206 protein-coding genes, 7 tRNA genes, 3 rRNA genes, 7 pseudogenes and 1 riboswitch (2 of these 224 only partly in view) are annotated in these 227625 nt (G+C 58.8%); of the genes and pseudogenes, 127 read left to right on the plus strand and 96 right to left on the minus strand.

Annotated features, from left to right (window positions below; all coding sequences use genetic code 11):
* The 6 genes from NK667_RS02050 to NK667_RS02075 form a co-directional block, all read right to left on the minus strand.
* A protein-coding gene (locus NK667_RS02050) for a DUF58 domain-containing protein (RefSeq protein ID WP_054613713.1) crosses the window boundary here: on the minus strand, positions 1-6 show its beginning. 1326 nt of this gene lie to the left of the window's left edge; the window shows 6 of its 1332 coding nt (coding positions 1-6); it begins with the start codon at positions 4-6; its stop codon lies beyond the left edge, outside the window.
* Positions 7-160: 154 nt separating this feature from the next.
* Complete coding sequence (locus NK667_RS02055) at positions 161-1159, minus strand: AAA family ATPase (RefSeq protein ID WP_054613714.1); 999 nt, start codon at positions 1157-1159, stop codon at positions 161-163.
* Positions 1156-2319 carry a DUF4350 domain-containing protein gene (locus NK667_RS02060; protein ID WP_054613715.1) on the minus strand — a complete coding sequence of 388 codons (1164 nt, stop codon included), beginning with the start codon at positions 2317-2319 and terminating at the stop codon, positions 1156-1158. Before NK667_RS02060 ends, NK667_RS02055 begins: the two co-directional genes overlap by 4 nt.
* A complete protein-coding gene (locus NK667_RS02065) occupies positions 2316-3863 on the minus strand; it encodes a DUF4129 domain-containing protein (protein ID WP_054613716.1) in 1548 nt (515 codons plus the stop codon). Before NK667_RS02065 ends, NK667_RS02060 begins: the two co-directional genes overlap by 4 nt.
* Positions 3850-4827, minus strand: coding sequence for a stage II sporulation protein M (locus NK667_RS02070; protein ID WP_054045769.1), 978 nt, complete (start codon positions 4825-4827; stop codon positions 3850-3852). Before NK667_RS02070 ends, NK667_RS02065 begins: the two co-directional genes overlap by 14 nt.
* Positions 4824-5549, minus strand: a complete 726-nt coding sequence (locus tag NK667_RS02075) for an RDD family protein (protein WP_054045045.1) — start codon at positions 5547-5549, stop codon at positions 4824-4826. Before NK667_RS02075 ends, NK667_RS02070 begins: the two co-directional genes overlap by 4 nt.
* Positions 5550-5735: 186 nt before the next feature.
* On the opposite strand from NK667_RS02075, the gene sbcB reads away from it, so the two are divergent.
* The gene (sbcB, locus tag NK667_RS02080; protein WP_054613717.1) at positions 5736-7166 is read left to right on the plus strand and encodes an exodeoxyribonuclease I; all 1431 of its coding nucleotides are present in this window, start codon (positions 5736-5738) and stop codon (positions 7164-7166) included.
* A gap of 97 nt (positions 7167-7263) precedes the next feature.
* Here sbcB and mvaT read toward each other — a convergent pair whose 3' ends face one another.
* Positions 7264-7641 carry a histone-like nucleoid-structuring protein MvaT gene (mvaT, locus tag NK667_RS02085; RefSeq protein ID WP_007933316.1) on the minus strand — a complete coding sequence of 126 codons (378 nt, stop codon included), beginning with the start codon at positions 7639-7641 and terminating at the stop codon, positions 7264-7266.
* 338 nt (positions 7642-7979) lie between these two features.
* On the opposite strand from mvaT, the gene purU reads away from it, so the two are divergent.
* Together purU and NK667_RS02095 are read left to right on the plus strand one after the other, a co-directional pair.
* Positions 7980-8828, plus strand: a complete 849-nt coding sequence (purU, locus tag NK667_RS02090; protein WP_054045042.1) for a formyltetrahydrofolate deformylase — start codon at positions 7980-7982, stop codon at positions 8826-8828.
* 82 nt (positions 8829-8910) lie between these two features.
* Positions 8911-9087, plus strand: a complete 177-nt coding sequence (locus NK667_RS02095) for a hypothetical protein (protein WP_177331408.1) — start codon at positions 8911-8913, stop codon at positions 9085-9087.
* A gap of 130 nt (positions 9088-9217) precedes the next feature.
* On the opposite strand, the gene NK667_RS02100 is transcribed toward NK667_RS02095, so the two are convergent.
* From NK667_RS02100 to NK667_RS32710, 5 genes and pseudogenes are all read right to left on the minus strand, one after another.
* Positions 9218-10213: a glucosaminyl phosphatidylglycerol flippase gene (locus NK667_RS02100; RefSeq protein WP_054045040.1), complete on the minus strand. Its 996-nt coding sequence runs from the start codon at positions 10211-10213 to the stop codon at positions 9218-9220.
* Entirely contained in the window at positions 10210-10986 is a 777-nt protein-coding gene (locus tag NK667_RS02105; RefSeq protein ID WP_054613718.1) for an N-acetylglucosaminyl phosphatidylglycerol deacetylase, read from the minus strand. Before NK667_RS02105 ends, NK667_RS02100 begins: the two co-directional genes overlap by 4 nt.
* Positions 10979-12100 (minus strand): N-acetylglucosaminyl phosphatidylglycerol synthase, encoded by a 1122-nt coding sequence (locus NK667_RS02110; RefSeq protein ID WP_054613719.1) that lies wholly within the window; start codon positions 12098-12100, stop codon positions 10979-10981. The genes NK667_RS02105 and NK667_RS02110 overlap by 8 nt, the downstream gene beginning before the upstream one ends.
* 193 nt (positions 12101-12293) lie before the next feature.
* Positions 12294-13058 (minus strand): methyl-accepting chemotaxis protein, encoded by a 765-nt coding sequence (locus tag NK667_RS32705; RefSeq protein WP_375538741.1) that lies wholly within the window; start codon positions 13056-13058, stop codon positions 12294-12296.
* A 93-nt stretch (positions 13059-13151) separates the two neighbouring features.
* Positions 13152-14183: pseudogene (locus tag NK667_RS32710) on the minus strand (HAMP domain-containing protein); the annotation flags it as partial.
* A gap of 190 nt (positions 14184-14373) precedes the next feature.
* On the opposite strand from NK667_RS32710, the gene NK667_RS02120 reads away from it, so the two are divergent.
* Complete coding sequence (locus NK667_RS02120) at positions 14374-15861, plus strand: helicase HerA-like domain-containing protein (RefSeq protein WP_054614070.1); 1488 nt, start codon at positions 14374-14376, stop codon at positions 15859-15861.
* A 119-nt stretch (positions 15862-15980) separates the two neighbouring features.
* On the opposite strand, the gene NK667_RS02125 is transcribed toward NK667_RS02120, so the two are convergent.
* On the minus strand, positions 15981-16436 hold the full coding sequence (locus NK667_RS02125; RefSeq protein ID WP_054613720.1) for a DUF721 domain-containing protein: 456 nt from the start codon (positions 16434-16436) through the stop codon (positions 15981-15983).
* 307 nt (positions 16437-16743) lie between these two features.
* On the opposite strand from NK667_RS02125, the gene secA reads away from it, so the two are divergent.
* The 4 genes from secA (at position 16744) to NK667_RS02145 (ending at position 22521) form a co-directional block, all read left to right on the plus strand.
* Complete coding sequence (gene secA / locus NK667_RS02130) at positions 16744-19479, plus strand: preprotein translocase subunit SecA (RefSeq protein ID WP_054045031.1); 2736 nt, start codon at positions 16744-16746, stop codon at positions 19477-19479.
* A 123-nt stretch (positions 19480-19602) separates the two neighbouring features.
* Positions 19603-20820, plus strand: coding sequence for a bifunctional glutamate N-acetyltransferase/amino-acid acetyltransferase ArgJ (argJ, locus tag NK667_RS02135; RefSeq protein WP_054613721.1), 1218 nt, complete (start codon positions 19603-19605; stop codon positions 20818-20820).
* Positions 20821-20941: 121 nt separating this feature from the next.
* On the plus strand, positions 20942-21574 hold the full coding sequence (locus NK667_RS02140; protein ID WP_054613722.1) for a glutathione S-transferase family protein: 633 nt from the start codon (positions 20942-20944) through the stop codon (positions 21572-21574).
* The gene (locus tag NK667_RS02145) at positions 21571-22521 is read left to right on the plus strand and encodes a Nudix family hydrolase (RefSeq protein ID WP_054613723.1); all 951 of its coding nucleotides are present in this window, start codon (positions 21571-21573) and stop codon (positions 22519-22521) included. Before NK667_RS02140 ends, NK667_RS02145 begins: the two co-directional genes overlap by 4 nt.
* A 95-nt stretch (positions 22522-22616) precedes the next feature.
* Here NK667_RS02145 and NK667_RS02150 read toward each other — a convergent pair whose 3' ends face one another.
* Genes NK667_RS02150 through NK667_RS02160 form a run of 3 tightly spaced genes read right to left on the minus strand, consistent with a single transcriptional unit; the run spans position 22617 to position 26200 of the window.
* Positions 22617-23198: a cob(I)yrinic acid a,c-diamide adenosyltransferase gene (locus tag NK667_RS02150; RefSeq protein WP_054613724.1), complete on the minus strand. Its 582-nt coding sequence runs from the start codon at positions 23196-23198 to the stop codon at positions 22617-22619.
* 2 nt (positions 23199-23200) lie between these two features.
* Positions 23201-25237 carry a sensor histidine kinase gene (locus NK667_RS02155; RefSeq protein WP_054045019.1) on the minus strand — a complete coding sequence of 679 codons (2037 nt, stop codon included), beginning with the start codon at positions 25235-25237 and terminating at the stop codon, positions 23201-23203.
* 45 nt (positions 25238-25282) lie between these two features.
* On the minus strand, positions 25283-26200 hold the full coding sequence (locus NK667_RS02160) for a putative 2-dehydropantoate 2-reductase (protein WP_054045017.1): 918 nt from the start codon (positions 26198-26200) through the stop codon (positions 25283-25285).
* A gap of 140 nt (positions 26201-26340) precedes the next feature.
* Between NK667_RS02160 and NK667_RS02165 the strand changes: the two genes are divergently transcribed.
* Both NK667_RS02165 and NK667_RS02175 read left to right on the plus strand, forming a co-directional pair.
* Positions 26341-26826, plus strand: coding sequence for a YajQ family cyclic di-GMP-binding protein (locus NK667_RS02165; protein ID WP_054045015.1), 486 nt, complete (start codon positions 26341-26343; stop codon positions 26824-26826).
* A 189-nt stretch (positions 26827-27015) separates the two neighbouring features.
* Positions 27016-27858 carry a mechanosensitive ion channel family protein gene (locus NK667_RS02175; RefSeq protein ID WP_054045013.1) on the plus strand — a complete coding sequence of 281 codons (843 nt, stop codon included), beginning with the start codon at positions 27016-27018 and terminating at the stop codon, positions 27856-27858.
* Between the two features lie 142 nt (positions 27859-28000).
* Here NK667_RS02175 and NK667_RS02180 read toward each other — a convergent pair whose 3' ends face one another.
* Positions 28001-29347: an OprD family porin gene (locus tag NK667_RS02180; RefSeq protein WP_054045011.1), complete on the minus strand. Its 1347-nt coding sequence runs from the start codon at positions 29345-29347 to the stop codon at positions 28001-28003.
* Between the two features lie 914 nt (positions 29348-30261).
* Between NK667_RS02180 and NK667_RS02185 the strand changes: the two genes are divergently transcribed.
* The gene (locus NK667_RS02185; RefSeq protein WP_054045765.1) at positions 30262-30687 is read left to right on the plus strand and encodes an HIT domain-containing protein; all 426 of its coding nucleotides are present in this window, start codon (positions 30262-30264) and stop codon (positions 30685-30687) included.
* Positions 30688-30690: 3 nt separating this feature from the next.
* Positions 30691-30897, plus strand: coding sequence for a SlyX family protein (locus NK667_RS02190; RefSeq protein ID WP_054045009.1), 207 nt, complete (start codon positions 30691-30693; stop codon positions 30895-30897).
* 88 nt (positions 30898-30985) lie between these two features.
* Here NK667_RS02190 and NK667_RS32535 read toward each other — a convergent pair whose 3' ends face one another.
* Positions 30986-31588: a cold-shock protein gene (locus tag NK667_RS32535; RefSeq protein ID WP_054045007.1), complete on the minus strand. Its 603-nt coding sequence runs from the start codon at positions 31586-31588 to the stop codon at positions 30986-30988.
* Positions 31589-31899: 311 nt separating this feature from the next.
* On the opposite strand from NK667_RS32535, the gene NK667_RS02200 reads away from it, so the two are divergent.
* From NK667_RS02200 to nadA, 19 genes are all read left to right on the plus strand, one after another.
* Complete coding sequence (locus NK667_RS02200; RefSeq protein ID WP_054045005.1) at positions 31900-32370, plus strand: Dps family protein; 471 nt, start codon at positions 31900-31902, stop codon at positions 32368-32370.
* Positions 32371-32636: 266 nt separating this feature from the next.
* Positions 32637-32951, plus strand: coding sequence for a ribbon-helix-helix domain-containing protein (locus tag NK667_RS02205; RefSeq protein WP_054045003.1), 315 nt, complete (start codon positions 32637-32639; stop codon positions 32949-32951).
* A 151-nt stretch (positions 32952-33102) separates the two neighbouring features.
* Entirely contained in the window at positions 33103-33324 is a 222-nt protein-coding gene (locus NK667_RS02210; protein ID WP_010457489.1) for an FmdB family zinc ribbon protein, read from the plus strand.
* Between the two features lie 94 nt (positions 33325-33418).
* Positions 33419-35194 (plus strand): aspartate--tRNA ligase, encoded by a 1776-nt coding sequence (aspS, locus tag NK667_RS02215; protein WP_054045001.1) that lies wholly within the window; start codon positions 33419-33421, stop codon positions 35192-35194.
* Between the two features lie 120 nt (positions 35195-35314).
* Positions 35315-36061 (plus strand): YebC/PmpR family DNA-binding transcriptional regulator, encoded by a 747-nt coding sequence (locus NK667_RS02220; protein WP_054044999.1) that lies wholly within the window; start codon positions 35315-35317, stop codon positions 36059-36061.
* A 157-nt stretch (positions 36062-36218) separates the two neighbouring features.
* Positions 36219-36743 carry a crossover junction endodeoxyribonuclease RuvC gene (ruvC, locus tag NK667_RS02225; RefSeq protein ID WP_054044997.1) on the plus strand — a complete coding sequence of 175 codons (525 nt, stop codon included), beginning with the start codon at positions 36219-36221 and terminating at the stop codon, positions 36741-36743.
* Between the two features lie 114 nt (positions 36744-36857).
* A complete protein-coding gene (ruvA, locus tag NK667_RS02230) occupies positions 36858-37475 on the plus strand; it encodes a Holliday junction branch migration protein RuvA (protein ID WP_054613725.1) in 618 nt (205 codons plus the stop codon).
* Complete coding sequence (gene ruvB / locus NK667_RS02235) at positions 37476-38537, plus strand: Holliday junction branch migration DNA helicase RuvB (protein ID WP_054044994.1); 1062 nt, start codon at positions 37476-37478, stop codon at positions 38535-38537.
* A gap of 138 nt (positions 38538-38675) precedes the next feature.
* Positions 38676-39143, plus strand: a complete 468-nt coding sequence (ybgC, locus tag NK667_RS02240) for a tol-pal system-associated acyl-CoA thioesterase (RefSeq protein ID WP_054044992.1) — start codon at positions 38676-38678, stop codon at positions 39141-39143.
* On the plus strand, positions 39133-39828 hold the full coding sequence (gene tolQ, locus NK667_RS02245; protein ID WP_054044990.1) for a protein TolQ: 696 nt from the start codon (positions 39133-39135) through the stop codon (positions 39826-39828). The genes ybgC and tolQ overlap by 11 nt, the downstream gene beginning before the upstream one ends.
* A gap of 23 nt (positions 39829-39851) precedes the next feature.
* Positions 39852-40304, plus strand: a complete 453-nt coding sequence (tolR, locus tag NK667_RS02250; protein ID WP_161807657.1) for a protein TolR — start codon at positions 39852-39854, stop codon at positions 40302-40304.
* Positions 40304-41383: a cell envelope integrity protein TolA gene (gene tolA, locus NK667_RS02255; RefSeq protein WP_054044986.1), complete on the plus strand. Its 1080-nt coding sequence runs from the start codon at positions 40304-40306 to the stop codon at positions 41381-41383. Before tolR ends, tolA begins: the two co-directional genes overlap by 1 nt.
* A gap of 47 nt (positions 41384-41430) precedes the next feature.
* Positions 41431-42681: a Tol-Pal system beta propeller repeat protein TolB gene (gene tolB, locus NK667_RS02260; protein ID WP_054044985.1), complete on the plus strand. Its 1251-nt coding sequence runs from the start codon at positions 41431-41433 to the stop codon at positions 42679-42681.
* A gap of 52 nt (positions 42682-42733) precedes the next feature.
* Positions 42734-43231: a peptidoglycan-associated lipoprotein Pal gene (pal, locus tag NK667_RS02265; protein WP_003178634.1), complete on the plus strand. Its 498-nt coding sequence runs from the start codon at positions 42734-42736 to the stop codon at positions 43229-43231.
* Between the two features lie 6 nt (positions 43232-43237).
* On the plus strand, positions 43238-44080 hold the full coding sequence (ybgF, locus tag NK667_RS02270; RefSeq protein WP_054613727.1) for a tol-pal system protein YbgF: 843 nt from the start codon (positions 43238-43240) through the stop codon (positions 44078-44080).
* A 167-nt stretch (positions 44081-44247) separates the two neighbouring features.
* Positions 44248-44895 carry a 7-carboxy-7-deazaguanine synthase QueE gene (gene queE / locus NK667_RS02275; RefSeq protein ID WP_046032066.1) on the plus strand — a complete coding sequence of 216 codons (648 nt, stop codon included), beginning with the start codon at positions 44248-44250 and terminating at the stop codon, positions 44893-44895.
* 1 nt (position 44896) lies between these two features.
* Complete coding sequence (gene queC, locus NK667_RS02280) at positions 44897-45589, plus strand: 7-cyano-7-deazaguanine synthase QueC (protein ID WP_054613728.1); 693 nt, start codon at positions 44897-44899, stop codon at positions 45587-45589.
* A gap of 63 nt (positions 45590-45652) precedes the next feature.
* Positions 45653-45728: transfer RNA gene (locus tag NK667_RS02285), tRNA-Lys, on the plus strand.
* A 270-nt stretch (positions 45729-45998) separates the two neighbouring features.
* Positions 45999-47057 carry a quinolinate synthase NadA gene (gene nadA / locus NK667_RS02290; protein WP_054044979.1) on the plus strand — a complete coding sequence of 353 codons (1059 nt, stop codon included), beginning with the start codon at positions 45999-46001 and terminating at the stop codon, positions 47055-47057.
* Positions 47058-47179: 122 nt separating this feature from the next.
* On the opposite strand, the gene NK667_RS02295 is transcribed toward nadA, so the two are convergent.
* The 12 genes from NK667_RS02295 to arcD all read right to left on the minus strand — a co-directional run bounded on the left by NK667_RS02295 (position 47180) and on the right by arcD (position 61833).
* A complete protein-coding gene (locus NK667_RS02295) occupies positions 47180-47668 on the minus strand; it encodes an RDD family protein (protein ID WP_054044977.1) in 489 nt (162 codons plus the stop codon).
* Positions 47669-47762: 94 nt separating this feature from the next.
* Positions 47763-47975: a cold-shock protein gene (locus tag NK667_RS02300; protein WP_003175786.1), complete on the minus strand. Its 213-nt coding sequence runs from the start codon at positions 47973-47975 to the stop codon at positions 47763-47765.
* Between the two features lie 393 nt (positions 47976-48368).
* Positions 48369-49493, minus strand: a complete 1125-nt coding sequence (gcvT, locus tag NK667_RS02305; protein WP_054613729.1) for a glycine cleavage system aminomethyltransferase GcvT — start codon at positions 49491-49493, stop codon at positions 48369-48371.
* Between the two features lie 33 nt (positions 49494-49526).
* On the minus strand, positions 49527-50903 hold the full coding sequence (locus tag NK667_RS02310) for an L-serine ammonia-lyase (protein ID WP_054613730.1): 1377 nt from the start codon (positions 50901-50903) through the stop codon (positions 49527-49529).
* Between the two features lie 253 nt (positions 50904-51156).
* The gene (gene gcvP / locus NK667_RS02315) at positions 51157-54024 is read right to left on the minus strand and encodes an aminomethyl-transferring glycine dehydrogenase (RefSeq protein ID WP_054613731.1); all 2868 of its coding nucleotides are present in this window, start codon (positions 54022-54024) and stop codon (positions 51157-51159) included.
* An 11-nt stretch (positions 54025-54035) separates the two neighbouring features.
* Positions 54036-54419, minus strand: coding sequence for a glycine cleavage system protein GcvH (gene gcvH / locus NK667_RS02320; RefSeq protein ID WP_008027813.1), 384 nt, complete (start codon positions 54417-54419; stop codon positions 54036-54038).
* Positions 54420-54853: 434 nt separating this feature from the next.
* A complete protein-coding gene (locus tag NK667_RS02325) occupies positions 54854-56362 on the minus strand; it encodes a sigma-54-dependent transcriptional regulator (RefSeq protein ID WP_054044970.1) in 1509 nt (502 codons plus the stop codon).
* A 215-nt stretch (positions 56363-56577) separates the two neighbouring features.
* Positions 56578-56940, minus strand: a complete 363-nt coding sequence (locus NK667_RS02330) for a DUF5064 family protein (RefSeq protein WP_054613732.1) — start codon at positions 56938-56940, stop codon at positions 56578-56580.
* A gap of 12 nt (positions 56941-56952) precedes the next feature.
* Positions 56953-57882 (minus strand): carbamate kinase, encoded by a 930-nt coding sequence (gene arcC / locus NK667_RS02335; RefSeq protein WP_054613733.1) that lies wholly within the window; start codon positions 57880-57882, stop codon positions 56953-56955.
* A gap of 161 nt (positions 57883-58043) precedes the next feature.
* On the minus strand, positions 58044-59054 hold the full coding sequence (locus NK667_RS02340; protein WP_054613734.1) for an ornithine carbamoyltransferase: 1011 nt from the start codon (positions 59052-59054) through the stop codon (positions 58044-58046).
* A 69-nt stretch (positions 59055-59123) separates the two neighbouring features.
* Entirely contained in the window at positions 59124-60380 is a 1257-nt protein-coding gene (gene arcA / locus NK667_RS02345; protein ID WP_054613735.1) for an arginine deiminase, read from the minus strand.
* A gap of 25 nt (positions 60381-60405) precedes the next feature.
* On the minus strand, positions 60406-61833 hold the full coding sequence (arcD, locus tag NK667_RS02350; RefSeq protein ID WP_054613736.1) for an arginine-ornithine antiporter: 1428 nt from the start codon (positions 61831-61833) through the stop codon (positions 60406-60408).
* A gap of 404 nt (positions 61834-62237) precedes the next feature.
* On the opposite strand from arcD, the gene NK667_RS02355 reads away from it, so the two are divergent.
* Positions 62238-63101 carry a DNA-3-methyladenine glycosylase family protein gene (locus tag NK667_RS02355; protein WP_054613737.1) on the plus strand — a complete coding sequence of 288 codons (864 nt, stop codon included), beginning with the start codon at positions 62238-62240 and terminating at the stop codon, positions 63099-63101.
* A gap of 130 nt (positions 63102-63231) precedes the next feature.
* Here NK667_RS02355 and NK667_RS02360 read toward each other — a convergent pair whose 3' ends face one another.
* The 10 genes and pseudogenes from NK667_RS02360 to gap all read right to left on the minus strand — a co-directional run bounded on the left by NK667_RS02360 (position 63232) and on the right by gap (position 74273).
* Complete coding sequence (locus NK667_RS02360) at positions 63232-64563, minus strand: CoA transferase (RefSeq protein ID WP_054613738.1); 1332 nt, start codon at positions 64561-64563, stop codon at positions 63232-63234.
* A 193-nt stretch (positions 64564-64756) separates the two neighbouring features.
* A pseudogene (locus NK667_RS32715) lies at positions 64757-65281 on the minus strand (methyl-accepting chemotaxis protein); the annotation flags it as partial.
* 333 nt (positions 65282-65614) lie between these two features.
* Positions 65615-66895: pseudogene (locus tag NK667_RS32720) on the minus strand (methyl-accepting chemotaxis protein); the annotation flags it as partial.
* A 266-nt stretch (positions 66896-67161) separates the two neighbouring features.
* Positions 67162-67563: a YbaN family protein gene (locus tag NK667_RS02375; protein ID WP_054044951.1), complete on the minus strand. Its 402-nt coding sequence runs from the start codon at positions 67561-67563 to the stop codon at positions 67162-67164.
* A 123-nt stretch (positions 67564-67686) separates the two neighbouring features.
* Complete coding sequence (locus NK667_RS02380; RefSeq protein WP_054613740.1) at positions 67687-68289, minus strand: biliverdin-producing heme oxygenase; 603 nt, start codon at positions 68287-68289, stop codon at positions 67687-67689.
* Between the two features lie 116 nt (positions 68290-68405).
* Positions 68406-70970: a TonB-dependent receptor gene (locus NK667_RS02385; protein ID WP_054613741.1), complete on the minus strand. Its 2565-nt coding sequence runs from the start codon at positions 70968-70970 to the stop codon at positions 68406-68408.
* 122 nt (positions 70971-71092) lie between these two features.
* Entirely contained in the window at positions 71093-72043 is a 951-nt protein-coding gene (locus NK667_RS02390; protein WP_054613742.1) for a FecR family protein, read from the minus strand.
* 124 nt (positions 72044-72167) lie between these two features.
* Positions 72168-72686: an RNA polymerase sigma factor gene (locus tag NK667_RS02395; protein WP_054044943.1), complete on the minus strand. Its 519-nt coding sequence runs from the start codon at positions 72684-72686 to the stop codon at positions 72168-72170.
* Positions 72687-72776: 90 nt separating this feature from the next.
* A complete protein-coding gene (locus NK667_RS02400; RefSeq protein ID WP_054613743.1) occupies positions 72777-73241 on the minus strand; it encodes a methylglyoxal synthase in 465 nt (154 codons plus the stop codon).
* Positions 73242-73271: 30 nt separating this feature from the next.
* Positions 73272-74273 carry a type I glyceraldehyde-3-phosphate dehydrogenase gene (gene gap, locus NK667_RS02405; RefSeq protein WP_054044940.1) on the minus strand — a complete coding sequence of 334 codons (1002 nt, stop codon included), beginning with the start codon at positions 74271-74273 and terminating at the stop codon, positions 73272-73274.
* 220 nt (positions 74274-74493) lie between these two features.
* Here gap and edd point away from each other — a divergent pair, with 220 nt between their 5' ends.
* The 11 genes from edd (at position 74494) to NK667_RS02460 (ending at position 88303) form a co-directional block, all read left to right on the plus strand.
* Complete coding sequence (edd, locus tag NK667_RS02410) at positions 74494-76320, plus strand: phosphogluconate dehydratase (protein ID WP_054613744.1); 1827 nt, start codon at positions 74494-74496, stop codon at positions 76318-76320.
* Positions 76317-77267 carry a glucokinase gene (locus NK667_RS02415; RefSeq protein WP_054613745.1) on the plus strand — a complete coding sequence of 317 codons (951 nt, stop codon included), beginning with the start codon at positions 76317-76319 and terminating at the stop codon, positions 77265-77267. The genes edd and NK667_RS02415 overlap by 4 nt, the downstream gene beginning before the upstream one ends.
* A gap of 178 nt (positions 77268-77445) precedes the next feature.
* Positions 77446-78177, plus strand: a complete 732-nt coding sequence (locus tag NK667_RS02420; protein WP_008155851.1) for a response regulator — start codon at positions 77446-77448, stop codon at positions 78175-78177.
* Positions 78167-79636: an ATP-binding protein gene (locus NK667_RS02425; protein WP_054613746.1), complete on the plus strand. Its 1470-nt coding sequence runs from the start codon at positions 78167-78169 to the stop codon at positions 79634-79636. The genes NK667_RS02420 and NK667_RS02425 overlap by 11 nt, the downstream gene beginning before the upstream one ends.
* Positions 79637-79851: 215 nt before the next feature.
* Complete coding sequence (locus NK667_RS02430) at positions 79852-81111, plus strand: D-mannose isomerase (protein ID WP_054613747.1); 1260 nt, start codon at positions 79852-79854, stop codon at positions 81109-81111.
* Positions 81112-81228: 117 nt separating this feature from the next.
* Positions 81229-82530 (plus strand): ABC transporter substrate-binding protein, encoded by a 1302-nt coding sequence (locus NK667_RS02435; protein ID WP_054613748.1) that lies wholly within the window; start codon positions 81229-81231, stop codon positions 82528-82530.
* 180 nt (positions 82531-82710) lie between these two features.
* Positions 82711-83619, plus strand: a complete 909-nt coding sequence (locus NK667_RS02440; RefSeq protein ID WP_046056150.1) for a carbohydrate ABC transporter permease — start codon at positions 82711-82713, stop codon at positions 83617-83619.
* Positions 83612-84457, plus strand: coding sequence for a carbohydrate ABC transporter permease (locus NK667_RS02445; RefSeq protein WP_054613749.1), 846 nt, complete (start codon positions 83612-83614; stop codon positions 84455-84457). The genes NK667_RS02440 and NK667_RS02445 overlap by 8 nt, the downstream gene beginning before the upstream one ends.
* Before the next feature lie 2 nt (positions 84458-84459).
* Positions 84460-85620, plus strand: coding sequence for an ABC transporter ATP-binding protein (locus tag NK667_RS02450; RefSeq protein WP_054613750.1), 1161 nt, complete (start codon positions 84460-84462; stop codon positions 85618-85620).
* A gap of 192 nt (positions 85621-85812) precedes the next feature.
* On the plus strand, positions 85813-87162 hold the full coding sequence (locus NK667_RS02455; RefSeq protein ID WP_054613751.1) for a carbohydrate porin: 1350 nt from the start codon (positions 85813-85815) through the stop codon (positions 87160-87162).
* Between the two features lie 286 nt (positions 87163-87448).
* Complete coding sequence (locus tag NK667_RS02460) at positions 87449-88303, plus strand: D-hexose-6-phosphate mutarotase (protein WP_054613752.1); 855 nt, start codon at positions 87449-87451, stop codon at positions 88301-88303.
* 118 nt (positions 88304-88421) lie between these two features.
* On the opposite strand, the gene NK667_RS02465 is transcribed toward NK667_RS02460, so the two are convergent.
* Positions 88422-89282, minus strand: a complete 861-nt coding sequence (locus NK667_RS02465) for a MurR/RpiR family transcriptional regulator (RefSeq protein WP_177331417.1) — start codon at positions 89280-89282, stop codon at positions 88422-88424.
* Positions 89283-89508: 226 nt separating this feature from the next.
* Here NK667_RS02465 and zwf point away from each other — a divergent pair, with 226 nt between their 5' ends.
* From zwf to NK667_RS02485, 4 genes are all read left to right on the plus strand, one after another.
* Complete coding sequence (zwf, locus tag NK667_RS02470; protein ID WP_054613753.1) at positions 89509-90978, plus strand: glucose-6-phosphate dehydrogenase; 1470 nt, start codon at positions 89509-89511, stop codon at positions 90976-90978.
* On the plus strand, positions 90965-91678 hold the full coding sequence (gene pgl, locus NK667_RS02475; protein WP_054613754.1) for a 6-phosphogluconolactonase: 714 nt from the start codon (positions 90965-90967) through the stop codon (positions 91676-91678). Before zwf ends, pgl begins: the two co-directional genes overlap by 14 nt.
* Before the next feature lie 17 nt (positions 91679-91695).
* Positions 91696-92361 carry a bifunctional 4-hydroxy-2-oxoglutarate aldolase/2-dehydro-3-deoxy-phosphogluconate aldolase gene (locus NK667_RS02480; RefSeq protein ID WP_054044913.1) on the plus strand — a complete coding sequence of 222 codons (666 nt, stop codon included), beginning with the start codon at positions 91696-91698 and terminating at the stop codon, positions 92359-92361.
* Positions 92362-92655: 294 nt separating this feature from the next.
* Positions 92656-93378: an intradiol ring-cleavage dioxygenase gene (locus tag NK667_RS02485; protein WP_054613755.1), complete on the plus strand. Its 723-nt coding sequence runs from the start codon at positions 92656-92658 to the stop codon at positions 93376-93378.
* A 9-nt stretch (positions 93379-93387) separates the two neighbouring features.
* On the opposite strand, the gene NK667_RS02490 is transcribed toward NK667_RS02485, so the two are convergent.
* Both NK667_RS02490 and NK667_RS02495 read right to left on the minus strand, forming a co-directional pair.
* Positions 93388-94569 carry an aminotransferase class V-fold PLP-dependent enzyme gene (locus NK667_RS02490; protein WP_054613756.1) on the minus strand — a complete coding sequence of 394 codons (1182 nt, stop codon included), beginning with the start codon at positions 94567-94569 and terminating at the stop codon, positions 93388-93390.
* 16 nt (positions 94570-94585) lie between these two features.
* A complete protein-coding gene (locus NK667_RS02495; protein WP_007949456.1) occupies positions 94586-94822 on the minus strand; it encodes a DUF3820 family protein in 237 nt (78 codons plus the stop codon).
* A 203-nt stretch (positions 94823-95025) separates the two neighbouring features.
* On the opposite strand from NK667_RS02495, the gene NK667_RS02500 reads away from it, so the two are divergent.
* Positions 95026-95493: a PA2169 family four-helix-bundle protein gene (locus NK667_RS02500; protein WP_054044908.1), complete on the plus strand. Its 468-nt coding sequence runs from the start codon at positions 95026-95028 to the stop codon at positions 95491-95493.
* Positions 95494-95691: 198 nt separating this feature from the next.
* On the opposite strand, the gene NK667_RS02505 is transcribed toward NK667_RS02500, so the two are convergent.
* Entirely contained in the window at positions 95692-96162 is a 471-nt protein-coding gene (locus NK667_RS02505) for a MaoC family dehydratase (RefSeq protein ID WP_054044906.1), read from the minus strand.
* Positions 96163-96216: 54 nt separating this feature from the next.
* Positions 96217-97161: an alpha/beta hydrolase gene (locus tag NK667_RS02510; protein ID WP_054044904.1), complete on the minus strand. Its 945-nt coding sequence runs from the start codon at positions 97159-97161 to the stop codon at positions 96217-96219.
* A 226-nt stretch (positions 97162-97387) separates the two neighbouring features.
* Between NK667_RS02510 and fadD2 the strand changes: the two genes are divergently transcribed.
* Positions 97388-99076 (plus strand): long-chain-fatty-acid--CoA ligase FadD2, encoded by a 1689-nt coding sequence (gene fadD2 / locus NK667_RS02515; RefSeq protein WP_054613757.1) that lies wholly within the window; start codon positions 97388-97390, stop codon positions 99074-99076.
* A gap of 397 nt (positions 99077-99473) precedes the next feature.
* Complete coding sequence (fadD1, locus tag NK667_RS02520; RefSeq protein WP_054044900.1) at positions 99474-101165, plus strand: long-chain-fatty-acid--CoA ligase FadD1; 1692 nt, start codon at positions 99474-99476, stop codon at positions 101163-101165.
* A gap of 159 nt (positions 101166-101324) precedes the next feature.
* Here the strand turns inward: fadD1 and NK667_RS02525 are convergent, their stop codons facing one another.
* Positions 101325-101702, minus strand: coding sequence for a hypothetical protein (locus tag NK667_RS02525; protein WP_046032015.1), 378 nt, complete (start codon positions 101700-101702; stop codon positions 101325-101327).
* A 200-nt stretch (positions 101703-101902) separates the two neighbouring features.
* On the opposite strand from NK667_RS02525, the gene NK667_RS02530 reads away from it, so the two are divergent.
* The 3 genes from NK667_RS02530 to def all read left to right on the plus strand — a co-directional run bounded on the left by NK667_RS02530 (position 101903) and on the right by def (position 103762).
* Positions 101903-102094, plus strand: a complete 192-nt coding sequence (locus NK667_RS02530) for a CsbD family protein (RefSeq protein ID WP_054044898.1) — start codon at positions 101903-101905, stop codon at positions 102092-102094.
* A 175-nt stretch (positions 102095-102269) separates the two neighbouring features.
* Complete coding sequence (locus NK667_RS02535; protein WP_054044897.1) at positions 102270-103220, plus strand: YihY/virulence factor BrkB family protein; 951 nt, start codon at positions 102270-102272, stop codon at positions 103218-103220.
* Positions 103221-103222: 2 nt separating this feature from the next.
* A complete protein-coding gene (def, locus tag NK667_RS02540) occupies positions 103223-103762 on the plus strand; it encodes a peptide deformylase (RefSeq protein ID WP_054044896.1) in 540 nt (179 codons plus the stop codon).
* 139 nt (positions 103763-103901) lie between these two features.
* On the opposite strand, the gene NK667_RS02545 is transcribed toward def, so the two are convergent.
* Positions 103902-104723, minus strand: coding sequence for a class I SAM-dependent methyltransferase (locus tag NK667_RS02545; protein WP_054613758.1), 822 nt, complete (start codon positions 104721-104723; stop codon positions 103902-103904).
* A 60-nt stretch (positions 104724-104783) separates the two neighbouring features.
* Positions 104784-105221, minus strand: a complete 438-nt coding sequence (locus NK667_RS02550; protein ID WP_054613759.1) for a GNAT family N-acetyltransferase — start codon at positions 105219-105221, stop codon at positions 104784-104786.
* 482 nt (positions 105222-105703) lie between these two features.
* On the opposite strand from NK667_RS02550, the gene NK667_RS02555 reads away from it, so the two are divergent.
* From NK667_RS02555 to NK667_RS32730, 6 genes and pseudogenes are all read left to right on the plus strand, one after another.
* Positions 105704-106645: a fatty acid desaturase gene (locus tag NK667_RS02555; protein WP_054613760.1), complete on the plus strand. Its 942-nt coding sequence runs from the start codon at positions 105704-105706 to the stop codon at positions 106643-106645.
* Positions 106646-106781: 136 nt separating this feature from the next.
* The gene (locus NK667_RS02560; protein ID WP_054044886.1) at positions 106782-107573 is read left to right on the plus strand and encodes a phosphate/phosphite/phosphonate ABC transporter substrate-binding protein; all 792 of its coding nucleotides are present in this window, start codon (positions 106782-106784) and stop codon (positions 107571-107573) included.
* A 178-nt stretch (positions 107574-107751) separates the two neighbouring features.
* The gene (locus NK667_RS02565) at positions 107752-108294 is read left to right on the plus strand and encodes a sigma-70 family RNA polymerase sigma factor (protein ID WP_054044884.1); all 543 of its coding nucleotides are present in this window, start codon (positions 107752-107754) and stop codon (positions 108292-108294) included.
* Entirely contained in the window at positions 108291-109304 is a 1014-nt protein-coding gene (locus tag NK667_RS02570) for an ABC transporter substrate-binding protein (protein WP_054613761.1), read from the plus strand. The genes NK667_RS02565 and NK667_RS02570 overlap by 4 nt, the downstream gene beginning before the upstream one ends.
* Positions 109305-110060: 756 nt before the next feature.
* Positions 110061-110732, plus strand: a pseudogene (locus NK667_RS32725) (PAS domain-containing protein); the annotation flags it as partial.
* 123 nt (positions 110733-110855) lie between these two features.
* Positions 110856-111275, plus strand: a pseudogene (locus NK667_RS32730) (methyl-accepting chemotaxis protein); the annotation flags it as partial.
* Between the two features lie 129 nt (positions 111276-111404).
* Here NK667_RS32730 and NK667_RS02580 read toward each other — a convergent pair.
* The 5 genes from NK667_RS02580 to NK667_RS02600 all read right to left on the minus strand — a co-directional run bounded on the left by NK667_RS02580 (position 111405) and on the right by NK667_RS02600 (position 115723).
* On the minus strand, positions 111405-111956 hold the full coding sequence (locus NK667_RS02580; RefSeq protein WP_054613763.1) for a hypothetical protein: 552 nt from the start codon (positions 111954-111956) through the stop codon (positions 111405-111407).
* Positions 111957-112093: 137 nt separating this feature from the next.
* The gene (locus NK667_RS02585; protein ID WP_054613764.1) at positions 112094-113518 is read right to left on the minus strand and encodes an MFS transporter; all 1425 of its coding nucleotides are present in this window, start codon (positions 113516-113518) and stop codon (positions 112094-112096) included.
* Between the two features lie 125 nt (positions 113519-113643).
* Positions 113644-114384, minus strand: coding sequence for an NAD-dependent epimerase/dehydratase family protein (locus NK667_RS02590; RefSeq protein ID WP_054613765.1), 741 nt, complete (start codon positions 114382-114384; stop codon positions 113644-113646).
* A gap of 229 nt (positions 114385-114613) precedes the next feature.
* Entirely contained in the window at positions 114614-115246 is a 633-nt protein-coding gene (locus tag NK667_RS02595; protein WP_054613766.1) for a glutathione S-transferase family protein, read from the minus strand.
* Positions 115247-115288: 42 nt separating this feature from the next.
* Positions 115289-115723 (minus strand): PACE efflux transporter, encoded by a 435-nt coding sequence (locus tag NK667_RS02600; protein WP_054044872.1) that lies wholly within the window; start codon positions 115721-115723, stop codon positions 115289-115291.
* A gap of 120 nt (positions 115724-115843) precedes the next feature.
* On the opposite strand from NK667_RS02600, the gene NK667_RS02605 reads away from it, so the two are divergent.
* Positions 115844-116719, plus strand: coding sequence for a LysR family transcriptional regulator (locus NK667_RS02605; RefSeq protein WP_054613767.1), 876 nt, complete (start codon positions 115844-115846; stop codon positions 116717-116719).
* 463 nt (positions 116720-117182) lie between these two features.
* Positions 117183-117431, plus strand: coding sequence for a DUF6124 family protein (locus tag NK667_RS02610; RefSeq protein ID WP_054613768.1), 249 nt, complete (start codon positions 117183-117185; stop codon positions 117429-117431).
* A gap of 121 nt (positions 117432-117552) precedes the next feature.
* Here the strand turns inward: NK667_RS02610 and gntR are convergent, their stop codons facing one another.
* Positions 117553-118584, minus strand: coding sequence for an HTH-type transcriptional regulator GntR (gntR, locus tag NK667_RS02615; RefSeq protein WP_054613769.1), 1032 nt, complete (start codon positions 118582-118584; stop codon positions 117553-117555).
* Positions 118585-118800: 216 nt separating this feature from the next.
* Between gntR and NK667_RS02620 the strand changes: the two genes are divergently transcribed.
* Together NK667_RS02620 and NK667_RS02625 are read left to right on the plus strand one after the other, a co-directional pair.
* Positions 118801-119334 (plus strand): gluconokinase, encoded by a 534-nt coding sequence (locus NK667_RS02620; RefSeq protein ID WP_054044864.1) that lies wholly within the window; start codon positions 118801-118803, stop codon positions 119332-119334.
* Between the two features lie 82 nt (positions 119335-119416).
* A complete protein-coding gene (locus NK667_RS02625; protein ID WP_054044862.1) occupies positions 119417-120769 on the plus strand; it encodes a GntP family permease in 1353 nt (450 codons plus the stop codon).
* A gap of 275 nt (positions 120770-121044) precedes the next feature.
* Here the strand turns inward: NK667_RS02625 and NK667_RS32735 are convergent, their stop codons facing one another.
* Positions 121045-121125 (minus strand): hypothetical protein, encoded by an 81-nt coding sequence (locus NK667_RS32735; RefSeq protein WP_413786139.1) that lies wholly within the window; start codon positions 121123-121125, stop codon positions 121045-121047.
* Between the two features lie 48 nt (positions 121126-121173).
* The gene (alaC, locus tag NK667_RS02630; protein WP_054044859.1) at positions 121174-122391 is read right to left on the minus strand and encodes an alanine transaminase; all 1218 of its coding nucleotides are present in this window, start codon (positions 122389-122391) and stop codon (positions 121174-121176) included.
* A 139-nt stretch (positions 122392-122530) separates the two neighbouring features.
* Between alaC and NK667_RS02635 the strand changes: the two genes are divergently transcribed.
* The 3 genes from NK667_RS02635 to NK667_RS02645 all read left to right on the plus strand — a co-directional run bounded on the left by NK667_RS02635 (position 122531) and on the right by NK667_RS02645 (position 124550).
* The gene (locus tag NK667_RS02635) at positions 122531-123193 is read left to right on the plus strand and encodes a LysE family translocator (protein WP_054613770.1); all 663 of its coding nucleotides are present in this window, start codon (positions 122531-122533) and stop codon (positions 123191-123193) included.
* A gap of 68 nt (positions 123194-123261) precedes the next feature.
* A complete protein-coding gene (locus NK667_RS02640; protein ID WP_054613771.1) occupies positions 123262-123747 on the plus strand; it encodes a GyrI-like domain-containing protein in 486 nt (161 codons plus the stop codon).
* Positions 123748-124061: 314 nt separating this feature from the next.
* Entirely contained in the window at positions 124062-124550 is a 489-nt protein-coding gene (locus NK667_RS02645) for a GNAT family N-acetyltransferase (RefSeq protein WP_054613772.1), read from the plus strand.
* A 118-nt stretch (positions 124551-124668) separates the two neighbouring features.
* On the opposite strand, the gene NK667_RS02650 is transcribed toward NK667_RS02645, so the two are convergent.
* Positions 124669-125154, minus strand: a complete 486-nt coding sequence (locus NK667_RS02650) for a GNAT family N-acetyltransferase (RefSeq protein WP_054613773.1) — start codon at positions 125152-125154, stop codon at positions 124669-124671.
* Between the two features lie 141 nt (positions 125155-125295).
* Here NK667_RS02650 and NK667_RS02655 point away from each other — a divergent pair, with 141 nt between their 5' ends.
* From NK667_RS02655 to NK667_RS02670, 4 genes are all read left to right on the plus strand, one after another.
* Entirely contained in the window at positions 125296-125721 is a 426-nt protein-coding gene (locus tag NK667_RS02655) for a YybH family protein (RefSeq protein ID WP_054613774.1), read from the plus strand.
* Positions 125722-125815: 94 nt separating this feature from the next.
* Positions 125816-126160, plus strand: a complete 345-nt coding sequence (locus tag NK667_RS02660) for a YciI family protein (RefSeq protein WP_054044847.1) — start codon at positions 125816-125818, stop codon at positions 126158-126160.
* A 27-nt stretch (positions 126161-126187) separates the two neighbouring features.
* Positions 126188-126679 (plus strand): SRPBCC family protein, encoded by a 492-nt coding sequence (locus NK667_RS02665; RefSeq protein WP_054044845.1) that lies wholly within the window; start codon positions 126188-126190, stop codon positions 126677-126679.
* Entirely contained in the window at positions 126679-127914 is a 1236-nt protein-coding gene (locus tag NK667_RS02670; protein WP_054613775.1) for an RNA polymerase sigma factor, read from the plus strand. Before NK667_RS02665 ends, NK667_RS02670 begins: the two co-directional genes overlap by 1 nt.
* A gap of 413 nt (positions 127915-128327) precedes the next feature.
* Here NK667_RS02670 and NK667_RS02675 read toward each other — a convergent pair whose 3' ends face one another.
* Positions 128328-129182, minus strand: a complete 855-nt coding sequence (locus tag NK667_RS02675; protein ID WP_054613777.1) for a LysR family transcriptional regulator — start codon at positions 129180-129182, stop codon at positions 128328-128330.
* Positions 129183-129271: 89 nt separating this feature from the next.
* Here NK667_RS02675 and NK667_RS02680 point away from each other — a divergent pair, with 89 nt between their 5' ends.
* The gene (locus NK667_RS02680) at positions 129272-129709 is read left to right on the plus strand and encodes a multidrug/biocide efflux PACE transporter (protein WP_054613778.1); all 438 of its coding nucleotides are present in this window, start codon (positions 129272-129274) and stop codon (positions 129707-129709) included.
* 150 nt (positions 129710-129859) lie between these two features.
* On the opposite strand, the gene NK667_RS02685 is transcribed toward NK667_RS02680, so the two are convergent.
* The gene (locus NK667_RS02685; RefSeq protein WP_054613779.1) at positions 129860-130786 is read right to left on the minus strand and encodes a LysR family transcriptional regulator; all 927 of its coding nucleotides are present in this window, start codon (positions 130784-130786) and stop codon (positions 129860-129862) included.
* Between the two features lie 113 nt (positions 130787-130899).
* On the opposite strand from NK667_RS02685, the gene NK667_RS02690 reads away from it, so the two are divergent.
* Positions 130900-131751, plus strand: a complete 852-nt coding sequence (locus NK667_RS02690) for an NmrA family NAD(P)-binding protein (RefSeq protein WP_054613780.1) — start codon at positions 130900-130902, stop codon at positions 131749-131751.
* Between the two features lie 105 nt (positions 131752-131856).
* Here NK667_RS02690 and NK667_RS02695 read toward each other — a convergent pair whose 3' ends face one another.
* From NK667_RS02695 to NK667_RS02710, 4 genes are all read right to left on the minus strand, one after another.
* Positions 131857-132579 carry a TylF/MycF/NovP-related O-methyltransferase gene (locus NK667_RS02695; RefSeq protein ID WP_054044827.1) on the minus strand — a complete coding sequence of 241 codons (723 nt, stop codon included), beginning with the start codon at positions 132577-132579 and terminating at the stop codon, positions 131857-131859.
* Positions 132576-133442 carry a phytanoyl-CoA dioxygenase family protein gene (locus NK667_RS02700; protein WP_054613781.1) on the minus strand — a complete coding sequence of 289 codons (867 nt, stop codon included), beginning with the start codon at positions 133440-133442 and terminating at the stop codon, positions 132576-132578. Before NK667_RS02700 ends, NK667_RS02695 begins: the two co-directional genes overlap by 4 nt.
* A 281-nt stretch (positions 133443-133723) precedes the next feature.
* On the minus strand, positions 133724-135337 hold the full coding sequence (locus NK667_RS02705) for an inorganic phosphate transporter (protein ID WP_054613782.1): 1614 nt from the start codon (positions 135335-135337) through the stop codon (positions 133724-133726).
* 276 nt (positions 135338-135613) lie between these two features.
* Positions 135614-136636, minus strand: a complete 1023-nt coding sequence (locus tag NK667_RS02710; RefSeq protein WP_054044822.1) for a transporter — start codon at positions 136634-136636, stop codon at positions 135614-135616.
* A gap of 382 nt (positions 136637-137018) precedes the next feature.
* On the opposite strand from NK667_RS02710, the gene NK667_RS02715 reads away from it, so the two are divergent.
* The gene (locus NK667_RS02715) at positions 137019-137462 is read left to right on the plus strand and encodes a hypothetical protein (protein ID WP_054613783.1); all 444 of its coding nucleotides are present in this window, start codon (positions 137019-137021) and stop codon (positions 137460-137462) included.
* A 306-nt stretch (positions 137463-137768) separates the two neighbouring features.
* Here the strand turns inward: NK667_RS02715 and NK667_RS02720 are convergent, their stop codons facing one another.
* Together NK667_RS02720 and NK667_RS02725 are read right to left on the minus strand one after the other, a co-directional pair.
* A complete protein-coding gene (locus NK667_RS02720; RefSeq protein WP_054044816.1) occupies positions 137769-138074 on the minus strand; it encodes a PepSY domain-containing protein in 306 nt (101 codons plus the stop codon).
* A 217-nt stretch (positions 138075-138291) separates the two neighbouring features.
* Positions 138292-139419 (minus strand): glycerophosphodiester phosphodiesterase, encoded by a 1128-nt coding sequence (locus NK667_RS02725; protein WP_054044815.1) that lies wholly within the window; start codon positions 139417-139419, stop codon positions 138292-138294.
* A gap of 235 nt (positions 139420-139654) precedes the next feature.
* Between NK667_RS02725 and NK667_RS02730 the strand changes: the two genes are divergently transcribed.
* On the plus strand, positions 139655-139981 hold the full coding sequence (locus tag NK667_RS02730; protein ID WP_054613784.1) for a DUF2025 family protein: 327 nt from the start codon (positions 139655-139657) through the stop codon (positions 139979-139981).
* Positions 139982-140107: 126 nt separating this feature from the next.
* Here the strand turns inward: NK667_RS02730 and NK667_RS02735 are convergent, their stop codons facing one another.
* Entirely contained in the window at positions 140108-140431 is a 324-nt protein-coding gene (locus tag NK667_RS02735; RefSeq protein ID WP_054613785.1) for an antibiotic biosynthesis monooxygenase family protein, read from the minus strand.
* Positions 140428-141147: a CTP synthase C-terminal region-related (seleno)protein gene (locus tag NK667_RS02740; protein WP_054613786.1), complete on the minus strand. Its 720-nt coding sequence runs from the start codon at positions 141145-141147 to the stop codon at positions 140428-140430. The genes NK667_RS02735 and NK667_RS02740 overlap by 4 nt, the downstream gene beginning before the upstream one ends.
* 203 nt (positions 141148-141350) lie before the next feature.
* Between NK667_RS02740 and NK667_RS02745 the strand changes: the two genes are divergently transcribed.
* Positions 141351-142292: a LysR family transcriptional regulator gene (locus NK667_RS02745; protein ID WP_083471273.1), complete on the plus strand. Its 942-nt coding sequence runs from the start codon at positions 141351-141353 to the stop codon at positions 142290-142292.
* On the opposite strand, the gene NK667_RS02750 is transcribed toward NK667_RS02745, so the two are convergent.
* The 5 genes and pseudogenes from NK667_RS02750 to NK667_RS02765 all read right to left on the minus strand — a co-directional run bounded on the left by NK667_RS02750 (position 142289) and on the right by NK667_RS02765 (position 146427).
* Positions 142289-142837, minus strand: a complete 549-nt coding sequence (locus NK667_RS02750) for a DUF1003 domain-containing protein (protein ID WP_054613788.1) — start codon at positions 142835-142837, stop codon at positions 142289-142291. The genes NK667_RS02745 and NK667_RS02750 overlap by 4 nt on opposite strands.
* A 232-nt stretch (positions 142838-143069) precedes the next feature.
* A complete protein-coding gene (locus NK667_RS32740; protein ID WP_413786140.1) occupies positions 143070-143648 on the minus strand; it encodes a methyl-accepting chemotaxis protein in 579 nt (192 codons plus the stop codon).
* Positions 143622-144389, minus strand: a pseudogene (locus tag NK667_RS32745) (PAS domain-containing protein); the annotation flags it as partial. The gene NK667_RS32740 and the pseudogene NK667_RS32745, both read right to left, overlap by 27 nt.
* A 193-nt stretch (positions 144390-144582) precedes the next feature.
* Positions 144583-145659: a diguanylate cyclase gene (locus NK667_RS02760; RefSeq protein ID WP_054045759.1), complete on the minus strand. Its 1077-nt coding sequence runs from the start codon at positions 145657-145659 to the stop codon at positions 144583-144585.
* 159 nt (positions 145660-145818) lie between these two features.
* Positions 145819-146427: a TetR/AcrR family transcriptional regulator gene (locus tag NK667_RS02765; protein WP_054613789.1), complete on the minus strand. Its 609-nt coding sequence runs from the start codon at positions 146425-146427 to the stop codon at positions 145819-145821.
* A gap of 216 nt (positions 146428-146643) precedes the next feature.
* Between NK667_RS02765 and NK667_RS02770 the strand changes: the two genes are divergently transcribed.
* Positions 146644-147693, plus strand: a complete 1050-nt coding sequence (locus NK667_RS02770) for an MBL fold metallo-hydrolase (protein ID WP_054044803.1) — start codon at positions 146644-146646, stop codon at positions 147691-147693.
* A 47-nt stretch (positions 147694-147740) separates the two neighbouring features.
* Here the strand turns inward: NK667_RS02770 and NK667_RS02775 are convergent, their stop codons facing one another.
* On the minus strand, positions 147741-148058 hold the full coding sequence (locus NK667_RS02775) for a helix-turn-helix domain-containing protein (RefSeq protein ID WP_054613790.1): 318 nt from the start codon (positions 148056-148058) through the stop codon (positions 147741-147743).
* A 93-nt stretch (positions 148059-148151) separates the two neighbouring features.
* The gene (locus tag NK667_RS02780; RefSeq protein WP_054613791.1) at positions 148152-148919 is read right to left on the minus strand and encodes an AraC family transcriptional regulator; all 768 of its coding nucleotides are present in this window, start codon (positions 148917-148919) and stop codon (positions 148152-148154) included.
* Positions 148920-149030: 111 nt separating this feature from the next.
* On the opposite strand from NK667_RS02780, the gene NK667_RS02785 reads away from it, so the two are divergent.
* The 5 genes from NK667_RS02785 to NK667_RS02805 all read left to right on the plus strand — a co-directional run bounded on the left by NK667_RS02785 (position 149031) and on the right by NK667_RS02805 (position 154671).
* Positions 149031-149840, plus strand: a complete 810-nt coding sequence (locus NK667_RS02785; protein WP_054613792.1) for a sulfite exporter TauE/SafE family protein — start codon at positions 149031-149033, stop codon at positions 149838-149840.
* Between the two features lie 105 nt (positions 149841-149945).
* Complete coding sequence (locus tag NK667_RS02790; protein WP_054613793.1) at positions 149946-151103, plus strand: hypothetical protein; 1158 nt, start codon at positions 149946-149948, stop codon at positions 151101-151103.
* A gap of 34 nt (positions 151104-151137) precedes the next feature.
* Complete coding sequence (locus NK667_RS02795) at positions 151138-152289, plus strand: hypothetical protein (RefSeq protein WP_054613794.1); 1152 nt, start codon at positions 151138-151140, stop codon at positions 152287-152289.
* Positions 152290-152323: 34 nt separating this feature from the next.
* On the plus strand, positions 152324-153430 hold the full coding sequence (locus NK667_RS02800; protein ID WP_054613795.1) for a hypothetical protein: 1107 nt from the start codon (positions 152324-152326) through the stop codon (positions 153428-153430).
* A gap of 44 nt (positions 153431-153474) precedes the next feature.
* Entirely contained in the window at positions 153475-154671 is a 1197-nt protein-coding gene (locus NK667_RS02805; RefSeq protein WP_054613796.1) for a hypothetical protein, read from the plus strand.
* A 3-nt stretch (positions 154672-154674) separates the two neighbouring features.
* Here the strand turns inward: NK667_RS02805 and NK667_RS02810 are convergent, their stop codons facing one another.
* From NK667_RS02810 to NK667_RS02840, 7 genes and pseudogenes are all read right to left on the minus strand, one after another.
* Positions 154675-155658 carry a hypothetical protein gene (locus tag NK667_RS02810; RefSeq protein ID WP_054613797.1) on the minus strand — a complete coding sequence of 328 codons (984 nt, stop codon included), beginning with the start codon at positions 155656-155658 and terminating at the stop codon, positions 154675-154677.
* Between the two features lie 55 nt (positions 155659-155713).
* Positions 155714-156037 (minus strand): hypothetical protein, encoded by a 324-nt coding sequence (locus NK667_RS02815; RefSeq protein WP_054613798.1) that lies wholly within the window; start codon positions 156035-156037, stop codon positions 155714-155716.
* Positions 156038-156147: 110 nt separating this feature from the next.
* Entirely contained in the window at positions 156148-156843 is a 696-nt protein-coding gene (locus NK667_RS02820; RefSeq protein ID WP_054613799.1) for an HNH endonuclease, read from the minus strand.
* 120 nt (positions 156844-156963) lie between these two features.
* Positions 156964-157497, minus strand: a complete 534-nt coding sequence (locus NK667_RS02825) for a BRO-N domain-containing protein (RefSeq protein ID WP_054613800.1) — start codon at positions 157495-157497, stop codon at positions 156964-156966.
* A 379-nt stretch (positions 157498-157876) separates the two neighbouring features.
* Complete coding sequence (locus NK667_RS02830; RefSeq protein WP_054044782.1) at positions 157877-159127, minus strand: ribonucleotide-diphosphate reductase subunit beta; 1251 nt, start codon at positions 159125-159127, stop codon at positions 157877-157879.
* A gap of 516 nt (positions 159128-159643) precedes the next feature.
* Positions 159644-159838 (minus strand): annotated as a pseudogene (locus NK667_RS02835) (hypothetical protein); the annotation flags it as partial.
* Positions 159839-159864: 26 nt separating this feature from the next.
* Positions 159865-160128 carry a DUF2790 domain-containing protein gene (locus NK667_RS02840; protein ID WP_054044779.1) on the minus strand — a complete coding sequence of 88 codons (264 nt, stop codon included), beginning with the start codon at positions 160126-160128 and terminating at the stop codon, positions 159865-159867.
* 416 nt (positions 160129-160544) lie between these two features.
* On the opposite strand from NK667_RS02840, the gene acs reads away from it, so the two are divergent.
* The 7 genes from acs to argR all read left to right on the plus strand — a co-directional run bounded on the left by acs (position 160545) and on the right by argR (position 168573).
* The gene (acs, locus tag NK667_RS02845) at positions 160545-162500 is read left to right on the plus strand and encodes an acetate--CoA ligase (RefSeq protein ID WP_054613802.1); all 1956 of its coding nucleotides are present in this window, start codon (positions 160545-160547) and stop codon (positions 162498-162500) included.
* 699 nt (positions 162501-163199) lie between these two features.
* A complete protein-coding gene (locus NK667_RS02850) occupies positions 163200-163973 on the plus strand; it encodes an ABC transporter substrate-binding protein (protein WP_054044774.1) in 774 nt (257 codons plus the stop codon).
* 91 nt (positions 163974-164064) lie between these two features.
* Positions 164065-164754, plus strand: coding sequence for an ABC transporter permease (locus tag NK667_RS02855; RefSeq protein ID WP_054044772.1), 690 nt, complete (start codon positions 164065-164067; stop codon positions 164752-164754).
* On the plus strand, positions 164751-165449 hold the full coding sequence (locus NK667_RS02860) for an ABC transporter permease (RefSeq protein ID WP_054044770.1): 699 nt from the start codon (positions 164751-164753) through the stop codon (positions 165447-165449). Before NK667_RS02855 ends, NK667_RS02860 begins: the two co-directional genes overlap by 4 nt.
* Position 165450: 1 nt before the next feature.
* Positions 165451-166563, plus strand: a complete 1113-nt coding sequence (locus tag NK667_RS02865) for a M14 family metallopeptidase (RefSeq protein ID WP_054613803.1) — start codon at positions 165451-165453, stop codon at positions 166561-166563.
* Positions 166564-166590: 27 nt separating this feature from the next.
* Entirely contained in the window at positions 166591-167355 is a 765-nt protein-coding gene (locus NK667_RS02870) for an ABC transporter ATP-binding protein (protein WP_054044765.1), read from the plus strand.
* Between the two features lie 237 nt (positions 167356-167592).
* Positions 167593-168573 (plus strand): transcriptional regulator ArgR, encoded by a 981-nt coding sequence (gene argR, locus NK667_RS02875; protein WP_054044763.1) that lies wholly within the window; start codon positions 167593-167595, stop codon positions 168571-168573.
* Positions 168574-168604: 31 nt separating this feature from the next.
* Here argR and NK667_RS02880 read toward each other — a convergent pair whose 3' ends face one another.
* On the minus strand, positions 168605-173638 hold the full coding sequence (locus tag NK667_RS02880; protein ID WP_054613804.1) for a dermonecrotic toxin domain-containing protein: 5034 nt from the start codon (positions 173636-173638) through the stop codon (positions 168605-168607).
* Positions 173639-173945: 307 nt separating this feature from the next.
* On the opposite strand from NK667_RS02880, the gene NK667_RS02885 reads away from it, so the two are divergent.
* The 7 genes from NK667_RS02885 to astE all read left to right on the plus strand — a co-directional run bounded on the left by NK667_RS02885 (position 173946) and on the right by astE (position 181785).
* Entirely contained in the window at positions 173946-175166 is a 1221-nt protein-coding gene (locus NK667_RS02885; protein WP_054044759.1) for an aspartate aminotransferase family protein, read from the plus strand.
* Positions 175167-175372: 206 nt separating this feature from the next.
* Positions 175373-176392 (plus strand): arginine/ornithine succinyltransferase subunit alpha, encoded by a 1020-nt coding sequence (gene aruF / locus NK667_RS02890; protein WP_054044757.1) that lies wholly within the window; start codon positions 175373-175375, stop codon positions 176390-176392.
* 53 nt (positions 176393-176445) lie between these two features.
* Complete coding sequence (gene astA, locus NK667_RS02895; protein ID WP_054044755.1) at positions 176446-177471, plus strand: arginine N-succinyltransferase; 1026 nt, start codon at positions 176446-176448, stop codon at positions 177469-177471.
* The gene (astD, locus tag NK667_RS02900) at positions 177468-178937 is read left to right on the plus strand and encodes a succinylglutamate-semialdehyde dehydrogenase (RefSeq protein ID WP_177331418.1); all 1470 of its coding nucleotides are present in this window, start codon (positions 177468-177470) and stop codon (positions 178935-178937) included. The genes astA and astD overlap by 4 nt, the downstream gene beginning before the upstream one ends.
* A 139-nt stretch (positions 178938-179076) precedes the next feature.
* Positions 179077-180423 carry an N-succinylarginine dihydrolase gene (astB, locus tag NK667_RS02905; RefSeq protein WP_054613806.1) on the plus strand — a complete coding sequence of 449 codons (1347 nt, stop codon included), beginning with the start codon at positions 179077-179079 and terminating at the stop codon, positions 180421-180423.
* 51 nt (positions 180424-180474) lie between these two features.
* On the plus strand, positions 180475-180762 hold the full coding sequence (locus NK667_RS02910) for a hypothetical protein (protein WP_010457234.1): 288 nt from the start codon (positions 180475-180477) through the stop codon (positions 180760-180762).
* A gap of 12 nt (positions 180763-180774) precedes the next feature.
* On the plus strand, positions 180775-181785 hold the full coding sequence (gene astE / locus NK667_RS02915) for a succinylglutamate desuccinylase (RefSeq protein WP_054613807.1): 1011 nt from the start codon (positions 180775-180777) through the stop codon (positions 181783-181785).
* A 157-nt stretch (positions 181786-181942) separates the two neighbouring features.
* On the opposite strand, the gene NK667_RS02920 is transcribed toward astE, so the two are convergent.
* Entirely contained in the window at positions 181943-182452 is a 510-nt protein-coding gene (locus NK667_RS02920) for a 6,7-dimethyl-8-ribityllumazine synthase (protein ID WP_054044746.1), read from the minus strand.
* Between the two features lie 102 nt (positions 182453-182554).
* Positions 182555-182725, minus strand: a riboswitch (FMN riboswitch).
* Between the two features lie 197 nt (positions 182726-182922).
* On the opposite strand from NK667_RS02920, the gene ltaE reads away from it, so the two are divergent.
* The 7 genes from ltaE to NK667_RS02955 all read left to right on the plus strand — a co-directional run bounded on the left by ltaE (position 182923) and on the right by NK667_RS02955 (position 188885).
* Positions 182923-183927 (plus strand): low-specificity L-threonine aldolase, encoded by a 1005-nt coding sequence (gene ltaE / locus NK667_RS02925; RefSeq protein ID WP_054044744.1) that lies wholly within the window; start codon positions 182923-182925, stop codon positions 183925-183927.
* Between the two features lie 146 nt (positions 183928-184073).
* A complete protein-coding gene (alaS, locus tag NK667_RS02930) occupies positions 184074-186692 on the plus strand; it encodes an alanine--tRNA ligase (protein WP_054044742.1) in 2619 nt (872 codons plus the stop codon).
* Between the two features lie 90 nt (positions 186693-186782).
* Positions 186783-188024: an aspartate kinase gene (locus tag NK667_RS02935; RefSeq protein ID WP_054044740.1), complete on the plus strand. Its 1242-nt coding sequence runs from the start codon at positions 186783-186785 to the stop codon at positions 188022-188024.
* Between the two features lie 186 nt (positions 188025-188210).
* A complete protein-coding gene (gene csrA, locus NK667_RS02940; protein ID WP_003178872.1) occupies positions 188211-188399 on the plus strand; it encodes a carbon storage regulator CsrA in 189 nt (62 codons plus the stop codon).
* A 62-nt stretch (positions 188400-188461) separates the two neighbouring features.
* A tRNA-Ser gene (locus NK667_RS02945) sits at positions 188462-188552 on the plus strand.
* Between the two features lie 107 nt (positions 188553-188659).
* Positions 188660-188736, plus strand: a tRNA-Arg gene (locus tag NK667_RS02950).
* 72 nt (positions 188737-188808) lie between these two features.
* Positions 188809-188885, plus strand: a tRNA-Arg gene (locus NK667_RS02955).
* A 19-nt stretch (positions 188886-188904) separates the two neighbouring features.
* On the opposite strand, the gene NK667_RS02960 is transcribed toward NK667_RS02955, so the two are convergent.
* Entirely contained in the window at positions 188905-189423 is a 519-nt protein-coding gene (locus NK667_RS02960; protein WP_054613808.1) for a hypothetical protein, read from the minus strand.
* 320 nt (positions 189424-189743) lie between these two features.
* Between NK667_RS02960 and mgtE the strand changes: the two genes are divergently transcribed.
* Complete coding sequence (gene mgtE / locus NK667_RS02965; RefSeq protein WP_054044736.1) at positions 189744-191186, plus strand: magnesium transporter; 1443 nt, start codon at positions 189744-189746, stop codon at positions 191184-191186.
* A gap of 101 nt (positions 191187-191287) precedes the next feature.
* Here mgtE and NK667_RS02970 read toward each other — a convergent pair whose 3' ends face one another.
* The gene (locus tag NK667_RS02970; protein WP_003178899.1) at positions 191288-191614 is read right to left on the minus strand and encodes an Arc family DNA-binding protein; all 327 of its coding nucleotides are present in this window, start codon (positions 191612-191614) and stop codon (positions 191288-191290) included.
* A gap of 110 nt (positions 191615-191724) precedes the next feature.
* On the opposite strand from NK667_RS02970, the gene NK667_RS02975 reads away from it, so the two are divergent.
* Positions 191725-191880, plus strand: a complete 156-nt coding sequence (locus tag NK667_RS02975) for a hypothetical protein (protein WP_177331409.1) — start codon at positions 191725-191727, stop codon at positions 191878-191880.
* 120 nt (positions 191881-192000) lie between these two features.
* Positions 192001-192573, plus strand: a complete 573-nt coding sequence (gene phnN / locus NK667_RS02980) for a phosphonate metabolism protein/1,5-bisphosphokinase (PRPP-forming) PhnN (RefSeq protein WP_054613809.1) — start codon at positions 192001-192003, stop codon at positions 192571-192573.
* Here phnN and NK667_RS02985 read toward each other — a convergent pair.
* The gene (locus tag NK667_RS02985) at positions 192548-192727 is read right to left on the minus strand and encodes a PA3371 family protein (RefSeq protein ID WP_054613810.1); all 180 of its coding nucleotides are present in this window, start codon (positions 192725-192727) and stop codon (positions 192548-192550) included. The genes phnN and NK667_RS02985 overlap by 26 nt on opposite strands.
* A 21-nt stretch (positions 192728-192748) precedes the next feature.
* The gene (locus tag NK667_RS02990; RefSeq protein WP_054613811.1) at positions 192749-192982 is read right to left on the minus strand and encodes a hypothetical protein; all 234 of its coding nucleotides are present in this window, start codon (positions 192980-192982) and stop codon (positions 192749-192751) included.
* A gap of 290 nt (positions 192983-193272) precedes the next feature.
* On the opposite strand from NK667_RS02990, the gene NK667_RS02995 reads away from it, so the two are divergent.
* From NK667_RS02995 to rrf, 6 genes are all read left to right on the plus strand, one after another.
* Positions 193273-193349 (plus strand) — tRNA-Arg (locus NK667_RS02995).
* A gap of 684 nt (positions 193350-194033) precedes the next feature.
* Positions 194034-195572: ribosomal RNA gene (locus NK667_RS03000) — 16S ribosomal RNA — on the plus strand.
* Positions 195573-195736: 164 nt separating this feature from the next.
* Positions 195737-195813, plus strand: a tRNA-Ile gene (locus NK667_RS03005).
* A 10-nt stretch (positions 195814-195823) separates the two neighbouring features.
* Positions 195824-195899: transfer RNA gene (locus tag NK667_RS03010), tRNA-Ala, on the plus strand.
* 238 nt (positions 195900-196137) lie between these two features.
* Positions 196138-199029 (plus strand): 23S ribosomal RNA (locus NK667_RS03015).
* 157 nt (positions 199030-199186) lie between these two features.
* A 5S ribosomal RNA gene (gene rrf / locus NK667_RS03020) occupies positions 199187-199302 on the plus strand.
* Together the 16S, 23S and 5S rRNA genes with 2 tRNA genes alongside form the textbook arrangement of a ribosomal RNA operon.
* 151 nt (positions 199303-199453) lie before the next feature.
* Here the strand turns inward: rrf and NK667_RS03025 are convergent.
* Positions 199454-200764 (minus strand): lysozyme inhibitor LprI family protein, encoded by a 1311-nt coding sequence (locus tag NK667_RS03025; protein ID WP_236708550.1) that lies wholly within the window; start codon positions 200762-200764, stop codon positions 199454-199456.
* Between the two features lie 364 nt (positions 200765-201128).
* Between NK667_RS03025 and NK667_RS03030 the strand changes: the two genes are divergently transcribed.
* The 4 genes from NK667_RS03030 (at position 201129) to NK667_RS03045 (ending at position 206331) form a co-directional block, all read left to right on the plus strand.
* The gene (locus tag NK667_RS03030) at positions 201129-202733 is read left to right on the plus strand and encodes a tetratricopeptide repeat-containing response regulator (protein ID WP_054613812.1); all 1605 of its coding nucleotides are present in this window, start codon (positions 201129-201131) and stop codon (positions 202731-202733) included.
* Positions 202730-203419, plus strand: coding sequence for a sensor histidine kinase (locus NK667_RS03035; protein WP_054054800.1), 690 nt, complete (start codon positions 202730-202732; stop codon positions 203417-203419). The genes NK667_RS03030 and NK667_RS03035 overlap by 4 nt, the downstream gene beginning before the upstream one ends.
* A gap of 218 nt (positions 203420-203637) precedes the next feature.
* Complete coding sequence (locus NK667_RS03040) at positions 203638-204879, plus strand: glutamine synthetase family protein (RefSeq protein ID WP_177331419.1); 1242 nt, start codon at positions 203638-203640, stop codon at positions 204877-204879.
* Between the two features lie 69 nt (positions 204880-204948).
* Positions 204949-206331 carry an MFS transporter gene (locus NK667_RS03045; protein WP_054613814.1) on the plus strand — a complete coding sequence of 461 codons (1383 nt, stop codon included), beginning with the start codon at positions 204949-204951 and terminating at the stop codon, positions 206329-206331.
* Between the two features lie 80 nt (positions 206332-206411).
* Here NK667_RS03045 and NK667_RS03050 read toward each other — a convergent pair whose 3' ends face one another.
* From NK667_RS03050 to flgA, 4 genes are all read right to left on the minus strand, one after another.
* Positions 206412-207158, minus strand: coding sequence for a flagellar brake protein (locus NK667_RS03050; RefSeq protein ID WP_054054805.1), 747 nt, complete (start codon positions 207156-207158; stop codon positions 206412-206414).
* 91 nt (positions 207159-207249) lie between these two features.
* Positions 207250-207717, minus strand: coding sequence for a flagella synthesis protein FlgN (locus tag NK667_RS03055; protein WP_054054807.1), 468 nt, complete (start codon positions 207715-207717; stop codon positions 207250-207252).
* Positions 207718-207765: 48 nt separating this feature from the next.
* Positions 207766-208092, minus strand: a complete 327-nt coding sequence (flgM, locus tag NK667_RS03060) for a flagellar biosynthesis anti-sigma factor FlgM (protein ID WP_054054809.1) — start codon at positions 208090-208092, stop codon at positions 207766-207768.
* Positions 208093-208253: 161 nt separating this feature from the next.
* Positions 208254-209015 carry a flagellar basal body P-ring formation chaperone FlgA gene (flgA, locus tag NK667_RS03065; protein ID WP_082356781.1) on the minus strand — a complete coding sequence of 254 codons (762 nt, stop codon included), beginning with the start codon at positions 209013-209015 and terminating at the stop codon, positions 208254-208256.
* Between the two features lie 85 nt (positions 209016-209100).
* Here flgA and NK667_RS03070 point away from each other — a divergent pair, with 85 nt between their 5' ends.
* The 6 genes from NK667_RS03070 (at position 209101) to flgE (ending at position 214233) form a co-directional block, all read left to right on the plus strand.
* Positions 209101-210033: a chemotaxis protein CheV gene (locus NK667_RS03070; RefSeq protein WP_054054814.1), complete on the plus strand. Its 933-nt coding sequence runs from the start codon at positions 209101-209103 to the stop codon at positions 210031-210033.
* 46 nt (positions 210034-210079) lie between these two features.
* Positions 210080-210907 carry a protein-glutamate O-methyltransferase CheR gene (cheR, locus tag NK667_RS03075; protein ID WP_054054816.1) on the plus strand — a complete coding sequence of 276 codons (828 nt, stop codon included), beginning with the start codon at positions 210080-210082 and terminating at the stop codon, positions 210905-210907.
* 364 nt (positions 210908-211271) lie between these two features.
* Complete coding sequence (flgB, locus tag NK667_RS03080; protein ID WP_027923954.1) at positions 211272-211679, plus strand: flagellar basal body rod protein FlgB; 408 nt, start codon at positions 211272-211274, stop codon at positions 211677-211679.
* A 3-nt stretch (positions 211680-211682) separates the two neighbouring features.
* Positions 211683-212126, plus strand: a complete 444-nt coding sequence (gene flgC / locus NK667_RS03085) for a flagellar basal body rod protein FlgC (RefSeq protein ID WP_054054819.1) — start codon at positions 211683-211685, stop codon at positions 212124-212126.
* A 15-nt stretch (positions 212127-212141) separates the two neighbouring features.
* Positions 212142-212870 carry a flagellar hook assembly protein FlgD gene (gene flgD / locus NK667_RS03090; protein WP_054054821.1) on the plus strand — a complete coding sequence of 243 codons (729 nt, stop codon included), beginning with the start codon at positions 212142-212144 and terminating at the stop codon, positions 212868-212870.
* A gap of 31 nt (positions 212871-212901) precedes the next feature.
* Positions 212902-214233 carry a flagellar hook protein FlgE gene (gene flgE / locus NK667_RS03095; RefSeq protein WP_054054823.1) on the plus strand — a complete coding sequence of 444 codons (1332 nt, stop codon included), beginning with the start codon at positions 212902-212904 and terminating at the stop codon, positions 214231-214233.
* A 291-nt stretch (positions 214234-214524) separates the two neighbouring features.
* On the opposite strand, the gene NK667_RS03100 is transcribed toward flgE, so the two are convergent.
* Positions 214525-217419: a ribonucleoside-diphosphate reductase subunit alpha gene (locus tag NK667_RS03100; protein ID WP_054054825.1), complete on the minus strand. Its 2895-nt coding sequence runs from the start codon at positions 217417-217419 to the stop codon at positions 214525-214527.
* Positions 217420-218151: 732 nt separating this feature from the next.
* Here NK667_RS03100 and NK667_RS03105 point away from each other — a divergent pair.
* On the plus strand, positions 218152-218877 hold the full coding sequence (locus NK667_RS03105; protein WP_054054827.1) for a response regulator: 726 nt from the start codon (positions 218152-218154) through the stop codon (positions 218875-218877).
* Complete coding sequence (locus NK667_RS03110; protein ID WP_054054829.1) at positions 218874-220484, plus strand: ATP-binding protein; 1611 nt, start codon at positions 218874-218876, stop codon at positions 220482-220484. The genes NK667_RS03105 and NK667_RS03110 overlap by 4 nt, the downstream gene beginning before the upstream one ends.
* A gap of 117 nt (positions 220485-220601) precedes the next feature.
* On the opposite strand, the gene NK667_RS03115 is transcribed toward NK667_RS03110, so the two are convergent.
* A complete protein-coding gene (locus tag NK667_RS03115; RefSeq protein WP_201783187.1) occupies positions 220602-221321 on the minus strand; it encodes a 4'-phosphopantetheinyl transferase family protein in 720 nt (239 codons plus the stop codon).
* A gap of 158 nt (positions 221322-221479) precedes the next feature.
* Positions 221480-222271 (minus strand): dienelactone hydrolase family protein, encoded by a 792-nt coding sequence (locus NK667_RS03120; RefSeq protein ID WP_054613816.1) that lies wholly within the window; start codon positions 222269-222271, stop codon positions 221480-221482.
* A 146-nt stretch (positions 222272-222417) separates the two neighbouring features.
* On the opposite strand from NK667_RS03120, the gene NK667_RS03125 reads away from it, so the two are divergent.
* From NK667_RS03125 to NK667_RS03135, 3 genes are all read left to right on the plus strand, one after another.
* The gene (locus NK667_RS03125; RefSeq protein WP_054054834.1) at positions 222418-223020 is read left to right on the plus strand and encodes an outer membrane beta-barrel protein; all 603 of its coding nucleotides are present in this window, start codon (positions 222418-222420) and stop codon (positions 223018-223020) included.
* A 120-nt stretch (positions 223021-223140) separates the two neighbouring features.
* A complete protein-coding gene (locus NK667_RS03130; RefSeq protein WP_054054836.1) occupies positions 223141-223818 on the plus strand; it encodes a response regulator in 678 nt (225 codons plus the stop codon).
* A complete protein-coding gene (locus tag NK667_RS03135; RefSeq protein ID WP_054054838.1) occupies positions 223815-225161 on the plus strand; it encodes an ATP-binding protein in 1347 nt (448 codons plus the stop codon). Before NK667_RS03130 ends, NK667_RS03135 begins: the two co-directional genes overlap by 4 nt.
* 157 nt (positions 225162-225318) lie before the next feature.
* Here NK667_RS03135 and NK667_RS03140 read toward each other — a convergent pair whose 3' ends face one another.
* Positions 225319-226317, minus strand: a complete 999-nt coding sequence (locus tag NK667_RS03140; RefSeq protein WP_054613817.1) for an AraC family transcriptional regulator — start codon at positions 226315-226317, stop codon at positions 225319-225321.
* 339 nt (positions 226318-226656) lie between these two features.
* Here NK667_RS03140 and NK667_RS03145 point away from each other — a divergent pair, with 339 nt between their 5' ends.
* On the plus strand, positions 226657-227625 hold the 5' portion of the coding sequence (locus NK667_RS03145; RefSeq protein ID WP_054054842.1) for a dicarboxylate/amino acid:cation symporter. Its footprint extends 366 nt past the window's final position; the window shows 969 of its 1335 coding nt (coding positions 1-969); it begins with the start codon at positions 226657-226659; its stop codon lies off the right edge, out of view.

Consider the following 227625-nt stretch of genomic DNA (forward strand, 5'->3'; position numbering starts at 1 on the left):
CTTCATAGGCGCGCGCTTTCTGTGGCGAGGGAGCTTGCTCCCGCGGGGCTGCGAAGCGGCCTCAAAATGTCAGGTCGACCGCGCTCGCCGGATTTACGACTGCTGCGCAGCCGAGCGGGAGCAAGCTCCCTCGCCACAGGGGGTGTGTGCGCGGCGGCGATCACAGGCGCGGCGCCGGGACTTGTTCGAGCATCTGGCCGAGTACCTGATCGACATCCAGCCCTTCGATATCCAGCTCCGGTGCAATCCGTACGCGATGGCGCAACACCGCCAGTGCACAGCCCTTTATGTCATCCGGGATCACGAACTCGCCACCGCGCAACAATGCTCGCGCCCGGGCGCAACGCACCAGCGCAATCGAGGCGCGCGGGCCGGCGCCGAGGGTCAGGCCGGGCCAGGTGCGCGTGGCGCGGGCCAGGCGGATCGCGTAGTCGAGCACCTGTTCGTCGAGGGGCAATTCGCTGGCGATCCGTTGCAACGCCATCACGTCCTTGGCTTGCAGCACGGTGCGCAGTGGCTGCACATCAAGCATGTCGGCCCGGGTCGAACGGGTGACCTGGCGCACCATGTCCAGTTCCTGCTCGGCGTCGGGATAGTCCATGCGCACCTTGAGCATGAAGCGATCCAGTTCGGCTTCCGGCAGGGGGTAAGTGCCTTCTTGTTCGATCGGGTTTTGCGTGGCGAGCACCATGAACGGTTGCGCGATCGGTAGTGCCCGACCTTCGAGCGTCACTTGGCGTTCCTGCATCGCTTCAAGCAGCGCCGCCTGAGTTTTCGCCGGGGCGCGGTTGATCTCATCGGCGAGCAACAGGTTGGTGAACAGCGGACCTTTACGCAGTTTGAACTGCTCGGTCTGCAGGTCGTACACCGCATGCCCGGTGACGTCGCTGGGCATCAGGTCCGGGGTGAACTGGATACGCGCGAACTCGCCACCGAAGCAACGCGCCAGTGCCCGCACCAGCAAGGTCTTGCCCAGCCCCGGCACACCTTCGAGCAATACATGGCCGCCGGCAATCAGCGCGGTGAGCACGTTATCGATCACGATGTCCTGGCCGATCACGGCTTTCTGCAATTCGCTGCGCACTGCCTGGGCCAATTGACTGGCGCGCTGGCGTTGCTGGGCGGCGTGGTTGGGTGTGCCGGGCTCGATGTCACTCATAAGGCATTCCTCAAGGTTTGCAGGTGGGCGACCTGACGGCTGAACTCAGCGCTGGACAGCCGCTGTTTCGGGCGCGGGCTCAGGGCCTGGCTGATGGCGCGGGTGGGTTGCCGGGTCAGGCGCGCGAGCACCAGCCATTGTTCGGCAACCGCCAAGTGTTCGAAACCGGGATGACGGCGGCGGGCACGGCGCAAGATGTCTTGCTGCAAGCCGTGCAACAGGCTGTCCTGCCCATGGTGGCGCAGCATGAAATCGGCGCTGGCGCGCAGGTGTTCCTGAAGTTGGCGACGGGCTCGCGGCGCCGGTTGCAGCAACGGGCCATGGCGCACGCCGACGTGCCAGCAAGCGAGGCCAATCAGCGCAGCGAGGGCGACCAGCGCCTGGGGGAAATACCGCAGCAGCAAGGTCAGCAGCGAATCGTGATCGGTGTTGTACAGCAGCGTCACGCTGGTGTCGGCGTTCAGGTACCAGAGCAGCCAGGCATTGTCGTATTGCTCGATGGCCGGGGCTTTCCACAGGTCGGCGTCGGTGATCACGGTGATCGAACCGAGCCCGTAGTTCAGTTGCATCATGTGCGTGGCCTTGCCACTGTTGGCCCAGGCCTGAGCGAGGTTCTTCGGGTCTTCGAGATGGAACGCGGTGTCGAAACTGACGTAGGCCGGCGCGTCTTCGTCTTCCAGGTAGAGCTTGGTCAGGTTGGGATAAGGATCGGGGTCTGGATCGGGGGGCAGATCCTTGAGGTCTTTGCTCAGGGATTGATGCAACTGCACCCGGTCGAGCAGCAGGTCATTGCTCTGGCCGGTTTTCTCATCCCACAACGACTCGGCGACGAATACCAGGCGGCCGCCGGCGCGGGTCCAGTTCAGTACTTGATCGATCTGGCGCGGGGTCATGTTCGAGCGGTCGCCGAACAGCAACAGGCTGTGCTGGCGCGGATCGATGCCGGGCAGCACGTCGAGGCTGTTCGCGTGCGTGACCGTGACTCCCTGTTTGCGCAGAAATTGCTCCGCCGCCAGATACGGATTGGCCCGGGCTTCGGGGGAGGGGCCGTGATCGACGATCTCCTGATAGGGCGTGGCCTTGAGGTACAGATAAAAGCACAACGCGCCGAACAGCACCGCGAACACCGCGCCGAGGACTTGCCACCCACGCCGGTTCAACGGGCGGCTCCCGGTTTGAACAGCGCGCGCCAGCCGTCACAGAGTTCCTGTTGCAACTGCGCTGGCGGCAGGCGATGCCCGTAGGCCAGGTTCTGCCAGTGGCGGGTCAGGGTTTGACTGAAGGCCAGCAACGCCGGTTGCTGCAGTTGCCCGATGCGTTCCAGCACCTGGCCTTCGGTGTCGGCGTCTTTCAAGGGCAGATTGAAGTCATGCAGCAATCGGCTGAGCAGCGCCCTATATAGCAGGCCGAGGGCTTCGCGAGGGTTGGTCTGCCAGAGCGCTTCGGCACTGGCGGCGACATCGGCGGGCAGGGTTTCGTGATGCACGTCCAGCCCGAACAATTGCTTCGGCGCCGGGCGTTCCACCTTGTGGTGCCGGGCTGGCCGGCGGCTGACAAACGCCTGCAACCAGTCGCGATAGCGCCAGATCAATAATCCGATGGCCGCGATTACGGTGCCCCACAGCAACACTTCGATCAGCGTGGCCAGGGCGCCGAAGCGTGGGTTGTCCAGCAGCCGCAGCAGCGCCTTCAACCATTCGGGCGTGGTGCCATCGTCCTTGGTTTTGGCTCCTTCGGGTTTGTCTTCGCCAAAACGATAACGGGTGACGGACTCCTTGTTCTTGAACGGCGGCTGCTCAAGGATCGCCTTGATGCTGTCCCGGGATGCCTGACTGGTCAGGGGTTGGTCAAGCAGGCGTGGCGTGTCCGGCGAAATCACCGGCTCGGCGGCCCACACGCTTTGCGCCGTCGGCATCATCACCAGCACTGCCAGTAACAGGGCGACCGCCGCGCTGCCCAGACGCTGGCGCATCCGGCGGAACACCAGTTCGATGTCCCAGGCTTCCAGCACTGTGCGCCGGTTCAGGTAGAGGCTGAAACCGCAGGCCACATAGATCGGTTCCCACACCACCAGCACCAACGCGTAGAAGGCATTGGTCAGGTGTTCCAGCCAGCGCCAGTCGTGGGTGGTCGCGGCAATGAGGGTCTGCCAGTCCCAGTCGAGTTCGATCTGTTGCGGCAGCAGCAGGTAGAACAGCACCATCATGCCGATCCACAAGGCGCTTTCCAGATGCACGCCGATGATCGTCAGCCACTGCGCGGCGCCAGCGTTGCGTTGCAGCAGCACGCGCAAGCGCTGTTGGCGGGCCGTGCCATCCAGGCCTTCGAGTTGCACCACCGGCATCAGGAAACTGCGGCTCAGGCTGAGGCGACGCCAAGTCAGGCTGGCCAGCAATTGCGGCTTGAGCAGTCGTGGCCATTCGCGCAGGGCTTGTTTGAGGCTGGGGGGTTCACCGAACAGGGTTTTCGACAGGATGTACAACGGCAGCCGTTCGAACGCCGGTTTGAGCCACCAGAAAATGAACACTGCCAGGGACGGCGAATCCCACAGCAGCAGGCTGAGCAGGATGAACACCGGCAAGGTCACGATGGCCCAACTGGTCATCAACAGCCGACGATGCCGTTGCGTCAGCAGCACGCCCAGGTCCATGGCTTCCCAGCTATTGCGTGGGCGAATCACCACTGTGGCATCACTCAGGCGCATGGCGACTCCGTCCGGCGAACAGCAGATACAGCGCCATCAGAATCCAGAGCCCGGCACCGACCAGGTATTTGGTCAGTGGCGTCGGCGCGGTCATGGATGACCAATAAGCTTCGATAAACGCCGCAATCAGCAGAAACAGCATCACCCCGCAAATCAGCAGCACGCTTTTACGCGCGGCGAAGCGCAAGGCTTCGGCCCGGGGTAGGCGCCCAGGCGCAATCAACGCCCAGCCCAGTTGCAAACCGGCGGCGCCGGACAAGGCGATCGCGCTCAACTCGAAAGCCCCGTGGCCAATCACGAATGACCAGAAGGTTTGCCCGTAGCCGATGTGGGTCAGGTGCCCGGCCACCGCGCCGATGGTCAAGCCGTTGAAGAACAGGAAAAACGCGCTGCCCAGACCAAACAGCAAACCGCTGGCGAAGGTCTGAAAGGCGATGCCGATGTTGTGCATGATGTAGTAGCCGAACATCACCCAGTCTTCGCTGGCCGCTCGTTCGGCCGAACGCCCGAGGTGCCCGGCGACCGGGTCGTACATGCTTTGCATCTCACTGACCTGATCGGCCGGGATCAGGTTGTAGATCAGGTCCGGGAACAAATACACCAGCAGACCCATACCGACCAGACTGCCAAAAAACATCAGCCCGGCGGCGAGCACGAAGGGCCACTGTTGGCGCACCAGCCGCGGGAAGTCGGCCAGGATAAACGCCAGCGCGTTGGCCCCCAGTCGGCTGCGATGCCGATAAAACTGTTGATGCCCGCGCAGCACCTGATGCTGCAACGAATCCACCAGGAAACTGCTGTAACCGCGCTCCCGGGCCAAGGCCAAATGGTGACAGAGGCGGCGATAGTCTTTCGGGAAACTGGCGATGCGTGAGGCGTCCTTGCCCCGTTCCAGACGGTCGAGGACGAGGGCGAATTGCTCCCATTCGGCCTTGTGGCGACTTTCGAAAAGGCTTTGCTTCATGTGGGACCCAACAAGCCACGGGCGATGCCGTTGAGTTCGGCCACGGCTCGCGGTGGCGGAACCTGCAACGGTTGGGCGAGGATACTCGCCAATTCATTCACCCGTGCCGGGGAGAGCTCGCCCTGGCGTTCGGCAAAACCGAGGACGGCGCGCTGTTCGATGAGGGTCAGGGCAAAAGTCGGGCGCCGGGGTTGGGCGTCGGGCAGGTCGGGGCGGGTGAGCGGTTTTTCGCTGTAGATCACCAGCGTACCGGCGGCAATGTCACCCAGGCGTTTGAAGGTCGGATGTTGCAGGCAACTGATGGCGCCGAGGAAGTAGCCGAACGGCAGCAGGTCGACAAAACGCAGCAGGTTGCGCAGCAGCGAGGCCGACCAGCCAACTGGCGTGCCGTCGTCCTGCACCACCCGCAGGCCCATCCACTGCTTGCCGGGCGAGCGGCCCTGGTTGAACACTTCGAACAGCACCATGTACCACCAACTGATCCCGAACAGCAGGATCGAGCCCAGCCCGGCACCGAGCTTGCCGAGAAACGCCAGGACGAAAAACAACAGGCCAAGGATCAACCCGCGCAAACCAAGGTCGATGCTGAACGCCAGGGCGCGGACCATCAACCCGGCCGGACGCAGTGGCAAGTCGATGCCTTCGGGCGTTTCGACTTGATACCGCGTGTCCAGAGGCGGGGACAGCGTCGCTTTCCTTGGCAGTGCTGTGGTCTCGAGCATGGGCAACCTGAATGATGTGGCCGGATCGGGATTCAATGTCTATCCGATGCTAGCAGCCTCTCGGGTGAAAACGACATAACTATGTATTGCACGATGCAAGGCAGCAAATGATTGAATGACAAGATGACTGGCCGCAGCGACTGGTCTGCGCCTAGACTTCGCCGGTCTTCAGTTCAGGAATAGCCCGTGACCTCCATCTTCTGGTACGACTATGAAACCACTGGCATCAACCCCCGTTGCGACCGCCCGCTGCAAGTCGCGGGGATTCGCACCGACTTCGACCTCAATGAAATAGACGAGCCGGTCAATCTGTATTGCCAGCCCAGTGACGACATCCTGCCGCATCCGGCAGCGTGCGCGATCACCGGTATCACGCCGGCTCGTCTGGCCGAACAAGGCTTGAGCGAAGCCGATTTCATGACCCGGGTGCATGCCCAACTCGCGGCCCCCGGCACCTGTGGCGCCGGTTACAACACGTTGCGTTTTGACGATGAGATGACCCGTTACAGCCTGTATCGAAACTTTTTCGATCCGTATGCCCGTGAGTGGCAGGGCGGCAATAGTCGCTGGGACCTGATCGATGTGGTGCGCGCCGCCTATGCCTTGCGCCCTGATGGCCTGGCCTGGCCCACGGACGACGAAGGGCGGGTGACGTTGAAGCTGGATCGCCTGACGGTCGCCAACAACATCGATCACGGCAATGCCCACGAAGCTTTGTCGGACGTACGCGCGACGATTGCCCTGGCCCGTCTGGTCCGGGAGAAACAACCGAAGCTGTATGACTGGCTGTTCCAGTTGCGCAGTAAACAAAAGGTGATGGATCAGGTTCGGCTGTTGCAACCGATGGTGCACATCTCCGGGCGATTCTCGGCGGCGCGCAGTTTTGTCGGCGTGGTGTTGCCTTTGGCCTGGCACCCGCGAAACAAGAACGCACTGATCGTCTGTGACCTGCACCTGGATCCCCAAGGCTTGCTCGACCTGGATGCCGAGACGTTGCGTCAGCGCTTGTATGCCCGTCGTGATGATCTGGCGGAAGGCGAACTGCCGGTGCCGCTCAAACTCATCCATATAAACAAATGCCCGGTGGTGGCGCCGCTGTCGGTACTTCGCCCTGAAGATCAGCAACGGCTGGGGCTGGATATGGCGCTATATCAGGCGCGGGCACTGCGGCTAAGTGACGCACAACAAGTTTGGCGAGATAAAGTCATGGCGATTTATGCCAGCGAAGATTTCGCCGCGAGCCAGGACCCGGAGCAACAGTTATACGATGGCTTTATCGGTGATCGGGACCGGCGTCTATGTGAGCAAGTCCGGGCCGCTGACCCAGTGCAATTAGCGCAACAACAATGGCCGTTCGATGATGAACGTTTGCCGGAATTATTGTTTCGATATCGCGCACGCAACTTCCCCGATACGTTGAATTTCGAAGAGCAAGAACGTTGGCGAATGTTTTGTCAGCAACGTTTGTCTGCTCCTGAATGGGGCGCGCCTAATACCCTCGAATCTTTTGCGCAGGCGACGGCTCAATTGACGATAAGTGCTACACCGTTTCAGCAACAGGTACTCAATGAATGGCAGAATTATGTCCAGGCATTACGCAAACGTTTGAGTCTTTGAATTCGAAAGAAGTCGCCTGAATGCCAGGCATAAAAAAACGCCAGCATCAGCTGGCGTTCTTTTTTGTCACAGAACCGGTCTGTGACAGACGTGCGGCTTAGCCCAGCAGGGTAGCCCAGCCTTCAACCACATCACCGCCCCACTTGGCTTTCCACTCTTTCAGAGTTTTGTGGTTGCCACCTTTGGTTTCGATGACTTCGCCGTTGTGCGGGTTTTTGTATTGTTTAACTTTGCGAGCGCGCTTGGTGCCGGTAGTTTTTACTGCGCCGCCACGTGGTGCTTTGGTTTTGGACTCTGGATCCAACAGCGCGATGATGTCACGCAGGGATTTGGAGTACTCGCCCATCAGGGTGCGCAGTTTGCCTTCGAATTCCAGCTCGGTTTGCAGTTTGTCGTCTTGGGACAGATTCTTCAAACGGGCTTGCAGCTCTTTGATAGCTTCTTCGGTGGCGCGGTATTCGTTGATCAAGGACATGAGGACTACCTTATGTAGGTCGCGGGATGGCAGGGACAGTGCCGCAATAATAGTCAGGCTGTTTCATCAAGTAAACATTTAACCGGAGTTTATTTAATTTAGTTGCGGCGAGTACGTCACAGATTTGATGTGTTGTTAAATAGTGTCAGCAGGATCAACACAGATATTCACAAATTGACTCTTGAAGATGGGCCACAAGAACTCCATCGCGCGGGCGGCGACGCGGCCAGAAATCCGGGGCGCTGAGCGGCGTGCGGGTCAAGATGTCATCAATACTGCAGTTTTGCGCCGCAATCGCTAGAATGGCGGCCTTTGCGAAGTTCTGGAGTTTTACCCTCATGCGCACTTTTCGGCTGGTGATTGCTTGCCCGGACCGCGTCGGCATCGTTGCTAAAGTCAGTAACTTTCTGGCGTCACATAACGGCTGGATCACTGAAGCGAGCCATCACTCGGATAATCTCAGTGGCTGGTTCTTCATGCGTCACGAAATTCGTGCCGATTCGCTGCCTTTCGGCCTCGAAGCCTTTCGCGAAGCGTTCGCGCCGATTGCCGAAGAGTTCTCGATGAACTGGCGTATTACCGATACCGCGCAGAAAAAACGCGTGGTGTTGATGGCCAGCCGTGAATCCCATTGCCTGGCGGACTTGTTGCACCGCTGGCACAGCGATGAACTGGACTGCGAAATTTCCTGCGTGATTTCCAACCATGATGACTTGCGCAGCATGGTCGAGTGGCACGGCATTCCTTACTACCACGTTCCGGTCAATCCGCAGGACAAAGAGCCCGCCTTTGCTGAAGTTTCGCGGCTGGTCAAACAGCACGATGCTGAAGTGGTCGTACTTGCCCGTTACATGCAGATTCTGCCGCCGGAGTTGTGCAGCGAATATGCCCACAAGGTCATCAACATTCACCACAGCTTCCTGCCGTCGTTCGTCGGGGCTAAGCCGTACCACCAGGCTTCCCTGCGTGGCGTGAAGTTGATTGGCGCCACGTGCCACTACGTCACCGAAGAGTTGGACGCCGGTCCGATCATCGAGCAAGACGTGGTGCGCGTCAGCCACAGCGACAGCATCGAAGACATGGTGCGCTTCGGCCGCGATGTCGAGAAGATGGTGTTGGCCCGTGGTTTGCGTTATCACCTGGAAGACCGGGTGCTGGTGCACGGCAATAAAACTGTCGTGTTCTAACCACCGCGCAGTTGAAATTCGAAGGGCCTGGGCGTTCAATCGCTTCAGGCCCTTCGCCGTTTCTGCACTGAGGACATTGACCATGGCCGATCCACTGGACAAAGCCACTTCCAAGGCGCCCGCCACATTAGGCGAGGGTTGCTTGAGTCGTTATGACCCGGACGACATGAGCCCGGAGGACGGCACGGAGTTTCCCGGCGCTGCCGAGTTGTGGGAACAGGTGAAACCGGAGTCCGGCGAAGAAGGGGTTAAACCCTGAAAAGAACTCCTACAGGGAAACTCATTCCACCTGTAGGAGCGAGGCTTGCCCGCGAAAGCGTCCTGCCTGCCAACATCAATATTGAATGTCCCGCCGTCTTCGCGGGCAAGCCTCGCTCCTGCATTGGGCTTCAGGCTTGCTTGAACTTCATCAACTTCTTGAGCAACGGCCGCCCCAGCATGATTAAAAACACCGGCCCGCCGACCACCAGATAAAAGTAATACGTCACCGCCCGCCAGATCAGAATCGCCGCCGCCGCGGTGGATTTCCCCACCATCGGTGCCAACAGCGCCGCCGACGTCAATTCCGCCGCCCCGGCACCGCCTGGCAACAGGCTGAATTGCCCCGCACTCAGCGAAAGCATCTGGATCAGAAAACTCCAGGCCCACTGCAAATCCGCCCCGAGCCCACGCAACGCCAGGTACAACACGCTGTAGCGCAAAACCCAATGCACGCAGGTCAAGGCAAATACTTTGATCAACGTCTGATAAGGCAACTTCAACGTGTCCGTAAACGCCGCCAGAAAGTGCAGAAGTTTTCGCGCCCAGCGCAGGCGTGTGGTGGCTTTGACATTCAGCCGGGCGAGCAAGCGACCGCTCAGGCGAATCAATAAACGGTGATAACGCGCCACGACCACGCAACTGACCAACCCGCCAAACATCGAGATGGCGCTGACCGTCAGCAACCATTCCATGCGCTGGCTGAGGTGCTGGAACAATGCGTAAATCAGAATCCCGCTCAGGGCGCAGAGGAAAAACAGCAGGTCGCTCAACTGATCCATGGCAAACACCGCGCTGCCCCTGGCCGGGCGTACGCCGTTGCGGGCCAGCAGGGCCATGATGGTCAGCGGCCCGCCACTGCCTCCGGGCGTGGCGCAGTAGGCAAATTCGGCGGCCATCACCACGCCGAGGCTTTTGACACGGCTGACCTTGTCGCGCTGATCACCCAGCAACAGGCGCAGGCGCATGGTGTTCACCACCCAGCACAGCAAGATCATGCCGAACATGATCAGCAAACCGCTCAGCGGAAAGTTTTGCAGGCGCGACCAGGTTTCGTTGCCGCCCAGCACCAACGGGATCATTACCGCCGCGAGCAGCGCGAGGAACAGCAGAATCCCACGACTCATGCGGCGCGGCCGATTCGGTCTTGGTGCAGCGTCAGCCATTTGGCCTTGGTCATTGGCACACGGCCCTCGTCGAGTAAGCGTTTAAGGGTTTGTAGCCAGTAATCGCGGGAAAATCCATGGCGCATGTCCACCGGGTGCAAGCCCAGACGAATCACTGGCGCTTGTCGCCAGCGCTGTTCGCGTTGATCGCTGAGCAATTTCGACAGCCCGCGACGCCAGGCACTGCGCGCACTCCACACCAGTCCGGGCGCCTCAATCGGGCTAAAGTCCGGCAAACGATACAGGTGTTGCGGATCGCTGGTGTAACTCAATGGCAACTGACGCAACGCCTGGCGCGTGCCTTCACTCATCAGCCAGGCTGGGGCAACGAAGCCCTGCAAGGGCCAACGGTAACGCTGAAACACTTCGATACCGGCGCGCAGGCGGGCGAGGGCTGCTGCCTGGGACAGGCTATAGAACTCGCCTTCGTGGGTGTAGATGCGCCGCATGAACCAGTCGCGGGGCGTGGTGGCCGGCGGACTGTCGTCGCAATGAAAGTAACCGTGCAGTGCCAGTTCATCGCCCCGGTCGACACGACCGCTCAACATCCGCCGAAAACCTGGATGTGCCTCCAGATCGTTGTGTTTGTGGAAGTCGGGCACCACCAGCCAGGTTATCGGTATCTCGCCCAAGGCATCGACGGCTTCGACAAAAGGTTGGTAATCGGCCCAGGTCTGCGGCGCCACATCGTGCAGCACCAACAGCAGCGCCGGCGGGGGGCTGGAGTCAGCCATTGGCGGTCAGCGGCCATTGAGTGCCAAGCACGGCGTGATAATGGCCGAGCAGGCTGTTGACCACCGCGTCCCAGGCGTAATGCCGTTCGACATGCTGCCGGGCTTGTTCGCCGAGCATGACGCTGCCACGGCTGAACAACTCACGTACCGCACTGGCCATGGCCAGTGGATTGTTCGGTGTGCAGAGCAGGCCGCATTGCTCGGTGACAATTTCCTGAAAAGCCCCGGCCGCCACCGCCACCACCGGAATACCACTGGCCATGGCTTCAAGGATCACAAGGCCGAAGGTCTCCTGGTCGCCGGCGTGCAGCAACGCATCGGCGCTGGCCATCAACCGTGCGACTTGCGGCGCCGGGCAGAACTCATCCACCACCGTGACGTTATCCGGCACCTGCGCCGGCATCGAGGAACCCACCAGCAACAAATGATAGCGAGGCCCCAGGCGGCGCATGCAGTCGAGCAGCACTGGCAGGTTTTTCTCCTTGGAACCACGGCCAGCGAAGATCAGCAGCCGTGTGTCTTCAGCAATGCCCAGTTCGGCCCGCAGACCGGGGTCACGGGCAGTGGGGTTGAAGGTTTGCAAGTCGACGCCCAGGGGTTGCACGAACACATTGCGCACGCCGAGGCCGATCAGCTTATTCGCCATGACCTGGCTCGGCGCGAGCACTCGGTCGAAGTTGCCATAGAGCTTGCTGACGTAGGCCTCGACATTATTGGTCACCCAATTGCCCATGCGATTGCTGACCAGCAGCGGCAGGTCCGAGTGATAGAAGCCGATCACCGGCACATCCAGTTGCCGCCGCGCATCCAGCGCCGCCCACGCGGTGAGGTACGGGTCTCCGACTTCGATCAGGTCGGGTTGCAGATCCTGCAAGACATTGCGCCATGGCGCCAAACGAAGAGGAAAACGATAACCCTTGCCGAAGGGCAGGGCGGGGGCGGGGACTTGGTATACACCGTCCTGTTCGCTGAGGTGTTTACCCGGTATCAACAGGCTGTGACGAATGCCCGGCTTCACGCTGAGGCGACGGTGCTTGGCATCCAGATAAGTGCGCACGCCACCGCTGGCAGGGGCGTAGAACATGGTTATGTCCGCGATATGCACGATGAACATCCCTCCGGTCCGGTCCTCTCCCTAGGTTGACCTTTATGAAGGATAGATGTTCGTTTGGGGTTTTGCGGTGGGGGGTGTCAGCGAGGGATGGGGTGTTGGGGAGGCCGTCTTCGCGGGCAAGCCTCGCTCCTACAGGTGATTGCGTAATCCTGTAGGAGCGAGGCTTGCCCGCGAAGAGGCCCTCAAATACAACCTAAATACGGAAACTGCCCACCAACTGCTTCAACCGCGCCGCCTGCTGCTCAAGGTCCGAACACGCGCGCAACGTCGATTGCAGGTTTTCCACGCCTTCCTGGTTCAACGTGTTGATCTCGGTGATGTCGACATTGATCGACTCCACCACCGCCGTCTGCTCCTCAGTCGCGGTCGCCACCGACTGGTTCATCCCGTCGATCTCACCGATGCGCAAGGTCACGCTGTTCAGGCGTTCGCCGGCCAGGTTGGCGATTTCCACACTGTCCTGACTGTGGCGCTGACTTTCGCTCATGGTGCTGACCGATTCTCGGGCACCGACTTGCAGCTCCTCGATCATGGTCTGCACCTGTTGCGCCGATTCCTGAGTCCGGTGCGCCAGGTTGCGCACCTCGTCGGCCACCACCGCGAAACCACGACCGGCCTCACCGGCACGCGCCGCTTCAATCGCAGCGTTGAGCGCCAGCAGGTTGGTTTGCTGGGAGATGCTGGTGATCACTTCCAGAATCTGCCCGATGTTCACGGTTTTGCTGTTCAGCGACTCGATATTGGTGCTCGACGCGCTGAGCATGCTCGACAGCTGATTCATCGCCTTGATGCTGCGATCCACCACTTGCTGGCCATCTTCGGCCAGGCTGCGCGCATCGCTGGCCTGGTTCGACGCTTGCGCGGCGTTGCGCGCAATTTCCTGGGCGGCGGCGCCGAGCTGGTTGATCGCCGCAGCCACGCTGTTGGTGCGCGAAGCCTGCTGGTCGGAGTTGAACATCGACGAGTTCGATGCAGCGACCACACGCAGGGCCACTTCGTTGACCTGGCCGGTGGCCGAGGACACTTCGCGGATCGACGTATGAATCCGCTCCACGAACCGGTTGAAAGCGGTACCGAGGACGCCGAATTCATCCTGGTTCTGGATGGTCAGGCGTTTGGTCAGATCGCCTTCACCGTCAGCGATGTCTTCCATCGCGCGTGTCATGACGTGCAGCGGCTGGATCAGGATGCGGATCAGCATGCCGAGCAGGGCAATGATGATGGCCACGGCAATGACGGTGGCGATGATCGCCGAGGTGCGGAACTCGCTAAGCATGGAGAAGGCTTTGCCTTTGTCCACGGAGAGCCCTACGTACCAGTTGACCGAAGACAGCCCCTTGATCGGTGTGAAGGTGACGATGCGGGTTTTGCCGTCAACCTGGATTTCGCTTAACTGACTGCTGATCGTCGGGGTGTCTTGCGGGTAGACATCCTTGAGCGTTTTCATCACCAGCGCTTTGTCCGGGTGGGCGAGGATCTTGCCGTCGGCGCTGACCAGGAAGGCATAACCCATTCCGTCGAAGTCCAATTCGTTGAGGCTGTCGGCGATCACCTGCAAGCTCAAGTCGCCACCGACCACGCCAAGGTCCTGGCCGGCGTTGGTGACCCGGTTCACGATGGAAATCACCAATTGCCCGGAAGCCAGATCGATGTAGGGGTCAGTGAGTGCCGGGCCGCTGGCGTTTTGCGCGGCCTTGTACCACGGGCGAACGCGAGGATCGTAGCCGTCGGGCATCTTGCTGTTCGGGCGGATGATGAAGGAGCCATCCTTGTTGCCCAGGAACGCCCCCATAAAGGTCGAACTCACCGACTTTTGTTCGAGCAGGGTGGCGACATTGCCGGCCTCTGCATTCAGCGCAACGGTTTGTGACAGGTTTTCGATCAGCAGGCTGCGGCCGGCCAGCCAGGTTTGAATGTTTTTGGCCGTGACGTTGCCCATCTCTTGCAGATAGTTGTCCAGATCACGGCGAATCGCATTGCGTTGCAAATAGTCGTTGTACAGCGTGAACGAGGCGAAGGCAGCAATAACGATCAGGGCGGCGGCAAGCAGTATCTTATGGCTGAAGCGCAGATTTTTATTCATGGCTTGGGGTGTCCGCTAAGGTCTTATATGTCCAAGGCGTGCTTTTATATAAAGACGCGCAAAATGGGCAGTGTTGAAATCAAGCTGATATTCCGTCTCTCCTTAAGGGACTACCGAGGCTCTTTTCAGTCGTGTTTCTCACTTCTTTTTATCGGCCGTGAAGGATCAAAGATTAACCATGGGTGACAAAATGCCTGACTCATTGCAACTCGTTATCGGTGCCGACCTCGCGGGGCAGCCGATCGCCCAGGCCATGCGCCTGGCGAACCGTCACGGTCTGGTCGCGGGCGCCACCGGTACCGGCAAGACCGTCACGTTGCAGCGCCTGGCCGAAGCTTTCAGCGACGCCGGCGTGGCGGTGTTTGCCGCCGACATCAAGGGTGACCTGTGTGGCCTGGGCGCCGCCGGTAACCCGCAGGGCAAGGTCGCCGAGCGGATCGACGGCATGCCGTGGCTGAACTACAAGCCCCAGGCGTATCCGGTGACCTTGTGGGACATTCACGGTGAGTCCGGTCATCCATTGCGCACCACCCTGAGTGAAATGGGCCCGCTGCTGATCGGCGCCCTGCTGGAGTTGAGCGACAGCCAGCAGTCGGCGCTGTACGCCGCGTTCAAGGTCGCCGACCGCGAAGGCCTGTTGCTGCTGGACCTCAAGGATTTGAAAGCGCTGCTCAATCACCTGCGAGACAACCCGCAATTGCTGGGCGACGACGCAGCATTGATGACGACAGGCTCCAGTCAGGCCTTGCTGCGGCGCCTGGCGATCCTGGAGCAACAGGGCGCTGAAGCCTTGTTCGGCGAACCGGCGCTGCAACTCGAAGACATCCTGCAACCGACCGCCGATGGCCGCGGGCGCATTCACTTGCTGGATGCCAGTCGTCTGGTGCACGAAGCGCCGAAGGTCTACGCGACGTTCCTGCTGTGGCTGCTGGCAGAGTTGTTCGAGCAACTGCCGGAACGTGGCGATGCGGACAAACCACTGCTGGCGCTGTTTTTCGACGAAGCGCACTTGTTGTTCGCCGACACGCCCAAGGCGTTGCAAGAGCGTCTGGAGCAAGTGGTGCGGTTGATTCGCTCCAAAGGTGTGGGCGTGTATTTCGTCACCCAGTCCCCAGGCGACTTGCCGGACGACGTGCTGGCCCAGCTCGGCCTGCGGGTTCAGCATGGCTTGCGGGCATTCACCGCCAAGGAACAGAAATCCCTGCGCGCGGTGGCTGACGGCTTTCGGCCGAACCCGGCGTTTGACGCTTTATCGGTGTTGACCGAACTGGGAATCGGCGAGGCGCTGGTCGGCACCTTGCAGGACAAGGGCACGCCGGAGATGGTCCAGCGAGTCTTGGTCGCACCGCCGCAATCGAGGATCGGACCATTGACCGAAACCGAACGCACGATGCTGATCGCCGGGTCGCCATTCAAGGGGCGTTATGACAAGCCGGTTGATCGTGAGTCTGCGTATGAAGTGTTGATGGGCCGCAAGGGGCTGGCGCCTGAAGCTGACGCAGCACCGGGTAAACCGGTGGCAGAAGAGCCAAGCTTCACCGACAAGGCCGGGGAATTCCTCGGCACGGCGGCGGGGCAGGCACTGAAATCGGCGATGCGACAGGCGGCCAATCAATTGGGCCGACAGTTGGTGCGCGGGTTGATGGGTTCTTTGTTAGGCGGAAGTAAACGCCGATAACAAGCGGACACAGATCAAATGTGGGAGCGGGCTTGCTCGCGAAAGCGGTGTGTCATTCAAAAATAATGTCGACTGACACTCCCTATTCGCGAGCAAGCCCGCTCCCACAGGGGATTCGGTCAGTCCTTGGGTTTGGCGTGCGCCGCAAGACGCTCCAGCGCCGCGCGCAAATTCGGATCACTGATCCCGTCAGCCGTCGCCTGAATGGTCGCACCCGCATCGCTGGACAAACTGATGGTATGCCCCGCTGCGCCTTGCTGGACGGTCGGTGGTTGCACCTTGAACAGAATCCGGGTCAGGCTGGCAAACTCATCGAACAACTGCAATTGCCGTTGCAAGCGCTTCTGCTGGTAACGCAGGCGTGTCGCCCAATGCCCATCGGTGACAATCAGCAACAAACTGCCTTCGCGCCACGAAGCCACATGACAGTGCTCACGCGCGGCAGGCTGCAATTGGCTTTCCACCAGGCGTTGTAAATGACCCAGGCGTTGAGCTTGGCCGAAAATGGCTTTCAGCGGTTTGGCTTCGCGAAGCAGAACGGCGGGTGCTCTGGCCGTGAGAGGGCGAAATGCCATGATCAGACACCTGAAGTAACAGAGCCGCCATGGTAGCAGAAAGCATCCGATGCGCCTGACCCATTGCTTTGCGAGCGCTTTACCCATTAAATCAACAAGTAACTTCTACCGTGAATGGGTTGAAGTTCAGCAAAAAGCCCTTATTTTAAGTGAGCCCCGTAACAGCGCAGTGCATGCATCGTGGAATAACGCCACTTTCCTCACCATCGTTTCCGGGTAGAATGCTCGTTCGCATGCGGCCATGAGGGCTGCACGGGCGACTCACGGGGCCGCCCTCCATCCCTTTAGTGTGGAAGATCCTGCCGATATGTTTGCGCCTTTGTTAAAGAAACTTTTTGGAAGCAAGAACGAGCGTGAAGTCAAACGCATGCTCAAGACGGTGCAACTCGTCAATGCCTTCGAAGAGCAAATGGTGGCCCTTTCGGACGATCAATTGCGTGCCAAGACTGATGAGTTCAAGGCCCGCATCGCCAAAGGGGAAACCCTCGACAAGCTGTTGCCAGAAGCTTTTGCGGTCGCCCGCGAAGCCGGCAAGCGCGTCATGGGTATGCGTCACTTCGATGTCCAGCTGATCGGCGGCATGACCTTGCATGAAGGCATGATCGCGGAAATGCGTACCGGTGAAGGCAAGACCCTGGTGGCAACACTGGGCGTTTACCTGAACGCGCTGTCCGGCAAAGGCGTGCACGTTGTTACCGTGAACGACTACCTGGCCCGTCGTGACGCCAACTGGATGCGTCCGCTCTACGAATTCCTCGGCATGACGGTCGGCGTGGTTACCCCATTCCAGCCGCCGGAAGAAAAACGCCTGGCTTACGCCGCCGATATCACCTACGGCACCAACAACGAATTCGGTTTCGACTACCTGCGCGACAACATGGCGTTCAGCATGGAAGAAAAATTCCAGCGCGAACTCAATTTTGCCGTGATCGACGAAGTCGACTCCATCCTCATCGACGAAGCCCGTACCCCGCTGATCATTTCCGGTCAGGCTGAAGACAGCTCCAAGATGTATGTCGAGATCAACAAACTGATCCCGCAGCTGGAACTGCACGTCGAAGAAGTCGAAGGCGAAGTCACCAAGGCTGGTCACTACACCGTCGACGAGAAGACCCGCCAGGTCGAACTCAACGAAGCCGGTCACCAGTACGTTGAAGAAATGCTGACCCGTATCGGCCTGCTGGCTGAAGGCGAAAGCCTGTACTCGGCGCATAACCTGGGCCTGCTGACCCACGTTTATGCCGGTCTGCGTGCGCACAAGCTGTTCCATCGCAATATCGAATACATCGTGCAGGACGGTCAGGTTGTGCTGGTCGACGAACACACCGGTCGTACCATGCCGGGCCGTCGTCTGTCCGAAGGCCTGCACCAGGCCATCGAAGCCAAGGAAAATCTGAACATTCAGGCCGAAAGCCAGACCCTGGCTTCGACCACGTTCCAGAACTACTTCCGTCTGTACAACAAGCTGTCCGGCATGACCGGTACCGCTGACACCGAAGCGTTCGAATTCCACCAGATCTACGGTCTGTCGGTGATGGTTATCCCGCCGAACAAGCCGCTGGCGCGTAAAGACTACAACGACCTGGTGTTCCTCACCGCGGACGAGAAATACGCCGCGATCGTGGCCGACATCAAGGAATGCATGACCCAGGGCCGTCCGGTGCTGGTGGGTACTGCAACGATTGAAACGTCGGAACACATGTCCAGCCTGCTGGTGAAAGAAGGCATCGAACACAAGGTTCTGAACGCCAAGTTCCACGAAAAAGAAGCCGAGATCATTGCCCAGGCCGGTCGCCCAGGCGCACTGACCATCGCCACCAACATGGCCGGTCGTGGTACCGACATCCTGTTGGGCGGTAACTGGGAAGTGGAAGTGGCTTCGCTGGAAGACCCTACACCTGAGCAAATCGCCCAGATCAAGGCCGACTGGCAGAAACGCCATCAGCAAGTGCTGGAGTCCGGCGGCTTGCAGGTAATTGCTTCCGAGCGTCACGAATCGCGCCGTATCGACAACCAGTTGCGTGGTCGTGCCGGTCGTCAGGGTGACGCCGGTTCCAGCCGTTTCTACCTGTCGCTGGAAGACAGCCTGATGCGCATCTTCGCCTCTGACCGGGTGAAGAACTTCATGAAAGCCCTGGGCATGCAGTCCGGTGAAGCGATCGAGCACCGGATGGTGACCAACGCCATCGAGAAGGCCCAGCGCAAGGTTGAAGGCCGTAACTTCGACATTCGCAAGCAATTGCTCGAGTTCGATGACGTCAACAACGAACAGCGTAAAGTGATCTATCACATGCGTAACACGTTGCTGGCCGCCGACAACATTGGCGAAACCATCGCTGACTTCCGTCAGGACGTGCTCAACGCTACCGTCAGCGCGCACATTCCACCGCAATCGTTGCCTGAGCAGTGGGACGTTGCCGGTTTGGAAGCCGCGTTGCAGAGCGACTTCGGTGTGGCGTTGCCGATCCAGAAATGGCTCGACGAAGACGATCACCTGTATGAAGAAACCCTGCGCGAGAAGCTCATGACCGAGCTGCTGGCGGCGTACAACGAGAAAGAAGAGCAGGCGAGCGCCGAAGCGCTGCGCACCTTCGAGAAGCAAATCGTTCTGCGTGTACTCGACGACCTGTGGAAAGACCACCTGTCGACCATGGATCACCTGCGTCACGGCATTCACTTGCGTGGTTATGCGCAGAAGAACCCGAAGCAAGAGTACAAGCGCGAGTCGTACACGCTGTTCTCCGAGCTGCTGGATTCGATCAAGCGCGACTCGATCCGTGTGCTGTCCCACGTTCAGGTTCGCCGCGAAGATCCGGTCGAAGAAGAACAACGCCTGCGTCAGGAAGCCGAAGCACTGGCCGCCCGCATGCAGTTCCAGCACGACGAAGCGCCGGGTCTCGAGCAACCGGAACTGCTCGGTGAAGAGGTCGATGTCGCCCTCGCCACCGCACCGGTACGCAACGATCAGAAGCTGGGCCGTAACGAACTGTGCTACTGCGGTTCGGGCAAGAAATTCAAGCATTGCCACGGGCAGATCCAGTAAAACCCGTTTCAATCGCTGAAATACCCGCGCCGCGACCGGCATCAGCCGTCGCGGCGTTTTGCCATTTAAACCCGCCGTTCTTCCTGAAAGCGGTGCAGACATCATTTATTAAGGAGCGCATTCATGGCTGTTGGTCTTGGTCCTTTGCCAACGTTGCACCCGGTTGCCGGTTTTGAACTCGGTATCGCTTCGGCCGGCATCAAGCGCCCGGGGCGCAAGGATGTCGTGGTCATGCGCTGTGCCGAAGGTTCCACCGTTGCGGGCGTGTTCACCCTGAACGCGTTTTGCGCCGCGCCCGTGATCCTGGCCAAGCAGCGCGTGCAAGGTCCGGTGCGTTACTTGCTGACCAACACCGGCAATGCCAACGCCGGTACGGGCGCACCTGGCCTGGCCGCTGCGGAGCGCACCTGCGCGAAACTCGCTGAACTGACCGGCGTCGATGCCAGCCTGGTGCTGCCGTACTCCACCGGTGTGATCGGCGAGCCGTTGCCGGTCGAGAAAATCGAAGGCGCGTTGCAAGCCGCTCTTGATGATCTGTCGGTGAACAACTGGGAAGCTGCCGCCACCGGCATCATGACCACCGACACCTTGCCTAAAGGCGCCAGCCGCCAGTTCGAGCATGACGGCGTGACCATCACCGTCACCGGCATCAGCAAAGGCGCGGGCATGATCCGTCCGAACATGGCGACCATGCTCGGCTACATCGCCACCGATGCCAAAGTCTCCCGTGAAGTCCTGCAAAACCTGCTGCTGGACGGCGCCAACAAGTCGTTCAACCGCATCACCATCGACGGCGACACCTCGACCAACGACTGCTGCATGCTGATCGCCACCGGTCAGGCTGCACTGCCGGAAATCACTTCCGCCAGCGGTGAATTGTTCGCCAAGTTGAAGCAAGCGGTGTTCGAAGTGTGCATGGACGTGGCCCAGGCCATCGTGCGTGACGGCGAAGGTGCGACTAAGTTCGTGACCGTCGAAGTCAACGGTGGCGGCAATCACCAGGAGTGCCTGGACGTCGGCTACACCGTGGCGCACTCGCCGCTGATCAAGACCGCGCTGTTCGCCTCCGACCCGAACTGGGGCCGCATCCTCGCCGCCGTCGGCCGTGCTGGCGTGCCGGACCTGGACGTGAGCAAGATCGACGTGTTCCTCGGCGAAGTGTGCATCGCCAGCCACGGCGCCCGCGCCTCGACCTACACCGAAGCCCAGGGCTCGGCGGTAATGCAGCAGGAAGAAATCACCATCCGTATCGAGTTGGGTCGCGGCGATTGCAGCGAAACCATCTGGACTACCGACCTGTCCCACGAATACGTGAAAATCAACGCTGAGTACCGCACCTAAGACCGAGTCGCCCCCATTCGCGAGCAAGCCCCCGCCCTTGTAGGAGCGAGGCTTGCCCGCGAAGACGGACCACCAGACGCTAAAGATTCCGGCCTGCACCCCTCATCAAAAGGTCCCGAACATGAGCCTCCACCTGATCATCGGCGACAAACTGCTTTCCTCCTGGTCCCTGCGCAGTGCCCTGGCCCTCGAACTGACTGGCGCTCCCTACACCGAAGAACTGATCAAACTTGGCCAGCCAGACACCCGTGAGCGCGTGCTCAAACATTCGCCGACCGGCAAAGTCCCGCTGCTGAAGTCCGAACACGGCGTCATCGCCGATTCCCTGGCGATTGCCGAGTACCTGGCCGAGCAGTTCCCCGACGCCGGCCTCTGGCCCAAAGACACCGCCGCCCGCGCCCAGGCCCGTTCGGCTTGCGCGCAGATGCACAGCGGTTTCTTCGCCCTGCGCGGCAACATGTCATTCGACCTGAGCCGCGACGAAGCGCTGCCATCGATCCCGCCAGAGGTTCAGGCAGAAATCGAGCGCATGCTGGCGTTGTGGGCTGAATGCCGCGCCACTGCGACCGAAACCGGTCCATTCCTGTTTGGCCGCGCTACTTTGGCGGATGCGTACTTCGCGCCGATTGCCGTGCGTCTGCGCACCTACCGGGTGCAGTTGCCGGCGGTGGCCGAGGCTTACGTCGAAACCATTTACCAATGGCCAGCGTTCAAGGCTTGGCAGAAGGCCGGTCTGGAGGAGGTAGGACAGTGAAACGAGTACACGTCGCCGCCGCTGTGATCCGTGACAGCGCTGGCAAGATTCTTATCGCGCGCCGTGCCGACACCCAACATCAGGGCGGTTTGTGGGAGTTTCCTGGTGGCAAGGTCGAGGCCGACGAATCGGTCGAATCGGCATTTGCCCGTGAACTTCAGGAAGAGTTGGGCATTGTTGTTGAAGCGGCGCGACCGCTGATCAAGGTTCAGCACGACTACCCCGACAAACAGGTGTTGTTAGATGTCTGGGAAGTCTCGGCATTCAGCGGCGAACCCCACGGCGCCGAAGGCCAGCCGTTGGAATGGGTCGCACCGCGTGACCTGCTGAACTACGAGTTCCCGGCGGCCAACCAACCGATCGTCGCGGCTGCACGGTTGCCGGCGGAGTACCTGATTACCCCGGAAGACTTGGAAACCCCAGCCTTGCTGCGCGGTATCCAGAAGGCGATTGCCGGTGGCATCAAGTTGATTGTGCTGCGGGCGCCCAACGGCTACGACCCTAAATACCGCGACTTGGCGGTGGATGCGGCGGGGCTGTGTGCCGGCAAGGCGCAGTTGATGATCAAGGGGCCGTTCGAGTGGCTGGGTGATTTCCCTTCCGCCGGTTGGCACATCACCGCCGCGCAGTTGCGCAAGTACGCAGCGGCCGGTCGACCGTTGCCGGCGTCGCGCTGGTTGGCGGCGTCCTGCCATAACGCTGAAGAACTGGCGTTGGCCGAGCAGATGGGCGTGGACTTCGTGACCCTGTCGCCGGTGCAAGTGACCCAGACTCACCCTGATGGCCAGCCGTTGGGTTGGGAACAGGCGAAGGCCCTGATCGCCGGTTTCAGCAAACCGGTGTTCCTGCTGGGTGGCGTTGGCCCGGCGGAACGGCAGAAGGCTTGGGAAATCGGGGCGCAGGGTGTGGCGGGGATTCGGGCGTTTTGGCCTGATTCTGTGGTGTAGCGGCCGGCCTCATCGCGAGCAAGCTCGCTCCCACATTGGAATGCGTTCCCCTGTGGGAGCGAGCTTGCTCGCGATGAGGGACTGACAGTCGCCGACTAAACCTCAGGCTTCGTCGCCGGCTGCCAAAGAATCTCGGCAATCCCCTGACGCTTGGCAATCAACCGCGCCGCCACAAACAGCAAATCCGACAACCGATTAATATATGCCAGGCCAACCCCGGCCAGCGGCTCAACCGCATTCAAATGCTGACACCGCCGTTCCGCACTGCGGGCCAGACTACGGCAGACGTGAGCCAGGGCAATCAACGCCGAGCCGCCCGGCAAGATGAAGTTCTCCAGCGGCCCCAGCTCTTCATTCCACAGATCAATCGCCGCTTCCAGCCGTTCGATTTCAGCGGCATTCAGCGCCTGATACACCGGCATCGCCAGTTCACCACCCAGGTCAAACAACCGATGCTGACACGGCGCCAACACCTCAATCACTTCCTTCAAGCTCGGATAAGCAGAGCTTTGCGCTTCCAGCCCGGCCAATAGCACACCCACCTGACTGTTCAGCGTATCGACCTCGCCAATCGCCTCGATCCGCGGGTGATCCTTCGGCACGCGGCGGCCATCGCCCAGGCCGGTTTCGCCTTTGTCGCCGGTGCGGGTGTAAATCTTCGACAGGCGAAAGCCCATGGTTACCTCGATAGCTGATTGAGTTCTTGGGAGACGAGCGGGGTGCCCGCCAACGGCAGGCGCAAGGTGAAGCAGGTGCCCTGGCCGAGGGTCGATTGCACTTCCATCTGGCCCTTGTGGTTGTTGGTGATAATGAAATACGAAACGGACAGCCCGAGGCCGGTGCCCTGGCCGATTTCCTTGGTGGTGAAGAACGGCTCGAAGGTGCGTTTGCGCACGTTTTCGCTCATGCCGATGCCGTTGTCTTCGACCTGGATTTCCGCCCACGGTGGATTGAGCTTGGTGCGCAGGATGATTCGCCCCGGTTCGCGGTCATCTTCGCGCTGATGAATTGCCTGGGCGGCGTTTTTCAACAGGTTTAGCAGCACCTGCTCCAATTCGTTGGCCGTGCCCGGCACCGGACCCAGCGCCGGGTCGAACTGACGAATGATCGCCTGGCCCTTGAAGTCGAAACCGATCGCCAGGTCAAAGTCGTTACCGGCGATTTCCACCGCTTGATCAATCAACGCCGGCAGGTCGCACGGCGCCATCTGGCGGGTGCTGCGGCGGCTGAAACTGAGCATGTGCGTGACGATTTTCGCCGCCCGCGCACCGGCCTGCTGGATGCCGTCGAGCAACTGCGGCACTTCTCGCGCTTTCAGGTACTGGTTGACCGTTTCCAGTTCGACGCCGACGTGTTCGGCTTGCTCAAGGTTTTTCGGTAGGTCCGGCGACAGCCGCCGGCGAATGTTTTGCACGTTGTGCAGGATCGCACCCAGCGGGTTGTTGATTTCGTGGGCCATGCCGGCAGCGAGGCCGCCGACCGAGAGCATTTTTTCCGATTGCACCATCATTTCTTCCAGGGACAGGCGCTGGGTGATGTCGTCGATCCGGATCACCACGCCACGCCCTGCGCCGCCCATCAATGGGTAGAAGGTCAGGGCGTAGTGCTTGGCTTCATCGTCCTTGACCCAGGTCACCCGCTCGATCTTGGCCACCGTGTGTTGCTCGACGGTTTGCTTGAGTTGCGGCAGGAACGGTTTGAGCGGTTCGAACGCGAGAAAGATCGGCTGGTTCAGCGCTTCATCCAGACGCGTGCCGGACAGGGCGCTGGCCTCCTGATTCCACTGGGTGACGTAGAGCTGCTCATCGAGGGCGATCAGCGCTGAAGGCATCGAGTCGATGATGCTGTTGAGGTAGTTCTGGAAACCGGTGAGTTTCTTCTCGATCTTGCTCCGCACCTGGACTTCCAGTTCCAGCTTGCGGTTGGTGTGACGGGTTTCTTCCGCCAGCCCCTGGGCCTGATCATAAGCAGCCTGGGAGTCGTCCCGGGCGCGTTTGAGCTGCTGCTCCCGGGCTTCAATACGCGAAAGCATGGTGTTGAACGCCTCGGCGAGGCTGCCGATTTCATCGTGGTTGCCGCGAGAGGCGCGCAACGCGTAGTTCTCTTCCCGGGTGACCTGTCGGGACAGCTCTTCGAGTTGATGGATCGGCCGGGTGATCAGGCGTTTGATCTGCCGGGCGATTACCAGCCACAGCAACACGCTGAAGATCAGGATGCCGAGGCTCGCGGTCAGGGTGCCGGTGTAGAACGCCACCGGCAGTTCGCTGCTCGCCACCAGCAGCAAATGGCCCGGTTCGGTGCCGGGGCGGGGTAGGGTGATGATTTGATTGCTGCGAAACTCCGTGGCTTGCCACGCTTCGATATGCCGATAGCGTTCCGGCAGCTTGAGTTTTTCGCCGTGCTGCAACTGCGCCAGGCGCACGCCGTCGCCGTCATACAGCGCCGCTGCGCGCAATGGCGAGTAGCTGTTGAGTTCATTGAGCAGGCGCTCGGCGCTTTGTGGCGACTTCAACGCCTCGGACACCAGGCTTGGGTTCGACACCAGCCGGCCAATGGTTTGCAGGGCCTGGGGCGCCATGCTTTCCTGGGAAATGTAGTACGCGGCGCTGATGAAGGTCAGGTTGGCGACCAGCAGGACGGTGATCAACAGCACCAGCAGGGCGGCCAGCAGTTTCTGGCCGACAGGGAGGTTTTCGAGGCGCTGGCGCAGTGGCATCAGGTTTATCGCTACAAAGGAACAAGTGGCCAGCGTAGCCGCTGCTCAGTCGCTGGGCAATCCAAGGCTGTGCAGATGCGCGGTTAACCGGGCTTCAAGTTGATTGAGATGCGGCAGGTTCAACTGGTGCCGCGCCGCGACTCTGCAGACGTGGCCCAATAGATAGCTGATTTCGGTGCGGCGCTGATTGGCCACATCCTGGTACATCGACGAGTAATTGGCGGCGGTGGCCTGGATCACCCGTTCGACTTCCTGTTGCAGATGTTCGGCGGCGGCCGGTTGCCCGCAACGCTCCAGCAGTTCGGTCAGCTCGGCGCAGAGGGTGGCCACTTCGCAATGATGCTGCTGCAAACCGCCATTACGGCAATCGTGCAGCACGGTCAGTGGATTAATCGCACAGTTGAGCGCGAGTTTTCGCCACAGGCGGGTGAGGATGTCCGTAGTCCATTCGTGGGGAATGCCAGCAGCCGTCAGGTCTTCCAGCCAGATCGGCGCCACCGGATGGCCGGCATCCCCCAGCCAGGTGTAACCGTGGCCGGCGAACACCACACGCCAGTCGCCATCACGAAACGCGCCTTCAGTGCTCGACGCACTGATACAACGGGCCTGCGGCACTTGCGCGGCGACCGCATCCTGGCTGCCGAGGCCGTTCTGCAACAGAATCAGTTCGGCACCGGGCGCAAGGCGCGGCGCCAGGCGGGCCACGGCTTGCACGGCGTCGTAGGCTTTGCAGGCCACCAGCAGGCGATTGATCGGCTCATCGCTGTCGGATGTTTCGCCGGGGATCTCATAGAGTTTTGCTTCGCCGTGTTCCACCAGTGTCAGGCCACCGGCCGCTCGATACGCCTGCAAGCGTTGCTCGTCGCGCACAATCAACCGAACCGGAACGCCGGCCCGCGCCAGGCGGGTAGCCCACAAGGTGCCAAGGCTTCCGGCGCCCAGGACATGCCAGGTCATGGACATCAGCTTTTTGCTCGGATTAAGGCAGGCATGTGAGGCTCGCAGTATCGGTTGAGAAAGACCCGTTATAATGAGCCCGATTTTAACCGCAAGCCAAGCGCGCTCCATCGTGATCGAGCGCGCCTTTTTATTGGAGAAACTACATGCCGTCGTTCGACGTGGTATCCGAACTGGACAAACACGAAGTCACCAACGCGGTCGAGAACGCCGTCAAGGAACTCGATCGTCGTTATGACCTGAAAGGCAAGGGCACCTTCGAGTTCAAGGAAAAGGACCTGACCGTCAACCTGACCGCTGAAGCCGACTTCCAGCTCGAAGCGATGATCGAGATCCTCAAGCTGTCCCTGGTCAAGCGCAAGATCGACGTGCAGTGCCTTGAGGTCAAGGACGCCTACGCTTCGGGCAAGCTGATGAAGCAGGAAGCCGTCCTCAAGGAAGGCATCGACAAAGAGCTGGCGAAGAAAATCGTCGCTCACGTCAAGGACGCCAAGCTCAAGGTCCAGGCCTCCATCCAGGGCGAGCAGGTGCGCATCACCGGCAAGAAGCGCGACGATTTGCAGGAAGCCATCGCGGCCCTGCGCGCCAAGACGTTCGACATGCCGCTGCAGTTCAACAACTTCCGCGACTAAACATGTAACGCGGGCCCCTGTGGGAGCGGGCTTGCTCGCGAAAGCGGTGTGTCATTCAGCAATGATTTCGACTGACACGTCCTCTTCGCGAGCAAGCCCGCTCCCACACTGCATTGTGCTTAACCTCGGCAGGCCCTTAATGCCGCTTATTGTTCGCGTGCCGGATGGCCGGGAATCAGGAGAAAGTAGATGGATTTGAATACTGAAGTGGACAATCTGGTCAAGGCGTCTCAAGCCTGGATCCCGATGATCATGGAGTATGGCAGCCGTGTCCTGCTGGCAGTGATCACCCTGGCCATCGGCTGGTGGCTGATCAACAAGGTCACGCAAAAGCTCGGTGGCTTGCTGGCTCTGCGTAACGCCGACCTGGCGTTGCAAGGTTTTATCAGCAGCCTGGCCAACATCATTCTCAAGGTTTTGCTGATTGTCAGCGTGGCCTCGATGATTGGCGTGGAAACCACCTCGTTCGTCGCAGCCATCGGTGCGGCAGGCCTGGCCATTGGTCTGGCGTTGCAGGGCAGCCTGGCGAATTTCGCTGGCGGCGTGCTGATTCTGTTGTTCCGTCCGTTCCGCATTGGTGACTGGATCGAAGCCCAAGGCGTTGCCGGTACAGTGGACAGCATTCAGATTTTCCACACGGTGCTGCGCACTGGCGACAACAAGACCATCATTGTTCCGAACGGCAACCTGTCGAACGGCATCATCACCAACACTAACCGTCAGCCAACCCGCAAAGTCGTGTTTGATGTAGGCGTGGACTACGAAGCGGACTTGCAAAAGGCCCGTGAAGTGTTGCTGGAACTGGCCAAAGATGAACGCATCCTGGCGGAACCTGCGCCACAAGCCGTTATTTCGACCTTGGGCGACAGTTCGATTACTGTGTCCCTGCGAGTGTGGGTCAAGACGGCTGATTACTGGGATGTGATGTTCATGTTCAATGAACAATCCCGGGATCGTTTGAAAACCGCGGGTATCGATATTCCGTTCCCGCAACGAGTTATTCGTGTGGTTCAGGAAGCACCGGTGAATTGAGGGAAGTGCTACTAATGCCTGACTTTATGGGTCGGGCTATATTGAGTAGCAAGCTAATCAATTAAGCGTGAACCGAAGTCAATAAAAAAGGCCCATCCGAAGATGGGCCTTTTTTTGATTACCGCAAACTAACTTTCGGCAATTACAGAACCGACAGCGGGTAGTCAACGATCAGGCGGAACTCTTTAACGTCGCCTTCGCCTTCGTCGGCGTTAGCTACGTGCCAAGCTTGACGCAGGCGGAAAGACAGGTCTTTCGCTGGGCCAGACTGAACAACATACTTGGCTTCAAAGTTGGTTTCGTGGTGCTTGCCATCTTCGCCGTACAGGCCAGTGTATGCACTGCCAGCCGGGGTATGGGTACCGTCGATGTCCCAACCAGTTACGTAGCGGGTCATGAAGCTCAGACCAGGAACGCCGTACTCAGCCATTTTCAGATCGTAACGGATCTGGGCCGACTTCTCGCCTGGGGCGTTGAAGTCAGAGTACTGGATGGAGTTGGCGAGGAAGATCGAGTCGCCACCACGGTTGTTCTTGCCGATACCGATGTAGTCGAACGGGGTATCGCCATTAACCTTTTGGAAGGCCAGGGTGATGGTGTGCGCTTTCATGAACGAGAGAGCAGTGGCCAGCGAGAACGCGGTGTTGCTGATGTCACCGGCTTTCGCGTCACCGGTGTCGGTGGTGCGATAGATGTTGAAGTCAGTGTTCAGCGAGGTGTCACCACTGATTGGAGTGGTGAGGTTCACGTTCGCGTAGTACTGGTTCCAGATATCTTCCAGCTTGGCGCCATACAACGATGCGGTCAGGTTTTCAGTGATGCCGTATTTGCCACCGAAGTAGTCGATGGTCTTGGCTTCAACGCCTGCGTAGGTTGCAAACAGACCGCCGTCATGGGCGTTCTTGTCTTGGCTGGTGCCCGAGTAGAAGTGACCGGCTTCGAGGTCAAGGTCTTTGACTTCGCTGCTCTGCAGTTGGAAACCGCTGGCAGTTTGCGGAAGGATACGGGAACCGCCGACTGCGAACACAGGAGCAGTGCTCGGCTGCATGTCGCCGACTTTCAACTCGGTTTTGGAGATGCGGAATTTAATCGCTGCGCCGGCTTTACCCTGGCTGTCGTTGACGTCGCGGCCGCCGTTAGCGTTAACGGTGTCGCTACGGCTCATGTTACCCGAGCCGGAAGTGCCATCGCCGCCATCCAGTTTGATGGCCAGGTAACCGAATGCATCAACACCAACGCCTACAGTACCTTGGGTGTAACCGGAGCTGAAGTTGCCCCAAATGCCCTGGGTCCAGTCTTTGACGTCGCGGTTGCCATTCTTGTTGTCACGGTTGAAGTAGTAGTTGCGAACCAGCAAGTTCAACGAGCTGTCTTCAACAAAACCTTTGGCTTCAGCCTGGTCACTAACAAAAGGTGCGGCCGTAGCCATTTGAGTACTGGCTGCTGCTGCAACTGCCAGTGCGATTGTGCTCCACTTCATCACGCGCATCGTGATTTGCTCCTTTGGTTTTAGAAGAGTACTGCCGTCCCACCTGTTTTATTATCTGGGCGGCTCTTTCTTTTTGTGTCGGCGCAAACTTATATCACGCCGACAATGTTGGCGATACTTGCGTATCTAACCTTTCAGCTTCTTTACGACCCTGTCGCAAATGGCTTGGTAGATGTCGCAAATTCTCTACCCCGACGCAAGCGGATTGACAACTTTAGCGTTGTTTTCCAAGCCTGGAGCACCGGTAAAAAGAGTCCCTGGTGAAACGTTTGAATCTCCATCGGGCAACCCTGCCGCTGTTTTTATTTGCCTTCCAGCTTCCACTTCCAGCGGACGCTTCGTAGGCGATATAGGTATGAATGCAACAAGCGTGCTCAAATCAGAATTCTGTGTCTGTTTTTTTCTGAAGGCCCGTTTGCAGCTGTAAAAACCTCATAAAACCGGGGGTTTCAAGCGCGTTTTGTTTGCACTTGACGCCGTCCGTTGCATGGTGTTGCGCCATCATGACAATCGCGCGACCACAAAAAACGTTACCGGTTCACCCCGAAAGTGAGTAATTGGCGGATCCCCGACGCTCTCAGCGTAGACGCGATGTGCGGTTTTGGTGCAAAAAATTTTAATCGCTGTACTGAATTCATACAGCGCCGCGATCGGTAGCCTGCGAACGGTTGAGTATTCATGGGTCACTTCGGCGTTTTTTGTCACCGCGTGGGTTCTGTAATGGTGCGCTCCGATGAAAAATGTCTCATGTCGGGGCGTGTGTCCCGCTCGGCGAAATTTATTGGGTGGATGGCGGCCAGGTTCGTCGTGAAGCCTGGGGCATTCGCAGGTATGCTGCCGTCCTGTCGCTTGGCGCGCAGCCTCTATTGAGGGGCGCTAAGCTGAAAATGATGAAACCGGCGGGAGTGCGCTCAGTGTTCGCTTTAGATCCACGACTTCAACAAGACACCTTGCCGATCGGGGACTTCCCCCTCTGCCGGTTGCTCTTGTCCAACGATTCGAACTATCCCTGGTTCATCCTGGTGCCGCGCCGCGAAGATATCAGCGAGTTGTTTCAGTTAGATGTCGCCGATCAGCAGCAGCTGTGGCAGGAAACCACCGCACTGGCGGAAATGCTCAAGGACTCGTTCGACGCCGACAAATTGAACGTCGCGGCCTTGGGTAACGTTGTCAGCCAGCTGCATATGCATGTGATAGTGCGCAAACGCGAGGATGCCGCCTGGCCAGCCCCGGTTTGGGGCAAACATCCGGCCAAGCCCTACAGTGCCGAGCAGGTCGCGGTGATTCGCGAACGGCTGCGCCTGGTTCTGACCGATCACTTCACGTTTCTGGAGGGCTGAGCCATGAGCCTGGAAGAACGCGTCAACGATCTGGAAAGCCAACTGGCGTTCCAGGACGACACCATTCAGTCATTGAACGATATCCTGGTGACGCAACAGCGCGTGGTCGAGCGCCTGCAACTGCAAATGGCCGCGCTGCTGCGCCGCCAGGAAGAGATGGCCGGCCAGTTCGAGTCCTCCGAGGAAGAGGCTCCGCCGCCGCACTACTGAGCCAAAGGCATGGAGTGTGCCGGCCAAACGCCGGGCAATAAAAAACCGCGAACAGCCAGGCTGCTCGCGGTTTTTTTATCGCTCGGGATCAGCGACGGGGCAGTGCGGCAATCACATCTTCGGCTTGCAGGCCTTTGTCGCGATTCATGACGGAGAACTCCACACGCTGGCCTTCGACCAGGACGCGGTGACCTTCGCCACGAATGGCCCGGAAGTGCACGAAAATATCGTCGCCGGAATCCCGGGAGATAAAGCCGAAGCCTTTGGAAGTGTTGAACCACTTGACGGTGCCGGTATCGCGGTTGCTCATGTCATAGCTTGGCGAGGCGGCGGCCGGTGAAGATTTGTAGAAACTGATGGCCAGGTGCAGAAGGACTGCGACCACGGCAGTCAGCAGGCTGAACAGAACGGAAGGTTGGCCAGCGATAAAAGGCATCTTCGCGATCAGTGTCAGGGTTTGCAGGACAACAGCCAGGACCAGCAGGGCGCTGACCAGGTTTTGCAGTTGGTGACGAGGACCTTTGTTCCAGTAGGGGATAACCGGAGCGAGGGTCAGGTTAAGCAGGCCGAAAAAGGCCAGGTACAGCGCATCGGGTTGTTGCAGGTAAGGAACAGCTTCGGGTTGCAAGCTAGGGAAGAAGGACAGCAGCAAGGCTGCTGCGCCCATTAGCAGGTGGACGATTTTCAACATTTTGATTGACTCGCGTTAAGACAGATCACAAGGAAGAGCTGATTGAGCACGGTCCGCTTCAGAACAATAAGAGGCGGTGGACACGTACCCGCTATCAGCCTATGCGCTGCGCCCCGGAGAAATAGGGGCATAGCGACACACTGCCTATTTAACAGCAAAGCCTGCGCCTACTCAAATCAGGCGGTCGGGCGGTGTCCCCGAGGGCGATTTGTCGCAGGTCGGCTGGCCATCCAGGTCAGCAGGGTGCGGATTGCCTTGCTACAGTGGTCCTGCACTTGTCGGATGAATTTCATCACCTTTAGGGGGTAAGCATGGCAATCGATATCGGTATCAGTGAAGAGGATCGCAAGTCCATCGTCGACGGGCTGTCGCGTCTGTTGTCGGACACTTATGTGCTGTATTTGAAAACCCATAACTTCCACTGGAACGTCACGGGCCCGATGTTTCGGACCCTGCACTTGATGTTCGAAGAGCAGTACAACGAGTTGGCCCTGGCGGTCGATTCGATTGCCGAGCGGATTCGCGCCTTGGGTTTTCCAGCACCCGGCGCCTATTCGGTGTATGCCCGTCTTTCTTCTATTAAGGAAGAGGAGGGTGTGCCTAGCGCCGAAGACATGATCAAGCAGCTGGTCGATGGGCAGGAGGCGGTGACCCGTACGGCGCGCGGGATCTTCCCGTTGCTGGACAAGGTCAGCGACGAGCCGACGGCGGACCTGCTGACCCAACGTATGCAGGTTCATGAAAAAACCGCGTGGATGTTGCGCTCCTTGCTGGATCAGTAACCGTCCCGGTGTGCGAATGACGCCGGGAGCGTTGTTCGCACGCAGCTTCCTCTTGCAGATAAACGCCCTTTCAGCTGAAGAAAATACCCTAGGTTTCGTAGGAAACGGTCCGGCCTAGGACCCTGTCCATGATCCTCACTCCGTTGTTGGCTTATCCTACGTTGATGGTCATAAAGTCATCTGGATATAACTTTGCGCCTGCGTTTTTATAAGGAGCAGGAGGTAGCTCCTATAGAAAGCCGGGATGACAAAGGAGTGTCAGCGCTATGGTTTATGGAGAAAGTCGGGACGAGAGGAGGTTCGGGGCGCAACAGGCGATCAAGATTGATCCGTTCGTCAGTGAATTCGATATGGGGCTGGCCAGGCCTTTGGCCCGTTCGGTGCGTTTGAATGGTTTTGCGACCTGCCTGCGGCTTGAGCAGGTTTATTGGGAAATCCTCGGCGAAATGGCCACGCTCAATGGCTGCTCGGTCAGCGCGCTGTTGTCCCACGTGGATCGCGAAGTACATTTGCGCCACGGCGGGGTGAAGAATTTCACCGGGCTGGTGCGCGTCGTCTGCGTCGTGCACAGCCTGAAGTAACGCTGGGCTCACCTGTTTCGGCCTGTAACGGGTGGTATGTCAGTCTGTGCAGTCTTACGGCTGCACAGGCTGCATTTAATGGATATAATCCCGCTCTTTGCCGCAAAACCCAGTGTAAGCGGTAGCAATCCTGATCGCCGAGACAACCCCCATGCCGATGTACGACTATCAATGTGCTTCCTGTGGTCATCAGTTGGAAGCCATTCAAAAGATCAGCGCAGCACCGCTGGTCGACTGCCCTGCGTGCCAGGCGCCAGAGCTCAAGAAGATGCTGTCCATGCCGGGCTTCCGCCTCAGCGGCACCGGCTGGTATGAAACCGACTTCAAGACCGGTTCCAAGAAGAATCTGGCCGGCGGCGACAAAGCTGACTAAGGTCTGGAACCTGAGTTGAACGACACGTGCGAGCTCTTGCCTCTGTGCAGGGTCTCCAACCGAATTTCGAATTACGAGAAGTGAAACCACTACCATGATGCGCAGCCATTATTGCGGCCAACTGAACGAAGCCCTGGAAGGCCAGGAAATTACCCTTTGCGGATGGGTTCACCGTCGCCGTGACCACGGTGGGGTGATTTTCCTCGATATCCGTGATCGTGATGGTCTGGCCCAAGTGGTATTCGATCCGGACCGCGCCGAAAGCTTCGCCGCCGCCGATCGCGTGCGCAGCGAATACGTCGTGAAGATCACCGGCAAGGTGCGCCTGCGTCCGGCCGGTGCCACCAACGCCAACATGGCGTCGGGCATGATCGAAGTGCTGGGCTACGAGCTTGAAGTGCTGAACGAGTCGGAAACCCCGCCGTTCCCGCTCAACGAGTTCTCCGACGTTGGCGAAGAAACCCGCCTGCGCTATCGCTTCCTCGACCTGCGTCGCCCGGAAATGCTCGAGAAGCTGCGCCTGCGTTCGCGCATGACCACCAGCATCCGTCGCTTCCTGGACGAGAACGGCTTCCTCGACGTCGAAACGCCGATCCTGACCCGTGCAACTCCGGAAGGCGCGCGCGACTACCTGGTGCCGAGCCGTACTCACGCCGGTTCCTTCTTCGCCTTGCCGCAATCGCCACAGCTGTTCAAGCAACTGCTGATGGTTGCCGGCTTCGACCGTTACTACCAGATCGCCAAGTGCTTCCGCGACGAAGACCTGCGCGCCGACCGCCAGCCGGAATTCACCCAGATCGACATCGAGACCAGCTTCCTCGATGAAAAAGAGATCATGGCCATCACCGAAAAAATGATCCGCAACCTGTTCAAGGAAGTGCTGGACCTGGAATTCGGTGATTTCCCGCACATGACCTTCGAAGAGGCCATGCGTCGTTACGGTTCCGACAAGCCAGACCTGCGTAACCCGCTGGAACTGGTAGACGTTGCCGACCAACTGAAAGAAGTCGACTTCAAGGTGTTCAGCGGCCCGGCCAACGACCCGAAATGCCGCATTGCCGCTCTGCGCGTTCCAGGCGGGGCAAGCATGCCGCGCAAGCAGATCGACGACTACACCAAGTTCGTCGGCATCTACGGTGCCAAGGGCCTGGCGTACATCAAGGTCAACGAGCGCGCCAAAGGCGTCGAAGGCCTGCAGTCGCCTATCGTCAAGAACATCCCTGAAGCCAACCTCAATGTGATCCTCGATCGCGTTGGCGCGGTTGACGGCGACATCGTGTTCTTCGGTGCCGACAAAGCCAAGATCGTCAGCGAAGCCCTGGGCGCGCTGCGGATCAAGGTTGGTAACGATCTGGACCTGCTGACCTGCAAGTGGGCACCGATGTGGGTTGTCGACTTCCCGATGTTCGAAGAGAACGACGACGGCAGCTTCACCGCCTTGCACCACCCGTTCACCGCGCCGAAGTGCACCCCGGAAGAGCTGGAAGCCAACCCGGCAATCGCTCTGTCCCGTGCCTACGACATGGTTCTGAACGGCACCGAGCTGGGTGGCGGCTCGATCCGTATCCACCGCAAGGAAATGCAGCAGACCGTGTTCCGCCTGTTGGGTATCAATGAAGCGGAACAGGAAGAGAAATTCGGCTTCCTGCTCGACGCCCTGAAATACGGCGCGCCGCCGCACGGTGGCCTGGCCTTCGGTCTGGACCGTCTGGTAATGCTGATGACCGGCGCCCAGTCGATCCGTGAAGTGATTGCGTTCCCGAAAACCCAGAGCGCGGCTGACGTCATGACTCAGGCACCGGGTGCTGTAGATGCCAAGGCATTGCGCGAATTGCACATTCGTCTGCGCGAAACGCCAAAGGCTGAGTAAGGCTGACCCTGAAGGCGCATCCTCATGGGATGCGCCTTTTTTACAGGTCGAGATTTTTTTGTTGCTGGCTGGCGCTCAACGCGCAGCGGGCAATGTTTCAAAGAGAATTCGGAGCGAGATATGGCGGGTCATTCCAAGTGGGCGAACATCAAGCACCGCAAAGAACGTCAGGATGCCAAGAAGGGCAAGATTTTCACCAAGTGGATTCGTGAACTGACCGTTGCGGCCCGTCAGGGTGGCGGCGATCCGGGTTCCAATCCGCGTCTGCGCCTGGCCCTGGACAAGGCCCTTGGTGCGAACATGAGCCGCGACATCATTGATCGCGCGGTAGCACGCGGTGCCGGTGCAGCCGACACCGACGACATGGTCGAACTGACCTATGAAGGTTACGGCCCGGGCGGCGTGGCGGTGATGGTCGAGTGCATGACCGACAACCGTAATCGCACCGCAGCGGCTGTTCGTCATGCGTTCAGCAAGTGCGGCGGCAACCTGGGCACTGATGGTTCGGTGGCCTATCTGTTCGAACGCAAGGGGCAGATTTCCTTCGCACCGGGCGTCAATGAAGACGCGCTGATGGAAGCGGCCATGGAAGCCGACGCCGATGACGTGGTCACCCACGAAGACGGCTCGATTGACGTGTTCACTTCGTTCGCCGGGTTTTACTCGGTGCGTAACGCCCTGGAAGCCGCCGGTTTCAAAGGTGATGACGCGGAAATCGTGATGTTGCCAACCACCAGTGCCGAACTGGACCTGGAAGGCGCGGAGAAGGTGCTCAAGCTGATCGACATGCTTGAAGACCTGGATGACGTGCAGAACGTCTACTCCAACGCAGACATTCCGGAGTCGGTTGCCGCGCAACTGGGTTAAGGGCGACCAGGATCCCTTGTGGGAGCGGGCTTGCTCGCGAACGCGGATTTTCAGGCAACATAGTTGCTGAATGTAAAACCGTATTCGCGAGCAAGCCCGCTCCCACATTTGTTATTCGTGTATTGAATACCGTGTTTTTACTGAACCCGCAGGCGTTATGACTTTAATCCTTGGTATCGATCCCGGTTCGCGCATCACCGGTTATGGCGTGGTACGCGATACCGGGCGCGGCTGCGTCTACGTGGCCTCGGGCTGTATTCGCACTGGCTCCGGCGAGTTGCACGAACGTCTGCAAATCGTCTATCGCGGCGTGCGGGAAGTCATCCAGACCTACGGCCCCACGACCATGGGCATCGAAAAGGTCTTCATGGCCCGCAACGCCGACTCCGCGCTGAAACTGGGCCAGGCCCGGGGTGCAGCCATCGTTGCCGGCGCCGAAGAAAGCCTCGAAATCGCTGAATACACCGCGACCCAGGTCAAGCAAGCCGTGACCGGCACCGGCGCGGCGAATAAAGAGCAGGTGCAAATGATGGTCATGCACATGCTCAAATTGACCAGCAAACCGCAAATCGATGCCTCGGACGCCCTGGCCATTGCGATTTGTCATGCGCACACCCGTTCCAGCCTGCTGCCTCATGGTCTGGGGACAGCACGCAGTCGTGGCGGGCGCCTGCGTCTCTGATAGCATCAGCAATCATTTTTACGGGATGAGGGTTTTGCGCCTGTGTTGTCGGCGCAAAATCCTTGCTCTGTCAGTCGCTGGCCTCGGGCTGGCCAACGCTCAAGGATTCGAAACGTGATTGGACGCTTGCGCGGCACCCTGGCTGAGAAACAGCCGCCGCACCTGATTCTGGATGTAAACGGCCTGGGGTATGAGCTGGAAGTGCCCATGACCACGCTGTACCGCTTGCCGTCGGTCGGTGAACCGCTGACCTTGCACACCCATTTAGTCGTACGCGAAGACGCGCAGTTACTCTATGGCTTCTACGGCAAGCGTGAGCGAGACTTTTTTCGCGAGTTGATCCGTCTCAATGGTGTAGGACCGAAACTGGCCCTGGCCTTGATGTCGAGCCTGGAAGTCGATGAGCTGGTGCGTTGCGTGCAATCCCAGGACACCTCCGCGCTGACCAAGGTGCCGGGCGTGGGCAAGAAGACCGCCGAGCGTTTGCTGGTGGAACTCAAGGACCGCTTCAAGGCTTGGGAAACCGTGCCGGCGATGTTCGCCCTGGTGCCTAACCAGCCGGGTGGCCCGGATACGCCAGCCTCGGTGGTCACCGCCGAGAGTGATGCGATCAGCGCGCTGGTCTCCTTGGGCTACAAGCCGCAAGAAGCCAGCAAGGCGATTACCTCGATCAAGGAGAAAGGCTTGAGCAGTGAAGACCTGATTCGTCGTGCCCTGAAGGGAATGATTTAAGTGATTGAAGCTGATCGTCTGATTGCCGCCACGCCTGGCCCCCGCGACCGCGAGGAAGTCCAGGACCGGGCGATTCGTCCCCTCAGCCTGGCCGAGTACATTGGCCAGCCGACCGTCCGCGAGCAAATGGAGTTGTTCATCCAGGCCGCCCGTGGCCGCAGCGAATCCCTGGACCACACGCTGATCTTCGGTCCGCCGGGCCTGGGTAAAACCACGCTCGCCAATATCATCGCCCAGGAAATGGGCGTGTCGATCAAAAGCACCTCGGGCCCGGTCCTCGAGCGCCCGGGTGATCTGGCGGCGCTGCTGACTAACCTTGAGCCCCACGACGTGCTGTTCATCGACGAAATCCATCGGCTGTCGCCGATCGTCGAGGAAGTGCTGTACCCGGCCATGGAAGATTTCCAGCTCGACATCATGATCGGCGAAGGGCCGGCCGCGCGTTCGATCAAGCTGGATCTGCCGCCGTTCACCCTGGTTGGCGCGACCACTCGCGCCGGCATGCTGACCAACCCGTTGCGCGACCGTTTCGGGATTGTCCAGCGCCTGGAGTTCTACAGCACCGCCGACCTCGCGACGATTGTCAGCCGTTCGGCGAGCATTCTCGGCTTGCCGCTGGACCCGGAGGGCGCCTTTGAAATCGCCCGCCGTGCGCGTGGTACGCCGCGTATCGCCAACCGTTTGCTGCGCCGGGTGCGGGATTTCGCCGAAGTGCGCGCCAAGGGCCACATCACCAAGCCGATTGCCGACCTGGCCCTGAACCTGCTGGATGTCGACGAGCGCGGTTTCGATCACCAGGACCGGCGTCTGCTGTTGACCATGATCGAGAAGTTCGACGGCGGCCCGGTTGGCGTAGACAGCCTCGCGGCGGCCATCAGTGAAGAGCGCCACACCATTGAAGACGTGCTGGAACCGTACCTGATCCAGCAAGGCTATATCATGCGAACCCCGCGGGGGCGGGTAGTGACCCGGCACGCGTATCTGCACTTTGGTTTAAACATTCCGTCACGATTGGGTGAGATGCCCGTGGTAGACGAATTTCTCGATGCAGTAGACGATTAATTAACGTTTGCGGGCTGATCGATTGGGGGTTTGTGTGGTCCTAGTGGCTCACATGACGAATCTTTCACTAGAAAGCCGCAGAACAATGAAAAACAGTTGCCTCGCCGGATTGGCAACCTGAGGAGTAAGCACTAGAGTATGCGCGCGCAAAACGGGCTTGAGCCTTTCGCACATCGTTGTCGCGTTTATTACGAGGACACCGATGCGGGCGGCATCGTGTATTACGTTAATTACCTCAAGTTTATGGAACGGGCTCGAACCGAGCGGCTCCGGGAACTGGGCTTTGCCCAATCCCAGCTGGCAGGGGAGGACCTGTTGTTCGTCGTGCATTCCAGCGAAGCGCGTTACCACGCGCCGGCGCGACTGGACGACGAACTCCTGGTAAGCGCTGAAGTAATCGAATTGAACCGTGTCAGCCTGCGCTTTAAACAGCAAGTCAGGCGGGCTACGGATAATGCGCTGCTCTGTGAAGGGCAGTTTCTGGTGGCCTGTGTGCGCACTAACAGTTTGAAACCCCGGGCCATTCCCGAAGCTCTACGTGCGGCCTTTGCCGACGTGAGCGGCGCGGGTACACACTCAAAGCAGGAGATAAAGCGTGGAAGCTAACGTCGTCGACCATTCCTCCATGTGGAGCCTGGTCAGCAATGCCAGCGTCGTGGTGCAGTTGGTAATGCTGATTCTGGTAGCCGCATCGGTGACCTCATGGATCATGATCTTTCAGCGCAGCAATTTGCTGCGCGCCGGTCGACGTGCCCTGGAGAGCTTTGAAGAGCGCTTCTGGTCGGGTATCGACCTGTCCAAACTCTACCGTCAGGCCGGCAGCAACCCTGACCCGGATTCGGGCGTCGAGCAGATCTTCCGTGCCGGTTTCAAGGAATTCTCCCGTCTGCGTCAGCAGCCAGGCGTTGACCCGGAAGCGGTCATGGAAGGCGTGGCCCGTGCCATGCGCGTCGCCATTTCCCGCGAAGAAGAAAAGCTCGAGCAGAGCTTGCCGTTCCTCGCCACCGTCGGTTCCGTCAGCCCGTACATCGGTCTGTTCGGTACGGTCTGGGGCATCATGAACTCCTTCCGTGGCCTGGCAACTGCCCAGCAAGCGACCCTGGCCACCGTGGCCCCGGGCATCGCCGAAGCACTGGTGGCTACTGCCATCGGCCTGTTCGCAGCCATCCCGGCCGTTATCGCTTACAACCGTTTTGCTGCTCGCAGCGAAACCCTGCTGAGCCGTTACTACACCTTCGCCGACGAATTCCAGGCGATCCTGCACCGCAAAGTGCACACCAGCGAAGAATAAGCAGGTAATTTCCAATGGCTTTAATCGCTCGAGCTCGCAAAAAGCGCAAGCCGGTCGCCGAGATGAACGTAGTGCCTTACATCGACGTGATGCTGGTACTGCTGGTCATCTTCATGGTGACCGCGCCGATGCTCAATCAGGGCGTGAAGGTTGATCTGCCCAAGGTTTCCAGCGAAGCCTTGCCGCAGGACAACAACACCCAGGTCCTGACCATTTCGATCAAGTCTGACAAGACCTATTACTGGAACCTTGGCAGCGAAGTCGACACCGACAAGCAGCAGGACAAGGCCATGACCTTGCCGCAGATGACCAGCGCCGTGACCAAAATCATCAGCGCCGGCAACGAAAACGGCAAGCACACCCAAGTCTTCATTCGTGGCGACAAGACTGTCGACTACGGTTCGGTCATGGGCGCCATGGGCGGGTTGCAGAAGGCCGGAGTCGGTAATGTTGGCTTGATTACCGAGGCGCCCTGATGCAGCAACAACGAGAGCCAACAGCCTCGGAAAGCTACTTCTGGCCTAGTGTCTGGGCGATTGGCTTGCACGTGCTGGTTTTCGGCATGCTGTTCGTCAGTTTCGCCATGACGCCTGAGTTGCCGCCGGCCAAGCCGATTGTCCAGGCGACCCTGTACCAGCTGAAATCGAAAAGTCGGGCGACCACCCAGACCAATCAGAAGATTGCGGGTGAAGCGGTGAAGTCTGCCGCGCGTCAAACCGAAGTCGAACAGATGGAGCAGAAGAAGGTCGAGCAGGAAGCGGTGAAGGCTGCGGAACAAAAGAAAGAAGAAGCGGCTCAAAAAGCCGAGGAAGCCAAGAAGGCCGACGAGTCCAAGAAGTCTGAGGAAGCGAAAAAGGCTGATGAAGCCAAGAAAGCCGACGAAGCCAAGAAGACCGCCGAAGCCAAAAAGGCCGAAGAGAAACAATTGGCTGATATAGCCAAGAAGAAATCTGAAGAAGAAGCCAAGAAAGCTGCTGAAGAAGAGGCCAAGAAAGCGGCCGCTGAAGAAGCGAAGAAAAAGATCGTCGAAGACGCGAAGAAGAAAGCCGCGGACGACGCCAAGAAAAAAGCTGAAGCTGAAGAGGCGAAGAAGAAAGTCGCCGACGAAGCGAAGAAGAAAGCTGCTGCCGATGCTGCGAAGAAGAAATCGCAGGATGCGGCACGTAAATCTACCGAAGACAAAAAGGCCCAGGCCTTGGCAGATTTGCTTTCCGACACGCCGCAGCGTCAGCAGGCGTTGGCTGATGAGCAGGGCGATGAAGTCGCCGGCAGTTTCGATGATTTGATTCGTGCTCGTGCAGCGGAAGGCTGGGCTCGTCCACCTTCGGCACGCAAAGGCATGACGGTCGTGTTGCAAATCGGCATGTTGCCGGACGGTACGGTGACTTCGGTCAGCGTTTCCAAGTCCAGTGGCGATGGTCCGTTCGACTCGTCTGCTGTGGCTGCGGTCAAGAATATTGGACGTTTGACAGAAATGCAGGGAATGAAGCCGAGCGATTTCGCTCCGTATCGTTCATTCAAGATGACATTCACACCTGAGGATCTAGCCTTGTGAGAAACCTTCTTCGAGGAATGCTTGTCGTTATCTGCTGCCTGGCAGGGATGGCGGTAGCAGATGAAAAAAACATTCTGGTCACCAGCGGCAGTGATCGGGCCACCCCGATTGCGGTAGTACCGTTCGGCTTCCAGGGCGGTACCGTCCTGCCGGACGACATGGCCGAAATCATTGGTAACGATTTGCGCAACTCGGGCTACTACTCGCCGATTCCAAAGCAGCAAATGATCAGCCAGCCGAGCCAGGCCAGCGAAATCATTTTCCGTGACTGGAAGGCGATCAGCGCCCAGTACATCATGGTCGGCAGCATTGTTCCGGCGGGCGGTCGCCTGCAGGTTCAGTACGCTTTGTTCAACGTCGCCACCGAGCAGCAAGTGCTGACCGGCAGCGTGTCGGGCAGCGTCGATCAACTGCGCGACATGGCTCACTACATCGCTGACCAGTCGTTCGAAAAACTCACCGGTATTAAAGGTGCGTTCTCGACACGCCTGCTGTACGTGACAGCCGAGCGTTTCTCCGAGAAGAACACGCGCTACACGCTGCAACGTTCGGACTATGACGGCGCCCGCGCCGTGACCCTGCTGCAATCGCGCGAGCCGATCCTGTCGCCGCGTTTCGCACCGGATGGCAAGCGCATCGCCTATGTTTCGTTCGAGCAGAAGCGTCCGCGCATCTTCATGCAGAACATCGACACCGGTCGCCGTGAGCAGATCACCAACTTCGAAGGCCTGAATGGCGCGCCAGCCTGGTCGCCGGATGGCAATCGCCTGGCATTCGTACTGTCGAAAGACGGCAACCCGGACATCTATGTGATGAACCTGGGTTCACGTCAGATCTCCCGCGTCACCAACGGTCCTGGCATCAACACCGAACCGTTCTGGGGTAAAGATGGTTCGACCATCTACTTCACCTCCGACCGTGGCGGCAAGCCACAAATCTACAAGACCAGCGTCGGTGGTGGCGGTGCGGAACGCGTGACTTTCATCGGTAACTACAACGCAAACCCGAAACTTTCGGCCGATGAAAAGACCCTGGTGATGATTCACCGCCAGGATGGCTTCACTAATTTCAAGGTGGCGGCCCAGGATTTGCAGCGCGGAAGCGTAAAAATCCTCACTGATAGCACTCTGGACGAGTCGCCTACTGTTGCGCCCAACGGCACCATGGTAATCTACGCCACCCGCCAGCAGGGCCGGGGAGTCTTGATGCTCGTGTCCATTAATGGACGCGTAAGGCTCCCGCTTCCTACCGCACAAGGCGAAGTCAGAGAACCTTCCTGGTCCCCTTACCTGAACTGACGCGGCGCTACACGTTTTACTTAACACACTGGGGTTCATTAGGAGTTTCACGATGGAAATGCTGAAGTTTGGTAAATTTGCTGCGCTGGCTCTGGCCATGGCTGTAGCTGTAGGTTGCTCGTCCAAAGGCGGCGACAATGCCGGTGAAGGCGCTGTTGATCCAAACGCTGGTTACGGCGCTAACACTGGTGCAGTTGACGGCTCCCTGAGCGAAGAAGCTGCTCTGCGCGCAATCACCACTTTCTACTTCGAATACGATAGCTCGGACCTGAAGCCAGAAGCCATGCGCGCTCTGGATGTTCACGCTAAAGACCTGAAAGCAAACGGCGCTCGCGTTGTTCTGGAAGGCAACACCGACGAACGTGGTACTCGTGAGTACAACATGGCACTGGGCGAGCGTCGTGCGAAAGCCGTTCAGCGCTACCTGGTACTGCAAGGTGTTTCCCCAGCTCAGCTGGAACTGGTTTCCTACGGCGAAGAGCGTCCAGTTGCTACCGGCAACGACGAGCAGTCCTGGGCTCAAAACCGTCGCGTCGAACTGCGTAAGTAATTCGTCATGCGAACGTGCCGTCGTGCTGTAACTGTTCTGGCTCTCAGTCTCGCACCGCTTGCGGTGTGGGCTGCGGTTCCTGTGGTCGATAACAATTCCGGAAACACTAGCGGGACCAGTTATCCGCCTGCGGGTTACGGTACGAACGGCGCCTATGCCGGGGGAGGGGTTTCGGCCCCTGTCTCGGCACAGGGCGAGCTGTTCAACCAACTGCAATCCATGCAGGAGCAGATCTCACGCCAACAAGGTGTGATTGAAGTTCTGCAAAATGATGTAGCGCGCATGAAGCAGGAAAACCTGGAGCGATACCAGGATCTTGATCGGCGCATAGGAACCGGCGTTGCACCAGCCGCCACTCCTGATAATTCTTCCACCGGTGGCACGTTGAATGCCCCCGGTGCAGCAGCCGCTGCAGGCGCAGGTGCTGGAGCGGTCGCCGCTCAAGCCCCGGCCGCCAGCAGTGAACCGGGTGATCCGGCGAAGGAAAAACTGTATTACGACGCAGCCTTCGACCTGATCAAAGCCAAGGATTTCGACAAGGCCAGCCAGGCTTTCGCCGCTTTCCTGCGCAAATACCCGAACAGCCAATACGCGGGCAATGCCCAGTACTGGTTGGGCGAAGTCAACTTGGCCAAAGGCGATCTGCAAGGTGCAGGTCAGGCGTTTGCCAAGGTTTCGCAGCTGTACCCCAAGCACGCCAAAGTGCCTGATTCGCTGTACAAGCTGGCTGATGTAGAGCGCCGCCTCGGTCATACCGACAAGGTCAAAGGCATTCTGCAACAGGTCGTGGCCCAATATCCGGGTACTTCCGCCGCTCAGCTGGCTCAACGCGATTTGCAACGCATGTAAGCCTGCTTGACCCGATATAGAAGAAACCCGCGCTTGTCGCGGGTTTTTTCGTTAGAATTCACGCCCTTTTTCTGAAACACGCTTTTTGGGATTCGCGCGTTGGCGGGGTTCCTTGAAGAGCCTGACGGAGGCGGACAGCCTGTTTAGCTGTTACGCCCGTGGCGACTATGCAAGACACATTGAGAATCACCGAAGTTTTCTACTCGTTACAGGGTGAAACGCGGACTGCCGGGCTGCCCACTGTTTTTGTGCGCCTGACCGGTTGCCCATTGCGTTGCCAATACTGTGACAGCGCTTACGCGTTCACTGGCGGTACCATCCGCCCCCTCGACGATATCCTCGAGCAAGTGGCCGGTTTCCGTCCGCGCTACGTCTGTGTCACCGGCGGGGAGCCGTTGGCGCAACCGAATGCCATCCCATTGCTCAAGCAGTTGTGCGACGCCGGTTACGAAGTGTCACTGGAAACCAGTGGTGCTCTCGACATCTCGGCGGTAGATTCCCGGGTCAGTCGCGTCGTCGACCTGAAAACCCCAGGATCGAAAGAAGCGCATCGCAACCGCTACGAGAACATCGAACTGCTGACGCCCAACGACCAGGTGAAGTTTGTCATCTGCTCGCGGGAAGACTACGACTGGGCTGTGTCCAAGCTGATCCAGTACGGTCTTGATCGACGTGCCGGCGAAGTGCTGTTCTCGCCAAGTCACCATGACCTGAATGCACGAGACCTGGCTGACTGGGTGGTGGCGGACAATCTGCCAGTGCGTCTGCAATTGCAGCTGCATAAATATCTTTGGAATGACGAGCCGGGGCGCTGATATGACCGAACAACTGAACACTACCGAAAAACGTGCGGTGATCCTGCTGTCCGGCGGCCTGGACTCGGCAACCGTCGTGGCCATGGCTCGTGCTGAAGGCTACGCCTGCTACACCATGAGCTTCGACTACGGTCAGCGTTCCCATGCCGAATTGCACGCCGCCGCGCGCGTCGCTCGCGACTTGGGTGTGGTCGAGCACAAGGTGATCGGCCTGAACCTGAACGGTATGGGCGGCTCGGCATTGACCGACACCAGCATCGATATTCCGGAAGAGGCGGGTGAAGGTATTCCGGTGACTTACGTGCCGGCGCGCAACACGGTGTTTCTGTCCCTGGCACTGGGCTGGGCCGAAGTGCTCGGCGCGCGCGACATCTTTATCGGTGTGAACGCGGTGGACTACTCCGGTTACCCGGACTGCCGCCCCGAGTTCATCGAGTCCTTCGAGCGCATGGCCAATCTGGCGACCAAGGCTGGTGTGGAAGGCAAGGGTTTCCGTATCCAGGCGCCGCTGCAAAACCTGAGCAAGGCACAGATCGTCGAGGCGGGTGTGAAGCTGGGCGTTGATTACGGGCTAACCGTTTCCTGCTATCAAGCCGACGATAAAGGCTACGCGTGCGGCAAGTGCGACAGCTGCCGCCTGCGTGCAGAAGGCTTCGCAGCCGCCGGAATCAGTGACCCAACACCTTATTTTTGATTTATTTCAAATTAGGTGTTGAATAGTCCTTAAAAATCAGTATTATACGCGCCACCACACAGCGGGTCGTTAGCTCAGTTGGTAGAGCAGTTGGCTTTTAACCAATTGGTCGTAGGTTCGAATCCCACACGACCCACCATTTTTGTAGCAGTTTTAAAAGTCTGGAAGGCCCACGCAAGTGAGGATTTCCGGATTTTTTTTTGCCCGCGATTTGTGTTCGGCTCAACGCGGGGCTGCACCGCGTGACACAGGTCAGAATCATCTTTTGCATCCACGGGATATTCTGTAGCCTTGCCCGGCTCCAACGTTGTGCCTGATGAATACTAACGCTCCCGGCGGTACCCTCAAGGGGTCCGGAGCCGGGTGTATACTCGACTTTCGCGCGAAAGCGCCCGCAGGTCTTGCGATCATGACGCAAATTTCTGAACGTCTTCTGGTTCAAGCTCACCTCGATGCCAAGCAGCCCAAGCCGCTGACCACCGAGGAAGAGGCTTATTACCGCGCTGCCATTGCCGCCGAGCTCAAGGCTCAGGACGCGGTACTGGTTGCTCACTTCTATTGCGATCCGGTGATTCAGGCCCTGGCCGAAGAAACCGGCGGCTGCGTCTCCGACTCGCTGGAAATGGCCCGCTTCGGCAATGCCCATCCGGCCAAGACCGTGGTGGTCGCTGGCGTGAAGTTCATGGGCGAGACCGCGAAGATTCTCAACCCGGAAAAACGCGTACTGATGCCGACCCTGGAAGCGACCTGCTCGCTGGACCTGGGCTGCCCGGTGGACGAGTTCTCGGCGTTTTGCGATCAGCACCCGGAACGCACGGTGGTGGTGTATGCCAACACCTCGGCAGCGGTTAAAGCCCGGGCCGACTGGGTAGTGACTTCAAGCTGCGCGCTGGAGATTGTCGAAAGCCTGATGGATAACGGCGAGACGATCATCTGGGGCCCGGACAAGCACCTCGGCACCTACATCCAGCGTAAGACTGGCGCGGACATGCTGCTGTGGGACGGTGCCTGCATCGTTCACGAAGAGTTCAAGTCCAAGCAGCTCGAAGACATGAAAGCGCTGTACCCGGACGCGGCCATTCTGGTGCACCCAGAGTCGCCGACTGCGGTGATCGAACTGGCGGATGCCGTCGGTTCCACCAGTCAGTTGATCGCCGCCGCGCAAAGCCTGCCGAACAAGACGCTGATCGTCGCCACTGATCGCGGCATCTTCTACAAGATGCAGCAGCTGTGCCCGGACAAGGTCTTCATCGAAGCCCCAACGGCCGGTAACGGTGCCGCGTGCCGCAGTTGCGCGCATTGCCCGTGGATGGCGATGAATACCCTTGAGCGGACGCTGAAGAGCTTGAAGGAAGGGACGAACGAGATCTTTGTTGATCCGGCGCTGATTCCGCAGGCGATCCGGCCGTTGAAGCGGATGCTGGATTTCACCCAGGCGGCGCGGATGAAGTTGGCGGGTAACGCCTGAGGCAACAAAAACTGTGGGAGCGGGCTTGCTCGCGAAAGCGGTCTATCAGTCGACATTTACAGTGACTGAAACACCGCTTTCGCGAGCAAGCCCGCTCCCACAATGATTTTTGTATGGCTGTATTACTTGGTTTTCTTTGGAATCCGCACAAGCTGCGTATTCGAATACATGTCATGCCAGCTGCGCTTCTGCTTATCAAACAGCGGCCAGAGAAACCCAAGCCCCACGCACAACCACGACCCGATCGACACCACAAAGCGCAACAACGCCTGCCACAGGCTGATGGACGACCCATCGGCATTCTGTACGCGGATACCCCACACCTGCATGCCCAGGGTCTGACCGGACCAGGTCCAGAACTTGGCGAAGAAACCGAACAGCACAAACAACAGCACCGTCGACAGCAAGGGATCACCGTCCAGGGCGCCGGCTTCGGTCAGGGTGCGCATCTTGTCTTCGCCGATGATCGCCATCTGGATCATCTTGTAGATGCCGCTGGTAACGATCAGCAGGGCGGTACACAACAGGAAGTCATAGAACATCGCTGCCAGGCGACGACCCAAGTGAGCGGCGGGGAAGTCGCCCTGGGGTTTGAGCAGGTGTTTCGACATGGCAGCCTCTGGCGGAAAAAGAAGCCATTTTACGGATTTACGCGCACAAAAAAGCCCCTGATGTCAGCATCAGGGGCTTTTTCGTTACAGAAGGTTAGGCTTCTGCTTGTACTTCGTCAGCCTGCATGCCTTTCTGGCCTTGCACAGCGACGAAAGTCACTTTCTGGCCTTCTTTCAGGCTCTTGAAGCCGTTGCCCTGGATGGCGCGGAAATGCACGAACAGATCCGGACCGCTTTCAGGAGTGATAAAACCAAAACCTTTCTCGTCGTTAAACCACTTGACGGTACCGCTCTGACGTTGGGACATTTCTTATTTCCTATGACGCAAAAAATTAATGACAGTCTCCTTCTCATGAAAGAGTACTGGGGCTGGTTGCAGGAGAGTAAGAAGACGTCGAACGGGATGTAGCTAACTTGTAGGCTACTGCCCAGGTCACGATTCCAAGCGACCCATGCAAACACAGTGAACAAACTCTACGCCAACTAGCCAATAAAAAACAAGCCCCTGTGAGGGGCCCGGTTTTGCTCAGGTTGGTGGCTGTTAGTCGGTCACTAGTGCGGGCTTATTCGATGGCGGTGTTCAAATGTTTTCGATCGTTATAAGCCAAGTTCATTATCGAAAGGTTGCACTGTTTTATGGCGGTTGCGTTACAGATTAGTGCACTGTTAACGCAACCGCGTTACTTATAGAAACAGTCAATCAACCGCGATAGTAGCGTTGTGGAACAAATGGCATTTTGCTTACAAGCAAAGCCACCTTTTTCCCACGAACAATCGCCCAAACGGGTGTGTCGAGAGCAATGTAAGCACTGTCCACGTAACCCATGGCCAGAGGACCGCCCAAAGTCGGCCCGAAGCCGCCGCTGCACACGCTGCCGATGATCTCGCCGGCTTCGTTGACGATCTCTGCGCCTTCACGCACTGGCGTGCGTTCTTGCGGCAGCAGGCCAACGCGCTTGCGGCTGACCCCGCCTTGTTGTTGCGCAAACACGCTTTCCGAGCCGGGGAAGCCGCCAGCCCGCGCGCCATCGGCACGACGTGGCTTGGAGATGGCCCACAGCAGGCTGGCCTCAATCGGGGTGGTCTCGGTGTTCATGTCGTGGCCGTAGAGGCACAGGCCGGCTTCCAGGCGCAGGGAGTCACGGGCGCCGAGGCCAATGGCGGCCACTTCAGGTTCGGCCAGCAGGGCGCGAGCGAGGGCTTCGGCATTGGCGGCCGGGACCGAGATTTCGAAACCGTCTTCGCCGGTGTAGCCCGAACGGCTGACAAAGCAATCAACGCCCAACAGCTTCACGCGGGTGAACTGCATGAAGGTCATTTTCGATACTTCTGGCGCCAGGCGTGCGAGCACTGTCACGGCGGCGGGGCCTTGCAGCGCCAGCAACGCACGTTCTTCGAACAGCGGCTCGATGGTGCACTGCTCGCTGATGTGCTTGCGCAGGTGCGCCAGGTCCTGATCCTTGCAAGCGGCGTTGACCACCAGGAACAGTTCGTCGTTACCGAGGTTGGCGACCATCAGGTCGTCGAGGATGCCGCCGGTCTCGTTGGTGAACATTGCGTAACGCTGCATGCCCACCGGCAAGTCGATGATGTCCACCGGCACCAAAGTTTCCAGGGCCTTGGCGGCATTCGCGCCGGTCAGGCGGATCTGGCCCATGTGCGAGACATCGAACAGCCCGGCCTGATCACGGGTGTGCTGGTGTTCTTTCATCACGCCCAACGGATATTGCACCGGCATGTCATAGCCGGCGAACGGCACCATGCGTGCGCCGAGTTCGATGTGCAGCGCGTGCAGTGGAGTTTTCAGCAATTGTTCGGTGGACATATTCAGCTCCTGAAAATAATGCGGATGCGTGCATCAGCACTCGATAATGTTGACCGCCAAACCGCCACGGGCGGTTTCCTTGTATTTGCTTTTCATGTCCGCGCCGGTCTGGCGCATGGTGCGGATGACCTTGTCGAGGGAGACGAAATGTTGCCCGTCGCCGCGCAGGGCCATGCGCACCGCATTGATGGCTTTCACCGAGCCCATGGCGTTGCGCTCGATGCACGGCACTTGCACCAGGCCGCCAATCGGGTCGCAGGTCAGGCCGAGGTTGTGTTCCATGCCGATCTCAGCGGCGTTTTCCACTTGCTGCACGCTGCCACCGAGGACTTCGCACAAGGCGCCGGCCGCCATTGAGCAAGCAACGCCGACTTCACCCTGACAGCCGACTTCCGCGCCGGAGATCGAGGCGTTTTCTTTATAGAGAATGCCGATGGCTGCCGCAGTCAGAAGAAAGCGCACGACCCCGTCTTCGCTGGCGCCGGGAATGAAGCGCATGTAGTAATGCAACACCGCCGGGACGATCCCCGCTGCACCGTTTGTGGGCGCAGTGACGACGCGTCCGCCATTGGCGTTTTCTTCGTTGACCGCCAGGGCGTATAGGTTGACCCAGTCCAGCACCGACAGCGGATCGCGCAGCGCCGACTCCGGGTTCTTGCACAATTGCCGATGCAGCGCGGCGGCACGACGCTTGACCTTCAAGCCACCGGGCAGGATGCCTTCGTTGCGGCAACCGGCGGCGACGCAGTCCTGCATTACTTGCCAGATGTTCAGCAGCCCGGCGCGGGTTTCCGCTTCCGGGCGCCAGGCGCTTTCGTTGGTCAGCATCACCTGGCTGATCGACAAGCCGTAGGTGGTGCAGTGGGTGAGCAGGTCCTTGGCGCTTTTGAACGGGAAGGTCAGGGGCGTTGCGTCCTCGACAATGCGGTCAGCGCCGGCCGCATCTTCATCGACGACAAAACCGCCGCCGACCGAGTAGTACTCGCGGCTGCGGATCTGAATGCCGGCGGCATCGAAGGCGCGAAAGATCATGCCGTTGGGGTGATAGGCCAACGGTTTGCGGATCATCGCCAGGTGTTCTTTTTCGTTGAACGCAATGCTGTGTTCACCGAGCAGGTTCAGGCGACCGTTACCGCGAATTTCCTGCAGGCGGGCGGCGACGGTTTCGGTGTTCACGGTGTCCGGGTGTTCGCCTTCCAGGCCGAGCAACACAGCCTTGTCACTGCCGTGGCCCTTGCCGGTGGCGCCGAGCGAGCCGTAGAGCTCGACTTTGACGCTGGCGGTTGCGGCCAGCAGCCCTTCACGGCGCAGACCTTCGGCGAAACGCGCAGCAGCACGCATCGGGCCGACGGTGTGGGAACTGGAGGGGCCGATACCAATCTTGAACAGGTCGAACACGCTTAACGACATGAGTTGTTCTCCGGTTTCTTGTTATAGCCGCCAACATCGCGGGAGATGCATCCTTTAGGAGCTATGTAGGAGCTGTCGAGTGAAACGAGGCTGCGATCTTTTGATCTTGATCTTGATCTTGATCTTAAAAAAGCAAGATCAAAAGATCGCAGCCTCGTTTCACTCGACAGCTCCTACACCGCTCCTACACCGCTCCTACAAAGCTCCGGAACAGTTCCATCAGAGGGAGCGGTGTGCCCGCTCCCTCAGTGGTTTAAGCGTAGCTTTCGATCGACGGGCAGGCGCAAACCAGGTTGCGATCGCCAAACACGTTGTCGACGCGACCGACCGGTGGCCAGTATTTGCCTTCGATCAGCGATGCAACCGGGTAAACCGCCTGCTCACGGCTATACGGGTGCGTCCACTCGCCAACGATTTCCGCCGCAGTGTGCGGAGCGTTTTTCAGCGGGTTGTCGTCCTTGTCCAGGGTGCCGTTTTCCACCGCGCGGATTTCTTCGCGGATGCGGATCATGGCGTCGCAGAAGCGGTCCAGTTCTTCCTTGGATTCGCTTTCGGTCGGCTCGATCATCAGCGTGCCGGCGACCGGGAAGGACATGGTCGGCGCATGGAAGCCGAAGTCGATCAGGCGCTTGGCGACGTCATCGACGCTGATGCCGCTGCTGTCTTTCAACGGACGCAGGTCGAGGATGCATTCGTGCGCTACCAGGCCGTTGCTGCCGGTGTAGAGCACTGGGTAGTGCTCTTCGAGGCGACGGGAAATGTAGTTGGCATTCAGGATCGCCAGTTGCGAAGCGCGCTTCAGACCGGCGCCGCCCATCATCCGAATGTACATCCAGGTGATCGGCAAAATGCTCGCGCTGCCGAACGGTGCCGCGCAGACCGCGCCTTCCTTGCGTTCCATGGTGCCGTGACCCGGCAGGAACGGGGTCAGGTGCGATTTCACGCCAATCGGGCCAACGCCCGGGCCGCCACCGCCGTGCGGAATGCAGAAGGTTTTGTGCAGGTTCAGGTGGGACACGTCGCCGCCGAATTTGCCCGGCGCACAGAGGCCGACCATCGCGTTCATGTTGGCGCCGTCGATGTACACCTGGCCGCCGTGGTCATGAATGATGCCGCAGATTTCGCGGATGCCTTCTTCGAACACGCCGTGGGTCGACGGGTAGGTGATCATCAGCGCGGCGAGGTGGTCGCGGTGCTCGATGGCCTTGGCGCGCAAGTCTTCGATATCAACGTTGCCACGCGCATCGCACGCGGTCACGACCACACGCATGCCAGCCATGTTGGCGGTGGCCGGGTTGGTGCCGTGGGCGGACGATGGGATCAGGCAGATGTCGCGGCGGTCTTCGCCACGGCTCTGATGGTAAGCGCGGATCGCCAGCAGGCCAGCGTATTCACCTTGCGAACCAGCGTTCGGTTGCAGCGAGATCGCGTCGTAACCGGTGGCTGCGCAGAGCATCGCTTCCAGTTCGTCGGTCAGTTGCTGGTAACCGGCGCTTTGTTCGGCGGGGGCGAACGGGTGCAGCGCACCGAATTCAGCCCAGGTCACCGGGATCATTTCGCTGGCGGCGTTGAGTTTCATGGTGCACGAACCCAGCGGGATCATGGTGCGATCCAGCGCCAGGTCCTTGTCGGCGAGCTTGCGCAGGTAGCGCATCAGCTCGGTTTCCGAGTGGTAACGGTTGAACACCGGGTGGCTGAGGATCGGCGATTGACGCACCAGCGCGGCTGGAATAGTCGCTTGAACCGAAGCAGCGAGGGCGGCGAAATCTGGCAGCGCTTTGCCGTCGGCCAGCAGGGCCCACAGGGTTTCCACGTCAGCTTGCGAGGTGGTTTCGTCGAGGGACAGGCCCAGACGTTCGGCATCGACGACGCGCAGGTTGATCTGCTGGGTGCGAGCCTTGTCGTGCAATGCGGCGGTGTTGGCGCCGGTCTTGATCGTCAGCGTGTCGAAGAAGTTTGCTTGCTCGACGTTCAGGCCAATCGCTTTCAGGCCCTGGGCCAGAATCGCGGTCAGGTGATGCACGCGATTAGCAATCTGCGTCAGGCCTTTAGGGCCGTGGTACACGGCGTACATGCTGGCGATGTTGGCCAGCAATACTTGCGCGGTGCAGATGTTCGACGTGGCTTTCTCACGGCGGATATGTTGCTCGCGGGTCTGCATCGCCAGGCGCAGGGCCGGCTTGCCGAAACGGTCCACGGAAACACCGACCAGACGGCCCGGCATGTCACGCTTGAACGCGTCTTTAGTGGAGAAGTAAGCCGCGTGCGGGCCACCGAAGCCCAGCGGCACGCCGAAGCGTTGCGCGCTGCCGATGGCCACGTCTGCGCCGAATTCGCCCGGCGGGGTGAGCACGGTCAGGGCCAGCAGGTCAGCCGCGACGGCGACCAGCGCGTTGGCAGCGTGGAAACGTTCGGTCAGTTCGCGGTAATCGAACACGTCACCGTTGCTTGCCGGGTATTGCAGCAGCGCGCCGAAGAACGGCGTCACGTCAGTCAGTTCGAGTTCGTCGCCAACCACCACGTCGATGCCCAATGGCTCGGCACGGGTGCGCAATACGTCGAGGGTTTGCGGGTGGCAATGCACGGAGGCAAAGAAGGCGTGGCTGCCCTTGTTCTTGCTCAGTCGTTTGCAAAAAGTCATCGCTTCGGCAGCGGCGGTGGCTTCGTCGAGCAAGGATGCGTTGGCGATCGGCAGGCCGGTGAGGTCGCTGATCAAAGTCTGGAAGTTCAACAGCGCTTCGAGACGGCCCTGGGAAATTTCTGGCTGGTACGGCGTGTAAGCCGTGTACCAGGCCGGATTTTCCAGCAGGTTGCGCAGGATCGGCGACGGCGTGTGGGTGCCGTAGTAGCCCTGGCCGATGAAGGTCTTGAACAGCTGGTTTTTGCCGGCGATGGATTTGATCAAGGCCAGGGCATCGGCTTCGCTCAGGCCGTCTTCAAGGCCCAGCACGCTGGTGCCCTTGATGCTTTCAGGAATGACGCTGGCGCTCAGGGCTTCGAGGGAGTCGAAACCGAGGCTGTTGAGCATCGCTTGCTCGTCGCCGGAACGCGGGCCGATGTGGCGGGCGATGAATTCGTTGGCGGTGGTCACATCTACAGAAACAGAAGGTACTTGAGTCATGTCAGCGCTCCTCAGGCTTCGGCGTTGGCTTTGATCAGACGGTCGTAAGCGTCCTGATCCAGCAGTTTGGCGACAGCCGAAGCGTCGGTTGGCTGGAAGCGGAAGAACCAGCCTTCGCCCAGCGGATCTTCGTTGACCAGTTCAGGGCTGCTGTCGAGCGCCGGGTTGACTTCCAGCACCTCGCCGTCGAGCGGCATGTACACGCCGCTGGCGGCTTTTACCGATTCCACGGTGGCGGCTTCAGCGCCTTTGTCGTAGGACTGCAGCTCAGGCAGTTGTACGAAAACCACGTCGCCCAAGGCGTTCTGCGCAAAAGCGGTGATGCCGACTGTAACGCTGCCGTCAGCTTCGGTGCGCAGCCATTCGTGATCTTCAGTAAAACGCAACTCGCTCATGGAAACTCCTAAGGGGGCCAGACTCGTCTGGTGGACGCGATTGAATGCTTGGGCTAAAGCCCTTCTTTATAGGTGGCTACTAAGCAAGATCGCGGCCAAGGTTGTTAAACCCTTATAAATCAATGGCTTGTTTGTTTGTGAGGCGTGAGCGAATTGAATAGCTGTAGCGAAATCGCTACAGCCTGGTGCGAAGAAAAAAGCGTAATGGGATCAAAGCCTTGCACAGCGGTGATCAGGAGGGGGTGTATCGATATCGTTCCGCTGTAGCGCTTTCAGTACAGATGAAGGTCGCTTTTAAACAGGTTTTCAGGCCAGACACAAAACCCTGTGGGAGCGGGCTTGCTCGCGAATGCGGTGTATCAGTCGCCATCAATGTTGCCTGACACACCGCCTTCGCGAGCAAGCCCGCTCCCACATTTTTGACCGAGTCAGGCTCAGGGTTTGTTTGGAATCCCGTACTTACGCAACCGATGCGCAATCGCCGTATGCGAAGTCTGCAACCGACTGGCCAGTTGCCGGGTCGAGGGGTAGCTGACGTAGAGTTTTTCCAGCAACGTTTTCTCGAACTCTTCCATCGCCTGTTCGAGGCTATCCACTTCGCTGTCACTCTGTCGCGCCACTGAGGTGCCGGCGATGTCGAGATCACCAATATCCACCAGGCTGCTTTCGCAAATCGCCGCGGCACGGAAGATTACGTTTTGCAGTTGCCGCACGTTGCCGGGCCAGCGATTGCCCAACAGCGCCGGGTAAGTGCCCGGCGCCAGGCGACAGACCGGGCGCTGGATCTGCGCGCAGGCCTGCTGCATGAAGTAGCGGGCCAGCAGCAAAATATCCTGGCCGCGTTCACGCAGTGGCGGGACTTCGACGTTGAGCACGTTGAGGCGATAGAACAGGTCTTCGCGGAAGGTGCCTTCGCTGACCATTTTTTCCAGGTCGCGGTGGGTCGCGCTAAGGATCCGCACGTTGACCTTGACCTCACGATCGCCGCCCACCCGGCGGAAGCTGCCGTCGTTCAAAAAGCGCAGTAACTTCGCCTGCAAGTACGGTGACATCTCACCGATTTCATCGAGAAACACCGTGCCCTGGTTGGCGAGTTCCATCAGCCCCGGTTTGCCGCCCCGTTGCGCGCCGGTGAAAGCGCCGGGCGCATAGCCGAACAGTTCACTTTCGGCGAGGTTCTCTGGCAATGCCGCGCAGTTCAACGCCAGGAACGGCGCACTGTGCCGCGCACTGATGGCGTGGCAGGCCCGGGCCACCAGCTCTTTACCGGTGCCAGTTTCGCCCTGGATCAGCAGCGGTGCATCGAGTGCGGCGACACGTTGGGCGCGAGCCTTGAGCGTGCGAATTGCCGGGGATTCGCCGAGCAGCGCATCGAAACCTTCGGCGTGGTCGTGGTGCAGGGCGGAAAGACGTTCGCCGATGCGGTTCGGCTGATACAAGGTCAGCAAGGCGCCGGCGTCGGTGATCGGCGTGGCGTCCAGCAGCAGGGTCTGGCCATTGACGGTGATTTCCCGCAGCGGCAGGCGGAAGCCGTTTTCCAGCAAGGTATCGAGCAGTGCCGGGTCGGCAAACAGCTCGGCGATGCTTTCCCCGGCGGGTTCGCGACCGTACAGGGCAATCAGCGCCGGGTTGGCCAGCAGCACTTTACCGGCGCTGTCCAGGGCCAGGACCGGGTCGGTCATGGCCGCGAGCAACGCATCCAACTGCAAGTGCCGGCGCTGGCCGGGCAGGATGTCGACGATCGTCATCGCCTGCACGCCGCGCACGCTGAGCAAGGCGTCGCGCAGCTCTTCGAGCACTTCCGGGCTCAGGGTCGGGGCGTCGATGTAGACGTTCGGCGGAACCATTTCCACCGCATCCAGATTGAGATTGCGCCCACCGAGCAAGGCCAGGACTTCCTGGGTAATGCCGACGCGGTCGATGAAGCTGACGTGGATACGCATGGGGCGGTTTTTGGTTCTGGAGTGCGGAGGGTGGCAAGTATGCCTTGCAGCGGACTAATGGTGAAATCCTGCGCGGATTTCAGGGGGCCGGATAACCCCTGTGGGAGCGAGCTTGCTCGCGATGGCTGCGTGTCAGTCGACATCTATGTTGAATGCCAGTCCGTCATCGCGAGCAAGCTCGCTCCCACAGGTTCTGCTTTCACAGACGAATCGGGTTACTCCAAATGTTCAGGCTTCACCGGATCACCCGATTTCATGTCCAGCTGCACCCGCACATCTTCAAACATCGCATCGTAATGCTTGTGCACCGAGCCGATGCTGCTATGCGTCTTGGGCACGCCGTATTTCTCGGCTATGTGCGTCACGTTGCTGGCGAAGTTGTAGGCCTGGTCCTTGGGCAGGAAGAACTGCTCGTTCATGTCCTTGCCCTGGATGCTGCCATGCAACGTGAACTGCATGCCTTTGCCTCCTTCGGGATCCTGGGTGACTTCATAGTCCAGGCACAGGTTGTAGCTGACATCGTCGTCGTTCAGCGCGTGGCGCTCGAAGTGCAAGTGACCCGGTTCAAACGTGGCCATTGGCGTCTCTCCTTATAAATAAGTAATGCCAGGTGTCGCCGTGCTGATGCGCGTGCCGGCCTTGCCCTGGACGATGGCTTCGATGTCCGAGAGTGAACCGATGACCGCAACTTTGCCAGTATTGCGGGCGAACTCACACGCAGCCTGGACCTTCGGCCCCATGGAACCGGCAGCGAAGCCGAGTTTTTCCATGGCGTCGGGATGGGCCTGGGCGATGGCTTTTTGCGTTGGTTTGCCGAAGTCGATGAACGCGGCGTTGACGTCGGTGGCGATCACCAGCAGATCGCTTTCCAGCTGTTCGGCCAGCAGCGCCGAGCACAGGTCTTTGTCGATCACCGCTTCCACGCCTTCGAGTTTGCCGCTGGCGCCATACATCGTCGGGATCCCGCCACCGCCGGCGCAGATCACAATGCTGCCCTTGTCCAGCAGCCACTTGATCGGGCGGATTTCGAAGATGCGTTTCGGCCGAGGACTGGCGACCACGCGACGGTATTTGTCGCCATCCGGGGCAATCGCCCAGCCTTTTTCAGCGGCGAGTTTTTCTGCTTCGGCTTTCGAATACACCGGGCCGATGGGTTTGCTCGGGTGCTGGAATGCAGGGTCCTTCGCATCGACTTCGACTTGCGTCAGCAGCGTGGCGAACGGCACTTCGAAGTCCAGCAGGTTGCCCAATTCCTGTTCAATGATGTAGCCGATCATGCCTTCGGTTTCGGCACCGAGCACGTCCAGCGGGTAGGGCGACACCGAGGTGTAGGCCGCCGCTTGCAGCGACAGCAGCCCGACTTGCGGGCCATTGCCGTGGGCGATGACCAGTTGGTTGCCGGGGTAGATACGGGCGATCTGTTCGGTGGCGACGCGAATGTTGGCGCGTTGATTGTCTGCGGTCATGGGTTCACCACGACGGAGCAGGGCGTTACCGCCCAGGGCGACGACGATACGCATAGTGCAGTCCTTCTACAGAGAGCTGGCAAACGACTCGGTCTACTGTGGGAGCGGGCTTGCTCGCGAAAGCGGTATATCAGTCGCCATTAATGCTGCCTGACACATCGCATTCGCGAGCAAGCCCGCTCCCACATTGACCGTGTTTCGTCAGTGGGAGGCTTTTAGATATCCGCCAACGCCGACACCAGAATCGCCTTGATGGTGTGCATGCGGTTTTCCGCTTGCTCGAAGGCGATGTTGGCCGGCGATTCGAAGACTTCTTCGGTCACTTCAACGCCATTCGCCAGATGCGGATAGCGCGCGGCGATGTCTTTGCCGACCTTGGTTTCGCTGTTGTGGAACGCCGGCAGGCAGTGCATGAACTTCACGCGCGGGTTGCCCGAGGCTTTCATCATTGCGGTATTGACCTGGTACGGCAGCAGTTGCTCGATGCGTTCGTCCCACGCCTCAACCGGTTCACCCATCGACACCCAGATGTCGGTGTGGATGAAGTCCACGCCCTTGACCGCTTGTTTCGGGTCTTCGGTGATGGTGATGCGTGCGCCGCTTTCTTCAGCGAAGGCTTGGCACTGGTCGATGAAATCCTGATGCGGCCACAGGGCTTTCGGTGCGGCGATGCGCACGTCCATGCCGAGTTTTGCGCCGATCATCAGCAGCGAGTTACCCATGTTGTAGCGCGCGTCACCGAGGTAGGCGTAGCTGATTTCATGCAGCGGTTTGTCGCTGTGCTCACGCATGGTCAGCACGTCGGCAATCATTTGGGTCGGGTGGAATTCAGCGGTCAAACCGTTGAACACCGGCACGCCAGCGAATTTGGCCAGTTCTTCGACGATTTCCTGTTCGAAGCCACGGTACTCGATGGCGTCGAACATCCGGCCCAAGACGCGGGCGGTGTCCTTCATGCTTTCCTTGTGGCCGATCTGCGACGACACCGGGTCGATGTAGGTGACGTGAGCACCCTGGTCATGGGCTGCGACTTCGAAGGCGCAACGGGTGCGGGTCGAGGTTTTTTCGAAGATCAGCGCGATGTTCTTGCCTTGCAGGTGCGCACGCTCGGTGCCGGTGTACTTGGCGCGCTTGAGATCGCGGGACAGGTCGATCAGGTAGTTGAGCTCGCGGGTGGTGTGGTGCATCAAGCTCAGCAGGCTGCGGTTACGCATGTTAAAAGCCATTTTGGATCTCCTTGGGTTTCGGTTATCCGCCGGCTCCACGCTTTATAAGCGCGGAGCACGGCTCATGAATTAATAGTCGATAGGGTCGCGAATGATCGGGCAGGTCATGCAATGGCCACCGCCACGGCCCCGGCCAAGTTCGCCGGCGCTGATGGTGATGACTTCCACGCCAGCCTTGCGCAGCAACGTGTTGGTGTAGGTGTTACGGTCGTAGCCGATCACCACGCCAGGCTCCAGGGCCACCACGTTGTTGCCGTCGTCCCACTGCTCGCGCTCGGCGGCGAAGCTGTTGCCGCCGGTTTCCACCACGCGCAGGGCCTTGAGATTGAGCGCGGCGGCCACGGTGTCGAGGAAGTTGGTTTCTTCGCGGCGGATGTCGATGCCGCCTGGTTTGCTCTCGTCAGGGCGCAGGGTGAAGGCAACGATCTGGCTGACCACTTCCGGGAAAATCGTCACCAGGTCGCGGTCGCAGAAGCTGAACACGGTGTCCAGGTGCATCGCCGCGCGGGACTTCGGCAGGCCGGCGACAATCACTCGCTCCACGGCTTTGTGCTTGAACAGGTTCAGCGCCAATTGGCCGATGGCCTGGCGGGACGAGCGTTCGCCCATGCCGATCAGCACCACGCCGTTGCCGATTGGCATCACGTCGCCACCTTCGAGCGTCGCGTTACCGTGTTCCTGATCCGGGTCGCCGTACCAGACCTGGAAGTCGGCGTTGGTGAACTCCGGATGGAATTTGTAGATGGCGCTGGCCAGCAAGGTTTCCTGGCGACGCGCTGGCCAATGCATCGGGTTCAGGGTCACGCCACCGTAGATCCAGCAGGTGGTGTCGCGGGTGAACTGGGTGTTCGGCAGCGGCGGCAGAATGAAACTGGAGTGGCCGAGGAAATCGCGGAACATCTCGATGGTCTTGCCGCCGAAGCTGTTCGGCAGGTCATCGGCCGATACACCGCCAATCAGGTACTCGGCGATTTTGCGCGGCTCCAGGCTGCGCAGCCATGAACCGACTTCGTTGACCAGACCCAGGCCCACGGTGTTGGCGGTGATCTTGCGGTCCAGAATCCAGTCCAGGGCTTCGGGAATCGCGACGATGTCGGTCAGCAAGTTATGCATTTCCAGCACATCGACGTTGCGTTCGCGCATCTTGGTGACGAAATCGAAATGGTCACGCTTGGCCTGGGCGACCCACAGCACGTCATCGAACAGCAGTTCGTCGCAGTTGTTCGGGGTCAGCCGCTGATGGGCCAGGCCTGGGGAGCAAACCATCACTTTGCGCAGTTTGCCGGCTTCGGAATGTACGCCGTACTTCACTTTTTCCGTGGTCATTCAGTGATCCTCCAGATTGAAACGGTTACAGAGTCAGGAAACCGGCATACAGCCCGTAAGCTGCCACCAGGGCGCCGACGACGACGGCGGCGAAAATCAGTTTCTCGACATTGGTGAAAACCGGTTTGCCCACTTCGATCTTCGCCTTGGCGAACAGGATCGCGCCGGGGGCGTAGAGCAGGGCGGACAGCAACAGGTATTTGATGCCGCCGGCATACAGCAGCCAGACCGCGTAAATCACCGCGATGCCGCCGATGATCAGGTCTTTCTTGCGTTCGGCCAGGGCGTTTTCATAGGTTTCGCCACGCACCGCCAGCAGCAGCGCGTAGGCCGCCGACCACAGGTACGGCACCAGAATCATCGAGGTGGCGAGGTAGATCAGCGACAGGTAGGTGCTGGCGGAAAACAGCGTGATGATCAGGAATACCTGAACCATCGCGTTGGTCAGCCACAAGGCGTTGACCGGCACATGGTTGGCGTTTTCCTTGCGCAGGAACGCCGGCATGGTGTGGTCCTTGGCGGCGGCGAACATGATCTCCGCGCACAGCAGCACCCACGACAGCAACGCGCCGAGCAACGAGATGATCAGACCGATGCTGATCAGCACCGCGCCCCAGTGACCGACCACGTGTTCCAGCACCGCCGCCATCGACGGGTTCTGCAACTTGGCGAGTTCCGGTTGGGTCATGATCCCGAGGGACAATACATTCACCAGCACCAGGAACAGCAGCACGGTGATGAAACCGATCACCGTGGCTTTACCCACGTCGCTGCGTTTTTCCGCGCGGGCCGAGAAGATGCTCGCGCCTTCGATGCCGATAAACACCCAGACGGTGACCAGCATCATGTTGCGCACCTGGTTCATTACGCTGCCCAGCGTGGTGTTGTTTTTGCCCCAGATGTCAGCGGTGAAGATGTCCAGTTTGAAGGCGAATACGGCGATCAACACAAACAGCAGCAACGGCACGACCTTGGCGACGGTGGTCACCAGGTTGATGAACGCCGCTTCCTTGATCCCGCGCAGCACCAGGAAGTGCACAGCCCAGAGCAACACTGACGCGCCGATCACCGCCGCAGGCGTGTTTCCCTCTCCAAATATCGGGAAGAAGTAGCCGAGGGTGCTGAACAGCAACACGAAGTAACCGACGTTGCCCAGCCAGGCACTGATCCAGTAACCCCAGGCGGACGAGAAACCCATGTAGTCGCCGAAACCGGCCTTGGCGTAGGCATAAACTCCGCCGTCCAAATCCGGTTTGCGGTTGGCCAGGGTCTGAAAGACAAAGGCGAGGGTCAGCATGCCGACCGCCGTGATAGCCCAACCGATCAACACGGCGCCGACGTCCGCACTGGCAGCCATGTTCTGCGGCAAAGAGAAGATCCCGCCACCAATCATTGAGCCAACGACCAATGCAACGAGCGCACCGAGTTTCAGTTTTGCGGGGGATTCAGACATTGCATGACTCCAGTGCAGGAGAAGAGAGACAACAGATTAAATCTGTTAACTGTTCAATCAGCTGACATAGATCAGTGCATGGGCACATTCCATTGTTAATGAAAGACTTATGAACTTTTACCGTTCATAACTGTATTGCTGGAAAAGCCCGGTCCAGAGGCCTCCGACAGATAAGGCGGGATAATGCGTAGCGCATGGAGCTTTTTAAACTAGTTCGTTTCTGTGCTTTAGCAAATATTGATGTCTGTTTTCAGTACAGAATTGATTTATCAGGATTGATAAAAAAATGGATATGCGCTGATTGCCATAGATTGATCGGCTATAAATAAAAGCTGTTATTGGGCGTAATTATTAAACGTTATTGCGCTTTATCTATTTAGTTAACGGTTAGAGGGGCGGTCGCAATGAGGTTGCTGCTGGCGTATCGGCCGCCTTATGACTGGGCGGCAATGCTGGGTTTTTGGTCGGCGCGAGCGATTGCCGGGATGGAGGCGGTGGTCGATGGCGTGTATTCGCGCAGCATCGGTTTACACGGTGTGCACGGTACGTTGTCGATCAAACCCGCGGGGATTGATGCGCTGGAACTGACGCTGGATTTTCCGGACCCGGCCGCCGTGCCCGAGATCGTGGCGCGGGTGCGGCGGATGTTTGATCTGGATGCCGACTTGCCGGCGATCCAGCAGCATTTGGCGGCAGATCCACTGATGGCGCGGTTGATCGCCGAGCGCCCTGGATTGCGCGTGCCGGGGGCGTGGGATGGGCTGGAACTGGCGATTCGCGCGGTGTTGGGGCAGCAGATTACGGTGAGTGCGGCGATTAAGCTGGCGGGGAAATTGGTGGAGCAGTATGGCGAGCCGTTGCGATCAGCGCTGCCGGGGCTGACTCATGTGTTTCCTGACGCGACGGTGTTGGCGGCGGCGGATCTGGCGACCTTGGGCATGCCGAAAAGCCGTGGGCGGACGTTGTCGGGCGTGGCGCAGGCGCTGCTGGAGGATCCGTTGTTGTTTGAACCGGGTCGGGACGGTGGCGTGGCGCGGTTGTTGGCGTTGCACGGGATTGGTGACTGGACGGCGCAGTACATTGCGTTGCGGCAGTTGCGGGAGAGGGATGCGTTTCCTTCGGGGGATGTGGGATTGATTAATGCGTTGGCGGCGCTGGAAGGTGGGGCGGTGACTGCGCGGGATTTGTTGTTGCGGGCTGAGGTGTGGCGGCCGTTTCGGGGGTATGCGGCGCAGCTTTTGTGGACATCGTTGAGTCGGGCTGATTGAGCTGATCCGGGAGGATGGGTGGCTGTTATGGCCCCTTCGCGAGCAAGCCCGCTCCCACAGTGGTTCGCATTCCTTCAGGAAAACTCGGTCCACTGTGGGAGCGGGCTTGCTCGCGAAAGCTATCTGGAAATCACCACCACTGCGCGCGGTGGGAACCCAGTTCCGAGGCCGGCAGTGTCCATTGCACCGGCGTCCCGGTGATCTTCAGCGGAACATGCAACCGATGCGCCGGCCCCCAAGGTGTCTGTTCAACCAACAGCCCTTGATCATTCTCATCTTCCGCCCGCAACGCTTCATCCGTCCCGGCGCCATGCTCGATCAACAACTTCGCCGTCCGCGCCAACGACAACCGTGCCGATCCTCCGCTACCCAATAACGTGATCGCCGCTGCCGCCATCAAATACCCGGTCGCGTGATCCAGCGCCTGCACCGGCAATGGCGTCGGCTTGTCGGCTTTCTTCCATTGTTGACCGGCCTCGGCGATTCCGCTGCTCATCTGCACCAGGCTGTCGAAACCCCGGCGGTTCTGCCACGGGCCGCTCCAGCCGTAGGCGTTGAGGCAGACGTCGATCAAACCGGGTGCCAATGCCTGACGTTCAGTCACGCCGTAACCCAAGCGTTCCAACGCATCGGCGCGGTAGCCGTGGAGCAGAATGTCGGCGTCCTTGAGCAGGCTTTCGAACACCGCGCGATCAGCCTTGTCGTGTAAATCCAGGCGCGCGCAACGTTTGCCGAGGGTGACTTCCGGCACGACGCCGGGCTCGTTCCAGGTCGGTGGATCGATGCGCAAGACGTCGGCGCCGAGGCCGGCGAGGAAGCGGCTGGCGGTGGGGCCGGCGAGCACACGGGTCAAGTCCAGCACCTTGATCCCGGCCAGCGGTCGCGCGACCGAGCCTTGCCATGCCTTGGTGTTTTGACTGGCATTGGCGGTGAATTGAATCAACGGCTCGGCGTTCACCGCGATGCCTTGAGGATGAGCCTGCCATTGCGCCCAAGTGCGCATTTCGGCGGCGCAACCACCGGCCTCGACCACGGCATGTTCCAGATCGGTCTTGGCCCATTTTGCCACCTGACTCGCCATCGCGGCGCGGTCGGCACAGGCGCCGAGCACGCTTTCAGCGGCAGTGCGGTGATGCGGGGCGTTGGTATGCAGGCGGATCCAGCCGTCCTTCGTCGCATAGTCGCCGGCGACCGGGTCCCACAGCGGCGGCACGCTCCAGCCGACAGGGCGGATTGAGGTGGCGAACCAGAACGAGGCTAAACGGCGATCGACTTCAAGGCTGGGCAAACGACCGGTTTGCCGCTGCAGCAATTGGCTGACGGCCTGACCGGCAGCGCCGATGCTCGCGCAGGCGAGGTCGGTGACGGCGAACGCCGAGGGCAGGGCGCCGCTCGACGTGAAGGGGATTGGGGTGTGCGGCAAGCCGAGTGCGGCTTGAATGGACGTGAGTAAATCAGTCATCGAAGGCCCTCCGGAACGAGGGTTCGATCATAGATCAAAACAGATGACAGGCCAGATGAAATCCCCTTGTGGGAATTACCCCCTGTGGGAGCGGGCTTGCTCGCGAAGGCGGTGTGTCATTCAACATTAACGTCGACTGACACGGCCTCTTCGCGAGCAAGCCCGCTCCCACAGGGGGAATTGCGGTGGATTGTTAAACGCGGAACTGATCCATCAATTTCATTTGGTGCGTGGCCAGTGCATTCAGCTGGCTGCTGATCTGCGCCGACTCTGTGGCTTGCCCAGTCAGGGTTTCGGTGACGGTGCGGATCGCCGAGACGTTGCGGTTGACCTCTTCGGCCACGGCGCTTTGCTGTTCGGCGGCGCTGGCGATTTGCAGGTTCATGTCGCTGATCACCGTGACCGCGTCGCTGATCTTGCCCAGGGCCTGGACCGCTTGCTGGATTTGCCCGGCGTTGCTGTGGGCCTGGGTCTGGCTCGAATGCATGGTCGCGACGACGCCGCGAGTGCCGGTCTGGATGCGTTCGATCACGACACGGATTTCTTCCACCGAGTCCTGGGTACGTTTGGCCAGGTTGCGCACTTCATCGGCCACCACCGCAAAGCCGCGACCACTTTCCCCGGCACGCGCCGCTTCGATCGCCGCGTTGAGCGCCAGCAGGTTGGTCTGTTCGGCGATGCTGCGGATCACTTCCAGCACCGAACCGATCTGCTCGCTGTTGACCGCCAGGGCTTCGACTTCAGTCACGGCTTTGCTGACTTCGTCTGCCAGCAAGTTAATGTCCCGGGTGCTGCGCTCGATGATCTGCATGCCATCGCGGGCCGACTGGTCGGCACCTTTGGCCGCGTTGGCGGCGTTCGACGCACTGTTGGCGACGTCATGCGCGGTGGCACTCATTTCGTTGGACGCGGTAGCGACCTGGTCAATTTCGCGGAACTGCACCTGCATGCCTTCGCTGGTCTGGCGGGCGATTTCCGAAGATTGGTCGGCGGTGCCACGGGCGTCGGTGATGCTTTGCTTGATCTGCGCGATGGTCGGTTGCAGCTTGTCGAGGAAACGGTTGAACCAGCTCACCAGTTCGCCGAGTTCGTCTTTCTTGTTGTAGTGCAGGCGCTGGGTCAGGTCGCCGTCGCCGCTGGCAATCGCCTTGAGCATTTCGGCCACGCTGTTGATCGGCCGGGTCACGCCGGAAGCGGTGAGCCAGATAAGTAACAGGCCAACCAGACCGGCCGCGATCGCCACCATCAGCGCCTTGATCGTGCCGCTTTGTTGCGCGTCATCGACGACCGCTTGCAGCTTCACCGAGTCGGCCAGCAGCACTTGTTTCGGCAGGTCGATCACCACGCCCCAGGCTTTCGAATCGGGGATCGGGCTGACCGGGAACACTGCGCGGATCAGGTCGCCCTGTTCGAGAATCTTCGGCGAGCCGTTGCCGAGCAGTTGCAGGACTTCCTTGCCGTCCGCACCGAGGGTTTCGCCGATGCCTTTACCGACCTTGCCGGCATCGACGCTGTAACCGGCGAGCACACCGCTGCCGGAGACAATCAGCATATGCCCGGCGCCGTTGAACAGATCACGCTGGGAGTCCACCGTCGCCGCCTGCAGCGCGTCGAGGGCGATGTCCACGCCGACTACGCCGATAGCCTTGCCGTCCACCAGTAGCGGGACGGAAATGGTGGTCATCAGCACTTCCTTGCCGCCCACGGTGTCGGAATACGGGTCGAGCAAGCAGGAGCGTTTGTTGTCGCGAGGGCAGGTGTACCAACTGTTGTAAGGCGTACCGCTGAGGCTCAGGGTGGTTTTGGTCATGTCGTCTTCGACCATGATCGTGTTCAGCCCGACCCCGCCCGCACGGCTCCAGTAACTGGCGAAGCGCCCGGCTTCATTGGACTGGCGGGCCGCGTCATTGGCGAACTCGCTGTCCTTGCCGTCGAGGCCATTGGGTTCGAACGCCAGCCAGATCCCCAGCACTTTGCTGTTGCGCTCGAATGCTGTTTTCAGGCTCTGGTTCAACTCTTCACGCAGGGCGCCGGCGTCCAGCGAACGCTTGGAGGCCATGTTGCGCATGTCCTTGATCTGATCGGCCAGGGCCGTGACCACCAAAAGGTTTTCACCGAAAGTTTTCTGCACCCGCACGGCTTGCTCGGCGGCTTTGGCTTGCAGCAGGTTTTGCACACTGGTGGTGAGCATATTGCTGCTGGAGGCGTTGACCAGTTCGTCGTTCTGGTTGGCTTGGTAGATGTTCATGCCGACGATCAAGGCGACGACGCCGAACAGGCACAGACCGGACAACAGGACGATTTTCAGGCGGATGGACAGAGAGTCGAACATAGGGCGAGCTCGCAAATGGATGAGGTGTTGGCCAAGAGACGGGAGTGGTCCCGCTCGCCAAGTCCATTCAGCGCCATTTAATGCACATCGGCGCGGGCCGAGCTTGCATTAGGGTCAAGCGGACGAGCGGTATCAGGTGATCGTTTGCGCAGGAGAATCCCCTGAAACGCGCTGGAATTCGGGAGATTTGCGGTGTGTCAGAGAGTGTTGGGGCTGCTTCGCAGCCCAGCGGGAGCAAGCTCCCTCGCCACAGGGGAACCGGGGAATTAGGAAGGTTGTGGTGCGGATTCAGGTCGCGACCAGATCCACAGATTGCCCAGGCTCATGCCGGCAATCGCCAGGTAAATCGGCCAGCCGTGATCGAGCATCACCAGCATCAAGCCGGCGCACAGCAACATGCTGACGGTGGCGCTGACCTTGGCCCGACGGGCGATGATTTTGCCGTTACGCCAGTTGCACAGGATCGGCCCGAACAACCGATGGTTTTCCAGCCAGGCACTCAGGCGCGGCGAACTCTTGGTCGCAGCCCAGGCAGCGAGGAGGATGAACTCGGTGGTCGGCAGGCCAGGTACGACAATCGCAATCAAGCCGATGCCCAGGCTGACGTAGGCCAGCAGGCCGAAGAGGATTCGGGCGAGTTTGGAGGAGGCGAGGTGTTTGCGGGTCATATGGTCGACAGTTATACCCTGTGGGAGCGGGCTTGCTCGCGAATGCGTCGGATCAGTCGACAACAATGTTGCCTGACACACCGCTTTCGCGAGCAAGCCCGCTCCCACAGGGAAGGTGTGGTGTCAGGCTAGCTCTGGGGTGTAGGCCTGTTCCAGCAGTACGGTGAAGCGGTTGAACGCATCGACCGCTGCTTGCTCGATTTCGGCTTCTTCCTGAGCGCTGAACTCCAGCGAGTCGAGGGTTCTGACGAAACTCTTCCAGCCTTCAGCGCGACCACCGGCCGGTTCACCGAGGTGACGGGCACCGAAGGTTTCGCTCAAGCCCAGGCCCACGGCACGCTTGATCAAAAACGCAGCACCCAACTTCGAACCCTCGGAAACAAACAACCAGCCCAAGGCTGCGGCTTTGGTTGGATTCTGCACGGCGCCAGCCACCGGTGCCGGAACCTCGGTGTCCAGATCCGCCAGGTCAGCCTTGGCCGCTTCGGCCCGGCAGCGCGCCGGCAGGTCCGGGACGATAGCGGTCAGTTCGGCGTCGTTGTACAGCGCTACCAATTCCGACTGGAACAAATACTGCGCGACCACGAAACGGGCGAAGTTGGCCTGGGTTTCGAACGGTGCGTGGGCTTTGACCAGCGCATCCAGCTTGGTGTGTGGCTCGTTGGTGATCTGGTTCAAACGTTGCGAACGCAGGGCGGCGCGTTGAGCAGTGTCCGTGGAGGTCATGGGAAATCCTTGTGAAAAAAAAGGCGCTTGGTAACGAGACGAACAAGAAGACGCCCGAGCGTAAAAAAACCTCACTGCAACGCATTAACCAATGTGTCGCAGTGAGGTGTTCAAGGTCAGATGTCCCAGACCAGATTGACCGCGAAGTTGCGACCCGGCTGGGTCAGGCGATCAAGGTTGGCCGGTTGGGTCACCGAGGCTTCGCCGACGCTGTCGTAACCGCGTACGTCATCCCACTGCCAGTATTTCTTGTCGGTCAGGTTGTACAGGCCGGCGTTGATGGTCACGTCGTCGGTGACCTTGTAGAAACCGGCCAGGTCGAGCACGCCATAACCCGGGGTCTTGAACTGGGTGCTGGTGCCGTCCGGAGTCTTGAAGCTGGTGCTGTCGACGCGGTCCTTGCGCTTGACCAGAGTCCAGCTCAACAGCGCGCCGTAGTTATCCTGGTCGTAACCGAGGCCGAACACGCCGGTCAGCGGGTTGATGCTGTTCAGCGGCTGGCCAGTGTCATCGTTACGGCCATACAGGTACGACATCGAGCTTTGGGTGTAGAGGCCGGTCGGTGCACCGAAGGTGTCGAGGTTCAGGCGACCTTTGAGCTCCACGCCCTTGATGGTGGCGTGTTTGATGTTGTTGCTCTGGAACGTGGTCTCGGTGTAACCCGGAGTGATCGCATTCTCGTCGATGAAGTCGCGGTACTTGTTGTAGAACACCGCCACATCGAACGTGCCCGCCTCAAACTGGCCGCGCAGGCCGGTTTCATAGCTTTTGCTCTTTTCCGGTTCCAGGTCCGGATTCGGTGCGACCTGATAACCACCGGCAAGGTTTTCGAAGCGACCGTACAAGGCTTTGGCGGTCGGCGTGCGGAAGCCTTCAGCGTACTGGCCGTACCAGGTGTAGTTGTCGTTGAAGCTGTAAGTGGTGCCGAACTTCGGCGACAGACGATGCCAGGTCTTGGTCTTGTCGCTGACCACGCCGTTGCCGCTCTGGTCGGCGGTGGCCAGGAACTCATCGGTGATGTGTGGCTTGAGCTGGGTGTAGTCGTAGCGCGCGCCCGGCAGGAAGGTCCAGTTGCCCCAACTGATCTGATCCTGGGCAAACAGGCTGTAGCTATTGATGGTCGGGTCCGGGAAGTCGCTGGCCGGTTTCAAGGTATCGGCGGCGCTTGGTGCACCAATGACGCGGCAGGCGCCGGCCACGGTCAGACAGGTGCCGGTGCCGGTACGCAGGCCGGTGACTTTGTCCTGTTTGATGGTGGTGCCGTAGGTGACGGTGTGATCGGTGTCAGCAATCGCGAAGGACTTGTCGGCCTGGGCATCGAACACCCATTGGCGATCCTTGTAGTTGGTATTGCGTTCGCGCAGCACGGTACGCGACGGTGCGTAGATTTCCTCGGTGCTCTGGTCGGTCTTGGCGATCTGATAGTTCAGCGACCACTTAATGTTGTCGGCCAATGCGCTGTCGAGGCCGAAGCTGTGTTCCAGGCCAAAACGTTCGCGGCTCACGGTGTCGTTGCCGGTGCGGGACTTGTAGAAACCGAACCCGCGTCCAGCGTTGAACGGACCACCCACGGCGCTCAATTGATTGGTGTCGCGGTCGTCTTTGTATTTTTCGTAGGTCAGGCCCAGGCGTGCGTCGTCGGCGTAGTTCCAGCCGAGTTTGGCCAGCACGTTGGTGGTGCGCACGTCTTCGGGGTTGGCCTCGGTGCGGTTCAGACCGGTGCCGCCGGTTTCGCCGTAGGATTCGGTTTCATGGCCATTGCGTTGGCTCAAATGCAGCAAGCCGTCGAAATCTCCAGTGCGGCCAGCGACGGTGCCGGACGTCAGCCAGCTATCGTCCGCCGAGCTGTAACCAGTCTTCAGGCGCGCGCCGACGTCTTTGCCGGGCTTGATGATGTCGTCCGGGTCGAGGGTGTAATAGCTGACCGCGCCGCCGATTGCATTGCTGCCGTACAGAACCGACGCCGGGCCGCGAAGAATCTCGACGCGTTTAACGATTTCCGGGTCGACGTAATTGCGGTTGGTCTGGGCGTAAGGGCCGTTGAAGAAACTGTCCGGCACTTGCACGCCGTCGACTTGAGTCAGCACGCGGTCGCCGTCGATGCCGCGGATGTTGTAACCAGTCAGCCCGGCGCGCTGGCCGGCACCGCCTACCGAAACACCTGGCTCGTAGCGCACCAGATCCTTGATGTTGTTGACGTTGTTACGGTCCAGCTCTTCGCGGGTCTGCACGGTGACCGTGGCCGGCACGCTGTCGATGCTCTGTTCCTGGCGGGTGGCGCTGATCGTCACTTGTTGCAGGTTGAGGGCGCCGCTGCTGCTGCGTTTCTCCAGCACGATGTTGTTATTGCCCAGTTTGCGATAACCCAGGTTGGTCCCCACCAACAGGCGATCCAGGGCTTTTTCCGGTGGCAGCGAACCACGCACACCCGGCGAGGCAACGCCTTCTGCCAGTTCGGCGGGCAAGCCGACTTGCCAGCCAGTCACGGCGGTAAAGGCATTGAGGGCCGAGACCAGCGACTGCTGCGGGATGGCGAACGAATAATCGCCCATGTTGCGGCTTGGCTGCTCGGCGGCAGTGGCGGCCATCAGCGGCGCGGCACCGGCCATCAGGATGGCGGCGGTCAGCAGCGACAACACGCGGGAAGGTGAAGAGGACTGGCGGGTATGGCGAGAGGACATCGATAGCGCTCCGTGTCGCACGAATCTTTATAGGTGCAGATTGGCATCGTTAGATGCGAATCAATTGCATTGGCTATAACGAGACGAACGAGCTTCAGCTATCGAGTAAAAATAATTCTCATTTAGTTCAAGATCACCAACGCGGGGAATTCTTGAAGCCGTGCAGAGGTGATGTGGGCGAGGGAGCGGACCACGTCCAGCGGCTGGTCGAGGCGGTAATTGCCGGTGACGGCGACGTCGGCCAACTGCTCGTTGTTGTTGATGATCCAGCCCGGATAGTAGCGACGCAGCTCCGCCAGTACTTGGCTCAGCGGGCAATTCTCGAACACCAGTCGGCCCTGGACCCAGGCCAGGTCGGTGGCGGCATCGAGCTTGGCCGGGCGGTCGAAACCGTTGGGGCCGATGCGGATGCTTTCGCCGGCCGAGAGTCGCACTCGCGCGTCGTCACGGGTCGCACGCAAATCCACATCGCCACGCTGCACCCGGACTTGCGCCACGCCGTCGAGGTAACGCACGGCAAACGCGGTGTCGTGCACGCTGGCCTTGACCGGTCCGGCATCGATTTCCAGCGCCTGGCCACGGTTGGCCGGCACCTCGAAAAACGCCTCGCCCTGATACAACCGGGCCACGCGCTGTTGATCGTTGATGGTGCTGGAAAACGCCGAGTTGGTATTGAGCAGGACTTTCGAGCCGTCCTCCAGTTGCAGGCGCTGGCGCTCGCCGACCACAGTCAGGTGATCGGCCTGCAGGCGCATCGGCAGATTGCTGAAACTGAACAAACCGAGAATCAACACCGCCGCCGTGGCCAAGGGTTTCCAGTGCGGACGCAGGCGCGACAGCACGCTGACTTTCGCCGGTTGAGCGGCGAGGCTTTGCGCGCACTGCGTGACCAGCGGACCGTCCCAGATCGCCTGGGCCTTGGCGAAAGCTTCGGCGTGCAGGGGATCGGCAGCGAGCCAGTCGTGAAACTGTCGGGTCTGTTCTTCGCTCGGACTGCCGAGCACGATCAGCCAGTCCAAAGCCTGGTCCATCGCGCTGGCGGGGTCTCCAGCGGAGCGGTGGGTGTCCGTCACGGTGTTTCCTCGGCTGTGTCTGTGCACGGCTGTTTTTTGAGTGAAGCTTGAAAGTGGGGCAAGGGTAGCAAAGCCCGACGGCCTGCGCAGTCGATCGCGGCAGGTAGCGAATAAACCTGCAGACTCAGTCGCCGTTCAAGCGTTCTGCGACGCCGATGCAGATCGCCATGATCAATTTCAATTCCTTTTGTACCGTGCTCAACGACACGCCAAGCTTCTCGGAAATCTCCAGATAACTGTGCCCGTGCAGGCGACTGAGGATAAAGATCTGCTGCTGGCGTTGGCTGAGTTCACTGAGGCTCACGTTCAAACGCTCCAGCAATTGTTCGGCATGGGCGGCGTCCTCGGCGCTGCTGGCGGGGGCGGCGATGCTTTCGACCACCTCCAGCGGGACGTCATCGAGCATGGTGCGCGACTGGATTCGCCGCGCACGCAAATGGTCCAGCGCCAGGTTGCGGGCGGTCTGGAACACGAAGGGTTCGAGGTGATCGATGGCCCGTTCACTGAGCGCACGGGTCACGCGCAGGTAGGTTTCCTGCAGCAGATCTTCGGCGGTGCTGTGATTGTTGACCATCCGCTCCAACGTGCGCAGCAAGGAGACCCGCTGGGCGATGAAGACGTGATTGAAGCGCGATTGACTCACGGGAGGACCTGATCCATTTCGAGCGAATGATAATGCTTATCATCCGCTCGAATGGTCAAGTGCTGATTTGTGAAGCTGATTTGCGAAGTGCTAGGCGCGACCCAGCAGATAAGTCGCGTAATCCGGAATCCGGTGCTCGTGGGCCTGATCCATCATCGGGCTGCTGAGCAAGTAATCGGCGCTGCATTCGTTGCAGGCCACCGGAATGTTCCAGACCGCCGCGACCCGCAGCAACGCCTTGATGTCCGGGTCGTGGGGTTGCGGTTCGAACGGGTCCCAGAAGAACACCAGCATGTCGACCCGCTGCTCGGCGATACGCGCGCCGAGTTGCTGGTCGCCGCCCAACGGGCCACTGATCATGCTTTCCACCGGCAGGTCGAGGCGTTGTTGCAACAACAACCCCGTGGTGCCGGTGGCGACCAGTTCATGCTGCGCCAATTTTTCTTTCTGGCGCTCGGCCCAGTCCAGCAAAAACACTTTGCAATGGTCATGCGCGACCAAGGCGATACGCTTGCGCGCCGCCAGGGTCTTTTGCGTGAAGCTGATACCGATCATCGGTGTTGCTCCTGCTCCATCAATGCGCGATTACTCGGCGTTACACAGCGCCAGGCAGTTATCGAGCATGCGGTTGGAGAAGCCCCATTCGTTGTCGTACCAAGCCAGGACCTTGAGCAGCTTGCCGCTGGATTTGGTGTGGTTGGCGTCGAAAATCGACGACAGCGGGTTGTGATTGAAGTCACTGGAGACCAGCGGCAGGGTGTTGTAGCCGAGGATTTTCGAGTGCTGGGCGGCTTCTTTCAGCAGCGCATTCACTTCGTCGGCCGACGCTTCGCGCTTGAGCTGCACGGTCAGGTCCACCAGCGACACATTGATCACCGGGACACGCACCGCCATGCCCGTCAGTTTGCCCGCCAGTTCCGGCAATACCAGGCCGACCGCTTCAGCGGCGCCGGTCTTGCTCGGGATCATGTTCTGGGTGGCCGAACGGGCGCGGTACGGGTCGGTGTGGTAAACGTCGGTCAGGTTCTGGTCGTTGGTGTAGGCGTGGATCGTGGTCATCAGACCGCTTTCGATTCCCAGCTCGCGGTGCAGCACTTGGGCCACCGGGGCCAGGCAGTTGGTGGTGCACGAAGCGTTGGAAATAATCTGGTGCGACTGGCGCAGGATGTCGTGGTTCACGCCATAAACCACAGTCGCGTCGGCGCCTTTGGCCGGGGCCGAGATGATGACTTTGCGTGCGCCGGCCGTAATATGCGCGGCGGCTTTGGCACGGTCGGTGAACAGACCGGTGCATTCGAATACCACGTCAATCTTCTCGGCAGCCCACGGCAGTTCGGCAGGGTTGCGGATGGCGCTGACCGAAATACGGTCACCATTGACGGTCAGGCTTTCGTTATCGTGCTGGACATCGGCGTCGAATGTGCCGTGAACGGTGTCGTACTTCAGCAGATGAGCGTTGATCGAGCTGTCGCCCAGGTCATTAATGGCAACGATCTGCAAATCCTGGCGGTAGCCTTGGGTATACAGTGCGCGAAGGACATTGCGGCCAATACGGCCAAAACCATTGATTGCGATTCGAAGAGTCATTTAACTGGGCCGCCGTCGATTTGTTGTTGGAATTACAAGATTATTCGCATAAAAATAGAAAACAAGCCTTTTTAATGGCAATATTTTGTTCAATCTACAACGAGTGACCTGAATCAACTGGTCCGATCGATCAAGAAAGCCGCCCGTCACCCCATCGACAACGGCACTTGATCAGCATAGACAATCAGGTCGCCACATCCGTTAGCCTGGAGTTCTACACATGCATCCCCGCGTCCTTGAGGTCACCGAACGGCTTATCGCCCGTAGCCGAGCTACTCGTGAGGCTTACCTTGCGCTGATTCGCGGCGCTGCCAGCGACGGTCCGATGCGCGGCAAGCTGCAATGCGCCAACTTCGCACACGGCGTGGCGGGTTGCGGCACCGAAGACAAGAACAGTCTGCGGATGATGAACTCCGCGAACATCGCAATTGTTTCTTCGTATAACGACATGCTCTCGGCGCACCAGCCGTACGAAGTCTTTCCTGAACAGATCAAAAAAGCCCTGCGCGAAATCGGCTCGGTCGGCCAGTTCGCTGGCGGCACCCCGGCGATGTGCGATGGCGTGACCCAGGGTGAGCCCGGCATGGAACTGAGCCTGCCGAGCCGCGAAGTGATCGCGTTGTCCACCGCCGTGGCGCTGTCCCACAACATGTTCGATGGCGCGCTGATGCTCGGCATCTGCGACAAGATCGTCCCGGGCCTGATGATGGGCGCGCTGCGTTTCGGTCATCTGCCGATGATCTTTGTACCGGGCGGACCCATGGTCTCCGGCATTTCCAACAAGCAGAAAGCCGATGTGCGCCAGCGCTATGCCGAAGGCAAAGCCTCGCGCGAGGAGCTGCTGGAATCGGAAATGAATTCCTACCACAGCCCAGGTACCTGTACTTTTTACGGCACCGCCAACACCAACCAGCTACTGATGGAAGTCATGGGCCTGCACTTGCCGGGCTCTTCTTTCGTCAACCCGAACACGCCGTTGCGCGATGCCCTGACCCGCGAAGCGGCGCATCAAGTCACGCGCCTGACCAAGCAAAATGGCAACTTCATGCCGATCGGTGAAATCGTCGATGAGCGTTCGCTGGTCAACTCCATCGTGGCGCTGAACGCGACTGGCGGCTCGACCAACCACACCCTGCACATGCCGGCCATCGCGATGGCTGCCGGTATTCAATTGACCTGGCAAGACATGGCCGACCTCTCCGAAGTCGTGCCGACCCTGAGCCACGTCTACCCGAACGGCAAAGCCGACATCAACCACTTCCAGGCGGCGGGCGGCATGTCGTTCCTGATTCGCGAACTGCTGGAAGCGGGCTTGCTGCACGAAAACGTCAACACCGTGCTCGGCCATGGCCTGAGCCGCTACACCCAGGAACCGTTCCTCGATAACGGCGAACTGGTCTGGCGCGAAGGCGTGACCGACAGCCTCGACGAAACCATCCTGCGCCCGGTCGCGCGTGCGTTCTCGTCAGAAGGCGGCTTGCGCGTGATGGAAGGCAACCTCGGTCGTGGCGTCATGAAGGTTTCCGCTGTCGCTCTGGAAAACCAGATCGTCGAAGCACCGGCCATGGTGTTCCAGGATCAGCAGGACCTGGCCGATGCATTCAAGGCCGGTTTGCTGGAGAAGGATTTTGTCGCGGTGATGCGCTTCCAGGGCCCGCGTTCCAACGGGATGCCGGAACTGCACAAGATGACGCCGTTCCTCGGCGTGCTGCAGGATCGCGGCTTCAAAGTGGCACTGGTGACCGACGGGCGAATGTCCGGTGCTTCCGGGAAAATCCCGGCGGCGATTCACGTCAGCCCCGAAGCTTACGTCGGCGGCGCTCTTGCGCGAGTGCAAGAGGGCGATATCATCCGCGTCGATGGCGTCAAAGGCACCCTGGAGATTAAGGTGGACGCCGAAGAATTCGCAGCGCGCACGCCGGCCAAGGGTTTGTTGGGTAACAACATCGGCAGCGGGCGCGAACTGTTTGGTTTCATGCGCATGGCTTTCAGCTCCGCAGAGCAGGGCGCCAGCGCCTTTACTTCTGCCCTGGAGACGCTTAATTGAAACTGGCTTTGGTCGGTGACATCGGTGGGACCAACGCACGTTTCGCGTTGTGGAAAAACCAGCAACTGGAGTCGATCCAGGTATTGCCGACGGCAGAACACACCAGCCCGGAGGAGGCCATTGGTGTCTACCTGAGCGGGTTGGGGCTCAAGCCAGGCGACATTGGTTCGGTGTGCCTGTCGGTCGCCGGCCCGGTGAGCGGCGATGAATTCAAGTTCACCAACAATCACTGGCGCCTGAGCCGCAAGGCGTTCTGCCAGACCTTGCAGGTGGATCAACTGCTGCTGGTCAACGACTTCTCGGCCATGGCCCTGGGCATGACCCGTTTGCAGCCGGGTGAATTCCGCGTGGTCTGCGAAGGCACGCCGGAACCATTGCGCCCGGCGGTGGTGATTGGTCCCGGCACCGGTTTGGGTGTCGGCACGTTGCTTGATCTGGGTGAGGGCCGTTTTGCGGCGTTGCCAGGGGAGGGCGGTCACGTCGATTTGCCGTTGAGCAGCCCACGGGAAACCCAGTTGTGGCAACACATCTTCAACGAGATCGGGCATGTCAGCGCCGAGACTGCGTTGAGCGGTGGTGGCTTGCCGCGAGTCTATCGGGCGATTTGTGCGGTGGACGGGCATGAACCGGTACTCGAGACCCCGGAAGCGATTACTGCGGCCGGTCTGGCGGGCGATCCGATTGCCCTGGAAGTGCTGGAGCAGTTCTGCTGCTGGCTCGGCCGCGTGGCCGGCAATAACGTGCTGACCACCGGTGGGCGCGGTGGCGTGTTTATCGTGGGTGGAGTGATTCCACGGTTTGCCGATTTCTTCGTTGAAAGCGGTTTTGCCCGGTGCTTCGCCGACAAGGGTTGCATGAGCGATTATTTCAAAGGCATCCCGGTGTGGCTGGTGACGGCACCGTATTCCGGGCTGGTTGGCGCAGGTGTGGCGCTCGACCAGGCCTGAAACGCAATCCAACCTGTGGGAGCGGGCTTGCTCGCGAAGGCGTCGTGTCAGTGATATCAATGGCGCCTGACACACCGCTTTCGCGAGCAAGCCCGCTCCCACATGGGTTTTGCGGTGTTTGTTGGTTCCACGCTTAAGGCATAATCCGCCCAATTCAAACAACAAGGATGCCGCCCCTGTGAGCTCAGTCAACAAGTCGATTTTGTTGGTCGATGACGATCAAGAGATACGCGAGTTGCTGGACACCTACCTGACCCGCGCGGGTTTTCAGGTGCGCACGACGCCGGATGGCGCAGGCTTTCGCCAGGCGATGAACGAGGCGCCGAGCGATTTGGTGATCCTCGATGTGATGCTGCCGGACGAAGACGGTTTCAGCCTCTGCCGCTGGATCCGCCAACACCCGCGTCAGGCCCAGGTGCCGATTATCATGCTCACCGCCAGCTCCGACGAGGCCGACCGCGTGATTGGCCTGGAACTGGGCGCCGACGATTACCTCGGCAAACCCTTCAGCCCCCGCGAATTGCAGGCCCGCATCAAGGCCTTGTTGCGCCGTGCCCAGTTCGGTCAAGAACGTTCCGGCAGTGAAGTGCTGGCCTTCGATGACTGGCGCCTGGACATGGTCAGCCATCGGCTGTTCCACATTGATGGCGAAGAAGTGATTCTCTCCGGCGCCGATTTCGCGCTGCTGAAACTGTTCCTCGATCATCCTCAGGAAATCCTCGACCGCGACACCATCGGCAACGCCACCCGTGGCCGCGATCTGATGCCGCTGGATCGCATTGTCGACATGGCCGTCAGCCGTTTGCGCCAGCGCCTGCGCGACACTGAAAAACCTCCGCGACTGATCCGTACCGTGCGCGGCAGTGGTTATCAATTGGCCGCTAATGTGGTCGCCAGCAATGGCCACTGAGTTTCTTCGCCGGCTCATTGCCAAGGTGCCGGTGCCGCGCTCGCTACTTGGACGAATGCTGTTGCTGACGCTGTTGGTGGTGATGTTCGCCCAGGCGCTATCCAGCGTGATCTGGGTCTCGCAACTGCGCGCCACACAACTCGAAGGCCTGGTCACCAGCGCCCGCAGCCTGGCGCATTCGATGACCGCCAGCGTCAGTTATTTCCGCTCGTTGCCGGTGGCGTTCCGGCCATTGGTGCTCGATCAGTTGCGCAGCATGGGCGGCACGCGGTTTGTGGTGACCCTCAATGACAAACCGTTAGGCATGGAAGTGTTGCCGATCACCCCGCGCAAAGCGGCGGTGCTCAAAGCGGTGGACGAAGTGCTGCGCGAGTCCTTGGGTCACGACACTGATATCTCGGTGACCTTCGTCAGCCCCGAAGACCTGCGGATCTTCAACAGCGGTTTGAAACTCGATGAGTTGCCGCGTTCCTGGGCGCATTACGCGTTGACCCTGGAACCGGTCAATCCGCCGGTGCTGGTCACGCAAATCCAGATGGCGCCGGGGGAATGGCTGTACATCGCGTCCTTGTTGCCGGAGCCGTACACCAGTCTTGAAGAGCAAGGCCTGCCGGCGCAGCAAGTGTGGTTTATCGTGCTCACCAGCGGTTTCCTGCTGTTGTTTATTGGCTTGCTAGTGCACTGGCAAAGCCGTCCGCTCAAACGCCTGGCCCGGGCGGCGCGGGACATGTCTCTCGGCGCTGAAGTCGAACCAGTGCCCGAGGGCGGCGGCAGCGAAGTGGTCGAAGTGGGCCGCGCGTTCAACGCAATGCGCGAGCGAATCAGCCGTTATCTGACCGAACGCAGCCAGTTGTTCAGCGCCATCTCCCACGACTTGCGCACGCCGATCACCCGCTTGCGCCTGCGCGTCGAATTGCTTGAAGACGAAAAACTGCAAGCCAAGTTCGGCCGTGATCTGGATGAGCTGGAGCTGCTGGTCAAAGGCGCGCTGCAATGCGTGAAAGACACCGACATCCACGAAAACATCGAACCGGTGGACCTCAACCATGTGCTTGATTGCCTGGTGGAGCCGTACTTGGCGCCCAATGGTAATGGTCGCGTGACCCAACAGGGTCGGGCGTTTGCGGCGTATCCGGGCAAACCCCTGGCGCTCAAACGCTGCATCGGCAACTTGATCGACAACGCCTTGAAGTACGGACAAAACGCCCATCTGCACATCGATGACGACCAGAGCGCGTTCATCCTGCACGTGGACGATGAAGGCCCGGGCGTGCCGGAGCAGCGGATGGAGCAAGTGTTCGAACCGCACTTCCGCCTGGCCGGGCAGCAGCAGGGTTATGGGTTGGGCCTGGGCATCGCGCGCAACATTGCCCATAGCCATGGCGGTGAAGTGAGTCTGCAGAATTTGCGTGAGGGTGGGTTGCGGGTGACGTTGCAGCTTCCTCGGTCGCTTGATTAAAAACCGCGTTATCGTTCTTCGCGAGCAGGCTCGCTCCCACATTGGAAAGCGGTCACCTGTGGGAGCGAGCCTGCTCGCGAAGGCGTCAGACCTTTCAACACATCCTTCAAGTCTAATGTCACAACCCTGTGACAAACCCCGCCCCCTTCGTTACCTGCCTCACAGCACCCGTTGTTTAGACTGCCCCCAGTCATAACAACAAAAAAAGGTACCCCATGGACACCTTCCAACCGGCCTTCAGCAGTTGGCTGAACGCGCCCGCCCATCAGCAATGGCTCGCCGCCGAAGGCCTGCGCCTGCTGGCGTTCGCCAAGGCTTCGAAGCTTCCAGAAGGCTTCGGCAATCTCGATGAAAAGGGCCGCCTCCCGGCCAACGCCCGCGCCGAAACCATGAACACCGCGCGCATGACCCACAGCTTCGCCATGGCCCACATACAAGGCTTGCCGGGATTTGCCGAACTGGTGGATCACGGTGTCCAGGCCCTCAGCGGCCCATTGCGCGACGCCGAGCACGCTGGTTGGTTCGCCGTCGCTCAGCATCGCGATGACAACACCGGCAAAGCCGCCTACCTGCACGCGTTCGTCGCCCTCGCCGCGAGTTCCGCAGTGGCCGCTCAACGCCCCGGCGCACAGTCCTTGCTCGACGAAGCGATCCGCGTCATCGACACGCATTTCTGGAGCGAGGAGGAGGGCGCGATGCGCGAATCCTTCAATCGCGACTGGAGCGAGGAAGAGGCGTATCGCGGCGCCAACAGCAACATGCACGCCACCGAAGCTTTCCTCGCGCTGGCGGATGTCACCGGCGACAACCGCTGGCTGGTTCGCGCGCAACGCATCGTCGAGCGCGTTATCCATGGTCACGCTGCCGCCAACGATTACCTGGTGGTCGAGCATTTCGATCGCGACTGGCAGCCACTGCGCGAATACAACCACGACAATCCCGCCGACGGGTTCCGTCCTTATGGCACCACCCCAGGCCACGGTTTCGAATGGGCGCGGCTGTTGCTGCATCTTGAAGCCGCACGGGTGCAGGCCGGGATGCTCACGCCGGGCTGGCTGGCGACCGACGCGCAAAAACTCTTCGATCACAATTGCCGTCACGGCTGGAATGTCGACGGGCTGCCGGGAATTGTCTACACGCTGGACTGGAATAATCGCGCCGTGGTTCGCCATCGCCTGCACTGGACCCATTGCGAAGCCAGCGCTGCCGCCAGCGCGCTGCTGAAACGCACCGGCGATGAACAATACGAGACCTGGTACCGACTGTTCTGGGAATTCTGTGACAGTCATTTCATCGACCGCTGCGATGGCAGTTGGCACCATGAACTCGATCCGCAAAACCGCCCGAGCGCCGATATCTGGGGTGGCAAACCGGATCTGTATCACGCCTGGCAAGCCGTGCTGATCCCGCGCCTGCCACTGGCGCCGAGCATGGCGACTGCCTTGGGGCAGTTGTCCCAGAGCGCTCCTGTGTAACCATGTGGTGACATTCAAGCGTCCCTTCGTTACCTGCGAAGGGATAACTCCTGTTTAAAATCCCATGCAGCGCAAGCACCAGACTTGCATGCATAACAACAAGAAAGGTAATTCTAGATGAATGCGATTTCTCGCCTCGCTACTGTCATTTCTCTTGCCTCATTGCTTCCTATCTCTGCATTCCCTCTCAGTGCACTTGCCGCCGATTCCAAAGGTTCGGTAGAAGTCGTTCACTGGTGGACGTCCGGTGGCGAAAAAGCCGCCGTTGATGTGCTCAAAGCCCAAGTCGAAAAAGACGGTTTCACCTGGAAGGACGGCGCAGTGGCCGGTGGTGGCGGTGCGACCGCCATGACCGTACTGAAAAGCCGCGCCGTTGCCGGTAACCCGCCAGGGGTCGCGCAGATCAAAGGCCCGGACATCCAGGAATGGGCGTCAACCGGTCTGCTCGACACCGACGTCTTGAAAGAAGCCGCCAAGTCCGAGAAATGGGACAGCCTGCTCGACAAGAAAGTCTCCGATACCGTGAAGTACGAAGGCGACTACGTGGCCGTGCCGGTAAACATTCACCGCGTCAACTGGCTGTGGATCAACCCGGAAGTCTTCAAGAAAGCCGGGATCGAAAAAGCCCCGACTACCCTGCAGGAATTCTACGCAGCCGGCGACAAGCTGAAGGCAGCGGGCTTCATCGCCCTTGCCCACGGCGGCCAGCCTTGGCAGGACAGCACCGTGTTCGAAGCAGTAGTGCTTTCGGTCATGGGCGTCGACGGTTACAAGAAAGCCCTGGTTGACCTGGACAACGCTGCACTGACCGGTCCTGAGATGGTCAAGGCGCTGACCGAGCTGAAGAAAGTCGCGACCTACATGGACGTCGACGGCAAAGGCCAGGACTGGAACCTGGAAGCGGCCAAGGTCATCAACGGCAAGGCCGGCATGCAGATCATGGGTGACTGGGCCAAGAGCGAATGGACCGCAGCCAAGAAAGTCGCGGGCAAGGACTACGAGTGCGTAGCGTTCCCGGGCACCGACAAGGCCTTCACCTACAACATCGACTCCCTGGCGGTGTTCAAGCAGAAAGACAAAGGCACGGCTGCTGCTCAGCAGGACATTGCCAAGGTCGTTCTGGGTGAGAACTTCCAGAAAGTCTTCAGCATCAACAAAGGCTCGATTCCGGTTCGAATCGACATGCTGAACGACATGGGCAAGTACGGTTTCGACTCCTGCGCCCAGACCGCGGCCAAGGACTTCCTGGCGGACGCCAAGTCCGGCGGCTTGCAGCCGAGCATGGCGCACAACATGGCGACCACGCTGGCGGTACAAGGCGCGTTCTTTGATGTGGTGACCAACTTCATCAACGATCCGAAAGCCGACCCGGCCACTGCGGCCAAACAACTCGGTACTGCGATCAAAGCGGCCAAGTAACTGTTAAAGCCGTAATCCCTTTAGGGGCGGCTTTGTGGGAGCCGGGCTTGCCCGCGATGCAGACACCTCGGTTTATCTGATGTACCGAGGTGATGCCTTCGCAGGCAAGCCAGCTCCCACAGAAGCCCGCTCCCACACGGGATGTCACTGTAATTTTTATTCTACGTACGGGATCTTCCCATGAGTTCTGTTGCTGTGTTCAGCAAGGCCTCGCCGTTCGATGCACTGCAGCGCTGGCTCCCCAAACTGGTGCTGGCGCCCAGCATGTTCATCGTCCTGGTGGGCTTCTATGGCTATATCCTGTGGACGTTTGTCCTGTCGTTCACCACATCGACTTTCCTGCCAACCTATAAGTGGGCGGGCCTGGCGCAATACGAGCGGTTGTTCGACAACGACCGTTGGTGGGTAGCGAGCAAGAACCTGGCGGTGTTCGGCGGCATGTTCATCGGCATCACCCTGGTGATCGGTGTGCTGCTGGCAGTGTTCCTCGACCAGCGCATTCGTCGCGAAGGCTTCATCCGCACCATTTACCTGTACCCGATGGCGCTCTCGATGATCGTGACCGGTACCGCGTGGAAATGGCTGCTCAACCCGGGCATGGGCCTGGACAAATTGTTGCGGGACTGGGGCTGGGAAGGCTTTCGCCTGGACTGGCTGATTGACCCGGATCGCGTGGTGTATTGCCTGGTGATCGCCGCTGTCTGGCAAGCCTCGGGCTTTATTATGGCGATGTTCCTCGCCGGCCTGCGTGGCGTAGATCAGTCGATCATCCGTGCCGCCCAGATCGACGGCGCGAGCATGCCGCGCATCTACCTCAAAGTGGTGTTGCCGAGCCTGCGTCCGGTGTTCTTCAGCGCCGTGATGATCCTCGCTCACATTGCGATCAAGAGTTTCGACCTGGTCGCGGCAATGACGGCCGGTGGCCCGGGTTATTCCTCCGACCTGCCTGCGATGTTCATGTATTCCTTCACCTTCAGTCGCGGCCAGATGGGCATGGGCTCGGCCAGTGCGATTCTGATGCTCGGTGCGATTCTCGCAATCATCGTGCCTTACCTGTACTCCGAGCTGAGGACCAAGCGTCATGACTAGTTTCGCTGCCAAACCGGCCATCAGCCTGAGTCGCATCGCCATCTACGGTGTGCTGATCCTCGCTGTATTCCTCTACCTGATTCCGCTGGTGGTCATGCTGTTGACCAGCTTCAAGACCCCGGAAGACATCAACTCCGGCAACCTGCTGAGCTGGCCGACCGTGGTCAGCGGCATTGGCTGGGTCAAGGCCTGGGGCACGGTTGACGGGTACTTCTGGAACTCGATCAAGATCACCGTTCCGGCGGTGCTGATCTCCACCGCCATCGGTGCGTTGAACGGCTACGTGCTGTCGATGTGGCGCTTCCGTGGCTCGCAGTTGTTCTTCGGTTTGCTGCTGTTCGGTTGCTTCCTGCCGTTCCAGACCGTGCTGCTGCCAGCCTCGTTCACCCTCGGCAAGATGGGCCTGGCCAGCACCACCACCGGCCTGGTGTTCGTGCACGTGGTCTACGGCCTGGCGTTCACCACACTGTTTTTCCGTAACTACTACGTCAGCGTTCCCGATGCGCTGGTGAAAGCCGCGCGGCTCGATGGCGCGGGTTTCTTCACCATCTTCCGGCTGATCATCCTGCCGATGTCCACCCCGATCATCATGGTCTGCCTGATCTGGCAGTTCACTCAGATCTGGAACGACTTCCTGTTCGGTGTGGTGTTCTCCAGCGGTGATTCGCAACCGATAACCGTGGCGCTGAACAACTTGGTCAACACCAGTACCGGGGCCAAGGAATACAACGTTGATATGGCGGCGGCGATGATCGCCGGGCTGCCGACCCTGCTGGTCTATGTGGTCGCAGGCAAGTATTTCGTGCGCGGGCTGACGGCCGGCGCAGTCAAGGGGTAATCATGGCTACGCTCGAACTTCGTAATGTAAACAAGACCTATGGTCCCGGTCTGCCGGACACCCTGAAGAACATCGAACTGTCGATCAAGGACGGTGAGTTCCTGATCCTGGTCGGACCTTCGGGTTGCGGTAAATCGACCCTGATGAACTGCATCGCCGGCCTGGAAACCATCACCGGCGGCGCGATCATGATCGGTGATCAGGACGTCAGCGGCATGAGCCCGAAAGACCGTGACATCGCCATGGTGTTCCAGTCCTACGCGCTGTACCCGACCATGAGCGTGCGCGAGAACATCGCCTTCGGCTTGAAGATCCGCAAAATGCCCGCCGCCGACATCGAAGCGGAAGTCGCGCGGGTGGCCAAGCTGCTGCAGATCGAACATTTGCTCAATCGCAAACCCGGCCAGCTCTCCGGTGGTCAGCAACAGCGTGTGGCCATGGGCCGTGCCCTGGCGCGGCGGCCGAAGATTTACCTGTTCGACGAACCGCTGTCCAACCTCGACGCCAAACTGCGGGTCGAGATGCGCACCGAAATGAAACTGATGCACCAGCGCCTGAAAACCACCACGGTCTACGTGACCCACGACCAGATCGAAGCGATGACTCTGGGCGACAAAGTGGCGGTGATGAAGGACGGGATCATCCAGCAGTTCGGCACGCCGAAAGACATCTACAACAACCCGGCCAACCTGTTCGTGGCGAGCTTCATCGGTTCGCCGCCGATGAACTTCATCCCGCTGCGCTTGCAGCGCAAGGACGGTCGTCTGGTGGCGCTGCTCGACAGCGGCCAGGCGCGTTGCGAACTGCCGATGGGCATGCAGGACGCCGGTCTGGAAGATCGCGAAGTGATCCTGGGCCTGCGCCCGGAACAGATCGTGCTGGCGAACGGCGAGCCGAATGGTTTGCCGACCATCCGCGCCGAAGTCCAGGTCACCGAGCCGACCGGTCCCGACACCCTGGTGTTCGTCAACCTGAATGAAACCAAGGTCTGCTGCCGTCTGGCGCCGGACGTTGCACCGGGCGTGGGCGAAACCCTGACCCTGCAATTCGATCCGTCGAAAGTGCTGCTGTTCGATGCCAAGACCGGGGAACGCCTGGGGGTTGCGGGTGTGCCAAAAGCCGAAACGCATAGCGCCAACGTCGCCCAGTTCAAGGGCCGCTGAGAATCAAATGTGGGAGCGGGCTTGCTCGCGAAAGCGGTGTGTCAGCCAGCATAGATGCTGGATATGCCGGCCTCTTCGCGAGCAAGCCCGCTCCCACAGGGGGAAATCCGCGACAGATGGGGACATCCGTCGCACGTGATGTAAACCGCGTTAGATAAAAACAGTTAATAACAATAAAACGAGGATGTAGGGATGAAGAAGAAGAACAACGCTCAGCTTATCTGCCAATTGTCAGCTGTTGCGGCGGCGATGACCCTGGTCGGTAGCGTTCACGCGGCTGACGCGTTCAGCGCCGATTCTCAGTGGATGACCGGTGATTGGGGTGGCGAGCGGACCAAGCTGATCGAGCAGGGTATCGACATCAAGATGGACTATGTCGGTGAAGTAGGCGGCAACCTCCACGGTGGCTACAACGACGACAAGACTGCACGTTACGCCGACCAGTTCGGCCTGGGCGTGGCATTGGACCTGCAAAAACTGCTGGGCTGGGATAACACCCAGGCCAAGGTCCAGTTCACCAACCGTAACGGTCAGAACATTTCCAATGATCGCGTGGGCGATCCGCGTGCCGGCACGTTGAGTTCTTCGCAAGAAGTCTACGGTCGTGGCCACATGGTTCGTTTGACCCAGTTGTGGATCAAGCACCAGTTCCTCGACGGCAAACTGGACGTCAAGGCTGGTTACTTCGGCGAAGGCGAAGACTTCAACACCTTCCCGTGCGAATTCCAGAACCTGGCGTTCTGCGGTTCACAAGCGGGTAACTGGGCCACCGGTATCTGGTACAACTGGCCAGTCAGCCAGGCTGCACTGCGCGTGAAGTACAACATTTCGCCTGAGTTCTACGCGCAAATCGGTGCGTACAACCAGAACCCATCGCAACTGGAACACGGTAACGGCTTCAAGCTCAGCGGCAGCGGCACGGCGGGCACCGTCATTCCGGTCGAACTGGTCTGGCTGCCTAACCCGAACAACCTGCCGGGCGAATACCGTGTCGGTTACTACAAAAGCACCGCCAAGGCTGATGACGTTCTTAAAGACGACAACGGCAATGACGCGGCCACCAGCGGTAACGCCTACCGTAGCCACGACAGCAAACACGGCTATTGGTTTGTGGCACAGCAACAACTCACCACTCACAACGGTGACGCGTCCCGCGGTCTGAACGTTGCCGCCAACGCCACGTTCCACGACAAGGACACCAACTTCGTCGACAACTACCAGTCGCTGATGTTTGTGTACAAAGGCCCGTTCGATGCACGTCCAAAAGATGACATCGGTATTGGTGCCGCCCGCATCCATGTCAACGATGACGTGAAGAAAAACGCCGAGCTGATCAACGCTTCCAATGGTGTCAGCGACTACGAAGATCCACTGTTCGCGCCACTGCGCAGCACGGAATACAACTACGAAATCAACTACGGCTTCCACGTTACCAACTGGCTGACCGTGCGTCCTAACCTGCAATACATCACTCACCCGGGCGGTGTTGATGAAGTCGACAACGCTCTGGTCGCCGGTCTGAAAATTCAGTCGGTGTTCTAACGCTGTTGCGATAAGCTCCTCTCTATGTGCGCATATTTGCGGATGGCCAAGGCTATCCGCTTTTTTTTGTGTAGGGTCTATGAGGGACCTGTGGCGAGGGGGCTTGCTGTGGCGAGGGGGCTTGCCCCCGTTGGAGTGCGAAGCGCTCCCCTACATTCCTTCCGTCATACCGCACTCGCAGGTTTTACGACTGCTTCGCAGCCGAACGGGGGCAAGCCCCCTCGCCACAGTGGTTCACTGGGCACCAAAGTAATGAGTACACCCATGATTTTCAGGACCGTGGCACATGCATGAGCATCCGCTACAACGCTTCTTCAAATCCTTGCGCGAACGTCCGGTGTTTGCGTGGGAGCGCTATCAGATGCGCGACGTGCTGGTGATCGATCATCCGCTGTGCCAGGCGGTGTTCAGTCGCCAGGGCGCGCAGTTGCTGCACTTTCAGCCTACAGGGCAAAAACCCTGGTTGTGGTGCGCGGCGAAGTGGCCGCACGTGGGTGCGATTCGTGGCGGGGTGCCGGTGTGCTGGCCGTGGTTCGGCCGTCACCCGAGTGAAAACGCCTGGCCGTCCCATGGCTGGGCGCGGCTACTGGACTGGAAGTTGCTCGACAGCAGCACTGATGACGATGGCGTGCGCTTGCACTGGCAACTTCAGTTGTGTGACTGGACGGTTGACCTGCACGCACACCTGGGTGAACGCATGGATTTGCGCCTGAGCACCGAGCATCAAGACAGCCTGCCATGCCAATTGAGCCAGGCGTTGCATGCCTATTGGCGTATTGGTGACGTGAGTGAGATAGCGCTGTCTGGGCTCGACGGGGCGCAGGGTTACGATCAGCTGAGTCGCCAGGTGTGTCAGCAGGAAGGCGAATTACGGGTTGATGGCGGCTGTCAGCGGGTGTTCCAGCATGACGGCGAATTGCAGCTCAAGGACCACGCCTGGCAGCGGGAATTGTGCATCGACACCGGCGATGATGCGGACACGGTGGTCTGGCACCCGGGTTCACGACCGTTGCTGGGGGTGAGCTGGAACGAGGTGTTGGAGTTTGTTTGCGTGGAAGCGGCCAGCGGCGGCACCGACAGCCTGAGCCTGGCGCCGGGGGAGCGGGCGCATTTGAGTTTGCAGGCGCGGGTTGGGGCTTAACGCAAGATCAAAAGATCGCAGCCTCGTTTCACTCGACAGCTCCTACATGGGATCGCGTATCCCTGTAGGAGCGAGGCTTGCCCGCGAAGAGGTCAGATCAGGCAACAAAAATGTTGGACTAATTAAACTCGTCACCCACCGGATACCGGCTCGCATTCAAGCTCTCTTTGATCTTGCGCAGGTGCGGCTGGAAATCCACCCCGCGGCGCAAGGTCATGCCCGTTGCCAACACGTCGAGCACCGTCAGCTGAATAATCCGCGAGGTCATCGGCATATAGATGTCAGTGTCTTCCGGCAGTGGAATATTCAGGCTCAAGGTACTGGCCTTGGCCAATGGCGAACCCTCGGCGGTCAAGCCCAACACCGAAGCACCGTTCTCCCGGGCGATGCGCGCCACTTCCACCAGCTCGCGGGTGCGGCCGGTGTAGGAAATGATCACGAACAACTCACCGGTATGCGCCACCGAGGCAATCATGCGTTGCATCAGCACATCGGCGTGGGCGGTGACGGCGAGGTTGAAACGGAAGAACTTGTGCTGCGCGTCCAGCGCCACTGGGGCCGAAGCGCCGAGGCCGAAGAAGTGGATCTGCCGCGCCTGGATCAACAGATCGACGGCGCGGCTGATCAGGTTCGGGTCGAGGGCCTGGCACGCGCTGTCCAGCGAAGCGATGGCACTGCCGAAGATCTTCTGGGTGTAGGCTTCAGGATTGTCATCGGCCTCGACCGCACGGCTGACATACGCCGCGCCACTGGCCAGGCTCTGCGCCAGTTGCAGTTTGAGTTCCGGGTAACCGCTGACGCCGAATGAACGGCAGAAACGGTTGACCGTCGGCTCGCTGACCTTGGAGGCCTGGGCGAGGGCGGCGATGCTGAACCGGGTGGCCTGCTGTGGATTGAGCAGGATCACTTCGGCGACTTTGCGTTCGGCCTTGTTCAGGTCTTCAAGGCGATTCTGGATTTGTTCCAGTAAATTTCGCACGCGGTCCATAGATGTTCCTTAAGTCAGCAGCGCAAACAAGCAGTCTGCTATGCAAAAAGGGCCTTTGATGCGGCCCGTAACGGTGGCCTATCCTACTGATGGCTCCGACCGACCACCACTCGGAATCTGTATTTTGCGAAAATGTTGTGGTTATTACTACATTTTCCCTTGAGTGATGCCTTGAAAAAAGGTATTTGTAGCTTAACTTGATAAAAGAACAAACATCATGCCTTCGATTACGGTTGAACCGTGCACCTTTGCCTTGTTCGGCGCCCTCGGCGACCTGGCCTTGCGCAAACTGTTTCCTGCCCTCTATCAACTGGACGGCGCCGGCCTGTTGCACGAGGACACGCGCATTATCGCGCTGGCCCGTGAACCCGGCAGCGAGCAGCAACACTTGGCGTTCATCGCCTCGGAAATGCGCCGCTACGTCGATGCCAAAGAGCTGGACGAAGCTGTAGTCGAACGCTTCCTCGCTCGTTTGAGCTACCTGCACGTCGACTTCCTCAAATCTGAAGACTACGTCGCCCTGGCCGAACAGGCCGGCAGCGCGCAGCGCGTGATTGCCTACTTCGCCACGCCGGCAGCCGTTTACGGCGCGATCTGCGAGAACCTGTCGAAGGTTGGCCTGAGCGAGAAAACCCGCGTGGTGCTGGAAAAACCCATCGGTTCGGACCTGGAATCCTCGCGTACCGTCAACGACGCCGTGGCGGCGTTCTTCCCGGAGAACCGCACCTACCGCATCGACCACTACCTGGGCAAAGAAACCGTCCAGAACCTGATCGCCCTGCGTTTCGCCAACAGCCTGTTCGAAACCCAGTGGAACCAGAATTACATTTCCCACGTGGAAATCACCGTGGCCGAGAAGGTCGGGATCGAAGGCCGTTGGGGTTACTTCGACAAGGCTGGCCAGCTGCGGGACATGATCCAGAATCACCTGCTGCAACTGCTCTGCCTGATCGCCATGGACCCGCCGGCCGACCTGTCCGCCGACAGCATCCGTGACGAGAAAGTCAAAGTGCTCAAGGCCCTGGCGCCGATCAGCCCGGAAGGCCTGACCACTCAGGTGGTTCGCGGCCAGTACATCGCCGGTTACAGCGAAGGCAAACCGGTGCCGGGTTATCTGGAAGAACCGAATTCCAACACCCAGAGCGACACTGAAACCTTCGTCGCCCTGCGTGCCGATATCCGCAACTGGCGTTGGGCTGGCGTGCCGTTTTACCTGCGCACCGGCAAGCGCATGCCGCAGAAGCTGTCGCAGATCGTCATCCACTTCAAGGAGCCGTCGCACTACATCTTCGCCCCCGAGCAGCGCCTGCAAATCAGCAACAAGCTGATTATCCGCCTGCAACCGGACGAAGGCATCTCCTTGCGCGTGATGACCAAAGAACAAGGCCTGGACAAGGGCATGCAGCTGCGTAGCGGTCCGTTGCAGCTGAATTTTTCCGACACTTATCGCAGCGCACGGATCCCCGATGCCTACGAGCGGTTGTTGCTGGAAGTAATGCGGGGCAATCAGAACCTGTTTGTCCGTAAAGATGAAATCGAAGCCGCGTGGAAGTGGTGTGACCAGTTGATCGCCGGATGGAAAAAATCCGGTGATGCGCCCAAGCCGTACGCGGCCGGGTCCTGGGGACCGATGAGCTCCATTGCACTGATCACGCGGGACGGGAGGTCGTGGTATGGCGATATCTGATTTGAAACTGCCTCAGGGCGTCAGCGCCCATGAGTTCAAGAGCCCGGTGCTGTTGGCTGAAGGCCTGGCGCTGAATGTGGCCAAGCAACTGAGCGAGGCCATCGACGCACGCGGCACGGCGACCCTGGTGGTTTCCGGTGGCCGCAGCCCGGTGGCGTTCTTTCAGCACCTGGCCAAGCAGACGCTGGACTGGTCCAAGGTCGTCGTGACCCTGGCCGACGAGCGCTGGGTGCCGGTGGAACACGCCGACAGCAATGCCGGTCTTCTCAAGCGTTATCTGCTGCAAGGCCCGGCGGCCAAGGCCAAGTTTTTGAGCCTTTACAGCGCCACCGCCAACCTTGAGCTGGCGGCCGAGCAGGCTGACCGCTTGCTGGCAGAGTTGCCGGCGATCGACGTGCTGATTCTGGGCATGGGCGACGACGGGCATACCGCCTCGCTGTTCCCGAACAGCCCGAACCTGGCCGATGCATTGAAAGTCGATGGCACACGCCGTTGTTACCCGATGCTGGCGCCGACCGTGCCGCATCAGCGCTTGACCATGAGCCGCGCGCTGCTGGCTTCGGCCACGAACACCGTTCTATCGATTTCCGGTCAGTCCAAGCTGACTACTTTGAGTGCCGCATTGGCCGGTGACGATGTCGCCGCCATGCCGATTCGCGCGTTTCTGCAACCTACGTTAGAGATTTACTGGTGCCCATGAGCCAAGGATCAGCCGCTATGACAAACACATCCCCGACCGTTTCCATGGCGGACAAAGTTGCCCTGATCGACAGCCTCTGCGCTAAGGCGCGGATTTTGCCGGTGATCACCATCGCTCGCGAACAGGACGTTCTGCCACTGGCCGACGCCCTGGCCGCCGGTGGCCTGACCGCCCTGGAAGTGACCCTGCGTTCGCAGTTCGGCCTCAAAGCCATCCAGATCCTGCGCGAGCAGCGTCCGGAACTGGTGACCGGTGCCGGCACTGTGCTTGATCGCAGCATGCTCGCCGCCGCCGAAAGGGCCGGTTCGCAATTCATCGTCACCCCGGGCATTACCCGTGACTTGCTCGAAGCCAGTGTCGACAGCCCGATCCCGCTGTTGCCCGGCATCAGCAACGCCTCCGGCATCATGGAAGGCTATGGCCTGGGTTATCGCCGCTTCAAGCTGTTCCCGGCGGAAGTCAGCGGCGGCGTCGCGGCTATCAAGGCACTTGGCGGTCCATTCGGCGAAGTTAAATTCTGCCCGACTGGCGGCGTCAGCCCGGCCAATATCAAGAGCTACATGGCGTTGAAAAACGTGATGTGCGTGGGCGGTAGCTGGATGCTTGATCCGGAGTGGATCAAGAATGGCGACTGGGCCCGCATTCAGGAATGCACCGCCGAGGCATTGGCGCTGCTGGACTGATGCAGTTGGATTGATAGTTTTACCTGACACTTCGTTGTGTGTTCTACGGCTTTACGGTGCGCTTGGTCGGTGCACCGTTTTTTTTTGCCTCAAAAAAATCCCGCGCAACACATGCCCCTGTAGGAGCGAGGCTTGCCCGCGAAGACGTCATCACATCCACCGCAAAGGTTGAATGTCAGACCGCTTTCGCGAGCAAGCTTCGCTCCTACAGAAAACATTCCCCGATACATAGTTACCGCATCCCGCCCGGCATCTCTCTCTATCCTTGAATCATCTTATGGAAGAGAGAACCTCATGGATGACACCTCTGCTACTCCCCGCGAAACCGTCTGCCTGCTCTCCCCGGAGCAGATTGCCGGTCCCTATTTCCGCAATCCGAAACTCATCAGAAAAAACATCAGCGAAGGCCAGGACGGCATTCCCCTGGTGTTGCGCCTGGCGATTGTCGATGCCATGACCGGCGAGCCGGTGAGCGGCGCGCTGGTGGATATCTGGCATTGCAACGCCCGGGGTTCGTACTCGGGCTGGAGCCGGATCAATCCGGACCTTGAAGTCGATGCCGGTGACATCGGCGCGATTGCGCGCACCGACGACGACACTTACCTGCGCGGCGGGCAATTCAGTGACAACAAGGGCATGGTGCGGTTTACCACGATCTATCCGGGCTTCTATGCCGGTCGCGCACTGCACATTCACGTGGCGGTGCGCATCACCGGCGGCAACAACTATCTGGAAGAGCGGCATGTCGCCTGGGTCGGTCAGCTGTACTTTCCCGAAGTGGCCTCCAGATCGGTGCTGAGCGCCAGGGAGTACAAGGGCCGGAGCGTGTCGCCGCTGAGCAACGATCAGGATCATTACTACGGGAACATGGGCGGTGACGCCTCGACCCTGATCGTTCACAGCATCGGTCGAGACACCACGGAGGACGGCTTCTTCGGGCACATGACCATCGGCATCGACACCTTTGCGGTGTCGACCCAGATCAAGCCCGAGGACTTCGACAAGTACACGGTGTGAACGCTGCTATCAGCGCAGCTCGGTCAGCGCCTGGGTCAGCAGGTCCATGTCGGCGGCGGTGGTGGTCAGCCCCGGTGTGATGCGGATGCACGGCCCGAACGCCGCACCGCTGCGGGCCACGGTGAACAGGTTGTAGTCGTTGAGCAGCCGCTCGACCATCACTTGCTGATCAGCGTGGCGGGTAAAGCGCATCGAGGTGATGCCGCAGTACAGTCGGGGATCGTCCGGGGTCATGACTTCGATGCCCGGCAAGTCGCGCACGGCGTTGACCCAGCGGTTACGCAGGTAATCGAGCCGTGCGCCCTTGGCGGCAGAACCGCCCATGGCCAGATGCTCCTCGAACACCAGTGGCAGGGTCATCAGCGCTGGAATGTTCGGCGTGCTGTAGGGCGTGCGGGATCGAATGTCATTGATCGGGAAATGCATCTCGCCCATGTCCGGGTCGATATCCGTCAGGCGTTGCGGCGCGATGTAAATGAACCCCAGGGTCAGCGGTGCGCCGATCCATTTGTGCAGGTTGTACCCGGCAAAGGCGATGCCCAGGGTTTCCAGATCGAAGTCGATCTGGCCCAGGGCATGGGCACCGTCGAGGATCACATCGACCCCGTGTTCCTTGGCGAGTGCCGCAATTGCCTGCACCGGCATCACCAGGCCGGAGCGGTGGGTGACGTGGGTCAGGGCCATCAGCTTGAGCCGTGGATAACGCACGAAGGCTTCGCGGTAGCTGGCCAGCAAGCTTTCGAAGGTGGCCGGGTGCTGGTGATCGATTTCGATCACTTCCACGCCGCGATGGCGAGCCAGCCAACGCATGGCGCCCTTGACCGTGTCGTATTCCAGATCGCACAGCAGCACCTGATCGCCGGGCTGCAAACGGTTGTAGTTGCGGATCAGCGACTGCAGGCCGTCCGAGGCGTTGCGGGTGAGGGCGACGGAGTGCGCGCGCACGCCAATCATCTCAGCGAGTTGCGCACGAATATCCAGGCTTTCGATCTGTTCAAAGCGTTGGCGCACATGCACCGAGTTGCTGCGGTTAATCAGCTCGATATTGCGCTGGTATTCCTCGACCACCGTGCGCGACATGCGCCCGAAGTAACCGTTCTCCAGATTGATGGGGCCAGGTTCGACAGAGTAACGATCGGCAAAGGTCTGCCAGAAAGCTTCATCACGGGCGCGGCGGGTGTTTTCGGGCATGGGCTACTCAATCAGTTCAGTGGCGGGGCGCAGGCTTGCCATGTTTGGCGCGTAGTGGTTCGAGCAGTTCGGACAAACCGTTGTGGTCGATTTCCTGCATCAGTGCAAGCAAACCGCCCAGTTCACCGTGGGGGAAACCTTCGCGGGCGAACCAGTTCAGGTACTGGCCGGGGAGGTCGGCGATAATGCGTCCCTTGTATTTGCCAAAGGGCATTTCGCGGGTAATCAGCAGTTCGAGCTTTTCAGGATTCATCAATCAGTCGTCTTGATTCAAACAGCCTCGAAAATACAGGCATTCTGCATGCAGGCCAAATGACAGATCATGCAAATAAAGCGGATACAGATATTGGCTGTAAAACTAAACTATTGAAAAATAAGGAATAAATTCTCAATTCAAAGCTGGCATGCAGGCTGCAATAGTTATTGCATCTCTCATCAACCCGCGAGGAATTGAAAATGACCGACGTGAATAAAGAAGCCATCTCTGTACTCAACGACCTGATCGAAACCAGTAAAGACGGTCAGGAAGGGTTCAAGACTTGCGCTGAAGACATCAAGCATCCAGAACTGAAAACCCTGTTCGTTACTCGTTCTGCCGATTGCGCCACCGCCGCTGCTGAACTGCAGTCTGCTGTACGTTCGCTGGGCGGGGATCCGGAAACTTCCACCAGCGTCAGCGGTGACCTGCACCGTCGCTGGGTTGACGTGAAAGCGATGTTCACCGGCAAAGATGAAGAAGCCGTGCTGAACGAAGCCGAACGCGGTGAAGACCACGCGCTGAAAGCCTACAAGGAAGCGCTGGAAAAAATCACCAAGCACAACCTGGTGGGCATTCGTGACCTGGTTGAACGTCAGTACCACGGCGTGCAACGCAACCACGACCAAGTGAAAGCCCTGCGTAACCAGGCGCGTGCTCGTTCTTAAGCAGTCGTCGCTGTAACAAAAAACGCCAGCTAGTCTGGCGTTTTTTTGTGCCCGGAATTCAGCGCCAGGCAAAAGTTCGAGGTGAGGCCATTCGCGAGCAAGCCCGCTCCCACATTAGATCGTCAGCGGGCACAGAGTTAGTGTTCACGCAGATCCATTGTGGGAGCGGGCTTGCTCGCGAATCGCTCCGAAAGAGTTTCAGCCGATGCTGATCGCCGGCAACACAGGCAAGGTCACGGTCTGCTGCTTACGCGGCGCCAGAATCTCCGCCTCGCCATCCACCACCAATTCATCACGCTGGTTGAACACGCGAGTGGCAATCCGCACGCGAAACTTCGGCAGTTTCTCGAGAATTTCCAGACGCACGGTCAAGGTGTCGCCGATTTTCACCGGTTTCTGGAAGCTCATCTGCTGACCGATATAGATAGTGCCCGGCCCAGGCAACTCGCAGGCCACCGCAGCACTGATCAGCGCGCCGCTGAACATACCGTGGGCGATGCGCTCCTTGAACATGGTGCCAGCGGCGAATTCTGCGTCCAGGTGCACCGGGTTGTGGTCGCCGGACATCGCGGCGAACAGCTGAATATCACGCTCTTCTACGGTCTTGCTGTAGCTGGCGGTCTGACCGACTTCAAGGGCTTCGTAAGGGGTGTTGGTAACCTGGGTCATCTGTCTCAATTCCTGTGACGAATTAAAAATCCACAAAAAAAACTATTCGAAAAACTACTCGGTTCTGGCCGGGCGGCGGTGGCTGAGCGCCTGGGCGATCCAATTCAATACGTCGGCGATCACTTCATCGCGGTTGCTCTCGTTGAACAGTTCGTGACGTGCCTGCGGGTAGATATTCAATTGCAGGTTCTGGCTGCCGGCCGTGCGCAATGCATGGGCCAGATCTTTGAGACGCTTGCCTTCACTCACCGGATCACATTCGCCGCCCATCACCAGCAAGGGCAGGCCCGGATCGACCTGGGCGAGATTGGACGCTTTGCTGATTTGCTGCAAGCCGCCGAGCAAGTCGATCCACAGTTGATTGGTGCAACGAAAGCCGCAAAGCGGGTCGTTGGCGTACAGATCGACTTGCGCCGGGTCGCGGCTCAGCCAGTCGAATTTGGTGCGCGCCGGTTTGAATTTTTTGTTGAACGAGCCGAACGACAGGAATTCGATCAGCGCGCTGCGCCCCTTCGGTCCCTGGCGCAGGCGTTCAAGCCGGGCGATTTGCCGCGCTGCGCGATAAAGCGCCACGGGCTGGAAGTTCGAGCCGCTGAGGATCGCGCCGTGCAGGCTGGCGCTGTGGTGCAGCAGATAGGCCTGGGCGATGTAGCTGCCCATGCTGTGGCCCAACAATATGATCGGCATGCCGGGGTGTTGCTGGCCGATGTACTGGTTGAGGCTGGCGAGATCGCCGACAACCTTGCACCAGCCATCGTCATCGGCAAAATGCCCGAGCGTGCCGTTATCGGCAGTTTTGCCATGTCCACGCAAGTCCGGTGCGTACACGCCGTAGCCTTGTTCGCAGAGTTTTTCCGCGAGTCGGGCGTAGCGACCGCTGTGCTCGGCCATGCCATGCGCCAGCAAAATCACGGCTTTCAACGGCGGGGCCGGCAGCCATTGGTTGACGAAGAGGCGGCTGTGATCACTCGCGGTCAGCCAGAAAGTGTCGTGGATCATGGCGATTCCTTTGCACGATGTGGTTGCATTGTATAGCGCATCCCACGCTTGCCGTCTGATCAGCCCACGCCACCCTAGGAAGATTCACACGATCTATGACGGTGTTGGCCGTATTTGCCTGATTCGCCATAACTGCTAGTGTCCGTGAAGCTCCGCTTTTTGCTTTTTGTTTCTCAGGAATGACAGAAAAGCGGCCAAGGTGATTCAGGTAAAGAGGACAAGAACAATGCAACCTGATTTCTGGAATGATAAACGCCCGGCCGGCGTGCCCCTGGACATCGATCTTGGGGTCTATAAGTCGGTGATCGAGGTGTTCGAGCGTTCCTGCAAGAAATTCGCGGATCGCCCGGCCTTCAGCAACATGGGCGTGACCCTGACCTACGCCGAGCTCGAGCGCTACAGCGCCGCATTCGCCGGTTACCTGCAAGCCCACACCGACCTCGCGCCGGGGGATCGCATCGCGGTGCAGATGCCCAACGTCCTGCATTACCCGATTGCCGTGTTTGGCGCATTGCGCGCCGGGCTGATCGTGGTCAACACCAACCCGCTGTACACCCCGCGGGAGATGCGTCATCAGTTCAAGGATTCCGGTGCCCGGGCGCTGGTGTACCTGAACATGTTCGGGGCCAAGGTCCAGGAAGTGCTGGCCGACACCGACATCCAGTACCTGATCGAAGCGAAGATGGGCGACCTGATGCCCGCCGCCAAGGGCTGGCTGGTCAATACGATGGTGAGCAAGGTCAAGAAAATGGTCCCGGACTATGCCTTGCCCCAGGCCATCTCCTTCAAGAGTACGCTGCGCCTCGGCCGGGGCCTGGGCATCAAGCCGCTGAAGGTTGGCCTCGACGACATCGCGGTGCTGCAATACACCGGCGGCACCACCGGCCTGGCCAAGGGCGCAATGCTGACGCACGGCAACTTGGTGGCGAACATGCAACAGGCGCGCGCCTGTCTGGGCCAGTTCGGCAATGACGGTCAGCCGCTGCTGCGCGAAGGCCAGGAAGTGATGATCGCGCCGCTGCCGCTTTACCATATCTATGCCTTCACAGCGAACTGCATGTGCATGATGGTGACCGGCAACCACAACGTGCTGATCACCAATCCGCGCGACATCAAGGGCTTTATCAAGGAACTGAAGAACTGGCGGTTCTCGGCGTTGCTGGGGCTCAACACGCTGTTCGTCGCGCTGATGGATCACCCGGACTTCAAGACCCTGGATTTCTCCAGCCTCAAGCTCACCAACTCTGGCGGCACCGCGCTGGTCAAGGCCACTGCCGAGCGTTGGGAACAACTCACCGGTTGCCGCATTACCGAAGGCTACGGCCTGACCGAAACCTCGCCCGTGGCCTGCACCAACCCGTATGGCGACAAGTCGCGGATCGGCACGGTCGGCCTGCCAGTGCCGGGCACCACGCTGAAAGTCATCAATGACGAAGGCGTCGAGCAGCCATTGGGCGAGCGCGGCGAGTTGTGCATCAAGGGCCCGCAGATCATGAAGGGCTACTGGAACAAACCCGAGGCCACCGCCGAAGTGCTGGATGCCGAGGGTTGGTTCAAGTCGGGTGACATCGGGGTCATTGATCCGGATGGTTTCGTGCGCATCGTCGATCGCAAGAAAGACATGATCATCGTCTCGGGCTTCAACGTGTACCCGAACGAAATCGAAGACGTGGTGATGGCCCACCCGAAAGTCGCCAACTGCGCGGTGATCGGCGTGCCGGATGAACGTTCGGGGGAGGCGGTGAAGTTGTTTGTGGTGGCCCGGGAATCCGGGGTCAGCCTTGAAGAGTTGAAGGCTTACTGCAAAGAAAACTTCACCGCGTACAAAGTGCCCAAGCACATTGTGTTGCGCGAGTCGTTGCCGATGACGCCGGTGGGCAAGATTCTGCGGCGGGAGTTGCGCGATATCGCGTAACCGGTATTCCATGTGGGAGCGGGCTTGCTCGCGAAGGCGGTATGTCAGTCATCCTTTATTTGGATGACACACTGCCTTCGCGAGCAAGCCCGCTCCCACATTGGGATGTCGCCAACCTGATAGCAATTCTTTGGAGGCTCTAAACCCCCAATTTCAGGGCCTTCCAGGCTTCTATAGAATTTTTGCTCTAAAATGACTGCTTGCTGTTCTTGAGTCATCAAAGTGACTGTAGAGGCTACTTTTGGCTCTAGTCGGCCCTTGGCAAAGCTGCTACTCTCGGCGCGCTTTTGTGACTTCTCGGCCTATCTAAAAGCCAGACTCACCAATAAAAAACACACACCAATAATAATCGCATCAAATGCGGTGATGAATTCGCGTTGCTGAGGAGTGGGCTTCCATGATCGAAGACTTTTGGAAGGATAAGTACCCTGCCGGGATTGCTGCCGACATCAATCCAGACGAGTATCCGAATATTCAGGCAGTGTTGAAGCAGTCCTGCCAACGCTTCGCTAACAAACCGGCATTCAGCAACCTGGGCAAGACAATCACCTACGGTGAACTGTACGAATTGTCCGGTGCCTTTGCCGCTTACCTGCAGCAGCATACCGACTTGCAGCCCGGTGATCGAATCGCCGTGCAGTTGCCCAACGTGTTGCAGTACCCGGTAGCCGTTTTCGGTGCGATTCGCGCCGGGCTGATCGTGGTCAACACCAACCCGCTGTACACCGCGCGGGAGATGGAACACCAATTCAACGACTCCGGTGCCAAAGCCCTGGTCTGCCTGGCCAACATGGCGCATCTGGCCCAGACCGTCGTGCCGAAAACCGGCGTCAAGCACGTGATCGTCACCGAAGTGGCCGACCTGCTGCCACCGCTCAAACGCCTGCTGATCAACAGCGTCATCAAGTACGTGAAGAAGATGGTCCCGGCGTATCACTTGCCCAAGGCCGTCAAGTTCAACGACGTGCTGAGCAAGGGCCATGGCCAGCCAGTGGCTGAAGCCAACCCGGACAGCGGCGATGTCGCGGTGCTGCAATACACCGGCGGCACCACCGGCGTGGCCAAGGGCGCGATGCTGACCCACCGCAACCTGGTGGCGAACATGCTGCAGTGCAAGGCACTGATGGGTTCCAACCTCAATGAAGGTTGCGAGATCCTGATCACGCCGCTGCCGCTGTATCACATCTACGCCTTCACCTTTCATTGCATGGCGATGATGCTGATCGGCAACCACAACGTCCTGATCAGCAACCCGCGCGACCTCACGGCGATGGTCAAGGAACTGTCGAAGTGGAAGTTCAGCGGTTTTGTTGGCCTGAACACGCTGTTCGTGGCGCTGTGCAATAACGAAGCGTTCCGCAAGCTGGACTTCTCGGCGCTGAAAGTCACCCTGTCCGGCGGCATGGCCCTGCAACTGGCCGCGGCCGAGCGCTGGAAAGCGGTCACCGGTTGTGGCATCTGCGAAGGTTACGGCATGACCGAAACCAGCCCGGTGGCCACGGTCAACCCGATCCAGCACATCCAGATCGGCACCATCGGGATTCCGGTGCCTTCGACCCTGTGCAAAGTCATCGACGATGCCGGCGTTGAACAGCCGCTGGGCGAAATCGGTGAGTTGTGCGTGAAAGGCCCGCAAGTCATGAAGGGCTACTGGCAGCGCCAGGACGCCACCGATGAAATGCTCGACAGCGAGGGCTGGTTGAAGACCGGCGACATCGCGCTGATCCAGCCGGACGGCTACATGCGTATTGTCGATCGCAAGAAAGACATGATCCTGGTCTCCGGTTTCAACGTGTACCCGAATGAGCTCGAAGACGTGCTGGCGACCCTGCCGGGCGTGCTGCAATGCGCAGCCATCGGCGTACCGGACGAGAAGTCGGGTGAGGCGATCAAGATCTTCATCGTCGTCAAGCCGGGCGTGACCCTGACCAAGGAAACGGTGATGGAGCACATGCGCGCCAACGTCACTGGCTACAAGGTCCCGCGCTCCGTGGAGTTCCGCGACGCGCTGCCGACCACCAACGTCGGCAAGATCCTGCGTCGCGAACTGCGTGACGAAGAGCTGAAGAAGCTGGGCTTGAAGAAGTAAGCCCCGCTTGAAACACAAAAGCCCCGCAGAGATGCGGGGCTTTTTGTTGTTGGCCTGGAGAGCTTCAGCGTCTGTCAGATCGCTTTCGCGAGCAAGCCCGCTCCCACAATTGGAATGCGTTTCCCTGTGGGAGCGGGCTTGCTCGCGAAGTTTTTGCCTTTAGAGGCGGAACGGCGCGAAGTTGACGTTGGTACCCGCCGGGCGCATGTCCTGCAGGTAGGAGTCCTTGTCGGCGCTCAGTTCCAGGCTCAGGGCCGCTTTGCGCTTGCCTTCGTTGCGCACCACCAGGCCTTCGAGTTTTTCCCGCAGGAACACCGTCGGCACTTTCAGGTGCAGCAGTTCGTCGGTGTCCGGCGTATGCATCAACAGGTGCACCCACTCGTACTGACCAACGGCCAGGCGCGCCACCGGGATGTCGAACCACCAGATGTTGCGGTTGCGGTTCAATTCGGTGAAATGGCAGTTGTTGACGCCAAGCACAGCACCGCCGAGTTCCTGGTTTCTGCGGGCAATGGCCTGCTTTTTATCGAGTTTCATAACATTCCTACGGGATTGGATCTTCAGCGCCATGGCCTGAATACGTTGCGCATTCTCGGGGGTTGCACGGCAAACATAAAGCCCAACCTTTAATCGGCGATGAAATGTCGCATTGAAAATAAATGAAACTCCGTGCAAACGCCTCCGGTCAATCTTTCTGTAACGACTATGACCCTTGAATTGTTCACAGGAGAAACACCATGAGCAGCACTGGCGATAAAGTTAAAGGCATGGCAAACGAAGCGGTCGGCAACGTCAAGCAAGGCGTCGGCAAGGCCACTGACAACACCAAACTGGAAGTAGAAGGCAAAGTGCAGGAAAAGAAAGGCGAAGCCCAGCAAGCGGTTGGCAAAGCCAAGGACGCGGTCAAGAAAGCGGTCGATAAGTCCTGACGTGTCCGCCCCTTCAGGCACACTGAAACGGCCATCCGCGGATGGCCGTTTTTGTGTCAGCCGCCTCGGTTAAACAACGAAATTGTTTCAAGGTCGCCAAGTAGGCTACTTTGATGTAGAAAACGGCCCCTGAGTCGCCACGACTTCAACCCTTTTGCGGCGAAAGGAGACGCTAATGATTTTCCCGGACATGAAAGGTCTGCCCATCCACCGCGTGATGGTGCGCACGGTCACCGAGTTCATCGATGACGAGATGTCGACCTATGCCTCGGCGTTGGCCTATCAAATGCTGTTCTCGCTGTTCCCCTTCATTCTGTTCCTGATTGCCCTGATCGGTTTCCTGCACCTGCCGGACTTCTTCTCCTGGCTGCGCCTGCAATCGGAACTGGTGTTGCCGCCCCAGGCCCTGGAGCAAGTGAACCCGGTGATCGATCAGTTGCAGCAATCCAAGGGTGGTTTGCTTTCGATCGGTATTGTCATCGCCTTGTACACCGCTTCTGCGGGCGTGCGGCTGATGATGAGCGCGATGAACGCCGCCTACGATGTGGTCGAAGGCCGGCCGGTGTGGAAGCGTTTTCCGCTGTCGATTTTCTACACCATTGGCATCGCCGGCATGCTGCTGGCCGCTGCCGCGTTGATGGTGCTCGGGCCGCAGGTGATGGGCTGGATTGCCGCGCAGGTCGGTCTCGAAGACTTCATCGTCACGGTCTGGACCATCGCGCGCTGGCCGGTGATCGTGATCCTGATGATGGTTGCCGTGGCATTGATCTATTACGTCATGCCCGACGTGCGCCAGGAGTTTCGCTTCATCACGCCGGGCTCGGTACTGGCGGTGGTGGTGTGGATCATCGCCTCGTTGGGTTTTGCGTTTTACGTCAAGACCTTCGCCAACTACAACGCCATGTATGGCAGTATCGGCGCGATCATCGTGCTGTTGCTGTACTTCTACATTTCCGCCGCAGTGCTGTTGCTCGGCGCGGAAATGAATGCGGTGATCGAGCACATGTCGACCGAAGGCAAGGACCCTGGCGAAAAGGTCCCCGGCGAGCACGACCACGAAACCAAACAACACGTATCGGGACTGGGACGGGATCACTCGCTCAAGCCGAACACTGACGAAGCCTGAACATGATCCGTGAAATCCTGAAAATGGGCGACGAGCGCCTGCTGCGTATCGCGCCGCCCGTGCCTGCTGAAATGTTCGACAGCCCTGAATTGTGGCAACTGATCGACGACATGTTCCAGACCATGGAAAGCGTCGGCGGCGTTGGCCTGGCCGCACCGCAGATTGGCGTGGACCTGCAACTGGTGATCTTCGGCTTCGAGCACAGCGAACGTTATCCCGACGCCGAAGCCGTGCCGCAGACGATCCTGATCAATCCGCTGATCACGCCGCTGAGCCCGACCCTGGAAGAAGGTTTCGAAGGTTGCCTGTCGGTGCCGGGCTTGCGCGGTGCGGTGGATCGCTACCAGCACATTCGTTATGAAGGTTTTGATCCCAAGGGCCAGCCGATTACGCGGATCGCCTCGGGGTTTCATGCGCGAGTGGTGCAGCACGAATGCGATCACCTGATCGGCCGTTTGTACCCGTCGCGGATTACCGACTTCACCAAGTTCGGGTTTACCGAAGTGATGTTCCCGGATCTTGATCCCAACGCCGACGATTAACCAAAACTCACCCCAAAACCCAATGTGGGAGCGGGCTTGCTCGCGAAGAGGCCGTATCAGCCAACATTGATGTCGACTGACACACCGCCTTCGCGAGCAAGCCCGCTCCCACAGTTGATCTCCTCAGTTTTTCAGTTCTTCACTTCGCAGGTTTGACGAACCGCAACGTCATCCGGTCCGACTCGCCAATCGCCACATACTTGGCTTTATCCTTCTCCCCCAACGTCAACGCTGGCGGCAAGGTCCAGACGCCTTCAGGGTAATCCTTGGTGTCCTTCGGATTGGCATTGATCTCGCTTTTCTCCTCAAGCTTGAACCCCGCATCCGTCGCGAGTTTCACCACGTACGCGGTGGTCAGGTAACCGCTGTGTTTGATCTCGTCCAGCGATGATCCGTCCTTGGCCCGGTGATCCACCACGCCGAGCACGCCGCCCGGTTTCAACACCTTGAAGAACGACTCGAACATCAGCGGCGCCGTGTCCGCCAGTACCCAATTGTGCACGTTGCGGAAGGTCAGCACGGTGTCGGCCGAACCGGGTTTGCCGAGCACCGGAGCCTTGGGATCGAACTCGACCACTTGGGCCTTGGCGTATTGCGCCGGGGTGGCGGCGAATTTGGCCTTGAGGGTTTCTTCGCTTTTGCGCGCGTAATCACTGGCGGTCGGCGCTTGAACGGCGGCGATGTAGTGGCCGTGATCCTTGAGCAGCGGCGCCAGCAGTTCGCTGTACCAACCACTGCCGGGAGTGATTTCGATCACCGTCTGGTTCGGTCGCAAGCCGAAGAATTGCAGGCTCTGTTGAGGATGCCGGTAGACGTCGCGCACTACGTTCTGCGGCGCGCGCCAGGTGCCTTTGAGCACTTCGGCGTATTGCGCGGCGGAGATGGGCTGGGCGTCGGCCGCATGGGCCAAGGCTGGGGCGAGCAGGGCGGAAAGGGTCAAGGCGAGTAGGGCAGGTTTCATGGAGCGTCCTGGCGAAGTCGAAGTCGACCCCGAGGCTAGCACGCAGCCATTGGCGGCTGATCACACATTATCATTGGTCGACCTCACCAACGGTTCTAAGCCCATCGCAATCATCGGTTTGCTGCGCGCGTAACGGGTCAGGCGCTCGACCATGGCGTAGGGCATTTGCGGGTCGAAGGTAAAGCCACGGCGCTCGTAAAAGCCGCGCAGATCCGGGTGACAGTACAGCCAGACCGGGCTGTCGAGGCCTTTGACGGCTTCGGCGATCAACGCGGCGGCGAGGCCTTGTTCACGGCACGCAGGATCGACAAACAAGCCGGTCAACCAAAACCCGCCCGCGACCGGTCGCAAACACAATGCCGCGACAATTTCCCCGCGCCGGGCCACCCACAATTGTGCATCGCGCACCGCTTTCATCGGTGATTGATGGACGCGGTAAAACTTGTTCATTAACGGCCACAGCGGCTCGTCGAGCAAAGCGTATTGGGTGTCTGGCATGGGCTTGAGCTGTCGATGGGTCAGGCGGGCGATTATAAAAGAACGCGGGCGGTGCGATAGGTGTATACCTGACTTCACATCCCGTATGAGTGGAGTACGTATCATGGCCAAAGGCATGGATTCAAAAAAAGCGGCAAAGAAAAAACCGGCAAAAACCGCCGATGAAAAGCGCGCGGACAAAAAGGCCAAGAAGGTGGATGTGTTCGGGCATTGATCCCCTGACGCGACCGAGAACCTGTGGCGTGGGAGCTTGCTGTGGCGAGGGGGCTTGCCCCCGTTGGAGTGCGAAGCGCTCCCAATGCTGTTACTGCGGTTTCCTGAAAGCTGCGTAATCGTCTTTGCGACTGCTGCGCAGCCGAACGGGGGCAAGCCCCCTCGCCACAGATGTTCACCGGGCACGCTCTGAAGAAACAAGAAAATAATCTGCAAGATTTCCCCGCGTCGTTGCACAGAGAGGGACAAGTCCCGTTCTGAGCAAAGCCATGTCCCATTACTTCGACGCCGCCCATCGAGCAGAAATCGAAACCCTGCGCCAACGCCTGACGGCTCGCACCGAGTGGCCGACCTGGTTGTTGCTGATCGGTGTGTACGTCGCCTGGTTCAGCATTGTCCTGGCCAGTGAGCGCCTGGGCCTTGGCTGGAGCACGCTGTTGTTGATTCCGTTAGTGGTGCTCTGGTTGTCGGTGCAGCACGAATTGCTCCACGGCCATCCCACGCGCTGGCTGGCGCTGAACAGACTCCTCGGTTACGCCCCGTTTGCGGTGTGGTTTCCCTACACCCTCTATCGCAATAGCCATTTGCTGCATCACCACGACGAAGACCTGACCGTTCCCGGTCGCGACCCGGAAAGCCGTTACCTCACCGCCAAACACTGGCAGCGCAGCTCCGTGTTCAAACAGGCCCTGCACCGACTGAATAAAACCGTGCTCGGGCGTGTGATGGTTGGCGCGCCGATGGCGTTGCAAGCCCTGGCCCGCAAGGAGCTGCGACGCCTGCGCGCAGGCGAGCGCCAGGCCTGGCTGATGTGGCTGACCCACGGCACGCTCACCGTGTTGATGCTGACCTTCATCGCCCGCTACAGCGCGTTGCCGGTGTGGCATTACCTGCTGCTGATCAGCGTGCCGGCGCTGTCGATTGCAATGATTCGCTCCTACTATGAACACCGCCCCAACGCCCAGCCCGAGCAACGCACGGTGCTCAATGAAGCCTCGTGGCCGTGGAGTTGGCTGTTCCTGAACAACAACCTGCACCTGGTGCATCACGATTTGCCGAGCTTGCCCTGGTATGACTTGCCCAAGGCTTATCGGGCGCGGCGCGAGCAATGGCTGACGCGCAGTGGCGGTTTTTTGGTGCAGGGTTATGGAGAGTTGTGGCGCCGGCATGGGGTGAGGGCGATCGACAGCCCGCAGCATCCATTTCATTGATCAAAGGTGACTTCCTTGTGGGAGCGAGCTTGCTCGCGAAGGCGGTGTATCAGTCGACATCAATGGTGCCTGACACTCCGCTTTCGCGAGCAAGCCCGCTCCCACAATGGGTTCATTGTTGTATGGGAATAATTTGATGACAGCAAAAATCGCCGAACTGCTGATGTACACCGCCCCCGAGCCCATCCGCCAGGCCAACGAACGCTGGCTGACCCGGATTCTCGAGCGCCTGGACACCACCCGGCAAACCGCCGAAGGCCTGTCGCTGCCAGACCTCTGGCTATCGCCGGACCTGCTGCTGACCCAAACCTGCGGCTATCCGCTGATGACCTTGTTGCGCGATCAGGTCCGGGTGGTCGGCCGCCCACGTTACGAATTGCCGGACAGCAACGGCGGCAACCATTGCAGCCTGCTGCTCAGTCGCGCCGACGATCCACGCCGCAGCTTGCCGGCGTTTTACAACAGTCGCGGGGTGATCAATGACGAAGGCTCCAACAGCGGCATGAACCTGCTGCGCCATCGACTGGCGCCGTTGCACCGCGACGGTCAGTTCTTCGCCAGTGTCGGCATCAGCGGCGCCCATCGCGAAAGCCTGCGTTGGTTGCGCGAAGACCTCGCCGACCTGGCCGCCATCGACAGCGTGACCTTCGCCTACCTGGCGCGACACGCCGAAAAAGAAGTGGCCGGTTTGCGCGTGGTTGCCCGCAGTGCCTTCAGTCCTACCTTGCCTTACATCACCGTCGCGAGCGCGAGCGATGAGCAGATCGAACAGCTTCGGCAGGTGATGAACCAGACGTTGCGCGAGCTGCCGGACGTAGCCGAAATACTCGGTTTGCAAGAAGTGTTGCCCGCGACCCAAAGCGACTATCAAGTGGTGCTGGAGTACCAGCAGGAAGCCGAGACGTTGGGCTATGGACGCTTACGCTGACGGACGCCGTCCCGTAGGAGCGAGGCTTGCCCGCGAAGGCGATCTAACAAGCGCCACATAAATTCCACAATCGAATATAAAAATACCTTTTAAGTATTATTAAAGAATAAGGCTCCCCGGCTAGAATCGCGCCACCGGATCACCGGACATTCAGCGACCCCTAACCCCAGGAGCCCCTATGTCCGGCGCCGACCTTTCCCATCGCAACCACGTGGGCGGATTGTTCCGCGCACATTACCCGTGGTTATGCGCACGGTTGCGCGGGCAACTGGGCGCCAGTGCCGACGTCGAAGACATCGCTTCTGAAACCTTCACGCAACTGCTCGAATCCCCAGGGCTGACGCCAATCCGCGAGCCCCGCGCCTTGCTGACCACCATCGCCCAGCGCTTGATCTACCAGCTCTGGCGCCGCCGCGATCTGGAGCGTCAGCATCTGGAACAACTGCAAAACGCCGATGCCGAGCAAGCACAGTCGCCCGAAGAATTGCTGCAACTGACCCAAACCCTGCATCGCCTCGACCGCAGCCTCGAACGCTTGCCGGGCAAGGTCCGGGCGACGTTCCTGTTGTCGCGCATCGACGGCCTGACTTACCCGCAAATCGCCGCCGAACTGGGCATTTCCCAGCGTTCGGTCAGCGTCTACATGACGCGCACCCAAGCCTTGTGCATCCAGCACAGCGCCAATGAACCCCTAAACCGAACAACCCAGAGGTCCGCATGAGATCGATCAAAACCCTGCTCGGCAGTTCGCTGCTGGCCCTGAGCCTCGTGGCAACGCACGCGCCCGCCGCCGAAAAAACCGCGCCGATCCACTTTGGCGACATCACTTGGGAAAGCGGCAGTTTTATCACTGAAGTGCTGCGCCTGATCGTCGAGAAAGGCTACGGCTACCCGACCGATACATTGCCGGGCAGCACCGTCAGCCTCGAAGCGGCGCTGGCCAAGAACGATATTCAGGTGATCGGCGAAGAATGGGCCGGGCGTAGTCCGGCATGGGTCAAGGCGTCGAACGAGGGCAAAGTGTTCGGCCTCGGCGATACGGTCAAAGGAGCGACTGAAGGCTGGTGGGTGCCGGAGTACGTGATCAAGGGCGACCCGGAACGCGGGATCAAGCCGTTGGCACCGGAGCTGAAATCCGTTGCCGACCTGCCACGCTACAAGGATGTATTCCGCGACCCGGAAGACCCGAGCCGTGGGCGCTTCCTCAACAGCCCTACCGGCTGGACCTCGGAAATCGTCAACAGCCAGAAACTCAAGGCCTATGACCTGACCGCCGACTACGTCAACTTCCGCACCGGCTCCGGTGCCGCGCTGGATGCCGAGGTGGCCTCGTCGATCCGCCGTGGCAAACCGGTGCTGTTCTACTACTGGTCGCCGACGCCGTTGCTGGGTCGTTTCAAACTGGTGAAACTCGACGAACCAGCGTTCGATGCCGAAGCCTGGAAAACCCTGGCCGATGCCAACAACCCGCATCCGAAAGGCACTCGCTCGATGCCGGCGAAACTGGCGATTGGCGTGTCCGCACCGTTCAAGGCGCAGTACCCGGACTTGGTGGCGTTCTTTGAAAAAGTCGATCTGCCGATTTATCTGCTGAACCAGACGCTGGCGCAGATGAGCGAAAAACGTCAGCAACCGCGTCAGGTCGCCGAAGCGTTTTTGCGTGATCAACCGCAGGTGTGGAAGGGCTGGGTGCCGGGGGAAGTGGCGAGCAAGGTGAGTGGGAGTTTGTAGGTTTTTTCTGAAGTTTTTGTGGTGTCTGATCGATAGCTTTCGCGAGCAAGCCCGCTCCCACAGGGATCTCCGGTGAACACAGCATTTGTGAACACCCGATATCCCCTGTGGGAGCGGGCTTGCTCGCGAATGGTCTCCACCCCTCCGCCAATTCTGCGGCCATAGCCGCTTTCTCGCCTGGCCAATAACCCCCCGCGCCTCAAATCCCACCCCCAGTGACCCCAGTCCAGCTTTTGTCCTGAAAGCCCTGAATACTGGCCGACTAATGGCCTTGCACCCTCTATGTCGCTGTCTATGCTCACTCTTAGTTAGCAATGTCGGTCGCCATATCAAGGATTGGCGACCGTCGAGCACAGCCGAAAAAGCCTCAAGAGTGCGCAGCCCAAGGCACCGACACTGAACAACAAGGAGCGGTCCCGTAAATGGAGTTACTTACCCAATCGTTAGGGTTGTTGGCCCGACCGGGCTATCAAGAGAAGGATGTCTTGATAAGAGCGTTGCTGCATGGACACTCCGATTGAACATCATTTATCACCTGACAAATCCTTCCCTTGGAGGGATGCGTGTGCCTGTTCCGTGGAACGTAGTGGTGGATCTTGAAAGACCAAGAACTTTCATCAATCAAAAGAACGCGCTGAAGGTGATAGAACCATGTTTAACCTACATCACAAGGCTGACCTGCTGCAGATCGAGCGATCCAACTGCGCATTGACCGAGGCCAATGCCAAGTTGGCGGCGGTCAGTCGCTCGATGGCGATGATCGAATTCAGCCCTGAGGGCATCGTGCTCGATGCCAACGACAACTTCTGCGCCACCATGGGTTACAGCGCCGAGGAAGTGCGCGGTAAACACCACCGGATCTTTTGCGAAGAAGCGTTCTACCGCAGCGAGGAATACGCCAAGTTGTGGCGTGACCTGGCCCGAGGCGAACCGATCAGTGGCACGTTCCTGCGCTTGAACAAGGCCGGTCGGGAAATTTGGCTTGAAGCCAGTTACATGCCGGTATTCGGGCCTGATCGCCAGGTTAGAAGTGTGATGAAAGTGGCCTCCGACATCACGGCCCGGATCAATAAAGAACACGAAGAGGAGAGTATGCTCGCGGCCATCGGGCGCTCCATGGCGGTGATCGAATTCACCCCCGAAGGGCGCGTGATTGCCGCCAACGAAAACTTCCTGAAAACCATGCATTACTCGCTCAACGAAGTGGTCGGTCAGCACCACAGTCTGTTCTGTCATCGGGCCGAATCCGAGTCTGCGCAGTACAAGGCGTTCTGGGCGTCACTCAATCGCGGCGAATATCACTCGCACCGTTTCGAGCGCAGAGACAAACACGGTCATACGGTCTTTCTGGAGGCGTCCTACAACCCGTTGTTCGACAGCAAGGGCCGCTTGTACAAAGTGGTCAAGTTCGCCAGCGACATCACCAATCAGGTCACCACCCTGCAAACCGCCGCCGAATCGGCCCATAGCACTTCGGTACAAAACGACGCCTGTGCGCAGAAAGGTTCCCAGGTGGTTCAGCAAACGGTGCAGATCATCCAGGACATTTCCCGCGACCTCAACGAAGCCGCCGAGAGCATCGATGCGGTGAGCAAACAGTCCGACATCATCGGCACCATCGTCCAGACCATTCGCGGCATCGCCGACCAGACCAACCTGCTGGCGCTCAACGCCGCCATCGAAGCGGCCCGGGCCGGGGAGCATGGACGCGGGTTCGCGGTGGTCGCCGATGAAGTGCGCAGCCTCGCGGCACGTACCAGTCAGGCGACGCTGGAGATTGTCGAAGTGGTGCGCAAGAACCACGATTTGTCGTTGAGCGCGGTGTCGAGCATGCAATCAAGCCTGAGCCGCACCGGGTTAGGCGTGGAACTGGCGAACGAAGCGGGGGAGGTGATCCTGGAAATTCAACAAGGGTCGCGGCATGTGGTGGATGCGATCAGCCAGTTCAACTCGACGTTGCAATTGAACTGATCCAAGAACACCACAAACCCAATGTGGGAGCGGGCTTGCTCGCGAAGGCGTCGTGTCAGTCAACATCACTGGTATCTGACACACCACCTTCGCGAGCAAGCCCGCTCCCACAGGGTTTTGTGTGGTGGCTTAAAGCGAAGCCAGGAACTTGTCGACCACCTGAGGCCCATCAGCCTTCTCGGTACTGCCGTTTTCCTTGTCAGCCTGGGCCAGTTTCATCTTGTCCTGGATGCGCTCGGCGATTTCTTTGCCAATCGCCAGTTGTTGCGCCGGCGGCATGGCTTGCAGCTGATCTTCGGTGATGCCCATTTCTTTCAGAATACTGTCGCGCAGCCGCTGTTCCGGCGTTTTGCTCATGTAGTCCTTGAAGTCGGTCATGGCCGAGCTGTCGGTGGATTTGGTCTTGTTATCGTCCGGGACGGACGCTTGCAGGCCCACGCGGGTTTTCGCGAACGCTTCGTCAACGTTATCGCTGATGGTGCTCGCCGCGCTGATTTGCTGGGTGGCGTTGTTCAGGCCGGACGACTGCACATTGGTGCTGTCCTGCTTGATTTGCGCCACGGTGTTTTGCGCGTTCTGGATCAAACCACTGTACAGCGCACTGGCGGCGGCCGTGGTCGGGTCCATGTCCGTGCGCTGGGTCTTTTGAACGATGGAAGCTTGATGGGCACTGACCAACATGATGGATAAACCTGTAGGTAATTGCTGTTGAGTCTGTAAGAGCAATTAGCGTGCCGCTGCTGAAAGCCCCTGTTTACGGGGCGATTCAGCAGCGGCGGCGGTCAGAACTTGCCGCTGGGCGGCAGACGGCAACCGCCTCAGCGGTGAGCGATGTTCTCCAGCGCCAGGTTGCGGGTTCTCGGCCCGAAGTAACCGATGGTGATCATCACGATCAACATGCTGCTGACGATGAACGCCAACACCCCCGGTGTGCCGAAGTGTTCGAGAAAGATCCCGATCAGCAAGCTGCTGAACACCGTCGACAAACGACTGAACGAATAACAGAAGCCCACGGCCCGGGCGCGAATGTTGGTGGGGAACAGTTCGCTTTGGTAGGAGTGGTAGGCGAAGCTCAGCCAGGCGTTGCAGAACGTGATCATCACCCCACAGACGATCAGCCCGACCGCGCTGGTCTGTAGCGCGAACAGCGTGCCGAAGGTCATGGCGCCGAGGGCAGAGCCGACGATTTGCCACTTGTTCTCGAAACGGTTGGCGAACTTCACAAACAGCAACGGTCCGAGCGGGTAGGCGAGGGTGATGATGAAGGCGTACATCAGACTGTGGGTCACGCTTACGCCCTGGCCGGACAGCAGCGCCGGCAACCAGTTGCCGAAACCGAAAAAGCCGATGGCCTGGAATACGTGGAACACGATCAGCATCAAGGCGCGGCGGCGATAGGGTGGCTGCCAGATATCAGCGAAACGGCCCGAGCCCTGAATATCCACCGCCGCCAGTTCCGGCTCATCCAGCGGTTTGCCCTGATCCTTCACGCAGCGGGCTTCGATGCTATCGAGAATCCGGCTGGCCTCATCAAAGCGACCATGCTGCGCCAACCAGCGCGGCGATTCCGGCAGCCGTGAACGCAACCACCAGATAAACAGCGCAAACACCGCGCTCGCCAGCACCACCCAACGCCAGCCCGAGACCCCGAACGGCGCTTGCGGCACCAGCCACCAGGACATCAAGGCCACCGCCGGCACTGACAAAAACTGCACGAAAAACGCAAAGGCAAACGCTGAACTGCGCATGCGTTTGGGCACCAGTTCCGAGAGGTAGGCGTCGATGGTCACCAGCTCGATGCCCAGGCCAATACCCACCAGAAAGCGCATGCAGATAATCCCCAGCGCTGAACTTTGCACGCCCATGGCCACGGTCGCGACGGTGTACCAGATCAGCGCAAAGGTGAAGATCGCTCGCCGACCGAAGCGGTCTGCCAACGGACTGAGCAGACTCGCGCCGAGGAACAATCCGAGAAACGTCGCCGAGGCAAATGCAGCCTGATCGGAGAAGCCGAACACGCCTTGGCTACCGGTAGCAAAGATGCCATCGCGGATCAGGCCGGGGCTGATGTAGGCGGTCTGAAATAGATCGTAGAGCTCGAAAAAGCCGCCGATGGATAGCAACGCCACGAGTTTCCAGATCGTGGAAACGGCTGGCAGTCGGTCGATGCGAGCGGAAATCTGAGCGGCACGAACAGGGTCGATACCGTCTGATTGAACAGCGGCGAGGGTGTGAGCAGACATGGGCTGATCCGATTCTTGTTGAACGGGAAGCTTAGCCTGCTATCGGAAATAAATTGTTGCGAATCTTTGCGGCTTTTCGCCTGGATTCGCCGGGTTATCGCAATAACGCCTGACCTTTTAAGCGTTTATGGCGCGATCGGGATATCAAACTCCCGAAACGCATCATCTACCGGCAAATAACCCAGTACTCGCGTGGTTTCGCTGAGATCGAGGCGCTTGAAGCGGTTGTTGGAAATACCGTGGGCGATCAGGTGCTGCACGCCTTCGACTTCCACCGAACGCTGCAGCAATTGCACCGCATCGCGGGGGCTGAGCCAGGCGCTCAGGTCCCGGGCGTTGGTCAGCTCATGACGGTCCGGGAACTCGAAAGCGCCGATGCGGATGGCGATGGTCGAGAGCCCACGCTTGGCGGCATAAAACGCGCACAACGCCTCGCCATAACATTTGCTCACGCCATACAGATTGGCCGGCATTACTTGCATGCCCGGGGTGATCTGCCGGTCTACCGGATAACCTTCAATGGTTTGCGCGCTGCTGGCGAACACCAGGCGTTTACAACCGGCTGCCACGGCGGCTTCAAACAGGTAAGTGGTGGCCAGGATGTTGTTGGGCAGCAGTTCGTCGAAGGTTGCCGTGGCGTGGGGGATGCCGGCGAGGTGGACGATGACGTCGATGCCGTTCAGTACTTCGGCGATGGCCTTGGGATCGGCCATGTCCAGGCGCACAAACTGGTGGGGTGCTTCCACCGGGAAATCGGGTTCGACGCGGTCGGCCAGCACGAAGGTGTAGCGATCCTTCGATGCTTCGAAAAAGGTTTTGCCGATTCTGCCGCAGGCGCCGGTGAGCAGTACGTTGAGTCCGTTCATGAATCTCTCTTTCTATGGGAATAGGGGCTAATACCAGTCCGTTAAACCGTAAAGCGATCTGTAGCAGCTGGCGAAGCCTGCGTTCGGCTGCGCAGCAGTCGTAAAAACTGAGTGCACGGTCTTCATGAGAAAACCGCGTCGGCTGATTCACGTCTGCTTCGCAGCCGAACGCAGGCTTCGCCAGCTGCTACAAAGAGTGTGTTTCGCTGACAAGGGCGTGTGTCGGGGGTTAAGGCAAGCCGTTGCAGCCGTGTTTGAGGAATCCCGGGCGCTGTGCCAGCCGTTGGAAATATTCATCGACGGCAGGGAAGTCCGGCCGCTCCATGGGCGTCATCAGCCAGCGATTGACGGACAAACCGATGACGATGTCCGCGAGGCTGAACCGTGGCCCGGCAACATAAGCCTTGGTCGCCGCAAGCTGATGCTCAAGGATGCTCATCTTGTGGTTCCAGTCATTGATACCCACGCCAATCTGATGCGGGTCCTGAAACTCGGGGTCCTTGCGCACCAGCGCGGTGAACGCGTAGCTCCACGACCTATTGAGCTCGGTGGCCTGCCAATCCATCCACTGCTCCACCCGCGCGCGGGCGGCTGGTTCAGTGGGCAGTAACTCGTGGTTGTGATGCTTGCCGGCCAGGTAACGGCAAATCGTATTGGATTCCCACAACACCCCGGCGTCATCGATGATCACCGGCACCTGGGCGTTGGGGTTGAGACGGGTGAACTCGGGGCTGTGGGTCGAGGCAAAACCGCTGCCCCAGTCCTCACGTTCGTAGGAAACGCCCAGCTCTTCGCAGGTCCACAGGACTTTTCTGACGTTGATGGACGAAGCCTTACCGAGAATCTTCAGTGCATGTTCCATGGAGCTACTCCTTTAGCGAATCGACGCCTCGGGAATCTAACATCAAGAAGCAGGATCCGGCAGGGCCGACGCTGGCAAACCAAACGTGCGATCAAACAGCCAGTTGAAGGCGAAGGTGTAGCACGGGATGAACAGGATCAGCGCCAGATCCAGCAGGAAGGCTTGCACCAGGCTGATGTTCATCCACCAGGCGATCAACGGGATGAGAAACACTATCAAGGTTAGTTGAAAACCCACGGCATGGGCGATGCGCCGCTTGACCGTGCGGGTGCGTGACGGCTGGCGACTTTCCCAGCGTTCGAACAGCGAGGTGTAGATGAAATTCCAGGTCACGGCGATGGTGGTAATGATCACCGCCAGTGGTCCGGTGCTGCCCGGCGATGTACCGGACAGCAGCGCCAGGCCCAGGGCCGAGAAAGTCATGCCGATCACTTCGTAGAGCGACACGTAGACCAGTTTGCGTTTAACGCCTTGCATGGAGTTTTGCCTCTTTCTTGCGAACTTGAGCCAGCAGCACTGGCGAAGGCGGCGAAAGATAGCTTCAATAGGGCTGACAGAAAAAGTCAGTAGCTTTCAGTTTTATTGATAGGACGGCGGATGAGTTTCAACAGCGACAGCATTGAATTGTTTCTCGCGGTGATCGAGCGCGGCTCGTTTTCCGCTGCGGCCCGGGCGCTGGGCAAAGTGCCGTCGGCGGTGAGCATGGGCATCGGCAATCTGGAGGCCGAACTCGGTTATCCGCTGTTCGACCGCAGCCATCGCGAACCGGTGCCGACCGCCATGGCCAGTGCGCTGGTGCCCCACGCCCGGCTGATTTTTGAACAGCTCAAGCAGTTGCAAGTGCATGCGGTCGAGTTGTCATTGGGGCTGGAGAGCAAGCTGTCGATCGGCGTGGTGGCGGACATCGACAAGCGTCGGGTGATGGCCGCGCTCAAGGTGATTGCCGAACGTCATCCGCTGCTAGACATCGAAGTGCTGACCGCGCCTCAGGACGATGTGCTGGCGATGTTGCACAGCGGTCGAGTCAGCGTGTGCCTGGCGTTCGCCGGGTTGAGCATGAACGTGCTGGAGCGGTTTCAGTTCGTCGGCACCGAACGGATGATCGCCACGCTGGCGGCGGACAATCCGTTGTTTCAGGGGCAGGATTTGTTTCTGGAAGATTTGGTGCATGTGCGGCAAATCATCGTCGCCAGCCGCGACTTGCCGATCAGCGAAATTCGGCCATTGGTGGCCGAGTCTTATTGGCGCACCGACACCTTGGCGGCGGCACTGGAGATGGTTGAAGCGGGGTTGGGCTGGGGCAATTTTCCGTTGTCGGTGGTGCAGCCGTTGCTCGACGCTGGACGGCTCAAGCGCCTGAGGTTCAGGAATATCGAAAATGGCTTGGTGCTGCCGGTGCATGCCGTGTGGCTCAAGAGCCAGCCATTGCAGAAAGGCGCGTTGGCCTTCGTAGGACTTATGTCCGCCGCGTAACCTGTGGCGAGCGAGCTTGCTCGCGCTGGACTGCGCAGCAGTCCTCTGCTTTTTTGGGGCCGCTTCGCAGCCCGGCGGGAGCAAGCTCCCTCGCCACAGGGACAGCGGTCGGCTTGAGGTGTAGGAAATGGCTGTAGGAAAGCAGTTTCGGCAGGTTTCAAAAGGCTACAGCTTCTTGCTCCATTGCCTACAACTACGCCAGAATCCGCCGGCTTGTGCGCCTGGAGTCCGGACTTTATCGTTCCCGTGTCGCTGCCAATTCAGCGATCGGGTCTAGCAGCCCGGGTACTTTAGACGCATGCGTTCACCGTTCGTGGTCCGTTCACGTTATGGCGGCTGTGCGTGGGAAGATCTTCGGATCTACCGGGTTCTAGAGTCCTGGTCTGCTAGCCCACGCACGGCTGTCACCTTATTTTCGCCTAGCAGCGAATCGTGGCAGCTCCATCACTCTAGGAGCATCACCATGTTCAAACCAACCCCAAACCCGCCGCGCAAGATCAGCCCCATGTTCAACGTCTCAGCGGACATCAACAACGAAACGCTGCTGGCCCACGCCTGTGAATCCCTGGCTTCAGCCACTGTCATGATCAACGACTTCGCGACCCTCCTGGAAAGCCCTCATCGCAACACCGCGCTGGGCATTGCGCAGATCATCCTGTCGGCGGAAATGGCGGTGAATCGAGCGCTGGATAACCTCGATCCGCAAGACTAAACACTGACCTGTGACGAGGGAGCTTGCTCCCGTCGGACTGCGAAGCAGTCCCCTGTTTTTTGGGGCCGCTTCGCAGCCCAGCGCGAGCAAGCTCGCTCGCCACAGGGGCGGGACGCAACCTTCAGGTGCTTTCCCGCACCTTCAACTCAAACCCCATGTCCTGCACCGGTTTGGCCACCGAGTTACCCGCCATCAACGTCAGCATTTGCTCCGCCGCGCGCCGGCCGATAGCCTCACGCGGGGTGCTGATGCTGCTCAGGCGCGGCACCATGTGGGCCGAGGCGGGCAGGTCGTTGAAGCCCAGGACCGCTATTTGCTCGGGGATCTTGATCCCGCAACGCATGGCTTCCAGCAGTGCGCCTTGGGCCAGGTCGTCGTTGCCGAAGAAGATCGCATCGACATCCGGATGGCTGGCCAGCAGTTGCAGGAACAGTTCGCCGCCCAAACCGACAGAAGACGCGCGCGGCGTCAGCACTTCCAGGTCCGGGTCGTACAAGCCGGCCTTTTGCAGGGCCTTGCGAAAACCTTCACCGCGCAACAACGTGCGTTGATCCAGTTGCGCGCCGATGTAGGCCAGGCGCTTGCGATCACGAGACAGCAGATGTTCGGCGGCGGTTTCCCCTGCGGCGAGTTGCGAAAAGCCGACACAGTTAACCCCGGCCGCGCTGTCCAGTTCCATCATGTACACGCAGGGAATGTTGCTCGCCTCGATCATCCGCCGCGAACTTTCAGTGCGATCAAAACCGGTCAGCAACAAGCCGCGCGGCTGATAGGCCATGTAGTTGCGCAGCAGGTTTTCTTCTTCATCGCGCGAGTAGTGGAAGTTGCCGATCAGCACTTCAAAGCCCTTGGGCCGCAGCACCTGATGAATGGCTTCCAGGGTGTCGATGAACAGCAGGTTGGACAGCGACGGCACCAACACCACCACCGAATGGCTCTGGGCCGAGGCCAGTGCGCGGGCGGCGGGGTTGACCACGTAATTCAGCTCAAGAGCGGCTTTCTGCACTTTTTCCACCAGTTCGGTGGCCACGGTGCTGACCCCGCGCAGGGCCCGGGAAGCGGTGATCGGGCTGACGCCGGCCAGGCGTGCAACTTCATTGAGGGTAGGGCGGCCAGTGGTGCGTGGATTTTTATCGTTTTTAGGGGTGGTCATCGGGGCGGCTTGCCAAACAAAATTCAAGGCACTAAGGTAGCGCTGTCTCGATGCAGCTGCAAATGCGTGAGCGGGGTTTGCCTGATCCTCGTTCTTCGGCGTCGCGAACGAACATGCTGCAACCCACAAAAATGACAAAAAGGCGTCGGCAACTTCTGCTTTTGATCTGGTGTCATAACTGGCAAAGGTAGCGCTGTCTGCGCGCTGAGGTGTTTCATGAATCATCCCATCACCGCCCTGGTCATCATGGGCGTTGCCGGTTGTGGCAAGACTTGCGTCAGCGAAGCCTTGTGCCAGCTCAGCGGCGCGACTGCCATTGAAGGCGACACTTTTCACCCTGCCGCCAATATCGAAAAGATGAGCGCGGGTATCCCCCTGAACGACGACGACCGTGCCGGCTGGCTCGACAGCTTGTGCGACGAATTGCGCCGCGTTGACGCCAAGGGCGAGCGCCCGGTGTTGACCTGCTCGGCCCTCAAACACAGTTACCGCGAAGTACTGCGCAGCGCCTTGCCGGGCCTGGGCTTCGTGTTCCTTGAGCTGACCCCTGAAGTCGCCGCCGAGCGTGTTTCGCACCGCCCGGGCCACTTCATGCCGTCGACCTTGATCGACAGTCAGTTCGCCACCCTTGAATCCCCCGTTGGTGAGCCGCTGACCCTGGCGCTGGACGCTTCGAACCACAGCGTCGAGCAACTGGCCAAGCAGGCGCATGTCTGGTGGCTGGAACACGGCTTGAAACTCGCGGTATGAGTTTTCTTCGAAGAGATAGCGCTGTCCTTATGGTTTTCGAATTACCCGCTTTAATAACAACAACAATCAGGAGACACCCCTAATGTTTGGCATGTCCCACGAGTCGTTCCTGCTGCTAGACGCAGTGGTTACCGTGATCGGACTCATCGTCTTGATCACTAAGTTCAAATTCCACCCGTTCATTGCCCTGATCATCGCCGCCGGCTTCCTCGGCCTGACCTCCGGCATGCCGGTAGGCACCATTCTCAAGGCGTTCCAGGACGGCTTCGGTGGTGTGCTCGGCTTTGTCGGGATCATCCTCGCGCTGGGCACCATGCTCGGCAAAATGATGGCCGAGTCGGGCGGGGCGGATCAGATTGCCCAGACCCTGATTCGCGCGTTCGGCAAAGAGCGTGTGCAGTGGGCCATGATGTTCGCGGCGTTCCTGGTCGGGATTCCGCTGTTCTTCGAAATCGGCTTCGTGCTGCTGATCCCGCTGGTGTTCATCGTTGCCCGGCGTACCGGTGTATCGATCATCAAGATCGGTATCCCGTTGCTGGCCGGTCTGTCGGCGGTGCACGGCTTGGTGCCACCGCACCCAGGTCCGTTGCTGGCGATTGGCGTGTTCGGTGCCGACATCGGTAAAACCATTCTGTACGGCCTGATCGTCGCGCTGCCGACCGCCATCATTGCCGGTCCGATTTTCGGTACGTTCATTGCCAAGTACATTCCGGGCCATGCCAACCAGGAACTGGTCGATCAACTGGCGCGCGAGCCGCAAGCCGCCACGTTGCCGAGCTTCAGCATCACCCTGATCACCGTGTTGCTGCCGGTGTTCCTGATGCTGCTCAAGACGTTTGCCGACGTTGCGCTGCCGGACGGGCACTTCTTCCGCAGCTGGATGGACCTGATCGGTCACCCGATCTCGGCGCTGCTGCTGGCGTTGCTGTTGTCGCTGTATACCTTCGGCCATCGCCAGGGCATCGGTTCGAAACAGATCCTGAAACTGCTGGACGCGAGCCTTGCGCCGACCGCCGCGATCATCCTGATCATCGGTGCCGGTGGTGGCTTCAAGCAGATGCTGGTAACCAGCGGCGTGGGTGACGTGATCGGCCACATGGCGGTGAACGCACAGATCTCGCCGATTCTGCTGGCATGGTTGGTGGCGGCGGTGATTCGTGTCGCGACCGGTTCTGCGACCGTGGCGACCATTACTGGCGCGGGCATTGTGGTGCCGGTGGTGGGGATGATTCCAGGTGTGAACCGTGAGCTGCTGGTGCTGGCCACCGGTGCCGGTTCGCTGGTGCTGTCCCACGTCAACGACGCCGGTTTCTGGCTGGTGAAGCAGTACTTCAACATGACCGTGGCCGAGACGTTCAAAACCTGGACCGCGATGGAAACCATCCTGTCCGTGGTGGCGCTGGGCTTTATCCTGTTGTTGTCGCTGTTCGTCTGACACGATTGCCGAAAACAAAAAAACCGCAGCGATGCGGTTTTTTTGTGGGTGAATAAAATTCCCTGTATTCCCTGTATTCCCTGTATTCCCTGTATTCCCTGTATTCCTCGTATTCCCTGTATTCCCCGTATCCCCTGTATTCCTCGTATTCCTCGTATTCCCCGTATCCCCCGTTTCCCCGTTTCCCCGTTTCCCTGTAGGAGCTGTCGAGTGAAACGAGGCTGCGATCTTTTGATCTTGTTTTTAGATCAAGGTCAAAAGATCGCAGCCTCGTTTCACTCGACAGCTCCTACAGTTCCTACAGTTCCTACAGTTCCTACAGTTCCTACAGTTCCCACCGTTCCTACAGTTCCCACCGTTCCTACGGTGTCAGGTATCAGGTATCGGATGTCAGTTAGAACGTATCAGGCGCTGGTTTTGGTGACTAACCCATCCGCCCGAAACATCCCGCGAATCCCGCGCACAGCCTGACGAATCCGGTCTTGGTTTTCGATCAGCGCGAAGCGCACATGATCATCCCCGTATTCCCCGAATCCTACGCCCGGCGAGACGCAAACCTTCGCTTCAGCGAGCATTTTCTTGGCGAACTCCAGCGAGCCCAGATGCGCATACGCCTCGGGAATCTTCGCCCAGACGTACATCGCCGCTTTCGGGTTTTCCACCATCCAGCCCAGTTCATGCAGGCCTTTGACCAGCACGTTGCGACGCTGCCGATATTGCTCGGCGATGTCTTTGACGCATTGCTGATCGCCTTCCAGCGCCGCAATCGCCGCCACCTGCAACGGCGTGAACGTGCCGTAGTCGTGATAACTCTTGATCCGCGCCAGGGCGTTGACCAGCTCGGCGTTACCAACCATGAAACCGATGCGCCAGCCCGCCATGTTGTAGCTCTTGGACAGGGTGAAAAATTCCACCGCAATGTCCTTGGCGCCGGGCACTTGCATGATCGACGGGGCTTTCCAGCCGTCGTAGACGATGTCGGCGTAGGCCAGGTCGTGCACCACCAAAACGTCGTACTGCTTGGCGAGGGCGATCACGCGCTCGAAGAAATCCAGCTCCACGCACTGGGCGGTCGGGTTCGACGGGAAGCCGAGGATCATCATCTTCGGTTTCGGGATCGAGCCGCGAATCGCGCTTTCCAGTTCGGCGAAGAAGTCCACGCCCGGAATCAGCGGCACCGAACGCACCTGGGCGCCGGCAATCACCGCGCCGTAGATGTGAATCGGGTAGCTCGGGTTCGGCACCAGTACGGTGTCGCCCTGGTCGAGGGTGGCCAGCATCAAGTGCGCCAGGCCTTCCTTGGAACCGATGGTGACAATGGCTTCGGTTTCCGGGTCGATATCGACCGCGTAGCGATCCTTGTACCAGTTGGAAATCGCCCGGCGCAGACGCGGGATGCCCTTGGACGTCGAATAACCGTGGGTGTCTTCGCGCTGGGCGACGGTCACCAGTTTTTCGACGATGTGCGGCGGGGTCGGGCCATCAGGGTTGCCCATGCTGAAATCGATGATGTCTTCGCCACGACGACGGGCGGCCATCTTCAGCTCGGCAGTGATGTTGAATACGTAAGGGGGGAGTCGATCTATGCGCGCAAAGCGGCGCGGCGAACCTGGGTTAGCCATTGGTGCCTCGGATAACGTGAGCGCCCGGAACCGTCCGAGCGACGCTGGCCACTGCGGTGGCCTGTGGCGGAATGTAAGGGCTGTTGTGGCAAACTGTCCAGCGTCTGTGTAAACAAAAATTTCCGAAGGAAACGGGTTGATGGAATTTAGCAGTGGCTTCTTGCTGAGCCTTTCGCTGTGCCTGGATATCGGCGTGGCCAACATCGCGATGATTACGCTGGCGATGCAACGCGGCTATTTTCAAGGCTTTGCGCTGGGACTGGGGACTTGTGTCGGTGACCTGATCTACGCTGTGCTGGCGCTGGCCGGGATGACGGTTTTGCTGCAATACGAAACCGTGCGCTGGGTGCTGTGGATCGGTGGTTCGGCGTTGTTGCTGTACTTCGCGGCGAAGATGATCTACTCGGCGATCCATCACGAAGCGGTGCTGGCCGAGGGCGCGGAGGTGGGACACAACTCCCATCGGCGTGAGTTTTTTCGCGGCATCTTCCTCGCCATGTCCTCGCCCAGCGCGATTCTCTGGTTCGCCGCCGTGGGCGGCACACTGATTGCCCGTTCCGGCGGCGGTGGTGCACTCAGCTCGGCATTGTTTCTTAGCGGATTTCTCTGCGCCGGGGTGCTGTGGTGCGTCGCTTTGTGCTTCGCGGCGAGTCACGGCGGCAAGTTGCTGGGCGACAAGCTGCTGCGCTACTCCTACATGGCATCGGCGGCGATCTTCTGCTATTTCGCGGTCTACGTGATCCTATCGGGCTATAACGAGTTTATCGGCAAAGCTGCCGTCGGGCAGGTTCCCGGGCTCTGACTGGGAGAATCGGGCAAGGCTTCTATACTCCCAGCCGAACCCACCCTTTTTGCACCAGGAGTTGAGTCATGGATGAGCAAACACGCGTCAAACCGGCCGAGCCACGCTTCGAGAGCGGGCACTTCCTGCTCATTGCCGGGCTTGGCGGTCGATTTACCCAGGAAACCTCCAAAAAAATCCCCGAGCTCTGGGAAAAGTTCATCCCCGAGATTGGCAAGATTCCTGGTCAAAAAAGCGAAGTGACCTACGGCATCTGCTGCAATCCCGACGGCATGGGTGGCTTCGAATACATCGCCGGCGTCGAAATCAGCAAACTCGACGACCTGCCGGACAAATACCGCTGGGTCGAGGTCCAGCCCCAGCATTACGCGGTGTTCGAGCACAAAGGCTCGCTGGACACCTTGCCCGACACCTTTCAATACATCTGGAAAACCTGGCTGCCGCAGTCCGGTCGTCAGGCGGCCGATGCCCCGGAGTTCGAGCGCTACAGCGAGGATTTCAACCCGAAGCTCAACACCGGCGTACTGGAAATCTGGTTGCCGCTCAAGGATTGAAAACCGCGAAAGGCGGACCCCTCGTCCGCCTCTCGATGGGTTATTTCCCCTGCTTCCACCGTCGCGCCCGCAACAGGTCGATGGACAACGTAATGAAGCCAAACGCGCTGATGCCCAACAGCATAAGAAGGCCGATCTGAACGCTGCTCATGGTGTTTCCCCCTATGGATGATCAGAGACAGGGACCACCAATAATCCGATTCACCGAGCAATGACAGCGCCTATACGCAGGCTTTACGGCGTCGGCGGTGATCGATATGAACACCTTATTCCTCTATGATCTGCCACCTCTCCAACGCTGAAACCGAGCTGCCATGAACACCGTAATCCGCCACGTCACCCCCGCCGACCTGGACCGTTGCTTCGCCATCGAAACCGTGGCCTACGAAGGCGACGAAGCCGCCACCCGGGAAAAAATCGCCACCCGCATCGCCACCTGGCCCGACGGATTCATCGTGGCCGAAGTCGATGGCGTTGTAGCCGGTTTCATCAACTCCGGTGCGGCGTTCGAGGTGGAAATGTCAGACGAAGCGTTCAAGGAACTGATCGGCCACGACCCGGCCGGACCGCATGTGGTGATCATGTCCGTGGTGGTGCACCCGGATTATCAGGGGCAGGGTTTGGCAAAGCGCTTGATGGGGGAATTCATTGAGCGGATGCGCGGTTTGGGCAAGTCCAGCATTCATCTGATGTGCAAGGAACTGCATATCCCGCTGTACGCCGGGTTCGGGTTCGCCTACATCAAGCCATCGGCGTCGGACCATGGCGGGATGGCTTGGCATGAGATGGTTCTCGAACTGTAAATCCTGAAGCACCGCAGAACCCTTGTGGGAGCGGGCTTGCTCGCGAAGACGGAGTGTCAGTCAGCATTTCTGTTGAATGTGAAACCGCATTCGCGAGCAAGCCCGCTCCCACACTGAATCAAAAGATCAGTCCCATCCGCCGCTCATACCCAATCCGCCCCTTATACGCCTCGCCGCTATCCACAAACCCAAACCTGGCATACAGCGCAATCGCCGTCTCATTGTCCGCATCCACCGACAACTCAATCCCCTTTATTTCCGGAAACGCCAGGCGCGCCGCCTCGGGCAGTGCTTGCAGACAGGCCTTGCCATAGCCTTTGCCCTGGGCGCGTTGATCGACTTGCAAGGCGTGCAACGTGGCGCTGTGTTCATTGGCCCAGGCCGGGAGTGCCGGTGGGCGTTTGAGCAGCAGGAAGGCGACGGGAATCCCGTCGACCAGCAAGGCAAAGCCTTTGACGCCGGGACTGGGTTTGGACAGCAAGGAGTGCAACGCTCCGTGGATGTCGCCGGAGAATTTGATTTGTTCTTTGTGTACTTCGATGGCCTCGACCTGCTGGCGCTGAAGCGCGTCCAGGTTTTCGTAAGGCACAAGTAGAGCTGTCACTGGAGTGTCCTTTTTCCACTGTAAACGGGCTTCGGATTCTAGCGAGTTTGTGTGGTTGGATTATTTTTATTTGTGTTGTCGATTCAACGTTACGCCGAACGACTAGAGGTGTCTTCACCACAAAAACCATGGAGAACCCGCATGAACTCGCAAACCCAAATCCATAACCTGATCGAAAACTATCGCCAGGCCGTCATCGCCAAAGACGTGGAAAAAGTCATGGCCCTGTACGCCGACGACATCGTCTCCTTCGACGCGGTCAAGGCCCTGCAATTCAAGGGCAAGCCTGCCTATCGCGCGCATTGGCTGGCATGCATGGAAATGTGCCCCGGCCCGCACATTTTCGAGTTCCACGAGATCGATATCGAGCCGTCTCAGGAGATTGCCTTCGCCCATTTTCTGGCCCATTGCGGCGGCACCAATGACAAGGGTGAAACCCAGGCTTGCTGGATGCGCGGCACCCAGTGCTATCGGCAAGAAGCGGGGCTTTGGCAGATTGTGCATGAACACTGGTCGGCGCCGTTCGACATGACCAGCGGCGCCGCGCTGTTCGAGCTGAAACCCTGATCGTCGGGGCTTACTAGTCGGAGCTTACTCGTCGGAAAAAGCGCCAAAGCATCAAACAGCAGCCATAGTTGATCAGCCGATCACGGAGAGTCCCATGAAGTACCTATGCCTGGTTTATAGCAACGAACAGGCGTTGCACTCACTGCCCGACAGCCCCGAAGACGCCGAGTGCATGGCCTATGCCGAGTCGATCCAGGGCAGTGGCCGGATGATCGCCGCCGAGGCGCTGGAGTCGGTGCAGACCGCCACCACCGTGCGGATGCGCAACGGCAAGTTGTCGATCACCGACGGCCCGTTCGCCGAAACCAAGGAGCAGTTGGCCGGCTTCTACCTGATCGATGCCAAGGACCTTAACGAAGCCATCCAGGTCGCCGGCGACATCCCGGCGGCCCGGGTCGGCTGTGTCGAGGTGCGTCCCGTTCGCCAGTTGAATCCCTGAACAATCAAAAATAAACAGGAGATCTGCATGAGCCCGCAACCCTTTAAAAAACAGCCTGCCGAATTCGAGTTGTCGATCAGCCGCTTGATCGACGCGCCACGGCGCAAAATCTTCCGTGCCTGGACCGAGCCGACGTTGCTAGCCCAATGGTGGGGGCCGCATGGCATGACCACGCCGGAGTGCGAAATGGACCTTTGGGTAGGCGGGCAATTTCGCACCCTGATGCGCGCGCCCGATGGCACGGAATACCCGACCATGGGCGTGTTCCTGGAGATCGTCGCGCCGGAACGGCTGGTGTTCACCGACGCGTTTATTCCTGGCTGGATTCCGTCGGGCAAACCGTTCATGAGCGCCGAAGTAACCCTCGAAGACAAGGACGGCAAAACCCTCTACACCGCTCGCGCCATGCATTGGAGCGAAGAGGATCGGCAAGCCCACGAGGCTATGGGGTTTCACGACGGTTGGGGGCAGAGCCTGGATCGGTTGGTGACGCTGGTGACCGAAGGCATGCCGGACTGATGTCCGCCGAGTCGGTCAAGGCGCGGGTCGAACAGGTCTACCGCGAAGACTCGCGGCGAATCCTCGCGACGCTGATCCGTTTGCTCGGCGATTTCGACCTCGCCGAAGAGGCCTTGCACGAGGCGTTCTTCGTCGCGGTCGAGCGCTGGCAGCGTGACGGCGTGCCGGACAATCCGCGTACCTGGCTGGTGTCCACGGGGCGCTTCAAGGCGATTGATGTGTTGCGACGGCGTGCGCGTTTCAAGGCGTCGCGCCCGTTGCTGATCGCGCAACTTGAAGAACTGGAGCAGGCCGACTGGAGTGACGAAGACGTGGAAGACGATCGCTTGCGTCTGATCTTCACCTGCTGTCACCCAGCCCTCGCGGCGGACGCCCAAGTGCCGCTGACCCTGCGCGAAGTCTGCGACCTGACCACGGAAGAAATTGCTCGGGCTTTTCTCTCGGCGCCGGCCACCATCGCCCAGCGCATCGTGCGCGCCAAAGCCAAAATCCGTGACGCGAAAATCCCTTACCAAGTGCCGTCGCTGGCTGAGTTGCCCGAGCGTCTCGACAGCGTATTGCGGGTGATTTACCTGGTGTTCAACGAAGGTTACTCGGCCTCTGTCGGCGCCGAACTGACCCGGGAAGAACTGACCCGCGAAGCGATTCGTCTCGGGCGGTTGCTGGTGGAGTTGTTGCCCGAGCCTGAGGTGATGGGGTTGCTGGCGTTGATGCTGTTGCACGAATCGCGACGCCCGGCCCGGACCTCGGACACTGGCGAGTTGATCCTGCTGGATGAACAGGACCGTTCGCTGTGGGACGCCGGGATGATTGCCGAAGGTTGTGCGCTGGTGGAGCGCGCGCTGACCTTTCGGCGCTTCGGGCCTTACTGCCTGCAAGCAGCGATCGCGGCGGTGCATGCCGAAGCGCCGACGGCGGGGGAGACCGATTGGCCGCAGATTGTCGGCCTGTACGACTTGCTGCTGCGGGCGGTGCCTTCGCCGGTGATCGAACTCAACCGCGCGGTGGCGTTGGCCATGCGCGATGGGCCGTTGGCGGGGTTGACGGTGGTTGAAGATATTTTGGCGCGAGGGGAGTTGCAGGATTACCACCTGGCGCATTCAGCGCGGGGGCAGTTTTGTCGGCAGTTGGGAAGGGTGGCCGAGGCGCGGTCGGCGTATGAACGGGCGTTGGCGTTGACGCAGCAAGAGCCGGAGCGGCGGTTTATTGAAGGGCGGCTCAGGGAGCTGGAGTGATGTGGTGGGGCTGCCGGCCTCTTCGCGAGCAAGCCTCGCTCCTACAGGTTCAGGTCGAGTGATCGACTCGATACTGTAGGAGCGAGGCTTGCCCGCGAAGGGTCCAGCAGCATCAACAAAAAATAATCAGGCCTGCTGCCGAGTCACCGTCAACACAATCTCCCGAACACACACACACACACACACACGTTCTGCGGCTGCTGATACGCGTGGCTCTGCCGGTGATGCGCGGGTGAAAGCGGCATAAATCCCCCCGTAGCAGCTGTCGAGCACCGCGAGGCAGCGTTCGGCGGCGAAGCCGTCGTAAACCCTAAATATGCGGTCCACCTGACACACCGCGTCGTCTGATTTCACGACGGCTTCGCCGCCGAACGCAGCCTCGCGGTGCTCGACAGCTGCTACGGGGAGCATCGCTATTCCAACATCTTGCTCAACAACCAACTCCCCGCTGGCCCCGGCGGATGCAGCCTTGACCACAGCGCATCGACAAACAGTGGTTTCGGCCAGCCGCGCACATCCAGTTCCACCAGCACCCCCGCGCCAAACCGTCCCACCAGCCAGCGCGGCAGCGGTGCCCAGCCGAATCCGCCCTGGGCCATTTCCAGCAGCATCAGGTAACTCGGCGCCGACCACACTCGACCCTTCGCGCGACTTTCATACGGATTGACGATGGTCGCCAAACGCAACTCCCGATGCTGCTGCAGCACGTCCTGATCAATCCCGCTCAGTGTCGCCAACGGATGGGTTTGTGAGACGAACAAGGCGATTTCCGTGTGCTCATCGACCGTCGAACTGACCAGGTCCGGCGGATAGCTGTCCTGCATTTCGGCGAACGCGACATTGGCTCGACCGCGTTGCACCAGCGCCACCAGGTCATCGCATTCGGCGATCAGGCATTCAAGCTCCAGGTCTGGATAGCGCTGCTCGAACGCGCTGAGGGCTGCTTCGAAACGGTCGGACTGATAGGTGTCGGAAATCGCCACCGTCAGCTTCGCCTCGACCCCTTGGGACAATTGACTGGCGGTCATTTCCAGGCGACTGGTGGCGGCGAGGATGTCCTCGGCCCGTTGCAACATCACGTGCCCGGCCGGGGTCAGCGTGGGCTTGCGGCTGCTGCGGTCGAACAGGGTCAGGTTGAGATCGATTTCCAGGCTCGCCACAGCGGCACTGATGGTCGACTGACTGCGCCCGAGTTTGCGCGCCGCTGCGGAAAACGAGCCTTGGGTCGCCGCCTGGACAAACGCCAGCAACACTTCGTGAGAGGCCATGAACTATCGCCTTGATCGATGGTTATTGATTATGAAGTATCGGTGTGCTGACAGATCATGGCAACCACACTCACTCAGGGAGTCTGGCCATGAACGCCAACAAATCCATCACTGAACGTATTTTCCAGGCCATTGGTTTCGAACTGCTGGCCGTACTGATCTGTACCCCGCTGCTGGCCTGGGTCATGGACAAGCCGATGCTGGAAATGGGCGTCGCCACCATCGCCATCGCCGCGTTGGCCCTGGCCTGGAATGTGGTGTTCAACGGATTCTTCGACCGCTTGCTCAAGCGCTTCGAGATCGTGCGCAACGCCTGGGTGCGGGTGGTGCACGCGCTGTTGTTCGAAGGTGGTTTGATCGTGATGGGCGTGCCGCTGATTGCCTGGTGGCTGAGCATCAGCCTGTGGCAGGCGTTCCTGCTGGACATCGGTGTGCTGCTGTTTTTCCTGCCGTACACCTATGTTTACCACTGGGGGTATGACGTGGTGCGGGAGCGGATGGTTTTGCGCTCCTCTTGCCAGGGCTAAAGACCTTGTAGCAGCTGTCGAGCACCGCGAGGCCGCGTTCGGCGGCGAAGCCGTCGTGAAATCAGACTATGCGGCGTGTCAGGTAGACCGCGTATTCAGGGTTTACGACGGCTTCGCCGCCGAACGCGGCCTCGCGGTGCTCGACAGCTGCTACACGGGGCCCGTCGTCTCGCCACACAACTCACTCACAAACGCCAAAAACGCCCGCACCTTTGCCGCCGGCAAATGCCGCGACGGGTAGAGCGCATACAACGGAAATCGCTCATCCGGCCAATCGGGAAACAACTCCACCAACCGTCCTTCCGCCAGCGCCGGGGCAATCCCCAAATCCAAAACCTGGGCAATCGCCTCGCCACTTTCGCAAACGCTGTGCAACGTACCGACATCGTTAACCAGCAACCGGCAATGCGGCTGCACATGCAGCACCGCGCGCCCCGGACGATGAAACTCCCAGCCAAACGGCCGCGCCGTCTGCGGGTCGCGAAACTGCACGCAGACATGCCGCTCATCTTCCATGTCCAGCGGCGCCAGCGGCCGGCCATGTCGTTTCAGATACGCCGGCGAAGCGAGGGTCAAAACCCGTACGTCCAGCAACTTGCGCGCCACCAGTGACGAAGACTGCGGATGGCCAAAGCGCACCGCCAAATCGAAGCCGTCCGCCACTATGTCACCCAGTTGATCGCGGGTTTGCAGTTCCAGGTACAACTCCGGATAACGCGCCATGAACTGCCCGAGCTTCGGGCCCAGAATTAGTCGCGAGAAATACGGGTCCATGTTCACCCGCAACCGACCGCGCACTTGCGTAGCGCTGGTCGAAGCCGAGTTCGCCGCCTCTTCCAGACTGGCCAGCAGCGGTGCGATTTCACCATGGAAGCGCCGGCCTTCATCGGTGAGCGTGACCGTGCGGGTGGTACGGTCGAACAGGCGGATGCCCAGGCGTTTCTCCAGTCGAGCGATGGCCCGGCTGACCCCCGATGGCGTCAGTTCCAGCACCTCGGCGGCCCGGACAAAGCTGCCGCCATCGACCACCGCGCTGAACACGCCCATGCCACTGGCGAGGCTGGCATCAAAGCTCATTGGTGACTCCCGATCATTTATGCAATGACATTCATGCTATCGGAGAATCTTAGCGCTCGGCTCACTATTCTGCCCATCGCGACAACCGTCGCCATCCAGCAGGAGAACAGCTGATGTACGCAGTCATGGGGATTACCGGGAAAGTCGGCGGCGCGGTCGCCCGTACATTGCTGGCCGCCGGGCACAAGGTCCGCGCGGTGGTGCGCAGTGTCGATAAAGGTGCGGTGTGGGTGCAACAGGGGTGTGAACTGGCGGTGGCCGATGTCGATGATCGCGACGCCATGGCCAAGGCGTTCACCGGTGTGGCCGGGGTGTTTGTGATGATGCCGTCGAATTTCGACCCGTCGCCGGGCTTCTCGGAAACCCGGCAAGTGGCGGAGAACATTCGCTCGGCGCTGGAAGTCGCTCAGCCAGGCAAAGTGGTGGGGCTGTCGACCATCGGCGCCCAGGCCTCGCAACCGAACCTGCTCAATCAATTGCGTTTGCTGGAGCTGGCGTTATCTACGCTGGCGCTACCGGTCACCCTGCTGCGCCCCGCCTGGTTTATGGAAAACGCCTTGTGGGATGTCGAGCACGCGGTTGGTTCGGGCAGGATCCCAAGCTTCCTGCAACCTCTGGATAAACCGGTGCCGATGATTGCCACCGCCGACGTCGGTCGCGTCGCTGCAGAGCTTTTACTGGAGGCGTGGAGCGGTCAGCGCATCGTCGAACTGGAAGGCCCGCAACGGATTACGCCGCTGCAACTGGGCGCCGGTTTCAGCGAATTGCTCGGCAAACCGGTGCGCATGCAAGTCGTGCCTCGTGAGACGTGGCAGGGATTGTTTGAAAGTCAGGGGATGAAATATCCGCTGCCACGGATGCAGATGATCGATGGCTTCAACGAGGGCTGGATCGAGTTTGAAGGCGAACCGCGCAAGGGCCGGGTCGAGTTGTTGACCGTTCTCAAGCAACTGCTGACGAATTAACTTGTAGGAGCGAGGCTTGCTCGCGAAGGCGGTGGGTCAGTCAGCATTGAAGTTGACTGACACGGCCTCTTCGCGAGCAAGCCCGCTCCCACAGGGGATGATGCGTTAGACGTGGAAGTAGCCTACGCAGGAGTCGAACGGCAGGCGCTTGAGTTCGATTTTGTTCAGGTCCAGCACTTCGCGCAGGGCTTTGGTTTCGCCCGGGAAGTTGCGGTAGGCGACTTCGTCCAGGACCACGACCGCGCCTTTTGGCATGTATGGCAGGAAGGTTTCCAGCGCGACTTTGGTCGATTCGTACAGGTCGGTGTCGAGGATCAGCATCGCCACCACCAGGTCAGGACGGGTCTTGACCCACTCTGGCACGGTCTTGACGATGTCGCCTTTCACCAGCTCACAGCGCGGAATGCGGTTGACCGGGCGCAGCAGGTCGTTGGCGTCGATCATGTCCTGGATCAGCGATTGGTCGGTGTCGGAGAACATGGTCTCGTTGACGTCCGCCGGGTCTTCTTTCTTGTCGATGCTCTGGAAGCCTTCGAAGGTGTCGAAGCCAACGATCGAGCGGTTGATCGCATACGGTTCCAGGATCATCGACAAGTGCATGTACAGCATCAGCGAGTTGCCCTTGTACACGCCGCACTCGATGATCGCGCCCGGTACTTCAGCAACTTTCTTGAACAGTTCCATGCGCGACAGCGCAGCGGTCACGCCAATGCGGTTGGCAAAGACGAACGGCGCGTCGGCCACGTACTCGGCATCAACCCGTTTCAAAACGTTGGCACGGGTTTCGTTGTACTGGGCCTCGGCGGGCGTGATGCGACGCTTGGTCATTGCTGGATTCCTTGGAAATTCGAAAAGTCGTGGGCGTGGAAATAGTCTTTGAAACCGGCGCCGACGTCAGGGCAGGCGCTGTCGACGTTGATCGCGCCGCGCTGGTGCTTGAGGTCGTCGAGGTGCATCAGGCGGAAGTCCACGCTGAAGCGGGTCTGTTGCGTGTGGTTCGGCACAGTACCGTGCAAGTGCGAACCGGAGAAGATCAGCATGTCACCGGTGTTGCCGGCCACGCGCACTTCGGAGGCGGTGTTGATCGCTTCCAGCGGCACCGGGTGCACACGGGCTTCCTCTTTGAGGTTTTCCTTGGCTTTGTGCCGCTGGTTGCTGATCCAGTCGTTGAGGCTCCATTCGCTGGACGTGTTTTTCACCGGCACGTCGAAGTAGCCGCCGTTGATCATCATGGTCTGGTCGGGGCTGATGGTGTGCACCGGCATCCAGGTGTTGATCTGGCAATCGACGCTGCCGTACCAGGTATCGCGATGGGGTTTGTAGGCGTAGCTGACGCCCGCATGCAGGTACTCGTAGTTGGGCACTACGCGAATCCGCGGCACGTCGAAAATGTATTCGCGCGGGTCGACACCGATTTCATCGATGAAGCTCAGGATCAATTCCTTGGCGCGCTGGCTGTTGGTGAACTGGCCCTTGAGGCGGGTCACCAATACTACGAATTCTTCCACCGGCATCAAGGTGTGCAGGGCCTGGTGGTTGGTCTCGCCGTTGAAGGCGGCGGTGATGCTTTCCTGGGCAAACGCGCACAGCTCTTTGGCGGCACGCAGCTCAGTGTTCAAGAAGATGTCACCGGCGTAGATGGCTTCTTTGAAGTCAGCTTTTTTCTGAAGCTGATTGATGTACAGGTTCACGGTTCTCACTCCTGAATGCATCGAGTCTCTAAGGAATCGGCAACACGTTAGCAAACTGAAGTGCGATCCATCGCTTGGCAGATCAATAAAGATGAAATTGGCAGAAATGGCGACGAAATGCGTTGTCCGGGCAAAAAAAATCCCGGCTCGGGAGATGAGCCGGGATGCTGGCTTTTGTAGGAGCGAAGCTTGCTCGCGAAGGCGGTCATTCAGTCAATATTTGCGTTGAATGTTACGCCGCCTTCGCGGGCAAGCCTCGCTCCTACAGGGTCCGGGGTGGGTCAGAACAGTTTGGTGAACAACCAATACAAGCTGCCCGACAACAGGATCGCCGCTGGCAGGGTCAGGACCCACGCCATCAGCAGGTTGCGGATGGTCTTCATCTGCAAGCCGCCGCCATTGGCGACCATCGCCCCGGCCACGCCTGAGGACAGCACGTGAGTGGTCGACACCGGCAAACCGAACATGTCAGCGGCGCCGATGGTCAGCATGGCCACGGTTTCGGCCGACGCGCCTTGGGCATACGTCAGGTGAGTCTTGCCGATTTTTTCACCGACGGTCACCACGATCCGCTTCCAGCCAACCATGGTACCGAGCCCCAACGCGATGGCCACGGCGATCTTCACCCACAGCGGAATGAAGCGCGTGGAGTTGTCGATCTGTTGCTTGAACAGTTGCAGCTTGCCGCTGGTGTCGGCGTCGAAGTTACCGACCTTGTTCTTGTCCATCAGGCGAATGGTTTCGCTGGTCAGGTACATGTCGTTACGCACGTTGCCCACGGCCTCGGCCGGGACTTTCGACAGCGAACCGTAACCCTTGACCTCGGCGCCGATGCTGCCGGTCAGGGCGGCGAGGGCCGGGACCAGTTGTGGCGTGGCTTCCTTGCTACGCACATAGTCGGAAAGGATAGGCCGCGGATCCGCCGGAGCCGGCAGCGGCGACGCCTTCACCAGGGCTTGCTGGGTGACTTCAGCCACGGCAGCGAACTGCAACGCCTGATCGGCTGGCATGGTGCGGTTCAGCGCATACGCCATCGGCAAGGTGCCGACCAGGATCAACATGATCAGGCCCATGCCTTTCTGGCCGTCGTTGGAGCCGTGGGCGAAAGACACGCCAGTGCAGGTCAGGATCAACAGGCCGCGAATCCACCACGGTGGCGGCGCATCGCCTTCCGGTGCCTTGTACAACGCGCGATTCTTGACGAAGGCGCGCAAGGCCAGCAGCAACAACGCGGCGCAGCCAAAACCTACCAGCGGCGAGAGCAGCAACGCGTAACCGATCTTGGTCGCTTGCGCCCAATCCACGCCGCTGGTGCCATCGCGACCGTGCATCAAGGCGTTCGCCACGCCGACACCGATGATCGAACCGATCAAGGTGTGCGACGACGAGGCCGGCAAGCCCAGCCACCAGGTACCGAGGTTCCACAGGATCGCGGCGATCAACAGGGCGAAAATCATGGCGAAACCGGCGGAGGAGCCGACTTGCAGAATCAGCTCCACCGGCAGCAACGCGATGATGCCGAACGCTACCGCGCCGCTGGAAAGCAACACGCCAAGGAAGTTGAAGAACCCGGACCAGGCCACCGCAAAGTTCGGCGGCAGCGAGTTGGTGTAAATCACCGTGGCCACGGCGTTGGCGGTGTCATGGAAACCGTTGACGAATTCAAAGCCGAGGGCGATCAACAGCGCCACGCCGAGCAGCAGAAACGGGGTCCAGGTGGTGACCACCGTGCCGAGTTCGTGCATGTCGTGCATCAGGCTGTACGCGGTGAACAACAAGCCGCTGGCCAATACCCCGAAGAAAACCACCAGGGTAAACAGGCCGGGTTTTTTGTTTAGCTGCGGTCTGGCGCTGCTGGCGGGCGCCTGGGCAGTCGTATAGGAAGGAGTAGCCATGCCGGACAATCCTGAGGAGGGAAGGAGTGTCGCCCATGATCGTTTCAAAATGTGACAGAGAGACTGCGGTGGGTCAGTGTTTGGGGTTTTTTGCACCCGTTGATCTGAATCCACCACGGATATGATGATGTCAAACGACCTGTGGCGAGGGGGCTTGCCCCCGTTCGGCTGCGAAGCAGTCGTAAAACCTACCGACGCCATATGACTGAAAGAATGCATGGGAGCGCTTCGCACTCCAACGGGGGCAAGCCCCCTCGCCACAGGGATCGGTGTGAATCAATAATCCTGGCGCTTACGGAACGCCCAGCGCCCGGCCAGCACGGTAAACGTCGCCACCAGTGCCACCAGAATCCAGAACCCTTCCGGGTCACCCGCCAGCGGAATCCCGCCCACGTTCATCCCGAAAAAACCGGCAATGATGTTGATCGGCAACGCCAACACCGTGACCACCGTCAGCGTAAACAACGTGCGGTTGCTCTGTTCGTTGAGGTTGGCGGCGATCTCTTCCTGCAACAACTTGATCCGTTCACCGAGGGCCGTGAGGTCGTTGATGATCAGCGCAAACTCCTCGGTGGACTTGCGCAGCTCCTTGACGTCCTCCTTCTGCAACCATTGCGGCGGGCGGTTGAGTAGACGCAGCAACGAGCCCGGCTCCAGCGCCAACAACCGTTGCAGGCGCACCAGCACCCGGCGATTGGCGCCCAGTTCGGCGCGGTTGGTCGACAATCGCGAGGAGAGCAATTCGTCTTCGATCTGATCGACACTCTGGCTGGTCTTGCGCACGATCTGCGTCAGCACTTCGCCTTGGTCACGCAGCAAGTGCACCAGCAACTCCAGCGGCGAACGAAAGCACTCGCCAGCCTTCACCGATGAACGCAACTTGTCCACCGAGTGCAGCGGTTGCAGGCGTGCGCTGATGATCAACTTGCTGCGGGCGCACACCCACAGCGTCGACACATCCGACGAAACCATGCTGCTGAGGTTGAACACCACATCGTTGACCACCGCCAGCAATGCCGAATCGACATGCTCGATACGCGTCGAACGCGAACCTTCGTGCAGCGCCTCGAAAAACTCCTCGGGCAATTCCAGATGGCTTTTCATCCAGCGCTCGCACGCGGCGTGGGCCAGGTTCAGGTGCAGCCAGAGGAATTCATCGCTGTCCTCCGATTGCTGCAAACAGCGCAATGCCTCGGCCGAATCAATCTCCCGACCGCGCTCACCGGGACGAAAACGGAAGCCGTAAAGCAGGCCGAACAAGTCAGTGTCGCGATGGGTGTGATCGATGGCGTGGTTCATGAGGTCTCGCTGAGAGGGGCGTCCGGCCGTAGCGCCTGTAGCACCTGTAGCAGCTGTCGAGCAACGCGAGGCTGCGTTCGGCGGCGAAGCCGTCGTCAGATTTGAGCACGCGGTTTACCTGAAGCACCGCGATGCATGATTTCACGACGGCTTCGCCGCCGAACGCAGCCTCGCGTTGCTCGACAGCTGCTACGGCAGGTACGGCGATTGCTACCGGGCATCATCGCAAGGTGTCTTGACGGTTTTGTGACGGTTTGAAGTGGGTGCTTGATCAGCACGCCTTTGTATCGGTTCACTTACCGAGCCGGTACACAGTCGATCTCAAGTGCGGCCAACCGATGTCGATGATGGACTTAACCTGAACCCACATAGGATGAGTCCCATGGTCAGCATCACCTCTGTCACGATCAATCAAACCCTGTCGACGCCGACGAGCAAAACCTCGATCAGCGATGGCACTACTGAAGACACCACCTCCGCCACTGCCGCCACCACAGATTCCAGCGATACCACCAAGGCATCTGGCGGTGCTGCGCCCGCTGGCGGCGGTAGCAGTTCAAGCAGCAGTTCTGAATCCGACACGGTGAAAGAATTGCGCAAGCAGATCGCCGAGTTGCAAAAGCAATTGCAGGAGGAACAGCAGCAACTGCAAGCGGCCCAGGCCAAGCAGGAAAGCGCTGATGCGAAAGCTGCCTCTGTAGCGGCGGTTCAGTCGCAGATCTCGGCGACTTCGGGCTCGTTACAGACCGCCACGGCGGCGTTGTTGCAGGCGTTGCAGGATGAGGGTGGCAGCACGGCCGGGTCGGTGGTCAGTACGACGGCTTAATCGGCTGAAGACATAAAAAAACGCACGATCCGAAAATCGTGCGTTCTTTTAACCATCGCAAAACCATGTGGGAGCGGGCTTGCTCGCGAAGACGGCAGTACAGTCAAAATTTGTATGACTGACACACCGCCTTCGCGAGCAAGCCCGCTCCCACAGGGATTGCGGTGATTATGTATCAAACCTGTAGGAGCGAAGCTTGCTCGCGAAGGCGGTGGGTCAGCTTGCATCGATCTCGGATGTGCCGCCGTCTTCGTGAGCAAGCTTTGCTCCTACAGGGGTTGTGGTGTCCCACAGGGGTTGCGGGGATCAGGTGTCTTGCTTGTTGCTCAGGACTTTGCCGGTGGCGGCATCGAAATCCACGTCCCATTCAACGCCTTGAGCGTCGCGCAGTTCGACTTCGTATTCGTAGCCGTTGAAGTGGTTGTCCAGATCGGTGTCGGTGATGGTCGCACCCGGATGCAGTTTCAGGGCAGCCTGGTTCAATTCTTCCAGAGGCTTGATCTTGCCGCTTTTGACCAGCTCAGGGATCTGGTCGACGCGTACATCGGCCTGGGCCATGCCAGCAGAGAGGGTCAGGGCAGCGGCGGTGAACAGGGCAGTCAGGGTTTTCATAAGCTTCTTTCCTTGGGTGATCTGTTTAAGTGGGCTCAGGTTATCCAGCGCAACTTAATTCACCCTTAAATTCAGCGGTGACCGCTAAAAGCATTCGCGAGCAAGCCCGCTCCCACCTGGATCGCCTGTGTACACAGATTCTGTGAACAACTGCGACCGAATGTGGGAGCGGGCTTGCTCGCGAAGAAGTCGACGCGGTGCCGCTATTGGCTACAGATCAATAACCGTTGTTCTGCAGCAATTGCGCAACAGTACCCGCCGCCGGACGCTTGTAGAATTTCAGCAATTCGCTGGCGCGGTTGGTGAAGATGCCGTCAACGCCGGCGTCCATCACTTTCTGGTAATCCACGGCATCGTCGATGGTGTAGACGTGCACCAGCATGCCCTGATCGTGGGTGTACTGGTTCATCCATGGCTTAACCAGGTCCGAGTAGCTCTGATCGCCGCCCTTGGTCAGCGCCGCCGAAGGACCGGTGCCGATTGCGCCCTGGGACTTGGCGTATTCGACCCATTGCTGGAATTCGGCTTTGTCTTTCGGCTCTTGCTTGGCGTAGTAAGTGGCTTTGTCCTTGTCGCCGGATTCGGCGAAGGTCACTTTGGATTTCGGCTCGATGCTGCCTTCACCAACCCACAGCAACAGGATCTTCGGTACTTTCGGCATTTCTTTTTGCAGCAGTTCGAGGCTGCTCTTCTCGAAGGTTTGCAGCACGACTTTGCCTTTACCCTGGCCGACCGCCAGTTCGCTCTTCGCCAGTTTCGAACCGGCCGGGCTCAGCCAGCCGCGATCCTGAAGTTTCTCCTTCAGGTCATGTTCGATGCCGGGGAATTGCTTCGGCTCTTTGGTTTCGATGTACAGGCCAGGCTTGTGCAGCGGATTGCTCTCGGCGATGTCGATGATTTCGTCGAGGGTCAGAATCTTCAAGCCAACGTAGGACGGACGCGCGCGATCCGGGTAAGCGGCGTTGAACCAGCTACCGGCATCGAGGGTTTTCAGCTCGCCAATCGTGAACTGGTTGGCCGGGGCGTCTTTACGATCAGGGAACTTGGTGGCGACGTCGGTGGTGCGCTGCAGATTGTTGTCGTGCAGGGCGAACAGCACGCCATCCTTGCTACGCTGCAAGTCCATTTCCAGGTAATCGGCACCCAAGTCGCGAGCCAGTTTGTAGGAGGCGGCGGTGGATTCCGGGGCATCGAACGACGCGCCGCGATGGGCAATGACCGCTGGATGCGGGATGCCTAACGTGGTCGCCAGTGCGGTGGGGCTGGGCTGGCCGGCGGCCTGTGCCTGGCCGAGGCCGAGCAGCAGACTCAGCAGCAGGGCGCTCTTGGTGAAGGTAACAGGCATGGTCGAGGTCCTTTCGCAGAGGTTTTCAAAGACGTACCTTTTAACAACTGAGCGCTGCGAGCGCTATCGCGAGACCGACATAAACGTGTTTAAAGCGATTTTTTTCAGCGCTTTTGTGCGGTTCTTTGCAGTACTCTTGGCCCCGGCAGTTTCCCCGGCAGAGGGAAATCCCTTCGAAACCTTGCGTGTAAACCATCGATCACCGGTCCCTTTGCGACCTTTTGTGAGGTTTATCATGCGCATCACTTCCCAGCTCATCTGCCAGGCCGCCGACCAACTCAAAGGCTTCGTTGGCCTCAATCGCAAGACCGGCCACTACATCGTGCGTTTCAGCGAAGATTCGTTCGGCATGGATGTGGCCGATGACGGCATCATTCCCACCAGCGAATTCGTCTGGGCACCGGGGTCGGATGAGGCGATGACGCTCAAACGTGAGTTGATCCAGTTGTTGCTGGATCAGAATATTGATGACCGGATCAATGTGACCGAGCCGTTGCGGGTGTATATGAATCGGCGGGAAGTGCCGGAGATTTCGGCGGTTCGGAGTTTGGTTCAGGGTTGAGATTTACGGTGACTGTGCTGGCCTCTTCGCGAGCAAGCCCGCTCCCACATGGGATCTGCGGCGCAAGCAAATCCCCATGTGGGAGCGGGCTTGCTCGCGAAGGCGTCCTCAAGAGCACCCCGTCATCTATCGTTTGAATTCATACGCCCGCTCAACCCGGCACACCCGCGTATGGCAATGCGCATACCACGTCGCCCGCCCACGCTCACGAATCGCACTGTGCTCAGGATGATGCTTCCACGCCAGAATCGCCGCCTCACTGACCCAATACGACACGGTAATCCCCAACCCATCCTCACCCCGGGCCGACTCCACACCGAGAAAACCCGGTTGCTCGCGCGCCAGTTCCACCATGCGCCCGGCCGCCTCGGCGTAACCCTGATCACCGTCGGTGCGCAGGGAGGTGAAAATCACCGCGTAGTAGTGAGGTGACGGCGTGTTGGCCATCATGATTTTTGCCTCGCGCAGGCTTCGACCAATGCGCGAACCAGCGGCGGCAACAAGCCCTTGAGCGCAGCGCGTTCCGGTTGGAACAGGGTGGCGACGAAGAACGGATGGCCTTTGAGTTCCACCGCCCGCAAATCGCCATTCGAATCGTGACCAACGGCGCTGAGTTGCTGGTTCAGTAATTCCCGTTCGAACTCTGGATTCACACCGTAGCGGCAACGATAGCCTTCATGAATCTCGGACTTTTCATACGCCTTGGCGAGCAATGAACCTTCAACCAGATGAATGCTGTCGACGGCTTCCACCAGTGAACATGTCAGCGGCGTGAGCAATGCCCGAGCAGCATCGGGGGATGTCTCGCCATGCTCGGCATCGGCCCAGCCCAGAACGTTGCGGGCATATTCCAGCACCGCATGTTGAAAACCGCCGCAGGTGCCGAGGAAAGGTCGCTGTTGTTCGCGGGCAAAGCGGATCGCGCGTAATGCGCCATCGGTGTTGCGATACGGGCTGGCGGGCACGCACCAGAATCCGTCGAAGGTGTTGAATCGGGTCGCTGCGTTGATCTGGTCAGTGGCCAACCATTGGAATTGCACGTCCAGGCCCGAGTGCTCGGCGGCCATGCCGAGGGCGATGGGGATGGCTTGGTGAGCGGTGACTTGGGGGTCGTAGTCACCGATTAGGGCGATGCGGATTTCTGGTGTAGGAGAAACAGTGTCCATTTGGTTTTCCTTCAATGCAGCGTTTACGAAAGTGTCGACAACCCCTGTGGCGAGGGAGCTTGCTCCCGTTCGGCGGCAAAGCAGTCGTCGCTTTTAGATAGTGGCCGCTTCGCAGCCCAGCGGGAGCAAGCTCCCTCGCCACAAAAGCCACAAAAGCCACAAAAGCCACAAAAGCCACAAAAGCCCCAGGCACACTTGCAGAGTTGTCCGTTTGTGGCAGCCACTATAGATTGGCGTTCACGCACTCAATATTGGCGTTAACCCAATTGATCAATGCACCAACGCACTATCGGCTGGACTACCCGGACCTTGCGCTGATCCTGGCCTTGGTCCGTGGCGGCTCTCTGGCCCGGGCTTCTCAGCTGTTGAAAGTCGATGTGTCGACGGTGTTCCGGGCCGTGCGCCGACTGGAAGCCGCGCTAGGCCAGCAATTGTTTGAAAAGAGCCGTGCCGGTTACTTGCCGACAACCTTGGCGCAATCCCTGGCCGAACAGGCTGAGCGCGCCGAACAGGCGCTGGACGCGGCGCGCATCGGCGTGGAGCAGGGCGGTGAAGTCATCAGCGGAACGGTGCGCCTGACCTGCACCGATTCGGTCCTGCAGGGATTGCTGCTGCCGGCGCTGGCGCAGTTCATGCCGTCGTATCCGGCGCTGACCATCGAGCTCAGCACCTCCAACGACTTCGCCAACCTCAGCCGTCGGGATGCCGACATTGCCCTGCGCCTGACCCGCACGCCGCCCGAACATTTGGTCGGACGTTGCCTGGCGCAGGTTGCGTATCGGGTCTGCGGCAGTGCGGCTTATCTGAAAACCGTTGATGCGACGGATCTGGCTGCTCTGACCTGGATCGCCCCGGACGACTTCCTGCCCGATCACCCGACGATTGCCTGGCGCCGTCAGCATTGGCCCGGCGTGGTGCCGGGTTATCGCTGCAACAGCATGTTGTCGGTGACGGAGTTGGTGCGGGCGGGGCTGGGTGTCGCGGCGTTGCCGGACTTTTTGATCGGCGATGGTTTGCAGGCGTTGACCGGGCCGTTGCAAGGTTGCGACACGGCCCTTTGGCTGCTGACCCGCCCGGACTGTCGCGCCTTGCGCTCGGTGGTGACGCTTTTCGATGAGTTGGGCCAGGCGCTGCGCTTGCCTTAAATCGGCGCCTTGGGCTCTTCCTTGCGTACAAATTGTTGATGCATTTCCGAGGTCAGGTTTTCGATGCGCTCGGTCAGGGCCTTGGTCATTTCGGTGAGGCGAGTGTTCTGTTCCAGCAGTTCGAGCAACTGCGCGGTGTTATGCGCGGCCTGGGCCTGGCGCTCACTGTTGGCGACGGCCAGGGCTTCGCGGTGCTGCGCGTCGGCGTCGGACTGAGCCTTATCCCGTGCGGCCTGGCGGGTCTGGGCCAGCAGGATCAACGGCGCGGCGTAGGCCGATTGCAGGCTGAACGCCAGGTTGAGCAGGATGAACGGGTAAAGGTCGAAGTGCGCCACGCCGAACAGGTTCAGGCAAACCCACAACACTACGATCAGGGTTTGCGCCCCGAGAAACGTCGGCGTGCCGAAGAACCGCGCAAACGCCTCGGCGCGCAGCGCGAACTTGTCATTGCCGAAGGTCGGCGCGAGGTGAGCGTGCGGGCGGTGGAAGCGCAGGTGATCGACTGGGGCGGCGGCAGGTTTGGTGTCGGACTTGGTTGAATTCATGGTGCGCTCGGCGAGGATTTGGGACTTGGCGTCACTATAGTCCTGCGCGGGCGTTCGTTAGCTGAATCGATGTTGAATGAGAGTCCGCCTTCGCGAGCAAGCCCGCTCCCACAAGGGATTTCCTGTTTACACAGATCTGTGTTCAACAGTGATCCCCTGTGGGAGCGGGCTTGCTCGCGAAGGCGGCGACACGGTTATCTGCCTGGCAAAAAAACCAATCCCCCTCACAACCTCAACCAGGAGCCCGCTCATTAGCAAACATGCTCACCGCCTTCACCGCATTACTCGCTCCATCGCGAATCTGCAAAATCACCGTCCCCGCCTGATTCGCCAGCTCAACCCCCTCCGCCGCCCGATCTCGTGTGCCGTCCATGCTTTTTATCGCCTGCCGGGTCTCACTGAGAATCAAGCCGATCATGGTTGAAATCTCCGCCGTGGAACCGCTGGTACGTGCGGCCAATAAGCGAACCTCATCCGCCACCACCGCAAACCCGCGCCCCTGTTCACCAGCCCGGGCCGCTTCGATGGCTGCGTTTAGCGCCAACAAATTGGTCTGGTCAGCAATCGCCCGAATCGTATTGACGATGGCGGTGATCTGCTCGGAACGCTCGCCGAGTTGGGCGATCAAGGTCGAAGACTCTTCGATATTGGCCGCGATTTCGCGCATCTCGCTGGCCGCCTGCTGGATCACCAGCGTGCCTTGCTCCGCGACTTTTCGGGTCTCCACCGAAATGTGATAAGCCTCGGTGGCGCTGCGGGCATCCTGGGCATGTTGCTCGACGCGGGCGGTGACATCCGAGGCGAACTTCACCACTTTGCACAAACGACCACCGGCGTCGTACACCGGGTTGTAGTTGGCTTCGAGCCAGACCGTTTGCCCGCGTTTATCGACGCGCTCGAACTGCCCATTAAACAACTCGCCCTGATTGAGCCGGCGCCAGAAGTCCTGATACGCACCGCTGTTCGCCAGTTCCGGGGTGCAGAAGACTCGATGATGTTTGCCCTTGAGCTCGGCCAGGCTGTAACCCATGCGGCTCAGGAAATTCTGATTGGCCGTGATGATGCTGCCGTCCAGGTTGAACTCGATCACCGCCATGGCGCGGTCGACAGCCTGCAACTTGGCGTTGCATTCGCTTTCATGTTGCACCCGGGCCGTCACGTCCATGGCGTACTTCACCACTGCCACCACCTGACCCGAGGCATCCTTGACCGGGTTGTAACTGGCCTCCAGCCAGATCGGCTGCCCCTTGCTGTTGATCCGCTCGAAAGTGCCCGACTCGAACTGGCCGCTTTTCAGCCGCGACCACAGTTGGGTGTACTGGCTGCTGCGGGCGAAATCTGGGGTGCAGAACTGGCGATGATGCTTGCCCAGCACTTGATCGCGTTCATAGCCCAGGGTCTTTAGAAAGTTGTCATTGGCGCGCAACACGACGCCGTCAAGATCGAACTCGATCACCGCCATGGAGCGATCAATCGCGTCCAAAAGGCCGGTTTGACTGGCAACAGTGTGCTGGAGTGCTTCAAGAGCGGATTTGTGGCGATTAAATAGCATGGTGGCAGCGCTCAACAAGAAGTGGGGAACAACCAAGGAGTCATCCCTATTCCTGCGCCTGCAGGCCGAAGACCAAGGTTGTCTTCGGCGTTGTCTGCTCAATGTCAGCGGTCCATGGCTGACAGATCAATACTTATACAAAACTTCATAAACTTGTACAAGGAGTCGATTTTATGACTGCTTGTACAACTTTTCAGGCGGACATGCGCTTGGTTGAGCCGCCGCTTGAAGAGCCCGACGCCACACTGATCTTGTTGCGCCCGGTGTTTTTTGCAGTGTAGAGGGCTTTATCGGCGTCGTTGAGCCAGGCAATCGCATCGGTAAACACGGTTTGGTAGGTGGCCAGGCCAATGCTCAGCTTGATTCGCAGCTCGGGCACATGCGGGTGGCGATACTCATTGAGCACTTCGCGCAAGCGTTCCATGACTTCCCAGGCTTGATGCAACGACAGGTTGGGCAGGATCACGCAAAACTCGTCGCCGCCATAACGGCCGGCCAGATCCAGTTCACTCAGGTTGCGCCGGAGTTCAAAGCTCATTTGACGCAGCACCGTATCGCCGACGATATGCCCGTAGGTGTCGTTGATTGCCTTGAAGTGGTCGATGTCGATCAACGCAATCACCGACGCCACGTGGTTTTGCCGGCACTGCTGGAACTTGACGTGCAACAGGTCCTTCCACGCGCCGTGATTGAGCAGGCCGGTCAAACTGTCGGTACGGCTCAAGGCGCTCAGGGCGCGTTTGTGTTCGGAGAGTTTGAACGCCAGTCGATAACACACCATCCCCACCGCTAACGGGTAAATGGTCAGCGACGGTAGGCAGGCCCAGACCTGGATCGGCGTGGCCGTCGGCGTAAACGCCGGGCCGAACACTAGCCAGGCAATACCCACGCCGGATATCTGCGCCAGGGCGCCCTGCAGAAACAACCTCGGGCCACCCGCCGCGACATTGTTCATCGTCATCATGGAAAGAATGGTGACGGTCACGATGGGGTTGAACTGAACGGCCGCAGCCCAGAAACCACCGCACAGCGAATCGCCGATGATGTTGCGACGTTCAGCTTGATAGGGATATGGCGAGCGGGAAGCCACCTGATAGGCGAAATGCGGCCAGACGAATCCATTGAGCAGCATCAGGATCCAGACCCAGCCCGGCATGTTCAGCGGATACAGCGCAGCGGTCACACAGATACAGCCAATGCCCAGGCCGACGGTTCTGGGCATGTAGATGCGTCGGGCAAACGAAAGGCCCTTGCCGCGTTGGTTTTCCATAATTCCCTGCGCCAGTTTCATTCTGAAACACTTTGCCGTGTTTTATTCAGAGCTACCGTTCATCGGTAATGCGGCAGACATTGTCATTTATTCCAACAGGAATAATCAGTGTCCTTGGGAGCCATATTACGTAGGGCGCAGGCGTGGCAGAGACTCGATCTAGAGCTGATAGCAGGCCAAAAACATGTCCATCGCCGACTCGACGACCTTGCTTTGTACATCCGGGGAAAGACCGGTTTGGCCCATGGAAATCTGCGGCCAAAATGCAAAGGACTTGAGCAACCCCTGGACCTGCTGCGCGGCAAACTCCGGGGCGACCGGTTTCAGTCGGCCATCGGCCTGGGCCGCGCGTATCCACAGGGTCAGGCCCTCTTCGCGTTCACCCATGCGGGTAACCATGTTCTGCGCGCGTTCGGGGGAATGGATGGTGGCGGCAATCGCCACTCGCGCCAGGTCGAGAAAGTTGTTGTCGCCCATCATCTGCACTTTCGCGAGCAGGATCTGACGCAGCTGATCGCGCAGGGGCAGGTCAGGGCGGTACGACGTTTCCTGCTCGGCCGTCACCCGCGCCCACAATTGATTAAGAATTTCAGCGAACAACTCTTCCTTGCTCGGGAAGTGGTTGTACACCGTGCGCTTCGACACCTCGGCAGTGGCGGCGATCTTGTCCATGCTGGTGATCTCGAAACCGTTGGCACGGAACTCGGTAATCGCCGCCTGGATGATGGCTTCGCGTTTTCGGTCGGTGAGGCGCTGTGGAGCTGTCATAAGTACGCTTCGGCAGGAAAAAGTGGAGAGTTACACTCGGCAGTTTACTTGTGATCGAGTTTGATGCAACCTAGAAACTACACTGTGCAGTGTAATGTTCCGTTAATCCTGCGCATTGAAAAATAGAATCTCCGGCTGATGCGTGCGTGCTTTGGCCATTTATCGTCCCACCGTAGAAAACTGCGAATTGCGCGGTTTTTCTGGAGTCTTTCCTTCATGGCCAATTCAAACTCCTCAGTGGAAATCGCCATCCGACCTGAAGCTTCCCGTCAGGTAGAAGGGCATTTCCGAAACCACCAGCCGGTCCAGCGCGAAGGCTTTCGCAAAATGCTGCGCATCATGTGGAACATGATCTTCCACAAACCGCGCAGCACTCGGCCGAGCGCAGCGATCCCGGTACAAACCCTGACCCAGGCTGCGCTGATCGCCGCACCCAACCACAGCGTCTACCGCCTCGGTCATTCCACGGTCCTGCTCAAACTGCGGGACAAGTTCTGGATCACCGACCCGGTCTTCGCCGAGCGCGCCTCACCCGTGCAATGGGCCGGCCCCAAGCGTTTCCACCAGCCGCCGATCAGCCTGGAAGAATTGCCGCCGATTGAAGCGGTGATCCTGTCCCACGATCACTACGACCACCTCGATTATCAGGCCGTGCTCAAACTGGCAGAAAAGACCAAATACTTCCTCACCCCGTTGGGCGTCGGCGACACCCTGATCAAGTGGGGCATCGATGCCAGCAAAGTCCGTCAACTGGACTGGTGGCAGGGCACCGAAGTCGATGGCATTCAATTCATCGCCACACCGTCGCAACATTTTTCCGGCCGCGGCCTGTTCGATAGCAACAGCACGCTGTGGGCTTCGTGGGTGATGATCGAGGGCAACACCCGCATCTTCTTCAGCGGCGACACCGGCTACTTCGACGGCTTCAAACGCATCGGCGAACAGTACGGCCCGTTCGACCTGACCCTGATGGAAACCGGCGCCTACAACGTCGAATGGCCGCACGTGCACATGCAACCCGAACAAACCCTGCAAGCCCACATCGACCTCAAGGGTCGCTGGCTGCTACCGATCCATAACGGCACCTTCGACCTGTCCATGCACGCCTGGTACGAACCTTTCGATCGCATCCTGGCCTTGGCCTGGGAGCGGAATGTCTCGATCAGTACGCCGCAGATGGGTGAGGCGTTCAACGTGATGTATCCGCAGCGTGGGAGTGCGTGGTGGTTGGGGGTGGAGAATGTGGGGGATCAGGTGACGGCGTAGGTCGTGATGACGGGCCGCTTGCCATGAAAGCGGCCCGTGCGAGCACCTCACTCAACCATCGCATAATCCGCCCGCGCCACCGGGTTCGGCGTCGACCCTTTCACATTCATCCCTCGACCCGGTGCGAACCCGGGGAAGAACACCAGCCCCTCCGATTCAAATCGATACGCCAACGCCAGCCGCGTAACATCCAGCACATCACGCTCGGCCTCGAAACGCTCGATGGCGTCCACGGAAACCCCGGATTCCCGAGACAACTCTTCCACACTCCAACCCAGCATCGCTCGGGCCTGGGCGCTGTGGGCCGGGGTAAATTGGAAGAGGGCGATACGTTCCAGGGTGATTTTCATCGCAAGAGAGGCCATGGTGTTCTCCGGGCTCGAGAGTGCTGATTTAAAATGTACTGTGTTTTTGTACAGTTGTTTTGATCCCGGATCAAACGCATTTTTTGATTTCTGCTATTTCGCTGCAGTCATCCAGACGGACGGTGCCTGCCCCAGCACCCGGCGAAACATCGTCGAGAACGCCGCCGGGCTGTCGTAGCCGAAATCCAGGGCAATCCGCGTCACCGGCGTACCCACCGCCAGCCGCGCGAGGGCCAGCACCACGCAAGCTTGTTGCCGCCATTGGCTGAAACTCAGGCCGGTCTGTTGGCGGAACAGGCGATTAAAAGTGCGCAGGCTGATGTGCAACTGATCGGCCCAGTGCTGCGGCTCCTGATGGATGTTGGGTTGCTGCAGAAACGTCTGACACAACCCGAGTAATCGTCCTTCGACCGGCAGCGGAATGTGCAACGGCAGATGAGCACTGCGGGCCAGTTCGTGCAGCAACAAACTGATCAGCGCACCATCGCGGCTGGCCTCGTCGTAGGTTAGCGGAGCCTCCACCGCCTCCATCAGCAAGTGGCGCATCAACGGCGAGACATTGATTACTTGGCAGCGACTCCCCAGATCCACTGCCGTCGGCTCGATGTACAAACTCCGTGTACTCACCCCGAGCATCAACACCTCATGGGCCACCCCCGCCGGAATCCAGACTGCCCGCTGCGGTGGCACCACCCAATTGCCGTCGTGGGTGCTGACCTGCATCATCCCCGTCGCGCCGTATAGGAGTTGTGCCCGTCGATGTGTATGACGGGGCAACACATGGCCGTGGGAATAATCCGTACCGATAGCGACCACCGGGCGTTGCGTGTCGTCCAGCAGATTGATCGAAACATTGCGCATCGAGCGGTACTCGTGATTGGCGTAAGCGCGAACATTATTGGCTGACTTGCTGAAGCAGGCCAAGCCGCATCGCCTTATCGTCGACAACTCTCCAACGACGGACGATGCGCGATGTTCTATCTCTTATTGACACTCTTCGGCTGCATGACCGGCGTCACCGCCGTGCTGTTCGGATTCGGCGGCGGCTTCTTCGTGGTGCCGTTGCTCTATCGAATGCTCATGGTCAGCCACGGCGCCGATGACCCCATTGGCCAATCGGCGATGCACATTGCCGTGGCGACGTCGACCTGCGTGATGATCGTCAACGCCGTGATCGCCACCCGAAAACATCACCTCGCGGGTAATCTCATTCGCCATTATCTCTGGCCGTTAGGTGGGTTCATCGGCGTGGGGGCGATCATCGGCGCCGTCGCCGCGACGTGGGCCAATGGTGAGGTGATTCGGTATGCGTTTATCGCCTACCTGGGCATTACGATTCTGGACTGCTTGTTCAGACGCGGTTTTCTCACACAACCTGATAACCAAATCCCACGGCGGTTGCGGAGGACGGAGGTCTTTGGTGTAGGAATCGGCGCCATCGCAACGTTTCTCGGTGTCGGTGGCAGCGTCATGACCGTGCCGTTGCTCAGACGATGCGGCTTGAGCATGTCGCAAGTAACATCCATGGCCAATCCGTTGAGCTTGCCCGTGGCCCTGGCCGGGACGCTGACTTACATGGCGATGGCCGGGTTCGCCAAGTTTGATTTGGGGGCTTGGTTTATTGGGTATGTGGATGTGTTGGCATTCGTTCTACTGACGGCCGGATCGATCATCGGGATTCGGTTGGCGACGCCGTGGATCGGGCGGATACCGGATCGTATTCATGCGCGGGTTTATATCGGCTTGCTGGTGTTAGTGATGCTGAGTATGTGGGTCAAGTAAGGTTGGCGTGATCTGAGATTGCGGCATCGATTGTTCGACAGCTATTCGCCATAATCCGCGTCCATTACCAGCGAGCACGCGTTCGCCTCCTTCAAGGATGATTTGATGTTCAAAGGATTGTGTCGTCTGACTGGCGTTGTCGTACTCCTGTGCTCTACGTTTTCGTCCTCACTATGGGCTCAAGACAGCGCTCAGGTGTTCACCGGGACCTTGGGCAAAACGCCGATTGTGCTGGAGATGTACCCCGACACGGGGACCGGTCGTTACTTCTACCAGAAGTACCGCAAGGATCTGGTGCTCAACGGTAAAAAGGAAGGCGCAGCCCTTGTTCTTAAAGAGGGTGAAGAGCCTGACGGTGATGACCAACCGCACCCGACAATTCGCTTGCAGCCCAAGCCTGTTGGCTGGGCCGGTGAATGGATCAGCCCTGAAGGGAAAGTGCTGAAGATCGAGTTGGCGCCAGCCAAACTCCCACCGCTACCCGCCAATACTTTGCCCTATCTAGCGCGGCTCCATAATCAGGAACCTTATGAATTTCTGCGCCTTCAAGGTTTGAATCTCAAACAAGGTAAGACAGAGACCTTTAGTGGCTACTCGTTGCAATGGTGGAGTGAGCCGCAAACAAAGTTGGCAATATTTGAAGTCGTTTCCGGCTACACCCCTGAAGCGCGCGATCGCATTAATCAGCGGTTGATGGAACGTTTGTGGCGGGAAGTGGTGGGGTACTACGGGTGTCTCGCTGGCGGTAGCAATACGTCCCTTATCCAAACAGTCAAACCGCTGATGATCACCCCATCGGTTATCAGTGTGAACGTCGAAACCGAAGGTCGCTGTGGCGGCCAGCACCCGGATTACAGCGAGTCTCCCATCAACCTGGATGCCAAAACCGGAAAGTCCCTGACACTGGAGGACGCACTCTGGGTCGGGCAGGGCAAACCACTGCATTACGAAGAGCTGAATGACGACCAGACCCAGGAGGCACACGCAGCCTATTCCGAGTACCGCACCAATGAACTTGGACCTTGGCTAGTTGAGCAGTTGCATAAGCTTCATCCCGATCAGATACCTGGCAGCGATGAGAACTGTGCTTACGGCGAAGTCATCCGGTGGCAGCTTCCTACTTGGTATTTCACGGAAAAGGGAATCAGGTTAGAGCCTTACTTCTCTCATGCGGAAGCGCCGTGTGGGCATGTGGAGTGGAGTGTTTTGCCTTATAGCCTCGTTAAGCAACACCCCGGTGGTGTGGCGCTGCAATTGCCTTAAAACGGTGTACGGTCTTTGACCCAAGGAAGATTTGATGTTGAAGGGATTGTGTCGTTTTACCGGAGTTGTCGCGCTCGTGTGCTCAACGTTTTCGTCTGCGCTTCGGGCTGACAACAGCACACAGGTCTACACCGGGACCTTGGGTAAAACGCCGATTGTGCTAGAGGTGAATCCCGACACTGGCGACGGACGTTACTTCTACCAAAAGTACCGCAAGGACTTGGTTCTCAGCGGTACGAAAGAAGGGGAAATGCTCGTACTGGAAGAGGGGGACGAGACTCAGCCTCACCCGAGCATGCGCCTGCAACCCACGCCGGATGGCTGGTCTGGCGAGTGGACCAGTGCCGAGGGCAAAGTGCTGAAAGTGGAGTTGCAGCAAGCCAAACTTGCTCCAGTCCCCGCCGATACCTTGCCCTATCTCGTCCAGCTTCATGACAAGTGGCCCTACGAGTATCTGCGCTTGCTAGGTCTGAAACTGAAGCAAGGCCAGACTGAAAACTTCATGGGCTACACACTGCAATGGTGGAGCGAGCCGCAATCAAAAATACAGCTGTTTGAAGTGGTTTCGGGTTATTCCGGGCAAGCGCGTGAGCGTATTAATCAGCAATTGATGGCGCGTTTGTGGCGAGGCGTCACAGGGTATTTCGAATGCGCCAACGACTATACAGCGACCAATTACGATCAACTGAGCCAGCCTATGTGGATGACGACCTCTGTGATGAGCACCGTTATCTCAACCGACTCCTACTGCGGCGGTTCTTTATCTGACCAAGATAATGAGGCGCTCAATTTCGACGCAAAAACAGGCAACGCTCTGACGCTTGAGGATGTGCTGTGGGTGGGGCAGGGCAAGCCACTGCATTTCGAGCGCAACTATTATCAGGATGATTCCTCCCAAGCGTGGTCCGACTATCGCACTGAAGAATGGACGCCCTGGCTCTTAGCGCAGTTGCTCAGGCTCTATCCCAATGAAATGACGGCAAAGCCAGAAACAGAAGACAACGATTGCCGCTACAACAGTGAGGACCCGTGGAGTTATCCGGGTTGGTACTTCACTGAAAAAGGCATCAAGTTAGCGCCGTCCTATATGCACTCGGCCGCGGCATGCCGAAATACTGGCTGGAGCGTCCTGCCCTACAGCGTCGTCAAACAACACCCCGGCGGCATAGCGCTGCAATTGCCTTAAGACGGTATGCGATCATTTACCCAAGGATTAGCTGATGTTCAAAGGATTGAGTCGTTTGACTGGCGTTGTCATGCTGGCCTGCCTGGTGATTTCTACTGCGGCGCGGGCAGAGGTGGGCAAGCAGATTTACAGCGGAACACTAGGCTCTTCGCCCATTGTGTTGGAGCTGAACACCGACGACCCCAATGAGGTGAGTGGCCGCTACTTCTACCAAAAATACCGCAGGGACTTGCTGCTCAGCGGCGCCAAGGACGGTACTGAACTGAACCTCCATGAGAGCCGCGACCTCAACAATCACGGTACATCGCTTCCCAGTATCCATCTGCGGCCCACACCCCACGGCTGGTCCGGGGAGTGGACCAGCCCCGAAGGCAAAGTCCTGAAGATAGCGCTGGAGCAAGCCAAACTCTCACCAATCCCGTCCGACACCTTGCCCTACCTCGCCACACTTCATGACGCGGCGCCTTACGACTTCCTGCGCCTGCAAGGCATGAAACTCAAACAAGGCAAAACCGAAGTGTTCATGGGCTACACGCTCCAATGGTGGAGCGAGCCGCAATCAAAAATGCAGTTGTTTGAAGTGGTTTCGGGTTACCCCGCGGAACAGCGTCGGCGCATTAATCAACAATTGATGGGACGTTTGTGGCAGCAAGTCGTTAACTTTCACGAGTGTCTCACTGGGTACGGCATGACCAACTACAGCCAAAAGGCAGACCCACTGTGGATGTCGCCCTCGGTGCTAAGTGTGAACATCAATGCCGAGACCAATTGTGGTGGTAACTATTCAGATGAGAACGACGTGCCGTTCAATCTCGATGCCAAAACCGGCAAGGCCTTGGCGCTGGAAGACGTGCTAAGAATCGGTCAGGGCGAGCCGCAAGCACTGGCGCCGTGGCTAGTGGCGCAGCTAAGTGCGCTCTATCCCGATGAGGTCACCACAGCGACTGATCGTAATGACAGTTGCGCCTATGACGAAGAACAGCCGTGGCGTTCACCGTCCTGGTACTTCACCGACAAAGGCATCAAGTTACTGCCATCCTTTCCTCACAACGAAACCATGTGCCGAAGCGTGGAGTGGAGCGTTCTGCCGTACAACCTGATTACACAACACCCAGGCGGCGTACCCCTGCAATTACCTTGAACTGCACACCGCCATTTCCCACACTCTTATCCAAGGAAGATTTGATGTTTAAAGGTCTGTCGCGGCTCGTATCCTGCGCCGCTTTGTTACTTACGCTGGTCTCAACCGCCCATGCCGAATTCGGCGGGCAGGTGTTCACTGGCACCCTGGGCAAGATGCCGATTGTCGTGGAACTGAATACCCGCGACGCGAGCGAAGTGACTGGTCGCTATTTCTACGAGAAATTCCATCGGGATCTGGAGCTGAGCGGGACGTTGCAGGACAAGACCCTCACGCTCAACGAGGGCAACAATCGCTACGGCGAGGACAAGCCCCTGCCGACCCTGACGCTGAACCAAACCGCCAGCGGCTGGCAGGGTGAATGGACAAGCCCCAAGGGCAAATCCCTGCCGGTGAAATTGACTGAGGCTGAACCCAAAACGCCAGCGGCGGATGCTTTGCCCTTCATCGCCGCGTTGCCGAAAAGCGATCCATACGAATATTTGCGCCTGCAAGGGCTGAAGCTCAAGCCGGGCAAGAAAGAATCACTGATGGGCTACAACCTGCAATGGTGGACTGAGCCGGAGTCGAAGATTTCGATGTTCAGCGTCGAGTCCGGCTACCCGAAGGCTGATCAGGATCGAGTCAATCAGCAGTTGTTAGGACGCCTGTGGAGCGAGGTCATCAGCTATCACGGCTGCCAGTTGCAGGGCGGCGAGAACGTCGAGTTTAACCAGCATGTCGAACCGGCGTTGCTGTCACCGGACGTGGTCAGCCTGAACATCTCCACCAGCTATTACTGTGGCGGCGCCCATCCGGACTTCGGAGACTCACCGATCAACCTAGACGTACACACCGGCCATACCTTGTCCCTGGAAGATGTGCTGTGGGTGGGCGAGGATAAACCGCTGCTGCATGCCGACCGCGACAATGCTGGCGATACACCCCTGACGAAGGAAGAGGACGAAACGCGCTCGCGCTACCAGCGCGAAGTGTTCGTGCCGTGGCTGATCAAACAACTTACTGCGCTATACCCAGACGAAATGAAAAAACCGGCTGAAGGCGACGAAGACGGCTGCGACTTTACCGACGAAAGTGTCTGGGGTTACTCGTCCTGGCGCTTCACCCCGAAAGGCCTGTACCTCGGCGCCTACTTCGCCCGAGTGCAGCGTGCGTGCGATGCACCAGACTGGCCAGTGCTGCCGTACTCTTTAATCAAACAGCACCCCGGCGCAGTCGAACTGGGATTGCCCAAGGATTAATCGCTATTCCAGTCCCGGCGCTTCCCGAACAATAAAGTGATCCAGGCTCTCGATATTCGCACTGAACACCCCGAACGTATGTTCGGGGTTTTTCTTGCTTGGCACCTGCTTCAACTCCGGCGTCACGCCATAGAAGAAACAGAACAACTCCTTCCCGCTCTCGATAGCGTGCTTGATCTCTTCCAGGAACGCCTTGCGCTTGCGGTAGTTATCGATCAACTTCTTGCTCAAGTAAACATTCACTGAATAAGGCTTCTTCTTCGCCTCGTCCGCTTGCTTGAACCAGACCTTCTGTTCGAAGTCGATGCGAAAGCTCTGGGTGTAATCCTTGATTTCCTTGATCTTGCCCCAGTAAATCAGCCCCTTGTTGTCCTGCAGATACTCGATCTTCTTGAAGAACGACCCATAAGGCGCCGTGTGCTCGCCAATCTTCAACGGCATGCGCTTGAGCAACTCCTTGTCCTCGAAGTTCGACACAAAACACTCCACCGGGTGGGCGAAGACACTGGTCTTGTCCGGTGCTGTTTCACGGCTCGGGTGTTCTGTGTTGCTAGCCGCAGTGGTTGGCTTCGGATCTTCCCGCAGCACATCCGCCGCCACCGCCGGGCTCGACGGCTTGCGCACATACTCACGCCGAGTCAGTAACAATTCCGACGGGAAATGCTCCTCGCGACCGTCATCCGTTTCCGCCCCGTCCGCCTCAAGCCCCGACGCCGGCGTCTTCAAACTGACATAAGGACAATCCGCCACATGCCGCGTGCTGGGCGTGTTCTTGAAGTGCGGGGTGCGAACGTAATTCACATTCTTGGCGTTGAACGTCGTCAACACATTCGCCGCATCGAAGGCCGCTCTGCAGGCGTCATTGGGACACTGGAAGTGTTCCTTGGCGGAATCGAACTCCATCGTCTCGTCAAAATTCAAATCCCGCACGTCATAGATCGACAGCTTATCGTCGAGGCTGAGGCAGTAGGCGAGGTCGAATTTCATGGTGGGCTCGGGTCCTTGAGGGGGGAGTGGTATTAATAGCGGGAGGTGGAGTGGGTTACCAGTAATGTATCTCTCCACCCAACATCAAGAGCACTGCCATGATTCCGAGGCTTCCAAAACAAAACGGCAGAATGGTAAGCACCAACTGAATAACGATCGCAATTTTAAAACCGCCGGACACGCCATAACGCTTCCAATATAGGGCGTGTAGAACCATCGTTAGTGCGTTCGCCACCCAAACCGCGCCAATCGCCATGATTTCGTTTTTTTGAGCAATACGCAGGGCCATAAGGAGCAGGCCAAAAAAGACGATGAGACAAGAGGAGATCAGGAGTCGGGATGGCCCGGGATTGGTTGAGTCAGCCGTTGGTCGTTGCATGCGGTGTTCGTCCATGAGTGTGTTCGAAAGCTATCGAGCCACAGTAAATATTGTCCATAAAATTTCTGGATGATGAGAAACCAGTGAAGTACTGCTGGAGCGGTTCGCGATTACTCACGCTCCAGCCGCTTCACCCTCGTATAAAGCTCCAAGGTAAAGACTTCCCTGTCGTTCGAATGATGACAACGTCGATGGCAATTCGGGCAAAGTGCGACGGCATTGCTCGTCCGATCCGAACCTTTCTGCGCCAAATGTTTAACGTGATGGACTTCAAGAAACGGCGACCCGTCTGTCTCAAACGGTGCAGGCTGACCGCAGCCCTCACAGATACCTTTAGCTTCCTGCCGAACCCAGGCTCTGACTTCCGGATCGCGAATGTAAGCAACTCTGCTGGAAACAGCTTGCTTGGGTTTCAAGATCCCTTTTGGTGTGTTCTCAAACGGCTTCTGCTCAAGAGCAATCGCACGACGCTCAAGAGTGTCTTCGTCGGCAGACGGTTCAAAGTCGTCAGAGGCAAGTGCTTCGCGAATGCCTCGTTCGACATTGGCGCCCACATTCGTCGCAGGTTTGTATCCCACAATCCAATTACGCCCCATCCGTTGCAAGACGGTGGATATGTTGCGCATCCGGAACTCAACAGAACCTTCGGTGCGATCTGCCAATGGACCCTGACGAAGCAAGCGATTCTCTAGCGCTTTATTGAATTTTTGCCCTTTCTGCTCAAGAGCAAGCATCGTCAGATAGGCACCGACTGACGCCTTTATCTCCGCCTCGCTCCAATCTTCGTTCTTCTTTCCAATGTCCATACAATCGCCGAGGGTTGAAAACCCTCGGACGATACTGAGTGGCCATTACAACTGTCTACGAAAATTCCTACAGAAAAGACCGACGCTTCGCGCAATCGGTCCTACAAAGACGCCACCGCACTAACCCACAGATTGCTTCGAAGACTGAAAAGCCTCCACGACCCTCCGCCACCAAGGCTTAACCACCGGCATCCGTCGCCGCGTGCGATTGAGCAGCAGATAAGGCATGTCCCGCAGCCGAATCCAACCTTCATCCTGCCAATGCAACAGACTCAACGACATCTCCGGCCAGTCCAACAAACTCAGCATCGGCCGATCAGAGTTCTTCGACTGCCCCGCATCACGCAAGGCTGGCACCACTTGATGCGTCAGCCATTCACGCAACAACCGATTCCCCGGCGCGTAGTGATAGACCAGCAATGCATACACGCCAGACTCACTGAGCATCAACCGCTTTTCTGGTTGGCCGTGGTAGTCGATAAGCAATGTGTGCCGCTGATCCTCGTCCAGTTTGCTGACGACTCGATCATTCAGATGAAATCCCATTAAGCGTCCCAGATCGCGGGCACAGAACCATGGCTGATTTTCTAGGAGGAGGGCGTGAAGATTAAGGTTTTGGCGGATGAAGACCGTGGGGATGAACGGATCAAGCATGACCGATCTCCGAAAATGCAGGAGAGCGGAATGGTTTTTGAGTGGGCATATCCTTTACCTCTACGAATGAAATTGGACAGAGCCAAAACCCGACGTAGAGGACGTAAGAAATCCCAACAGCAGACTCTTTCACACAAGGTCGCGTATTTGTCTCTGAGACAACGCGTGGGTCTGTGTAAGTAAGTCAGCTTCTACGTTGGGCGTTTCTTAGGCACCTGGATTCAGCTTAGAGGTGCATTGACTTGGCATCAATCGGGAAAGGGCTGGAAGTGCTGTAGGAGTTGTAGCGAAGTGATGTAGGGGTGAAAAAGGGTTTCTTCTAGGCAATAAAAAGCCCCGATTAGATCGGGGCTTTCAGGTTTTCGATTAGCCTGAGGAGTTAATCCCAGCTAAGCGCACCACCGGTTTGGTACTCGATCACACGAGTCTCAAAGAAATTCTTCTCTTTCTTCAAGTCCATAATCTCGCTCATCCAAGGGAACGGGTTAGTCGTCCCTGGATACTCTTCTTTAAGACCGATCTGCGACAAACGACGGTTAGCGATAAATTTGAGGTAGTCCTCCATCATCGCCGCATTCATCCCCAACACCCCACGAGGCATGGTGTCCCGTGCGTATTCGATCTCCAGCTGAGTCCCCTGCAGAATCATCTGCGAGGCTTCTTCCTTCATCTCAGCATCCCACAAGTGCGGGTTTTCGATTTTGATCTGGTTGATCACGTCGATGCCGAAGTTCAGGTGCATGGATTCGTCGCGCAGGATGTATTGGAACTGCTCGGCGACGCCGGTCATTTTGTTGCGACGGCCCATGGAGAGGATTTGGGTGAAGCCGCAGTAGAAGAAGATGCCTTCCAGGACGCAGTAGTAGGCGATCAGGTTGCGCAGCAGTTCTTTGTCGGTTTCGACGGTGCCGGTTTCGAACTTCGGATCGGAGATCGAACGGGTGTACTTCAGGCCCCAGGTGGCTTTTTTCGCGACCGATGGGATCTCGTGGTACATGTTGAAGATTTCGCCTTCATCCATGGCCAGCGATTCGATGCAGTACTGGTAGGCGTGGGTGTGGATCGCTTCTTCGAAAGCCTGGCGCAGGATGTACTGGCGGCATTCCGGGTTGGTGATCAGGCGGTACACGGCCAGGACCAGGTTGTTGGCAACCAGGGAGTCGGCGGTGGAGAAGAAGCCGAGGTTGCGCATGACGATGCGGCGCTCGTCGTCGGTCAGGCCTTCCGGGTCTTTCCAGAGGGCGATGTCGGCGGTCATGTTGACTTCTTGCGGCATCCAGTGGTTTGCGCAACCGTCCAGGTACTTCTGCCAGGCCCAGTCGTACTTGAAAGGTACGAGTTGGTTGAGGTCGGCGCGGCAGTTGATCATGCGCTTTTCATCGACAGCGACACGGGCGGAGGCGCCTTCGAGTTCGGCCAGGCCTTCGGCAACGTCGAGGTTGTCCAAGGCAGCCTTGGCACGAGCGATTGCAGCGGAGTCAGTGGCGGTCACGGCACGCGCTTCTTGGGCGGCAACACCGCCAGCGGTGTCGAGGCGGTCCATGTTGGCTTCAGTCGCGTGGCCGGCGTTTGCGCCTTTTACTGCCACTTCGCCCGTGTCTTCTTTGTCGAATTCGTCCCAGCTCAGCATGACGTGTCGTCTCCTGCGTGAGGGCCAGTTGCCCGTGTGATGAGTTTTCACACGGTCGTACCGACCGCGTTGGATCTAAAGGAATCGTTTTTTGCAGCAGCTATACGCAGGCATCAAACAGAATTTTGTCCGGGTTCCGAAGCCCCTGATGGGCGCAGAGAAAATGAATCGCTTCTGCATGGGCTTCGGACTGGCTGCTTACCCCTGTAAGGGAATATTGCAGGCCCGTTTAAGGCCGCATTATAGGGAAAAAAACAGGGCTGTGGTGCGACGAAATGGCACTGAGAACGGACGGCGGGGGCGGTTTTTTGATCGGAGCGAGGGTTTACAGGGCTTTGGCTGGGTATCGCAGTCGCAGTTTTTTTTTCATAATTTTTGGCGGGCTGGATTTTTGTTCAAAAAATAGCCAGAAAATCGGGTTTTTCACTATATGTAGTGTTTCAAGAGGCTTTTCGATGGCCCCAGACACAACTAAGCCCGACCGGAGTCGGGCCCTAATGTCGCGTTCAGCCATCAGCTGAGGCGAGCAGCCCCGACGTGATCGGCGCCATCGGCAGCGACCTTGGCGGCGCCAACGTGATCAGCACCGTCAGAAGCGACAGGCGCACCGCTGGTAAAAGCTGCCGAACCGGTGCGGTCGTAGCCATCAGCAGCGAAAGCGCTACCGGCCAGTACGGAAAGGGTCAGGGCGATGATCAGTTTGGTTTTCATATGAATGACTCCAGGTGCGTGGGGGATTAACCGTTAGTGCAGCCATTACCCATGACGCTATAACGCAAGATGTGGCGTTGACCTTTGGAGTCGTCGTATTCCATTTTCATCGGAACCACTTCGCACACATTCGGGACTTCGCTCATGGACACGATGTTGGCGATGTCCAGATGGGTGGAGTACGTGTATTCCTCTACTACGGGTTGCTGCTGCGCGACATCAGTCGGCACCTCGTCTGCCATGGCGGTTGCGCACAGACTGCTGAGGGCCAGAACTAATAAAGCTTTCATTTCAAATTTACCTTTCTAAAGTCGTGAGGGATCACGCAATCCTTTTGAGATTGCGTGTGGAACTTCAGTACTTGGTTGTTTGATTAACTGCCTTCGTGGGGGCTGCAACTTGGTTAATCAGGTTTGCCTTGTTGGCGAGGCTGATTTTAGGCGTGGGGGTTACATTCATATACCCATGGTTTTGATAAACACCTTTCGCAATTCCCGTAACAATCGCCTTGAAGATCAAAAGATCGCAGGCTTCGCCAGCTCCTACGGGGGGCGGAGGTGCCCGAATTACACGGGTTTCAGCAGCCAGCGAGGGGAACCAAGACGTTTTGTAGGGGCTTGTTACTACCATCGTCGAATGGTTCTATAGGCCCGGCCCGGCTACAACAGGGTCATACAAAAACAACTATTCCACCGAGGTAAGAAAGATGAGTGCGGCTTCTCTGTATCCCGTTCGTCCCGAGGTAGCAGCCAATACGCTGACTGACGAGGCCACCTATAAGGCCATGTACCAGCAGTCGGTCGTCAACCCGGATGGCTTCTGGCGCGAACAAGCCAAGCGCCTCGACTGGATCAAGCCTTTCACCACGGTGAAACAGACGTCCTTCGACGATCACCATGTCGACATCAAGTGGTTCGCCGACGGCACGCTGAACGTTTCCTACAACTGCCTCGACCGTCATCTGGCCGAGCGCGGCGATCAAATCGCGATTATCTGGGAAGGGGATGACCCTGCCGAGAGCCGCAACATCACCTACCGCGAGCTGCACGAACAAGTCTGCAAGTTCGCCAACGCCTTGCGCGGCCAGGATGTGCACCGCGGCGACGTGGTGACTATCTATATGCCGATGATCCCCGAAGCCGTGGTCGCCATGTTGGCTTGCACCCGGATCGGCGCGATTCACTCGGTGGTGTTCGGTGGTTTCTCGCCGGAAGCCCTGGCTGGTCGCATCATCGACTGCCGTTCCAAAGTGGTGATCACCGCTGACGAAGGCATTCGTGCCGGCAAAAAAATCTCGCTCAAGACCAACGTCGACGACGCGCTGACCAACCCGGAAACCAGCAGCATCCAGAAAGTCATCGTGTGCAAGCGCACCGGTGGCGACATCAAGTGGAACCAGCATCGCGACATTTGGTACGAAGACCTGATGAAAGTGGCGGGCAGTGTTTGCGCGCCGAAAGAGATGGGCGCTGAAGAAGCGCTGTTCATCCTTTATACCTCCGGTTCGACCGGTAAGCCGAAGGGGGTGCAGCACACCACCGCCGGCTACCTGTTGTACGCGGCGATGACTCACGAGCGCGTGTTCGATTACCGTCCAGGCGAAGTCTATTGGTGCACCGCCGACGTCGGTTGGGTCACCGGCCACAGTTACATCGTCTACGGCCCGCTGGCCAATGGCGCGACCACGCTGCTGTTCGAAGGTGTGCCGAACTACCCGGACATCACCCGGGTGGCGAAAATTGTCGACAAGCATAAGGTCAACATCCTCTACACCGCACCAACGGCGATCCGCGCGATGATGGCGTCGGGCAAGGCCGCCGTTGAAGGCGCTGATGGCAGCAGCCTGCGCCTGCTCGGTTCGGTGGGTGAGCCGATCAATCCGGAAGCGTGGGATTGGTACTACAAGAACGTCGGCCAGTCCCGTTGCCCGATCGTCGATACCTGGTGGCAGACCGAAACGGGCGGCAACATGATGAGCCCGCTACCGGGTGCGCACGCGCTCAAGCCGGGTTCTGCTGCACGTCCGTTCTTCGGCGTGGTGCCAGCGTTGGTGGATAACCTGGGCAACATTATCGAAGGTGTTGCCGAGGGCAACCTGGTGATTCTCGATTCGTGGCCAGGCCAGGCGCGCACGCTGTATGGCGACCATGACCGCTTCGTCGATACCTACTTCAAGACGTTCCGTGGCATGTACTTCACCGGTGACGGTGCGCGTCGTGACGAGGACGGTTACTACTGGATTACCGGTCGCGTGGATGACGTGCTCAACGTGTCCGGCCACCGCATGGGCACCGCCGAGATCGAAAGCGCGATGGTTGCCCACCCGAAAGTCGCTGAGGCGGCGGTGGTCGGTGTGCCGCACGACATCAAGGGGCAGGGCATTTATGTCTACGTCACCCTGATCGGTGGCGAAGAGCCGAGCGAGCAATTACGCCTGGAGCTGAAAAACTGGGTGCGTAAAGAGATCGGCCCGATTGCTTCGCCGGATGTCATCCAGTGGGCGCCGGGGCTGCCGAAAACCCGTTCGGGCAAGATCATGCGCCGGATTCTGCGCAAGATTGCGACGGCGGAATACGACGGGTTGGGGGATATCTCCACCCTGGCGGATCCGGGTGTGGTGCAGCATTTGATTGATACGCATAAGACGATGAACGTCGCTTAAGTCGCGTTCGGTGTCATGGAAACCCCGCCAGGTGTTGCGCCTGGTGGGGTTTTTTATTGGCTGATGGTTTTGTGTTGATAGCGCTGGCCTCTTCGCGAGCAAGCCCGCTCCCACAGGGGATCTTCAGCGAACATAAATTGAGCGAACAACACAGAACCACTGTGGGAGCGGGCTTGCCCGCGAAGGCGATCTGCCAGACGCCACATAAACAACGGCCAATAATTATCGGCATCACATGTAGGCGATTTCCTACTGTTACCTGCCCTCGCGAAAGTAACTGAATGTGTAACCTCTCGCCCAACGACGGGGCATTGGGAAACGCAAAGCCCCGTTTCAGGGCCTCTGAACCACCCATGAAAAATAAGACACAACGCTACGCTTGCCGGATTAGAAGGGTTTGCCAATAATAGGCCCGCAATTTGCAGCATAGATCGGTTCACAATCTTTTGCTCTTGCATGAAATTGCAAGGCTGTCAACGTGCCCAAGTGGCTTTCTCAGTGCATCTGTAATTTGTTGTCGCATTGAAGAAATATCGGCTTCGGGCCTGTCGTTAGAATGCCGATCACTCGCTCGTCGTTGCTCGCGTTGAAAATAACGCGGGTTTCCCAGGACGCAGCATCGCTTTGCGGTTTAACCCATTCGCATATTGGGCTTGTGCTCACTCTGCCGTTTTTGCCCTTTACCGATGGAGTCCCAAGATGAAGAAACTTGTGCTGCTTGGCGCCCTGGCACTGTCCGTGCTGTCCCTGCCGACGTTCGCTGATGAAAAGCCTCTTAAGATCGGTATCGAAGCGGCCTATCCTCCGTTTGCCTCCAAGGCACCGGACGGCAGCATCGTTGGTTTCGACTACGACATCGGCAACGCTCTGTGCGAGCAGATGCAGGTCAAGTGCGTCTGGGTCGAGCAAGAGTTCGACGGTCTGATCCCTGCACTCAAAGTGCGCAAGATCGACGCGATCCTGTCGTCCATGTCGATCACTGAAGATCGCAAGAAGTCCGTGGACTTCACCAACAAGTACTACAACACCCCGGCTCGCCTGGTCATGAAGGCCGGCACTCAGGTCAGCGAAGGTTTGACCGAGCTCAAGGGCAAGAACATCGGCGTGCAACGTGGTTCGATCCACGAGCGTTTCGCCCGCGAAGTCCTGGCCCCGCTGGGTGCCGAGATCAAGCCTTACGGTTCGCAGAACGAAATCTACCTCGACGTGGCCGCTGGCCGCCTCGACGGCACCGTGGCAGACGCTACGCTGCTGGATGACGGTTTCCTGAAAACTGACGCCGGCAAAGGTTTCGCCTTCGTTGGCCCGGCCTTCACCGACGTCAAATACTTCGGCGACGGCGTAGGTATCGCGGTTCGTAAAGGCGATGCACTGAAAGACAAGATCAACGGTGCGATCACCGCCATTCGCGAGAACGGCAAATACAAGCAAATCCAGGACAAGTACTTCGCCTTCGATATCTACGGCAAGTAACACGTCCCAGCGACAAGTCCGAAATGGCGCAAGCAACAGGATCTCTGAGGTTTGCGCCATTTTTTCATCCCAACTTTCGAGGACCTGAATCATGTTGAAAGGCTACGGGGCTGTCATCCTCGATGGCGCATGGCTGACGCTTCAGCTCGCCTTGTCGTCCATGGTCTTGGCCATCGTTCTGGGTCTGATCGGCGTTTCGCTGCGTCTGTCCCCGATCCGCTGGCTGGCCTGGCTGGGCGACCTGTATTCCACGGTGATCCGCGGCATTCCCGACCTGGTACTGATCCTGCTGATTTTCTACGGTGGTCAGGACCTGCTCAACCGCGTCGCACCGATGCTCGGCTTTAACGACTACATCGACCTGAACCCGTTGGCCGCCGGTATCGGCACCCTCGGTTTCATCTTCGGTGCGTACCTGTCGGAAACCTTCCGTGGCGCCTTCATGGCAATCCCGAAAGGTCAGGCAGAAGCCGGCATGGCCTACGGCATGAGCAGTTTTCAGGTGTTCTTCCGAGTGTTGGTGCCGCAGATGATTCGCTTGGCGATTCCGGGTTTCACCAACAACTGGCTGGTACTGACCAAGGCCACCGCGCTGATTTCCGTGGTCGGTCTGCAAGACATGATGTTCAAGGCCAAGCAGGCGGCAGATGCCACCCGCGAGCCTTTCACCTTCTTCCTCGCAGTGGCGGCGATGTACCTGGTGATCACCAGTGTCTCGTTGCTGGCACTGCGTCACCTTGAGAAGCGCTACTCGGTAGGCGTAAGGGCGGCTGATCTATGATCTTCGACTACAACGTCATTTGGGAGTCCCTGCCGCTGTACTTCGGCGGCCTGGTGACCACCCTCAAATTGCTCGCGCTGTCGCTGTTTTTCGGTCTGCTGGCGGCCTTGCCGCTGGGGCTGATGCGCGTTTCCAAGAACGCCGTCGTCAACATGACGGCCTGGCTGTTCACCTATGTGATTCGCGGCACGCCGATGCTGGTGCAGCTGTTTTTGATCTACTACGGTTTGGCGCAATTCGAAGCAGTGCGTGAAAGCTTCCTGTGGCCATGGCTGTCCAGCGCGACGTTCTGTGCGTGTCTGGCCTTTGCGATCAACACCAGCGCCTACACCGCCGAAATTATCGCCGGTAGCCTGCGCGCTACGCCAAATGGCGAGATCGAAGCGGCCAAGGCCATGGGCATGTCGCGCTACAAAATGTACAAGCGCATCCTGTTGCCATCGGCCCTGCGCCGGGCGCTGCCGCAGTACAGCAACGAAGTGATTATGATGCTGCAGACCACCAGTCTGGCGTCCATCGTGACCCTGATTGACATCACCGGCGCCGCGCGCACGGTTAACGCTCAGTTCTACCTGCCGTTCGAAGCCTATATCACCGCCGGTGTGTTCTACCTGTGCCTGACCTTCATCCTGGTCAAGCTGTTCAAACTGGCCGAGCGCCGCTGGCTGGGCTATATGGCCCCGCGGAAGCACTGATATGGAACGCATCGATCACGTATTGCCGTGGAGCCACTTGGGCAGCGAACGCCAGATTTCGGTGTTCCGCTTCGGGATCGGCGAGCGCAAGGCCTACATCCAGGCCAGCCTGCACGCCGATGAACTGCCGGGAATGCGCACCGCCTGGGAGCTGAAAAAGCGTCTGACCGAGCTCGAAGCCCAAGGCTTGCTCAACGGTGTGATTGAACTGGTGCCGGTGGCCAACCCGCTGGGCCTCGGCCAACTGCTGCAAGGCAATCATCAAGGGCGTTTCGAGGCAGGCAGCGGCAAGAACTTCAACCGTGATTTCGTCGAGCTCAGCGCGCCAGTGGCCGCCGAGTTGGAAGGGCGTCTGGGGGATGATCCGCATGCCAATATCCGCTTGATCCGTCAGGCCATGAGCGATCATCTGGCGACATTGCCAGCGGCGAGCAGCCAGTTGCAAGGCATGCAGCGCATCTTGCTCAGTCACGCCTGCACCGCCGACGTCGTGCTGGATTTGCATTGCGATGCCGAAGCCGCGCTGCACATGTACGCCTTGCCGCAACACTGGCCGCAATGGCGTTCGCTGGCTGCGCACCTGGATGTGAAGGTGGGTTTGCTGGCGGAAGATTCCGGCGGCAGCTCCTTCGATGAAGCCTGTTCGCTGCCGTGGTTGCGTCTGTCGCGCCACTTCCCGGATGCGCAGATTCCATTGGCGTGCCTGGCGACCACCATTGAATTGGGTGGTCAGGCCGACACCGGTCGCCCGCAAGCTGAATTCCAGGCCGAAGGCATTCTGGCGTTCCTGGCCGAGCAAGGCCTGATCAGCGGCGAGTGGCCGAAACCGGCACACGAAGCCTGTGAAGGCATGCCGTTCGAAGGCACCGAATTGTTGTTCGCACCGCACCCTGGTGTGGTGAGTTTCCTGCGTAAACCCGGCGAGTGGATCGAAGCCGGCGATGAGATTTTCGAAGTGATCGATCCGTTGGCGGATCGGGTCAGCACGGTGTGTGCTGGTACGTCCGGGGTGCTGTTTGCCATTGAACGGCTACGTTATGCCCAACCCGGTTTCTGGCTGGCCAAGGTGGCGGGGCGCGAAGCGCTGCGTCACGGGCGCTTGCTCAACGACTGACTGACTGTTTTTGTGAGAACCGACCGCATGTACAAACTTGAAGTCCAAGACCTGCATAAACGCTATGGCAGTCACGAAGTGCTCAAGGGCGTGTCCCTGAAAGCGGCGGCTGGCGATGTGATCAGCATCATCGGCTCCAGTGGCTCCGGCAAAAGTACCTTCCTGCGCTGCATCAACCTGCTCGAGCAGCCGCACGCGGGCAAGATCCTGCTCAACAACGAAGAGCTGAAACTGGTTTCGAACAAGGACGGCGCGCTGAAGGCGGCTGACCCGAAACAGCTGCAGCGCATGCGTTCGCGCCTGTCGATGGTGTTCCAGCATTTCAACCTGTGGTCGCACATGACCGCGCTGGAAAACATCATGGAAGCGCCGGTCCATGTGCTCGGCATGTCCAAGGCCGAGGCCCGTGAAAAGGCTGAGCACTACCTGAACAAGGTCGGTGTGGCGCATCGTAAAGATGCGTACCCGGGCCACATGTCCGGCGGCGAACAGCAGCGCGTGGCGATTGCCCGTGCGCTGGCGATGGAACCCGAAGTGATGCTGTTCGACGAACCGACCTCGGCCCTCGACCCGGAACTGGTGGGCGACGTGCTGAAAGTCATGCAGGCCCTGGCGCTGGAAGGCCGGACCATGGTGGTGGTGACCCACGAAATGGGTTTCGCCCGTGAAGTGTCGAACCAACTGGTGTTCCTGCACAAAGGCATCGTCGAAGAAAGCGGCAACCCGCGTGAGGTGCTGGTCAATCCACAGTCCGAACGCTTGCAACAATTCCTCTCGGGCAGCCTGAAGTAAACCGAACTCCCGCTGCGCACCGTGTAGGAGCTGTCGAGTGAAACGAGGCTGCGATCTTTTGATCTTGATTGTTCAAATCAAAAGATCGCAGCCTCGTTTCACTCGACAGCTCCTACAGGGGGAGGCAACAAACCGGATCCCACATTCAGATTTCGGTTGGGTTTTGAGATTTGCGTTCATTTACGGGCTAGCATTGGCCCATGCCTTCATCACTGTTTGAGTTTCGGATTGCCCACCATGACTGCCCATCGAATTGGTTTCCTGATTTGGCCCAGCACTAAAGCTCTGACGCTTGCGCTGGCTGAGGAGGCCTTGCGTGTTGCCCAGCGTGTGCATCCGGACGTTGTCTACGAACTGTCGTTCTTGCAGGCCGAACCGCCGACCGAAGGTGCCTGGCAATTGCCCGGTGAACCGTGGGCCGGCAAGCTCGAAAACTTCCAGAAGTTGTTTCTGCTCGCCGATGAGCCGCCGACCGCGCTCGCGCCGGCCCTCAGCAGTTCGCTGAAACAACTGGTGCGTGCCGGTTGCGTGATCGGTGGCTTGTCCGCAGGGGTTTATCCGTTGGCGCAGCTCGGTTTGCTCGACGGTTATCGGGCTGCCGTGCATTGGCGCTGGCAGGACGATTTCGCCGAGCGCTTCCCGAAAGTCATCGCCACCAGTCATCTGTTCGACTGGGATCGTGATCGCCTGACCGCGTGCGGTGGCCTGTCGGTACTCGACTTGCTGCTGGCAGTATTGGCTCGCGACCACGGCGCCGAACTGGCCGGTGCAGTGTCGGAAGAACTGGTGGTCGAACGCATCCGCGAGGGTGGCGAACGCCAGCGCATTCCGCTGCAAAACCGTCTCGGCTCCAGCCATCCAAAGCTCACCCAAGCGGTGCTGCTGATGGAAGCCAACATCGAAGAACCCCTGACCACCGACGAAATCGCCCAGCACGTGTGCGTGTCCCGTCGGCAGTTGGAGCGAATCTTCAAGCAATACCTCAACCGTGTGCCGAGCCAGTACTACCTGGAGCTGCGCCTGAACAAGGCCCGGCAGATGTTGATGCAAACCAGCAAGTCGATCATCCAGATCGGCCTGTCCTGTGGCTTCTCGTCGGGGCCGCACTTCTCCAGCGCCTACCGCAACTTCTTCGGCGCCACGCCGCGGGAAGATCGCAACCAGCGGCGTAGCAGCAGCCCGTTCGAATTGTCGTCGGTGCCTTCAGAGCGCGGTTGATCTGACGTCCCATCTGCGGACGTTCGGCGCCTCATTGCTCAGCCTCTGAATCATCCGAATTCGAAACCTCCATCTCGGCGGTTTCAATGATTTCCTCAACACCAAAATCGGTGCCGTTCTTCCTGAAGTAGGCATGCAGCAATTGCAGGCTTTGCTCGGAAAACGGATTGCCGCGCAGGTTGATGCTTTCGCCGGTTTCCATGGGCAGTTCGAGGAGGTCGCTGGGCAGTTCTCGAATCGCGTTATTGCTCAAGTTGGCGGTATCCAGCGTTTTCAACTTCAACAACCCCGGTGGCAGGTCGGTAATGTGCGTTTCGTTGAGGATCAGCGTGGACAGGTTGGGCATCTGTCTGACATCGGGTGTCAGCATCAGTGGGTTAGTGCTCAGGTCGAGGAAGTCCAAGTGCTCCATGCCGGCCAGCCCCGCCACCGTTTCGGCTGTCAGGCTGATGCGACAGCCGGGGAGCACCAACGCCGTCAGATCCCCCATGTTGAACACCGATTGCGGGATGTTTCCCAGGCGATAGTCACGAATGGTCAGCCCCTTGAGCTGGGGGAAACACCTCAGGAAGCCATCGGTGACTGACGTTTGCCCGGCGTAGCTGTGCAGGTACAGGTGAGATACGTGACTGAAATCAGCGCTCAGTGTGGGCAATTCACCAGTAATCACCAGCGACAGATTGAGTTCATGGGAGGGCTCAGGCCCGGGGTTGAAGTCATCCTGCGCGGTTTCCCTGCGCCAGGCTTGTTCAACGACATTCTTGAACTCATCCCGGGCGTAGTGCTCCACCAGCAGTTGCCGTGGGGTGAAGGGTTCTCCGCTGTTCGGGTGCACGGCAGGAAGGTTGCCGCTCCACGCCGCCAAGGTGTCGCACAAGGTGGCGTACTCGGTTTCCAGGCGCGAGAGTGCGCTGCGTCCGGCCTCGAGTGTGCCGGGCAGGCTGAGCACAAAATCGCTCGCCTGTTTGCGTTCCATCAATGGGTAAAGCGCGATTGTCCGGTCGATATCGGCCTGGTCGGCCTGCACACCTAAATCCTCACGAGTCTGCTGAAAGTAGACTTTCATGCGGTTTCGGGTGGCGACGGACAGCGGGTTATCCCCGAAGTCGAAACTTTCGACCTTGCTCGCAGGCATTTCAAACAGTTGCTCAGGCAGCCGGGTGAATTGGTTCTCGGAGAAGATCGCGGTGTCCAGGTGCGGAAGATCGAGCAGGCCGGGGGGAAGGCTGGAAATGCCGGTGTCACCCAGGTCGATGTAATCCAGTTCGGTCATGGCCTCGACACTGAACACTAACCCCAAGGGGTTTTTGTACAGTTCCAGCGTACGCATCTGGCTCAAGGATGCCAGCACAGCCTGGGCCTCGATGCTCAGCGTGATCCCGCAATTGCTGAGAATCAATTGATTGAGATTGGGCAGTGAGGGCACGGTATCGGGCAGGGTCGCCAATGGAATGTTGCGCACTTCCAGGCGACGCAGGCCGGTGAACCTACGAAGGAATGCATGGGCGCCGAGAGTCGTTTCGTCGCCTTCCAGGGTCAGGTAGGCAATGTGGCCGAAGTCCGCTTCGAGCGTCGGAAGCTCGCCCATGATGGGCCGCGTGAACCGGAACATGTAGCCGCGATCGCCGGCATCCGCGTCACCGTTGTTGAGCGCGGTCTGACGGCGCCAGCAGCGTTGCAGTTGGTTCGCGAGCAATAAGCGGTTGCGTCGGACGGCTTCCAGCTGGCGGGTCCTGAGCAATGCCCCGGTGACTGGGTGATGCTGCGGTGTCGCTTCGAGCCAATTGCGCAGGGCTGCGGTCATTCGGTCATATTCGTCGCGCAGGCGCGAGAGTTCGATCCGCGCGCCCGAGGGGTGACGCTGCAGTTCAAGAATAAAGTTCTGAATCTCGACCTCGTCGAAGGATGGATAAAGTGCTTGGACATACTCTTGCAATGCCGGTGCGCCGGGATGAGCGTGCCGATAGTCATCGGTGCCACCGGGCAGGCGCATGACATTTGGATCGTAGTGGGGTTTGCGCAGGGGCTGCTGTGACAGAACTTCTTGCAGTTCAGCGTGGCTCAAGGCGTGCTCGGTGATGAGCTGCTGGAGTCGCGGGCCTTGTCCGATTTGCAGGTTCAACCCCTTGCGCTCGCTATCGGGCAGGGCCCGCAGCACGCCATTGTAGAAATCCTCGGCGCCAGACAGTTGCTGGCCAATCTCGTCAAACGCTTGATAGTCGCCGTCTTCAAGTTGCACCAGCACCTTGCGTTGGGGCGCGTCGGGCTGACCGATGCTGTCGATGTTTTCGCCGCCGAACGAATAGCGGTTGACCTCGATTCGCACTTCCCCCGACCAGCCCGGCAGTCGGGGCATGGAGTGCAGCGCCAGCCGATCGGCATCCGGGTTGTTCCGGGTACCCAGTTCCAGGCTTTCACGGGCGCGTACCGCACGGACCTGTTGTTGCGCCCAGCGTGCCAACTCCTTGAGCCGAGGGGCGAGCGTGCCTTCCTCCAGTTGTTGCCATTCGACGCCGCTCGCCGAGTTCAGCAGTTCCTCGGCGACAGGGCCGGGCAGGCCCGGAACCGCATCCTTCAGGCGCTGGGCCAACGGGTCCGCTTCGGGGGCCTCGGCGCGGTAACGGGCTTCGAGCAGCGCCTCGCGTTGCGACTTGGCGATTTGGGCGAGCCTGGACCTCAGGCTTTTGGCGCGCGCCTCAATCGCCAGTGCCGGTGCACCGAAGGTCTCTTCGAACAACGCTTTGATTTCGTCTTCCGTAAGGCATTTCAACGCGGCTTTCAGTACATCTTCGCTACTGGCTTGAATGTCATACCTGCGTTGACGGCCTCCAGCGGTTTGCCACAACACCTTACCTTTGTCGTCAACCAATCTAAGGCCTTTGTTTTCCGGCCATGGGAAGTTTTCAGTCAGCAGCTGCAACTGGGTCTTTGCGTCGGCAGTCGTATAAGTCTTGGGCTGATCGCTGCCGATCCGCTCGATAAAGGTCCGTATGTCCTTGTCGATCCTGTAGCGCGTGAGAGTGTCAGCCAGCAGCGGCGGCAAGGTTTCATGATCGACATGCATCCGCCGTACGCTGTTTTCGTGATGGCCACTGATCCTGAGCACGTGCTCGCGCTCGGCCTCGGACAGCGAGTCGGCGGCATGACCCAGGCGCTGAAGGAGTTTGCTGCGGTCCCACTTCAGCGGCTGTTCGAGTTCGGTGTGCCAGGCACCGTTGTGGTTGTGCTCCAGTAACGGTTTGTAGGCATCACCTCGGGTCGGATGTTCGATGCGGAACTGGCCCGGCGTTGAACCCTGCGTGACCTCATAGTGCGTGTTGTCCAGCGGCAGGATTTTCTTTCCGGCATGGGTATGAAGACCGAGCGCATCGGGGATGCTGCTGGCCGGCAAAGTGATGCTCTGTTCATAAGGTTTGAGGTCGCCTTTCCAGTAGCGGGTTTTACCGGCGACTGACTTCACGGGGAGGAGGCGGTCAATGAAGTCCACGCACTCCTTGGGCATGACGTTGCGAAATTCCCCCGCCACAATGCTGCCGCCGGCCGCGAAGGCGCCCAGTTGAACGATGGATTCAATGAACGCCAGGGTGTGCTCGAGGGCTTGTTGGGTCAGGTCTTGCGACCATTCGACGATCGACTCGAAAGCCTCGTCCAGCAGTTGATACACCATATAAGCCATCATCATTTCCCCGAGGACCGGCACAAATGGCAGGACCACGAAGGCGGCAACTTGCAGCAGGGTCGACGCGATGCGGGTGAAGGATTCCCACAGCTCCCATCGAGCCTTGCGGTCGGCGTTGGCGGTGGACACGGCCAGCGTGCGCGCATCATTCAGAATCTTGTCGAGCTTGCGCTGATAAAGGTGTTGCCACAGATCGCCGGAGATTGGAGTGGCAGAAAATTGCAGGTTTGCATGTTTGGTCGGTGATTCACGCCAAGAGGGCAGTGGATCGCCGGACGCGCGCGGATGCCAGGTGATTTGCGTCAGGCGGCTGTTCAGGTTGGCGAAGAAGTAGCCGCGATCAGCATGATCGATGAAGCGGCTGAAGAACTGCTGGTAATCATGCGAGCGCAATTTCTCACTGAGCTCGGCCATGAAGTGGCCGCTGGACGGGTATTCCTTGATCGGGTGTTGCGGGTCGTCGGGGATGTAGGCGATGACCCTCTCGGTGCCTCGGTATTGCTCCAGGTCCGGGGCGAACAGGACGATGCCAGTCAGGCGCGCAGACATCATCGTCAGGTCGTGGCAAAGCAGGGTTTTGCCATTGAGCATCATGCCTTGCACACCGCTCACTATCCCGAGCATGGCGCGATAGGCGTCTTCCTTGAGCGTGTCTTTGTGCAACAGCGCGAGTTCCAGGGCCATTCGTATTGCAGCTTTCTGGCTTTCCAGGATCGGCGGTCGTAAAACGGCGGCGGCCACCGGGTTGCTCACGCCGAGGTTGTCTTCGAGCCAGGCCTGATAGTTACCGCCTATATCCAGTTCGCGACACAGCGTGGCGAAAGCGGCAATCGTCAGAGTGTCCTTGATGTGATTCAGGGGCTCGAACTGGCCGGAGGCTGACGGCTGAGTGATGAAGGTTGAATCGGATTCGTAGGCGCCGGCGCTGGTTTCCGACACTTCGAAGTTGTGCAGGGCGGCATCGAGCAGTGACACGGTCCAGATCCGGGCGGCACCCGACTTGATCGGGAACCAGGGAATCGAGTCTGGAATATAGAGGCGCAAAAACGTGGCGTTCACGTCCAGGTCCAGGCCGAAGCGTTGTTGGAGGGCGGCGCGCAGCAAGGGCTCGCCAAAGGCGCGGGCGTCTTGCAGGTGTTCGAGACGCTCGTCCACGCTGTTCTGGGCAGTCCAATAGGCGGCGTTGAGGCGTTTCAGCACGAGGTGTTGGCCGGCGGAGGCGTTGCGAAATTCCTCTCGCAGGCGCGACGGCGTTTTGCCCAGCGCGGTCCGCCGTTTGGCAGAGGCCTTGAGCAGCCACTGCGGCAGATTATCGGCCAAATGATCGAAATGACTGTCCGGGTGGTTTAGCCATGCCGGTGTCGGCGACGGGTTGGAAAGCTCCACGGGTTTCGTCCTTGAGTGGGTCGGCGCTCAAGGAAACCCGTTTTGCCAAACGCATGTGCGGTACATAGTTACCGCACATTCGCCAACGGCTTGAAATCTAATGTCGCCCGCGCTGCCGCTAATCCCGTGCATCGGTTTAAACTGCGCCTTTGCGACGGTATATGTCGCATTGCCGTAAACCCGGCTGAAACCGGGGTTTGCGCTATAAGAAGTTGTCGCTTGGCGGCAAGGCCGGGCTGAAAACTGTCCTTACAATCCCCTCATCGCTCGCCAGTTTCAGGCGAGTGTTCCTCTTCAGGAGACTCCGATGTCCGTTGAGCACGCTGCGGTAGAACGCGCCGATTTCGACCAGGTAATGGTTCCCAACTACGCGCCTGCCGCTTTCATCCCTGTGCGTGGTGCCGGTTCCCGCGTTTGGGACCAGTCTGGCCGCGAGCTGATCGACTTCGCCGGCGGGATTGCCGTTAACGTATTGGGCCACGCGCACCCGGCGCTGGTCGGTGCCTTGACCGAGCAGGCGAACAAGCTGTGGCACGTGTCCAACGTGTTCACCAATGAGCCGGCCCTGCGCCTGGCACATAAGCTGATCGACGCCACGTTTGCCGAGCGCGTGTTCTTCTGCAACTCCGGCGCCGAAGCCAACGAGGCCGCTTTCAAGCTGGCCCGTCGCGTCGCCTTCGATCGTTTCGGTACCGAGAAGTACGAAATCATCGCCGCGCTGAACAGCTTCCACGGCCGCACCCTGTTCACCGTGAACGTCGGTGGCCAGTCGAAGTACTCCGACGGCTTCGGTCCTAAAATCACCGGCATCACCCACGTGCCTTACAACGATCTGGCGGCGCTGAAAGCGGCCATTTCCGACAAGACCTGCGCCGTGGTGCTGGAACCGATCCAGGGCGAGGGCGGCGTAATGCCGGCCGAACTGGCTTACCTGCAAGGCGCCCGCGAACTGTGCACCGAGCACAACGCGCTGCTGGTGTTCGACGAAGTGCAAACCGGCATGGGCCGCAGCGGCAAGCTGTTCGCCTACCAGCATTACGGCGTGACCCCGGACATCCTGACCAGCGCCAAGAGCCTGGGCGGCGGTTTCCCGATCGCGGCAATGCTGACCACTGAAGACCTGGCCAAACACTTGGTCGTCGGCACCCACGGCACTACCTACGGCGGTAACCCGCTGGCGTGCGCTGTGGCGGAAGCGGTCATCGACGTGATCAACACCCCGGAAGTGCTGAACGGCGTCAACGCCAAGCACGACAAGTTCAAGGCGCGCCTGGAGCAGATCGGCGAGAAGTACGGCCTGTTCACTCAGGTTCGTGGCCTGGGCCTGTTGATCGGTTGCGTGCTGAACGATGCCTGGAAAGGCAAGGCCAAGGACATCTTCAACGCCGCCGAGCGCGAAGGCCTGATGATCCTGCAAGCCGGCCCGGACGTGATTCGTTTCGCCCCGAGCCTGGTGGTTGAAGACGCTGACATCGATGCCGGCCTGGACCGTTTCGAACGCGCTGCGGCGAAACTGGCTCAAGCCTGATAGACCCATCGACGCCTGACATTTCAGGCGTCGATCCAAATTTTTATGCCGGACCGGATCAAATGTGGGAGCGGGCTTGCTCGCGAAAGCGGTGGGTCAGACACCAGCAATGTCGACTGATACACCGCTTTCGCGAGCAAGCCCGCTCCCACATTAGTCCGGGGCGTATTTTTCCTATAAGAGTTTTACGAGAAAGGAGTGACACCATGCTGGTGATGCGCCCCGCGCAAATGGCTGATCTGGGCGAGGTACAGCGTCTGGCTGCGGACAGCCCGATTGGTGTCACTTCCTTGCCGGATGACGTTGAACGCCTGAGCGACAAGATCGCCGCGAGCGAAGCCTCGTTTTCCGCTGAAGTCAGCTTCAACGGTGAAGAGAGCTATTTCTTCGTCCTCGAAGACAGTGCCACCGGCAAACTGGTGGGCTGCTCGGCGATCGTCGCGTCGGCCGGTTATTCCGAGCCGTTCTACAGTTTCCGTAATGAAACCTTCGTGCACGCCTCCCGCGAGCTGAAGATTCATAACAAGATCCACGTGCTCTCCCAGTGCCACGACCTGACCGGCAACAGCTTGCTGACCAGTTTCTACGTGAAGCCGGAGTTGGTCGGTTCGCCGTGGGCGGAGCTCAATTCCCGTGGCCGCCTGTTGTTTGTGGCCAGCCACCCGGAGCGCTTTGCCGATTCCGTGGTGACCGAGATCGTCGGCTACAGCGATGAAAATGGCGACTCGCCGTTCTGGGATGCGATCGGTCGCAACTTCTTCGACCTCAACTACGCCGCTGCCGAGCGTCTGTGCGGCCTGAAGAGCCGGACGTTCCTCGCCGAACTGATGCCGCATTACCCGATCTACGTGCCGTTGCTGCCGGACACCGCTCAAGAAGCGATGGGCCAGGTGCACCCACGGGCGCAGATCACCTTCGACATCCTGATGCGCGAAGGCTTCGAGACCGATCACTACATCGACATTTTCGACGGCGGTCCGACCTTGCACGCCCGTGTCTCGGGGATCCGTTCGATCGCCCAGAGCCGTGTGGTCCCGGTGAAAATCGGTGAGCCGGTCAAAGGCGCCGGTCGTCAGTACTTGGTGGCCAACGCCCAGTTGCAGGATTACCGCGCGGTATTGCTTGAGCTCGATTACGCGCCGGGCAAACCCGTGACCCTGGATCTAGAAGCGGCCGAAGCCTTGGGCGTCGGTGAAGGTGCCAGCGTGCGCCTGGTCGCGGTTTAAAGCCTTTCAGAGTGTTTCGCGGGTGGCGCAAGCGGCCCGTTTGAGGAGATAGCATGATCGTTCGTCCCGTACGCAGCAGCGATTTACCCGCTCTGATCGACCTGGCCCGCAGCACCGGCACCGGCCTGACTACCTTGCCGGCCAACGAAGAACGTCTGGCCCATCGGGTCGGCTGGGCCGAGAAAACCTTTCGCGGCGAAGCCGGGCGGGGCGATGCGGACTACCTGTTCGTGCTCGAAGACGACAACGGCCGGGTGGTGGGGATTTCCGCCATCGCTGGCGCGGTCGGCCTGCGTGAGCCTTGGTACAACTTCCGGGTCGGCCTGACGGTCAGCGCCTCGCAAGAGCTGAACATCTATCGCGAAATTCCGACGCTGTTCCTGGCCAACGACCTGACCGGCAACTCCGAGCTGTGCTCGCTGTTCCTTCACGCCGATTTCCGCAATGGCCTCAATGGCCGGCTGCTGGCCAAGGCGCGGATGTTGTTCATCGCCGAATTCCCGGAGCTGTTCGGCAACAAGATCATCGCCGAGATGCGCGGTGTGTCCGACGACGCCGGGCGTTCGCCGTTTTGGGAAAGCCTGGGCCGGCACTTCTTCAAGATGGAATTCAGCCAGGCGGATTACCTGACCGGCGTCGGCAACAAGGCGTTTATCGCCGAACTGATGCCGAAATTTCCGCTGTACACCTGCTTCCTGTCGCCAGACGCGCGCAACGTCATCGGCCAGGTTCACCCGGACACCGAGCCGGCCCTGTCGATGCTCAAGAGCGAAGGTTTCAGCTATCAGGGCTACGTCGACATCTTCGACGCCGGCCCGTCGGTGGAATGTGAAACCGGCAAGATCCGCGCGGTACGCGACAGCCAGGCGCTGGTGCTGGCCATCGGCACGCCGGGGGATGACGCCACGCCTTTCCTGATTCACAACCGCAAGCGCGAAGACTGCCGGGTCACTGCCGCGCCAGCTCGCTTCGCCGCCGGCACGTTGGTGGTTGATCAGTTGACCGCCAAACGCCTTCATCTCAACGCCGGCGATCAAGTGCGCGCCGTTCCGTTGTCCGCTGCTCGGGAGTCGAAATAATGAATTCGCTATACATCGCAGGTGAATGGCTGGCCGGCCAGGGTGAAGCCTTTCAATCGCTGAACCCGGTGACCCAACAAGTGCTGTGGACCGGCGAAGGCGCCACCACCGCTCAGGTTGAATCCGCCGTGCAAGCTGCGCGTCAGGCGTTCCCGGGCTGGGCCCGCCGCACCCTGGACGAGCGCATCAGCGTATTGGAAGCCTTTGCTGGCGCCCTGAAAAACCACGCTGACGAACTGGCTCGCTGCATCGGTGAAGAAACCGGTAAACCCCTGTGGGAATCGGCAACTGAAGTCACCAGCATGATCAACAAGATCGCGATCTCGGTGCAGAGCTACCGCGAACGTACCGGCGAGAAGAGCGGACCGCTGGGCGACGCCACCGCCGTGCTGCGCCACAAACCACACGGCGTGGTCGCGGTGTTCGGTCCTTACAACTTCCCGGGTCACTTGCCTAATGGCCACATTGTGCCGGCGCTGCTGGCCGGTAACAGTGTGCTGTTCAAGCCAAGCGAACTGACGCCGAAAGTCGCCGAGCTGACGGTCAAGTGCTGGATCGAAGCCGGGCTGCCAGCGGGTGTGTTGAACCTGCTGCAAGGCGCTCGCGAAACCGGTATCGCCCTGGCGGCGAACCCAGGGATCGACGGTTTGTTCTTCACCGGTTCGAGCCGCACCGGCAATCACCTGCATCAACAATTTGCCGGGCGTCCGGACAAAATCCTCGCGCTGGAAATGGGCGGTAACAACCCATTGGTGGTCGACGAAGTCGCCGATCTGGATGCCGCGGTTTACACCATCATTCAGTCGGCATTCATTTCCGCCGGTCAGCGTTGCACCTGTGCCCGCCGCTTGCTGGTGCCGCAAGGCGCTTGGGGCGACACGTTGCTGGAGCGTCTGGTGGCGGTCAGCTCGACAATTGACGTCGGTGCGTTCGACCAGACGCCGGCACCGTTCATGGGCTCGGTGATTTCCCTCGGCGCTGCGAAAGCGTTGATGGATGCCCAGGAACATCTGTTGGCCACTGGCGCAGTAGCGCTGCTGGAAATGACTCAGCCTCAGGCTCAGGCCGCGTTGCTGACCCCAGGCATTCTGGACGTTACCGCCGTTGCCGAGCGTCCTGACGAAGAGCTGTTCGGCCCGTTGCTGCAGGTGATCCGCTACGCTGATTTTGAAGCGGCGATTGCTGAGGCCAACGACACCGATTACGGCTTGGCGGCCGGTTTGCTCTCGGATTCCGAAGCGCGTTACCAGCAGTTCTGGCTGGAAAGCCGCGCCGGTATCGTCAACTGGAACAAACAGCTGACAGGTGCTGCGAGCAGCGCACCATTCGGCGGCGTCGGCGCCTCGGGCAACCACCGCGCCAGCGCCTACTACGCCGCAGATTACTGCGCGTACCCGGTGGCTTCGCTGGAAACCCCGAGCCTGGTGTTGCCTGCGACCCTGACGCCTGGCGTACGGATGGCGTAACGGCCATTCGCGAGCAGGCTCGCTCCCACAGGGTTGCGCAAATCCTGTAGGAGCGAGGCTTGCCCGCGAAAGCCGCGCCTCGGTCATATTGAATTGTTACCTGATGCCTATAACAACAGATTCTCGTGGAGCCTCGCTGATGAAATCCTATGAAGTCAATTTTGACGGTCTAGTGGGGCCGACCCATAACTACGGCGGCCTGTCCTACGGCAACGTCGCGTCCCAGAGCAACAGCCAGCAGTCTTCGAACCCGAAGGAAGCGGCGTTGCAGGGCCTGGCAAAAATGAAGGCCCTGATGGAAATGGGCTTTCAACAAGGCGTGCTCGCGCCGCAAGAACGCCCGGATGTCGCCGCATTGCGCCGTTTGGGTTTCAGCGGCACCGACGCACAGGTCATCGAGCAGGCGGCTAAAGATGCGATGCCGCTGCTGGTCGCCAGTTGCTCGGCATCGAGCATGTGGGTGGCCAACGCCGCCACTGTCAGCCCGAGCGCCGACACCGCCGATGGCCGCGTGCATTTCACCGCCGCCAACCTGAACTGCAAATATCACCGCAGCATCGAGCATCCGACCACCAGCCGCGTGCTCGGCGCCATGTTCGCGGACCAGAAGCACTTCGCGCACCACGCCGCATTGCCGGCCGTGGCGCAGTTCGGTGACGAAGGCGCGGCCAACCACACCCGTTTCTGCCGTGAATATGGCGAGGCCGGTGTCGAGTTTTTCGTGTTCGGTCGCAGCGCGTTCGATAACCGCTACCCCGCACCGCAGAAATACCCGGCACGCCAGACCCTCGAAGCCTCCCAGGCTGTTGCGCGTTTGCACGGCTTGAGCGACGACGGCGTGGTTTATGCCCAGCAGAACCCTTCGGTGATCGATCAGGGCGTGTTCCACAACGACGTGATCGCTGTGGGCAACGGCGAAGTTTTGTTCTATCACGAGGATGCGTTCCTCGACACCGAACAGATGCTGGCCGAACTGTCCGGAAAACTCGCCAAAGTCGGTGGGAAATTTCAGTCTGTCTGTGTACCACGTTCGGCGGTCAGCGTAGAGGACGCGGTTCGTTCCTACCTGTTCAATAGCCAACTGCTGTCGCGTCCTGACGGCGCCATGCTGTTGATCGTGCCGGAAGAATGCCGTGGCAACGAACGTGTCTGGCAATACCTGCAAGGGTTGACCAGCTCTGGCGGGCTGATCCGCGAAGTGAAAGTCTTCGATCTGAAGCAGAGCATGCAGAACGGCGGTGGCCCGGCTTGCCTGAGACTTCGCGTGGCGCTCAACGAAACCGAACTGGCGGCGGTCAATCCAGGGGTTATCATGACGGCACCGTTGTACGGCACGCTGACCGAATGGGTCGACAAGCACTACCGCGACCGCATGACCGAAAACGATCTCGCGGACCCGCAATTGCTGCTTGAATGCCGGACGGCACTGGATGAACTGACGCAAATCCTTAAACTGGGCGCGGTTTATCCATTCCAGATCAATTAAAGGCTGGTGCTTCGAGCGCCGCTTTTATCTCCAAACGAGAGCGTAATAGACATGAGCGATACCCTGCAGCTGATCCTTGAAGACACCGACGGCACGCAACTGGAAACCTCCTGCACCCGCGTCGCGGTCCTGTGGCAAGGCAAAGAGCTGTGGATCCAGCAAGACGGCCGTGGGCAATTGCTGATCGGCGTGGACGTCGAAGAAGGCGATGCTGAATACGCAAACCTGCTGCTGCGCCCATTGGCGACTAATCTGGTAAGTCTGCAACTGGAAATGGAACCGGCCGAAGTCGGTGACGAAGACCACGTGCACGGCCCGGATTGCGCACACGACCACTAAGGAAACCGCTCTATGCTCGCCCTCGGCAAACTGCTTGAACTGACCCTCGCCGGCCGCGAACCGGCGGAGAAGACTCAACTGACTGTCGAAGGCGTGCGGATGCGCTGGTTGAGCGAAGGTGCGCTGGAAGTCCGGCCACCTGAAGCTCGCGACAATGGCCTGGACTTGCTGCTGTCAGCGGGTATCCATGGCAACGAAACAGCGCCGATCGAGTTGCTTGATCGCCTGTTGCATGACATCGCTCGCGGCGACCTCAAGCCGCGCGCACGTATTCTGTTCCTGTTCGGTAACCCCGAGGCGATCCGTCGCGGCGAGCGTTTCATCGAGCAGGACGTCAATCGGCTGTTCAACGGCCGTCACGAGCAAAGCAGTGGTTCCGAAGCCCTGCGTGCCTGTGAACTGGAACGACTGGCGGCGAGTTTCTTCAGCCTGCCGGATCGCGACCGCTTGCACTACGACCTGCATACCGCGATTCGTGGCTCGAAAATCGAGCAGTTCGCGCTGTACCCGTGGAAAGAAGACCGTCAGCATTCACGCCGGGAACTGGCTCGCCTGCGCGCCGCCGGCATGGAAGCGGTGCTGTTGCAAAACAAGCCGTCCATCGTGTTCAGCTCCTACACCTACGACAAGCTCGGTGCCGAGTCCTTCACCCTGGAACTGGGCAAGGCCCGGCCATTCGGACAGAACTCCGGGGTCAACGTCAATCTGCTGGAAACCCGTCTCAAACAGATCATCGAAGGCAACGAGCCGCCGTTGGCCGAAGCGTCGCTGGACGGTTTGCAGCTGTTCAGCGTGGCACGAGAAATCATCAAGCACAGCGACAGCTTCCGCTTGAACCTGCCAGCGGACATCGAGAATTTTTCGGAATTGGAAGTGGGTTACGTACTGGCCGAAGACATCGCCCAGACCCGCTGGATCATCGAAGAGAAGGGCGCCCGGATCATCTTCCCGAACCCCAAGGTGAAGAACGGCCTGCGCGCCGGCATCCTGATCGTGCCGACCACCGACGAAAACCTCGCCTGAGCACAACGCAAAACCAATGTGGGAGCGGGCTTGCTCGCGAAAGCGGGGTGTCATTCAGCAATAATGTTGACTGACATACCGCTTTCGCGAGCAAGCCCGCTCCCACATTTGATTTGGGGGAATTCAAAGATCCCACCCAAACCACAGGATTTTCGTTTTAGACCGCTACCGCGCGTGGCTCATTGCGACGCAGTGCTCGCGTCTTGTGCAGCGTATCCGCGCAGGTCTTCGCCGCTTCCTGGCCCTTGTGCACGAAATGCTCGAAGAAGAACTTCTGATGTTCTTCGCCGGCATGGAAGTGGTGCGGGGTGAGGACCACAGAGAACACCGGCACTTCGGTTTCCAGCTGAACCTGCATCAGGCCGCTGATCACCGATTGGGCGACGAATTCGTGACGGTAGATCCCGCCGTCCACCACCAGACCTGCGGCAACGATGCCGGCGTAACGACCGGACTTGGCCAGCAGCTTGGCGTGCAACGGGATTTCAAAGGCGCCGCCGACTTCGAAGAAATCGATATCCGATTCCTGATAGCCCTGGGCAATCATTTCGGCGAGGAAGCCTTTACGGCTCTGGTCGACGATTTCCTTGTGCCAGCAGGCCTGGATGAACGCGACGCGCTCGCCCTGATGGTTTTTGCTTTTGCTGTCGATTGCGGTGGGTTGCATGTTCTGGTTCCTGTTTGTGTGAAAAACAGGGCTTATGAATCGAATGGGATTTAAGGGTGCGCGCGCTCGCAAAAATGCGTGCAAACGGCCCTTTGGCGCCAATCCCGTTCTCTCTTCATCCGGACTATGACCGTCGGCCCCGGGATCACACCGGGTCTGCTGACCTTGCCGCCAGTCACCGCCGAAGCCGTGCTGTCACCAAGCGCTCGCGGGCTATGCGCATTGCGCGCAATTACCGCCGGTGGGGAGTTGCACCCCGCCCTGAGAACGTTTTGCCGCCAGATTGTTTGGCGGCGAAGCGTTTTTACCACATATTTCTCGCCTGCGCATTGCTGCTTTCTGATGATTGATATCGGGTTTTTCGAAGCCGCAATGCGCCTTTTCCTCGCCCAAGGGTTGATTATTCGCCGGCATGCCCGCAGTAATTCCACTTGGAAAATGATTTCCCCCTGATTACCGAGGCCAGATTTATGAGCGTTATCGATCTTCGCAGCGACACCGTCACCCAACCGACCGCAGGGATGCTCGACGCAATGGCCAACGCGGCCACGGGTGACGACGTTTACGGTGAAGATCCGACGGTCAATCGTCTGGAAGCTGAACTGGCAAAACGACTGGGTTTTGCCGCCGCGCTGTTCGTGCCAACGGGCACCATGAGCAACCTGTTGGGTTTGATGGCGCATTGCGAGCGTGGTGACGAATACATCGTCGGTCAGCAGGCTCACACCTATAAGTACGAAGGTGGCGGTGCGGCCGTACTCGGCTCGATCCAGCCGCAGCCGCTGGAAGTACAGGCCGATGGCTCGCTGGACCTGGCTCACGTGGCCGCCGCGATCAAGCCCGACGACTTCCATTTCGCACGCACTCGCTTGCTTGCGCTGGAAAACACCATGCAGGGCAAGGTCCTGCCATTGGAGTACCTGGCCAAGGCGCGCAGTTTCACCCGCGAACATGGCTTGGCCCTGCACCTGGATGGCGCGCGTCTCTACAACGCCGCGGTCAAACTGGGTGTCGATGCCCGGGAAATCACTCAGTACTTTGATTCTGTTTCGGTTTGCCTGTCCAAAGGCCTGGGTGCGCCGATTGGTTCGGTGCTCTGCGGCACGACCGAGTTGATCGCCAAGGCGCGTCGCCTGCGTAAAATGGTCGGCGGCGGCATGCGTCAGGCCGGGATTCTGGCGGCGGCAGGGTTGTATGCTCTGGACAACAACGTTCAGCGCCTGGCCGACGACCACGCCAATGCACAATTTTTGGCCGAAGGCTTGCGTCAGGCCGGTTACGACGTCGAACCGGTGCAGACCAACATGGTTTACGTGCAAATGGGCGACCGCGCCGAGGCGATCAAGGCATTCGCGGGCGAGCGCGGCATCAAGCTGAGCGCCGCCGGCCGTCTGCGGATGGTCACGCACATGGACGTCAGCCGTGCACAAATCGAGCAGGTCATCGCGACATTCGTCGAGTTTTCGCGCAACTGACAGCGTTAGCCGTCCAATTGACCGTTTCTATCGTATAAACACGCTGTACCCCGCGCGCAGGGCCGATATAATGCGGCCCTTTGCCGTCGCTTCGTCTGTTGACGTTTCGCACAGGCCTTTGGCCGCAGCCTCCGTGGAAGAACCTAATGAAAAGCGCAGAAATCCGTGAAGCCTTCCTTCGCTTCTTCGAAGAGCAAGGCCACACCCGTGTAGCCTCCAGCTCTTTGATTCCGGGCAACGACCCAACCCTGCTGTTCACTAACGCGGGGATGAACCAGTTCAAGGACTGCTTCCTGGGCCAGGAAAAACGTGCGTACACCCGTGCGACCAGCAGCCAGAAATGCGTGCGCGCCGGTGGCAAGAACAGTGACCTGGAAAACGTCGGTTATACCGCTCGTCACCACACGTTTTTTGAAATGCTGGGTAACTTCAGCTTCGGTGATTATTTCAAGCACGACGCGATCACCTACGCCTGGACCTTCCTGACCGGTGTTCTGAAACTGCCCAAGGAAAAACTCTGGGTAACTGTCTATGCCACGGACGACGAGGCTTATGACATCTGGACCCAGCAGATCGGTGTACCGGCCGAGCGCATGATTCGTATCGGCGACAACAAGGGCGCGCCGTACGCATCCGACAACTTCTGGACCATGGGCGATACCGGCCCGTGCGGTCCTTGCACCGAGATTTTCTACGATCACGGCGAGCACATCTGGGGTGGCCCACCGGGTTCGCCGGAAGAGGACGGCGACCGTTACATCGAGATCTGGAACAACGTGTTCATGCAGTTCAACCGCACCGCCGACGGCGTGTTGCATCCGCTGCCAGCGCCATCGGTAGACACCGGCATGGGCCTGGAGCGGATCAGTGCGGTGATGCAGCACGTTCATTCCAACTATGAAATCGACCTGTTCAAGAACCTGCTGAGCGCTTCGGCCCAGGCGATTGGTTGCAGCAATGACGACCAGTCTTCGCTCAAGGTGGTTTCCGACCACATCCGTTCGTGCGGTTTCCTGATCGCCGACGGCGTGCTGCCGTCCAACGAAGGTCGCGGCTATGTACTGCGCCGGATCATTCGTCGCGCGTGCCGTCACGGCAACAAGCTCGGCGCCACTGGCAGCTTCTTCTACAAGATCGTTGCCGCGCTGGTTGCCGAGATGGGCGAAGCCTTCCCGGAACTCAAGCAGCAACAAGCCAACATCGAGCGCGTTCTCAAGGCTGAAGAAGAGCAGTTCTCCAAGACCCTGGAGCACGGCCTGAAGATTCTCGAGCAGGATCTGCTGGAGCTCAAAGGCACCGTGGTGCCGGGCGACGTGGTGTTCAAGCTGTATGACACCTACGGTTTCCCGATGGACCTGACTGCCGACATCGCCCGCGAACGCAACCTGACGGTCGACGAAGTCGGCTTCGAGCGTGAGATGGAAGCCCAGCGCGTACGTGCACGTTCGGCCAGCTCGTTCGGCCTGGACTACAACACGTTGGTCAAAGTTGACGTGGCGACTGAGTTCACCGGTTATAAAGCCACCAGCGGTTCGGCGAAGATTGTGGCTATCTATAAAGATGGCCAGTCGGTCGACGTATTAAGTGAAGGCGAAGAGGGCGTGATCGTCCTCAATCAGACGCCTTTTTACGCTGAGTCCGGCGGCCAGATCGGCGATTGCGGTTATCTGCAACTCGGCAGCAGCCGTTTCGACGTGCGTGATACCACCAAGACTGGCGGTGCTTTCCTGCACCACGGTGTGGCGGTGTTGGGCAGCCTGACTATCGGCGCGCCGGTAGAGACCCACGTTGATGCCGAGGTCCGTCACGCCACTTCGCTGAACCACTCGGCAACGCACTTGCTGCACGCAGCATTGCGTCAGGTGCTGGGCGAACACGTTCAGCAGAAAGGTTCGTTGGTCGACAGTCAGCGTCTGCGCTTTGACTTCAGCCACTTCGAAGCGATCAAGCCTGAGCAGTTGAAGGCCCTGGAAGACATCGTCAACGCTGAGATCCGCAAGAACTCCGCGGTTGAAACCGAAGAAACCGACATCGAAACCGCCAAGCAAAAAGGCGCCATGGCGCTGTTTGGCGAGAAGTACGGTGACAACGTACGCGTGCTGAGCATGGGCGGCGATTTCTCCGTCGAGCTGTGCGGTGGCATCCACGCCAACCGTACCGGCGACATCGGCCTGCTGAAAATCATCAGCGAAGGCGGTGTGGCTTCCGGCGTGCGTCGTATCGAAGCGGTCACCGGCGCCGCGGCGCTGGCATACTTGAACGCTGCGGAAGAACAACTCAAGGAAGCGGCTAACCTGGTCAAGGGCAGCCGCGACAACCTGATCGACAAGCTGTCGGCTGTGCTGGAGCGCAACCGTCTGCTGGAGAAGCAACTCGAGCAGTTGCAGGCCAAGGCAGCCAGCGCGGCGGGCGACGATCTGTCGGCCTCTGCTCTGGACGTCAAAGGCGTGAAAGTGCTGGCCGTGCGTCTGGACGGTCAGGACGGCAAGGCGCTGCTGGCGCTGGTCGATCAATTGAAGAACAAACTCGGCCGCGCAGTGATCCTGCTCGGCAGTGTCCATGAGGAAAAGGTCGTTCTGGTTGCAGGCGTAACCAAGGACCTGACTGGCCAACTCAAAGCCGGTGATTTGATGAAGCAAGCCGCTGCGGCAGTGGGCGGGAAGGGCGGTGGTCGTCCGGACATGGCGCAGGGCGGTGGTGTAGACGCCGGCGCGCTGGACGCGGCATTGGCCCTGACCGTTCCATTTGTAGAGCAGGGTTTATAAGGCGGTTTGCCGAACCCGTGGTCTAGTGACGGGTTCGGCAACTGTTTGAGTGATTATTGGGCGCCCTTCATGGGCAGAGGCGGCTTTGAAATGGCTTTGATCGTACAGAAATTTGGAGGCACCTCGGTCGGCACTGTCGAGAGAATCGAGCAGGTCGCCGACAAGGTTAAGAAATTCCGCGATGCCGGCGATGACCTGGTGGTTGTGCTGTCTGCAATGAGCGGTGAGACCAACCGTCTGATCGATCTGGCCAAGCAAATCAGTGGCGACGGTCAACCGGTTCCGCGTGAGCTGGACGTGATTGTTTCCACCGGTGAGCAGGTGACGATTGCCCTGTTGGCCATGGCGCTGATCAAGCGCGGCGTGCCAGCGGTGTCCTACACCGGTAACCAGGTGCGGATTCTGACGGACAGCGCGCACAATAAAGCGCGTATCTTGCAGATTGACGATCAGAAGATTCGTGGCGATCTGAAGGCAGGTCGCGTGGTAGTTGTCGCCGGTTTCCAGGGCGTCGACGAGCACGGCAATATCACCACCCTCGGTCGTGGCGGTTCCGACACCACCGGCGTGGCGCTGGCAGCAGCCTTGAAGGCTGATGAATGCCAGATCTACACCGATGTGGATGGCGTCTACACCACCGACCCACGCGTGGTGTCCGTGGCCCAGCGCCTGGACAAGATTACCTTTGAAGAGATGCTGGAAATGGCCAGCCTCGGTTCCAAGGTGTTGCAGATCCGTGCGGTGGAATTCGCCGGCAAGTACAACGTTCCGCTGCGCGTACTGCACAGCTTCAAGGAGGGTCCGGGCACCCTCATTACTATTGATGAAGAGGAAACCATGGAACAGCCGATCATTTCCGGCATCGCTTTCAACCGCGATGAAGCCAAGCTGACCATCCGTGGCGTGCCAGACACCCCGGGTGTTGCGTTCAAGATTCTTGGGCCGATCAGTGGCGCGAACATTGAAGTCGACATGATCGTGCAGAACGTTGCGCACGATAACACCACCGACTTCACCTTCACCGTACACCGCAATGACTTCCAGGCCGCACAAACCGTGCTGGAAAACACCGCTCGCGAGATCGGTGCCCGTGAAGTCGTGGGTGACATCAAGATCGCCAAGGTCTCGATCGTCGGCGTCGGCATGCGTTCTCACGCCGGTGTGGCCAGCCGTATGTTCGAATCCCTGGCCAAGGAAAGCATCAACATCCAGATGATCTCGACCTCGGAAATCAAAGTCTCCGTCGTGATCGAAGAGAAGTATCTGGAACTGGCTGTGCGCGCTCTGCACACGGCTTTCGAACTGGACGCGCCCGCCCGCCAGGGCGAGTGACGTTTACCGAAGGGCGCGGTCTGACCGCGCCCTTCGTCTTTTTTGAATAGCGCGACCCAGGAACTGTTCTTTTGCTCGCGCTGGTCAATACTCAGGCATGTAGGGCTGCGATCGTAACGGTTGTAGGTCGAGTGCCTTTTTTTTGCAGACTGTTGTCCCTGAACTGTAATGCGTGAGGAGAAAGGTATGCTGATTCTGACTCGTCGGTGCGCAGAAAGCCTGATTATTGGTGATGGCGAAATCACCGTGACCGTGCTCGGCGTCAAAGGAAATCAAGTGCGTATTGGCGTTAACGCGCCTAAAGAGGTTGCTGTTCACCGTGAGGAAATCTACTTGCGGATCAAGAAAGAGAAGGACGACGAACCAAGCCATTAATTTTTATCGTTTTTTATGTTTGCAAACGGGGAAAAGGTTGGTTAAGATACGCCCCGTGTTGCGGAGAGCTGGCCGAGTGGCCGAAGGCGCTCCCCTGCTAAGGGAGTACACCTCAAAAGGGTGTCGGGGGTTCGAATCCCCCGTTCTCCGCCATTATTTGCGTAGTACGTTGTAATCTGGCTTCTTCGGTAAGTTGTTGAAATTACTAGAAAAAGTGTTTGACATAGAGATTAGACGGCCTATAATGCGCGGCAACAAATGCACTCGTAGCTCAGCTGGATAGAGTACTCGGCTACGAACCGAGCGGTCACAGGTTCGAATCCTGTCGAGTGCACCATTTAAGAGTTGTTTGCAGTAATGCGAGCGACTTTGCTTCAGCCAGTTGTGGTCTGGTTTAAAAACACAAAATGCACTCGTAGCTCAGCTGGATAGAGTACTCGGCTACGAACCGAGCGGTCACAGGTTCGAATCCTGTCGAGTGCACCAAACACCAAAAAGCCTGCGTCTAACGCGGGCTTTTTGCTGTCTGGGATTTGGCTTTTCCTTTGACGCATCCTCTCTCATCAAAATCAACGTGAGCACTTCGGCCTCGCTTGAGGTCATACCGGTAGCTCGTGGCTGAATTGCGAATACTGATCTTGTCCGGCTTGCCGAGCGAGCTCTCAACATCCTGCTGACTCATCCCGGCCACGACGCGCTGATTGATGATCGCTTCGCGACGTTGTTTGGCGTCGATCTCGTTTCCACATTTATCCTCGGATTGGCCTACAACAGTTAGTTCGTTCCGTCGTGCGTGCGTGCCTGGGATTTCCTGGGGTATGGCTTCGGGCATGACTGCAACGATGGTGCCTGGCATGAATGGACGCACATCCTGAAGTGAAAGGCTTTCTCCGGCCCTGCAGCTCATCGTAGTGAAGGTAATGCGCCCATCGGCTGTCTCGCATCGGTGAATGGTTGCGGCAAGGGCCTTTGGCGGCAGGTAGAGCAGGGTGGTGAGTAAAAGAAGGTGTTTGCTAGATGGCATTCGGCGTCCTCCATGACGTTCCATCTGAAGGGTAGCCGCTACATATTCAGGCTGCGGTGTGTTTTCTTTTCAGGATGAGTCGTCGCAGTTTGATGGATAAGGGCAGCGCTCAGGTTTGTCTTGCAAGCGCTTGTTTCAACCACGATTTTTTAACGTTTTAAAGCGTCAGGCGGTGTATCATTGCGCCCGTCAGCCCCGCCGGGGCTTATGGAAAACCTCCATGGACTTACCCAGTAGTTACTCAGTACCCCGTTTTTCCAATCATGAATTGACTGATTGATCCTTCCGGCGTGCCCCGCTGCTGGGAGTGGAGTTCGCCTATGTCCGAAGTTGAAGTAAAGAAAACGCAGGAAAGCTTGCAGGACCGCCTCGCTCAAGTCGTTGAGCTGTTGCAGCGTCAGCGTGTGGTCGAAGACCTGACGCATCGCCAGGAAGGTCCGCATCACGACCGGGTCGAGAACCTGGTTCACCGGCAAAACCTCGTCGAGCTGCAACGCAAGCTCGATGATCTGCACTCCGCCGACGTTGCCTACATCCTTGAAGCCTTGCCGCTGGACGACCGTCTGACGCTCTGGCAATTGGTCAAGGCTGATCGTGACGGCGACATCCTTCTCGAAGTATCCGATTCGGTTCGTGAAACGCTGATCGCCGACATGGACGATCACGAGCTCCTGGCTGCGGCCAAGGACATGGACGCCGACGAACTCGCTGATCTGGCCTCCGAGCTGCCGCGAGACGTCGTCCATGAGTTGATGGAAACCCTTGATGGTCAACAGCGTGAGCGCGTTCGCTCCGCGTTGTCCTATGACGAGGAGCAAGTCGGTGCGCTGATGGACTTCGAGATGGTGACTATCCGTGAGGATGTCAGTCTTGAAGTGGTTCTGCGCTATCTGCGTCGTCTTAAAGAGTTGCCGGGGCATACGGACAAATTGTTCGTGGTTGATTACGACGGCGTGCTCAAGGGCGTGTTGCCGATCAAGCGGTTGCTGGTCAACGATCCGGATAAACAAGTTGCTGATGTCATGGCCAGTGATCCGGTGAGTTTCCACCCGGACGAAGATGCCTATGACGCCGCTCAGGCGTTTGAGCGTTACGACTTGATCTCTGCGCCTGTGGTCGACAAGAACGGCAAGCTGATCGGCCGTCTGACCATCGATGAGATGGTCGACCTGATTCGTGAAGAGAGCGAAAACGAAGTTCTCAACATGGCGGGTCTGCGCGAAGAAGAAGACATTTTTGCGTCAGTCTGGAAATCCTTGCGTAACCGCTGGTCCTGGCTGGCGGTCAACCTGGTGACTGCGTTTGTAGCCTCCCGGGTGATTGGCCTGTTTGAAGGCTCCATCGAGAAGCTGGTGGCGCTCGCGGCGTTGATGCCGATCGTGGCGGGCATTGGCGGTAACTCGGGTAACCAGACAATCACCATGATCGTTCGGGCCATGGCGCTGGACCAGGTCAGTACCGGCAATACGTCGCGCTTGATGCGCAAAGAGCTCGCGGTCGGTTTGATCAATGGTTTGGTGTGGGGTGGTGTGATTGGTGTCGTCGCCTATCTGCTGTATGGCAGTTGGTCCCTGGGCGTGGTGATGACGGCGGCGATGACGCTGAACCTGCTGCTTGCGGCATTGGCCGGGGTTTTGATTCCTATGACACTTGCACGTATGGGGCGCGACCCGGCAATGGGTGCCAGCGTGATGATCACGGCCATGACCGACAGTGGCGGGTTCTTCATCTTCCTTGGGTTGGCGACAATCTTCCTGCTCTGATTCGTATCTCAAGACCCGCCAGATTGGCGGGTTTTTTTATGCCTCAAATTCAAGGCAAAAAAAAGCCAGCGATTATGCTGGCTTGAATTTTTTGGGGTAGATCAGGACGCGTCTGCGGCCATTTCGGCGTCATGGGCAATCAGCGAAACGAGGGCATTCTGCTGACGGTGGGAGAGTTGGCGGAAACGTTGCAGCAGTTCACGTTCGTGCAACGACAGCTCCGGGCTGTCCAGGCGCATGCTCAGCTCTTCGCCCAGTGCGCCTTCCTGAATAAGACTCTGCTCAAGGCGCGCAATGATCTCGGAGTTCATGCTGCGATGATGATTGCGAGCCACCTCGGCAATGCGTTCACGCATTCCGTCTGGCAGACGTACGACGAACTTGTCAGCCGTACGGCTGGAATAAATTGCCTGTTTCAATGGGCGCATATATTTAACCGGTTAGTTCAGGGGAGCGGTTCTCGGGATTGGCCGCAGGATGTCTGATAGGACAAGCACTCTGGCCAAATGTTCAACCTGAATTGATAGAGGCTCGCATCATGCCTCAAATTAGCCAGTTCATTGGCGTCAATTCTGTGACAAATATTGAACTGGATAAAGGCGTTATGCCAGCACCAATTATCAGAAATGCGGACTGGTTTGAAAAGTTTGCCCTGGTCCGCATCACTGGCCGCGTCCTCTTGCCCGACAGGTGATGTCCAGAGACGCCTGAAGGTGCATGCTATGCGGATTCGATTATCATTCCTTACCTTGTATAGGATAGTGGCAAATGGCCGATTTGCTAGAGGCGAACCACAGTGCGAGATGATTTCGGGATGGATGGCAGATTGATTTATCTGATGGGTCCTTCCGGGTCGGGCAAAGACAGCCTCATTCAAGCGGCTCGCGAACCTTTGCAAGCGCTGGGGTGCGAAGTGGTGCGGCGTGTGATCACGCGTTCGGCTGAATCCGTGGGTGAAGATGCCGTGGGGGTTTCTCCGGCAGAGTTCGAGCGACGCAGGGAGGAGGGGGGCTTTTCGCTTTCATGGCGTGCCAATGGTCTGGCTTATGGTATTCCCGTCGAAATTGATCAATGGCTCCGCGATGGTCGACATGTGCTGGTCAATGGCTCTCGAGGTCATCTGCCCGTCGCTCTGGAGCGTTATCCGGAGTTGGTGCCGGTATTGCTGACGGTCAAGGATGAAGTATTGCGTGAGCGGTTGTTGCGGCGAGGGCGCGAGAACCTGGAGGAGATCGACGCCAGGATCCAGCGCAATGGACTATTTGTAGCGGACGATTCGATTGGTCATGCACGTATCCATCGACTCGATAATTCCGGCGAATTGGTCGTCACGGTTAACAACCTCTTGAATCTGTTGAAGCTCAGCGTAAAACCGGATCAAATTTGATCCGTCGACCGGCGATCAGCGCCAACACGAACAGAGAAGCGAACACGCCGCAGGCAATCAACGGCGCGGTAAGCGTTGCTTCCTGAGTCAAACAAAGATGAAGAATGCCGCTCAACAAGGCCAGGATAAAAAATCCGGCGGCTGATTTGGACATGCGGTGCTCCTGATAGGGAATTCAAAATACCAATCGTTCGGAAGAGGTCGCCTGTAACAGAGTGCTCTCTTGGCTGACTTCCTGACTTACCCAAACCTGCTGATCACTCATGACTGCCAATTGAGGCGCTTTCTGAAGCTGGAGGTAATGGGGCATGCGTTTGGCTACCACTTCGGAGTCTCTTTCGGGAACGAATTGAAAGCCAAGCAGCAAGGCCAGGGCGATCGCGTTCGAGAGTAAAAGGGCGCCGTTCATGGGGTTATCCTCCATTGTTCTTGGAGAACAGCTAAAGCAGTCCGCATGCCAAGAGTCTAACGCCTATTAAATCCTTTAAAAACAATGAATTAGCGTTAAATCTCTGAGGGGCGGTAGTGCAATTTGCAATGATGGCGTTTTGAGGCGATGCAATTTGCACGGTAATCAATGCGGTGGGGGTGATAGGCGTTTGCCTACACTTAAAAAGCCTAAGGACGACATGACAAAAGCAGGCCTGCCCGTTAACATGCTCGCCGTCATCGTGCCGCGGTCCTCGCGGGCGATCTTGTGTCTCAGTAGCTCAATTGGATAGAGCATCCCCCTCCTAAGGGGAAGGTTGGCAGTTCGAACCTGCCCTGGGACACCACCTCCTTACAAATCCACTTCGTTCAATCCGAATTCTCTTTCTGGAATCCAATCGCATCCTGTGGGGATATTGGGTCTGGATGCGTTTCTGCGTCTGCTTTCGATAGGTTACGGATTCCTTCTATATAGAAGCGCTTCTTTATAGAGGGGATTGGGGCTGTTTTCGGGGCTTTTGCAGGTTCCTGATAGAAAAGCTGAATCAGGGGTTGACGGCAGATTCTGGAAGTCTATAATTCGCCCCACTTCCGGCGCAGTCGAAACGGAAAACTCCTTGGTAAACAAAGAGTTACGCAGGTTTCGGCAGTGAGTTGCTTCAGTTCATCGAAGCACGAAAGGAGTTGAAAAAGAGGTGTTGACAGCAGCGAGTAACGCTGTAGAATTCGCCTCCCGCTAACGAGAGATCGAAAGCGCAAGTGGTTGAAGTTACAAAGGAAACTTTGAAAACTTCTTAAAATAACCGCTTGACAGTAACTGGCGCTGCTGTAGAATGCGCGCCTCGGTTGAGACGAAAGAATCAACCCGCCGCTCTTTAACAACTGAATCAAGCAATTCGTGTGGGTGCTTGTGGAGTCAGACTGATAGTCAACAAGATTATCAGCATCACAAGTTACTCCGCGAGAAATCAAAGATGTAACCAACGATTGCTGAGCCAAGTTTAGGGTTTCTTAAAAACCCAAAGATGTTTGAACTGAAGAGTTTGATCATGGCTCAGATTGAACGCTGGCGGCAGGCCTAACACATGCAAGTCGAGCGGCAGCACGGGTACTTGTACCTGGTGGCGAGCGGCGGACGGGTGAGTAATGCCTAGGAATCTGCCTGGTAGTGGGGGATAACGCTCGGAAACGGACGCTAATACCGCATACGTCCTACGGGAGAAAGCAGGGGACCTTCGGGCCTTGCGCTATCAGATGAGCCTAGGTCGGATTAGCTAGTTGGTGAGGTAATGGCTCACCAAGGCGACGATCCGTAACTGGTCTGAGAGGATGATCAGTCACACTGGAACTGAGACACGGTCCAGACTCCTACGGGAGGCAGCAGTGGGGAATATTGGACAATGGGCGAAAGCCTGATCCAGCCATGCCGCGTGTGTGAAGAAGGTCTTCGGATTGTAAAGCACTTTAAGTTGGGAGGAAGGGCATTTACCTAATACGTAAGTGTTTTGACGTTACCGACAGAATAAGCACCGGCTAACTCTGTGCCAGCAGCCGCGGTAATACAGAGGGTGCAAGCGTTAATCGGAATTACTGGGCGTAAAGCGCGCGTAGGTGGTTTGTTAAGTTGGATGTGAAATCCCCGGGCTCAACCTGGGAACTGCATTCAAAACTGACAAGCTAGAGTATGGTAGAGGGTGGTGGAATTTCCTGTGTAGCGGTGAAATGCGTAGATATAGGAAGGAACACCAGTGGCGAAGGCGACCACCTGGACTGATACTGACACTGAGGTGCGAAAGCGTGGGGAGCAAACAGGATTAGATACCCTGGTAGTCCACGCCGTAAACGATGTCAACTAGCCGTTGGGAGCCTTGAGCTCTTAGTGGCGCAGCTAACGCATTAAGTTGACCGCCTGGGGAGTACGGCCGCAAGGTTAAAACTCAAATGAATTGACGGGGGCCCGCACAAGCGGTGGAGCATGTGGTTTAATTCGAAGCAACGCGAAGAACCTTACCAGGCCTTGACATCCAATGAACTTTCCAGAGATGGATTGGTGCCTTCGGGAACATTGAGACAGGTGCTGCATGGCTGTCGTCAGCTCGTGTCGTGAGATGTTGGGTTAAGTCCCGTAACGAGCGCAACCCTTGTCCTTAGTTACCAGCACGTTATGGTGGGCACTCTAAGGAGACTGCCGGTGACAAACCGGAGGAAGGTGGGGATGACGTCAAGTCATCATGGCCCTTACGGCCTGGGCTACACACGTGCTACAATGGTCGGTACAGAGGGTTGCCAAGCCGCGAGGTGGAGCTAATCCCAGAAAACCGATCGTAGTCCGGATCGCAGTCTGCAACTCGACTGCGTGAAGTCGGAATCGCTAGTAATCGCGAATCAGAATGTCGCGGTGAATACGTTCCCGGGCCTTGTACACACCGCCCGTCACACCATGGGAGTGGGTTGCACCAGAAGTAGCTAGTCTAACCTTCGGGAGGACGGTTACCACGGTGTGATTCATGACTGGGGTGAAGTCGTAACAAGGTAGCCGTAGGGGAACCTGCGGCTGGATCACCTCCTTAATCGACGACATCAGCTGCTCCATAAGTTCCCACACGAATTGCTTGATTCATTGAAGAAGACGATAAAGAAGCAGCCTGTATCAGGTTGTAGCTTGGTTGGTTAGAGCGCACCCCATGCTTTGCGGTAAAGAGCAGGGTGAGGTCGGCCTGAATAGCTCGAAATTGGGTCTGTAGCTCAGTTGGTTAGAGCGCACCCCTGATAAGGGTGAGGTCGGCAGTTCGAATCTGCCCAGACCCACCAATTTTGTTATGGGGCCATAGCTCAGCTGGGAGAGCGCCTGCCTTGCACGCAGGAGGTCAACGGTTCGATCCCGTTTGGCTCCACCACTACTGCTTCTGTTTGTTGAAAGCTTAGAAATGAGCATTCCAATGTGAATATTGATTTCTAGTCTTTGATTAGATCGTTCTTTAAAAATTTGGGTATGTGATAGAAAGATAGACTGAACGTTACTTTCACTGGTAACGGATCAGGCTAAGGTAAAATTTGTGAGTTCTCTTAATTGAGAAATTCGAATTTTCGGCGAATGTCGTCTTCACAGTATAACCAGATTGCTTGGGGTTATATGGTCAAGTGAAGAAGCGCATACGGTGGATGCCTTGGCAGTCAGAGGCGATGAAAGACGTGGTAGCCTGCGAAAAGCTTCGGGGAGTCGGCAAACAGACTTTGATCCGGAGATGTCTGAATGGGGGAACCCACCTAACATAAGTTAGGTATCTTAAGCTGAATACATAGGCTTAAGAAGCGAACCAGGGGAACTGAAACATCTAAGTACCCTGAGGAAAAGAAATCAACCGAGATTCCCTTAGTAGTGGCGAGCGAACGGGGACTAGCCCTTAAGTGGCTTTGAGATTAGCGGAACGCTCTGGAAAGTGCGGCCATAGTGGGTGATAGCCCTGTACGCGAAAATCTCTTAGTCATGAAATCGAGTAGGACGGAGCACGAGAAACTTTGTCTGAATATGGGGGGACCATCCTCCAAGGCTAAATACTACTGACTGACCGATAGTGAACTAGTACCGTGAGGGAAAGGCGAAAAGAACCCCGGAGAGGGGAGTGAAATAGATCCTGAAACCGTATGCGTACAAGCAGTGGGAGCCCACTTTGTTGGGTGACTGCGTACCTTTTGTATAATGGGTCAGCGACTTATTTTCAGTGGCGAGCTTAACCGAATAGGGGAGGCGTAGCGAAAGCGAGTCTTAATAGGGCGTCTAGTCGCTGGGAATAGACCCGAAACCGGGCGATCTATCCATGGGCAGGTTGAAGGTTGGGTAACACTAACTGGAGGACCGAACCGACTACCGTTGAAAAGTTAGCGGATGACCTGTGGATCGGAGTGAAAGGCTAATCAAGCTCGGAGATAGCTGGTTCTCCTCGAAAGCTATTTAGGTAGCGCCTCATGTATCACTGTAGGGGGTAGAGCACTGTTTCGGCTAGGGGGTCATCCCGACTTACCAAACCGATGCAAACTCCGAATACCTACAAGTGCCGAGCATGGGAGACACACGGCGGGTGCTAACGTCCGTCGTGAAAAGGGAAACAACCCAGACCGTCAGCTAAGGTCCCAAAGTTATGGTTAAGTGGGAAACGATGTGGGAAGGCTTAGACAGCTAGGAGGTTGGCTTAGAAGCAGCCACCCTTTAAAGAAAGCGTAATAGCTCACTAGTCGAGTCGGCCTGCGCGGAAGATGTAACGGGGCTCAAACCATACACCGAAGCTACGGGTATCACTTAGGTGATGCGGTAGAGGAGCGTTCTGTAAGCCTGTGAAGGTGAGTTGAGAAGCTTGCTGGAGGTATCAGAAGTGCGAATGCTGACATGAGTAACGACAATGGGTGTGAAAAACACCCACGCCGAAAGACCAAGGTTTCCTGCGCAACGTTAATCGACGCAGGGTTAGTCGGTCCCTAAGGCGAGGCTGAAAAGCGTAGTCGATGGAAAACAGGTTAATATTCCTGTACTTCTGGTTATTGCGATGGAGGGACGGAGAAGGCTAGGCCAGCTTGGCGTTGGTTGTCCAAGTTTAAGGTGGTAGGCTGGAATCTTAGGTAAATCCGGGATTCTAAGGCCGAGAGCTGATGACGAGTGTTCTTTTAGAACACGAAGTGGTTGATGCCATGCTTCCAAGAAAAGCTTCTAAGCTTCAGGTAACCAGGAACCGTACCCCAAACCGACACAGGTGGTTGGGTAGAGAATACCAAGGCGCTTGAGAGAACTCGGGTGAAGGAACTAGGCAAAATGGCACCGTAACTTCGGGAGAAGGTGCGCCGGTGAGGGTGAAGCATTTACTGCGTAAGCCCATGCCGGTCGAAGATACCAGGCCGCTGCGACTGTTTATTAAAAACACAGCACTCTGCAAACACGAAAGTGGACGTATAGGGTGTGACGCCTGCCCGGTGCCGGAAGGTTAATTGATGGGGTTAGCTAATGCGAAGCTCTTGATCGAAGCCCCGGTAAACGGCGGCCGTAACTATAACGGTCCTAAGGTAGCGAAATTCCTTGTCGGGTAAGTTCCGACCTGCACGAATGGCGTAACGATGGCGGCGCTGTCTCCACCCGAGACTCAGTGAAATTGAAATCGCTGTGAAGATGCAGTGTATCCGCGGCTAGACGGAAAGACCCCGTGAACCTTTACTATAGCTTTGCACTGGACTTTGAATTTGCTTGTGTAGGATAGGTGGGAGGCTTTGAAGCGTGGACGCCAGTTCGCGTGGAGCCAACCTTGAAATACCACCCTGGCAACTTTGAGGTTCTAACTCAGGTCCGTTATCCGGATCGAGGACAGTGTATGGTGGGTAGTTTGACTGGGGCGGTCTCCTCCTAAAGAGTAACGGAGGAGTACGAAGGTGCGCTCAGACCGGTCGGAAATCGGTCGTAGAGTATAAAGGCAAAAGCGCGCTTGACTGCGAGACAGACACGTCGAGCAGGTACGAAAGTAGGTCTTAGTGATCCGGTGGTTCTGTATGGAAGGGCCATCGCTCAACGGATAAAAGGTACTCCGGGGATAACAGGCTGATACCGCCCAAGAGTTCATATCGACGGCGGTGTTTGGCACCTCGATGTCGGCTCATCACATCCTGGGGCTGAAGCCGGTCCCAAGGGTATGGCTGTTCGCCATTTAAAGTGGTACGCGAGCTGGGTTTAGAACGTCGTGAGACAGTTCGGTCCCTATCTGCCGTGGACGTTTGAGATTTGAGAGGGGCTGCTCCTAGTACGAGAGGACCGGAGTGGACGAACCTCTGGTGTTCCGGTTGTCACGCCAGTGGCATTGCCGGGTAGCTATGTTCGGAATAGATAACCGCTGAAAGCATCTAAGCGGGAAACTAGCCTCAAGATGAGATCTCACTGGGACCTTGAGTCCCCTGAAGGGCCGTCGAAGACTACGACGTTGATAGGTTGGGTGTGTAAGCGCTGTGAGGCGTTGAGCTAACCAATACTAATTGCCCGTGAGGCTTGACCATATAACACCCAAGCAATTTGCGTCGAAAGGCCAGATTGCGGTGTGTGAAGACGAAACGAACCGAAAGTTCGAAGCTGCTCACAAAACACCGAGATCTATCACATACCCATTCGCTGGAGCGTAAACCCGCAAGGGCAAACGAGCCGGCTCCCGAATTTCTTGACGACCATAGAGCATTGGAACCACCTGATCCCATCCCGAACTCAGCAGTGAAACGATGCATCGCCGATGGTAGTGTGGGGTTTCCCCATGTGAGAGTAGGTCATCGTCAAGATTAAATTCCGAAACCCCTATCTGCGTATGCAGGTAGGGGTTTTGTTTTGTCCGCAGGAAAGTGCCTGGTAAAAGACAAAATAAAACGCCCCACCAGAATCAGCTGGTGGGGCTTTTTTGTGCCCGCAAACTACAACGTTCGCGGCAACTCGCTAGCCACCATTGTCTCCTTCAAACTTGCCAATCGAGGTGGTTACACCGGTCATACGACGTCGCCCGTTGACCGTATAACTGTGTTCGGCACTTTCCAGGTCTGGTTTTCGCACGTCGAGCTGCGCATACAGTCCATCCTTGGCGCTGTACCCACCAAACCAGTCCATCAATCTTCCGATATAGCACTGCCCTGCAATCACAACAGACGTATCTCCGACAATTTCGAAGCTGTAGTGCCCCGGGCCATAACTGTAGTAAGCACCATCACCCTCTCCTGCTGGAGGAATGGGGCACAGAGGAGTGCGCTGATCACCGACATCTTTCGCTTCGGTTGTGCTCACGTTGACCAATGCCTGAATCAGTGCTTTATGTAGCACCGCATCCAGCTTAATGCTGGTACCGCTGGCATCATCTTTTTGAGTCTTGGGCACAGACAGTTGATAGCGGTAATTGACGCTCACAATAGGAACCGCACCAGTAATCTTCAGCGGATCAAGAAGGTAGAGCTGATCAACACCGTAGTAGCTATTTCGGTAGGCGGCATAAACACGACCACGTACGTTTATCCAGTAGACGGACTGGTTCGCACCGCGACCATTGAGAGAAAAAAGAGAGCTCTCAGAACTGGAGTCAGAATCGGCAGTACCTGTTCTCCTGACAAATACGTCTCCAGTCCGGCGAAACGTTTCTATATAAGAAAACAATCCGGTGCCACCTGAGTAGGTGTCGACGACAAGATCGCGCAACCCATCACCGTCCAGGTCCATCAAGGTATATGAGCTATTTCCGTTCTCACCTGCGCTCTCAACTTTAGAGGCGGTGAGGGCCTGCCACTCGTCCTGGGCGACACCCACGGGAATAATCTTCGGGAAATGCGCTTCTTCAAAGGCGTTATCGTCATCCGCCACGTTTGAAAAAGTCGTGGTGCCCGTCTTAATGGCAAAAGAATCAAGTGCCCGTTCCAACGGAAACTCTGGATCAGTTTTGTTGGCCGTCTGTATAGCTTGTCTCAAGTCTTCTAGTACCAACCTGTCGATTTCAACTGGCTGGTAGGCGACCGTCTCACTCAATTGCTTTTGCAGTGACTGAAGACGCTCACGGTAACGCTGATCGAGACAATCCACATCGGCGGCACACTGATCACGCGTTTTCAGCCAGATGCGTTGGGCTGTCTTCAGTTCAGCCTGTGCCTGGGGAGTGGCCCTCACCAAACTGCGGTAAACCCCTCCCATCTGACTATCCAGTTCATACAGCGCCGCACTCGCGCAGATAGTTTTCTCAACGGTGCTTGCCGCTTTTGTACAGTCCATTCCAGTCGCCAATGCATGCTGAGTAGATAGCAGGGCACAAGCGGACAAAATACAGCGTCCTTTGATGTACACAGTAATAAGACCTTGAGTTCGTAGAGTAAGTACGTCGCGACGCGTTCAAGTGTGCATCAAGGTCAGCACCGATGCAGCCAAATGCACGTTTATACATCCGCCGCTTCAAGGTAACGCTACTCCTGGCCGATAACCCGAACGGTTAAGGTTCTCTTTGCTTGCGGCAACCTGCGGCTTGATGAGAAATCGCTTGATAGCCTTTTGCCGCCAGTTATCATCTGCGCGCCGAAACGGCAGTCACGCCACGTATTTGCCTTTGGGTTGTTCTTCTTAAATTGCCTGGAAATCTTCGATGCTGTCGTATCACCAAAAGAGTTTTCTGATCGTCGATGATTTCTCGGATTTCCGCAGTTCCGTCAGGTCCATGCTGCGGGAGCTGGGCATCAAGGATGTCGACACCGCTGATACCGGTGAGCAGGCGCTGCGCATGTGCGCGCAGAAGTCTTACGATTTTATCCTGCAGGATTTTCACCTGGGCGATGGCAAGAAGAACGGTCAGCAGGTGCTCGAAGACCTGATGATCGAGAAGCTGATCAGCCATGAAAGCGTGTTTGTCATGGTCACGGCCGAGACCAGTCAGGCAATGGTGCTCAGTGCCCTGGAGCACGAGCCCGATGCGTACCTGACCAAGCCGTTCAATCGTTCGGGCCTGGCCCAGCGACTGGAGCGACTGGTGCAGCGCAAGACGTTGCTCAAGCCGATCCTGCAGGCACTCGACCGCGGTAAACCGGTCGAAGTGCTCAACGCCTGTATCGCCTTGTGCAAGCAGGACATCCGCTATTCGCCGCTGTGCCTGCGTTATCGCGCCGATGCCCTGCGTGATCTGAATCAGAACGAGGCGCTGGAGCGTCTCTACGACAGCATCATCGCGGATCGTCCGCAGCCTTGGGCGTTTGCCGGGCTGGGCAAGCTGCTGTTCAAGCGCGGCCAGGTCACCCAGGCCAAAGAGGTCTACGAGAAGGCGCTGAAAGTATTCCCGATGATGCCCGCGCTTTATGACGGCATGGCCGATGTGCTGGTTGCCGGAGGCGATACCAAGGGTGCCCAGCGCGTGTTGGAGGAAGCCATTCGCCTGTCGCCACTGGCGGTTCGCCGGCAAGCGTTGCTGGGTAAGCTGGCGATGACCAACGAAGATTTTGAAACCGCCTCCAAAGCTTATCGTCAGGCGGTTTCGCAAGGTGCCCAGTCGCGTTTCAAGGATGCGGAAAGCAACCTGGGGCTGGCCCACGCCTTGATCAGCAAAGGCAGTGAAAAGGGCCTGGATACCCGGACCCGACTCGAAATCAACACGACGCTCAGCGCGGTGGCCAAGGAGAACCCTTCCGACCCCGGTCTGCAGATTCGTGCGCGGCTGATGAAGGCGACCAGCCTGTTGCTCAACGATGCCGAGACCGCCGAGAAGCTCACCGAGCAAGCGATGATGCGCCTCGATGGCATGGAGCAATTCATGAGTGCCGAAGCGGCGCTGTTGGTGGCCAAGCAACTGCAAATGCTCGGTCAGGCCAGCGCGGGTGCTTCGATGCTGAAAAACTGTGCGGAGATCTACGGTGATGACCCGACGGTGATGCAAGGCATTGCCAAGCTGACCGACGACCCGACTATTCTCAATGCCGGTAACGCCGCCGCCGACCTCAACCGTCAAGGCGTGCGCGTTTACAAGACCGGCAACCTGGTGGAAGCGCGGGACGTGTTCCGCAAAGCCCTGGCGCTGCAACCGAAGAACATCAGCATTGCGCTGAACATGGCGCAATCGCTACTGCATGGCACTGACACCAGTGTGCCGTCGGCGGAACTTGAGGAGTGCCGGGCCTGCCTGAAAACGGTTGGCCTGATGCCCGATACCGACGCGCGTTTTTCCCGTTATCAGAAGCTGCGAAGCAAGGCGTTTGGCGAATGAACGACAGCGAACAGGCACTCGATTTCTCCACGGTGATTGCCTCCACCGTGCACGACATGAAGAACTCTCTGGCGATGCTGATGCAGGCCCACAGCCAATGGCTGGCGCGCATGCCCGATCAGCAGCAATCCAAAGAGCAGGGCGTCATCGACTTCGAATTCGCCCACCTCAACGGCATGCTTGTGCAGTTGCTGGGGCTCTACAAACTCGGCGTCAACCAGATGCCGTTGCAGCCGGCTTACCATGAGTTGGACGACTTCATCGAAGCTCAATTGGCGGCGCATCAAGAGGTGTTCGCCAGTCGCGGCATCATGGCGACCTATGAAGTGGATCCCCTGAGCCCGTTGGGTTTTTTCGACCGTGAGCTGATTGCTTCGGTGCTGGCCAACTGCATCAACAATGCGATTCGCTATGCCAGGGACGCGCTGTTGATCACGGTCAGCGATGAGGCCGGCCAGTTGGTGATCACCATCAACGACGACGGCGAGGGTTATCCACCCGAGATGATCGAGCGCCAGGCCGATTATGTGCAAGGCATCAACCAAAGTTCTGGCAGCACTGGCCTGGGCTTGTACTTCGCCGGGCGGATTGCGGCGTTGCATCAGCGCAATGGCGTCGGCGGCTATACCCGCATCAGCAATGGCGGCCCGTTGGGCGGCGGAGTCTTTAGCCTGTACCTGCCGTGACGTGATCCCCCGACATCGGTTGGTTTTTTGTTCGGGAGTGCTTGATATTCCGAACGGCCGGAGCCTATTTTGTACGGGTCGCCGTTCGCGGCTCGCACAACAACAAGGATTGCGTCATGACAACCGATGGCCAGCGTTCACTCGCTCAGCGATTGACGGGCATTGATGAGATTGAATGTGTCACGCCGGATTTGAACGGCGTACCACGGGGCAAGGTAATGACCGCCGAGGGCTTCCTCGAAGGGCGACGGTTGCAGATGGCGCGGGGTGTGCTGCTGCAATGCATCATGGGCGGATATCCGCCAGCGCGTTTTTACGGCAGCGATGATGGCGACCTGGCGCTGGTGCCGGACCCGGCGCAGATTCATCGCCTGCCTTGGAGCAAGCACCCACGGGCATTCGCGATTTGCGATGCGGACGAACTGACCGGGGAGAGCTCTTCTCTATCGACTCGCGGCCAGCTCAAAGCGGTGATTGCGCGTTACGCCGCACGCGGCCTCGCGCCAGTGGTGGCGACCGAGTTGGAGTTCTTTGTCTTCGCGCCCAACACCGATCCGACGCAACCCTTCCAGCCGCCGTTGGGCCTGGATGGTCGTCGCGAGGACGGTCATTCGGCGTTCAGTGTCAGCTCCAATAACGGCTTACGGCCGTTCTTCAGTGAAGTCTATGAATGCATGGCGGCCCTGGGCTTGCCTCGCGATACCTTCATGCACGAAATGGGCGTCAGCCAGTTTGAGATCAATCTGCTGCACGGCGATCCACTGCTGCTGGCCGACCAGACCTTTTTGTTCAAGCACCTGCTCAAGGAAGTCGCGCTCAAACACGGCCTGACGGTGGTCTGCATGGCCAAGCCATTGGCACACACGCCGGGCAGTTCGATGCATATTCACCAGAGCATCATCGAGATCGCCAGCGGCCGAAACGTGTTTAGCGACAAGGCTGGGGAACCGACGGCGACCTTCCGTCATTTCATCGGCGGACAACAGGCCGGCATGGCCGACTTCACGGCGTTGTTTGCGCCGAACGTGAACTCCTATCAGCGCTTGTGCCATCCGTTTGCGTCACCGAATAATGCCTGCTGGTCCCACGACAACCGGGCGGCGGGTTTGCGCATTCCGGCCAGTTCGCCTGTGGCCCGTCGCGTGGAGAACCGCTTGCCAGGCGCCGATGCCAACCCGTACCTGGCGATCGCCGCCAGCCTCGCCGCCGGGCTGCACGGCATCGAAAACGAGCTGGAACCGAGCGAGTCCATTCAGGGTGAATTCGTGGTGCCGGATAATCTTTCGTTGCCATGTACCTTGCACGCTGCCCTCGAACGTCTGAAACGTAGCCAATTGGCGAAGGAACTGTTTGGCAAGGAGTTCATCGAAGGTTACATCGCTTCGAAGACCATGGAGTTGACCAGCTTCTTTGATGAAATTACTCCCTGGGAACGGCGTGTTTTAGCAGCCCAGGCCTGACGATTCTTCGTCTCCGGGCTATCGTTTTCGATAGCCCGATCCCACTGCAAGGAGCCGCTCGGAACGCCGATGCGCCAAATCTGGAAATCCTTTCGAGCGCTGTATTTTGCCTCGCTGATGATGTTGATCGGCTCGGGCCTGTTAAGTACCTATCTGGGCTTGCGCCTGGCCGCCGACAATGTCGACAGCTTGTGGGTCGGTGCGCTGATGGCGGCCAACTATTTCGGCCTGGTGCTGGGTGGCAAGATTGGCCACCGGCTGATCGCCCGGGTCGGGCATATCCGCGCCTATGCGGCGTGCGCCGGGATTGTCGGCGCCGCAGTGTTGGGCCACGGATTGATTGACTGGCTGCCTGCGTGGCTGTTTCTGCGGGTCATCGTCGGCCTTGGCATGATGTGCCAATACATGGTGATCGAGAGCTGGCTCAATGAGCAGGCGGAAGCCAAGCAGCGCGGGTTGGTGTTCAGCGGTTATATGATCGCCTCGTACCTGGGACTAGTCTTGGGTCAGCTGATTCTGGTCCTGCATCCGGCCTTGGGCCTGGAACTGCTGATGCTGGTCGCTCTGTGTTTTGCGCTGTGTCTGGTGCCGGTGGCCCTGACCCGACGCATTCACCCGGCACCTCTGCATCCGGCACCGATGGAGCCACGGTTCTTCATCAAGCGCGTGCCGCAGTCGTTGAGCACGGTGTTGGGTGCCGGGTTGATCGTCGGCTCGTTCTACGGTCTGGCGCCGCTGTATGCCTCGCAGCAGGGCTTGTCCACTGAGCAGGTCGGTCTGTTCATGGGTAGCTGCATTTTTGCCGGGCTGGTGGTGCAGTGGCCGCTGGGCTGGCTGTCCGATCGCTATGACCGGGCGCTGCTGATCCGTTGCTTTGCCTTGTGCCTGGCGGTGGCCGCGTTGCCATTGGCGATCATGACCGAAGTGCCGCTGGAGGTGCTATTCATCGCCGGGTTCCTCTGCTCACTCGTGCAGTTCTGCCTGTATCCGTTGGCCGTGGCGTTCTCCAATGACCACGTCGAGGGTGATCGCCGGGTGTCCCTGACGGCCATGCTGCTGGTGACCTACGGCGTTGGCGCCAGTATCGGGCCGTTGGTGGCCGGCGTACTGATGAAGCTGTTCGGCAGCCACATGTTGTATGCCTTCTTCAGTTTCTTCGCGCTGGTGCTGGTGTGGCGGATTCGCCCGAAAGCGGTGACTAATCTGCATGTGGTCGACGACGCGCCACTGCATCACGTGGCCATGCCCGACAGCATGTCGAGTTCACCGTTGGTGGCGGCCCTCGACCCACGGGTGGATGAACAAGTGGTACAGGATCAGATGCAAAATCCGATCGAGCCTGTACCAGAGCCCGAACCAGAACCTGAGCCCGATCCATCCCCAGAGGATCCGAACGATCCGGAAGACCCGGACGCCGGTCGCGAACAGAGCTTCACTGAGGCCAGGCCTTAAAATCGACGCATAAAAAAACGGGCAGTCTCCGCAAGGGACTGCCCGTTTTTATTGAAGCGCCTGCACTTAATCTCGAAAAATCACATGTCGTCTTTGTCGAAACGGCGGGCTTCGCGTTGCAATTGATAAACGAAGCGCTCGACCTGCCGTTGTACCAGGCCGCTCATGTTGTGAAAGCGCACACCGGCGAAGGTTGTGGAGATTCTTTCTTCGAAGTGCAGGTAACGCAATTCAACCGGCGCGGTCATGCTGCCGAAGGGCAGGGCAGCGATGAAACGGTCGTAGACCTGGCCCAGTTGCAGGCTGGAGGTGATATCACCCTCGAAGCGCAGCTTGCAGCCGGTGGCGGAGATGTCCAGCAACTTGCCGCTGATCGGCGACTTGAGCTTTTCACCGCCCAACTCGACACTGACCAGTTGCGCCAGCTTCAATGCCGCGCGAAAGGCATTGCGGCGCTGGTGATAAACCACTTCGGAAGGCAGCGCGCCACGGTAGCAACGACTGCCGCCGGATTCGTCGATGGTCAGCGGACCGTTACTTTCCCAGGCAATGCGCACGCCGTCGTGAAAGCCTTCGACCTTGAACGGTTCGCCAGCCAGCAGGAAGCGTTCACCGTCGCGGGGGATCATTTCATCCAGGGCAATCATGTTGCTTTCACGATCAAGGTCCACCAGATAACTCTGGAAGCGCTGGTTGCGCTCATGGAACGTGATGATCAGCGGGTCATGGCTGTCTTGCAGCTGCCGAAGGTTGCCGGAGATCTCCAGAGGTGTGGTAAGCACCTTGGGTGGTTGCGGAGCGTCTTCCGCGCTTGAGGCATTGAACACGGTTCATCAATCTCCAGACAAAATATGACTACTAGCGGGCATTCTGCCAGTATGTTTCGCGTCTTGATAGGGCGTGCTCATTGGCGGCGTATCAAGCCTGGCTGAGCGGACGTGGCTTGGCCATCTTCGCGGTCGATCCGCGGGCATCATAGAGTGCTGGAGGTTCGCCACCGGTGAGGATTTTCAGCTGATTGGCCGTGGCGGCCTGCTGCATCAGGATCGACTGGCCATTCTTGACGTTCGCTGCCTGGCATTGAGCCAGGAGGTCGGTCAGCACATCGCCTTGTTGCAGCAACTGATCGCCGATGCTCGAGTGGCTGGCGAGTTGCTCAAGGCCGTTGCGAGTCATGGGCAGGTTGAGGCTGGCGAGGATTTCGCTGCGCTTGCGGCCATGCTGTTCGAGCAAAATGATCAGTGCCTGTTTCTGCGCCAGAATTTCTTCGAGCAGAGGCATGTCGCGACCGTGCAAGGCGAGGGACTCGGTTTGCAGTAACTCCAGCAAGCGTTGCGCTGGAGCAAAGTCGTCGGTGATCAGTTGCAGTAGATTAGTGTCGTGCATGGCTGGCCTTGGGTTTTAAGCGTCCAAAAGCCTGGCGCAGGCGGTGGCCTAGCGCTGGGCTTCGAAGTTGAGCAGTTTGCTGGCTACACGGCTGCTGTCGACTTTATAGCTGCCATCGGCAATCGCTGCTTTCAACTCGGCCACACGGGCGTTGTCGACGGCAGGCTGATCGCGCAGCTTGTCAGTGACCTTCTGCAACTGTTGAGCCTCATTGCTGAGATGTACCGATTCCCCGCTTGCGACGGTACTGGCCTGTTCGGCCGGGGTATTCAGCGGCGCGGATTTGCCGGCGTCGGCGGTTTCCTTGGCAACGCTGGTACGTGTACTGCCCGTAAGTGACGAGGAGCTGTTTAAACGGCTGAAATCGATGACCATGATAAAAAAACCTCTGGGTATTTGGACGCTTGCCATGTTTTCGGCAATACCTGCGAAAACTTTAGGCTCATTTAAGCAATGAGCTGCATGCGCCAGCGCTGCATGGGCACAGTTTAGGTAACAGCCTGCCAGAGCGCCATAGTCTTACCCATCACAGAGCTCTACATGGACACTTCCACTTGCCCCGGCGCGGTGACTTGCGCCTTGATGACTCGCATCGAATTAAGGTTTTTAACCCGTATTTGCTCGGCCAAACCGCCATTGGAGAGGGCTTCGCCCGGCATGCGAACACTGAGCGTACCACTGCGTGCGGTAATCACCACCTGATCACCTTTGCGCACGACTTCCGCCTGTTCCAGGTGGACGAGGGTAATCACCTGATCGCCTACCGTTGGTCGGGTAAGTTTCTGTCCAATCGCCTGGTCAACCGAAGTGAAATATCCCTGGTTGATCAGGCTGATGTCGCGCTCGCGCATAGCGACATCGCCGGGTTCGATAATGCCCGCGCGCTTGAGTGGTCGAGTGGTGATCACAACGTCTCGAAACAGGCGCACTTGAGCGGGCACGAACACTGTCCACGGGGAGCTGCCCTCGCAGCGGACCTTGACCGTTACCCGACCGATCGGGGTGGCCGGGCTCTCCAGCGAGGCTGTCAATTCCTTGTCGCACATGGGCATACGCAGCCGCGGATCGAGCTGCTTGACCTCGATTTCGTAGCGGCCTTCCGTTTGACTGGTGGCCAGATAGTCTTCTACGGTGAATTCAAGAAAGCCCTGAGTGACGCCGATAAGCATGTCAGGCAAGGTAACCGCGTCAGCAACGGCAGGGCTGCCAAGAGGCAACAGGCAAACAGCCGACACCGCGCAAAGCAATTTGCGGTAGTTTGATGTCAGGTGTCGGAAAAATGTCGTTTGTTTGTTCATACGGGTTAAAAAGCAAGCGCCGTGCCGTTTAGTGATGAATGTGCGTCGCAACACAACTTAGCGTTGTTGGTGTAGGAGTCTGGGCATGGCTGGTGTAATGGATTCGGTAAACCAGCGCACGCAACTGGTAGGGCAGAATCGCCTTGAGCTGTTGTTGTTCCGTCTCGACGGCCAGCAGCTGTATGGGATCAACGTGTTCAAGGTTCGTGAGGTGCTGCAATGCCCCAAACTGACTCTGATGCCCAAGTCCAGTCCCGTCGTGTGCGGTGTGGCAAATATTCGTGGGGCGACCATCCCGATCCTTGATCTGGCGATGGCCACCGGTGCCGGTGCACTTAAAGATCAAAGCAATCCCTTCGTGATCATCACGGAGTACAACACCAAGACCCAAGGCTTCCTGGTCCGGTCGGTAGAGCGCATCGTCAACATGAACTGGGAGGAGATCCATCCGCCACCCAAGGGCACGGGACGCGATCATTACCTCACGGCTGTGACTCGGGTCGACAATCAGTTAGTCGAAATCATCGACGTCGAGAAGATCCTCGCGGAGGTGGCGCCGACGCCGGAAGCGATTTCGGTGGGTGTGGTCGATGTCGAAACCCAGCACAAGGCGTTGTCCTTGCGAGTGCTGACGGTCGATGACTCGTCGGTGGCGCGCAAGCAGGTCACGCGTTGCCTGCAAACGATCGGTGTCGAAGTGGTGGCGCTGAACGACGGTCGGCAAGCGCTGGAATACCTGCGCAAACTGGTCGATGAGGGCAAGAAGCCGGAAGAAGAGTTCCTGATGATGATCTCCGACATCGAGATGCCGGAGATGGACGGGTACACCCTGACGGCCGAGATCCGCGCTGACCCACGCATGCAAAAGCTTCATATCATCCTGCATACTTCGTTGTCGGGTGTATTCAATCAGGCGATGGTCAAGAAAGTCGGTGCCGATGACTTCCTTGCCAAATTCCGCCCTGATGACCTGGCATCCCGGGTAGTCGACCGGATCAAAGCAGCAGATATCAGCTAGGGGCCTTTTGCCCTTGGCGTTCAACACGATTTAAGAGGCGGTATCTTTGTCTACGGGTAATTTGGATTTCGAACAGTTCCGGGTCTTCCTGGAAAAAGCCTGTGGCATTTTGCTCGGTGAAAACAAGCAATACCTGGTCTCGAGCCGTCTCAACAAACTGATGGAACAGCAGGGCATCAAATCCCTGGGTGAGCTGGTCCAGCGCATCCAGACCCAGCCGCGCAGTGGTTTGCGCGAGATGGTGGTGGATGCCATGACGACCAACGAAACCCTGTGGTTTCGTGACACCTATCCGTTTGAAGTCTTGAAGAACAAGGTACTGCCCGAAGCGATCAAGGCTGCTCCCGGTCAACGGCTGCGCATCTGGTCGGCGGCGTGTTCGTCGGGTCAGGAACCGTATTCGCTGTCGATGTCGATCGACGAGTTCGAGCGGACCAACATGGGCCAGTTGAAGATGGGCGTGCAGATCGTTGCCACCGACCTGTCCGGCACCATGCTGACCAACTGCAAGACCGGCGAGTACGACAGCCTGGCAATCGGTCGCGGCCTGTCGCCCGAGCGTTTGCAACGTTTCTTCGATCCGAAAGGGCCTGGACGTTGGGCGATCAAGGCGCCGATCAAAAGCCGGGTCGAGTTCCGTTCGTTCAACCTGCTCGATAGCTACGCGGCGCTGGGCAAGTTCGACATCGTGTTCTGCCGCAACGTGCTGATCTACTTCTCCGCCGAGGTGAAGAAAGACATCCTGTTGCGCATCCACAGCACTTTGAAGCCAGGTGGCTATCTGTTCCTCGGCGCGTCCGAAGCGCTGAACGGTTTGCCGGATCACTACCAGATGGTCCAGTGCAGCCCGGGGATCATTTACCAGGCGAAGTGATTCGTTGACGGCATCACAAAAACGGGAGTCCTCAGGGGCTCCCGTTTTTTTATGCCTGCTGATTTCCCACAAACACCGCACTACCTGTAGGAGCGAGGCTTGCCCGCGAAAGCGGCGTGTCAGACAACATCATCATTGACTGTCCCGACGCTTTCGCGGGCAAGCCTCGCTCCTACAATTTGAAACGGTGTTGCCCGTGGGAAAGCGGCAGAAAAGCGGCAGACGGCGGAAACTCGTTGCCGCTTTTCTGGCATTGCCGCCTTGCCGATGCCCGCAAAGCCCCGGTTTACGGCGTTTTTTGAATTGGCACGCCGCTTGCTATGTTCAAGTTACGAAAAATCAGGTCACCCGAAGGTTTCCCGACATGAGCATCAGCTTCGATAAAGCGCTCGGTATCCACGAACAAGCCCTGGGCTTCCGCGCCCAGCGTGCCGAAGTCTTGGCCAACAACATCGCCAACGCCGACACCCCGAACTACAAGGCTCGGGATCTGGACTTCTCCAAAGTGCTTGCCGCACAGAACGAGAAAACCAAGGGCGGTACTTTCGCCTTGAACATGACCAACAGCCGTCATATCGAAGCTGAAGGCCTGGGCAATGGCGACGAGTCGCTGCTGTATCGCACGCCGATGCAACCGTCGATCGACCAGAACACCGTGGACGCTCAACTGGAACAGTCGAACTACGCGGAAAACGCGGTCGGCTTCCAGGCCAGCTTCACCCTGCTCAACAGCAAATTCAAAGGGCTGGTTTCAGCCCTGCGTGGAGAGTAAGTCATGTCCCTTGCCAGTGTTTTCAACATTGCCGGTAGCGGCATGAGTGCCCAGACCACGCGCCTCAACACCGTGGCCTCGAACATCGCCAACGCCGAAACCGTCTCGTCGAGCATCGACCAGACCTATCGCGCCCGTCACCCGGTATTCGCCACCATGTTCCAGGGCGGCCAGAACGGCGGCAGCGATTCGCTGTTCCAGAGCCAGGACGCCGCCGGTCAAGGCGTGCAAGTGCTCGGCGTGGTCGAAGACCAGAGCAACCTTGAAGCGCGTTACGAGCCGAACCATCCGGCGGCCGACGCCAAGGGCTACGTCTACTACCCGAACGTCAACGTCGTGGAAGAAATGGCCGACATGATTTCCGCGAGCCGTTCGTTCCAGACCAACGCCGAAATGATGAACACCGCCAAAACCATGATGCAGAAGGTCCTGACCCTCGGTCAGTGATAAGGGGCGACTCAGATGAGTGTTACCGATTCCACCAGCAGCCTCAGCCTCAACGACATCCTGGCGAACTCTTCCGTTAAATCCAGCAGCTCCACGTCCGGCGGCATTGCCTCCGCGACCAACAGCGCGACGGGCGGCCAGACGTTGGGCAAGGATGCGTTCCTGCAATTGCTGGTGACGCAGCTGAAAAACCAGAACCCGCTGGACCCGCAGGACAACAGTGCGTTCGTCGCCCAGTTGGCCCAGTTCAGCAGCCTGGAAGGCATCACCACGCTTAACAGCACGGTCAGCTCGATTGCCGGCAACTACAGCTCTTCGCAAGCGTTGCAGGCTTCGTCCCTGGTCGGCCGTTCCGTGATCGTGCAGACCAACAACATCCAGGTCGATGATCCGACCAAGGCTGTTACCGGCTCGGTGAACCTGACTTCGTCGATCAGCAGCGGCACGGTGACCATTGCCGACAAAGACGGCAAGACGGTCCGCACCATCGACCTGGGCACCCGCGCGGTCGGCAGTTCCAGCTTCACATGGGATGGCAAGGATTCGAGCGGCAACCCCGTTCCGGTCGGCGCCTACACCATTAAGGCCAGTGCACCGGTCAACGGCACGGCGACGGACCTGGCGGTTTACCTGCCGGCCACCGTCAACAGCGTGACCCTCAGCCAGACCGGCGGCGAGCTGATGCTCAACCTCGCGGGCCTGGGCCCGGTGGCGCTGTCCAAAGTTCAAACCATTGGTATATAGAGCCGACTAACCCGGCACAAAGGAGTGGAATATGTCTTTCAATATCGGCCTTAGCGGTCTCTATGCAGCCAATAAACAACTGGACGTGACCGGCAACAACATCGCCAACGTCGCGACCACCGGTTTCAAATCCTCCCGTACCGAATTTGAAGACGTCTACTCGGCGACCAAGCTCGGCAGCGGCAGCCAAGTGGTCGGCAGCGGTGTGCGCCTGGCCAACGTTTCCCAGCAGTTCACCCAAGGTGACATCAACAACACCGGTAACGTGCTGGACATGGGCATCAACGGCTCGGGTTTCTTCACCCTGAGCAACAACGGTGCGACGTCCTACACCCGTAACGGTACGTTCAAGGTCGACAAGGACGGTTTCATCACCAACACCGATTACACGTCCCGCCTGCAAGGCTACGGCGTGGATGCCAACGGCAAGATCATCAACGGCGTGTTGACTGACTTGAAACTCGACACCTCGAACCTGGCGCCGAAGACCACTTCGACCGTGACTTCGACAATCAACCTGAACTCGACGGCTCCGGTCATCGACGATACTGTCCCGGCTGGCAAGTTCAACCCGACCCTGACGGCGACCTATACCAAGTCGTTCAGCACCCCGATCTATGACAGCCAGGGCAACCAGCACACCATGGATCAGTACATGGTGAAAACCGGTTCCAACACCTGGAAGGTCTACACCCTGGTGGATGGTCGTAACCCGGATGCGACCGGCAGTGATCCAACCGCTGCAGCGACCCCGCCGGTAGCCTCGACGCTGTCGTTCGACACCAATGGTAAACTGACTCAGGTCAGCACTCCGGCACCACCTGGTGCACCGGTCATCAGCAGCGACCTGAAAATGACTAGCTGGGTACCGGGCACTGTGACCAACGGCGTCTGGAAGGCCAACGGCGCGGCAGCCAACCCGGCAGGCGTGACGATCTCCATGGCCAATACCACCCAGTACAACGCAGACACCGCGCGTTCCATCCCGACCCAGGACGGCTACGCCACTGGCCAGATCACCAACCTGACCATCGACGGCACCGGCACCCTGTTCGCCAACTTCAGCAACAACCAGAGCAAGGCCATCGGCCAGGTTGCGCTGGCCAGCTTCACCAACGAACAAGGCCTGCAAGCGATTGGCGGCACCAGCTGGAAAGAGACGTTCGCTTCGGGTATCCCGGGCTACGACGCGCCGGAAACCGGCACTCTGGGTTCTATCCAGTCCAACTCCCTGGAAGAGTCAAACGTCAACCTGACCAACGAACTGGTCAACCTGATCAAGGCGCAGAGCAACTACCAGGCGAACGCCAAGACCATCTCCACCCAGAGCACCATCATGCAGACCATCATTCAGATGACCTGATGCTGGTTGGGTTGTAGCGCTTCACCAAGAGCCCCTCGGAAGAGGGGCTTTTTTATGCCCGGGATTTTGTCCGGGTAAGGATTTTGTGGTGAGCGGGTGGGCCTCTTCGCGGGCAAGCCTCGCTCCTACGGGTTCTACGTCGTGAGCGACACAAACCCTGTAGGAGCGAGGCTCGCCCGCGAAGGCGTCATCCCGGCCAACCCTTTCCCCCAGACAAAAGAAAAACCCCCGACCCGCCAGAGGCGCATCGGGGGTTTCAGGTCAGCGCCTTGCAGCGCCTACCGGCTCAGCTTATTGGCAAGCTTCGCAATCCGGCTCATCGATGGCGCAAGCCTTCGGCACTGGAGCTGGACCGGCTGGAGCAGCCAGGACCGAATCTTCACCGTGGTTGCCGCCGCTGGAAACAGCGTTCAGCTTGCCGGTGTTGATGGTCGACTTCTCGGTGCTGGTCGCGGCCAGGGCACGGAGGTAGTAAGTGGTTTTCAGACCACGGTACCAAGCCATGCGGTAGGTCACGTCCAGCTTCTTGCCCGAGGCGCCGGCGATGTACAGGTTCAGGGACTGAGCCTGGTCGATCCACTTCTGACGACGGCTGGCCGCGTCAACGATCCACTTGGTGTCCACTTCGAAGGCAGTCGCGTAGAGCTCTTTGAGTTCTTGCGGGATGCGCTCGATCTGTTGCACCGAACCGTCGTAGTACTTCAGGTCGTTGATCATGACCGAGTCCCACAGACCGCGAGCCTTCAGGTCGCGAACCAGGTACGGGTTGATCACGGTGAATTCGCCCGACAGGTTCGATTTCACATAGAGGTTCTGGTAGGTCGGTTCGATCGACTGCGATACGCCAGTGATGTTGGCGATGGTGGCGGTCGGTGCGATGGCCATGATGTTGGAGTTACGAATGCCTTTCTGCACACGGGCACGAACCGGTGCCCAGTCCAGGGATTCTTTCAGGTCAACGTCGATGTACTTCTGGCCACGTTGCTCGATCAGGATCTGTTGCGAATCCAGCGGCAGGATGCCTTTGGACCACAGCGAACCCTGGAACGTCTCGTAGGCGCCGCGCTCGTCGGCCAGGTCGCAGGAAGCCTGGATCGCGTAGTAGCTGACCGCTTCCATCGACTTGTCGGCGAACTCGACGGCTGCATCGGAACCGTAAGGAATGTGCTGCAGATACAGCGCATCCTGGAAGCCCATGATGCCCAGGCCGACCGGACGGTGCTTGAAGTTGGAGTTCTTCGCTTGTGGCACCGAGTAGTAGTTGATGTCGATAACGTTATCGAGCATGCGAACGGCGGTGTTCACGGTGCGTTCCAGCTTGGCGGTGTCCAGCTTGCCGTTGGTGATGTGGTTCGGCAGGTTGATCGAGCCCAGGTTGCAAACAGCGATCTCGTCCTTGTTGGTGTTCAAGGTGATCTCGGTGCACAGGTTCGAGCTATGGACCACGCCCACGTGCTGCTGCGGGCTGCGCAGGTTGCACGGGTCTTTGAAGGTCAGCCATGGGTGGCCGGTTTCAAACAGCATGGACAGCATTTTGCGCCACAGGTCTTTGGCCTGGATGGTCTTGAACAGCTTGATCTTGCCCGGGTACTCGGACAGGGCTTCGTAGTACTCGTAACGCTCTTCGAAGGCCTTGCCGGTCAGGTCGTGCAGATCCGGTACTTCGGACGGCGAGAACAGGGTCCACTTGCCGTCATCGAAGACGCGCTTCATGAACAGGTCAGGGATCCAGTTGGCAGTGTTCATGTCGTGGGTACGACGACGATCATCACCGGTGTTCTTACGGAGCTCGATGAACTCCTCGATGTCCATGTGCCAGGTTTCCAGGTAAGCACACACAGCGCCTTTGCGCTTGCCACCCTGGTTAACGGCCACGGCGGTGTCGTTCACCACTTTCAGGAACGGAACAACGCCCTGGGATTTGCCGTTGGTGCCCTTGATGTACGAACCCAACGCACGAACCGGAGTCCAGTCGTTGCCCAGGCCGCCAGCGAATTTCGACAACATGGCGTTGTCGTGGATCGCGTGGTAGATGCCCGACAGGTCATCCGGCACGGTGGTCAAGTAGCAGCTGGACAGCTGTGGACGCAGGGTGCCGGCGTTGAACAGTGTCGGGGTCGACGACATGTAGTCGAAGGACGACAGCAGGTTGTAGAACTCGATCGCACGGTCTTCTTTGTGCTTCTCTTCGATCGCCAGGCCCATGGCCACGCGCATGAAGAAGATCTGCGGCAGTTCGAAGCGGATACCGTCCTTGTGGATGAAGTAACGGTCGTACAGGGTTTGCAGGCCCAGGTACGTGAACTGCTGATCGCGCTCGTGGTTGATCGCCTTGCCGAGTTTTTCCAGGTCAAAAGTGGCCAGGATCGGGTTCAGCAATTCGAATTCGATGCCCTTGGCGATGTAGGCCGGCAGCGCCTTGGCGTACAGGTCGACCATTTCGTGGTGAGTCGCGCTCTCGGCAACTTCCAGGAAGCTCAGGCCTTCGGCACGCAGGGTGTCCATCAGCAGGCGGGCGGTGACGAACGAGTAGTTCGGCTCACGCTCGACCAGCGTACGGGCGGTCATCACCAGAGCGGTGTTGACGTCGGTCAGGGCCACGCCGTCGTACAGGTTTTTCAGGGTTTCGCGCTGGATCAGGTCGCCGTCGACTTCTTCCAGGCCTTCGCACGCTTCGGTGACGATGGTGTTCAGGCGGCCCATGTCCAGAGGAGCAAAGGTGCCATCGGCGCGGGTGATGCGGATCGACGGGTGAGCGTTGACCGCTTCTTCGACCGGAGCGTGGGCGGCGCGTTGTTTCGAACGACCGTCACGGTAGATCACGTAGTCGCGAGCGACTTTCTGCTCGCCGGCACGCATCAGGGCCAGTTCGACCTGGTCCTGGATTTCTTCGATGTGGATAGTGCCGCCCGAAGGCATGCGACGCTTGAAGGTCGCGGTGACTTGTTCGGTCAGGCGGGCAACGGTGTCGTGGATTCGCGACGAGGCGGCAGCGGTGCCGCCCTCAACTGCGAGAAACGCTTTGGTGATGGCGACGGTGATTTTGTCATCGGTGTAAGGAACGACAGTCCCGTTACGCTTGATCACGCGCAGTTGACCAGGCGCGGTGGCGGACAGATCCGAAGACGAATCAGCAGCCTGCGGCAAGGTGCCCTGCGGGTTCTCGCGAGTTGTGTCGGTTTGCATGGGTGTCTCCACGTTCTCTATGTTTGTTTGGGCACCATCACGGTGCCCACCGTTCCGTCCTGAAGCACTACAACCGGCGAGCGCCGGGCATAACAACTTCGGGACAGTAGGAAGGGGGCTATAGGGCGCCGCTTCCATGCCGAAGTCTTTGGTCTCAAGCCAGAGGCTGAAGACCGAATTCGTGTCGGGTGACAGTTGGGGACTGCAACACCCGTACCGTTCTTGCCGTTTTGGGCTCAAAAACAGTAGCCATCCGCTCGAGCGGTTTGGGCTTCTTGAAATACGTTTGGTTCAACCAGACAAAGGCAATAAAAGCGCTTGAAATCGGTGTCTGGTTTGTGTTTGGTTTTTAGGCTAAAACCCTACATGTAGGGTTTTTTGAGCGCCGAGGTACAAGATAATGCGTTTTGGGGGGTGATTGCAACGTACTACCTGTGGATAAACCTGTGCGTAAATTGTGTGTGAAACGTGGAAACAGCGTGTAGGCCGCGACCCTACTGGAGTAGACCGTTTGTCATGGTATTTTCACAATTGAAAACAGTCCGGGCGGTTTTTTAAGGGCGCGAACCCTATCACAAAAAACCGGGTTGTCCGAACGCATTTGCCGACTTGTTTTCTCACCGGGCGACGTTTATACAATCGGCCGTACGCACGCATTCTTATCCTCCCCAATCATTACAAAAAGACGGGGGGATCCTTCCTTATTAGTGTTGTTGGCAAGCAGAGGTCACCGTGGAGCAGCAAGAAGCCTGGCAGGTATTGATTGTCGAAGACGACCAGCGTCTGGCCGAACTGACCCGCGATTACCTCGAAGCCAATGGCCTGCGCGTAGCGATCGAAGGCAACGGCGCATTGGCCGCCGCGCGGATCATCAAGGAGCAGCCGGACTTGGTGATACTTGATCTGATGCTCCCCGGCGAGGATGGGTTGAGCATTTGCCGCAAGGTGCGCGACAAGTACGACGGCCCGATCCTGATGCTCACGGCGCGCACCGACGACACCGATCAGATCCTCGGCCTGGACCTGGGCGCCGACGACTACGTGTGCAAACCGGTGCGCCCACGCTTGCTGCTGGCGCGGATCCAGGCCTTGTTGCGCCGCAGCGAAACGCCGGAAGTGGCCCCGGAAAAACTCCGGCGCTTGCAGTTCGGCCCATTGGTGGTGGACAACGCGCTGCGCGAAGCCTGGCTCAATGACCAAGGCATCGAACTGACCAGCGCCGAGTTCGATCTGCTGTGGCTGCTGGTGGCCAACGCCGGGCGCATTTTGTCCCGGGAAGAAATCTTTACCGCGTTGCGCGGCATCGGCTACGACGGCCAGGACCGCTCCATCGATGTGCGCATCTCGCGCATCCGGCCGAAAATCGGCGACGACCCGGACCATCCACGCCTGATCAAGACCGTGCGCAGCAAAGGTTACCTGTTCGTGCCGGAAGCCTGCGTAGACCTGCCCCTGTGAATTCGATCTTCCTGCGCATCTACGGCGGCATGTGCGCAGCGCTGATCCTCGTGGCCGTGCTCGGCGTGCTGGCGCTGCACCTGCTCAACCAAGTGCGCAGCGAGCAATACCGCGAGCGCCTGGCCCACGGCACGTTTTCGCTGATGGCCGACAACCTGCAACCGATGAACGAAACCGAGCGCCACCGCGCCTTGCTGGTGTGGGAGCGCCTGCTGGGGATTCCGCTGGCGTTACAGACCTTCGCCCAGACCGACCTCGACCTGACCCAGCGCACCCGCGTGCTACGAGGCCAGGCCCTGGTGGAGCAGACCGGCCCGCATGCGGCGAAGGTTTACCGCTTGGTCAGTGACAAGGAACAACTGGTGCTCACCGGCGAAGTGCAGCAGATCAGCGAGCAACTGGCCCGGGCGACCATTTACCTGCTGGCCGACGAACTGGTGCGCTACCCGGTGGCCGAGCAACCCAAGCGCCTGGCGCAGTTGAAGGAAGACAAAGGGTTTGGTTTCGACCTGCGACTGGTAAAGGTCGAACAGGCGGACATGGACGAAGACCAGAGTCGCCGGGTGTCCGAAGGCGACACGGTGATGGCGCTGGGCAAGGGTGGCGATTCGATCCGCGTGTTTGCCGGCATGGTCGGCACGCCGTGGGTGCTGGAAATCGGTCCGTTGTTTCAGATGAACCCGTATCCGCCGGAGTGGCTGGTGCTGATCGCCGCACTGGGGCTGACGTTGATCGGTTTGATCGTTTATTTGCTGGTGCGACAACTGGAGCGGCGTTTGCGCGGCCTCGAAGCCGCCGCCACGCGCATCGCCAAGGGCAGCCTGGAAACCCGCGTGCCGGCACGCGGCGCGGACTCGGTCGGGCGCCTGGCCTCGGCATTCAACGGCATGGCCGAGCACTTGCAGCAGTTGCTGGCGATCCAGCGTGAACTGGTGCGTGCGGTGTCCCACGAACTGCGCACACCTGTGGCGCGCTTGCGTTTTGGTCTGGAAATGATCGGCTCGGCCACCACGCCCCAGGCCCTGGAAAAGTACCGCGAAGGCATGGACCACGACATCGAGGACCTCGACAAACTGGTTGACGAGATGCTCACCTACGCGCGGTTGGAGCAGGGCTCGCCGGCCCTGAATTTCCAGCGGGTCGATCTGGATGCGCTGGTCAATCAGGTGATCGAGGAACTGGCGCCGCTGCGCGCGGAAGTGACGGTGCAGCGCGGGTTGTGCCTGTCCGCCGCCGATTGCGACGATGCCTGGGTCGAAGCCGAACCGCGTTACCTGCACCGCGCCTTGCAGAACCTGGTCAGCAATGCGATGCGCCATGCGCAGTCGCGGGTGACCGTGAGTTATCAGGTCGGGCAGTTGCGCTGTCGGGTGGACGTCGAAGATGACGGGCCGGGCGTGCCGGAAATTGCCTGGGAGAAAATCTTCACCCCGTTCCTGCGCCTCGATGACAGCCGCACCCGCGCGTCGGGCGGACATGGATTGGGCTTGTCCATCGTGCGGCGAATTGTGCACTGGCACGGCGGGCGGGCGCTGATCAGCAAGAGCAAAAGCCTGGGCGGGGCGTGTTTCAGTTTGAGCTGGCCGAGGAATCAGGAGAAGCGTTGAGATGTGTGGTGGCGGCTCTATCGCCTTCGCGAGCAAGCCCGCTCCCACATTTTGAAATGCATTCTAATGTGGGAGCGGGCTTGCTCGCGAAGAGGCCCTCCCAGGCGCTACAAATCTTCAGGCCTTGATACTGACCAAACTCAACAACTGCCCATCCTGCACCCCAAACTGCGCCTCCAGCTCCGTGCCGTTGCGCCATTCGCTGGACAAATCCGTCAGCAAGCGCAATCGCACCTGACCATCCACCGTCCACTCCAGCACTTCAGCGTGTTCAAAATAAAACCGCTGCTGAACGATCGGGTACAGCGCTTTGAACAGGCTTTCCTTCACCGAAAAGGTCAGCGTCACCAACAACGCCAACTGATCTTTCGCCCCGGCGGCCATGCGCTGCAACTCCGGCGGCGTGAGGATTTCCCCGGCCAGGCGTTCGGCCCGTTCGAAGTTGAGCAGGTTTTCCAGGTCCATGCCCAGCCCGCGCCAGTGCGCCTTGTTCGCGACAATCGCCGCGGCGCGGCCGGTGCTGTGGGTGATTGAACCGGTGATGTGCGCAGGCCACACCGGGGCACGGTCTTCGCCAATGGCTGGGATAAAACTCAACCCTTCCAGTTGCTGCAACGCGGCCCGGGCGCAAACCCGCCCGGCGAGAAACTCCGCCTGACGCTTGGCCACTGAACGCTGGATGCTCGCCGGCGGCGCGATGGCGCTGCGCTGAAAGTCATCGCTGGCCAGTTGCGAAGTGTCGAAGTGAGTGCTCAACAGCACGCAATCGGGCAGCACGAAAGGCAACGGCCAGTGAGGCTCGAGTGGGGTGCAACAGGCGGGAAGGGCTGGATTCATGTCAGGCATTTTGCCGGGTTGTCCGGGGGCTGGGTAGTGCAAAGGTTAGATCGGTGGCGTGGCGGCGATTCGCGAGCAGGCTCGCTCCCACAGGGGGACGCATTCCAATGTGGGAGCGAGCCTGCTCGCGAATCGCCGCCGCGCCGCGGTCTACCTGCTCAAGCAAAGATCTTCTTGAAGAACGCCTTCATATCCGCCCACGAACTCTCATCCGCCGCTTTGTTGTAGCCAATATCCGGCCCGCCATGATCGCCATGGCCCAACCGATCCGCATCCGGATTGCTGAACCCATGCTTGGCGTCTTTCAGGCTGACAAACTTATAGTCCGCGCCAGCCTTGTCCATTTCCGACTTGAACGCCGCCACGTTGTCCGGGGTGATCATGCTGTCCTTGGCGCCATGCTCGACGAGGATTTTCGCCTTCACACTGCCCGGCGCTGCTGGCGTATTGGTCGCCAGCGCCCCGTGGAAACTCACCACGCCTTTCAACGGCAAGCCCTGACGTGCCGCATTCAGCACCACGCCACCACCGAAGCAATAACCGATGGCCGCGAGTTTGTTCGGGTCGGTCTGCGGTTGTTGCTTCAACAGATCGAGCCCGGCCTGGAAGCGTGCGCTGGCCACCGCACTGTCCTTCAGCACTTCTTGCATGAACGCCATGGCGTCCTTGGGATGCTCGGTGTTCTTGCCGCCGCCATACATGTCGATGGCCAACGCGCTGTAACCCAACCCGGCCAGATCCCGGGCACGACGCTTGGCGTAATCGTTGAGGCCCCAGAATTCATGCACCACCACCACGCCTGGACGCGGGCCTTTAATGGCGTCGTCGTAGGCGTAGTAGCCAATCATTTTCGTCCCGTCGGTGCTCTGGTATGGGATTTCCTGGGTCTTGATTGCAGCCTGGGTCAGCCCGCTCAAGGCCAGCAATACGAGGGCGAGGAACATGCGCATGGTCGGATCTCCTGCAAAGAAAGTCGTCAAATCAGCCTAGTCGATTTGATTCAGCTTAGGTTCAGAGTGCGTTCAGGGGGAGTTCAGGGCTGGGTCAGTAACCTTGCCCCGTACCCAAAAAGCGATAGCGCATAAGGAAACTTCCTATGACTGGATTGAAAAAACTGCTTCTGGCTTTCACTGTTTTGAGCGCCAGCGCCGCTGCCCACGCCACCGACGAAACCTTCGCCGGCCTGACGCTCGGCCAAACCAGCGACAAGGTTAAAAAGTCCCACGCCTTGAACGATAACCTCAACAGCCCGAACGCCGACGGCGTGATTGGCAAGGACACCACTTGGGGTGTGCGCCTGGGCCAGCAAAACAGCCAGGGCCGCTACTACGCCACCTACGACAACGTGTCGGGCTCGCACAATGGCATTAAACTGCGTCAGGAAAACCTGCTGGGCAGCTACGATCTGTTCTACCCGGTGGGCGGCAGCACCAAATTGTTCGGCGGTGCCACGGCCGGTATCACCAAGATGACTCAAGAGTCCCCAGGCTTCAGCCGCGACAGCGACATCGGTTACGCCCTCGGCGGCCAGGTCGGTGTGTTGCAGCAAGTTTCCCAGAACACCTCGGTCGAGCTGGGTTACCGTTACCTGCGCAGCAATGCCAGCACCGAAATGAGCGAGCGCGGTGGTAGCAAACAAGGGTCGCTGGCCTTGAACAGCAGCGCCCAGACGTACCTGTCTGCCAACTACGCTTTTTAATCAGCGGTTCGTGACAGACCTGCGCCGGGTCACCCAAAACGGGTGATCCGGCGTTGCCATGTTGACCATCGAGGCATCTGCGCATGCCTCTGGAGATGTTGTTTTGCCCGGGAGAGCGTTATGAAACTGCTGGTCGTCGAAGATGAAGCGCTGTTGCGCCATCACCTGCAAACCCGCCTGACGGATAGCGGCCACGTGGTCGAGTCCGTGGCCAACGCCGAAGAGGCGCTGTATCAGACCGAGCAGTTCAACCATGACCTGGCGGTGATCGACCTCGGCCTGCCGGGCATGGGCGGGCTCGACCTGATTCGTCAGCTGCGCTCCCGGGGCAAGACCTTTCCGATCCTGATCCTCACCGCGCGCGGCAACTGGCAGGACAAGGTCGAAGGCCTGGCCGCCGGCGCCGACGACTACGTGGTCAAGCCGTTCCAGTTCGAGGAGCTGGACGCCCGGCTCAATGCCTTGTTGCGTCGCTCCAGCGGTTTCACCCAGTCGACGATTGTCGCCGGGCCGCTGCTGCTCGACCTCAATCGCAAGCAGGCGTCCCTCGACGACCAGCCGCTGGCACTGACCGCTTACGAGTACCGGATCCTCGAGTACCTGATGCGCCATCACCAGCAAGTGGTGGCCAAGGACCGCTTGATGGAACAGCTGTACCCGGACGACGACGAGCGCGATCCGAATGTGATCGAAGTGCTGGTCGGCCGCTTGCGCCGCAAACTCGAAGGCCCGGCTGGGTTCAAGCCGATCGACACCGTGCGCGGCCTCGGTTACCTGTTCAATGAGCGCTGCACTTGATTCGTTCCCTTCGCGTCCGCCTGATGCTCGCCGCCACACTGTTGGCGGTGTTGTTCATGTTGGCGTTGTTGCCGGCGATGCAGGGAGCGTTCAGCCTGGCGCTGCAGGATTCCATCGAGCAACGTCTGGCCTCGGACGTCACCACGTTGATCTCCGCCGCGCGGGTGGAAGGCAACCGCTTGCAGATGCCGTTGCAGCTGCCCGACGAGCGTTTCAACCTGACTGACAGCCGTTTGCTCGGCTACATCTACGACCGCGAAGGGCATCTGGTCTGGCGTTCGAAAGCCACTCAGGAAGAGAACATCAACTACAAGCCGCGCTATGACGGGCGCGGTAACGAATTTGCGCGGATTCGCGAAGCCAACGGCCAGGAATTTTTCGTCTACGACGTCGAGGTCAAGTTGCTCGGCGGCAAAAGCGCGGCGTTCAGCATCGTCGCCCTGCAACCGGTGCGCGAGTACGAAGTCACCGTTGAAGGCCTGCGGGAAAATCTCTACCTCGGCTTCGGTGCCGCGTTGCTGGTGCTGTTGGCGTTGCTGTGGATCGGTCTGACCTGGGGCTTGCAGGCGTTGCGCCGCTTGAGCCAGGAACTCGATGAGATCGAAAGCGGCACTCGCGAGAGCCTCACGGAAGAACACCCCCGTGAACTGCTGCGCCTGACCGGCTCGCTCAACCGTTTGCTGCACAGCGAACGTGAACAACGCAGTCGCTATCGCGATTCCCTCGACGACCTGGCCCACAGCCTGAAAACCCCGTTGACCGTGTTGCAAAGCGTCAGCGAAGACATGGCCCAGCGCCCCGAGGATCGTGATCAGGCGTGGGTCCTGCAATCGCAGATCGAACGCATGAGCCAGCAGATCAGCTATCAATTGCAGCGCGCGAGCCTGCGCAAAAGCGGCCTGGTACGCCATCAGGTGCGCCTGCGCCCGGTGCTGCAAAGCCTGTGCGATACGCTGGACAAGGTTTATCGCGACAAGCGCGTGCGGGTGGCTTTCGATTTGCCGGAGCAGTGTTACGTGCCGATCGAGCAGGGCGCCTTGCTGGAAATGATGGGCAACCTGCTGGAAAACGCCTATCGCCTGTGCCTGAGTGAAGTGCGCATCAGCGTGCGCGAAACCCTGAGCGGAATTGAGTTGTGCGTGGAAGATGATGGGCCGGGCGTGCCGCCGGATCAGCGTGCGCGGATTCTGCAACGCGGCGAACGCTTGGATCGTCAGCATCCGGGGCAGGGGATTGGCTTGGCGGTGGTCAAGGACATCATCGAGAGCTACAGCGCCAAATTGACCCTGGGGGATTCGGCGTTGGGCGGGGCGGCGTTCCGGATTCATTTTCCGGCGGTTTGATCGGATTGATGGTGTTCTTTCGGGCCTCTTCGCGAGCAAGCCCGCTCCCACATTGGATCTTGGGTGTACAAAATTATGTGCTCCCAACAGATCCCCTGTGGGAGCGGGCTTGCTCGCGAAGAGGTCGGCATATCCACCACAAAGTCTGAAGGTGCCTTCAGCTCTCCTGCGCCCGATAAGCCCCCGGCGTCAATCCAGTCCACTTCTTGAACGCCCGGTGAAACGCCGAAGGCTCGGAAAACCCCAACTGCTCGGCAATTTGCTGCAACGACAGATCCGCCCGTCCCAGGTGATAAATCGCAATGTCCCTACGCAACTGGTCCTTCAACTCCTGAAAACTGCTGCCTTCTTCACGCAAATGCCGGCGCAACGTCTGCGGGCTGATGTGCAGGTGCGCGGCCACGGCTTCGAGGTCTGGCCAGCGTGCACTGTCGCGGCTGAGCAAACGGCGCAACTGGCTGCTCAAACTGTCGCCGTCGTCCGGGCGTGACAGCAGGTCGGCGGGGGAGCGTTCGAGAAAATGCTTGAGGGTTCGCTCGTCCTGCAACAACGGCATGCTCAGGTAGCGGCTGTGAAACAGCAGGCTGCTTTGGGCCGTCGAAAAGGCCTGTGGGCAGGGAAACAGCAGATCGTATTCGGCGCCGTGATCGGGTTTCGGGTAGCTGAACGTGGCCTCCTCCAAACGGATGCGCTGGCCAATCAGCCAACTGCCGAGTCGATGCCAGATCACCAGCAGGCATTCACTGAGAAAGTGATCCGGGTCCCACAACTGCGAATCGTCGAGGCTCAAGCGGATCATTTCGCCCTCGCGGCTCAGGGTCAGGCGCGGAGCCTCGGGGAATAGGCTATAAAACAATAAGCCGCGATGCAGTGCTTTTTCCAGGTTGCGGCAATGGATGATGGCATGGCACATCATGGCGAAACTGCCGGGTTTGCTCGCTGCCTGGCCGAAACCCAGGTATTCGTCGTCCAGCGCCAGCCACAGGCCCTGGATCAGGCGAGTGAACTGCTCCGGCGCGATGCGTGCCCGCGGCTCGTCGAGCAACTCGGGGCTGATCCCCAGTTGTGACAACAGGCCGGAATAATCATAGCCACGCCGACGCGCACCACCGAGGGCGGCACGGGCGAAATGACTGGCGATGGTGCGTTCGCGCATAACAGGCAGGTCCATCCATTAAGCGGCCGATGGTAGCCGCAGGACTTGGCGATGAACAAGGCGGATATCCGCCATATTGTAGGACGAGGTCGGGGCGATAGGCGGAAATCCGCCACATTGGCGTAACCGACCGGTGACAAAGAAAACCCTGCAGCCCTTGATGTCAAAAGGCTTGCAGGGAATTCGGCGAAGGTGGCACGGGCTTTGCGATACAACCGGCAGATGCCTGCCGTTGCGCAGCTCGACAAAACAAATCCCTCCAGTGCAGGAGGGTTCGCAAATGAAGTGTCACGGGCAACAGATGGATGTTGTGATGGGGCACTCTTGAGGAACTTTGCAATGACGACTCGTCAGCCACTGTACAAATCCCTGTATTTCCAGGTAATCGTTGCCATCATCATCGGTATCCTGATCGGTCACTTCTATCCGCAGACCGGTGTGGCCCTCAAGCCGCTGGGTGACGGGTTCATCAAACTGATCAAAATGATCATCGCCCCGATCATCTTCTGCACCGTCGTCAGCGGTATCGCGGGCATGCAGAGCATGAAATCGGTCGGCAAGACCGGCGGTTACGCGCTGCTGTACTTCGAAATCGTTTCGACCATCGCACTGCTGGTCGGCCTGGTGGTGGTCAACATCGTCCAGCCGGGTGCCGGCATGCACATCGACGTGACCACGCTGGATGCCTCCAAAGTCGCTCAATACGTTGCCGCCGGTGCTGATCAAAGCGTCGTTGGCTTCCTGCTGAACGTGATCCCGAACACCATCTTCGGCGCGTTCGCCACTGGCGATATCCTGCAAGTATTGATGTTCTCGGTGATCTTCGGTTTCGCCCTGCATCGCCTGGGTGCCTACGGCAAGCCGATCCTGGACTTCATCGATCGCTTCGCTCACGTGATGTTCAACATCATCAACATGATCATGAAGCTCGCCCCTGTCGGCGCCTTCGGTGCCATGGCGTTCACCATCGGTGCCTACGGTGTGGGTTCGCTGGTGCAACTCGGTCAGTTGATGGCGTGCTTCTACATCACTTGCCTGCTGTTCATCCTGATCGTGCTGGGCGGTATCGCTCGCGCTCACGGCTTCAGCGTGCTGAAAGTGATTCGCTACATCCGTGAAGAACTGCTGATCGTGCTGGGTACTTCTTCTTCGGAATCGGTACTGCCACGCATGCTGATCAAAATGGAGCGTCTGGGTGCGCAGAAATCTGTCGTAGGCCTGGTGATTCCAACCGGTTACTCGTTCAACCTCGACGGTACCGCGATCTACCTGACCATGGCGGCCGTGTTTATCGCTCAAGCGACCGAC

Origin of the sequence: Pseudomonas nunensis (assembly GCF_024296925.1) — a bacterium.
GTDB lineage: Bacteria > Pseudomonadota > Gammaproteobacteria > Pseudomonadales > Pseudomonadaceae > Aquipseudomonas > Aquipseudomonas nunensis.

Coding starts and splice junctions, on each gene's coding strand:
- NK667_RS02790 (WP_054613793.1), top strand. CDS start 149,946: ATGTTCAAAGGATTGTGTCGTCTGACTGGCGTTGTCGTACTCCTGTGC.
- NK667_RS02640 (WP_054613771.1), top strand. CDS start 123,262: ATGGATGAGCAAACACGCGTCAAACCGGCCGAGCCACGCTTCGAGAGC.
- csrA (WP_003178872.1), top strand. CDS start 188,211: ATGCTGATTCTGACTCGTCGGTGCGCAGAAAGCCTGATTATTGGTGAT.
- NK667_RS02765 (WP_054613789.1), bottom strand. CDS start 146,427: ATGACAGCTCCACAGCGCCTCACCGACCGAAAACGCGAAGCCATCATC.
- NK667_RS02450 (WP_054613750.1), top strand. CDS start 84,460: ATGGCTACGCTCGAACTTCGTAATGTAAACAAGACCTATGGTCCCGGT.
- NK667_RS02960 (WP_054613808.1), bottom strand. CDS start 189,423: ATGCCATCTAGCAAACACCTTCTTTTACTCACCACCCTGCTCTACCTG.
- NK667_RS02400 (WP_054613743.1), bottom strand. CDS start 73,241: ATGATCGGTATCAGCTTCACGCAAAAGACCCTGGCGGCGCGCAAGCGT.
- NK667_RS02605 (WP_054613767.1), top strand. CDS start 115,844: ATGAGTTTCAACAGCGACAGCATTGAATTGTTTCTCGCGGTGATCGAG.
- NK667_RS02570 (WP_054613761.1), top strand. CDS start 108,291: ATGAGATCGATCAAAACCCTGCTCGGCAGTTCGCTGCTGGCCCTGAGC.
- NK667_RS02660 (WP_054044847.1), top strand. CDS start 125,816: ATGAAGTACCTATGCCTGGTTTATAGCAACGAACAGGCGTTGCACTCA.
- NK667_RS02985 (WP_054613810.1), bottom strand. CDS start 192,727: ATGTCCAAATCAGCCGCCGGATTTTTTATCCTGGCCTTGTTGAGCGGC.
- NK667_RS03070 (WP_054054814.1), top strand. CDS start 209,101: ATGGCTGGTGTAATGGATTCGGTAAACCAGCGCACGCAACTGGTAGGG.
- flgC (WP_054054819.1), top strand. CDS start 211,683: ATGTCCCTTGCCAGTGTTTTCAACATTGCCGGTAGCGGCATGAGTGCC.
- NK667_RS02975 (WP_177331409.1), top strand. CDS start 191,725: ATGCCTCAAATTAGCCAGTTCATTGGCGTCAATTCTGTGACAAATATT.
- NK667_RS02885 (WP_054044759.1), top strand. CDS start 173,946: ATGTCCGTTGAGCACGCTGCGGTAGAACGCGCCGATTTCGACCAGGTA.
- NK667_RS02750 (WP_054613788.1), bottom strand. CDS start 142,837: ATGAATTCAACCAAGTCCGACACCAAACCTGCCGCCGCCCCAGTCGAT.
- NK667_RS02695 (WP_054044827.1), bottom strand. CDS start 132,579: ATGACCAAGCGTCGCATCACGCCCGCCGAGGCCCAGTACAACGAAACC.
- NK667_RS02340 (WP_054613734.1), bottom strand. CDS start 59,054: ATGGCTTTTAACATGCGTAACCGCAGCCTGCTGAGCTTGATGCACCAC.
- NK667_RS02600 (WP_054044872.1), bottom strand. CDS start 115,723: ATGCAAGGCGTTAAACGCAAACTGGTCTACGTGTCGCTCTACGAAGTG.
- ybgC (WP_054044992.1), top strand. CDS start 38,676: ATGCGCGCGCAAAACGGGCTTGAGCCTTTCGCACATCGTTGTCGCGTT.
- NK667_RS02360 (WP_054613738.1), bottom strand. CDS start 64,563: ATGACTGATTTACTCACGTCCATTCAAGCCGCACTCGGCTTGCCGCAC.
- NK667_RS02840 (WP_054044779.1), bottom strand. CDS start 160,128: ATGAAAGCTTTATTAGTTCTGGCCCTCAGCAGTCTGTGCGCAACCGCC.
- NK667_RS02535 (WP_054044897.1), top strand. CDS start 102,270: ATGATTTTCCCGGACATGAAAGGTCTGCCCATCCACCGCGTGATGGTG.
- flgM (WP_054054809.1), bottom strand. CDS start 208,092: ATGGTCATCGATTTCAGCCGTTTAAACAGCTCCTCGTCACTTACGGGC.
- NK667_RS02970 (WP_003178899.1), bottom strand. CDS start 191,614: ATGCGCCCATTGAAACAGGCAATTTATTCCAGCCGTACGGCTGACAAG.
- flgD (WP_054054821.1), top strand. CDS start 212,142: ATGAGTGTTACCGATTCCACCAGCAGCCTCAGCCTCAACGACATCCTG.
- NK667_RS02795 (WP_054613794.1), top strand. CDS start 151,138: ATGTTGAAGGGATTGTGTCGTTTTACCGGAGTTGTCGCGCTCGTGTGC.
- NK667_RS02190 (WP_054045009.1), top strand. CDS start 30,691: ATGAGCCTGGAAGAACGCGTCAACGATCTGGAAAGCCAACTGGCGTTC.
- NK667_RS02655 (WP_054613774.1), top strand. CDS start 125,296: ATGAACTCGCAAACCCAAATCCATAACCTGATCGAAAACTATCGCCAG.
- NK667_RS03130 (WP_054054836.1), top strand. CDS start 223,141: ATGAAACTGCTGGTCGTCGAAGATGAAGCGCTGTTGCGCCATCACCTG.
- NK667_RS02380 (WP_054613740.1), bottom strand. CDS start 68,289: ATGACCTCCACGGACACTGCTCAACGCGCCGCCCTGCGTTCGCAACGT.
- NK667_RS02495 (WP_007949456.1), bottom strand. CDS start 94,822: ATGAATCCTGAAAAGCTCGAACTGCTGATTACCCGCGAAATGCCCTTT.
- NK667_RS02150 (WP_054613724.1), bottom strand. CDS start 23,198: ATGGGCTTTCGCCTGTCGAAGATTTACACCCGCACCGGCGACAAAGGC.
- NK667_RS02125 (WP_054613720.1), bottom strand. CDS start 16,436: ATGGCATTTCGCCCTCTCACGGCCAGAGCACCCGCCGTTCTGCTTCGC.
- NK667_RS02485 (WP_054613755.1), top strand. CDS start 92,656: ATGGATGACACCTCTGCTACTCCCCGCGAAACCGTCTGCCTGCTCTCC.
- secA (WP_054045031.1), top strand. CDS start 16,744: ATGTTTGCGCCTTTGTTAAAGAAACTTTTTGGAAGCAAGAACGAGCGT.
- gcvT (WP_054613729.1), bottom strand. CDS start 49,493: ATGTCCACCGAACAATTGCTGAAAACTCCACTGCACGCGCTGCACATC.
- NK667_RS02710 (WP_054044822.1), bottom strand. CDS start 136,636: ATGAACCACGCCATCGATCACACCCATCGCGACACTGACTTGTTCGGC.
- NK667_RS02910 (WP_010457234.1), top strand. CDS start 180,475: ATGAGCGATACCCTGCAGCTGATCCTTGAAGACACCGACGGCACGCAA.
- def (WP_054044896.1), top strand. CDS start 103,223: ATGATCCGTGAAATCCTGAAAATGGGCGACGAGCGCCTGCTGCGTATC.
- gcvH (WP_008027813.1), bottom strand. CDS start 54,419: ATGAGCGAGTTGCGTTTTACTGAAGATCACGAATGGCTGCGCACCGAA.
- NK667_RS03125 (WP_054054834.1), top strand. CDS start 222,418: ATGACTGGATTGAAAAAACTGCTTCTGGCTTTCACTGTTTTGAGCGCC.
- NK667_RS03055 (WP_054054807.1), bottom strand. CDS start 207,717: ATGCACGACACTAATCTACTGCAACTGATCACCGACGACTTTGCTCCA.
- NK667_RS02635 (WP_054613770.1), top strand. CDS start 122,531: ATGGAATTTAGCAGTGGCTTCTTGCTGAGCCTTTCGCTGTGCCTGGAT.
- phnN (WP_054613809.1), top strand. CDS start 192,001: ATGGATGGCAGATTGATTTATCTGATGGGTCCTTCCGGGTCGGGCAAA.
- NK667_RS02155 (WP_054045019.1), bottom strand. CDS start 25,237: ATGCCACTGCGCCAGCGCCTCGAAAACCTCCCTGTCGGCCAGAAACTG.
- NK667_RS02730 (WP_054613784.1), top strand. CDS start 139,655: ATGCGCATCACTTCCCAGCTCATCTGCCAGGCCGCCGACCAACTCAAA.
- NK667_RS02565 (WP_054044884.1), top strand. CDS start 107,752: ATGTCCGGCGCCGACCTTTCCCATCGCAACCACGTGGGCGGATTGTTC.
- NK667_RS02165 (WP_054045015.1), top strand. CDS start 26,341: ATGCCGTCGTTCGACGTGGTATCCGAACTGGACAAACACGAAGTCACC.
- NK667_RS02330 (WP_054613732.1), bottom strand. CDS start 56,940: ATGGCCACGTTTGAACCGGGTCACTTGCACTTCGAGCGCCACGCGCTG.
- NK667_RS02065 (WP_054613716.1), bottom strand. CDS start 3,863: ATGCGCCTGAGTGATGCCACAGTGGTGATTCGCCCACGCAATAGCTGG.
- NK667_RS02665 (WP_054044845.1), top strand. CDS start 126,188: ATGAGCCCGCAACCCTTTAAAAAACAGCCTGCCGAATTCGAGTTGTCG.
- argJ (WP_054613721.1), top strand. CDS start 19,603: ATGGCTGTTGGTCTTGGTCCTTTGCCAACGTTGCACCCGGTTGCCGGT.
- NK667_RS02810 (WP_054613797.1), bottom strand. CDS start 155,658: ATGAAATTCGACCTCGCCTACTGCCTCAGCCTCGACGATAAGCTGTCG.
- aspS (WP_054045001.1), top strand. CDS start 33,419: ATGATGCGCAGCCATTATTGCGGCCAACTGAACGAAGCCCTGGAAGGC.
- NK667_RS02675 (WP_054613777.1), bottom strand. CDS start 129,182: ATGGCCTCTCACGAAGTGTTGCTGGCGTTTGTCCAGGCGGCGACCCAA.
- NK667_RS02555 (WP_054613760.1), top strand. CDS start 105,704: ATGTCCCATTACTTCGACGCCGCCCATCGAGCAGAAATCGAAACCCTG.
- NK667_RS02075 (WP_054045045.1), bottom strand. CDS start 5,549: ATGCTCGAGACCACAGCACTGCCAAGGAAAGCGACGCTGTCCCCGCCT.
- pal (WP_003178634.1), top strand. CDS start 42,734: ATGGAAATGCTGAAGTTTGGTAAATTTGCTGCGCTGGCTCTGGCCATG.
- alaS (WP_054044742.1), top strand. CDS start 184,074: ATGAAAAGCGCAGAAATCCGTGAAGCCTTCCTTCGCTTCTTCGAAGAG.
- NK667_RS02430 (WP_054613747.1), top strand. CDS start 79,852: ATGGACACCTTCCAACCGGCCTTCAGCAGTTGGCTGAACGCGCCCGCC.
- acs (WP_054613802.1), top strand. CDS start 160,545: ATGAGTGCGGCTTCTCTGTATCCCGTTCGTCCCGAGGTAGCAGCCAAT.
- NK667_RS02775 (WP_054613790.1), bottom strand. CDS start 148,058: ATGGCCTCTCTTGCGATGAAAATCACCCTGGAACGTATCGCCCTCTTC.
- queE (WP_046032066.1), top strand. CDS start 44,248: ATGCAAGACACATTGAGAATCACCGAAGTTTTCTACTCGTTACAGGGT.
- NK667_RS03035 (WP_054054800.1), top strand. CDS start 202,730: ATGAACGACAGCGAACAGGCACTCGATTTCTCCACGGTGATTGCCTCC.
- NK667_RS02425 (WP_054613746.1), top strand. CDS start 78,167: ATGGCCACTGAGTTTCTTCGCCGGCTCATTGCCAAGGTGCCGGTGCCG.
- NK667_RS02295 (WP_054044977.1), bottom strand. CDS start 47,668: ATGTCGAAACACCTGCTCAAACCCCAGGGCGACTTCCCCGCCGCTCAC.
- tolA (WP_054044986.1), top strand. CDS start 40,304: ATGCAGCAACAACGAGAGCCAACAGCCTCGGAAAGCTACTTCTGGCCT.
- NK667_RS32705 (WP_375538741.1), bottom strand. CDS start 13,058: ATGTTCAACTCCGACCAGCAGGCTTCGCGCACCAACAGCGTGGCTGCG.
- NK667_RS02055 (WP_054613714.1), bottom strand. CDS start 1,159: ATGAGTGACATCGAGCCCGGCACACCCAACCACGCCGCCCAGCAACGC.
- NK667_RS02480 (WP_054044913.1), top strand. CDS start 91,696: ATGACAAACACATCCCCGACCGTTTCCATGGCGGACAAAGTTGCCCTG.
- NK667_RS02100 (WP_054045040.1), bottom strand. CDS start 10,213: ATGAGTCGTGGGATTCTGCTGTTCCTCGCGCTGCTCGCGGCGGTAATG.
- NK667_RS03040 (WP_177331419.1), top strand. CDS start 203,638: ATGACCGCCGAGGGCTTCCTCGAAGGGCGACGGTTGCAGATGGCGCGG.
- queC (WP_054613728.1), top strand. CDS start 44,897: ATGACCGAACAACTGAACACTACCGAAAAACGTGCGGTGATCCTGCTG.
- NK667_RS02550 (WP_054613759.1), bottom strand. CDS start 105,221: ATGCCAGACACCCAATACGCTTTGCTCGACGAGCCGCTGTGGCCGTTA.
- mvaT (WP_007933316.1), bottom strand. CDS start 7,641: ATGTCCTTGATCAACGAATACCGCGCCACCGAAGAAGCTATCAAAGAG.
- NK667_RS03140 (WP_054613817.1), bottom strand. CDS start 226,317: ATGCGCGAACGCACCATCGCCAGTCATTTCGCCCGTGCCGCCCTCGGT.
- NK667_RS02830 (WP_054044782.1), bottom strand. CDS start 159,127: ATGCTGAGCTGGGACGAATTCGACAAAGAAGACACGGGCGAAGTGGCA.
- NK667_RS02760 (WP_054045759.1), bottom strand. CDS start 145,659: ATGGAAAACCAACGCGGCAAGGGCCTTTCGTTTGCCCGACGCATCTAC.
- NK667_RS02580 (WP_054613763.1), bottom strand. CDS start 111,956: ATGTTGGTCAGTGCCCATCAAGCTTCCATCGTTCAAAAGACCCAGCGC.
- NK667_RS02455 (WP_054613751.1), top strand. CDS start 85,813: ATGAAGAAGAAGAACAACGCTCAGCTTATCTGCCAATTGTCAGCTGTT.
- NK667_RS02205 (WP_054045003.1), top strand. CDS start 32,637: ATGGTTTATGGAGAAAGTCGGGACGAGAGGAGGTTCGGGGCGCAACAG.
- NK667_RS02375 (WP_054044951.1), bottom strand. CDS start 67,563: ATGACCCGCAAACACCTCGCCTCCTCCAAACTCGCCCGAATCCTCTTC.
- mgtE (WP_054044736.1), top strand. CDS start 189,744: ATGTCCGAAGTTGAAGTAAAGAAAACGCAGGAAAGCTTGCAGGACCGC.
- astB (WP_054613806.1), top strand. CDS start 179,077: ATGAAATCCTATGAAGTCAATTTTGACGGTCTAGTGGGGCCGACCCAT.
- gntR (WP_054613769.1), bottom strand. CDS start 118,584: ATGACCACCCCTAAAAACGATAAAAATCCACGCACCACTGGCCGCCCT.
- NK667_RS02435 (WP_054613748.1), top strand. CDS start 81,229: ATGAATGCGATTTCTCGCCTCGCTACTGTCATTTCTCTTGCCTCATTG.
- pgl (WP_054613754.1), top strand. CDS start 90,965: ATGGCGATATCTGATTTGAAACTGCCTCAGGGCGTCAGCGCCCATGAG.
- astA (WP_054044755.1), top strand. CDS start 176,446: ATGATCGTTCGTCCCGTACGCAGCAGCGATTTACCCGCTCTGATCGAC.
- NK667_RS02735 (WP_054613785.1), bottom strand. CDS start 140,431: ATGATGGCCAACACGCCGTCACCTCACTACTACGCGGTGATTTTCACC.
- nadA (WP_054044979.1), top strand. CDS start 45,999: ATGACGCAAATTTCTGAACGTCTTCTGGTTCAAGCTCACCTCGATGCC.
- NK667_RS03120 (WP_054613816.1), bottom strand. CDS start 222,271: ATGCGCATGTTCCTCGCCCTCGTATTGCTGGCCTTGAGCGGGCTGACC.
- NK667_RS02780 (WP_054613791.1), bottom strand. CDS start 148,919: ATGCGCAATGTTTCGATCAATCTGCTGGACGACACGCAACGCCCGGTG.
- NK667_RS03045 (WP_054613814.1), top strand. CDS start 204,949: ATGCGCCAAATCTGGAAATCCTTTCGAGCGCTGTATTTTGCCTCGCTG.
- NK667_RS02460 (WP_054613752.1), top strand. CDS start 87,449: ATGCATGAGCATCCGCTACAACGCTTCTTCAAATCCTTGCGCGAACGT.
- NK667_RS02160 (WP_054045017.1), bottom strand. CDS start 26,200: ATGTCCATGACCTGGCATGTCCTGGGCGCCGGAAGCCTTGGCACCTTG.
- NK667_RS02815 (WP_054613798.1), bottom strand. CDS start 156,037: ATGCAACGACCAACGGCTGACTCAACCAATCCCGGGCCATCCCGACTC.
- NK667_RS02850 (WP_054044774.1), top strand. CDS start 163,200: ATGAAGAAACTTGTGCTGCTTGGCGCCCTGGCACTGTCCGTGCTGTCC.
- NK667_RS02530 (WP_054044898.1), top strand. CDS start 101,903: ATGAGCAGCACTGGCGATAAAGTTAAAGGCATGGCAAACGAAGCGGTC.
- edd (WP_054613744.1), top strand. CDS start 74,494: ATGCATCCCCGCGTCCTTGAGGTCACCGAACGGCTTATCGCCCGTAGC.
- NK667_RS02120 (WP_054614070.1), top strand. CDS start 14,374: ATGCCTGACTCATTGCAACTCGTTATCGGTGCCGACCTCGCGGGGCAG.
- NK667_RS03025 (WP_236708550.1), bottom strand. CDS start 200,764: ATGGACTGTACAAAAGCGGCAAGCACCGTTGAGAAAACTATCTGCGCG.
- NK667_RS02990 (WP_054613811.1), bottom strand. CDS start 192,982: ATGAACGGCGCCCTTTTACTCTCGAACGCGATCGCCCTGGCCTTGCTG.
- NK667_RS02785 (WP_054613792.1), top strand. CDS start 149,031: ATGTTCTATCTCTTATTGACACTCTTCGGCTGCATGACCGGCGTCACC.
- NK667_RS03100 (WP_054054825.1), bottom strand. CDS start 217,419: ATGCAAACCGACACAACTCGCGAGAACCCGCAGGGCACCTTGCCGCAG.
- NK667_RS02070 (WP_054045769.1), bottom strand. CDS start 4,827: ATGAAGCAAAGCCTTTTCGAAAGTCGCCACAAGGCCGAATGGGAGCAA.
- NK667_RS02800 (WP_054613795.1), top strand. CDS start 152,324: ATGTTCAAAGGATTGAGTCGTTTGACTGGCGTTGTCATGCTGGCCTGC.
- NK667_RS02680 (WP_054613778.1), top strand. CDS start 129,272: ATGAACGCCAACAAATCCATCACTGAACGTATTTTCCAGGCCATTGGT.
- NK667_RS02805 (WP_054613796.1), top strand. CDS start 153,475: ATGTTTAAAGGTCTGTCGCGGCTCGTATCCTGCGCCGCTTTGTTACTT.
- NK667_RS02740 (WP_054613786.1), bottom strand. CDS start 141,147: ATGGACACTGTTTCTCCTACACCAGAAATCCGCATCGCCCTAATCGGT.
- NK667_RS02585 (WP_054613764.1), bottom strand. CDS start 113,518: ATGTCTGCTCACACCCTCGCCGCTGTTCAATCAGACGGTATCGACCCT.
- fadD2 (WP_054613757.1), top strand. CDS start 97,388: ATGCAACCTGATTTCTGGAATGATAAACGCCCGGCCGGCGTGCCCCTG.
- zwf (WP_054613753.1), top strand. CDS start 89,509: ATGCCTTCGATTACGGTTGAACCGTGCACCTTTGCCTTGTTCGGCGCC.
- arcD (WP_054613736.1), bottom strand. CDS start 61,833: ATGTCTGAATCCCCCGCAAAACTGAAACTCGGTGCGCTCGTTGCATTG.
- gap (WP_054044940.1), bottom strand. CDS start 74,273: ATGACTCTTCGAATCGCAATCAATGGTTTTGGCCGTATTGGCCGCAAT.
- arcC (WP_054613733.1), bottom strand. CDS start 57,882: ATGCGTATCGTCGTCGCCCTGGGCGGTAACGCCCTGCTCCGTCGTGGT.
- NK667_RS02820 (WP_054613799.1), bottom strand. CDS start 156,843: ATGGACATTGGAAAGAAGAACGAAGATTGGAGCGAGGCGGAGATAAAG.
- NK667_RS02525 (WP_046032015.1), bottom strand. CDS start 101,702: ATGAAACTCGATAAAAAGCAGGCCATTGCCCGCAGAAACCAGGAACTC.
- NK667_RS32535 (WP_054045007.1), bottom strand. CDS start 31,588: ATGTTGAAAATCGTCCACCTGCTAATGGGCGCAGCAGCCTTGCTGCTG.
- NK667_RS02855 (WP_054044772.1), top strand. CDS start 164,065: ATGTTGAAAGGCTACGGGGCTGTCATCCTCGATGGCGCATGGCTGACG.
- alaC (WP_054044859.1), bottom strand. CDS start 122,391: ATGGCTAACCCAGGTTCGCCGCGCCGCTTTGCGCGCATAGATCGACTC.
- NK667_RS02645 (WP_054613772.1), top strand. CDS start 124,062: ATGAACACCGTAATCCGCCACGTCACCCCCGCCGACCTGGACCGTTGC.
- tolB (WP_054044985.1), top strand. CDS start 41,431: ATGGCGGTAGCAGATGAAAAAAACATTCTGGTCACCAGCGGCAGTGAT.
- NK667_RS02610 (WP_054613768.1), top strand. CDS start 117,183: ATGTTCAAACCAACCCCAAACCCGCCGCGCAAGATCAGCCCCATGTTC.
- NK667_RS02500 (WP_054044908.1), top strand. CDS start 95,026: ATGACCGACGTGAATAAAGAAGCCATCTCTGTACTCAACGACCTGATC.
- NK667_RS02620 (WP_054044864.1), top strand. CDS start 118,801: ATGAATCATCCCATCACCGCCCTGGTCATCATGGGCGTTGCCGGTTGT.
- purU (WP_054045042.1), top strand. CDS start 7,980: ATGCGCACTTTTCGGCTGGTGATTGCTTGCCCGGACCGCGTCGGCATC.
- NK667_RS02445 (WP_054613749.1), top strand. CDS start 83,612: ATGACTAGTTTCGCTGCCAAACCGGCCATCAGCCTGAGTCGCATCGCC.
- NK667_RS02560 (WP_054044886.1), top strand. CDS start 106,782: ATGACAGCAAAAATCGCCGAACTGCTGATGTACACCGCCCCCGAGCCC.
- NK667_RS02935 (WP_054044740.1), top strand. CDS start 186,783: ATGGCTTTGATCGTACAGAAATTTGGAGGCACCTCGGTCGGCACTGTC.
- NK667_RS02105 (WP_054613718.1), bottom strand. CDS start 10,986: ATGGCTGACTCCAGCCCCCCGCCGGCGCTGCTGTTGGTGCTGCACGAT.
- NK667_RS03030 (WP_054613812.1), top strand. CDS start 201,129: ATGCTGTCGTATCACCAAAAGAGTTTTCTGATCGTCGATGATTTCTCG.
- NK667_RS02220 (WP_054044999.1), top strand. CDS start 35,315: ATGGCGGGTCATTCCAAGTGGGCGAACATCAAGCACCGCAAAGAACGT.
- NK667_RS03115 (WP_201783187.1), bottom strand. CDS start 221,321: ATGAATCCAGCCCTTCCCGCCTGTTGCACCCCACTCGAGCCTCACTGG.
- NK667_RS02310 (WP_054613730.1), bottom strand. CDS start 50,903: ATGTCGTTAAGCGTGTTCGACCTGTTCAAGATTGGTATCGGCCCCTCC.
- NK667_RS02725 (WP_054044815.1), bottom strand. CDS start 139,419: ATGCCTGTTACCTTCACCAAGAGCGCCCTGCTGCTGAGTCTGCTGCTC.
- NK667_RS02705 (WP_054613782.1), bottom strand. CDS start 135,337: ATGGCTACTCCTTCCTATACGACTGCCCAGGCGCCCGCCAGCAGCGCC.
- NK667_RS02490 (WP_054613756.1), bottom strand. CDS start 94,569: ATGCCCGAAAACACCCGCCGCGCCCGTGATGAAGCTTTCTGGCAGACC.
- aruF (WP_054044757.1), top strand. CDS start 175,373: ATGCTGGTGATGCGCCCCGCGCAAATGGCTGATCTGGGCGAGGTACAG.
- ltaE (WP_054044744.1), top strand. CDS start 182,923: ATGAGCGTTATCGATCTTCGCAGCGACACCGTCACCCAACCGACCGCA.
- NK667_RS02865 (WP_054613803.1), top strand. CDS start 165,451: ATGGAACGCATCGATCACGTATTGCCGTGGAGCCACTTGGGCAGCGAA.
- NK667_RS02505 (WP_054044906.1), bottom strand. CDS start 96,162: ATGACCCAGGTTACCAACACCCCTTACGAAGCCCTTGAAGTCGGTCAG.
- ybgF (WP_054613727.1), top strand. CDS start 43,238: ATGCGAACGTGCCGTCGTGCTGTAACTGTTCTGGCTCTCAGTCTCGCA.
- NK667_RS02625 (WP_054044862.1), top strand. CDS start 119,417: ATGTTTGGCATGTCCCACGAGTCGTTCCTGCTGCTAGACGCAGTGGTT.
- NK667_RS02210 (WP_010457489.1), top strand. CDS start 33,103: ATGCCGATGTACGACTATCAATGTGCTTCCTGTGGTCATCAGTTGGAA.
- NK667_RS02175 (WP_054045013.1), top strand. CDS start 27,016: ATGGATTTGAATACTGAAGTGGACAATCTGGTCAAGGCGTCTCAAGCC.
- NK667_RS02770 (WP_054044803.1), top strand. CDS start 146,644: ATGGCCAATTCAAACTCCTCAGTGGAAATCGCCATCCGACCTGAAGCT.
- ruvC (WP_054044997.1), top strand. CDS start 36,219: ATGACTTTAATCCTTGGTATCGATCCCGGTTCGCGCATCACCGGTTAT.
- NK667_RS02860 (WP_054044770.1), top strand. CDS start 164,751: ATGATCTTCGACTACAACGTCATTTGGGAGTCCCTGCCGCTGTACTTC.
- NK667_RS02200 (WP_054045005.1), top strand. CDS start 31,900: ATGGCAATCGATATCGGTATCAGTGAAGAGGATCGCAAGTCCATCGTC.
- NK667_RS02095 (WP_177331408.1), top strand. CDS start 8,911: ATGGCCGATCCACTGGACAAAGCCACTTCCAAGGCGCCCGCCACATTA.
- NK667_RS02715 (WP_054613783.1), top strand. CDS start 137,019: ATGGTCAGCATCACCTCTGTCACGATCAATCAAACCCTGTCGACGCCG.
- flgB (WP_027923954.1), top strand. CDS start 211,272: ATGAGCATCAGCTTCGATAAAGCGCTCGGTATCCACGAACAAGCCCTG.
- fadD1 (WP_054044900.1), top strand. CDS start 99,474: ATGATCGAAGACTTTTGGAAGGATAAGTACCCTGCCGGGATTGCTGCC.
- gcvP (WP_054613731.1), bottom strand. CDS start 54,024: ATGACTCAAGTACCTTCTGTTTCTGTAGATGTGACCACCGCCAACGAA.
- NK667_RS02685 (WP_054613779.1), bottom strand. CDS start 130,786: ATGAGCTTTGATGCCAGCCTCGCCAGTGGCATGGGCGTGTTCAGCGCG.
- flgA (WP_082356781.1), bottom strand. CDS start 209,015: ATGAACAAACAAACGACATTTTTCCGACACCTGACATCAAACTACCGC.
- NK667_RS02140 (WP_054613722.1), top strand. CDS start 20,942: ATGAGCCTCCACCTGATCATCGGCGACAAACTGCTTTCCTCCTGGTCC.
- NK667_RS02300 (WP_003175786.1), bottom strand. CDS start 47,975: ATGTCCCAACGTCAGAGCGGTACCGTCAAGTGGTTTAACGACGAGAAA.
- argR (WP_054044763.1), top strand. CDS start 167,593: ATGACTGCCCATCGAATTGGTTTCCTGATTTGGCCCAGCACTAAAGCT.
- NK667_RS02325 (WP_054044970.1), bottom strand. CDS start 56,362: ATGCGTATCCACGTCAGCTTCATCGACCGCGTCGGCATTACCCAGGAA.
- astE (WP_054613807.1), top strand. CDS start 180,775: ATGCTCGCCCTCGGCAAACTGCTTGAACTGACCCTCGCCGGCCGCGAA.
- NK667_RS02670 (WP_054613775.1), top strand. CDS start 126,679: ATGTCCGCCGAGTCGGTCAAGGCGCGGGTCGAACAGGTCTACCGCGAA.
- NK667_RS02590 (WP_054613765.1), bottom strand. CDS start 114,384: ATGAACGGACTCAACGTACTGCTCACCGGCGCCTGCGGCAGAATCGGC.
- NK667_RS02920 (WP_054044746.1), bottom strand. CDS start 182,452: ATGCAACCCACCGCAATCGACAGCAAAAGCAAAAACCATCAGGGCGAG.
- NK667_RS02385 (WP_054613741.1), bottom strand. CDS start 70,970: ATGTCCTCTCGCCATACCCGCCAGTCCTCTTCACCTTCCCGCGTGTTG.
- NK667_RS02690 (WP_054613780.1), top strand. CDS start 130,900: ATGTACGCAGTCATGGGGATTACCGGGAAAGTCGGCGGCGCGGTCGCC.
- NK667_RS02510 (WP_054044904.1), bottom strand. CDS start 97,161: ATGATCCACGACACTTTCTGGCTGACCGCGAGTGATCACAGCCGCCTC.
- NK667_RS02545 (WP_054613758.1), bottom strand. CDS start 104,723: ATGAAACCTGCCCTACTCGCCTTGACCCTTTCCGCCCTGCTCGCCCCA.
- flgE (WP_054054823.1), top strand. CDS start 212,902: ATGTCTTTCAATATCGGCCTTAGCGGTCTCTATGCAGCCAATAAACAA.
- NK667_RS02180 (WP_054045011.1), bottom strand. CDS start 29,347: ATGCGCGTGATGAAGTGGAGCACAATCGCACTGGCAGTTGCAGCAGCA.
- NK667_RS02720 (WP_054044816.1), bottom strand. CDS start 138,074: ATGAAAACCCTGACTGCCCTGTTCACCGCCGCTGCCCTGACCCTCTCT.
- NK667_RS02440 (WP_046056150.1), top strand. CDS start 82,711: ATGAGTTCTGTTGCTGTGTTCAGCAAGGCCTCGCCGTTCGATGCACTG.
- NK667_RS02870 (WP_054044765.1), top strand. CDS start 166,591: ATGTACAAACTTGAAGTCCAAGACCTGCATAAACGCTATGGCAGTCAC.
- arcA (WP_054613735.1), bottom strand. CDS start 60,380: ATGACCACGGAAAAAGTGAAGTACGGCGTACATTCCGAAGCCGGCAAA.
- NK667_RS02825 (WP_054613800.1), bottom strand. CDS start 157,497: ATGCTTGATCCGTTCATCCCCACGGTCTTCATCCGCCAAAACCTTAAT.
- NK667_RS02355 (WP_054613737.1), top strand. CDS start 62,238: ATGAGGTTGCTGCTGGCGTATCGGCCGCCTTATGACTGGGCGGCAATG.
- NK667_RS02595 (WP_054613766.1), bottom strand. CDS start 115,246: ATGGAACATGCACTGAAGATTCTCGGTAAGGCTTCGTCCATCAACGTC.
- NK667_RS02110 (WP_054613719.1), bottom strand. CDS start 12,100: ATGTTCATCGTGCATATCGCGGACATAACCATGTTCTACGCCCCTGCC.